The organism is Streptomyces sp. NPDC005878, from assembly GCF_040629815.1.
In the GTDB taxonomy this organism is placed as follows: domain Bacteria; phylum Actinomycetota; class Actinomycetes; order Streptomycetales; family Streptomycetaceae; genus Streptomyces.
Genome location: NZ_JBEXWK010000009.1, coordinates 57,135 through 241,861, shown reverse-complemented (window position 1 = coordinate 241,861; position 184,727 = coordinate 57,135). Strand labels below are relative to the sequence as shown.

At 69.8% G+C, this 184,727-nt stretch carries 177 protein-coding genes, 6 tRNA genes, 3 pseudogenes and 1 riboswitch (1 of these 187 only partly in view); of the genes and pseudogenes, 33 read left to right on the top strand and 153 right to left on the bottom strand.

Annotated elements, in window-relative coordinates:
* On the bottom strand, nt 1-2,566 hold a 2,566-nt coding region (locus ABZ404_RS17260; RefSeq protein WP_358990510.1), incomplete at its 3' end, for an aconitate hydratase.
* Between the two features lie 553 nt (nt 2,567-3,119).
* Between ABZ404_RS17260 and ABZ404_RS17255 the strand changes: the two genes are divergently transcribed.
* The 5 genes from ABZ404_RS17255 to ABZ404_RS17235 all read left to right on the top strand — a co-directional run bounded on the left by ABZ404_RS17255 (nt 3,120) and on the right by ABZ404_RS17235 (nt 9,816).
* Nucleotides 3,120-4,646, top strand: a complete 1,527-nt coding sequence (locus tag ABZ404_RS17255; protein ID WP_358833381.1) for a UDP-N-acetylglucosamine 1-carboxyvinyltransferase — start codon at nt 3,120-3,122, stop codon at nt 4,644-4,646.
* 199 nt (nt 4,647-4,845) lie between these two features.
* Complete coding sequence (locus ABZ404_RS17250; RefSeq protein ID WP_358833382.1) at nt 4,846-5,616, top strand: methyltransferase; 771 nt, start codon at nt 4,846-4,848, stop codon at nt 5,614-5,616.
* A gap of 2 nt (nt 5,617-5,618) precedes the next feature.
* A complete protein-coding gene (locus ABZ404_RS17245) occupies nt 5,619-8,273 on the top strand; it encodes an SUMF1/EgtB/PvdO family nonheme iron enzyme (protein WP_358833383.1) in 2,655 nt (884 codons plus the stop codon).
* A 56-nt stretch (nt 8,274-8,329) separates the two neighbouring features.
* Entirely contained in the window at nt 8,330-8,536 is a 207-nt protein-coding gene (locus tag ABZ404_RS17240) for a hypothetical protein (RefSeq protein WP_358833384.1), read from the top strand.
* 251 nt (nt 8,537-8,787) lie between these two features.
* Entirely contained in the window at nt 8,788-9,816 is a 1,029-nt protein-coding gene (locus ABZ404_RS17235) for a hypothetical protein (protein WP_358833385.1), read from the top strand.
* Nucleotides 9,817-9,908: 92 nt separating this feature from the next.
* On the opposite strand, the gene ABZ404_RS17230 is transcribed toward ABZ404_RS17235, so the two are convergent.
* The 11 genes from ABZ404_RS17230 to ABZ404_RS17180 all read right to left on the bottom strand — a co-directional run bounded on the left by ABZ404_RS17230 (nt 9,909) and on the right by ABZ404_RS17180 (nt 22,865).
* Nucleotides 9,909-11,456 carry an MFS transporter gene (locus ABZ404_RS17230; protein WP_358833386.1) on the bottom strand — a complete coding sequence of 516 codons (1,548 nt, stop codon included), beginning with the start codon at nt 11,454-11,456 and terminating at the stop codon, nt 9,909-9,911.
* A 217-nt stretch (nt 11,457-11,673) separates the two neighbouring features.
* A complete protein-coding gene (locus ABZ404_RS17225; RefSeq protein ID WP_358833387.1) occupies nt 11,674-12,384 on the bottom strand; it encodes a GntR family transcriptional regulator in 711 nt (236 codons plus the stop codon).
* 28 nt (nt 12,385-12,412) lie between these two features.
* Complete coding sequence (locus ABZ404_RS17220) at nt 12,413-13,384, bottom strand: ornithine cyclodeaminase family protein (protein ID WP_358833388.1); 972 nt, start codon at nt 13,382-13,384, stop codon at nt 12,413-12,415.
* Complete coding sequence (locus ABZ404_RS17215) at nt 13,381-14,382, bottom strand: proline racemase family protein (protein ID WP_358833389.1); 1,002 nt, start codon at nt 14,380-14,382, stop codon at nt 13,381-13,383. The genes ABZ404_RS17220 and ABZ404_RS17215 overlap by 4 nt, the downstream gene beginning before the upstream one ends.
* A gap of 2 nt (nt 14,383-14,384) precedes the next feature.
* Nucleotides 14,385-15,314: a dihydrodipicolinate synthase family protein gene (locus ABZ404_RS17210; protein WP_358833390.1), complete on the bottom strand. Its 930-nt coding sequence runs from the start codon at nt 15,312-15,314 to the stop codon at nt 14,385-14,387.
* A gap of 156 nt (nt 15,315-15,470) precedes the next feature.
* A complete protein-coding gene (locus ABZ404_RS17205; protein ID WP_358990507.1) occupies nt 15,471-16,937 on the bottom strand; it encodes an NAD(P)/FAD-dependent oxidoreductase in 1,467 nt (488 codons plus the stop codon).
* A complete protein-coding gene (locus ABZ404_RS17200) occupies nt 16,918-17,208 on the bottom strand; it encodes a (2Fe-2S)-binding protein (protein ID WP_358831145.1) in 291 nt (96 codons plus the stop codon). Before ABZ404_RS17200 ends, ABZ404_RS17205 begins: the two co-directional genes overlap by 20 nt.
* 158 nt (nt 17,209-17,366) lie before the next feature.
* Nucleotides 17,367-18,569, bottom strand: coding sequence for an FAD-binding oxidoreductase (locus ABZ404_RS17195; protein WP_358831143.1), 1,203 nt, complete (start codon nt 18,567-18,569; stop codon nt 17,367-17,369).
* A gap of 136 nt (nt 18,570-18,705) precedes the next feature.
* Nucleotides 18,706-21,063, bottom strand: coding sequence for a collagenase (locus ABZ404_RS17190; protein WP_358831142.1), 2,358 nt, complete (start codon nt 21,061-21,063; stop codon nt 18,706-18,708).
* 297 nt (nt 21,064-21,360) lie between these two features.
* On the bottom strand, nt 21,361-21,759 hold the full coding sequence (locus ABZ404_RS17185; protein WP_358831141.1) for a RidA family protein: 399 nt from the start codon (nt 21,757-21,759) through the stop codon (nt 21,361-21,363).
* On the bottom strand, nt 21,756-22,865 hold the full coding sequence (locus tag ABZ404_RS17180; protein ID WP_358831140.1) for an acyl-CoA dehydrogenase: 1,110 nt from the start codon (nt 22,863-22,865) through the stop codon (nt 21,756-21,758). Before ABZ404_RS17180 ends, ABZ404_RS17185 begins: the two co-directional genes overlap by 4 nt.
* 179 nt (nt 22,866-23,044) lie before the next feature.
* Here ABZ404_RS17180 and ABZ404_RS17175 point away from each other — a divergent pair, with 179 nt between their 5' ends.
* The 4 genes from ABZ404_RS17175 to ABZ404_RS17160 are packed head-to-tail and all read left to right on the top strand — an operon-like array spanning nt 23,045 to nt 26,898.
* The gene (locus tag ABZ404_RS17175) at nt 23,045-24,664 is read left to right on the top strand and encodes an AMP-binding protein (protein WP_358831139.1); all 1,620 of its coding nucleotides are present in this window, start codon (nt 23,045-23,047) and stop codon (nt 24,662-24,664) included.
* 4 nt (nt 24,665-24,668) lie between these two features.
* Complete coding sequence (locus ABZ404_RS17170; RefSeq protein ID WP_358831138.1) at nt 24,669-25,499, top strand: PaaX family transcriptional regulator C-terminal domain-containing protein; 831 nt, start codon at nt 24,669-24,671, stop codon at nt 25,497-25,499.
* Between the two features lie 33 nt (nt 25,500-25,532).
* Nucleotides 25,533-25,922 (top strand): BlaI/MecI/CopY family transcriptional regulator, encoded by a 390-nt coding sequence (locus tag ABZ404_RS17165; protein ID WP_358831137.1) that lies wholly within the window; start codon nt 25,533-25,535, stop codon nt 25,920-25,922.
* A gap of 4 nt (nt 25,923-25,926) precedes the next feature.
* Nucleotides 25,927-26,898, top strand: coding sequence for a M48 family metalloprotease (locus ABZ404_RS17160; RefSeq protein ID WP_358831136.1), 972 nt, complete (start codon nt 25,927-25,929; stop codon nt 26,896-26,898).
* Nucleotides 26,899-26,946: 48 nt separating this feature from the next.
* On the opposite strand, the gene ABZ404_RS17155 is transcribed toward ABZ404_RS17160, so the two are convergent.
* From ABZ404_RS17155 to ABZ404_RS17145, 3 genes are all read right to left on the bottom strand, one after another.
* Nucleotides 26,947-27,402, bottom strand: coding sequence for a TerB family tellurite resistance protein (locus tag ABZ404_RS17155; protein WP_358831135.1), 456 nt, complete (start codon nt 27,400-27,402; stop codon nt 26,947-26,949).
* Nucleotides 27,403-27,591: 189 nt separating this feature from the next.
* Nucleotides 27,592-29,916 carry a bifunctional salicylyl-CoA 5-hydroxylase/oxidoreductase gene (locus tag ABZ404_RS17150; protein WP_358831134.1) on the bottom strand — a complete coding sequence of 775 codons (2,325 nt, stop codon included), beginning with the start codon at nt 29,914-29,916 and terminating at the stop codon, nt 27,592-27,594.
* 3 nt (nt 29,917-29,919) lie between these two features.
* Nucleotides 29,920-30,747 carry an enoyl-CoA hydratase family protein gene (locus ABZ404_RS17145; RefSeq protein ID WP_358831133.1) on the bottom strand — a complete coding sequence of 276 codons (828 nt, stop codon included), beginning with the start codon at nt 30,745-30,747 and terminating at the stop codon, nt 29,920-29,922.
* 360 nt (nt 30,748-31,107) lie between these two features.
* Here ABZ404_RS17145 and ABZ404_RS17140 point away from each other — a divergent pair, with 360 nt between their 5' ends.
* Complete coding sequence (locus ABZ404_RS17140) at nt 31,108-31,584, top strand: ATP-binding protein (protein ID WP_358831132.1); 477 nt, start codon at nt 31,108-31,110, stop codon at nt 31,582-31,584.
* Here ABZ404_RS17140 and argF read toward each other — a convergent pair.
* The 9 genes and pseudogenes from argF to ABZ404_RS17095 all read right to left on the bottom strand — a co-directional run bounded on the left by argF (nt 31,529) and on the right by ABZ404_RS17095 (nt 41,660).
* Nucleotides 31,529-32,560 carry an ornithine carbamoyltransferase gene (gene argF, locus ABZ404_RS17135; protein WP_358831131.1) on the bottom strand — a complete coding sequence of 344 codons (1,032 nt, stop codon included), beginning with the start codon at nt 32,558-32,560 and terminating at the stop codon, nt 31,529-31,531. The genes ABZ404_RS17140 and argF overlap by 56 nt on opposite strands.
* Nucleotides 32,561-32,621: 61 nt before the next feature.
* A complete protein-coding gene (locus ABZ404_RS17130; protein WP_358831130.1) occupies nt 32,622-33,854 on the bottom strand; it encodes an arginine deiminase in 1,233 nt (410 codons plus the stop codon).
* Between the two features lie 109 nt (nt 33,855-33,963).
* On the bottom strand, nt 33,964-36,747 hold the full coding sequence (locus ABZ404_RS17125) for a polynucleotide kinase-phosphatase (protein ID WP_358831129.1): 2,784 nt from the start codon (nt 36,745-36,747) through the stop codon (nt 33,964-33,966).
* The gene (locus ABZ404_RS17120; protein ID WP_358831128.1) at nt 36,744-38,210 is read right to left on the bottom strand and encodes a 3' terminal RNA ribose 2'-O-methyltransferase Hen1; all 1,467 of its coding nucleotides are present in this window, start codon (nt 38,208-38,210) and stop codon (nt 36,744-36,746) included. The genes ABZ404_RS17125 and ABZ404_RS17120 overlap by 4 nt, the downstream gene beginning before the upstream one ends.
* A 278-nt stretch (nt 38,211-38,488) precedes the next feature.
* Nucleotides 38,489-39,463, bottom strand: a complete 975-nt coding sequence (gene mmuM, locus ABZ404_RS17115) for a homocysteine S-methyltransferase (protein WP_358831127.1) — start codon at nt 39,461-39,463, stop codon at nt 38,489-38,491.
* Nucleotides 39,464-39,465: 2 nt separating this feature from the next.
* Nucleotides 39,466-40,299: pseudogene (locus ABZ404_RS17110) on the bottom strand (LLM class F420-dependent oxidoreductase); the annotation flags it as partial.
* Nucleotides 40,300-40,547: 248 nt separating this feature from the next.
* The gene (locus ABZ404_RS17105) at nt 40,548-40,784 is read right to left on the bottom strand and encodes a hypothetical protein (RefSeq protein ID WP_358831126.1); all 237 of its coding nucleotides are present in this window, start codon (nt 40,782-40,784) and stop codon (nt 40,548-40,550) included.
* 40 nt (nt 40,785-40,824) lie between these two features.
* Nucleotides 40,825-41,304 (bottom strand): hypothetical protein, encoded by a 480-nt coding sequence (locus tag ABZ404_RS17100; RefSeq protein WP_358831125.1) that lies wholly within the window; start codon nt 41,302-41,304, stop codon nt 40,825-40,827.
* 107 nt (nt 41,305-41,411) lie between these two features.
* Entirely contained in the window at nt 41,412-41,660 is a 249-nt protein-coding gene (locus ABZ404_RS17095; RefSeq protein WP_358831124.1) for a hypothetical protein, read from the bottom strand.
* 1,145 nt (nt 41,661-42,805) lie between these two features.
* Here ABZ404_RS17095 and ABZ404_RS17090 point away from each other — a divergent pair.
* On the top strand, nt 42,806-43,648 hold the full coding sequence (locus ABZ404_RS17090; RefSeq protein ID WP_358831123.1) for a helix-turn-helix transcriptional regulator: 843 nt from the start codon (nt 42,806-42,808) through the stop codon (nt 43,646-43,648).
* A gap of 2 nt (nt 43,649-43,650) precedes the next feature.
* Nucleotides 43,651-43,863, top strand: a complete 213-nt coding sequence (locus ABZ404_RS17085) for a DUF397 domain-containing protein (RefSeq protein ID WP_358831122.1) — start codon at nt 43,651-43,653, stop codon at nt 43,861-43,863.
* Between the two features lie 60 nt (nt 43,864-43,923).
* Here ABZ404_RS17085 and ABZ404_RS17080 read toward each other — a convergent pair whose 3' ends face one another.
* The 70 genes from ABZ404_RS17080 to ABZ404_RS16735 all read right to left on the bottom strand — a co-directional run bounded on the left by ABZ404_RS17080 (nt 43,924) and on the right by ABZ404_RS16735 (nt 93,619).
* Entirely contained in the window at nt 43,924-44,277 is a 354-nt protein-coding gene (locus ABZ404_RS17080) for a hypothetical protein (RefSeq protein WP_358831121.1), read from the bottom strand.
* Between the two features lie 48 nt (nt 44,278-44,325).
* Entirely contained in the window at nt 44,326-44,973 is a 648-nt protein-coding gene (locus ABZ404_RS17075) for a DUF2637 domain-containing protein (RefSeq protein ID WP_358831120.1), read from the bottom strand.
* An 82-nt stretch (nt 44,974-45,055) separates the two neighbouring features.
* Nucleotides 45,056-45,601 (bottom strand): hypothetical protein, encoded by a 546-nt coding sequence (locus ABZ404_RS17070; protein WP_358831119.1) that lies wholly within the window; start codon nt 45,599-45,601, stop codon nt 45,056-45,058.
* A gap of 282 nt (nt 45,602-45,883) precedes the next feature.
* Nucleotides 45,884-46,504: a hypothetical protein gene (locus tag ABZ404_RS17065; protein ID WP_358831118.1), complete on the bottom strand. Its 621-nt coding sequence runs from the start codon at nt 46,502-46,504 to the stop codon at nt 45,884-45,886.
* A gap of 53 nt (nt 46,505-46,557) precedes the next feature.
* A complete protein-coding gene (locus tag ABZ404_RS17060; RefSeq protein WP_358831117.1) occupies nt 46,558-46,770 on the bottom strand; it encodes a hypothetical protein in 213 nt (70 codons plus the stop codon).
* A 23-nt stretch (nt 46,771-46,793) separates the two neighbouring features.
* Nucleotides 46,794-46,982, bottom strand: coding sequence for a hypothetical protein (locus ABZ404_RS17055; protein ID WP_358831116.1), 189 nt, complete (start codon nt 46,980-46,982; stop codon nt 46,794-46,796).
* Nucleotides 46,983-47,002: 20 nt separating this feature from the next.
* Nucleotides 47,003-47,809 carry a hypothetical protein gene (locus tag ABZ404_RS17050; protein ID WP_358831115.1) on the bottom strand — a complete coding sequence of 269 codons (807 nt, stop codon included), beginning with the start codon at nt 47,807-47,809 and terminating at the stop codon, nt 47,003-47,005.
* Between the two features lie 79 nt (nt 47,810-47,888).
* Nucleotides 47,889-48,488: a TerD family protein gene (locus ABZ404_RS17045; protein ID WP_358831114.1), complete on the bottom strand. Its 600-nt coding sequence runs from the start codon at nt 48,486-48,488 to the stop codon at nt 47,889-47,891.
* 47 nt (nt 48,489-48,535) lie between these two features.
* Nucleotides 48,536-48,718, bottom strand: coding sequence for a hypothetical protein (locus ABZ404_RS17040; RefSeq protein WP_358831113.1), 183 nt, complete (start codon nt 48,716-48,718; stop codon nt 48,536-48,538).
* Between the two features lies 1 nt (nt 48,719).
* Nucleotides 48,720-48,905 carry a hypothetical protein gene (locus ABZ404_RS17035; protein WP_358831112.1) on the bottom strand — a complete coding sequence of 62 codons (186 nt, stop codon included), beginning with the start codon at nt 48,903-48,905 and terminating at the stop codon, nt 48,720-48,722.
* A gap of 302 nt (nt 48,906-49,207) precedes the next feature.
* Nucleotides 49,208-49,762, bottom strand: a complete 555-nt coding sequence (locus ABZ404_RS17030; protein WP_358831111.1) for a hypothetical protein — start codon at nt 49,760-49,762, stop codon at nt 49,208-49,210.
* 71 nt (nt 49,763-49,833) lie between these two features.
* On the bottom strand, nt 49,834-50,208 hold the full coding sequence (locus tag ABZ404_RS17025) for a hypothetical protein (RefSeq protein WP_358831110.1): 375 nt from the start codon (nt 50,206-50,208) through the stop codon (nt 49,834-49,836).
* Between the two features lie 88 nt (nt 50,209-50,296).
* Complete coding sequence (locus ABZ404_RS17020) at nt 50,297-50,716, bottom strand: hypothetical protein (protein WP_358831109.1); 420 nt, start codon at nt 50,714-50,716, stop codon at nt 50,297-50,299.
* A 20-nt stretch (nt 50,717-50,736) separates the two neighbouring features.
* Nucleotides 50,737-51,303: a hypothetical protein gene (locus ABZ404_RS17015; protein WP_358831108.1), complete on the bottom strand. Its 567-nt coding sequence runs from the start codon at nt 51,301-51,303 to the stop codon at nt 50,737-50,739.
* A 54-nt stretch (nt 51,304-51,357) separates the two neighbouring features.
* Nucleotides 51,358-51,498, bottom strand: a complete 141-nt coding sequence (locus ABZ404_RS17010) for a hypothetical protein (protein WP_358831107.1) — start codon at nt 51,496-51,498, stop codon at nt 51,358-51,360.
* A 40-nt stretch (nt 51,499-51,538) separates the two neighbouring features.
* A complete protein-coding gene (locus ABZ404_RS17005) occupies nt 51,539-52,306 on the bottom strand; it encodes a sigma-70 family RNA polymerase sigma factor (RefSeq protein ID WP_358831106.1) in 768 nt (255 codons plus the stop codon).
* A gap of 210 nt (nt 52,307-52,516) precedes the next feature.
* The gene (locus ABZ404_RS17000) at nt 52,517-52,675 is read right to left on the bottom strand and encodes a hypothetical protein (protein WP_358990504.1); all 159 of its coding nucleotides are present in this window, start codon (nt 52,673-52,675) and stop codon (nt 52,517-52,519) included.
* Nucleotides 52,676-53,367: 692 nt separating this feature from the next.
* Entirely contained in the window at nt 53,368-53,703 is a 336-nt protein-coding gene (locus tag ABZ404_RS16995; RefSeq protein WP_358831104.1) for an HNH endonuclease signature motif containing protein, read from the bottom strand.
* Nucleotides 53,704-53,711: 8 nt separating this feature from the next.
* A complete protein-coding gene (locus tag ABZ404_RS16990; protein WP_358831103.1) occupies nt 53,712-55,637 on the bottom strand; it encodes a DNA polymerase in 1,926 nt (641 codons plus the stop codon).
* A complete protein-coding gene (locus ABZ404_RS16985; protein ID WP_358831102.1) occupies nt 55,634-58,099 on the bottom strand; it encodes a phage/plasmid primase, P4 family in 2,466 nt (821 codons plus the stop codon). Before ABZ404_RS16985 ends, ABZ404_RS16990 begins: the two co-directional genes overlap by 4 nt.
* 74 nt (nt 58,100-58,173) lie before the next feature.
* Entirely contained in the window at nt 58,174-58,371 is a 198-nt protein-coding gene (locus ABZ404_RS16980; RefSeq protein WP_358831101.1) for a hypothetical protein, read from the bottom strand.
* 2 nt (nt 58,372-58,373) lie between these two features.
* Nucleotides 58,374-58,574, bottom strand: coding sequence for a hypothetical protein (locus ABZ404_RS16975; protein ID WP_358831100.1), 201 nt, complete (start codon nt 58,572-58,574; stop codon nt 58,374-58,376).
* Nucleotides 58,571-58,978 (bottom strand): hypothetical protein, encoded by a 408-nt coding sequence (locus tag ABZ404_RS16970; RefSeq protein ID WP_358831099.1) that lies wholly within the window; start codon nt 58,976-58,978, stop codon nt 58,571-58,573. The genes ABZ404_RS16975 and ABZ404_RS16970 overlap by 4 nt, the downstream gene beginning before the upstream one ends.
* Nucleotides 58,971-59,321, bottom strand: coding sequence for a hypothetical protein (locus ABZ404_RS16965; RefSeq protein ID WP_358831098.1), 351 nt, complete (start codon nt 59,319-59,321; stop codon nt 58,971-58,973). Before ABZ404_RS16965 ends, ABZ404_RS16970 begins: the two co-directional genes overlap by 8 nt.
* Nucleotides 59,318-59,605: a hypothetical protein gene (locus tag ABZ404_RS16960; protein WP_358831097.1), complete on the bottom strand. Its 288-nt coding sequence runs from the start codon at nt 59,603-59,605 to the stop codon at nt 59,318-59,320. Before ABZ404_RS16960 ends, ABZ404_RS16965 begins: the two co-directional genes overlap by 4 nt.
* The gene (locus tag ABZ404_RS16955) at nt 59,605-59,799 is read right to left on the bottom strand and encodes a hypothetical protein (protein ID WP_358831096.1); all 195 of its coding nucleotides are present in this window, start codon (nt 59,797-59,799) and stop codon (nt 59,605-59,607) included. The genes ABZ404_RS16960 and ABZ404_RS16955 overlap by 1 nt, the downstream gene beginning before the upstream one ends.
* Nucleotides 59,796-60,173: a phiSA1p31-related protein gene (locus ABZ404_RS16950; RefSeq protein WP_358831095.1), complete on the bottom strand. Its 378-nt coding sequence runs from the start codon at nt 60,171-60,173 to the stop codon at nt 59,796-59,798. Before ABZ404_RS16950 ends, ABZ404_RS16955 begins: the two co-directional genes overlap by 4 nt.
* 74 nt (nt 60,174-60,247) lie before the next feature.
* Nucleotides 60,248-60,970, bottom strand: coding sequence for a phiSA1p31-related protein (locus ABZ404_RS16945; protein WP_358831094.1), 723 nt, complete (start codon nt 60,968-60,970; stop codon nt 60,248-60,250).
* A complete protein-coding gene (locus ABZ404_RS16940; protein WP_358831093.1) occupies nt 60,967-61,242 on the bottom strand; it encodes a hypothetical protein in 276 nt (91 codons plus the stop codon). Before ABZ404_RS16940 ends, ABZ404_RS16945 begins: the two co-directional genes overlap by 4 nt.
* Nucleotides 61,235-61,663 carry a DNA (cytosine-5-)-methyltransferase gene (locus ABZ404_RS16935; protein WP_358831092.1) on the bottom strand — a complete coding sequence of 143 codons (429 nt, stop codon included), beginning with the start codon at nt 61,661-61,663 and terminating at the stop codon, nt 61,235-61,237. The genes ABZ404_RS16940 and ABZ404_RS16935 overlap by 8 nt, the downstream gene beginning before the upstream one ends.
* 130 nt (nt 61,664-61,793) lie before the next feature.
* Nucleotides 61,794-62,297, bottom strand: a complete 504-nt coding sequence (locus ABZ404_RS16930; RefSeq protein WP_358831091.1) for a DNA cytosine methyltransferase — start codon at nt 62,295-62,297, stop codon at nt 61,794-61,796.
* A gap of 4 nt (nt 62,298-62,301) precedes the next feature.
* The gene (locus ABZ404_RS16925; protein ID WP_358831090.1) at nt 62,302-62,553 is read right to left on the bottom strand and encodes a hypothetical protein; all 252 of its coding nucleotides are present in this window, start codon (nt 62,551-62,553) and stop codon (nt 62,302-62,304) included.
* Nucleotides 62,554-62,651: 98 nt separating this feature from the next.
* Complete coding sequence (locus ABZ404_RS16920; protein ID WP_358831089.1) at nt 62,652-63,398, bottom strand: hypothetical protein; 747 nt, start codon at nt 63,396-63,398, stop codon at nt 62,652-62,654.
* 115 nt (nt 63,399-63,513) lie between these two features.
* Nucleotides 63,514-63,741: a hypothetical protein gene (locus ABZ404_RS16915; RefSeq protein ID WP_358990501.1), complete on the bottom strand. Its 228-nt coding sequence runs from the start codon at nt 63,739-63,741 to the stop codon at nt 63,514-63,516.
* Between the two features lie 88 nt (nt 63,742-63,829).
* Nucleotides 63,830-64,375 carry a hypothetical protein gene (locus tag ABZ404_RS16910; RefSeq protein WP_358831087.1) on the bottom strand — a complete coding sequence of 182 codons (546 nt, stop codon included), beginning with the start codon at nt 64,373-64,375 and terminating at the stop codon, nt 63,830-63,832.
* 163 nt (nt 64,376-64,538) lie between these two features.
* Entirely contained in the window at nt 64,539-64,832 is a 294-nt protein-coding gene (locus tag ABZ404_RS16905; RefSeq protein WP_358831086.1) for a hypothetical protein, read from the bottom strand.
* 89 nt (nt 64,833-64,921) lie between these two features.
* A complete protein-coding gene (locus ABZ404_RS16900) occupies nt 64,922-65,215 on the bottom strand; it encodes a hypothetical protein (RefSeq protein WP_358831085.1) in 294 nt (97 codons plus the stop codon).
* 2 nt (nt 65,216-65,217) lie between these two features.
* Complete coding sequence (locus ABZ404_RS16895; protein ID WP_358831084.1) at nt 65,218-65,445, bottom strand: hypothetical protein; 228 nt, start codon at nt 65,443-65,445, stop codon at nt 65,218-65,220.
* A complete protein-coding gene (locus ABZ404_RS16890; protein ID WP_358831083.1) occupies nt 65,442-65,627 on the bottom strand; it encodes a hypothetical protein in 186 nt (61 codons plus the stop codon). The genes ABZ404_RS16895 and ABZ404_RS16890 overlap by 4 nt, the downstream gene beginning before the upstream one ends.
* Complete coding sequence (locus ABZ404_RS16885) at nt 65,624-65,860, bottom strand: hypothetical protein (RefSeq protein ID WP_358831082.1); 237 nt, start codon at nt 65,858-65,860, stop codon at nt 65,624-65,626. Before ABZ404_RS16885 ends, ABZ404_RS16890 begins: the two co-directional genes overlap by 4 nt.
* A gap of 481 nt (nt 65,861-66,341) precedes the next feature.
* Nucleotides 66,342-66,524: a hypothetical protein gene (locus ABZ404_RS16880; RefSeq protein ID WP_358831081.1), complete on the bottom strand. Its 183-nt coding sequence runs from the start codon at nt 66,522-66,524 to the stop codon at nt 66,342-66,344.
* Nucleotides 66,525-66,608: 84 nt separating this feature from the next.
* A complete protein-coding gene (locus ABZ404_RS16875) occupies nt 66,609-66,788 on the bottom strand; it encodes a hypothetical protein (protein WP_358831080.1) in 180 nt (59 codons plus the stop codon).
* A gap of 88 nt (nt 66,789-66,876) precedes the next feature.
* Nucleotides 66,877-67,092, bottom strand: a complete 216-nt coding sequence (locus tag ABZ404_RS16870; protein ID WP_358831079.1) for a hypothetical protein — start codon at nt 67,090-67,092, stop codon at nt 66,877-66,879.
* Nucleotides 67,089-67,697 carry an RNA ligase family protein gene (locus ABZ404_RS16865; protein ID WP_358831078.1) on the bottom strand — a complete coding sequence of 203 codons (609 nt, stop codon included), beginning with the start codon at nt 67,695-67,697 and terminating at the stop codon, nt 67,089-67,091. Before ABZ404_RS16865 ends, ABZ404_RS16870 begins: the two co-directional genes overlap by 4 nt.
* On the bottom strand, nt 67,694-68,110 hold the full coding sequence (locus ABZ404_RS16860; RefSeq protein WP_358831077.1) for a hypothetical protein: 417 nt from the start codon (nt 68,108-68,110) through the stop codon (nt 67,694-67,696). The genes ABZ404_RS16865 and ABZ404_RS16860 overlap by 4 nt, the downstream gene beginning before the upstream one ends.
* Before the next feature lie 66 nt (nt 68,111-68,176).
* Nucleotides 68,177-68,398 (bottom strand): hypothetical protein, encoded by a 222-nt coding sequence (locus ABZ404_RS16855; protein WP_358831076.1) that lies wholly within the window; start codon nt 68,396-68,398, stop codon nt 68,177-68,179.
* Nucleotides 68,392-68,568, bottom strand: coding sequence for a hypothetical protein (locus ABZ404_RS16850; protein WP_358831075.1), 177 nt, complete (start codon nt 68,566-68,568; stop codon nt 68,392-68,394). The genes ABZ404_RS16855 and ABZ404_RS16850 overlap by 7 nt, the downstream gene beginning before the upstream one ends.
* 37 nt (nt 68,569-68,605) lie before the next feature.
* Entirely contained in the window at nt 68,606-69,409 is an 804-nt protein-coding gene (locus ABZ404_RS16845) for a hypothetical protein (protein WP_358831074.1), read from the bottom strand.
* A 225-nt stretch (nt 69,410-69,634) separates the two neighbouring features.
* Nucleotides 69,635-70,420 carry a hypothetical protein gene (locus ABZ404_RS16840; protein ID WP_358831073.1) on the bottom strand — a complete coding sequence of 262 codons (786 nt, stop codon included), beginning with the start codon at nt 70,418-70,420 and terminating at the stop codon, nt 69,635-69,637.
* Nucleotides 70,421-70,510: 90 nt separating this feature from the next.
* Nucleotides 70,511-71,131 (bottom strand): hypothetical protein, encoded by a 621-nt coding sequence (locus ABZ404_RS16835; protein ID WP_358831072.1) that lies wholly within the window; start codon nt 71,129-71,131, stop codon nt 70,511-70,513.
* A 388-nt stretch (nt 71,132-71,519) separates the two neighbouring features.
* The gene (locus ABZ404_RS16830; RefSeq protein ID WP_358831071.1) at nt 71,520-72,110 is read right to left on the bottom strand and encodes a hypothetical protein; all 591 of its coding nucleotides are present in this window, start codon (nt 72,108-72,110) and stop codon (nt 71,520-71,522) included.
* An 83-nt stretch (nt 72,111-72,193) separates the two neighbouring features.
* The gene (locus ABZ404_RS16825; protein WP_358831070.1) at nt 72,194-72,490 is read right to left on the bottom strand and encodes a hypothetical protein; all 297 of its coding nucleotides are present in this window, start codon (nt 72,488-72,490) and stop codon (nt 72,194-72,196) included.
* 1 nt (nt 72,491) lies between these two features.
* Entirely contained in the window at nt 72,492-73,361 is an 870-nt protein-coding gene (locus tag ABZ404_RS16820) for a CHAP domain-containing protein (RefSeq protein ID WP_358831069.1), read from the bottom strand.
* 64 nt (nt 73,362-73,425) lie between these two features.
* Nucleotides 73,426-74,022, bottom strand: coding sequence for a hypothetical protein (locus ABZ404_RS16815; RefSeq protein WP_358831068.1), 597 nt, complete (start codon nt 74,020-74,022; stop codon nt 73,426-73,428).
* A gap of 42 nt (nt 74,023-74,064) precedes the next feature.
* On the bottom strand, nt 74,065-74,466 hold the full coding sequence (locus ABZ404_RS16810; RefSeq protein WP_358831067.1) for a hypothetical protein: 402 nt from the start codon (nt 74,464-74,466) through the stop codon (nt 74,065-74,067).
* A 185-nt stretch (nt 74,467-74,651) separates the two neighbouring features.
* Complete coding sequence (locus ABZ404_RS16805) at nt 74,652-75,692, bottom strand: DUF5047 domain-containing protein (RefSeq protein WP_358831066.1); 1,041 nt, start codon at nt 75,690-75,692, stop codon at nt 74,652-74,654.
* Between the two features lie 62 nt (nt 75,693-75,754).
* Complete coding sequence (locus tag ABZ404_RS16800) at nt 75,755-77,950, bottom strand: hypothetical protein (RefSeq protein WP_358831065.1); 2,196 nt, start codon at nt 77,948-77,950, stop codon at nt 75,755-75,757.
* 236 nt (nt 77,951-78,186) lie between these two features.
* Nucleotides 78,187-82,980, bottom strand: coding sequence for a transglycosylase SLT domain-containing protein (locus ABZ404_RS16795; protein WP_358831064.1), 4,794 nt, complete (start codon nt 82,978-82,980; stop codon nt 78,187-78,189).
* A 406-nt stretch (nt 82,981-83,386) separates the two neighbouring features.
* Complete coding sequence (locus ABZ404_RS16790) at nt 83,387-83,707, bottom strand: hypothetical protein (protein ID WP_358831063.1); 321 nt, start codon at nt 83,705-83,707, stop codon at nt 83,387-83,389.
* A gap of 107 nt (nt 83,708-83,814) precedes the next feature.
* Nucleotides 83,815-84,408 carry a phage tail protein gene (locus ABZ404_RS16785; protein WP_358831062.1) on the bottom strand — a complete coding sequence of 198 codons (594 nt, stop codon included), beginning with the start codon at nt 84,406-84,408 and terminating at the stop codon, nt 83,815-83,817.
* A 64-nt stretch (nt 84,409-84,472) separates the two neighbouring features.
* Nucleotides 84,473-84,841, bottom strand: a complete 369-nt coding sequence (locus ABZ404_RS16780) for a hypothetical protein (RefSeq protein WP_358831061.1) — start codon at nt 84,839-84,841, stop codon at nt 84,473-84,475.
* Entirely contained in the window at nt 84,834-85,190 is a 357-nt protein-coding gene (locus ABZ404_RS16775; RefSeq protein WP_358831060.1) for an HK97 gp10 family phage protein, read from the bottom strand. Before ABZ404_RS16775 ends, ABZ404_RS16780 begins: the two co-directional genes overlap by 8 nt.
* A gap of 364 nt (nt 85,191-85,554) precedes the next feature.
* Nucleotides 85,555-85,935: a hypothetical protein gene (locus tag ABZ404_RS16770; RefSeq protein ID WP_358831059.1), complete on the bottom strand. Its 381-nt coding sequence runs from the start codon at nt 85,933-85,935 to the stop codon at nt 85,555-85,557.
* Between the two features lie 240 nt (nt 85,936-86,175).
* Nucleotides 86,176-87,195: a major capsid protein gene (locus tag ABZ404_RS16765; RefSeq protein ID WP_358831058.1), complete on the bottom strand. Its 1,020-nt coding sequence runs from the start codon at nt 87,193-87,195 to the stop codon at nt 86,176-86,178.
* A 16-nt stretch (nt 87,196-87,211) separates the two neighbouring features.
* Nucleotides 87,212-87,610: a head decoration protein gene (locus tag ABZ404_RS16760; RefSeq protein ID WP_358831057.1), complete on the bottom strand. Its 399-nt coding sequence runs from the start codon at nt 87,608-87,610 to the stop codon at nt 87,212-87,214.
* Between the two features lie 20 nt (nt 87,611-87,630).
* The gene (locus tag ABZ404_RS16755) at nt 87,631-88,266 is read right to left on the bottom strand and encodes a hypothetical protein (protein WP_358831056.1); all 636 of its coding nucleotides are present in this window, start codon (nt 88,264-88,266) and stop codon (nt 87,631-87,633) included.
* Between the two features lie 38 nt (nt 88,267-88,304).
* Nucleotides 88,305-89,120 carry a hypothetical protein gene (locus tag ABZ404_RS16750; protein WP_358831055.1) on the bottom strand — a complete coding sequence of 272 codons (816 nt, stop codon included), beginning with the start codon at nt 89,118-89,120 and terminating at the stop codon, nt 88,305-88,307.
* Entirely contained in the window at nt 89,095-90,594 is a 1,500-nt protein-coding gene (locus tag ABZ404_RS16745; RefSeq protein WP_358831054.1) for a phage portal protein, read from the bottom strand. Before ABZ404_RS16745 ends, ABZ404_RS16750 begins: the two co-directional genes overlap by 26 nt.
* A gap of 13 nt (nt 90,595-90,607) precedes the next feature.
* Nucleotides 90,608-92,248 (bottom strand): terminase, encoded by a 1,641-nt coding sequence (locus ABZ404_RS16740; RefSeq protein WP_358831053.1) that lies wholly within the window; start codon nt 92,246-92,248, stop codon nt 90,608-90,610.
* A gap of 936 nt (nt 92,249-93,184) precedes the next feature.
* Complete coding sequence (locus tag ABZ404_RS16735) at nt 93,185-93,619, bottom strand: hypothetical protein (RefSeq protein WP_358831052.1); 435 nt, start codon at nt 93,617-93,619, stop codon at nt 93,185-93,187.
* A gap of 1,105 nt (nt 93,620-94,724) precedes the next feature.
* Between ABZ404_RS16735 and ABZ404_RS16730 the strand changes: the two genes are divergently transcribed.
* The gene (locus ABZ404_RS16730) at nt 94,725-95,267 is read left to right on the top strand and encodes a DUF4352 domain-containing protein (RefSeq protein ID WP_358831051.1); all 543 of its coding nucleotides are present in this window, start codon (nt 94,725-94,727) and stop codon (nt 95,265-95,267) included.
* A gap of 191 nt (nt 95,268-95,458) precedes the next feature.
* Here the strand turns inward: ABZ404_RS16730 and ABZ404_RS16725 are convergent.
* The 8 genes and pseudogenes from ABZ404_RS16725 to ABZ404_RS16690 form a co-directional block, all read right to left on the bottom strand.
* Nucleotides 95,459-95,531, bottom strand: a tRNA-Pro gene (locus tag ABZ404_RS16725).
* 37 nt (nt 95,532-95,568) lie between these two features.
* A tRNA-Thr gene (locus ABZ404_RS16720) sits at nt 95,569-95,644 on the bottom strand.
* 166 nt (nt 95,645-95,810) lie between these two features.
* Nucleotides 95,811-95,893: transfer RNA gene (locus ABZ404_RS16715), tRNA-Ser, on the bottom strand.
* Between the two features lie 3 nt (nt 95,894-95,896).
* Nucleotides 95,897-95,971: transfer RNA gene (locus ABZ404_RS16710), tRNA-Leu, on the bottom strand.
* A 195-nt stretch (nt 95,972-96,166) separates the two neighbouring features.
* Nucleotides 96,167-96,240, bottom strand: a tRNA-Arg gene (locus tag ABZ404_RS16705).
* Between the two features lie 84 nt (nt 96,241-96,324).
* Nucleotides 96,325-96,397: transfer RNA gene (locus ABZ404_RS16700), tRNA-Ser, on the bottom strand.
* A 773-nt stretch (nt 96,398-97,170) separates the two neighbouring features.
* Nucleotides 97,171-98,952 (bottom strand): recombinase family protein, encoded by a 1,782-nt coding sequence (locus ABZ404_RS16695; protein ID WP_358831050.1) that lies wholly within the window; start codon nt 98,950-98,952, stop codon nt 97,171-97,173.
* Between the two features lie 19 nt (nt 98,953-98,971).
* Nucleotides 98,972-99,076, bottom strand: a pseudogene (locus ABZ404_RS16690) (LLM class F420-dependent oxidoreductase); the annotation flags it as partial.
* Between the two features lie 248 nt (nt 99,077-99,324).
* Here ABZ404_RS16690 and ABZ404_RS16685 point away from each other — a divergent pair.
* Complete coding sequence (locus ABZ404_RS16685; protein WP_358831049.1) at nt 99,325-99,552, top strand: hypothetical protein; 228 nt, start codon at nt 99,325-99,327, stop codon at nt 99,550-99,552.
* Between the two features lie 26 nt (nt 99,553-99,578).
* On the opposite strand, the gene ABZ404_RS16680 is transcribed toward ABZ404_RS16685, so the two are convergent.
* The 5 genes and pseudogenes from ABZ404_RS16680 to ABZ404_RS16660 all read right to left on the bottom strand — a co-directional run bounded on the left by ABZ404_RS16680 (nt 99,579) and on the right by ABZ404_RS16660 (nt 103,291).
* A complete protein-coding gene (locus ABZ404_RS16680) occupies nt 99,579-100,070 on the bottom strand; it encodes a DUF6099 family protein (protein WP_358831048.1) in 492 nt (163 codons plus the stop codon).
* A 275-nt stretch (nt 100,071-100,345) separates the two neighbouring features.
* A pseudogene (locus ABZ404_RS16675) lies at nt 100,346-100,666 on the bottom strand (nucleotide pyrophosphohydrolase); the annotation flags it as partial.
* The gene (locus ABZ404_RS16670) at nt 100,663-101,787 is read right to left on the bottom strand and encodes an ATP-binding protein (RefSeq protein WP_358831047.1); all 1,125 of its coding nucleotides are present in this window, start codon (nt 101,785-101,787) and stop codon (nt 100,663-100,665) included. The gene ABZ404_RS16670 and the pseudogene ABZ404_RS16675, both read right to left, overlap by 4 nt.
* A gap of 97 nt (nt 101,788-101,884) precedes the next feature.
* Complete coding sequence (locus ABZ404_RS16665) at nt 101,885-102,274, bottom strand: cell division protein SepF (protein ID WP_358831046.1); 390 nt, start codon at nt 102,272-102,274, stop codon at nt 101,885-101,887.
* 114 nt (nt 102,275-102,388) lie between these two features.
* Nucleotides 102,389-103,291, bottom strand: a complete 903-nt coding sequence (locus ABZ404_RS16660; RefSeq protein WP_358831045.1) for an ABC transporter substrate-binding protein — start codon at nt 103,289-103,291, stop codon at nt 102,389-102,391.
* Nucleotides 103,292-103,524: 233 nt separating this feature from the next.
* Between ABZ404_RS16660 and ABZ404_RS16655 the strand changes: the two genes are divergently transcribed.
* The 3 genes from ABZ404_RS16655 (at nt 103,525) to ABZ404_RS16645 (ending at nt 110,689) form a co-directional block, all read left to right on the top strand.
* Complete coding sequence (locus ABZ404_RS16655; protein WP_358831044.1) at nt 103,525-104,319, top strand: VOC family protein; 795 nt, start codon at nt 103,525-103,527, stop codon at nt 104,317-104,319.
* Nucleotides 104,320-104,828: 509 nt separating this feature from the next.
* On the top strand, nt 104,829-109,418 hold the full coding sequence (locus tag ABZ404_RS16650; protein ID WP_358831043.1) for a bifunctional nitrate reductase/sulfite reductase flavoprotein subunit alpha: 4,590 nt from the start codon (nt 104,829-104,831) through the stop codon (nt 109,416-109,418).
* 179 nt (nt 109,419-109,597) lie between these two features.
* Entirely contained in the window at nt 109,598-110,689 is a 1,092-nt protein-coding gene (locus tag ABZ404_RS16645; protein WP_358831042.1) for an enoyl-CoA hydratase/isomerase family protein, read from the top strand.
* A gap of 70 nt (nt 110,690-110,759) precedes the next feature.
* Here the strand turns inward: ABZ404_RS16645 and ABZ404_RS16640 are convergent, their stop codons facing one another.
* From ABZ404_RS16640 to ABZ404_RS16625, 4 genes are all read right to left on the bottom strand, one after another.
* Complete coding sequence (locus tag ABZ404_RS16640; protein WP_358831041.1) at nt 110,760-111,845, bottom strand: medium chain dehydrogenase/reductase family protein; 1,086 nt, start codon at nt 111,843-111,845, stop codon at nt 110,760-110,762.
* Nucleotides 111,846-112,065: 220 nt separating this feature from the next.
* Nucleotides 112,066-112,629 (bottom strand): TetR/AcrR family transcriptional regulator, encoded by a 564-nt coding sequence (locus ABZ404_RS16635; protein WP_358831040.1) that lies wholly within the window; start codon nt 112,627-112,629, stop codon nt 112,066-112,068.
* 203 nt (nt 112,630-112,832) lie between these two features.
* Nucleotides 112,833-114,191, bottom strand: coding sequence for a class I SAM-dependent RNA methyltransferase (locus tag ABZ404_RS16630; RefSeq protein WP_358831039.1), 1,359 nt, complete (start codon nt 114,189-114,191; stop codon nt 112,833-112,835).
* 129 nt (nt 114,192-114,320) lie between these two features.
* Entirely contained in the window at nt 114,321-116,372 is a 2,052-nt protein-coding gene (locus ABZ404_RS16625) for an APC family permease (protein WP_358831038.1), read from the bottom strand.
* A gap of 591 nt (nt 116,373-116,963) precedes the next feature.
* Between ABZ404_RS16625 and ABZ404_RS16620 the strand changes: the two genes are divergently transcribed.
* Complete coding sequence (locus ABZ404_RS16620; RefSeq protein WP_358831037.1) at nt 116,964-117,632, top strand: TrkA family potassium uptake protein; 669 nt, start codon at nt 116,964-116,966, stop codon at nt 117,630-117,632.
* Nucleotides 117,632-118,309 carry a TrkA family potassium uptake protein gene (locus ABZ404_RS16615; RefSeq protein ID WP_358831036.1) on the top strand — a complete coding sequence of 226 codons (678 nt, stop codon included), beginning with the start codon at nt 117,632-117,634 and terminating at the stop codon, nt 118,307-118,309. Before ABZ404_RS16620 ends, ABZ404_RS16615 begins: the two co-directional genes overlap by 1 nt.
* A 211-nt stretch (nt 118,310-118,520) precedes the next feature.
* Here ABZ404_RS16615 and ABZ404_RS16610 read toward each other — a convergent pair whose 3' ends face one another.
* From ABZ404_RS16610 to ABZ404_RS16575, 8 genes are all read right to left on the bottom strand, one after another.
* Nucleotides 118,521-119,279, bottom strand: a complete 759-nt coding sequence (locus ABZ404_RS16610; protein WP_358835122.1) for a DUF3159 domain-containing protein — start codon at nt 119,277-119,279, stop codon at nt 118,521-118,523.
* Between the two features lie 3 nt (nt 119,280-119,282).
* Entirely contained in the window at nt 119,283-119,681 is a 399-nt protein-coding gene (locus ABZ404_RS16605) for an OB-fold nucleic acid binding domain-containing protein (protein ID WP_190091524.1), read from the bottom strand.
* 94 nt (nt 119,682-119,775) lie between these two features.
* Entirely contained in the window at nt 119,776-120,465 is a 690-nt protein-coding gene (locus ABZ404_RS16600; RefSeq protein WP_358835121.1) for a response regulator, read from the bottom strand.
* Nucleotides 120,466-120,497: 32 nt separating this feature from the next.
* Nucleotides 120,498-123,044: an ATP-binding protein gene (locus ABZ404_RS16595; protein ID WP_358835120.1), complete on the bottom strand. Its 2,547-nt coding sequence runs from the start codon at nt 123,042-123,044 to the stop codon at nt 120,498-120,500.
* A 158-nt stretch (nt 123,045-123,202) separates the two neighbouring features.
* Complete coding sequence (locus ABZ404_RS16590) at nt 123,203-123,934, bottom strand: ABC transporter ATP-binding protein (RefSeq protein WP_358835119.1); 732 nt, start codon at nt 123,932-123,934, stop codon at nt 123,203-123,205.
* A 139-nt stretch (nt 123,935-124,073) separates the two neighbouring features.
* Nucleotides 124,074-124,865: a DUF3710 domain-containing protein gene (locus tag ABZ404_RS16585; RefSeq protein ID WP_358835118.1), complete on the bottom strand. Its 792-nt coding sequence runs from the start codon at nt 124,863-124,865 to the stop codon at nt 124,074-124,076.
* Nucleotide 124,866: 1 nt separating this feature from the next.
* On the bottom strand, nt 124,867-125,391 hold the full coding sequence (dut, locus tag ABZ404_RS16580) for a dUTP diphosphatase (RefSeq protein ID WP_358835117.1): 525 nt from the start codon (nt 125,389-125,391) through the stop codon (nt 124,867-124,869).
* Nucleotides 125,388-125,972 (bottom strand): PaaI family thioesterase, encoded by a 585-nt coding sequence (locus ABZ404_RS16575; protein ID WP_358835116.1) that lies wholly within the window; start codon nt 125,970-125,972, stop codon nt 125,388-125,390. Before ABZ404_RS16575 ends, dut begins: the two co-directional genes overlap by 4 nt.
* 58 nt (nt 125,973-126,030) lie before the next feature.
* Between ABZ404_RS16575 and ABZ404_RS16570 the strand changes: the two genes are divergently transcribed.
* Nucleotides 126,031-126,492: a DUF3093 domain-containing protein gene (locus tag ABZ404_RS16570; protein WP_358835115.1), complete on the top strand. Its 462-nt coding sequence runs from the start codon at nt 126,031-126,033 to the stop codon at nt 126,490-126,492.
* A 46-nt stretch (nt 126,493-126,538) separates the two neighbouring features.
* Here the strand turns inward: ABZ404_RS16570 and ABZ404_RS16565 are convergent, their stop codons facing one another.
* The 4 genes from ABZ404_RS16565 to ABZ404_RS16550 form a co-directional block, all read right to left on the bottom strand.
* Nucleotides 126,539-127,519 carry a hypothetical protein gene (locus tag ABZ404_RS16565; RefSeq protein WP_358835114.1) on the bottom strand — a complete coding sequence of 327 codons (981 nt, stop codon included), beginning with the start codon at nt 127,517-127,519 and terminating at the stop codon, nt 126,539-126,541.
* A gap of 11 nt (nt 127,520-127,530) precedes the next feature.
* Nucleotides 127,531-127,827 carry a DUF4193 domain-containing protein gene (locus tag ABZ404_RS16560; protein WP_067165176.1) on the bottom strand — a complete coding sequence of 99 codons (297 nt, stop codon included), beginning with the start codon at nt 127,825-127,827 and terminating at the stop codon, nt 127,531-127,533.
* A gap of 393 nt (nt 127,828-128,220) precedes the next feature.
* Nucleotides 128,221-129,465 (bottom strand): HAMP domain-containing sensor histidine kinase, encoded by a 1,245-nt coding sequence (locus ABZ404_RS16555; protein ID WP_358835113.1) that lies wholly within the window; start codon nt 129,463-129,465, stop codon nt 128,221-128,223.
* A 5-nt stretch (nt 129,466-129,470) separates the two neighbouring features.
* Nucleotides 129,471-130,124 (bottom strand): response regulator transcription factor, encoded by a 654-nt coding sequence (locus ABZ404_RS16550; RefSeq protein WP_358835112.1) that lies wholly within the window; start codon nt 130,122-130,124, stop codon nt 129,471-129,473.
* Nucleotides 130,125-130,523: 399 nt separating this feature from the next.
* Between ABZ404_RS16550 and ABZ404_RS16545 the strand changes: the two genes are divergently transcribed.
* The gene (locus ABZ404_RS16545; RefSeq protein ID WP_358835111.1) at nt 130,524-130,697 is read left to right on the top strand and encodes a hypothetical protein; all 174 of its coding nucleotides are present in this window, start codon (nt 130,524-130,526) and stop codon (nt 130,695-130,697) included.
* An 81-nt stretch (nt 130,698-130,778) separates the two neighbouring features.
* Here ABZ404_RS16545 and ABZ404_RS16540 read toward each other — a convergent pair whose 3' ends face one another.
* Together ABZ404_RS16540 and ABZ404_RS16535 are read right to left on the bottom strand one after the other, a co-directional pair.
* Nucleotides 130,779-131,603: an inositol monophosphatase family protein gene (locus tag ABZ404_RS16540; protein ID WP_358835110.1), complete on the bottom strand. Its 825-nt coding sequence runs from the start codon at nt 131,601-131,603 to the stop codon at nt 130,779-130,781.
* Between the two features lie 9 nt (nt 131,604-131,612).
* The gene (locus ABZ404_RS16535; RefSeq protein ID WP_358835109.1) at nt 131,613-132,764 is read right to left on the bottom strand and encodes a ferrochelatase; all 1,152 of its coding nucleotides are present in this window, start codon (nt 132,762-132,764) and stop codon (nt 131,613-131,615) included.
* A 191-nt stretch (nt 132,765-132,955) separates the two neighbouring features.
* Between ABZ404_RS16535 and ABZ404_RS16530 the strand changes: the two genes are divergently transcribed.
* Nucleotides 132,956-134,194, top strand: a complete 1,239-nt coding sequence (locus ABZ404_RS16530) for an MFS transporter (protein WP_358835108.1) — start codon at nt 132,956-132,958, stop codon at nt 134,192-134,194.
* A complete protein-coding gene (locus tag ABZ404_RS16525; protein WP_358835107.1) occupies nt 134,163-135,473 on the top strand; it encodes a D-arabinono-1,4-lactone oxidase in 1,311 nt (436 codons plus the stop codon). Before ABZ404_RS16530 ends, ABZ404_RS16525 begins: the two co-directional genes overlap by 32 nt.
* Before the next feature lie 22 nt (nt 135,474-135,495).
* On the opposite strand, the gene ABZ404_RS16520 is transcribed toward ABZ404_RS16525, so the two are convergent.
* Nucleotides 135,496-136,332, bottom strand: coding sequence for a hypothetical protein (locus tag ABZ404_RS16520; protein ID WP_358990497.1), 837 nt, complete (start codon nt 136,330-136,332; stop codon nt 135,496-135,498).
* A 499-nt stretch (nt 136,333-136,831) separates the two neighbouring features.
* On the opposite strand from ABZ404_RS16520, the gene sepH reads away from it, so the two are divergent.
* Nucleotides 136,832-137,887, top strand: coding sequence for a septation protein SepH (gene sepH / locus ABZ404_RS16515; protein ID WP_358990494.1), 1,056 nt, complete (start codon nt 136,832-136,834; stop codon nt 137,885-137,887).
* 109 nt (nt 137,888-137,996) lie between these two features.
* Here sepH and ABZ404_RS16510 read toward each other — a convergent pair whose 3' ends face one another.
* Entirely contained in the window at nt 137,997-138,845 is an 849-nt protein-coding gene (locus ABZ404_RS16510; RefSeq protein ID WP_358990491.1) for a sulfurtransferase, read from the bottom strand.
* Between the two features lie 224 nt (nt 138,846-139,069).
* On the opposite strand from ABZ404_RS16510, the gene ABZ404_RS16505 reads away from it, so the two are divergent.
* On the top strand, nt 139,070-139,843 hold the full coding sequence (locus ABZ404_RS16505) for a VOC family protein (protein ID WP_358837372.1): 774 nt from the start codon (nt 139,070-139,072) through the stop codon (nt 139,841-139,843).
* A 57-nt stretch (nt 139,844-139,900) separates the two neighbouring features.
* On the opposite strand, the gene ABZ404_RS16500 is transcribed toward ABZ404_RS16505, so the two are convergent.
* From ABZ404_RS16500 to ABZ404_RS16485, 4 genes are all read right to left on the bottom strand, one after another.
* Nucleotides 139,901-140,548 carry a thymidine kinase gene (locus ABZ404_RS16500; protein WP_358837373.1) on the bottom strand — a complete coding sequence of 216 codons (648 nt, stop codon included), beginning with the start codon at nt 140,546-140,548 and terminating at the stop codon, nt 139,901-139,903.
* 79 nt (nt 140,549-140,627) lie between these two features.
* A complete protein-coding gene (locus tag ABZ404_RS16495; protein WP_358837374.1) occupies nt 140,628-141,821 on the bottom strand; it encodes a nucleotide pyrophosphatase/phosphodiesterase family protein in 1,194 nt (397 codons plus the stop codon).
* On the bottom strand, nt 141,821-142,408 hold the full coding sequence (locus ABZ404_RS16490; protein WP_358837375.1) for a DUF5998 family protein: 588 nt from the start codon (nt 142,406-142,408) through the stop codon (nt 141,821-141,823). The genes ABZ404_RS16495 and ABZ404_RS16490 overlap by 1 nt, the downstream gene beginning before the upstream one ends.
* A 36-nt stretch (nt 142,409-142,444) precedes the next feature.
* On the bottom strand, nt 142,445-145,672 hold the full coding sequence (locus ABZ404_RS16485; protein ID WP_358990488.1) for a GNAT family N-acetyltransferase: 3,228 nt from the start codon (nt 145,670-145,672) through the stop codon (nt 142,445-142,447).
* Between the two features lie 172 nt (nt 145,673-145,844).
* On the opposite strand from ABZ404_RS16485, the gene ABZ404_RS16480 reads away from it, so the two are divergent.
* Nucleotides 145,845-146,126 carry an HPr family phosphocarrier protein gene (locus ABZ404_RS16480; protein WP_358834300.1) on the top strand — a complete coding sequence of 94 codons (282 nt, stop codon included), beginning with the start codon at nt 145,845-145,847 and terminating at the stop codon, nt 146,124-146,126.
* A 336-nt stretch (nt 146,127-146,462) separates the two neighbouring features.
* On the opposite strand, the gene ABZ404_RS16475 is transcribed toward ABZ404_RS16480, so the two are convergent.
* The 4 genes from ABZ404_RS16475 to ABZ404_RS16460 form a co-directional block, all read right to left on the bottom strand.
* Nucleotides 146,463-147,140, bottom strand: coding sequence for a GntR family transcriptional regulator (locus tag ABZ404_RS16475; RefSeq protein WP_358834301.1), 678 nt, complete (start codon nt 147,138-147,140; stop codon nt 146,463-146,465).
* Between the two features lie 206 nt (nt 147,141-147,346).
* A complete protein-coding gene (locus ABZ404_RS16470) occupies nt 147,347-148,117 on the bottom strand; it encodes a M23 family metallopeptidase (RefSeq protein ID WP_358834302.1) in 771 nt (256 codons plus the stop codon).
* 13 nt (nt 148,118-148,130) lie between these two features.
* A riboswitch (cyclic di-AMP (ydaO/yuaA leader) is annotated at nt 148,131-148,291 on the bottom strand.
* 214 nt (nt 148,292-148,505) lie between these two features.
* Entirely contained in the window at nt 148,506-149,873 is a 1,368-nt protein-coding gene (locus tag ABZ404_RS16465) for a pitrilysin family protein (protein WP_358834306.1), read from the bottom strand.
* 17 nt (nt 149,874-149,890) lie between these two features.
* On the bottom strand, nt 149,891-151,243 hold the full coding sequence (locus tag ABZ404_RS16460; RefSeq protein ID WP_358834303.1) for a pitrilysin family protein: 1,353 nt from the start codon (nt 151,241-151,243) through the stop codon (nt 149,891-149,893).
* A gap of 181 nt (nt 151,244-151,424) precedes the next feature.
* Between ABZ404_RS16460 and ABZ404_RS16455 the strand changes: the two genes are divergently transcribed.
* A complete protein-coding gene (locus ABZ404_RS16455) occupies nt 151,425-153,875 on the top strand; it encodes a DNA topoisomerase IV subunit A (RefSeq protein WP_358834304.1) in 2,451 nt (816 codons plus the stop codon).
* Between the two features lie 42 nt (nt 153,876-153,917).
* On the opposite strand, the gene ABZ404_RS16450 is transcribed toward ABZ404_RS16455, so the two are convergent.
* On the bottom strand, nt 153,918-155,090 hold the full coding sequence (locus ABZ404_RS16450) for a CobW family GTP-binding protein (protein WP_358834305.1): 1,173 nt from the start codon (nt 155,088-155,090) through the stop codon (nt 153,918-153,920).
* 283 nt (nt 155,091-155,373) lie between these two features.
* Between ABZ404_RS16450 and ABZ404_RS16445 the strand changes: the two genes are divergently transcribed.
* From ABZ404_RS16445 to ABZ404_RS16435, 3 genes are all read left to right on the top strand, one after another.
* The gene (locus ABZ404_RS16445; protein WP_358837944.1) at nt 155,374-156,081 is read left to right on the top strand and encodes a DUF6082 family protein; all 708 of its coding nucleotides are present in this window, start codon (nt 155,374-155,376) and stop codon (nt 156,079-156,081) included.
* A 24-nt stretch (nt 156,082-156,105) separates the two neighbouring features.
* Nucleotides 156,106-156,687, top strand: coding sequence for a DUF6082 family protein (locus ABZ404_RS16440; protein ID WP_358990485.1), 582 nt, complete (start codon nt 156,106-156,108; stop codon nt 156,685-156,687).
* Nucleotides 156,688-156,782: 95 nt separating this feature from the next.
* Nucleotides 156,783-157,019, top strand: a complete 237-nt coding sequence (locus ABZ404_RS16435; RefSeq protein WP_358833978.1) for a hypothetical protein — start codon at nt 156,783-156,785, stop codon at nt 157,017-157,019.
* A 61-nt stretch (nt 157,020-157,080) separates the two neighbouring features.
* On the opposite strand, the gene ABZ404_RS16430 is transcribed toward ABZ404_RS16435, so the two are convergent.
* From ABZ404_RS16430 to ABZ404_RS16405, 6 genes are all read right to left on the bottom strand, one after another.
* Nucleotides 157,081-158,658, bottom strand: a complete 1,578-nt coding sequence (locus tag ABZ404_RS16430; RefSeq protein WP_358833979.1) for an alpha-amylase family glycosyl hydrolase — start codon at nt 158,656-158,658, stop codon at nt 157,081-157,083.
* 128 nt (nt 158,659-158,786) lie between these two features.
* Nucleotides 158,787-159,662, bottom strand: coding sequence for a carbohydrate ABC transporter permease (locus ABZ404_RS16425; RefSeq protein ID WP_358833980.1), 876 nt, complete (start codon nt 159,660-159,662; stop codon nt 158,787-158,789).
* 60 nt (nt 159,663-159,722) lie between these two features.
* Nucleotides 159,723-160,619 carry a sugar ABC transporter permease gene (locus tag ABZ404_RS16420; protein WP_358833981.1) on the bottom strand — a complete coding sequence of 299 codons (897 nt, stop codon included), beginning with the start codon at nt 160,617-160,619 and terminating at the stop codon, nt 159,723-159,725.
* Complete coding sequence (locus tag ABZ404_RS16415) at nt 160,616-162,043, bottom strand: extracellular solute-binding protein (RefSeq protein ID WP_358833982.1); 1,428 nt, start codon at nt 162,041-162,043, stop codon at nt 160,616-160,618. The genes ABZ404_RS16420 and ABZ404_RS16415 overlap by 4 nt, the downstream gene beginning before the upstream one ends.
* Nucleotides 162,044-162,239: 196 nt before the next feature.
* Nucleotides 162,240-163,253, bottom strand: coding sequence for a LacI family DNA-binding transcriptional regulator (locus ABZ404_RS16410; protein WP_358833983.1), 1,014 nt, complete (start codon nt 163,251-163,253; stop codon nt 162,240-162,242).
* A gap of 100 nt (nt 163,254-163,353) precedes the next feature.
* Nucleotides 163,354-167,586 carry a discoidin domain-containing protein gene (locus tag ABZ404_RS16405; protein WP_358833994.1) on the bottom strand — a complete coding sequence of 1,411 codons (4,233 nt, stop codon included), beginning with the start codon at nt 167,584-167,586 and terminating at the stop codon, nt 163,354-163,356.
* 437 nt (nt 167,587-168,023) lie between these two features.
* Here ABZ404_RS16405 and ABZ404_RS16400 point away from each other — a divergent pair, with 437 nt between their 5' ends.
* On the top strand, nt 168,024-169,784 hold the full coding sequence (locus tag ABZ404_RS16400; RefSeq protein ID WP_358833984.1) for a sensor histidine kinase: 1,761 nt from the start codon (nt 168,024-168,026) through the stop codon (nt 169,782-169,784).
* Nucleotides 169,781-170,458 carry a response regulator gene (locus tag ABZ404_RS16395; RefSeq protein ID WP_358833985.1) on the top strand — a complete coding sequence of 226 codons (678 nt, stop codon included), beginning with the start codon at nt 169,781-169,783 and terminating at the stop codon, nt 170,456-170,458. The genes ABZ404_RS16400 and ABZ404_RS16395 overlap by 4 nt, the downstream gene beginning before the upstream one ends.
* 151 nt (nt 170,459-170,609) lie before the next feature.
* Here the strand turns inward: ABZ404_RS16395 and ABZ404_RS16390 are convergent, their stop codons facing one another.
* The 6 genes from ABZ404_RS16390 to ABZ404_RS16365 form a co-directional block, all read right to left on the bottom strand.
* Nucleotides 170,610-172,208: a cation acetate symporter gene (locus ABZ404_RS16390; RefSeq protein WP_358833986.1), complete on the bottom strand. Its 1,599-nt coding sequence runs from the start codon at nt 172,206-172,208 to the stop codon at nt 170,610-170,612.
* The gene (locus tag ABZ404_RS16385) at nt 172,205-172,681 is read right to left on the bottom strand and encodes a DUF485 domain-containing protein (protein ID WP_358833987.1); all 477 of its coding nucleotides are present in this window, start codon (nt 172,679-172,681) and stop codon (nt 172,205-172,207) included. Before ABZ404_RS16385 ends, ABZ404_RS16390 begins: the two co-directional genes overlap by 4 nt.
* 99 nt (nt 172,682-172,780) lie before the next feature.
* On the bottom strand, nt 172,781-173,518 hold the full coding sequence (locus ABZ404_RS16380) for a response regulator transcription factor (protein WP_358833988.1): 738 nt from the start codon (nt 173,516-173,518) through the stop codon (nt 172,781-172,783).
* Nucleotides 173,515-174,690, bottom strand: a complete 1,176-nt coding sequence (locus tag ABZ404_RS16375; protein WP_358833989.1) for a histidine kinase — start codon at nt 174,688-174,690, stop codon at nt 173,515-173,517. Before ABZ404_RS16375 ends, ABZ404_RS16380 begins: the two co-directional genes overlap by 4 nt.
* Nucleotides 174,687-175,202 (bottom strand): DUF1453 domain-containing protein, encoded by a 516-nt coding sequence (locus ABZ404_RS16370; protein WP_358833990.1) that lies wholly within the window; start codon nt 175,200-175,202, stop codon nt 174,687-174,689. The genes ABZ404_RS16375 and ABZ404_RS16370 overlap by 4 nt, the downstream gene beginning before the upstream one ends.
* Before the next feature lie 222 nt (nt 175,203-175,424).
* On the bottom strand, nt 175,425-177,545 hold the full coding sequence (locus ABZ404_RS16365) for a DNA topoisomerase IV subunit B (RefSeq protein ID WP_358833991.1): 2,121 nt from the start codon (nt 177,543-177,545) through the stop codon (nt 175,425-175,427).
* Nucleotides 177,546-177,978: 433 nt separating this feature from the next.
* Here ABZ404_RS16365 and ABZ404_RS16360 point away from each other — a divergent pair, with 433 nt between their 5' ends.
* Nucleotides 177,979-178,209 (top strand): hypothetical protein, encoded by a 231-nt coding sequence (locus tag ABZ404_RS16360; RefSeq protein WP_067165114.1) that lies wholly within the window; start codon nt 177,979-177,981, stop codon nt 178,207-178,209.
* A 96-nt stretch (nt 178,210-178,305) separates the two neighbouring features.
* Here ABZ404_RS16360 and ABZ404_RS16355 read toward each other — a convergent pair whose 3' ends face one another.
* From ABZ404_RS16355 to ABZ404_RS16335, 5 genes are all read right to left on the bottom strand, one after another.
* Nucleotides 178,306-179,136 (bottom strand): serine protease, encoded by an 831-nt coding sequence (locus ABZ404_RS16355; RefSeq protein ID WP_358833992.1) that lies wholly within the window; start codon nt 179,134-179,136, stop codon nt 178,306-178,308.
* Nucleotides 179,137-179,291: 155 nt separating this feature from the next.
* The gene (locus ABZ404_RS16350) at nt 179,292-180,836 is read right to left on the bottom strand and encodes an RNA polymerase sigma factor (protein ID WP_358833993.1); all 1,545 of its coding nucleotides are present in this window, start codon (nt 180,834-180,836) and stop codon (nt 179,292-179,294) included.
* 347 nt (nt 180,837-181,183) lie between these two features.
* Nucleotides 181,184-182,071 carry a FadR/GntR family transcriptional regulator gene (locus tag ABZ404_RS16345; RefSeq protein WP_358837396.1) on the bottom strand — a complete coding sequence of 296 codons (888 nt, stop codon included), beginning with the start codon at nt 182,069-182,071 and terminating at the stop codon, nt 181,184-181,186.
* Between the two features lie 160 nt (nt 182,072-182,231).
* Nucleotides 182,232-183,992 carry an ATP-binding cassette domain-containing protein gene (locus ABZ404_RS16340; RefSeq protein WP_358837397.1) on the bottom strand — a complete coding sequence of 587 codons (1,761 nt, stop codon included), beginning with the start codon at nt 183,990-183,992 and terminating at the stop codon, nt 182,232-182,234.
* Between the two features lie 270 nt (nt 183,993-184,262).
* Nucleotides 184,263-184,727, bottom strand: partial view of an NUDIX domain-containing protein gene (locus tag ABZ404_RS16335; RefSeq protein ID WP_358837398.1) — the 3' portion only. Its footprint extends 306 nt past the window's final position; 465 of the gene's 771 nt are visible here — the last part of the coding sequence; its start codon lies off the right edge, out of view; its stop codon occupies nt 184,263-184,265.

Genomic DNA, 184,727 nt, shown 5'->3' with positions numbered 1-184,727 from the left:
CGCCCATGCCGATGAGGTTCGAGCGGTGGATGCGCTCGTAGGACTCGGCGACGACGGCCTTGACGCCGAGCAGCGCCGTGCCCTTGGCGGCCCAGTCGCGGGACGAGCCCGAGCCGTACTCCTTGCCCGCCAGGATCACCAGCGGGATGCCGGCGGCCTGGTAGTTCTGCGACGCGTCGTAGATGAAGGAGACGGGGGCGTCCGCCTGGGTGAAGTCGCGGGTGAAGCCGCCCTCGGTGCCCGGCGCGATCTGGTTGCGCAGGCGGATGTTGGCGAACGTGCCCCGGATCATGACCTCGTGGTTGCCACGGCGCGAGCCGTAGGAGTTGAAGTCGCGGCGGTTCACGCCGTGCTCCGTGAGGTACTTGCCGGCCGGAGTGTCGGCCTTGATCGCACCCGCCGGGGAGATGTGGTCGGTGGTGACCGAGTCGCCCAGCTTGGCCAGGACGCGCGCGCCCGTGATGTCGGTGACCGGGGTCGTCTCCATCTGCATGCCCTCGAAGTAAGGGGGCTTGCGGACGTAGGTGGACTGCGGGTCCCACTCGAAGGTGTTGCCGGTCGGGATCGGCAGCGACTGCCACTGGGCGTCGCCCGCGAAGACGTCCTGGTAGGACTTGTTGAACATGTCCTCGCCGATGGCGTTCGCCACGACGTCGTTGACCTCGGCCTCGGTGGGCCAGATGTCCTTGAGGAAGACCGGGTTGCCCTCGGTGTCCGTGCCGATGGCCTCGGTGGTGATGTCGACCTTCATCGAGCCCGCGATGGCGTACGCGACGACCAGCGGCGGGGACGCCAGGTAGTTCATCTTGACGTCGGGGTTGATCCGGCCCTCGAAGTTGCGGTTGCCGGAGAGCACCGAGGTGACCGCGAGGTCGTGCTCGTTGACCGCCTTCGAGATCTCCTCGTCGAGGGGGCCCGAGTTGCCGATGCAGGTGGTGCAGCCGTAGCCGACCAGGTTGAAGCCCATCTTGTCGAGGTAGGGCGTCAGACCGGCCTTGTCGAAGTAGTCGGTGACGACCTTCGAGCCCGGGGCGAGGGTGGTCTTGACCCACGGCTTGCGGGTCAGGCCCTTCTCCACGGCCTTCTTCGCGACGAGCGCCGCGGCGACCATCACGTACGGGTTCGAGGTGTTGGTGCAGGAGGTGATCGCGGCGACGGTGACGGCGCCGTGGTCGATCTCGTAGGTCGAGCCGTCGGCGGCGGTGACCGTGACCGGGTTCGACGGGACCGCGGCACCGGTGCCCTCGGCGTGCTGCGGGGCGCCCGCGCCGTTCTCCTGGCTGCCGTAGGCCGGGGCGTCGGAGGCCGGGAAGGACTCGTCGCTCGCCTCGTCCACCGGGGAGGCGGCGGTGCCGGCCTGGGTGGTGGGGACCTCGACGTAGTTGAGGATGTCCTTGGCGAACTGCTCGGCGGCGTTGGCGAGGACGATGCGGTCCTGCGGGCGCTTGGGGCCGGCGATGGAGGGGACGACCGTGGAGAGGTCGAGCTCCAGCTTCTCGGAGAAGTCGGGCTCGGCGGCCGGGTCGAGCCAGAGGCCCTGCTCCTTGGCGTACGCCTCGACGAGCGCGACCTGCTGGGCGTCGCGGCCGGTCAGACGCAGGTACTTCAGCGTCTCGTCGTCGATCGGGAAGATCGCGGCGGTGGAGCCGAACTCCGGCGACATGTTGCCGATGGTGGCGCGGTTGGCCAGCGAGGTGGCGGCGACGCCCTCGCCGTAGAACTCGACGAACTTGCCGACGACGCCGTGCTTGCGCAGCATCTCGGTGATCGTGAGGACCAGGTCGGTGGCAGTGGTGCCCGGGTTCAGCTCACCGGTCAGCTTGAAGCCGACGACGCGCGGGATGAGCATCGAGACCGGCTGGCCGAGCATCGCGGCCTCGGCCTCGATGCCGCCGACGCCCCAGCCCAGCACACCGAGGCCGTTGACCATGGTGGTGTGCGAGTCGGTGCCGACGAGGGTGTCGGGGTACGCCTGGCCGCCCCGGACCATGACGGTGCGGGCCAGGTGCTCGATGTTGACCTGGTGGACGATGCCGGTGCCCGGGGGGACGACCTTGAACTCGTCGAAGGCGGTCTGGCCCCAGCGCAGGAACTGGTAGCGCTCCTTGTTGCGGCCGTACTCCAGCTCGACGTTCTGCGCGAAGGAGTCCTTCGTACCGAACTTGTCGGCGATGACCGAGTGGTCGATGACCAGCTCGGCCGGGGCCAGCGGGTTGATCTTCGCCGGGTCGCCGCCGAGCTCCTTGACGGCCTCACGCATGGTGGCGAGGTCGACGACACAGGGCACGCCGGTGAAGTCCTGCATGATCACGCGGGCCGGCGTGAACTGGATCTCCTGGCTGGGCTGCGCCTGGGAGTCCCAGCCGCCGAGCGCCCGGATGTGGTCGGCGGTGATGTTCGCGCCGTCCTCGGTACGGAGCAGGTTCTCCAGCAGCACCTTCAGGCTGTAAGGGAGGCGCGCGGAGCCCTCGACCTTGTCCAGCCGGAAGATCTCGTACGACTCGTCGCCCACCTGCAGCGTGCTGCGGGCGTCGAAGCTGTTCGCCGACACGACAGTCTCCTTCATATATGTGCGCGTTCCACCGCATCCTGCCGCCACGCGGGATAGCCAGTCCGCTAAGGTAAGGCTAAGTTAGGTCACCCTTACCGCCCTGGGGCGATACGTACGGCCGCGGTGCGCCTCGGCAGATATCTCGATGTCGAGATAACTCTAGTACATGGGCGCCCGCTGGTCATGCGTGGGCACGCGCTCCGGCATGCCCCGGGGGCCCGGGGCTCGCCTCGCGCACGGCACGACACGCCGGTCACGTGGCCGATGGTGACAGCAGGCCGTCACCGTCGGCCGCCATCGCGACGAACATCACGTACGGACAGACGGCGCAGAGCGGGACGAGTGCGGCGAAGTCGCGCGCGTTCGCCGACATGGGCCGGGCGGACGGGGGCACCGGCACCCGGGTGGAGTCGGACGCGCGCCCTCCGGTTGCCGGGCGGCGGCCGTCGCCGCAGCATCGGAACTGACGGTGTTTCACTCGGAGTGCGCACACGGTCTTCACTCCAGCCCCACCCGGACGGCGCACCCCAACAGCACTCTCATCTCATATGTGAGATAACCTGTCGCCATGTCAGACGACTACCTCGTACGCATCGGCAAGCTCATCCGTGACGCCCGTCAGCATCGGGGCTGGACACAGACGCAGTTGGCCGAGGCTCTGGGCACGAGCCAGAGCGCCGTGAACCGTATCGAGCGCGGCAACCAGAACATCAGTCTTGAGATGATCGCCCGCATCGGTGAAGCACTCGACAGCGAGATCGTCTCGCTCGGCTACGCCGGGCCCATGCATCTGCGGGTCGTCGGCCGACGCCGGCTCTCCGGCTCCATCGACGTCAAGACCAGCAAGAACGCCTGTGTGGCGCTGCTCTGCGGCTCGCTCCTCAACAAGGGCCGTACGGTCCTGCGCCGGGTCGCGCGTATCGAGGAGGTCTTCCGGCTCCTGGAGGTCCTCAACTCCATCGGCGTGCGCACCCGCTGGATCAACGACGGCGTCGACCTGGAGATCGTGCCCCCGGCCGACCTCGACATGGACGGCATGGACGCGGAGGCCGCCCGCCGGACCCGGTCCATCATCATGTTCCTCGGCCCGCTGCTGCACCGCATGGACCACTTCCGGCTGCCGTACGCGGGCGGCTGCGACCTCGGTACGCGCACCATCGAGCCGCACATGATCGCCCTGCGCCGCTTCGGCCTGGACATCACCGCCACCGAGGGCATCTACCACGCCGAGGTCACGCGGACCGCCCCGGACCGCCCGATCGTCCTGACCGAGCGCGGCGACACGGTGACCGAGAACGCGCTGCTGGCCGCCGCCCGCCACGACGGCGTCACCGTCATCCGCAACGCCTCCTCCAACTACATGGTCCAGGACCTCTGCTTCTTCCTGGAGGCCCTGGGCGTACGGGTCGACGGCGTCGGCACCACCACGCTCACCGTGCACGGCGTGCCGAACATCGACGTCGACGTGGACTACTCGCCCTCCGAGGACCCGGTCGAGGCGATGAGCCTGCTCGCCGCCGCCGTGGTCACCGAGTCGGAGCTGACGATCCGTCGGGTGCCGATCGAGTTCCTGGAGATCGAGCTCGCGGTCCTGGAGGAGATGGGTCTGGACCACGACCGCTCCGCGGAGTACGCCGCCGACAACGGCCGCACCCGGCTGATCGACCTCACGGTCCGCCCCTCCAAGCTGGAGGCGCCGATCGACAAGATCCACCCGATGCCGTTCCCCGGGCTCAACATCGACAACGTGCCGTTCTTCGCGGCGATCGCGGCGGTGGCCCAGGGCCAGACCCTCATCCACGACTGGGTCTACGACAACCGCGCGATCTACCTCACGGACCTCAACCGCCTCGGGGGCCGCCTCCAGCTGCTCGACCCGCACCGGGTACTGGTCGAGGGCCCGACCCGGTGGCGCGCGGCGGAGATGATGTGCCCGCCGGCCCTGCGCCCGGCGGTGGTGGTCCTGCTCGCGATGATGGCGGCCGAGGGCACGTCCGTGCTGCGCAACGTGTACGTCATCAACCGCGGCTACGAGGATCTGGCGGAGCGGCTGAACTCGGTGGGGGCACAGATCGAGATCTTCCGGGACATCTGACGCGCCTGAAAGAACGACGTCACGCCGTCTCCCAAGACCTACTCGCCCCAGGTCGGGAGGCGGTCTGACGGTCCGCCTCCCTTGGCCGTGCGCCTCTCGCGACCCGTCCGATTACCCCCTGTTGCCGCTTTCGCCCCCGCGATAGCCTGCCGGAATCCGGCACGGCACACGGGTTTCTGGACGGGACGCGAGGGGGATCGTGGAGCGGCGCGACGTGCGGGGCCACTACGAGGAGCTGGCAGCCGAGTACGACGAGCTCTGGGTCTACGGACCGGACTACGTACCCTGGATGTCCCGGCAGATCGCCGAAGCGCTAGAGCTGCGCCCCGTGGACCGCATCGGTGACATTGGTTCGGGTACAGGCTTGTTCGCCAGGGAAGTGGCCAAGCAGGTCAAGCCAAGCCGTCCCATTCTGTGTGTCGATCCGTCCGAGGCGATGCTCCGTCGACTCGGTAGCCCGCCGCCACTGGACCTCAAGCCGATCGTCGCTTCCGCGGAGGACTTGGCCGAAGGGCGCACCAGCCTGCCGTACGGGGAACTCGACGCCCTGTGGTTGAAGGAATCGGTGCACCATGTGGCCGACCCCGCGCACACGCTCGGAGGCTTGGCCGACCGGCTGGCCCCTGCTGGCCGGATGTTGGTGGTGATGCTTCCGGCCACCATCCAGTATCCGCTGTTCGGTGCGGCTCTCAGGCGCTTTGAGGAGATGCAGCCCGACCCGAGAACCATCGAGGAACACCTGCGCTCGGCCGGGTTGGATGCGTCACTCGCCCACGTGGAGCATGAGCTGCGCATCGACCGGGACAAGTACCTCGGCATGGTCCGCGCCCGCTACATGTCGCTGCTCTCCACGTTCACGGACGACGAGATCGAGAAAGGCATCGACGAGATACGGGCTGCTCACCCCGAGCCAGTCCTGGTCTTTCCCGACCGGTTCGCATTCATCCTGGGCAAGCGCGGAGGCGGGTGAGCATGAGCACGCTTGTCGACGAACGGCTGCGGCGGCTGCGCAGGGAGCTGGACGATCATTCACGGATCGCCGATCGATTAGGGCTGGACCTCGAAAGGCCGCTGCGGTCCCTCAACGACGGTTATCCCGAGAACGCGGTCGCGCTGGTAGGAAAGCTGACTGAGAAGCTACTCAAGGAGCTGTGGCGTCACCACGACGTCGAGGGTGATCCCTCAACCAAGGCCCTCAACGACCTCGTCAAGCGCTGCCGACCGTACATTCGCAGCAGCACCGTCGTGGACGCGCTCGACGACATCCGGCGGCTTCGCAACCGGTCGACGCACGACGGCTACGACATCAGCGACGAGGACGGGTTGCTGGCGGTCCGCAGGCTCGTCGACGTACTCGTGTGGTTCACCGAGACAGGAAGCGCGGCGCTGCTCGGTGGCGAGCCGGACATGGCGCCTGAGGTGGCCCGCCGGTGCGAGTTCCTGGCTGGGCTGTACATCACCCTGGGCTACCGCCAGGCCAAGCGGTTCGTCCTCAGTCCCGACACGGTGTACCAGCTGTTCTGCCGGGAAACAGGAATGCGCCTGGAGTACGTGGAGCTGATGCTCTCCAAGAAGGCCGATGACCTGGGTACTGTCCTGGCCTCCAGCGGCGGCCAGTTGCTCCGGACCCGGCTGCCCAAACTCACCAGGTTCGTCATCCTGGACGATGTGGGTGACGACGCGACGAGCGGGCCGCTCCACCAGATGCTCGGTATGGACTTCCGGATCGTGCGCTACGAGGGCTTCGTCGACACCATCGTCAACCTTGAGACGCATCTCGCCGGCCTCCTCTCTCCTGAACCGGCCGAAGCGCGCACCGCTGTGGCCGCGGCTGTCATGTCCACCGATCGGCACACTGGTGAAGCATGTGTGGAGCGGATCGAGGACGCGGCCGGGCTGCTGGCCCGCTTGGCGCAGGGCAGTGCGAACGTCCTGGTCACAGGTCGTCCGGGAAGCGGTAAGAGCACCCTTCTACGGGCCCTCGCCGTGAGCCGGGACCTACGTCGTTTCCGCTTCTATTTCGACCTGGGCCTCAAACCGAAGGACGAGCCATTCTCCGCATACGCGTCCAGATTGCTCGCACCGGCCATGGCGGCGGACCGATCGCGCGCCTATGAACTCTTTCTCTTCCTGATCCGTTCCGGCTCCGCGCTGTGCGTGCTGGACGCGGTCGACGAAGGCGTCGAGGAACCGAGCCCAGCCGGCTTCCTGCGCCTCTTCACCGACCTCGCCGCCGTCCTGTCCGCAGAGTCGGCCGTGGTCATGAGTTCACGGGTGTCCTTCCTCGCCGACTCACCCCCGGTACGCCAATTGCTGGACAGCGGCGCCGGCCGCTCTGAGCAACTGGTCGAGCAGATGTATGCGAACGGCCTCGAACCCACCCGGATTCCGCACTTCCATGTGGTGCGCCTGGCCGACCCAGGGGCAACCCCCCTGGAAAGGCGGCTCAGCGCCGCACTGGCCATGCCGTCGGGGCAGCCGCTCGCGAACATCCTCGGGACCCACATCACCCGGACATTGGCGGAGAAGGGCCGACCTGATCTGGAAGCTCGGCTTCCGGCCGCGTTGGGACACGCGTTTCTCGCCCACCGAACCGTCTTCTCCCTTCTCGACCTTCACCGACTCCTGGGTGCCGACGCCTTCACCGAAGGAGACCTCAGCTTCGACGCATGCGTCCTCGCGCCGCTGTTGCGACCCGCCGGTCCGGATCACGTCGCCTTCGCGCACACCGCGTACCAGGAACTGCTGGCCGCCCGGTACCTCGCTGAGTCCCAACGCGACCCGGCCGCAGGAATCACTGGCGACGCCTTTCTCACCGAGCAAGTACGTGCTTTCCTCGCCGGCACGCCTTCCCCTGTCGCAACGGACGACTGCGTGCTGCCCGTGGGCACGTATGTGGTCGGCCCGGCCGAGCGGCTACTCCTCCGCCGGATTACCCGCCCGGTCCTCTTCGACCGGCACGCCGTGACCGTCGCCCGCTATCGCCGCTTTCTGGACCTCCTCGGTACGGATGGCACCTCTCCTTGGGACCATCCCGAACAGCCGGCACATGTCACGCACCACCCCTGGACCGATCGGCTGAAGCGACCCGACTACTACATCAATCCGCGTTACAACCCCTACCCTGCCATCTGCGTCAACTGGTGGAGTGCTTACGCGTTCGCCGCCTTCGAGGGCAAGCGTCTGCCGACCTCCCTCGAATGGGAGGCCGCCGCCCGAGGAACGGACGGCCGGCTGTTTCCATGGGGAGACGATCCTGACGAACAGGCCGTCAATTGCGCCGACTCCTGGGTGGGCCGACCAGTAGTGACATACCAGGCGTGGTACCAGGACTTCGCGGACGACGCCGTGAGTCGCGCAGGAGTGACACCGGACGGCGAGCGTGTCCACAACACCTCACCGTTCGGCCTGCGGGACATGGCCGGCAATTGCTGGGAGTGGACCTCCACCAGCCTCAACGACTCCGGCGAGGCCGTCATCTGCGGTGGCAGTTACGACAACCCGCTACGAGCGGTCCAGACCAGCTCCAAGGGCGTCTATCGCAAGCGCGGCGGAAGCAACGCGGTGGGTTTCCGGTGTGTGCAAGACATCGCCGCCAGTCCGGAATCCAGGGGGCCGACGCTATGACCGGCGTGGAGCCGCACCATGGAACCATCGTCGATCGCCGCCCCAACGGAGGAGGCTTGAGCGGGTCCTCCGGGCTGTACATCGTGCGGGACGACGAGGACGAGCGCTACTACACCTTCGACTACCGCCAAATCGTGACGGAGGGCTTCCGGACCGTCCGCACCGGCGAACGCGTTCGCTTCCACGTGCGCGCCGACAGCCCGGACCGAGCGGAGTTCGTCATCCGCCTCGGCCAGCCCGATCCCGCGGAGTACTACCTATGACCGAGGGCACTCCGCCACTGGACGACGTCACGGGAACGCGCCAGGAATTGACGGTAGTCCTGCCAGTACGTCTACTTCGCCCGCCAACCTGGAGCGAGGGCCCCTTTCCGTTCGAGTTGGGCACCCGCCGCACTGATACCGCCACCCGTTCCACCTATTTCGCCCCCGCCTCCGCGCGGGCCCTCTACGGAGCACCCGGTCGTCCCCGTCGCTGGCACCTGACGATGGACGTCAAACAGGACGGTCTCCACTTGCTCGCTCTGGAGATCCTGCGGGCCGCGACCGCCCGCAGACCCGGACATGCCTTCGCTGTCATGCACTTCAGTGTGGAACGGCCTCTGCTGCCCGTTCTGCGGGCGCTGGCCGAACGACGGCACACTTCGCCGCTGGACAGTCCGCTGACGCCGCCCTTCGACCCGGCCGGCCTGCTCGCCGGCATCGCTGACGCGCGCGACCCGAGGGCACCCGTAGCCACTTCCCGACCGTACTCGATCGCTTTCCTCACCCCGGCCGCCCAGCATGCTCCCGCCCTCCGCCAAGGCGCGGAAGGAACGCTGCCGGCGACGGCGGACCGATGGCTGTGGCAGCTGGCGTCACGCTCGACGCCGGACGACTTCCCCCTGCCGCCGGAGAGCGTCGACGAACAGCTCAAGGACGTCCTGCGGATCTCGGGTGACTGGAGCGCCCTGGTACTGCGCCAGGGAGCCGCCTTCCTCGGGCACCGTCCTGACAGCGGCGCAGGCGACTTCTACGAGTTCGGCGCGTTGCATTCCCGTACCGTCTACCTCGACACCCTGCTCCTCGGTGCCCTCCAGCGGGACCACATCGACGAGCTCACTGACGAGCTCTCCGAGGTGTTCACCTCCTCACGGCTGGCTCGCCACGTTGCCACACTGGAGCGGAACATCGCAGTATTCCGCAGCACGTACTGGCGCCAGCATCTCACCGCGCACGGCGCCGCCAACGACCTGTTGCTGGCGTTCCAGAACCAGCACCGACTCCCTGCGCGCTTCCACGAAATCCTCTCCGAGGCCGCCGACTACAGCAGGCTCGTGCAGAACCAGGAGAGTCAGCAGATCAGTGGTGCCCTCGGTGTGCTCACGATTCTCGGCCTCCCCGTCGGCACCGCCCTGGGTGTACTACAAGTCCTCGACGACCACTCCGTGACCCACCTACTGCTCGCCGTGGGCCTGTCCATCGTGGCCACCGCGGCAGCCCTCACCACGCGGTACGGGCGACTGGTCCTGTCATCACTGCGGGGCGGCGTGGTCAACCGGTAGGTTTCCGCTCTGGCCGAGGGATGGCAGGTCACTTGGCTGATCCCGCCAGCCTCCGAATCCCCGGTCCCTGAGAGCGTCCCCGCCGGGCGGCCTCAGGGACCGGGGGTCGTTCCGCCCTGGAGGCGTTCCAGGTCCGCGGGGCGGACCTGGATGGCCAGCAGGGCGATCACCGCCGCCACGATCGCGAAGACCGCGGCCACGATGAAGGCGGTGGAGACCCCGGAGGTGAGCACCTGGTCGCTCCAGGGGCGCGGGAGCTCTCCGGTGCGCCGGAACGTCAGCCGCTCGGCCGGGCTCGCCTGGCGCAGGAACTTCGCCACCTGGCCGTCCGCCTCGTCGCGGCTCGCCGTACCGAAGACGGTGACCAGGATCGACAGGCCGAGCGAGCCGCCCACCTGCTGGGTGGCGTTGAGCATGCCGGAGGCGGCGCCCGTCTCGTGCACGGGCACGCCCGAGACGGCCATCAGCGTCAGCGAGACGAAGTTCAGGCCCATGCCGAGGCTGAAGACGAGCATCGGGCCCAGGATGCTGCCCGCGTACGTGGAGTGGATGTCGGTGAGCGTCAGCCAGGACAGGCCCGCCGCGGCCAGCACCGAACCCGTCACCATGAACGGCTTGGGCCCGTACTTCGGCAGCAGTTGCGAGGCGATGCCCGCGCCCACCGCGATGACGACGCTGACCGGCAGGAAGGCGAGCCCGGCCTTGAGGGGGCTGAAGTCCAGCACGTCCTGGACGAACAGGGTGAGGAAGAAGAACATGCCGAAGATCGCGGCGGCGAGACTCAGCATGATGCCGTAGGTGCCCGCCCGGTTGCGGTCGGCGAACATGTGCAGCGGGGTGATGGGCCGCTCCGAGCGCCGCTCCACCAGGACGAACGCGACGAGCAGCAGCACGGCGGCGCCGAAGGACCCCAGGGTGTACGGGTCGCGCCAGCCCTCCTGGGCGGCCCGGATGAAGCCGTAGACCAGCGCGGTCATCCCGAGGGTGGAGGTGAGCGCGCCCAGGAGGTCGAAGTGGCCGGGGTGGCGGTCGGACTCCTTGATGTGGCGGGGCGTGGCGAGCACGATGAGCGCCGCGATCGGCACGTTGACGAAGAACACCCAGCGCCAGTCGAGCCATTCGACGAGCATGCCGCCCGCGAGCAGGCCGATCGCGCCGCCGCCCGCGGAGACCGCGGCGAAGACGCCGAACGCCCGGTTGCGCGCGGGTCCTTCGGTGAAGGTGGTGGTGATCAGGGCGAGCGCGGTCGGTGAGGCGATGGCTCCGCCGACGCCCTGGAAGGCGCGCGCGGCCAGCAACTGGCCGGAGTTCTGGGCGAGTCCGCCCAGCAGTGAGGCGATGGCGAAGAGTACGACGCCGAAGAGGAAGACGCGGCGCCTGCCGAGGATGTCGCCGGTCCGGCCGCCGAGCAGCAGCAGGCCGCCGAAGGTGAGGGTGTAGGCGCTGACCACCCAGGCCAGGCCGGTCGTGGAGAAGCCCAGGGCGCTCTGGATGTGCGGGAGGGCGATGTTCACGATGGTGATGTCCAGCACGACCATCAACTGGCAGGAGGCGATGACCAGGAGCGCGATCCCGTTGCCGCCGCCCGTGCGGCCGGGGGCGGCGGTGTCGGTCGTGGGTGCCGGCTGTGGACTCGTCATGGCAGGCCTTGCCCTCGGGTGAGGGACCCCTCGCTGAGGGGAAGTGGACGGTCCCGTCCACTTTTCGACCGTAAACCGGGCCCGGGGCCGTCACCAGTCGATCAAGGCGCGCGCCCGGTCCGGGCTTCGCGGGTCAAGGCCCGGCGCGGACGCGGGCCTTCACCGCCGCGAAGCCGTTTCCGTACGGCGTCACCAGGCGCTCGTCACCGTCCGGGCGTCAGCGGTTGCCCAGCGTGCGCTTGGGGCGCGGCTCCACCGGCTCGTCGCGCGCCTGCGCCCAGAGCGAGCGGACGTGGCCGAGGTGGCGGGCCATGCACTCCTCGGCGCCGCTGTCGTCGCCCGCCACCATCAGGTCCAGGAGTTCCAGGTGCTCCTCGGCGGAGGAGATGAGCTGGCCGCGCTCGTCGAGCCGGGTCAGTCCGTAGAGGCGGGAGCGCTTGCGCAGGTCGCCGACGGTCTCCACGAGCCGTTCGTTGCCCGCGAGGCCGAGGAGCTGGAGGTGGAAGCGGCGGTCGGCGTCGAGGTAGCCGATGAGGTTGTGCTCGCGCGCGTGGGCGACGATCTCCTCGGCGACCGGCCGCAGCGCCTCCAGTTGCTCCACGGTCGCCATCCGCGTCACCCTGCCCACGGTGGGCACTTCGATCATCGCGCGCAGTTCGGTGTACTGGTCGAGGTCGCGCTCGCTCACCTCGGTGATGCGAAAGCCCTTGTTGCGTACGGGTTCGACGAGCCCTTCGCGCGCCAGGTCCAGCATCGCCTCGCGGACCGGGGTGGCCGAGATGCCGAAGTCGGCGGCCAGTCCCGGGGCGGAGTAGATGGCGCCGGGGCGCAGTTCACCGGCGACCAGGGCGGCGCGCAGGGCGTGGGCGACCTGGTCGCGCAGCCGCTCCTGGGCCGTGATGAGATTGCGCTGCTTCAGGTCGCCCATGGCACTTCCTCCGTGAATCCGCGGAGGCTCAGCGTACAATGTCACGTTGCCCAGTCGGGTTGCCCCGTGCGCGGTGCAGCGCCGCCGCCACGGCCAGATCCTCCCAGGCCATGCCCACGCTTTTGAAGAGGCGGGGACGGTCGGACGGGACGGAGACCCGCCCGTGGACGAGGTCGGCGAGGGTCCCCGCGATCCGGCCGGGCCCGATCGCCCCCTCGGTCAGCGGGATCAGCAGGTCCCCGGCCTCGCGCAGGGCCGCCGCGCGCGACTCCACGTAGACCGCCGAGCGCCGCACCAGGGCCGTGTCGGTCTCGCGGGCGTCCGGTTCGTGCGAGCCCACGGCGACGACGGTGGCCCCGTCCGCGACGAGCCGGCCGTCGAAGAGCGGCTCGCGGGCGGTGGTGCAGCAGATGACGAGATCGGCGTCCCGGACGTCGTCCGCGGTGCCCGCGTCCGCGTCCACGCCCAGCGTGCGGGCGTACGCCACCAGCGCCGCACGCGCCTGGGGAGCGCGGGCGACCACGGTGACGGTCTTCACCTCGGCCACGGCCAGCGCCGCCCGCAGATGCCCGTACGCCTGCGGACCCGCGCCGAACAGGACCAGGCGGGCCGCGTCCGGCGCCGCCAGGTGGGCGAGGGCGACGGCGGAGACGGCCGGGGTGCGCAGGGTCGTCAGGGCCGCGCCGTCCAGGAGGGCGAGGGGCAGCAGGGTCGCGCCGTCCAGGAGCAGATAGCCACCGGTGATCCGGGGCAGGCCGTGCGCGGGGTTGGCCGGGGCCACGCCCGCGATCTTCACGCCCGCGTACGCCCCGGAGGCGGCGGGCATCAGCAGCAGTTCGCCCGCCGCGACCGGCAGGTTGACGCGTGGCGGGGCCGACTCGGGGTCGAACCCGTCGCGCAGGACGTCCGCCACCGCCTCGGCGGCGGCGGCGGGCGTGAGCAGGCGCGCGATCTCCTCGGCGCCGACCAGGGCGGGAGTGTGCGGCTGGGCGCCGGTCACAGCAGGAAGCCCGCCGGGAACGGGTCGGACGGATCCAGGAAGTACTGGGCCGTGCCGGTGATCCAGGCGCGTCCGGTCACCGTCGGGACCACCGCCGGCAGTCCGCCGACCGTGGTCTCGCCGACGAGCCGCCCGGTGAACTCCGTGCCGATGAAGGACTCGTTGACGAAGTCGCGGTGCAGGGGCAGTTCGCCGCGGGCGTGCAGCTGCGCCATCCGGGCGGAGGTGCCGGTGCCGCACGGGGAGCGGTCGAACCAGCCCGGGTGGATCGCCATCGCGTGCCGGGAGCGGACGGCGTCCGAGCCGGGCGCGGCGAGGTAGACGTGCTTGACCCCGCCGATCTCCGGGTTCCGGGGGTGCACCGGGCGGTCGGTGGCGTTGATCGCGTCCATGATGGCGAGTCCGGCGGCGAGCAGGTCGTCCTTGCGCGCCCGGTCGAAGGGCAGCCCGAGGTCGTCGAGGTGGACGAAGGCGTAGAAGTTCCCGCCGTACGCGATGTCGTAGGTGACCGTGCCGTATCCGGGTACTTCCACCTTGCGGTCGAGGCCGAGGCAGAAGGAGGGCACGTTGGTCAGGGTGACGGACTTCGCCTCGCCGTCCTCCACCCGCACGTCCACGCTCACCAGCCCGGCCGGCGTGTCGAGGCGGACCGTGGTGACCGGCTCGCTCACCTCCACCATGCCGGTCTCGACGAGCACGGTGGCCACGCCGATCGTCCCGTGACCGCACATCGGCAGCAGCCCGGACACCTCGATGTACAGGACGCCGTAGTCGGCGTCGGGGCGGGTGGCCGGCTGGAGGATCGCGCCGCTCATGGAGGCGTGGCCGCGCGGCTCGTACATCAGCAGGGTGCGCAGGTCGTCGAGGTGGTCGAGGAAGTGGAGGCGCTTCTCGGCCATGGTGGCGCCCGGGATCACCCCGACGCCGCCCGTGATGACCCGGGTGGGCATGCCCTCGGTGTGCGAGTCGACCGCGTGGTAGACGTGACGGGTGCGCATGGTCAGCGGAGTCCTTCCGCGAGGGCCTTCTCGGTGGCCGCGCGGACGGCGGCCTCCTGCTCCCCGACGAGTGCCGCGCGCGGCGGGCGGACCGGGCCGCCCGGGCGTCCGGCGATGTCCATGGACACCTTGATGGCCTGCACGAACTCGGTCTTGGAGTCCCAGCGCAGCAGCGGGTGCAGCGCCTTGTAGAGCGGCAGCGCGCTCTCCAGGTCCCCGGCGACGGCCGCGTGGTAGAGCTCGGCGCAGGAGGCGGGGAGCGCGTTGGGGTAGCCGGCGACCCAGCCGACCGCGCCCGCGAGGGCGAGTTCGAGCAGGACGTCGTCGGCGCCGATCAGCAGGTCGAGTTCGGGGGCGAGTTCGGCGATCTCGTAGGCGCGGCGCACGTCCCCGCTGAACTCCTTGACGGCGACGATGCTCCCGTCCCGGTGGAGCCGGGCCAGCAGGGCGGGGGTGAGGTCGACCTTGGTGTCGATGGGGTTGTTGTACGCGACGACCGGCAGCCCGGCGCGGGCGACCTCCGTGTAGTGGGCGCGCACGGCGGCCTCGTCGGCGCGGTAGGCGTTGGGCGGCAGCAGCAGGACCGATCCCGCGCCGGCTTCGGCGGCCTGCTCGGCCCAGCGGCGCGACTCGGCGCTGCCGTACGCGGCGACCCCCGGCATCACCCGGGCGCCGTCGCCCGCCGCCTCCACCGCGACGTCGACGACGCGGGCGCGCTCCTCGTCGGTGAGGGTCTGGTACTCGCCGAGGGAGCCGTTGGGCACGACACCGTCGCAGCCGTTGTCGATCAGCCAGCGCACATGCGCGGCATAGGCGTCGTAGTCGACGGACAGGTCCTCGCGCAGGGGCAGCGCGGTGGCGACCATGATGCCGCGCCAGGGCAGCCGGGCGGAGGAGGAGGCGGCGGACTCGGCGGTCTGGGCAGACGTCATCGGGACTCCCTAGTGTGGTGTGTGACATTTTACTGAAAGACGTACGACGGCCACAAGAGCACGCGCACGGTTCGCGCGGGGATCGCGCACGCGGAGCGTGCGGGTCGCGTCCTCGGCGTGTACGGGTCGCGTGCGTATACGGCCCGGAGGCCGCGGTCAGCCTTCGGTGGGCGGCAGTTGGGCGAGGTGGCCGAGCTCCACCGGGCAGGACAGGGGCCGCCGGTCCTCGCTCGGCCCGCCGCCCGCGAGACAGGTGACCGCCTGGCCGCACATCCGGCCCTGGCACCAGCCCATCCCGGCCCTGGTCAGCAGTTTCACGGTGCGGGCGTCCTTCGCGCCGAGCTCCGCCACCGCCTCCTTGATCCGCCCGGCCGGGACCTCCTCGCAGCGGCAGACCAGGGTCGCGTCGTCCAGCCACCCGGTCCAGCCGTCGCCGGGCCGGTGCGCGGCCGCCATCGCCCGCGCGAACCGGCGCAGCCGCGCCCGCCGCCGCACCAGCGCGGAGGTCCCGGCCGGGCGCGGGATCCCCTTGAGTTCGTACGCGATCGCCGCCGCCGCCAGTTCGCCCTCGGCGAGGGCGAGTTGAGCGCCGCCGATGCCGCCGGTCTCGCCCGCCGCCCAGATGCCGGGGACGGAGGTGCGCTGCGCGGCATCGAGCTCCAGGGCGAGGGTGCCGTCGGCCGTGGGCCGGGTGGCGCAGCCGAGTCCGGTCGCCAGCTCCAGTTGCGGGACGAGCCCGTGGCCGACCGCCAGCGCGTCGCACGGCACCCGGCGCCCGGTGCCCGGCACGGGCCGCCAGTCGCGGTCGAGCCGGGATATGGTCACGGCCTCGACGCGGTCGGTGCCGTGCGCGGCCGTCACCGCGTGCCGCGTCAGCAGCCGCACCCGGTGCCGCAGCAGCCCGCCGCCGTACAGCGCGCCCTCACCGAGCTTGCCGGGATTGCGGACGAGAGCGGGCAGTTCCGTCGCGTACAAGGTGTACGCGGACGCCTCGACCACGGCCGGAACGGCGGCGCCGGCGGCCGCGAGCGAGGCGGCGACGGCGAGCAGCAGCGGACCGCTGCCCGCCACCACGACCCGCCGGCCGGGCAGCACCAGGCCGGACTTGAGCATGGCCTGCGCACCGCCCGCGCCGACGACACCCGGCAGGGTCCAGCCGGGGAAGGGCAGTTGGCGCTCGTACGCGCCGGTGGCCAGCAGCACGGCCCGCGCCCGGACCGTGGCCGGGGCCTCCTCGCCGCCGGGGCCGCTCGCCACGGCGTGCAGCAGCCACTCCCCCGTCGCCGCGTCCCGGACGACCGTCCAGACGTGGTGGGAGGCGAGGTGGGTGACGCGCCCCGCCCGCCGGTGGGCTTCGAGCCGGGAGGCGCGCGTGGCGAACGCCTGCCAGTCGTGGTGCAGCGCCTCGGGCCGGGCGGCCCCCAGGCCGGGCGCGGGGTGCCGGTAGAACTGCCCGCCGGGCCGCTCCCCCGCGTCCAGGACCGTGACGCTCAGACCGAGGTCGGCGGCGGCGACGGCGGCCGCGAGCCCGGCGGGCCCGGCACCGACGACGGCGAGGTCGCGGGGAGTGGCCGGCGCTGACGCACCGGAAGGCTCCACCGGCTCAAAGGGTGAGGTCGGCATGGCCCGTGCCTTCCTGGGTGGTGATGACGTCGCCGGGGCGCGCCGCGACGAGGCAGGCGCGCTGGTTGGGGCGGCCGTTGACGGTCGCGAGGCAGTCGTAGCAGGCGCCGATCCCGCAGAAGGCGCCCCGCGGTTCGCCCTGGGCGCGTGTGGTGCGCCAGGAGAGGATCCCGGCGGCCCAGAGCGCGGCGGCGATGCTCTGCCCGGGCAGGGCGGTGAGCCGACGGCCGTCGAAGGTGAGGGCGAAGGCCGGGTCGGGCCGCGCCCCCACGAGGGCGGCGGGCGAGGGGGCGGTACGGCTCGGGGCGTCCCCGTCCGAGGAGGCACGCCCTGCCGGCCGGTCCGGTGCGAGGCCCCCGGTGAGTCTGCTCCACCACCGTGGACGGGACGCCCCGGTACCCCGGCCGTCCTCCCTCTCGTACGGCCTGCTCATCGGGCGCCTCCCCGCTCGTGCTCGTGCTCGCCCTCGCCCGGGTGCCGCCGCGTCTCGAACCGGTCGGGCCGGAACGGCCGCAGGTCCAGGGCGGTCCGCTCGCCCCGCAGCGCCGAGGCGATGAGCAGACCGGTGGCCGGGGCGAGGCCGATGCCGGCGCCCTCGTGTCCGCAGGCGTGCAGCAGCCCCGGCACCCGGGGGTCGGGACCGATCGCGGGCAGGTGGTCGGGCAGGTAGGGGCGGAAGCCCGCGTACGTACGGATCGCGCGGACGCCCGCGAGGACCGGGAAGAGCGCGGCGGCCTGGGCGGCGAGACGGCGCAGCGCCTCGGTGGACAGGGAGCGGTCGAAGCCCACCCGCTCACGCGTCGCGCCGATGAGGACCGGGCCCGAGGGCGTCCCCTCGACCACCGCGGAGGACTGGAGCGCGGCCGAACCGCTGGCGACGTCCGCGATGTAGTCGGCGGCGTACACCTTGTGCCGCACCAGGCGCGGCAGCGGCTCGGTGACCAGGACGAAGCCGCGCCGGGGCAGCACCGGCAGGGTGGTGCCCGCGAGGGCGGCGACCTCGCCGCCCCAGGTCCCGGCGGCGTTGACGACGGCCGGGGCCGACAGCTCGCCGTCCGGGGTGCGGACACCCCTGATGCGGCCGCCCGGCCCGGTCAGGACCTCGCGGACCTCCTGCTCCAGATGGACCTCGGCGCCGAACTGGCGTGCCGCGCGCAGCAGTTGGGCCGCCGCCTGGGCGGGCTGGACCTGGGCGTCCTGCGGGTAGTGGAAGCCGCCGGGGAGGCCGGGGGCGAGGTGGGGCTCCAGGTCGTACAGCCGGTCGGCGCCGATCTCCCGCGCCTGCACCCCGGCCTTGCGCTGCGCCTCGGCGAAGGCGCGCAGCGCCGTCAGAGCGGTCTCGTCGGGCGCCACGACGAGACCGCCCTTGGGCTCGTACTCGATCTCCGGTGGGAGGACGTGGGCGAGGTCGCGCCAGAGTCGGGTGGACAGCAGCGCGAGGTCGAGCTCGGGGCCCGCCTCCTTGTCGGAGACGAGCAGATTGCCTTCCCCCGCACCCGTGGTGCCGCCCGCGACGGGACCGCGGTCGACCACCGCGACACGGAGTCCGGCGCGCCCCGCGTAGTACGCACAGGCCGCGCCGACGACTCCGGCGCCGACGATCACAGCGTCCAGGGGGTGTCTCTTGGGCACCACAGTAATATGTCACATTCTTCTAGAGGGGCCAAGGGGCCTGAAGGGGCAGGTGATTCGGGGGCTCGGAGGTGGGAACCAGGGGCCGGAGCGGTCGGAGTCGCCCCGGCCCCTGGAGTCGGCAGCGCGCGGGCCGTCAGCTGCGCAGAGGGCCCTCACAGGTGTACGTGGAGGTGCCGCCCCTCTTGTCGGCCCAGATGTCGACCGCCCCGAAGGAGCAGTTCATGTCGGCCAGGTTGTTGCCACCCCGTACGGCCCGGTCCAGCAGGAAGGAGTCGACCGTCTCGGACATGTCCTGGAAGACCTTGTCCGCGTTGTTCGCGTCCCCCAGGCGTGCGGTGATCCTGCCGGTGCAGATGAAGCGGTGGGACTTGGGCGAGCCGTTGTCGACGCAGTCCGGCTTGCTGTAGGTGCTCCTGGTGAAGGCCGCGCGGACGTCGGACACCCGGGAGTAGCGCAGCTTCGCGTTGGGCGTGTACGTGGTGTTGGGCACGAAGAGCGTGTCGACCTTGGCGATCTGCCGGTCCAGGAACGTGTCGTACGCCTTCTGGACCTCCGCGTCCCGGCCCATCCGGTCGCGCCAGGCGTCGAAGCCGGCCGGGTCGTCGGCGCGCAGGCGCGCGTACATCTCCCGTAGCTGCGAGGGGCGTTCGTTCCACAGGAACTCGAAGAACGTGCCCGCGTAGTTGTAGAAACGGAAGCCGTCGCCGTCGTACGTGGCGTGCAGCAGCTGATTGACCGTCATGCGCGGTCCGCCGCCCGCCGTGTCGTTGATGATGCCCTTGACCAGCGACTTGCGCACCGCGATGCCGTCGTCGCGGGTGCCGCCGTCGAAGAACTCGGCGGTCCCCTCGTCCATGGCGGTGGTGCGGTCACCGGTGTACCAGGGGCCGCTCCCGAACGTTCCGGGCACCGCCCAGCGGCCGTTGAGGTAGTGCGTGTACTCGTGACGGAAGAGCTCTTCGAGGGTGAGCGAGGAGTCCTGCGGCACCCGGCGCTGGTAGGTGTAGAAGGTCGCGCCCTCCTCGATGTACATCCCGCCGTTGTTGGTGGAGTACCCGGTGAGGAAGGGCTGGTAGACCTCGTAGTCGGAGCGCGAGGCGTACAGGTGGATGTGGAGCGTGGTGTTGGGGTCGCCCGCGAGCGGCTTGTCGGTGCCGAGCACACGGAAGAACTGGGACTTGACCTGCTTGCTCGCGTAGTAGAGCTGGTCGATGGTGGCCTTGTCGAGGGCGGTGCGGACCTGGATGGCGCCGTTGTCGTAGGTGTACGTGTGGGTGAGGAGCTGCTTCTCGATCTGGTCCTTGCACACGTTGTACGGGGCGCACTGGCCGTAGACGTTGAGCCAGCTCGCCAGCGACAGCCAGGGGGCGCTCATCTTGCCGAAGTTCGCCGCGGCCGTGGGCAGCAGGGTGCCGAGGTCGGGGACGATCCGGCTCTTGACGGCGTCGATCTGGCCGAAGCGGCCGTACTCCGACAGCGCGTCGCGGACCACCCAGGCGTTGGCCGTGCCCTTGAGGTGGGTGTAGCCGGAGAAGACGCGGAAGGCGGCACGGTAGGCGGGGTCGGCGGCCGCGGCGGCGTGGAACGCGGCGTCCTTGTTGCCCGGGTAGACGCCGAGGTAGTTGACGGAGAGCGCGGCGAGCGCGGCGCCGCCCCAGTCCGCGCTGGTGGCGGTGCCGACGCCGGGGGCCATGGTCGCCAGGACGCGCTTGATGAGCGGGAGCTGGTGCTGGCGCAGGCCCGGCGCGCTCGCCGCGTAGAGCGCCTCGCGCAGGGTCTGGGCGTTCTGCGGGGTGGCGTCGAAGGTGTGCGCGGCGGAGCCGAGGGCGGCGACGGCCTCGGCCACGGCGTCGACCGTGGGCTGGTCGGTGGTGTCGATCTCGTCGTGCGAGTAGTCCTGGTAGGCGACGGCGTGGAGGTAGGTGAACAGCTCCAGCAGATGGCCGCTGTTCTTGCCGTCATGGTCGGCCGCGAGGCTGGTGGCGCGGTGGGCGACGGCCTGCACATGGGCGTCGGACATGACCGGCGCCAGCCGCGCGTCCCAGGTCCAGACGAGCCCGCGCAGACAGCCGTCGGCGGTGACGGCCGGGTCGGTGAGGAAGTCGGCGAGGCCCTGCGGGCTCAGCCCGGTGATGCCGTCGAGGGTGCACGGGACCCCGGCGGCCCGCAGCGCGGAGTGGGCGGCCGGGGGGACCGCGCGGGTCTGCGGCCCGGCTATGCGGCCGTCCTGGCCGCGGCCGGGGGCGGGCAGTTGGCGGGCCGTCTGCCGGGGGGCCTTGGCGAGGTGTTCCACCTGGTCGAACGGGTTCGCGCCCGTGTTCGCGGGCGGGGCGGGCCGCGCGGTGAGGGAGGCGGGGAGCGCCTGCGGGGCGCCGGCCTGCGCGGGGTGCGGCGCCTGCACGGCCTGGGCGGCCTGCCCGGCGGTGACGAGCAGGGTCGCCGCGACGGCGGCGGCGAGAAGCGGCTTGCGCGCGGATCTGAGCTGTGACACCGAAAGGCTCCTGTGTGGGAGGTGACTTGGGGGGTGGCGCTGCGGTGCGTCGACACGTGCGGGTGCTGGGCCGCGGCTCCCGGGGCTGGGCACGACGAGGCGCCCCCCGGCGAGGGGTGCGTCGTGGTGGGTCGCCCTGTCCCGTACGGCACTTGGGGAACGGAGGAGCCGTGGCTGTGAGCTGTAACATAGTAATGTGAAATTGCACTGACAAGACTTGTGCGGCCCCTATTTCCCCGCGGGTCGCCTCCGGGCCCTCCGCCGCAGGTCGGGACGCCCCCCGACTCCCGCCCGAGGTCAGTCCAGGACCGCGAACCCGTCCAGCTCGACCCGTGCCTGCTCGTCCCAGAGCCGCACCACGCCGATCACCGCCATCGCCGGGTAGTCGCGCCCGGCCAGCTCGCGCCAGATCAGGCCGAGTTCGCGGGCCCGGGCGCGGTAGTCGGCGACGTCCGTGGTGTACACGGAGACCCGGGCCAGGTCCGCCGGGGTGCCCCCGGCGGCGGTGAGCGCGGCCAGGAGGTTGGTGAGCGCGGTCCGGAACTGCTCGGCCAGCGTCCCCCCCACCACCGTGCCGTCCGCGTCGAGCGCGGTCTGGCCGGCGAGGAAGACCAGCCGGCTGCCGGTGGCGGTGACGGCGTGGCTGAAGCCGGTGGGCGGGGAGAGACCGGCGGGGTTCACCCGGTGCAGGCTCATCGGTACAGCTCCTTCGCGATGATCGTGCGCTGCACCTCGGTGGCGCCCTCGTAGATCCGGGGCGCGCGCACCTCGCGGTAGAGGTGTTCGAGCAGATGGCCGCGGCGCAGCGCCCGCGCGCCGTGCAGCTGGACGGCCGCGTCCACGACGTACTGCGCGGTCTCGGTGGCGAACAGCTTCGCCATCGCCGCGTACCGGGGGACCTCCGGCGCTCCCCTGTCGTACGCGGCGGCCGCCCCGTAGACCAGCAGGCGCGCCGCCTCCGTGCGGGTCGCCATCTCCGCGACCTGGTGGGCGACCGCCTGGAGGTCCTTGAGCGGGCCGCCGAAGGCGGTGCGGCGCGCGGTGTGCGCGACGGTCGCGTCCAGGGCCGCCTGCGCCATCCCGACCGCGAACGCGCCGACGCTGGGCCGGAACAGGTTCAGCGTGCCCATGGCGACGCGGAAGCCCCGGTCGGGTGCGCCCACCACGTCGTCCGGGCCCACGCGGACCCCGTCGAAGACGAGCGTGCCGACCGGGTGCGGGGAGAGCATGTCGAGGGCGGCGCCGCTCAGTCCGGGCCGGTCCGCGGGGACGAGGAACGCGGTGACGCCGCGCGCCCCGGCACCTTCGGTGGTGCGGGCGAACACGGTGCAGAAGTCGGCCTCGGGGGCGTTGGAGATCCAGCACTTCTCGCCGCTGAGCCGCCAACCGCCGTCGTGGGACTCGGCCTTGAGGGCGAGGGCGGCGGCGTCGGAGCCCGCGTCCGGCTCGCTGAGCGCGAACGCGGCGACGGCCCGCCCGGCGGTCACCTCCGGCAGCCAGCGGGCGCGCTGCGCCTCGGTGCCGAACGCGGCGACCGGGTGGGCGCCCAGGCCCTGGAGGGCGAGCGCGGTCTCCGCCTCGGTGCAGGCGTACGCCAGCGACTCGCGCATCAGGCACAGGTCGAGCGCGCCGGAGGTGAACAGCCGCTCCAGGAGCCCGAGCTCGCCGAGGGCGCTGACGAGTGGCCGGTTCACGCGCCCCGGGTCACCCTTGTCGGCAAGAGGACGCAGGTGTTCCGTGGCGGTGGCGCGCAGGTGCGCGCACCACTCCCGCTGCTCCGGCTCCAGCGCGAATGCGGGCATGGCGGCCCCTCTCGTGTCGCGTCCAGTCTCGCTGTGCACCCGCCGGGTCGCGGCCCGCGACTCCGGGTCCGCGACTCGGGGTCCGTACCGGGAGGCGGCCGGGAACCGCTCTTATCGCGAACCGTTGACTGTCGTCATCCAAACGATACGCTCCAGAGGCGACAAGGGGGCGATCCCGTATGGAGCTGAAGACCTCAGCGCATGCCGACACGTTTTCCCGCGATCATCTGCCGCCCGCCGACCAGTGGCCGGACCTGGTCTTCGACCTCCCCGAGCTGCGCTACCCCGAGCGGCTCAACTGCGGCGCCGAACTCCTGGACCGCACGATCGATCGGTTCGGCGCACAGCGGCCCGTCTTCCGTACGGGAGAGGGGACCGTGTGGACGTACGGGGAGCTGCACGCCCGGGTCGACCGGATCGCCCACACGCTCACCACCGGCCTCGGGGTGGTCCCGGGCAACCGGGTGCTGCTGCGCGGGCCCACCACGCCGTGGCTCGCGGCCTGCTGGCTGGCGGTGATGAAGGCGGGCGCGGTGGCCGTCACCGTGCTGGCCCAGCAGCGGCCGCAGGAACTGGCCACCATCTGCGAACTCGGCCGGATCGGGCACGCCCTGTGCGACGCGCGCTCGCTGAAGGACCTGGAGAAGGCCGCGGTACCGGGTCTGCGCATCACGCCCTACGGGGGCGGGACGGCCGATGACCTGCTGCGCCTGGCCGACGCGCCGAGCGCCCGGGAGCCGTTCACGGCCGTCGCGACGGCGGCCGACGACGTCGCCCTGATCGCCTTCACCTCGGGCACCACCGGCCGCCCCAAGGGCTGTATGCACTTCCACCGGGACGTGCTGGCCATCGCGGACACCTTCGCCCGGCACGTCCTGCGCCCCCGCCCCGACGACGTCTTCGCGGGCAGCCCGCCGCTCGGCTTCACCTTCGGCCTGGGCGGTCTGGTGATCTTCCCGATGCGGGCGGGCGCCTCCTCGCTGCTCCTCGAACAGGCCGGCCCCAAGCAGTTGCTGCCCGCGCTCGCCCGGCACCGGGTCTCCGTCCTGTTCACCGCGCCCACCGCCTACCGGGCGATGCTGGACGAGCTCGACGGATACGACGTGGGCGCGCTGCGGCGCTGTGTGTCGGCCGGGGAGAACCTGCCCGCCGCCACCTGGCGCGCCTGGCACGAGCGGACCGGGCTGCGCATCATCAACGGCATCGGCGCCACCGAGCTGCTGCACATCTTCATCTCGGCGGCCGACGACGCGATCAGACCGGGCGCCACCGGCAGACCGGTGCCCGGCTGGCACGCGCGCGTGGTGGACGCCTCGGGCCAGGAGGTGGCGGACGGCGAGCCCGGCCTGCTCGCGGTGCGCGGGCCGGTCGGCTGCCGCTATCTGGCCGACCCACGCCAGACGGAGTACGTCCAGGGAGGCTGGAACCTCACCGGCGACACCTACGTACGGACGAGCGACGGCTACTTCCGCTATGTCGCCCGCGCCGACGACATGATCATCTCGGCCGGGTACAACATCGCGGGCCCGGAGGTCGAGGACGCCCTGCTGCGCCACCCCGACGTCGTGGAGACCGCCGTGATCGGCCGCCCGGACGAGGCCCGCGGCCAGGTGGTCGTCGCCTACTGCGTGCTGCGCGAGGGCGTGGTGGGCGGCGAGGCCATGGCCGGGCTGCTGCGCGACCACGTCAAGGGCGAACTCGCCCCCTACAAGTGCCCGCGCGAGGTCGTCTTCCTCGACGCCCTCCCCCGGACGCCGACCGGCAAGCTGCAACGCTTCCGGCTGCGGGCCCTAGAGTGATCACGTGGCCGAGCAGCACACACCCCGATCCCTGATCGTCACCCTCTACGGCGCCTACGCGCGCGAGACGGCCGGCTCCCTCGCGGTCGCCGAGCTGATCCGCCTGCTCGCCGCCGTGGGCGTGGACGCCCCGTCCGTACGGTCGTCGGTCTCCCGGCTCAAACGGCGCGGGCTCCTGGTGCCCGAGCGCACCGCGGGCGGCGCCGCCGGGTACGCCCTGTCCGCCGACGCGCGCCAACTGCTCGACGACGGCGACCGCCGCATCTACCCGCACGCCCGCCCACGCGCGCGTGAGGGCTGGGTCCTGGCCGTCTTCTCGGTCCCCGAGTCCGAGCGCAACAAGCGCCATGTGCTGCGCTCCCGCCTCGCGGGGCTCGGCTTCGGCACGGCGGCGCCCGGGGTGTGGATCGCCCCGGCGCGGCTGTACGACGAGACCCGGCACACCCTGGAGCGGCTCCAACTCGCCCCGTACGTCGACCTGTTCCAGGGCGAGCACCTGGGCTTCGCGCCGACCGCCGAGGCGGTCGGCCGGTGGTGGGACCTGACGGCGATCGCCAAGCAGCACGAGGAGTTCCTGGGGCTGCACGAGCCCGCGCTGCGGACCTGGGAGGCACGCGCGCGGACCTCGTCCGAGGTGCCGCCCGAGGAGGCGTACCGGGACTACCTGCTCGCCCTGGACTCCTGGCGCCGCCTGCCCTACGCCGACCCCGGTCTGCCCCCCGCCCTGCTGCCGCCCGACTGGCCGGGCGAGCGGTCGGCCGAGGTCTTCCGCCGGCTGCACGCCCGGCTGCGGGACGCGGGAGCGGCGTTCGTCCGGGGGCCGGGCGACGCCTGAGAGGGGCGCGGCCCGCCTCAGTAGGATGGTGAGGTGACCGATGAGGACGGGCGCGCCCGCAGGCGCGGACAGGGCGAACTGGAGGCCCAGGTCCTGGCGGCGCTGCGGAACGCGGCCGGGCCGGTGACCGCCGGCTGGGTGCGGGAGCGGATCGGCGGAGCACTCGCGTACACCACCGTCGTGACCATCCTCTCCCGGCTGTACGCCAAGCAGTCGGTGACCCGGGAACGCGCGGGGCGTTCGTTCGTGTGGACCCCGGCGGCCGACGAGGCCGGACTCGCGGCGCTGCGGATGCGCAAGGTCCTGGACGGCGAGTCCGACCGGGGCGCGGTACTGGCCAGCTTCGTCACCGCCCTCTCGCCCGACGACGAGCGGCTGCTGCGCGCGCTCCTCGACGGCGCGGAAGCGGAGACCGGGGACTGACGCGGTGGGTGTCTTCGTCTTTCTGCCGCTGGTCCTGCCCCTCACCGCCTGGCCGATCGCCCGGCTTGCCGAGCGGCAGCTCCATCCCCGCGCGGCGACCTGGCTGCTCACGTCGGTCGGCGCCGTCCTCGCGCTGTGCAGCACCCTGTGCCTGCTGCTCCTGATGGTGGTGGGCACCGCGCAACTGCCGGGCAATCCGCTGCCCGACGCCTGGGCCGACCCCGAGGTACGGGCAGTGCTGCCCTACGACGAGATGGTGGGCCGGGCGGCGATCCCGCTCCTGGGAGCGGTCGCTGGGGCGTGCGCGCACCTGGTGTGGGTGCACCGGCGGGTGCGCACGCGCGCGTCCCGGGCCCTGGCCGGGGTGCCCGCGGCCGAGGGCGGGCCGACCGTACTGCCCGACGACGCGCGCGCCTATGCGTACGCCCTGCCGGGCGGACGCGGCGCGGCCGGGACACGCGGGCGGATCGTCGTGTCGCGCGCGATGCTGACGTGTCTCGACGCGGGCGAACAGCGGGCGCTGATCGCGCACGAGGAGGCGCATCTGACGGCGCGGCACCACCGCTTCCTGCTGGCAGCGGGGCTGGCGGCGCGCGCGAACCCGTTTCTTCGCCCGCTGCGCACCGCCGTGGCCTACACGGCCGAGCGCTGGGCGGACGAGGACGCGGCGCGGACCGTGGGCGACCGCCGGACGGTGGCCCGGGCCATCGCCAAGGCCGCCCTGGCATCCGGCCCGACGGCGACGGGCCGGGGCGCCGCGACCGCCCTCGCGGGGTTCGCGACGGCCGGGCCGGTGCCCCGCCGGGTGGCGGCGCTGCTCGGCCCGGTGCCGCCGGCTCCCGCGCTGCCGCCCGCGTGGACGGCGGCCGGGCTCGCGCTGTGGACCGCCGCGGGGGGCACGGCGGCCTCGGCGCTGGCGTCGGCGAACGCGACCGTGACCCTCTTCACGGTGCTGCGGGCCGCGACCGCGCTGTGACGGGCCGCCCCCGGGAGCGGCCCTACGCACCCCGGGGCCGCGCCGCCCCTACAGGTCGAACTCGGCCGGTGCCAGGCCCAGCGCGAAGCACGCCTCGCGCACGACGGCCTGCTCCGTCTTGTCGAAGTCGCCGTCGGCCCCGCCGATGACGATGCCTATCTGCACCACCGCGCGCGCCTCGGCGGGCTTCTTCTTGGCCTTGGCGATCTCCTGCAACACGCTGACCTTGCCGAAGTCGAAGTCGGCGGCGAGCTTGTCCAGGTAGTCGTCGAAGCGGCGCTGGAGGTCGGCCGCCGGGAAGTTCTGCAACACCTCGTTGGTGGAGATGAGCTGGGCGACCCGGCGCCGCTCGGACGGGTCCACGGTGCCGTCGGCCGCGGCGACCAGGGCGCACATCGCCATGCCGGCATCACGGAACGCGCCGCTCTTCAGGTCGTTCTTCTTGGCGAGCAGCTGCGTCTGCATCGTCGACGCGGACTCCTTGAAGCGGTCCCACAGGGCCATGAGGTCTCCATCGGTTCTCGGTAGCAACTTCTACAACACTGTAGAAACTGACCGGCGGGCGCAATGGTTCCCGTGGCGCGTCATTTCTCCGAAAGCCGCCCCAGCGCGGGGTTGCTAAGGCTCACTTCGGCGCTCGGCTCGCTTCGGCGCTCGGCTCGCCTTGGCGCTTGGCTCACTTCAGTCTGGGGCTCACTTCAGCGTGAGCCGGGGTCTGGGCGCGTCCGTGCGGCCGGTCGGCGGTCGGCGGCTGCCCGCCCGGTACGGCGCCGGCCAGGGCGCCCCGGGCCCGGTGTACTCCTGCTCGGCTGCGGCGTGCAGCGTCCAGTGCGGGTCGTAGAGGTGGGGCCGGGCCAGGGCGCAGAGGTCGGCGCGGCCCGCGAGCAGCAGCGAGTTCACGTCGTCCCAGGAGGAGATCGCCCCGACCACGATGACGGGCACGCCGAGCGTGTTGCGGATCCGGTCGGCGTACGGGGTCTGGTAGGAGCGGCCGAACTCGGGCCGTTCGTCGGGGACGACCTGCCCGGTGGAGACGTCGATGGCGTCGGCGCCGTGGGCGGCGAACGCGCGGGCGATCTCGACGGACTCCTCGGCGGTGGTGCCGCCGGGAGCCCAGTCGGTGGCGGAGACGCGCACGGCAATCGGCCGGTCGGCCGGCCAGACGCCCCGCAGTGCGTCGAACACCTCCAGCGGGAAACGCAGCCGGTTGGCGAGGGAACCCCCGTAGGCGTCCGCGCGTTGGTTGGTGAGAGGGGAGAGGAATCCCGAGAGCAAGTAGCCATGGGCGCAGTGGAGTTCGAGCAGGTCGAAACCGCAGTGGGCGGCCCGCCGGGCCGCCGCGGCGAACTGCTCCCGGATGCCGGTCAGCCCCGCGCGGTCGAGCGCGTGCGGGACCTGGTTGACGCCGGGGCGGTAGGGCAGGGGTGAGGCGGCGGCGAGGGGCCAGTTGCCGTCGTCGAGCGGCTCGTCGATGCCCTCCCACATGACTTTGGTCGAGCCCTTGCGCCCGGAGTGGCCGAGCTGGACGCCGATGGCGGTGCCGGGTGCCTGCCGGTGCACGAAGTCGGTGACCCGGCGCCAGGCCGTCTCCTGCTCGGGGGTGTAGAGACCGGTGCACCCCGGAGTGATGCGGCCCTCGGGGCTGACACACACCATCTCGGTCATGACCAGGCCCGCGCCCCCGAGGGCCCGGGCGCCGAGATGGACGAGGTGGAAGTCGCCGGGCAGGCCGTCCTTGGCGGAGTACATGTCCATGGCGGAGACGACGACACGGTTGCGCAGCCGGAGTCCGCGCAGCCGGAAGGGGGTGAACATCGGGGGCGTGCCGGAGGGGCAGGGGAAGTCGCGCTCGACGGCGCCGGTGAAACCGGGGTCGCGCAGCCGGAGGTTGTCGTGGGTGACCCGGCGGCTGCGGGTGAGCAGGTTGAACGCGAACTGCCGGGGCGGCTGGCCGAGATAGAGCGCCAGTTCCTCGAACCAGCGCAGGCTGGCGGCGGCGGCACGCTGGGTGGACTCGACGACGGGTCGGCGCTCCCGCTCGTACGCGGCGAGGGCGTCCGGCAGCTCGGGCTGTTCCTCGACGCAGGCGGCCAGCGCGAGGGCGTCCTCGACGGCGAGCTTGGTGCCGGAGCCGATGGAGAAGTGCGCGGTGTGGGCGGCGTCGCCCAGCAGCACAGTGCGGCCGTGGGACCAGCGGGCGTTGACGACCGTACGGAAGACGGTCCAGGAGGAGTTGTTGCTCCGCAGCGGCCGGTTGCCCAGGGCTTCCGCGAAGATCTTGGCGCAGCGGTCCACCGACCCCTGCTCGTCGAGTTCGTCGAACCCGGCCCGCCGCCACACCTCCTCGCGCATCTCCACGATGACGGTCGAGGAGCCGGCGGAGAACGGATAGCCGTGCAGTTGCATCACGCCGTGCTCGGTCTCGGCGATCTCGAAGCGGAAGGAGTCGAAGGCGAAGTCGGCGGCCAGCCAGATGTAGCGGCAGCGGTGGCCGGTGATACGGGGCGCGAAGTGCTCGGCGTACGCCTGGCGGGTGGCGCTGTGTACGCCGTCGGCCGCGATCACCAAGTCGTACGCGGTGGCGAGTTGGGCGGCGGGCGGCGCCTCGGTGCGGAAGCGCAGGTCGACGCCGAGCGCGCGGCAGCGCTGGTGCAGGATCTCCAGGAGCCTGCGGCGGCCGAGCGCGGCGAAGCCGTGCCCGCCGGAGGTGAGGGTGCGGCCGCGGTGGACGATGTCGATGTCGTCCCACCGGACGAACTCGGCCTTCAGCGCCTCGTACACCACGGGGTCGGCGTGCTCGATCCCGCCGAGGGTCTCGTCGGAGAGGACCACTCCGAAGCCGAAGGTGTCGTCGGGGGCGTTGCGCTCCCAGACGGTGATCTCGCGTTCGGGCCGGAGCCGTTTGAGCAGAGCGGCGGCGTACAGCCCGCCGGGGCCGCCGCCGATGACCGCGATCCGCTGCGGCCGTGCGGCGGGGACGAGCACGGGGGCGGGGCCGCAGTCCCGGGGCCCGGGCACGACTCAGCGCCCCTGCCACTTGGGGGGCCGCTTCTCGGTGAAGGCGGCGTGGAACTCCGCGTAGTCCTGCCCGTTCATCAGCAGGGCCTGGGTGGCGGCGTCGAGTTCGACGGCGGCGGCGAGCGGCATGTCGAGTTCGGCGGTGAGCAGCGCCTTGGTCTGGGCGTGGGCGAGGGCGGGCCCGGCGGCGAGGTGGCGGGCGAGCTCGGCGGCGCGCGCGTCGGCCTGCCCTTCCCCGGTGAGTTCGCTGAGCAGGCCGATGCGTTCGGCCTCGGGGGCGCGGACCGGTTCGCCGAGCATCAGCAGCCGGGTGGCGTGGCCGAGCCCGACGACACGCGGCAGCAGATAGGCCGCGCCCATGTCACCGCCGGAGAGGCCGACCTTGGTGAACAGGAAGGCGAACCGAGCGGTGGGGTCGGCGATGCGGAAGTCGGCGGCGAGCGCCAGCACCGCGCCCGCGCCGGCGGCGACGCCGTGGATGGCGGCGATGACCGGGAAGGGGCATTCGCGCACGGCCCGCACGACCAGGCCGGTCATACGGTTGAAGTCGAGCAGCTGGGCGGTGTCCATGGAGAGCGTCGCGCCGATGATCTCGTCGACATCGCCGCCGGAGCAGAATCCGCGCCCCTCGCCCGCGAGCACCAGGGCGCGCACGGCCCGCTCCCGGGAGAGTTCGGCGAGCAGATCGCGAAGGTCGGCATAGGCGCCGAAGGTGAGCGCGTTGAGCTTCTCGGGGCGCGCCAGGGTGACGGTGGCCACCCCGTCCTCCACGGAAAGCCGCAGGTGGCGCCAGTTTTCGGTGCGGGAAGCGGAGCTGGGGAACGGGCTCATGGAGGGCGGCCTCCTCGGCGTGCTGCCAGATGCCTGCTTTTCGAAGGTATCACTCCTGTGTGACCGTCGTCACGAGCACGCGACACGCGGCAGAACGACAGAGGGCGGTGAGGGCAGGAGGAGGGCGTGCGGACGGGTGCGCGCGCCTGCTCTCACGGATGCCCGGGGAGGGGTGACGCGCAGGGCGGGGCGACCAGGGGCGACCACGGGGAGCCAGCGGTCCTCATGTCCCTGTCACTGCCCGCCGGCGGTCTCTATCCGCCGCTTGCTCGGGTTCGTAAGGTTGAAGGGAGTAGTAGCGTCCCGCGCGTCCCCCCGCGCCCCGGACGACTCCACGCGACCGAAACGGAAACCCCAGCCGTGCCCGACCCCTCCGGCACCGCCCGCGAACCGGCCGGCGCCCCGACCTCGTGGCGTATCCCGCTCCCCCACACCAACGCCGCCGTCCCCATCGCCCGCGCCCTGATCCGTACCGCGCTCGCCGACATCGACGCCCCCGCCGACAGCGACACGGCCGAACTGCTCACCGCCGAGCTGGTGGCCAACGCCGTCGAGCACACCGCCGCCGACCAGCCCATCGAGCTGGTCGTCGAGTTGTTCGAGGCGGGCTGCCAGGTCGAGGTGCACGACCGCTCCCCGCTGCCGCCGGGAGACCTCGGCGCTCCCGCGCCGTGCGGCGATCTCGACCCGTGGCAGGAACACGGCCGGGGCCTGCTGCTGATCCGCACCCTCAGCTCGGCCTGCGGCCACCGCCCCACCGCGCACGGCAAGGCGGTGTGGTTCACGCTCCCGGCGCGGCCACCCCCGCCGGACTTCCCGCGAGGGTCGCGACCATGACGGCCTTGATGGTGTGCAGACGGTTCTCGGCCTCGTCGAAGACCACCGAGTGCGCGGACTCGAAGACCTCGTCGGTGACCTCCAGCTCGGCCAGGCCGTACTGCTCGTGGATCTCGCGCGCGACGGCCGTGCCGAGGTCGTGGAAGGCCGGCAGGCAGTGCAGAAACTTGACGTCCGCGTTGCCGGTGGCGCGCAGCACGTCCATCGTCACCGCGTAGGGCGCCAGCGCCTTGATCCGCTCGGCCCAGATCTCCTTGGGCTCGCCCATCGACACCCAGACGTCGGTGGCGACGAAGTCCGCGCCCGCCACCCCTTCGGCGATGTCCTCGGTGAGGGTGATCCGGGCCCCGCTCCGCTCGGCCTCCCGCTCGGCGAGGGCGACGACGTCCTCGGCCGGCCAGTACGCCCGGGGCGCCACGATCCGTACGTCCATCCCGAGCAGGGCGCCGGTGACCAGGTAGGAGTTGCCCATGTTGTAGCGGGCGTCGCCGAGGTAGGCGAAGGCCGTCCGCTCCAGGGGCTTGTCGGTGTGCTCGGTCATGGTGAGCACCTCCGCGAGCATCTGGGTGGGGTGCCAGGCGTCGGTGAGCCCGTTGTAGACCGGTACGCCCGCGTGCGCGGCGAGGGTCTCGACCGTCTCCTGGGCGTCCCCGCGGAACTGGATCGCGTCGAACATCCGCCCGAGCACCCGGGCGGTGTCGCGAGCCGACTCCTTCTTGCCGATGTGCGATCCGGCGGGGTCGATGTACGTGGTGGAGGCACCCTGGTCGGCGGCCGCCACCTCGAACGAACACCTCGTACGCGTCGAGGGCTTCTCGAAGATCAACGCGATGTTCCGCCCCCGCAGCCGCTGCACCTCGGTGCCCGCCTTCTTGGCGGCCTTGAGCTCGGCGGCCAGCTCCACCAGAGCGCGGAACTCCTCGGCGGTGAAGTCCAGCTCCTTGAGGAAGTGGCGGCCTGCGAGGTCTGTCGCCATGGTGACTGCTCCTGGGTGACGGAAGGCGGGAAGCTGTAAGTATATGCGATTGAACGCATCACTATACGGCATCGCGTTCGACAGGACAGCTCATGCACCGCGGCCCGCCCCGCCCCCGCCCCAGCTCGCTCCCGGGGATCTCGATCACCTCGATGCCCTCCTTGCGCAGATGCGTGTTGGTGGTCACATTGCGCTCGTACGCCACCACCACGCCCGGCTCGACCGCCAGCACGTTGCAGCCGTCGTCCCACTGCTCGCGCTCCGCCGCGTGCACGTCCTGGGTGGCCGTCAGCACCCGGATCCCGTCCAGACCGAGGGCCGCCGCTATGGCCCGGTGCATGTGCTCCGGCGGATGGTCCGTCACCTTCAGCTCCTGCTCACCGGCGCCCGGCTCGATCGTGTACGAGCGGAGCATGCCGAGCCCGGCGTACTGAGTGAAGGTTTCTCCATCGACCATCGTCATCACCGTATCGAGGTGCATGAACGCCCTGCGCTTGGGCATGTCCAGCGCCACGATCGTGCGGGCGGAACCGGCCGCGAACAGCCCGCGCGCCAGCATCTCCACGGCCTGCGGAGTCGTCCGCTCGCTCATCCCGATGAGCACCGCGCCGTTGCCGATCACCAGCACGTCGCCGCCCTCGATGGTCGAGGGGTAGTCGCTCTGCCCCTGCGACCAGGTGTGGAAGGGCGCCGCCCCGGGACCGGCGAAGAGCGGGTGGTGACGGTAGATCGCCTCGAAGTGGACCGTCTCCCGCTGCCGGGCCGGCCAGCGCATCGCGTTGATGGACACCCCGTCATAGATCCAGGCGGAGGTGTCGCGGGTGAACAGGTGGTTGGGCAGCGGGCCCAGCAGGAAGTCGTCCAGGTCCATCGCGTGGAACCGCACGGACACCGGCTCCGCGTGGCGCTCCAGGAACTCCCGCTTGGTCATCCCGCCCACCAGCGCCTCCGCCAGCTCCGCGGCGGAGAGCTCCTCGAAGACCTCCCGCAGATGCCCGGTGGCCAGCGGTCCGTACTCCTTCTCGTCGAAGACCCGGTCGAGCACCAGCCGTCTCGCCGGCGGGATCGCCAGCGACTCGCGCAGCAGATCGCCGAAGAGATGCACCTCGACCCCGCGGTCGCGCAGCACGTCCGCGAAGCCGTCGTGCTCCTGCCGGGCCCGGCGCACCCACAGCACGTCGTCGAAGAGGAGAGCGTCCTTGTTGCTCGGAGTGAGCCGCTTCAGCTCCAGATCCGGCCGGTGCAGGATGACGCGGCGCAGCCGCCCGGTCTCGGAGTCGACATGGAATCCCATGCTTCCATCCTGTCCCGCGAGCAGCCCGCTCACCCGGCGAACCCGCCCCTTGCCTCCCAGCAGGCGAGCGCTCCCGGGGACGGAACCGCCTGGCTCCGCCCCCAGGACGTCACAGCCTGGGGTCCACCGGCTCCGACTCCAGAGCCAGCACCGCGAAGACCGCCTCGTGGACACGCCACAGCGGCTCCCCGGCCGCCAGCCGGTCCAGCGCCTCCAGACCCAGCGCGTACTCCCGCAGCGCCAGCGAGCGCTTGTGCCCCAGCGACCGCTGCCGCAGCCGGTCCAGGTTCTCCGGGCGCGTGTACTCCGGACCGTAGATGATCCGCAGATACTCGCGTCCGCGCACCTTGATGCCCGGCTGCACCAGACGGCCCCTGCCGTCCCGGGCCAGCGCCTGGAGCGGCTTGACCACCATGCCCTCGCCGCCCGCTCCGGTCAGCTCCAGCCACCAGTCGACACCCGCCCGCACGGACGCCTCGTCACCGGTGTCGACGACCAGGCGCCGGGTGACCTGGAGCAGACCCGTCGGGTCGTGCTCGACCAGACGGTCCAGCCACGCCAACTGCTCGTCGTGCGGCACCGCGGCCAGGCTGCGCCCCTGGACGGCCAGGATCTGGAACGGGGCGAGCCGCACTCCCTCCAGCCCGTCCGTGGTCCAGCAGTAGCGCCGGTACGCGTCGGTGAACGCCGCCGCGTCCCGCGCCCGCTCACGCTGGCGCGACAGCAGCCCCGCCACGTCCGCCCCACGCTCCGCCGCCGCCTCCAAAGCGCGCACGGCACCCGGGAAGACCGCCCCGGACGCGGCACCCACCGCCGCGTACTGCGAACGCAGCAGCCCCGAGGCCTTCAGCGACCATGGCATCAGCTCGGCGTCGAGCAGCAGCCAGTCCGCACCGAACTCCTCCCACAGCCCCGCCGCGGACACGGCCGCCCGCAGCCGGCCGAGTACCTCCTCGGTGACGGCCGTGTCGTCGAAGAACGGGCGACCGGTGCGGGTGTGCAGAGACCCCGTCGGCCCCTCCACCCCGAACCGCTCACGCGCCACCTCGGCGTCACGGCACACCAGGGCGACCGCCCGCGAACCCATGTGCTTCTCCTCGCACACGACCCGCCCGACCCCGTCCCCCGCGTACTGCGCGAACGCCTCCGCCGGGTGCTCCAGGAACTGCTCGTCACCACCGCTGCCGCCCCGGGCCGCCGCGCGCGAGGTCGCCGTGGGCGCCATCGTCGGCGGCAGATACGCGAGCAGCCGAGGATCGACGGCGAACCGGCTCATCACCTCGAGCGCGGCCGCCGCGTTCTCCTCGCGCACCGCCACATTGCCCAGGTGCCGGGTCTCCACGACCCGACGGCCGTGCACGTCGGCCAGGTCGAGCGGCCGTCCGTCCTGGCCACCGGGCGCCTCGGTGGCCAGCGGACGGACCGGCTCGTACCAGACCTTCTCGGCGGGCACGTCGACGAGCTCGCGCTCGGGCCAGCGCAGCGCGGTCATCCTTCCGCCGAACACCGCACCCGTGTCCAGACAGATGGTGTTGTTGATCCACGATGTGTTCGGGACGGGCGTGTGGCCGTAGACGACCGCCGCGCGACCCCGGTAGTCCTCGGCCCAGGGATACCGCACGGGCAGGCCGAACTCATCCGTCTCGCCGGTCGTCTCCCCGTACAGAGCGTGTGAGCGGACACGCCCCGACGTGCGCCCGTGGTACTTCTCGGGCAGACCCGCGTGACAGACGACCAGCTTGCCGCCGTCGAGCACATAGTGGCTGACGAGCCCGTCGATGAACTCCTTCACCTGTTCCTTGAATCCATCGTCCTCCCTGTCCAACTGCTCGATCGTCTCCGCCAGTCCATGGGTGCGCTGGACCTTCTTGCCACCCAGATAACGTCCGAGCTTGTTCTCATGGTTCCCGGGAACACACAGAGCGTTACCATCGGCCACCATTTTCATCACCCGCCGCAACACGCCCGGGCTGTCGGGGCCCCGGTCGACGAGGTCGCCGACGAAGACCGCCGTGCGGCCCTCGGGGTGCGCCCCGTCCACGTAACCCAGCTTGGCCAGCAGCGTCTCCAGCTCGGCGCGGCAGCCGTGGACGTCCCCGATGATGTCGAAGGGGCCGGTGAGGTGGGTGAGGTCGTTGTAGCGACGCTCGAGGGTGATCTCGACGCTGTCCACCTCCGCCTCGGAACGCAGCACATGCACCTTGCGGAACCCTTCGCGCGCCAGGCCCCGCAGCGAACGCCGCAGCTCACGGCGGTGGCGCGCGATGACCTGGCGGGGCATGCCGGCACGGTCGGGCCGAGCCGCGTTGCGGGCGGCGCAGACCTCCTCGGGCAGATCCAGGACGATGGCCACCGGCAGCACGTCGTGCTCCCTGGCCAACTGGACCAGCTGCCTGCGGCTCTCCACCTGCACGCTGGTGGCGTCCACGACCGTCAGCCGCCCGGCCGCGAGCCGCTTGCCCGCGATGTAGTGGAGGACGTCGAACGCGTCGCCGCTGGCGCTCTGGTCGTTCTCGTCGTCGGCCACCAGACCGCGGCAGAAGTCGGACGAGAGGACCTCGGTCGGCTTGAAATGCCGCCGCGCGAACGTGGACTTGCCCGATCCGGTGGCGCCGACGAGGACGACGAGGGAGAGGTCGGGGACGGGGAGCGTGCGCTTGGGGGGCGTGGGCTGGGGCGAGGTGGAGGGCTGGGGCGAGGTGGGGGCTTCGGTCTCGGTCCGCGCCCGGGTCTCGGCCTCGGTCCCGGCCCCGGCCTCGGTCCGCGAGTCGGAGCGGTGGGCGGAGTCGGAGCTGTGCGTGTGCCCGGACTTGTTCGTGGGCCCAGACTTGTCCGTGGACCCGTAGTTGTCCGTGTGCCCGGAGTTGTCCGTGGGCTCGTTCTCGGTGTTCATGCGGCGTTCGCCTCGTTCGCGGTCTTGGTCATCTCGAACACGGCCATCTGCGTGGGCGGCCCCACCTCGGCGTCGTCCGGCCCGACGGGCAGGAACTCGACCGCGTACCCATGCCGTTCGGCCACCGAGGCGGCCCAGTCGCGGAACTCCGCGCGCGTCCATTCGAACCGGTGGTCACCGTGGCGCACATGCCCGGCCGGCAGCGTGTCCCAGCGCACGTTGTACTCCACGTTCGGTGTCGTCACGATCACCGTTCGCGGACGCGCCGCGCCGAACACCGCGTACTCCAGCGCCGGCAGCCTGGGCACGTCCAGATGCTCGATCACCTCGCTGAGCACGGCCGCGTCGTACCCCTTGAGCCGCTTGTCCGTGTACGCGAGCGAGCCCTGCATCAGCGTGATCCGCCCCGCCTGCCGCTCACCCATCCGCTCCAGACGCAGCCGCCGTGCGGCGATCGTCAACGCACGCATCGAGACGTCCACCCCCACGATCTCGGTGTACCGGACGTCCTTCAGCAGCTCTTGCACCAGCTGGCCCTGGCCGCAGCCCAGGTCGAGCACCCGGGCGGCCCCGGCCCGGGTCAGCGCCGCCAGGATGGCGTCGCGCCGCTGCACGGCCAGTGGCACGGGCCGCTCCTCGGTGTCGCTCGTCTCGTCCACCGCGTTGTCGATCGCCTCGACCGCGATGTCGTCGGCCTCCGCCAGCCGCACCAGTTCCAGGCGCTCCATCGCCTGCCGGGTCAGCCCCCAGCGCCGGGACAGGTATCGGCTGGTGATCAGCTTCTGCTCGGGGTGGTCGGCCAGCCAGCCGTCACCGGCGCGCAGCAGCTTGTCGACCTCGTCGGGCGCGACCCAGTAGTGCTTGGCGTCGTCGAGCACCGGGAGGAGGACGTACAACTGCCGCAGCGCGTCCGCGAGCCGCAGCTCCCCTTCCAGCACGAGCCGTACGTAACGGGACTCGCCCCACTCCGGGAACTCCGCATCCAACACGATGGGCTCCGCCGAGACCGACGCCCAGCCCAGCGGTCCGAACAGCTTGTGCACGAGCTCGGCACCGCCGCGCGCGGGCAGCGCGGGCACCTCGATCCGCAGCGGCAACGGTGCCTCGGCACGTTCGGGCAGGGCGTTGCACACGCCGCGCAGGGCGCTCTTGAAGACGGTGCTCAGCGCGACGGACATCAGCGAGGAAGCCGCGTACGGCCGGTCGTTGACATACTGCGCCAGCGCGGAATCGGGAGCTCCGCCACGGCCCTTGCCCTTGCCCCGCCGCACCAGCGCCACCGGATCCACCTCCAGGAGCAGCGCGGCCGTGCAGCGCTCGGCGGTCGCCTCGGGGTAGAGGACGTGCGCGGTGCCGTGCGCCGTGGAGAACGCCTGCGCCTTCCCGGGATGCTTGTGCAGCAGGAAACCGAGGTCGGTGGCGGGGCGTTCGGGGGAACCGGTCGTGGTGATGGTCAGGAACACCCGTCGAGTATCGCCCGCCTTTCACGGCTCCTACCAGGCATTTTCCAGGAGGTGAGTCGTGGGGATGGCGTTACCGGTGGGCCCGGGACTGGAGTTCGGACCGGGGGTTCGAGCTTGGAGTTCGGACCCGAAGTTCAGACCAGGGGTTCCGGCCTGGAGATCGAGACTGGAGTTCGGTTGTGGAGTTTGGGCGTGGAGTTCGGAGCTTGAGTCCGACCCGGAGTTCGGGCCTGCCGAAAAACGCGAGGTCCGAGGTGGGCCCAGCTCAGCCGGCTTGCTCATGCCGTTCGCGCTACGTACTCCGCCAGCCGCGCGATCTCCGTCGGCCCCACTCGGCAACAGCCGCCCACCAGACGGGCGCCCGCAGCCTGCCACGCTTCGACGCGGGACGGGTCGAACGTCGCGTCGCCCCGCCACGCCCCGGCCCGCGCGTCCCACCGCTCGCCACTATTCGGGTACACGACCACCGGCTTGCCGGTGACCGCCGCCGCGAGCTCCACGGCGTGGTCCGCGTCGGCCGGGGTACAGCAGTTCACGCCCACGGCAATCACCTGGTCCAGGCCCGCCGCCAGCGCGAACGCCTCCTCCAGCGGCTGACCCGCCCTCGTCCGCACCCCCTCCACGCTGTACGACAGCCACACCGGTACTCCGCACCCCTCGACCACCCGCAGCAGCGCCTCGGCCTCGTCGGCATCGGGCACGGTCTCCAGCGCGAGCACGTCCGGCTCCGCCGCCACCAACGTCTCGACACGCGGGCGGTGGAAGCGCTCCAACTCCCTCACCGTCAGCCCATATCGCCCCCGGTACTCACTCCCGTCGGCCAGGAAGGCACCGTACGGCCCGATGGAGGCGGCGACCCAGACGTCCGCTTGAGCTTGGGCGTGGGCGTGGGCGTGAACTTGAGATACGACTTCGGGGGGTCCCCCCTCCCCCTCCCCTCCCCCCACCCCCGCCCTCCTCGCCAGCTCCACGCTCCGGGCGAGCAGCGTCGTCGCCTCGCGGCGCGACACTCCCCGGTCGGCGAAGCCCTCGTACGTCGCCTGGTAGCTGGAGGTGATCAGTACTTGTGCGCCCGCCCGCACATACGCCTCGTGCGCGGCCTCGATCTTCCCTGGATCGTCGGCGAGCAGCCGCGCGGACCAGAGCGCGTCGTTCAAGTCGCAGCCCTGCGCCGCGAGTTGGTTGGAGAGACCGCCGTCGAGGAGCACGGTCCGCGTGGCCAGCGCTTCGGCCAGGGAGCGGGCGGGCCGCACGGTCAGGCCCCGTTCAGCTGGGACTGGACCTGGGTGGAGATCAGTTCGAGGTGATCGAGGTCGTCCAGGTCCAGGACCTGGAGGTAGATCCGGGACGATCCGATCGCCTCGTACGCGCCGATCTTCTCCACCACTTCGGCGGGTGAGCCCGCCAGTCCGTTCGCCTTGAGCTCCTCCACCTCCCTTCCGATGGCCGCCGCCCGGCGCGCCACCTCGGCGTCGTTCTTTCCTACGCAGACGACCAGGGCGTTGGAGTACACCAGGTCGTCGGGGTCGCGTCCGGCGCTCTGGGCGGCTGTGCGCACCCGGCCGAACTGCCTCTCGCTGTCGGACAGGGAGGCGAACGGGATGTTGAACTCGTCGGCGTACCGCGCGGCCAGCCGTGGCGTGCGGACCGCGCCGTGGCCGCCGATCAGGACCGGCACCTTGGCCTGGGCGGGCTTGGGGAGCGCGGGCGAGTCGGTGAGCTGGTAATAGGTGCCGTCGTAGTCGAAGGTCTTGCCGGTCTCGGTGGCCCAGAGCCCGGTGATGATGGCCAGTTGTTCCTCCAGGCGCGCGGACTTCTCCTTGGGGAAGGGAATGCCGTACGCCTTGTGCTCCTCCTCGAACCAGCCCGCGCCGAGGCCGAGTTCGACGCGGCCGCCGGACATCTGGTCCACTTGGGCGACCTGGATGGCGAGGACGCCGGGCAGGCGGAAGGTGCCGGCGGTCATCAGGGTGCCGAGGCGGATGCGGCTGGTCTCGCGGGCCAGTCCGGCGAGGGTGATCCAGGCGTCGGTGGGGCCCGGGAGCCCGTCGGCGGAACCCATGCGCAGATAGTGGTCGGAGCGGAAGAACCGGATAGCTTTCTACCTAACTCTAGCAGGGTACTTGACCTGCGGGCGCGTTCGGTCAGTGCCGGGTTGACGAAGCGGAACCGCCCGATGCAACGTACAGCTGCGTGTACATGGCCTCTTCCATGGTCTCGCGCCAGGCCATGCCGCCTCAGCGTGGTCGTTTTCCTTGGAGCCGCCCAGTTACGTGAACGCAAAGCGCCCCAACCGACAACGTGTATTGTCGGTCGGGGCTCTTCGCTATACGGGGCTCAGCTACCGCCGGGGTTGCACGACGAGCAAGGCACCTTGAAGGGCTTGTTCGTCTTGTGGTTCACCATGACGACCACACGAAGCCCATTGCACGTGATGCACCCGCCTGGCACTCTGCCACGTCGGTTCGCCGTCTCCTGCATCTGCTGCCCGAAGTACCGGAGCACGTGCTCCTGCCTTGGGTCGTACCACTCAGTTCCCGGGGCCTTCTCGGCTTCGTCTTCGTCGTCGCCCATGAGGTGACTCTACGCGCCCAAGTGGTTACAGCGGAGCGGTTCAGCCCACATCGGGGTGCCCGCCCTCCGGAGTGCACTCGGCATGCATGCACTCTGCGGCTACCTTGATCGACTTGTCCGCGTTGCGCCCCCAGAGCGACGGGTCAGGCGCGTACCCCGCGGACCGAATTGCCTCCATGGTCAGCTTGACCACGAGCCGATCCCATCCCTTCTCGGCCCGAACCTGCGGCTGATGATGGACGACCTTGCCCAGACGCTCACACAGTGCGGCATACAGCTTGGTGTGGAGGATGAGCGCATGCCACGCCTCGTCCACGACCTGAGAGGGGAACAGTCCCTTGCCGGACGTGCTGGCCGCCGCACCCGCGAGGAACTTCAGGGCTTCGTCTGTGAGCCGCACGGCCGTTTCGTACTCCATGCCTTGATTGGCGGAGACGATGGTGGCCGCGACACTGTCGAGCTGCTGGGGGGTCAGTAACTCCAGCGCAGAAGCACGGAGCTCTGTTGACGCTGTGGTCATTGGTCTTCCCTTCTGGTGGGTGGTGTTGTGCCCGCCCCTGCCACGAGTCCCCAGAGCAAGGAAGTGGGCTGGGCTTTGGCAGGGGCGGAGTCTCACGGAGTGTTGCGTTACTCAGGCACGACGTGCAGGCGCCGCAGCTTGACGGCGAGCTCCAACACGTCGGCAGCGGAGTAACTGCCGAGGGAGAGGAGCGGCCCGGGACGGCCATGGCAACAGGGCCGTTCGCACTTTTCCTCGATGCCCGTGTTGTCGAGTGTGGTGAGAAGGCCGAGCCGGTCGAACTCCTCCATGAGCACTCGTCCGGCGGCGTCGATCTCTGCGCGGGCTTCTGTCGTGAAGTAGTCAGGGCTGATCATGGCGTCCCCGGGTCTGGTGAGGTGACGGAATGACTTCCCGCTCAAGTTGGCCAAGACGTTTGATCTCCGCGTAGTCCCCACGCCAGAGGATGCCGACGACGCCTCCGCCGTGCCAGCGACTGAGCGGCCGAAGAGCGCACTCGTGGGGCCCGTCGCCGTGGCTGGGACGCTCGCACCGCACCTCCCGGCGTACGTCGCCGTGGTACCAGGGTGCCCATTTCGGGTAGCGCCTGGCGCGGAGGACCTGTTCCAGGCTGAGTACGGCCATCGCGCCACACATGAGCCGGGGCGGCATCGGCAGGGGCATCCGTGCCCGCAGTTGCTCCGTCATGTGTGCCCCCCGGCCGGCACGCGCGACCTCCCCAGACCACGCGTGCCGCCATCATCCGCCCGCGGGGTCCGGGCCGACGGATGATGGGCGGGTGACGGAGCGTTGGTTATGCCGACCTCAGCTCCGCCACCCTCCGCGCTACCTGACCGGACCTCAGAAGGGCCAGGCGGCGCGGGCCTTGGGAAGCGCCGGATCACCTCGTCAAAGAAGTGCGTCACGGCGCGGATCTCTCGCATGGGCGGAAAGACGCCCGGGGGTATGTAGACGACGCCAGACGTCTCGTTCAGCGCCCCGCCGAAGGCTGTCCACCAGCCTTCGGGAGAGTCCGCGTACGGACTGTCGTCGCCCTTCAGTAAGTCGTCCGGTTCGCTCTCCTGCCGCTCCTCGTCCTCATCGGCGGGCGGAGGGGGCGACGGAGTTTCCGGCGGTACAGCCCACATCAGGATGTCCTCTCGGAGTGCGCATGCTGACGCAGTTCCGCCAGACATGCTCTTGCCTGTTCCGGGCTGTATTCCGGACCCGGCGTGATTGCCGCGTTCAGCTGAGAGTCCAGCGCAGCACAGACATCGCACGTCTCGTCAATTACGGGACGCGGTAACGCATCGAGTGGTGCCTCTAACGGTCTGGACATACGACAGCCCTCGTCAATCGGCCCGTCCCCGTGACTACGCGGGACGCGTCGCGTTGGGCTTACAGTGTGCTCACTGTCCGTCGCAGAGTGCAAGTCGAAATGCAGAACTGAAAACTTTCACTTCATCGGCTCCACGCTTCCCCCAGATGTGGAACGCTGCACCCGTGACGAAGGAGAAACCGGATGAGTGACCCCACCGTGCGCAGGCGCCGTCTCGGCTCGGAACTGCGGTCTCTGCGGGAGGCATTGGGTCTGAAGCAGGAAGACGTAGCGGGACGCGTCGACGGGATCAACACCGTCAAGCTGTCTCGCGTGGAGTCGGGGCGCGTCGGCATCAAGGCCGCTGAACTCAAGGCCCTGCTCAACCTCTACGACGTAGATGACGCGGCCAAGCGCGAGAGCATGCACAGCCTGGCCCGTGACGGTGCCCGCCGCGGATGGTGGCAGTCTTACCAGGACGTCATCACTCCGGCGTACGCCGACCTGATCAGCCTGGAACAGGAAGCCAAGAGCGTCCGCGTCTACCAGACGACACTGATCCCGGGCCTGCTTCAGACTGCCGACTATGCGCGGGCCACCGTCAGCGCGATCAACATGACGTCGTCGCCGGCCGAAGTTGACGCGTTGGTACATGTCCGGCTTCAGCGTCAGGCAGTGCTCACGCGTCCGGAGCCCCTGGAGCTGCGGGTCATCGTCCACGAGGCAGCTCTTCGGGCGTCTCTGCCTGGCCGGACCATGCGTGATCAGCTTCAGAGGCTGCTCGACTATGCGAAACAGACCAACGTGACGATACAAGTCCTGCCGCTCACCTCCAGCGCTCATCCGGGGCTGTCCGGGCCGTACACGGTGCTGGGCTTCCCGGAGACAGCGGACCTTGACGTGGTCCACATTGAGCACCTGACGAGTTCGCTGTACGTCGAAGATCCGGCGGAAGTATCGATCTATGGTCGGGCCTTCGACCGACTGGCCGCCAGCGCACTACCATTTGACAGCAGTGCCGACCTCATTGCGAGACTGAAGGACTGATCATGACCAACATCATCCCCAACGCCGACACTTCGGGCCTGACCTGGACCAAGTCGACGTACAGCAGCGACGGCGGGAACTGCGTGGAGGTCGCCCACGGCATCGTAGGCGCAATGCCCGTCCGCGACTCGAAGGTACCCGCGGGGCCGGCGCTCGTCATCCGTGACAGCGTCTGGGGTGCCTTTGTGGCCGGAGTGAAGCGCGGCGACGTCTGACGTCAGCGCGACAACGCAAAGAACCCCCACCGGGTGATCCGGTGGGGGCTCTGTCGTATGTCAGCGTTCCTCGTTGCGCTCCCTGAGTACGTCGTCACGTACCGCCTGCTCCAGGACGTCCAGTGCGGCGCTGAACGCCTCTCGGCCCGCATCCGCAACCCACGTGTCCCGCACATGCTGGCGGGCACTGTGGACTGCCTGGCTCGGATGGACGCCCTCCGCCTCGTTAGCTGCGCGGAGGAGGGCGGAGGCTGCCTCCCGCGCTTGCGCGGGCGTAAGGCCCACGCCTAGGCCGTCTTCGATGCCGGATCCCACGTTCAGCGCAACGCCCTCTGACGTGAACACTGGAGGCGTATCCGCGCCCGCACGAATCAGCACATAGTCACTGTGCTTACTGTCGACCTGTGTGCGCATTGCTGCCCTCACTCCCTAGTTACATGCCGCTACATCCGAGGCGTGCCCTCACGCGTCCACGGGGCGCTTCACGAGGACTCTACGGGCCTCTTCCAGGTCGACGCGGACAGTCCCGGGGCGGTCGCCGGAGTACTTCGCCAAGCGCCCACGATAGGCCGCACCGCGCACGGTCTCAGGGGCGACATCCAGCTTCTCCGCAGCTTCCGCGTAGGTGACGAGGACGGGCCGTGGATCGACGTCCGCGGGCTCCGAGTCCTCTTCCTTCGTCGCCTCCTCCGCAGGCTCCTCAGCGGGCGTCTGGGGCTCCCCGTGGGCCTCCTCCGCGTGCGTCTTACGGGAGTGGACGAGCAGCGAACCGCCGAAGAAGGCGAGAACCGGCCATCCGGCGACGAGGACGCGCATGGTAGCGGGCGGGTTCTCCAAGTCAACGACTCCGGACGTCACTACGTTTGCGCTCAGGGATGCCGCGAGCGAGAGATAGAACCACAGCCTTGCCGCCCTCGTCGACTCTCCGTCGCCTGCTTCCCGGATCTGCTTCCAGGCCATGACAACGAGGAGATCAAGGCTCACCGGATACGCCCACGCCTTCCATCCTGCCTGCCCCGATGCATCCGCAATGTCGTGGATGTGGGCGAAGGACAGGGCTGCCGCGATGACGGCCTGGATCAGGAGGGGGTCGCGGAAGTTGGCTCTCATGGCTCCTCGGTTCGTGTGCGTGGTTCGTGAGTGACTGGCGTACCGGAGCCCCTGTCACCGGAATTGACAGGGGCTCAGGGGGTTAGGCAGCACGTCTCAGCTTCGGCAGGACGCCACCCAGGCCGTAGTCGACGAACCCTTCTCGGCTTCCGTCCAAAGCCCGGCAGTACAGGCGCTTGATCGGTCGGCCGAAGAAGTCTTCTCCGTCCTCCGCATCGCGCACCACCTGAGCTTGCGGGCGGCCCGGGTAGGCCACGACGTCGCCAACGTGGAGGTCGTCGCCAGAGACGTAGTCAATCTCCGCAGTCTCCTCGACGACCGGAGCCGACTCCGCGCGCCGCTCGGCGCACCATGAGTGACCGCACTCTCCGCCGATCTCCTTCGCGTGGCCCTCGTCGCACAGCTCGTAGGTTCCGGGGGCGTACCACTCGGCGCCGTAGCGGGCGCTGGACACACCCACCTCGTCCGCGTGGTCGATAGTGCCGCGCGTGGACCGGAGCGCTTCGTTCTCACTCTGCATCCATGTGCCCATGTCTACGCCGTTTAGAGTGATGCGCGTGTAGCCCCAGTTGGCGCCACGGCCCGCAACAACCTTGATCGTCCGGCCCTTGTAGGTCTCAGTCTTCATGACGCCTTCTCCGTAAGTCCTTCGCGTGGCCCCATTGTGGCACAGTTGTGCAGCTCTACACAACAGGTCCGCGCAACGTTGTGCGGGGCTACTGGGCGTCGGGGATCGCGTCCACGTAAGCGGCTCTTGTCCTCCAGACCGCTCCGCACTCCCGGCAGTGCAGCTGTGAGTACGCCGACGGAGTACGTCGGGAGCCGTTGAAGGCGGAGTAGTTAGCGCGCCGGACCACCACCCGCCAGGCGGAGCGATGGCCCTTGTTGCGACAGGCAATGCCGGAACTCATCAGGCTCCCTCCCGAGCCAGGCGCGCCGCCCTGCGCTCCGCGTACGTCAGGCACGTCGTGCAGGTGAGCGGAGCGGCGACGACGCGGAACTTGGTCAGGAGGTTGTTCATGCCACCGCCACGGCACAGGGGGTAGGCGTGATCCTCCGGCATGCCAGGCATGGCCGTGTGAACCTTGCCGCCCCGGACGCTGACCACGTGGACGCCGGGCGCCGAGGTCGGCTCGGGGCTCTTCGCCTCCTGCTCGAACGGCGTCACATCCGACTCGTGCACGTCGATCTCCCCTCCGGCGTTCAACTCGACGGTGTACCTAGTGTTCCGCGTTCCGTTCCGACGCGGGACGCTGATGACCCTGGCCACCTTGCCCAACCCCTGATTCGTCGTTACAAGGTCTTCGAAAGCGAAGCGCGGGGAGGTCTGCTCGGGGGCGTCGACGAGGACGAGGCGGACGGAGCGGCCGTCCTTGTACTCAATGGCGTAGTCGGTGCGGGTGATGGAGGACATCGTCCGCACCTCCCGCCGGCCGCCCATCATCGCGTGGTTGATCTCGTCCAGCCCCTCACGGACGCTGACGTGGGCAGTGATGCCGTTTTCGGTGCGCTCGTAAATCTTGTTCTCCATCACAGCCTCCGTGTGTCGTTCGCGTAGCCGCATACTGACACAGTTGTGCAGCTCTACACAACTCGTCGCGCTACCCGTGTCACCATCAGCTCGTGGTCTGCCGAGATATAGACCGTGCCGCACCCCTCCGTGATGATGGTGGTACTTCCCCACGCCCCCTTGAAGGCGTCGTACTTGGCTGTCCACTCGCGGCCGTGGTGTGTGAACGTGTCGCCCCGGAGGACGTGGCGCGCGGGGATGGTGACTTCCTGAACGATGTCCTTCACTTCGAGCTCCTTCCGTATAGCTTTCACGCGCGGGCGCGGGTAGCCAGGACCACGGACGTGTACCGGCGCAGTTCCACGCGCTCCCCGGGCTGGCAGTTGCGCTGTTCCGTGTCGTACGCGCCCACCGCCTCTGTCACGGCGTCGTACCGGTCGCTGATGACACGTCCGCCCTGCTTGACGACGGTCACGAGGTAGTACTCCTCGTACTGCATGGCCTCTCCCTCAGCTGTGATCAGATCCGGCGCAGGAGCGAGAACCCCGTCCCGCTCCCCTCGCACGTCTGGAGGACGAGAGCCGCCGGACCGAAGTCGGGGATGGACCCGCCCTGTCTGTTGAGCTTCATGTGGCTGTACACCCGGTACGTGCCGGCGAGGGGGCCGGAGATCACGCGCACCGTGCGACCGACGGGAACGCGGGAGAGCCACTGATAGCCCATGTAGTTGTGGCCGGCCAGGATCCGCCCGGCGTACATCGTCAGGTCACCCGCGTCGATGCACTGCTGTGCGTGGCCCGTGCAGTCGCGGTAGAACGAGACGCGGATGTCTGCCGGCGGCACTGGAATGGGGTGCTTGACGGCCGGAGTCGTCGACGGGGTCGCGATGCGCTCCGTCGGTGTGGGGAGAGTCGTCCTCTCACCCGCGCGCGTGGTACCCGTGGTGACGCGCGGCTCCGGCTTGTAGGGGCGCACGGGCCCCATAGTGGACGTCCACGGCGCGGGGGCTGCCGACTCAGTGGCGCTGGAATGGTGGAGTGCGGGCACCGTGAGAGCCGACACCACAAGGACGCCCGCCGCTACCGCTACAGCTCGGGTAGGGCTGCCACCCGTACTTGCCAGCTCGTGCGGCCCCTCCACAACGTGGACGGCCGCAGCGTCGATGACGCGCCCGTCTGTCGTCTGCACCACGTACGGCTGAAGGATCTCGTCGTAAACAATGTCAATGAGGACGCCACACGTGCCCACTTCGGCGCCCTTCGGGTTCTGCACGATCTCCACGTGGTCGCCTATGACGAGGACGTGTGAGGGATGTACACCAGCCATGACCACTCCTAGGGGTATGGGGCTGAGTGCTCCGGGTGGGCTATGACGCCCGTACGGCTGAACCGTCCCGGAGCTCCGGCTACATGCCGATGGCGAAGCGCAAGAGGCTCGTCTGGTCGCCCTGCCGGATAGTGCCGCGCTTGTTGACGACTTCCAGCGTCCAGCCACCGGGACCGCGTACGGCCTTCGCCACGGCGCACGCGTTGCCCGCCCCGAGCAGAGAGGGCCAGATGTCCGCGACGATGCCCGGAACTCCGTCGCTCGCGTCGTAGACCTTGAAGCTGACGTTCATGGCCTTGTCGAACGCCGAACCCTTCTTGAAGGCAGCACAGACGAACACAATCGCGTCCACGTTGCCGGGCACCTTCGGGAAGTCGACGGTAACCGTCTCGTCGTCGCCGTCCCCGTGGCCCGTCTGGTTGTCACCGGAGTGGACGACGGATCCGTTCTGGATCGGGTCGAGGGAGTCAAGGCCGGCCAGGCGGACCGGCTCCCCGTCCTGCATCAGAACGGCGATGGCGTCCAGGTCGCAGCCGCGCTTGCGCTTTGCCCAGCCGACGATGCCGCCTTCGCCGCCCGACGTTGCGTCCCACGACGCGCCGATGGCGAGCCGAGTAACGCCGGGAAGGTCGGCGGCGCCCATGTCCTTGGTGAGGGTGATCGGAGCTGCGGTTGTCATGCGCGTGCCTTTCGTTGGAGGGTTGGTTCTGGCAGTGCGGGTGACGCCTAGATCTCCTGAATGGTCACCAGGTACCGGCGCATGTTGCCCATGGGGTCGTACGTCTCCACCTCCATGGCCACGGGCTCACCGGGCGTGGGAGAGACGAGGTCCACACGTCGGATCGTTGGATCCGGTTTCTTCGGGGTCAGCGCGTTGCGAATGGCGGTGCGCAGTTCCAGGGCGTTCATGTCAGGACTCCTTCAGAGTGACGCTACGGACCGCGCCAACCCGGACAAGCGGCGACATCTGTACGTCGGCGTGGATGAACGTCCGCACGGCATCCCGTACACCGCCCTCGCGCGCGACGATGAGGGAGTAGCGAGAGCGGAACTCTTCTTCGTCGACATCCAACGTCAGAATCACGCGAACCTTCATCGCCCCTCCTTCAACTGCTCGTACACCCGAGCAGTACGTTCCCCGCGAACGAGCGAGTCGGCCACGTGTGCAGCCGTGAGGGCCGGGTACTGGCGAAGCACCCTGCGAGCCCGATCGCGCGCTTGCTCTGGCGGGATCTCCGGGAACTCGTCGACGAGGCGGCGAGCAGCGCGGCGGATCTTCAACGTCCTGATCATGCCCACTCCTTCAGGTCTTCGAGTGCCCCGCCGCGGATTCGAACCGCGCGCCCGCCGGCACTGGGGGTGTCGGGTAGTTGGGCGATGCCTAGACGGGGCGGGTGTCTAGCGACGCACGCGGGGGCGGGTGCCGCAGATGGGGTGATGGCACTCTTCGCCGGTGAGCGTGTCGTAGCCCCAACAACTGCTCCACCAGCGGTGAACAACGTCGGAAATCCGCTGCTCCATGTGGTTCAGCTTGGCTTCCCGTACCAGAGCAGCCTTCAGCGTGGCCGTGGTCCCGGTTGCCTCGCAGGTGCGCGTCCCGTACCGGTCTCCGTGCCTGACTATGAGCTGCTCTCTCGTCACCTCCACGACGTCTCCGCACACGCGGCACGATGTGACGTACTGGCGCTCGGCGTTGTTGGGGCCCCAGCGATGTTGCCAAGCCACCTCCCCCGGCTTCGGGTGGGTGGACGCGTCGTAGCGGTCGTACTCCCCGATCACGTCCGGAGTGTCTCGCCAGTGGTGTACGAGGTCGCCACCGTCGAGGCGGAGGCGGAACACCTTCACCTCGTAGGGGGTGGCGTCGAACCAGTAGCGAACGCCGTAGATGATGCGCTCCCAAGCGTCAACATCTCCTGCTGAACCGTGCGGCGACCGTACCGATATCGCGTTCATATCTCCTCCTACGGCCTGCCACCTCAGCGCGGGTAGGCCATCGTTTGCGGATGCCCCGAAGGGCGTTTCGGCTATCCGAAGCGGACTTCAATGACGGGTCGCTTGTCGTCGCCCTCGTATCGCACGGTTCGGCTCCAGCACGGAACGCAGAGACCGACCGGGCGCTTCGTCGGCTCACCCGAGCGGTTCACGATTCGATGCGTCGTCGAGTCGGCCGTGAACGCCATGCCGACGTCGCGATAGCACGCCTGGCACTCGTAGTCGCTGCGCAGGATGACCGTCTCTCCCGACAGGGTGAGGGCGGGCTGGTCGGCGAGCTTGTCGTCAGTGCCGCCCCGACGAGCGCGGAGGACGCGGGAGTTGTGGTCGTCGAGTGCGCGCTTCAGGGCGTCCCGGGTGGCGTAGGGGCGGGACGCTACGAACTCCGCCGTCTGGTCGCTTCGCATGTCGTCCCCTCCCCTGGGGCGCCCCGTGTGAGGCGCCCCGACTGCGTGAGTCCCTTGCGTGGCTCCAGGATGGCACAGTTGTGCAGCTCTACACAACTGCGGTCGAGGCTTTTCTACCCGCCGCCGGGTTGGACATGACTACCTCCCGTATCGCTTTGACGGACGGGAGGTTGTGAGTCGCCGGGGACTCCGGAGTGACGGCCCAGCCACCGAACAGGCGCAGACGCCCGACGGGCAAACCCCTGCCGTGCCAGGTAATCCGGTACTCCCATCGGTCACCGCCCCACATGGTGAGCTCAGGGCCCGTCAGCAGCCTGCCGAGCATCACAGTTACGAACGGAGCGCCGCCCGAGTCTTTGCCCCACACGCTTTTTACCTTCCATCCGTACGCCGTCGCGTGCTCGACAAGGTCGGCCGCAGCCTTCGGCATTGCGTAACCGGTGGGCGCCTGAGTGGTCTGCATCGCTTCTCCCCTGTCGAGCTCCGTAAGTTCCTTGCGTGGCTCCATGATGGCACAGTTGTGCAGCTCTACACAACACCCTCGTTCAGGAACTGCGCGTACCGCAGGACGACTTCCGCCGAAGCATGCTCGCCGGCCAGCCTTCGCGCCTCCTCCAGGAGGGCCGCGCGGGTGGCTGCGGAGGCAGAAAGCGCGGGCGCAGTCGTGGGAGCGTCGTCGGCGAACTCCGGGCCGTTGCCGACGAGGCGGCAATGGAACCACCAGTACCGGCCATCGGGTCCCGTGGCTCCGAACTCGTCGTATGAGTCGGGGGCCTTATCAACGACCACCTCGTCCCCAATGCCGACATCGGCCCCGTACAGGCTGGCCCTTGTCACCCGCAGCCGGTCGCCCATCTTGACTGCGCGCGGTGCGGAGACAGCTTCGGGAGCAGGAGCCGTCTCTCCTCCGTCGATCTCGTCCGCCAGGGCCAGGACGCCCCGGGCAAACGCCCGCGCGTCGGCGGGGCAGACATAGACCTCCTCGCCGGGATATCCGTCGCTGTACGGGGCCATACAGACGGAGGACTCACCCGCCGTTGCCCTGATGTGGTCGCGCGGGTTCACCTGGCACTTAGCGATGTACTCGTCCTGCACGGTCTCTCCTCGGGTGAGTGGTTGCGCTCCGCGCAACGTTGCGCGGAGGGTGAGTCAGGCGTCGGCGTCGGCCCAGTTGAACGTTTCGACGTCGGTGAGTTCGTCGACTGCGGAGCGCACGTCGTCACCCCAGAGGGCCGCCTCGTCGGGACGCACGCCTTGGAGGTCGTAGGCGTCAAGGGAAGGGAAGCGCATCTTGGTGTCTCCTCGGTAGTTAGCTGGTTGCAGATATGACTTACGCAGCTAGTTCCTGGGCCTCAGCAACGGAGCGCGCGGTGTCGATGGCACGCTTACGGAGGCGGCGAACGGACGTGGTCTTCACTTGAAGGTGGGCCGCCGTCTGTTCATCCGACGACGCCTCCATGCCCACGCCGAAGAACGCGCGGCAGACGTACGCGTGACGAACGGGGAGTTGGTCCAGGAGGTAGTGGGCGAGCTGCTTGCGCGCCTGACGCGTCATGGCGGCCTCGTGCTCGTCGGGTCCGGCCGTCACGTCAGCGAGGGTGAGGGCTCCGTCTCCCTCGTCGGCGGGGTCGCTCCAGCTGCTCGCGGCCACCATGGCCTCCATGGTGGCTGTGAACCGCTCGCGGCTCATCCGCTGGCGAGGGTCGGGGTCGGAGCTGACGAGGAGCCATGCCGCCTCAACGTCGCCCTCCTCCATGGCCAGTGCGCGCCGGATGCGCAGGACGGCCGTGGGGTCCACCGTCGTGGCCGTGGTGGAGCGTACATGCTCCTCTCTGATGGCCCGCCGGATCGCGCGGTAGGCGTAGTGGCGGAGCTCCGTGGCGCCGCCAGTCGTGTTGTAGGAGCGCACATGCTGGATGAGGACCGCGCGTGCTTCCTGGAGCATGTCCTCGTGGTCCCACTGGGAGGCGCCCGGGACGAGCGAGCGGATGATCCCGCTGATCTGCGCGTCGTGTGCGCTGACTATGTCCCACATGGCCACGGTGTCGCCGTTCTGGGCTGCGTGAATCATCTCGTCCGTGATCTGGATGTCTGCCATGACCGGGCCTCCGTGTGTGATTCGCGTTCGTGCGTCTGTATGCCTAATGGGGCGGTAAATCGAAGAAGTGACAGTAGAGCCATGTGACGTGGATCACATCACTGTCTGACGAAGCGTTGGCCCGTGCTTGAATGAGCCGGAGCAGGAACCAGAAAGCCCCCGTCCCATCGGAACGGGGGCGGCTGGACCTCCGCGCAACGTTGCGCGGAGCTAGCGGGTGATGACGTCAACGACAGGGATACACAGCGCGTCGGCCATGGTGACGTCAGCACAGGCGAGCGGGCATGTCTCCCAGCCGGGCAGCCGGTAGAGCTCGTTCACGTCCAGCCACGGGATCTCCGTCACGCCGACGGCTACCGCCCCGATCATCCCGGCGGCCTCCGCCAGCTCTCCACGCTGCTCACTAGTCCTCTGCGGCCCGGTCAGCATGATCAATGCATCCCCCCGACGAATCTGGCGGCTCCCCCTCCCAGCGGAGGAGGGCACGATCCATTGATGCGGTGACGCCGCGCACGTAGGCGATTGCGTATACCAACTGCGCGGCGCCGCTATTGAGTTCGTGCGTGAGTGCCAGCCGCCGTGTATCCAGGGCGGTGCGCTCAGTCGGGCGGGAGGGTCCGTGCGTCGCCTGACGGCCGGTTCCGTCCGCATCCACGTCAGGTATGCGGCCTGCCATGGTTACTGCGTCGTCGTATACGGACACCATCCGACTCAACTCCTCCACATCCATGCGGAGTGTGGTGAGAAGCCGTTCCATCTGGTGTCCATCTGCAACGTGGTCAGGACTGTAGGTCACCATGCCTCCGTGAGCAATCGTCGTGCGGCCGAATCCGTGCGCACGGTTGTCCATGTTTGTACTACTTCGCTCCAACCAACCGCAGAGGACCCGTTGGCATATGACTGCGCGTCACGCTCCGGACCTGGGGTTATGTAGCGCTGCACACGTGAGAGATCAAGTATCGTGCGTAACCAAACCGTTATGCATGTAGAAGTCGTGAACGTTGAATCGGGGACCGGTGAACCCGCTGTGTGACGGCCGTCACGCAGTCCGTAACCCCGCGTCATTGCCATTCGCCCAGCCAGGCGGCCACATCGCGGTCCCCCTTGGACCGATTGCACTCCGAGCAAGCCGGCGTGAGGTTGTCCCAGTCGTCTCGGCCGCCCTTCGCAAGTGGATGGACGTGGTCCACCTCTGCGGCCACATCGGGCCCGAAACCGGCATGACAGTATGTACATGACCATGCATCGGCCTCCTCCCACCGTCGCAGAGCGTCACGACGAGTGGGCCCGAACCACGCCGCTTTGCGGCCGGTGGGGACGGAGTTAACGGCTGCTCTGGACACCGATCGGTCAATTGTGGTCAGGCGGATTGCGGGGCTCCGCCGTGTTTCGGCCATGCCCCTGATCATTGCCGCGCCAACTCTGCGGCGGCTGCCGCTTCGGGGTGCGCCGCGTACCATGCGTCATTTTCGATCATGGTCTCCGCCTTCTTCATATAGAGCGACCCCCACGAAAAACCGCCAATTTCCGGGTCTGTGTCGAGCGGGACGCCGAAGAAGTCCATCGTCATGGCCTTGCCGACCTGCGCCGCCACGTCCTCCGCGATGTCTTCCGGTGCGCACCCCAGCGCCTCGTCATGGATCGGGAGGAGAAGATAATCCGTCAGTCCCTGCGCATCCATGGTGAGAAGCGCCTGACACAGGACGTCGCGGGCCGTCGACTGGACCGCGTAGTTGGTGGCCGCGTAGACCCTGTCCCGGTCGAGCGGGAGCCGACGGCCGGCAGGGGTCCAGACGATGTAGCCGTCCGCGCGTGCCTCACGCTGTAGGCGTTCGTTGTAGCGCCGGATAGCGCGGTACGTGCGGTCGTAGGCAGCAATGGCCTTCTTCACGTCGGGCAGGGGAGCGCCCGTCTGACGGCTCAGCGTCAGCGCTCCTCCGCCGTAGACCTTGCCGAACCCGACGCCCTTGCACAACTTGCGGTGGTACGTCGTGTAATCGGGCCCGTAGATCAGCTCCGCCGTGAAACCGTGGAGGTCCCGGCCCTCCGAGATGGCCTGCTTCATCACCTTCTCGTCCGCCAGCGCCGCGAGCACGCGCATCTCCACCGCCGAATAGTCGACGCTGAAAATCCGGTGCCCGACGTCGGGCAGAAGCGCGCGCCGGATCGTCCAGTCCCCGGAGGGAAGCTGCTGAAGCGGGGGCCCGGATATGGACATGCGGGCCGTGCGCGCCTGGAGACTGTTGATCTTCGGATGTATGCGCCCCGCGTCGTCCACGCCGTCGCGCATGGCGATGCCGTACGAAGTGCGCCACTTTCCCGCGCGCTTGCTACGGAGTACCGCGTCAGCCAGCGGGTTCGGCGTGCGCGTGCCCCGCGGCTTCCACTGTCCGTCCAGGTCGGCCAGGTCGAGGAGAATGGACTTGTCCACCTTCAGCGCCCCGCTGTCAGTGGTCTCCGTTAGCGTCTCGCCCATGCCTACAAGAGCGGTCGCAACCTGCTTCGGAGCGTTGACACTCGTCACGCCGTACTGCTTCGCGCGTGCCGCGTGGAGCGCTTCCTCCTCCCCCAGCCTGTCGACGAGGTCGCGGACGTACTCGTGGTCTACGAGCATCCCGCGTTGCTCCAGTTTCGCGCAGACGATCATGACGCGGTGCTCGAACTCCACGAGGCGATCCGGCACACCCGCCGACGTAAGTCGCTTACGTAGTACGGGCAGAAGCCGGGAGACGAGGATGGCGTCCAGGCCGGCGTACTGGAGGTAGGTCGGGTGGTTGATGTCGATGGCGCGCCACCCTGTCGCCTTCGTCTCCCCGATGGAGCGGAAGACCTGCGTCAAGTCTTCCTGCGTATCCGGTGCGGCCGGGTCCACGTCCTTCGCGCAGAGCTCTTTCAGCCGAAGTCCGTATCCGCCCTCGTGGCGGGGTCGCGGATCGAACAGGTGAGCGATAATCTTCGAGTCCGTCACCTTGGGCGCCAGCGTCGCCAACGGGAGCCCGAGGTGGCGGTCCAAGACGAGGAGATCGAAGGTGGCGTTGTGGAAAACGAGCTGCCGCACGTCGAGGAGCGCCCGCCGGGCAGCCTCCTGCATCTCGCGGCGCCCCTCCACCTGGAGAACCCATGCATCCCGCGCGTCTCCCACCTGTACCGTGCGGAGGCCGTACGTAGGGGAGTAGATGTCGAGACCAGTCGTCTCGGTGTCGGCACCGATCATCTCGCCCGTGCGCGCCTTGCGCTCCACCCACCGACCGAACTCGTTCAGGTCGCCCGACGTCTCCGGCACGCGCGTCATGGTCTCGTCGCCCGCGATTGTGTACGGGAAATACTTCACGCTGCCCCCTCTCGTTGCTGTCCGAAGATGTCTGTTGGCCCCTCCGCGTGACGTTGCGCGGAGGCCTGCTCTGTGTCAGTCGCCAGACGGATTCCGTCGAAGCCCCAGCGGTTTTGGCGTTTTTCCTTCGTGAAGCCGCGCGACTCCAGCTCCACCCCCAGCGCCCAGCCGGAAAGGATCTCCTTCCGGCTCAGTCCGGCGTCTTCCGCCCACTCCGCGTATGCGCGGCGAACGGCCATGGGAGCGACGCGGGCGTCCGGCTCCTGGACGAGGCGAGCGGCAATGAACTCGGCCAGCCTGTCCTCCGACTCCCGGTAGTCCTGCGTCGCCGTCGCCACGGAGGCAGGCTCCTGGAGACCGTGTGCGTACCACTCCTGCGCGCCGCGAACGGCCCACGCGAGTATCCCCTCAGCCTCTCCCCGCAGCGTCGCGGGAAGAGACGTGTCCGCCGACGCTCCGCGGAACGTCGCCTCAAAGGGGATCAGCTTCACTCGTCGCCAGACACCGAGATCCTGCGACAGGATCGCGGGCTTGTAGTTGCCGGCGACGAGCAAGAGGAAGCTCGGTACGTAGGTGAAAGGGTTGCCATACAGCGCCCGGCACGTGACCGGGTCCCCGCCCGTCAGCTGCTTGACCAATGCCTCAGCAAGGCGGCTGTACTTCTCCGTCTCCGACGCCGTGACCAGCCGCGCACCGCGGAGCGCCGCCAGTTCCGGCGACGGTTGACCAACAGACGTGCGCTGCTCAAACGTGCTGAACTCCGTAGACCTCGTGATGCCGCGCAGCACATTGAGGATCGCGTCCAGGAGGACGCTTTTCCCGTTCGCCCCCTGCCCGTGCATGAAAACGAAACACTGCTCGCTCGTCGACCCCGTGATGCCGTACCCAATGAGCCGCCGCATGAACGCGGGCATCTCCGGATGGTTGGGGAACACCTCCGCCAGGAACCGTTCCCACCGTGGCGCCTCTGCCTCCGGGCGGTACGCCACATCGAGGCGGCGCGTAATCATGTCGGCCGGCGAGTGGGGGCGCATCTCCCCTGTGCGGAGGTTGATCGTGCCGTTCTTGACAGACAGGAGTTCCGGGTCCGCGTCGAAATCCGTGGCTGCCGCGGGAACGCCAGGCACTGACGGCAGGGTTTTGATCACGTCTTCGATTGCCCTGTTGGTGAGCGCCTTGAGTGCTATCTTCCTTGCGCTGTCGTCCCCCGACGAGATCAGCTCTGCGCCCATCTGAAGGAGCGCGGTCCTCACCTCGTCGCCGCCTGGGGCCCACACCGTCCCGTCCCAGACGAGGAAGCCGAGCCCCGAGGCGTAGCGCACTCCCCCGCCCGTGCGTGCCATGTAGTCCCGTAGACGCACAGCGACACCAACGTCCGTGAGATCGAATGCCTCCCGTGCGGACTGCGGCATCGTCTGAAGAGCGGTTTCCGTCAGAGACACGTCCGGCTCCGTCGACGGTGCAGGGGTGGGGGCCGTCTCACCCTCCGGCTCCACCACCTTCGCAGTGCGCACGGCTGCGTGCAGCTCGCCAGGGAACGCCTGGGGATCCCGCTCGCGCCAGTCGGTCAGATCCTCCTTGACGTTGGGGAACGCGAGCTTGCGCGGCGGGTTGCCGTCCCTAATCAGCGCTTCGGCCAGGGCGCCAATGCCGCGCGCGCCTGCCTCGTCCGGGTCGAAGGCCAGAACAACGTCACGGCCACGGAGATGCGCCACGAGCTCCGCCACGAGGACCGAGTTCCGCGCCAGGCCGGCGCCACGGATGAGGAGGGCGTCATACCCAACCGCAACCGACGTCAGACCGTCGCCGGGGCCCTCGGTGACGAGGATCGCGTCAAACCCGGTGTGTGCGGTGAGAACGCCATACTTCGCCCACGTCCGATCCGCCACGTTGGCAAGCGACACCCACCGCGACGTGCACCTACCGGAGATGTCACGTCCCTGAAGTCCCCGAACCACCCCGTCAAACCCCACCAGCGGTACCGTCACACGCGGGTACCGAGTGAACTTCGGAGCTAGCCATGGCTGAGGACGCCATACCGGCGCTGCGTACCCAACGCCCAGTTCCTCCGCCAGCTCAGTCGTGACGCCGAAGCGGTCGGAGAGGTATCTCCGTGCCGCCTCCGCGTCATCCGCGGAAAGGGCGGCTGCCGTCTCGTCGACGAACATGCGCAGGCTGGCAATCTCCGCGATGCCGACGGACTCCGGCACCCGTGCAGAAACGGTGTGAGCGCCCATGTCGTTGACGACGTCGAAGAGGTCCGCCTCTCGTATGCGCAGCCTGGCCAGGACGTCAGCCCGGTTGCAGCTGGCGCGGCAGACGAGAAGGAGCTTCCCGCCCTCCTTCAGCGTGAGCTTGAGCGACGGATGGGCGCGGTCGTTGTGCGCCGGGCACAACGCCAGATGGCCATCGTGGTCCTCCTCCACGCCGTCCAGTCGTCCCAGGATCTCCGACAGTCGCAACGTCTCTCCCCTCTCCAGTTGTCTATGTGGAAGGGGCGCCCCGGAGGACGCCCCTGCGTGTGTGCTTCGTGGTACTAGTCGGTAAAGAGGGCGTCCCACTGCTCACGCGGGGCCAGCTCGTACACGGGCCCGGCCGGGGTGTGGTCCAGCACAAAGATCGACAGGCGGTCGCGGCCCCGGTCGTACGCAATGGCCTGGCGAACCGCCTTCTTCGTGGCGTGCCCCTTCCAGTCCTCGCGCCGCCACGGGGAGTGGCTGATGTAGGGATCCATGGTCACTCCTCCTCGTCGTAGTGCTCGTATGTGACAGCAACAGGCCCACCCGACGACAGGTATCCCGACGCGTGCTTGTCGCCGCGCGATAGGGCGTGCCAAACCCAGCCGCGAGCGTCTTCCATGGACGTCTCTTCGCCGTCGTACTCGTCGCCAGGAAAGACCGTGATGTGCCCGTGGAACTCGATGACTGCCTGTTTCACGCTGCCTCCCGGTGCTGAGTGTCGATCAGTGCATATGCGGTTGGGGCGACGGACTGAAGGGCGGCTTCCATGTCTCTCAGACGGTTCATCAGCCGCACATCCGTCGCCACGTCGCGGACCACGTAGCCGTCCGCGGTGCCCTTCATCCGCCGCTTGACCACGGCGCACCCGAAGGGTTGGCCGGCGTGGATCGCTTCCTTGTTGGCCTGGGCAATGTAGTCGGACAGGGTGATGGTCTTCTCGGCCTTCGCCTCCACGGCGTGGAGGTAGTAGCCGTCGATGTCACCAATGTCCTTCGCGCCCATCTGCACGTTGCGGTGCGTCTCCGGGTTGTGGTGCTCACGGAGGTAGGTGACGAGGGCGGATTCCCAAGCGGTGCCCTTGGCCTTTGCGGGGTTAGCCATCGGTGCTCCGCCGGTCAATGGCCTCAATCCACTTCACGCCAACAGCTACGGCCTGAACGAGCTCCGCGCGGATCTTGGCAGGGTCAGACTCCGCCAGTGCCTCGTAGACCTCCTCCAGGAACACGCCCGTGTAATCAAGTCGGGGGTCGTCGTCCCGAGGATCAAAGACACCATCGTTGATTGCCTTGTAGCGGTCGGCACACCCCTTGAAGAACTTACGGGCGTTGCGCTGATTCTCTGGTGACCCCGCCATGTCCGGAAGATCCTGCACTCCGAAGAGCGCATCTTGGGCCGCCCGCTCCGCGGCCACCTCGGCTAGAACTGCGTCGGTCGGTGAGCTCATTCCACGTCCTCCCACACGGTGTGTGCCTTCTGAATCCGCCCGCGAACAAAGCCCTGTTGCGGCCATCCGTACTCGTTCGGGGTGTGCGACGTCAGCTGTCCACGAGCAGCGCCCAAAGAGTTGTACGGGCCATACGCTGTGGTGAACTCCGGACCGTCGAACAGAACGCGCGGGTTGCCAGGGCCTACCGGTCCCCTGACCCAATCAGGGTTGTCCCGGCGCTCTCTACAGGTGATGAGTACCCGGTACACGTCCTGATCGTCGCCCACCATGCGGCGCGCCATCAGCTCCCCTCCCTGTTCATCACGTGCACGAACGCCCCGCGCGCCAACGCCACGCCGGCTGCCTCCCAGTACTTCGACCAGTCACGCCGGTCCACGGCGTCGGAGCGGATGTAGATCAGGTCATCGGGGCCGGCGTCGCGGACGTCGCCCAGGGCGGGGGCAGCAACGGACTCGATGACGTGTACGGCGCTCACCTGGCAACCTTGCGGAGCGGACCCCAGTCGGCCTCAATCTCCGTGATGGTGTCGGTGTTCCCCAAGTTGCCGCTCATCGTCACGCGCGGCACCCCAGCAGAGTCACACCGACCTGTGAACGACCAAACGTCGCCGTTCGTGTCGCGGTACGCCTCCATCAAGTCGTAGGCGTTGCCCCTGCCATCCGCGTACATCGTGCCCAGGGCCGGGGGCTTCGGCACGTTCAGTGCCTCGCGAACGTTGTGCAGTCCGTGACCCCACCGCGTGTCGTCTATCAGCTTCCGCAGCTCGTCGGCCTCGTCCTCCGACACTGTCAGGACGACGACAGTCTCCTCTACCGTGCGGCTCCGCGTCTCGTACTGTGCCGTGGCCATACCCTCTCCTCTACGTCGACGGTGCTTCCACGCACTCAGCCCCCGGGCCGCGTAGGCGCCGGGGGCACGGTGGGTCAGTCGGTTACACGGGTGAGGGGGCCGTAGTGGCGGGCAATCTGGTTCAGGGTGTCGCTCCACCTATTCGGCGGCTCGCCGTTCATCCCACCTCGTACATCGCCTTCAATGTGAGCGAAGGTCCAGGTGTCGCCGTCACGGTCGCGGTACTTGGCTGTCAGGTCGTAGGTCACGCCGTTGTGCTCGTAGAGGTCAGCGGCCTTCACTAGCTCCAGCTCGGCAACGTAAACACTGTCACCGTTGTCCAGCGCCACCGAATACGGATGGGCTACTTCACCAAACTTACGGTCGAGGCCAACGCGAACAACGGTACCCACATGGCCATGGGTGTCTGAGGCGTGCACAGCACGCACCACCCGCACTCGGTCACCGACCTTGACGGCCGGAGACGCGGGCTTCATGGCGTCCCCCGACACGAGGGCGTATGTGCCACGCTCACCCTTCATCAGGTAGTGGTTCGGGCCGTTGATGTGCTCGAACGGTCCGAAAGCAACCTCACCAGCGCCGACGGACCGGTGGTCCACCTTGTCGCCCACGGTGAACTCGGCGCAGAGTTCCAGGTCCCGCACCTGGTACGCACGGTCGGTGTCCTCGCCCTCCCGCCGGACTGCGTACACGACGTACGTCCCAAACGTGCTCGTGATCGGACCGTAGGTGATGGTGCCGACATGGATACCGAGTGCTTTGACCCTGTCGCCAACCTTGAACTGCGCCGTCGTCACTTCGCGTTCCCCTCCGTCGTACCGATGACAACCATCCGGTCTGCCGCAACCGTCTGGACTGCGAGCGTCCTTCGCGCGATGAATCCCGAGTCCCGTCCCGTCGGCCGCACCTTGACGAGCGGAACGACGATCCCCGCCGCGCGGTTGGTCTCCAGCTCCAGGACCACCGCCTCCGAGAGGCGCACCACGTTGCCCTGGCGCGTGGCGTAGGAGACGAGGCATCCGGGACGGATCTCCGCTCCCGTGTAATCGGTCAGGCGTGACTTACCCATTGCTCTCCTCCGTGGATGTCTCGTGCAGTTGGTCTCTGAGGAACCTGAATGCTTCGTGTGCTTGCTGCGGACAGACCCCGTTTCCAATACGGCCGATCTGCTCTTCGCGCGTGAGATCGGGAACGTCGGTAACCCACCCGTCGGGAAGGCCCATCATCCATTCCGCGAACTTGGGAGCCAGCTTCATACCGCCACGCGGTCCGCGCATTAGCGGAACGGGAGCCTGACGGCCCATGAACACTTCCCAGCGGTACACGCACTTCGCGAATGGCCCCCACCATTCGGCCGGAGTGTGCGGGCCGTCGTCGGCCACGTCGTCCGGGTCGACGTTCAGGAGGAACACAACCTCGTCTTCCAACGTCGGCCCGTGGCCGCCTGCTTTGCGCTTATCCGGGTGCTGTGCGGCGCCGTTGGACGCCAAGTTTGCCGTAGGCGTCTTGAAGAGCTTTTCCGCCTTCTCCCGAGGGAACAGGCGGGCAAGGGCGGTAACGAGGTCGTCTCCACCCGATCCCTCCCGGTCGCGCTTTGCGAAGTCGGGACCGCGCGTGGCGTCACTTACCGTCGGAGACGGAAGGTGTGGCAACGCAGAACCAACGGTCCCGATGGTGCGGAGCCCCGATGTCTGAAGCTCGTACAGACGCCCACGCTGCGTCATACCCGATCTGGTGAAGCGATGTGAGGACCGCGTCGAGCCCCCGATTTCGGAGTGCTCCGACGTTCTCCAGGTAGACGTGTCGGGGTCGAAGGATCCGTATTCCTTCAGCGATGTTGAACCAGATTCCCGAGCGCTCACCCTTGATCCCCTCTCGCTTCCCGGCGTTGCTAATGTCCTGGCAGGGGAAGCCCGCCGTGATGGTGTCGATCCCCTCCCCGAGTAGCGCGCCCCAGTTCTGGTACCGGACGTCACCGATGTTCGGAGCGTCGGGGAACCGATAGGACATCACCTTGCAGGCGGCGCCATGAACTTCCGCCACGATGGTGACTTTCTCGCCCGTCAGGGCTTCAACCGCAATCCCCAGCCCGCCATATCCGGCGCAGAGTTCGAGGATGGCCACGGCGTCACCCGGCGTTGAACGACTTGAGGATGACGCCCGCCGGACCGTCGCTGACCAGCTCGTTCACGATCAGGTTGGAACCGTCACGCTGGAACCCGTCAAAGTCGGCGTCCCAATACACCGTGTTTCCGTAACGCTCCTCGGTACCGTTCGTCGCAATCCTCCGAGCCGTCGCCTCGTTGCCCGCGCGGACAACTATCGCGTCGTACTCGTCGTACTCGGTGGGGTCCGTACGGGACACCAGGAACAGGGCCATCGGTTCTCCTCTGTGAGTGTGAATGTGTGCGTGAAAGGCGCCCGCCTCCCCGGCCAATGCGGGAAGAGCGGGCGCTAGATATGCGCGCGTAAATAAGGTCAGGCAGCTGCGGGAAGGTCGACGGAGGAAGCCGCCTCATACGCCCCGAGAACCTTGATCACCGGCTTGTTGTAAGAGACTTCCTGACCCGCGCGCGGCCCCTTCTGCGGGGTGTAGCGGACGTTCTCGATCGTCAGCGTCGCGCGAATCTGCCGCCCCGCGTACTTGTCCAGCTCCGCAAACAGCGGACCCAGAGCGTCAACCAGCTTCCAAGCGCCGGAGTTGAAGCGGAAGATGCCAAGGTCCGGCGCGTCCTCAAGACGGAATTTCACGTCGATGGACGGCTTCGGGCCGCGCATCTTCTCCGCAGCCGTCTTGCGCTCCGCCATGAAAGAGGGGCAGCCACACGACTTGCCCTTGTCTTCCTCCGGGGAAAGATAGGTAAAGCCGTCGCAGTGGTGCACGAGACCTGCCCCCGGAAGAAACTGCTTGAACGAAGCGTCGACGCCGTCCGGCTCGATGATGATTGCGACGGTGGATGCGTCGGTCAGGATCTGGAGGCTGTCCTCCTTATCCGTCTCCCACTCCTCAGACTCACCGCCCAGAATCTCCGAAATCTTCGCGGCAACGACCGGATCTCCTGTGGTCACTCGCCATTCGTTCAGCGACTCGGGAACCTCCCTGCCACCCATCTTGACCAGTCGGCCAGAGCGGAAACGGCCCACAGTGTCGTCCGCGAAAGCGGGGCGCTCCTTCGGAGCGGCGTCGGGGTCAGCGACCCAGATCTTCGTCAGGTGATTCGCCATACGTGCATGCCTCCTGCGTGTGTGGTGTGCGCGGCGCCCGCAGGCGCCTCTACCTACCTAATGGGGCGGTAACTCGAAGATGTGACAGCTGGAGACCAACTTTCTCCGGCGGTTTTCAGGGGCCGTCGACGAGGACCACAACCGTCCCGCCCTCGCCGTCGGATCCCACGCACTCCAGCCGCGGAGCTCCGCGCATCGTTGCGCGGAGCGCGTCCTCGTCGCCGGCCATGTCGTGGCGCTCGAACCGGCTGCGGTACGGACGCCCCTCCCGCTCCGCCTCCTCGTACTCGAAGAGGGCGTTGTACACGGGCCGAAGGTGGGTGCTGTACAGCTCGCCAGTCATGCACCACCCACGGATCTGCCGCACCTCCTCCGCGAACGCGCGGGCACGCTCCAGGGACTCATCCCGGGAAGCCACCATTGCCGCCCAGTCAGCCATTTGCGAGCCTCCAGAGGTCCCGGTCCGTCGATGACACGCGCGGCCCCTGAAGGCGCCTCCAGAGGTCTCCTGGCGTCACGTCTCCCGGGATACGCCCGTCGGTGAACAGGCGCACTCCCGCAGTCTCGTACGCCACGTCGACGAGCTGCGAGCAGATGAGATGACGCGAGTCGGCAACGTAGTCCCGCAGCCAGCGGGGGCGGATGTGCCAGTGAGCCAGGCCGATGGAGGCGTAGTCGAGGAATGAATACGGCGTCCCAACGAGCCGCCGGGCGGCGCCACAGATACGGATGCGCTCCGCGGCCGTCAGGGGGATGAGCCCCGTCGACCAGAGCACGGGAACGCTGGCAGCCTCCAGGGGAATGAGCTCCGCCCCGCCTGGCATGGCCTGGACGATCCAGCCTGCGCCGACATAGACATACGCATGCTGCACGGGCGCACGGTCGCCTACGAGGGCCTGGCCGGCGGAGATGAGACGGCCCGTGACGCCAGAGATGCGCGTCAGGGCGAAGTCTCCAGGGGTAGGGGTGGTGGTCATCGCTGCCCCCACTTCAACCCGCGGAAGGTAGCGGGGACAGCTGGCGGGTAAATGTGCGGACGCTCGTAGGCAATGAGGGTGTTGAACGGCCGCGGGGGAGGCACTGGCCGGACGTACTGTGCCTCCCACTCCTCAAAGAGGAGGCCAGCAAGGAACGGATACATCATCTGATCTCCTCTGCTTCCAGGAATGTGTACGCCATGCGCAGCACCTCAGCCCATGCAGGCTCCCAGCGCGCTTCGGCACGAGCTCTCTCGCGCTCAAACCACTCGTGGTGCTCCTTGAGACGTCGCAGAGCAACGCCGGAAGCCGCGCGAAACTCCACGACGCTATCCAGGGCTGCCCGCATCCGCTCGATGTGACGCCGGTACATCCGCACACGCTCCTGCTCCTGGCCCAAGCGCCACTGCAACCGAGCACGCAGGCCACGTTCAAAGCCGCGCGGCTCGCAGTCCATACACTCAGCCGATCGCCCGTGCCACGGAGTCTCGCGAAAGTCGGTTCGTGGTCTGTGTCGACGGCAGAAACCAACGCACCGTAGGTCAGTCACGTCCGCCTGTCCTTCGGATCGTGGTCTCCGACGTACTGCAAGGCGGAGCGTGCGCGCCTTCGATACGTGGCGGATTCCTCCAGGAGCACCATTGCGAGACAGCACGCGCCGACGACGGCCATCAGCCCGTCGTCCGCGTCCTCGCGCACGTAGGCCGTCTCGTGCAACCGTGAACCGAAGCGCTTCCGCCGCTCACGGATCTGCACCTCCAGGCAAAAGCCGTTCGAGCACACCCGGTAGAACCAACCATCGGGTAGCTCCGGGGCTCCGGCGGCCACGAGCTCAGCCATGCTCACGCTGACCCCCGGGTAATCGTCGCCAGCGTCCCCGCGAGCCACACGCCGGCAAGGTGCTCCGCCATGGCGGGCGACCACCCGCGCCGCTCCAGGTCGGCGCGCATACCGCCGGCAGTGTCGAAGATGGGTTGGAAGGACGCCATCACGTCCATGAGCTCGTGGGCCAGGGCGGCGCGCTGCTCCTCCGGAGTCGGCGGAGTTGGTGGGGGAAGCTCAAATATCATCGTGCCGTCCTCTCCAGATGGTGTACGCGGGCGTTCAGGCGCGCCAGCTCTTCCGTAAGCAGGGTCAGGAGCGTCATCAGCTCTTCGGCCACTGGAATCTGACCGCGCGCATCATGCAGGCCCCGGGCGCGTATCGCGTCGACGACTGCCAGGGCGTGCACGGTCTCAATGCGAAGGCTCACGGCGTCGCCTCCGGGGAGATGATGCGCGCCCCCCGTCGCATGCCCCCGACGAACGAGCGCTTGTCCCGAGTGCCGCCGCGCCAGTTCTCCGCCCACACCTCGTCGGCGTCGCGCTGGATCGTCTCCGCGTTGCGCCGCGACGTCTCGCGTTGTACCTCTTCCAGCGCGCGGCTGCACAGCTCCAGCCACTCGTCACCGTCGCGCTCGCCGACGAGCTCAGCCCATGCGCTCATGTCGATACCTCCGGGTCTACAAAGCGCGCGTTGTCCGGGTAGCGCTCACGGTGCTTGGGCGGGATGACCCCCTGGTGCCAAAGATCCCTCGTCGTCGCTCGTCGCCCGTCGAAGAACTCGATATCAAACCGGCGTCCCCCGTAACCTCCGGAACTCCCCGAGCCAACGGTGAAGTGTTCACCGCCGACAACCACACGGCGCTCCGGTGCACAGTCGGCAGGCAGGCCGTAGGAGTCGGGGTGTGGGCTGTGCTGCGTCCAGAAGTCATCGTGCGAGTTAACTGACTCCTCAACCGAGACAGTCACCGCGAACTGACGATCGGTACCGTCTGCCTGCCCCACACAGAACGTTGCACGGTACGTCCGAGCTCCCGACCCGTCGTCAACGTACTCGCCCGCAGACCGGCTGCGACTGCCCTCGGCCGGAAGTGCATCACCTACAGCCAGAACTCCGCGCCAGAGGGCGTCACGAAAGTTGTCGCTCACCATCCCTGCACCTCCTCCATGCGCACGATCAGCGCGTCCAGGTCGCTACCGTTCATGCGCACGGTGGCGATGGTCGCCCCGCGGGCGTTGCGCGTTTCAAGGTCGTACTCGATACCCACTTGTCGCACGGTCACCGACGAGCCGTCGGCCGTGTGGATGGTGGTTCCGCCCTTGATCATGGCCTCTCCTCTTGTGTGGTTACACGCCGAAAGCCCCCGGCGCCGTAGCAACCGGGGGCTGAGGTGGTTCGTGTGTGGTTTGCGTTAGCAGAAAGTGCAAGGAACCTGGATGCTCACAGGCTCGCCCACAAAGTCCCCTTCTCGGATCTCGTTCAGCTCGACGGTAGGCAGGGACCAACCGTCACCGTTGTCCAGCTCGTACCCGTCATCCGCAGCAGCCTGAAGCGCTGCTTCGATGGCGCGGGCGTGCTCTTCGAGGGTCATACGTCGTCCTCCTAGTGCGGGCCGGGGCACTGGCTCCGGTGGCAGCCGTGTGTCCAGCAGTATTCAGGGCTGCGCTGCTCTTCCTCGCTCACTTCCGCCCCGATCGCGCCGGAGCCTTCCGAGGCGGCAACTTCGGTGCCGGCCGCACACTGGGCCGCTTCGTCTTCGTCTTCGAGTGGTGGTGGTCGATGTCGATCTCCACGCCGGACGGCTGCGAGGTTCCGTTGTCGGCGCCGCACGACGTCAGGAGGAGCGCGGCCACGACGAGAGCGCCGACGATCGCAAGGGCGGTGAACACCTTCACGCTGCCGCCTCCCACTTGCCCGCGTCCTGATTGTCGAGAGTGACTTTGAAAACGTTTCGGGTCTGCGTGTGATACACGCAGATGCCTTCGGGGTTCATGAAGCCGGGAGCCGCGTACGAGCCGAACTCCCGCAGGTCCGCAAGTGCCCGGCTGATGTCCGCCTCACTGAACGTCCCAGAGTAGATCACCGGAACCGCGTCGATCTGGTCGCAGATGTCGGACTGCTCGGCGCGTCTGTGCATCGAGGTGCCGCTCTCGTCCGTCTCCCACCAGCGGGAGGTGTTGAAGAGGCTGAACCGCCGTTCATTCAGGCCGTACCGGCGCTGAATCCCGCTCCCCCACCACTCACCGAAGTGCAGCCCAGGACCAAGGATGGTGATCAACTCCGCAGCGTTGGCGTGGACCCACGTCGCGAAGCCGTAGTTGTCGTTTGACGGCGTGATGAGTCGGCGTCGCGACTGCGCCGCAATGGAGTAGGTACCAGGCAGCTCCTCGTTCTCACGGATGTGGATCCCTCCGTTGGTGCCGTCAAGCTTCTCCGTGATGACGATGTCCCGGAACAGGCGCGGAGTCTTCGGCCAGGGAGTGAACTCGAATTCCGTCACGCCGCCTTCGCCTCCTCCGCCAGTTCCCGGACGTTGATGTTGAAGCCGTACCCGTAGTAGAAGGGGTTACCGCAGCTCCAGCCCACCGACAGTTCCAGCACGTCCCCCATGTCGGCAAAGATGTGCCACGTCGTGTAGCCATCGTCGGCCTTGACCCCGGTTATGACGTGGTCGACCCAATCCGGGTGCAGTAGGAAGCTGTTCAGCTCCGTGTACGCACAGCAGTCAGAGGTGTTCAGAAGCTCAACACGCCTGCCGTTGTCGAGCGTGATGACGAGCGCCGCACCTGTGGGGTAACCCCACGTGTCCGTAGCCGCCTCTCCGGCCTTCGCACTGATGATGCGGTGGCCGACTACCGCGTCACTCAGCTCGTCAACGTTCGCGGGCATCGTTCCGTCGTCGTCCTCGTACATTCCTTCTCCTCGCGTGCATGCGAAGCGGGGCGCCCGAAGTGGGACGCCCCGCGTGTGTGTCTTGCGCTACTTGGCTGGGTGAAGCAGCTTCCGGAGGTAGCCCGTCAGCATGCCAACGCCAACGAGCAGCAGAAGGGCTGTACCGAAACCGACGGCCGGCACGACGGCAACGACTCCGTGGACAGCTCCGAGGACGAGCATCAGGAGCCACGCCTCCAGAGGGAGGATGAGAAGCGCAGCCGCACAGGCCCCGGCCACCAAAGCCCCGTTGGGCTTCTGAGTCACCATTCCTGGCCCTCCGCTTCGTCCGCCACCTTGATCAGTCGTAGCCCAAGGAGCCGGGCCTCGTCGGGGCTGATGCGAACGGAAGTGCTCGCCGTGTGCCCGGCCTTAAGTCCGAAGTGAACGGCCCCGCCATGGGCGTAGGGCTCCTCGATGCCGTCTCCGTACTGATTCACGCGCTCTCCCCCTTCAGTCGTGTGGACCAAAAGCCGCTCACGCTGCCCGCCTCTGCGTGCCCGTGACGAACTCCCCGCCGCTTGCAATGGGACGTCCGACAACAGACCGCTTACCGTGGGCTTCCCAGTCGAAGACGCCGCGCAGGTGGAGGAAGGTGTCAAACACCTCCTCATCGCACTTCACGGGAACGAGCTGCCATCCCTCCGGGCGAACGTGGAGGACTGCGCCACCGACCGTGGCCGGCACAGGGACCGACTCCCCGGACTCCGCCAGGATGATGCGGTCCGCGTAACGGTAGGCGGACAGCTGGAGGGCTACGGAGTCGTACACCCGCGCGCTCGTCTTCCAGTCCAGCAGGACGACTTCGCCGTCTACCTCTGCGATGGCGTCGAAGGAGCCCGCGTACTTGTGGGTGTCGCTCCAGACGGTCTCTTCCAGGTACAGGAAACGCGGCTTGATCTCCGCAAGAAACTCCCGGAACCAACGGACGAACGGCTTCAGATCCATGTGTACGGAGCGGTCGTTGATCTTCTCTCCGCGCGACATGCGTTCGAAAATGTCGTGCGCTGCACTGCCCAGGTCCGACGCAGCAGTCGTCTTCCGCCGGTGGGCGTTCTTGAGGTAGTCAACCGCGCCCTTCGGGTCGCGCTTGATCAGCTCTGAGACGATGTCCCAGTTGCTGACGGCCGCCTCCGCGGCCTCCTTCGCTGCCCAGAAGGTGAGAAAGTCCTTCGGCAGCATGCTGCCGACCGACGTCACGCCAGGAACCTTGACGTCCCCGTCGTCGGGGTCGATGTAAAAGCGACTCGCGCCGCGCTTCAGTGTGCGTACTCCTGCCATGCTGCCTCCGCCTCGTAGGTGCCTCTACCTACCTAATGGGGCGGTAACCGCGAGATGTGACAGCGGGGAGCAAGATTGTTTAGCTGCCTCCCCGGAGCATCCAAACCGCCAAACTAACCCCCTCTTTCAACTTCTCTCTAACGCGTAGGGGAGAAAGTATAAATAGGGGGTTAGTTTGTCAGTCTGGATGCGGGGAGGGCGCGGCCTGACGTCGACGACGAGGCGCTACTCCGCTGACCTGCGCTTTCGCGTATGACGCCTCAGCTTCGTCACGGCTGCCTGCATGGCGGCTAGGTGCTCGTCCAGCTTGGCCCGCTGCCCGTCCGTCATGTCGTTGTCGATGACGTCTGTGGACATCTGTCCCAGAATGTTCAACACGCCGGCACCAAGGCGCAGGTGGTCAGCCGTTGCCTTCTGTGCGGCGCCCGTTGCAGACAGGTTCACTGCGGCTGCCTCGTCCGCGGCTGCCTTTGCCGTTGCCTTCCCCTTCTTAGGGGCTGGCGCAGCAGCGATGGCCTCGTGTCGCGCCATCGTCAGCACTGCTGAGTCACGCTGCCGTCGTTCCCGCTGGCGCTCTACGGGTGACGCCACAATCAGCCCGTATGCTTCTAGCTGGTCCTCTGAGTGGTTCTCGCGGATGACCTTCGCCACGTGGTACCGCACGGTCGCCTGCACACGGTCCTGCGCGTCAGGGCCGATTCCCGCCCGGCGGTAGACCTCCCGTGCCAGCTCGCGGTACTCGTGGCTCGTGCCCGTCACGTCGGGGTCACCGTCTTTGTTGACACACCGCAGCCGAAGAGCTGCCAGCACTACCGCGCAGCTGCGCAGAAGAGCCGTTCCGCGGCCTTCAACAATGGCGTGCTCTCTGACGAGGGCCGCGCCACGCGCAACGAGTGCTTCCGTTGACTCGTCCTCCAGCGTGCTGAGCTTAAGAACGGGCAGGTCTGGGAGCCGAGGAGGAGGAGCCGCTACAGCTGCCCTCTTCCTCCTAGCGGGAGCGGATCCAGGCATGCGTGTATCTCCAGATGTGGGGGACGACGCGGCCAGGGTACCGCGCATGATGTACGCGAACTAGACCGCGCCCCCCGTACGCGAATTCTGTTACATGAATTCCTCGCCGCAGACACCACAGACGATGGGGCCGCGCTTGAGTGCCGCAGGGTAGATCTGGAAGCGTCGCGGGTCAGCGCACTTGCACTGCACAGTGAGGCGCGCAGGCACGCCGCTTGGGTTCTCATCAGGAAGAACGAGAAGCGGCAGGACGTGCGGAATTACTTCGTCCAACCTGTGCAGGACGTCGGCGTACTGGGCCGCAGTGGACGGAGCCAGCTCCGGGTCAGCGAACCCTCTGCCGGCCACGCGTGAGCGGCCTTCGGGCCAGTGCAGCCCTACTTCCGTCGCTGCGTCGAGGAAGGCTTTGTTGTGGTAGGCCCCCCTCGTTGTGGTGTCCTGCGTCCCCCGACGCCAGCACAGCACGTGTGCTGCTTCGTGGAGGACGGCCGTCAGGGTCGCAGTTGCGCCCGCTTTCAGGGTCTCGGTACTGACGACGAGGCCGGTAACGGTCCCGTCGACGTCCTCCCGCCAGCGTTCAGGGCCGTGGTTCGTCGGCGTCGGTCGTGGAGATACCGCGATGCGTACGTCTGGTAGCTCTGGCACTGAGGTCTGCACTGCGTCCCATAGGGAGCGCAGTACCTCAGCGAGAGGTCCGGGTGAGGTCGGCATGTCCGGAGAATACGTCAGTAAGGGCTACCTATCTCACTCCTCCGCGCATCGTTACGCGGAGGCCCGGGAAACGCAAAAAAGCCCCCGTTCTCCGTGTCAGGAGAACGGGGGCTTCATGGTGATTACTTGTTACTCGGCGGTAGTCACTGGGGTGACCTTGCTTCGCACGCTCTCCCCCACGAGGACTGGGAGGGCTACCGCGCCAGCTGCGGCAAGCGTCTGCGCGAGGCTGCCTGCTCCCAGTGCAGGCCAGAGAGCGGACCCCGCCATGAGAACAGAGAGGAGTGCGGCACGGAGCCGGACGGGCTCCTGTGCGGCGAAGATCTGGAGACGGACGTACAGGCGGATGGAAAGATCACGGAGCCACGTCACGTGAGTGCCTTTCGGGCTAGTAGATGCGCGCCTCATGGCGTCGGGACTCGGTGCAGAGGATGCGGTCTGCAATGACGTGCGTCTCGCGGTAGAGGTCGGCCACCGTGCCGTTGTTGATCAGGATGTGGTCCGCGACGTCAGGTGCGATGGCCCCCTCCGACTCGTGGTCGAGGTGCGGGATGCCCGGGCGGTCGATGTAGACGAGCGTGAATCCCGCCCGCTTCAGGCTCTCCGCCTCGTTGGGGTAGCGCACGTCAGTGATGACGCAGGGCAGGCCCGTGCGCTCGTCGACGTCCGCCACCGTGGCGAGCGCCTGGCGCAGCCAGAAGTCCTCGTCCATCGTGCGGACGGCCGCGCCTAGCTCCTGGAGGAGGCGGCGGACCTCTGGGTACGCATCCTTTGCCGACTCCCAGCCGGTTTCCGTTACGGTCTCCTTCAGCCGCCAGGAGTCCCCCGAGCCTTCGATGATCGGGTTGAGCCGGAGCGCCATCTCCTTCAGGGGGTCCGCAAACGCCACGCGCCGGTAGCCACGGTGGTTTGTCAGCCACTGTCCTACCGTGTCCTTGCCGGACCGTGCGCGGCCAATCAGTCCTATGTGCAGCCCCATGCGGTCGCTCCTCAGTTGGTGATGTCTCTACGGACCTAATGGGGCGGTAGCCGCCAGATGTGACAGCCAGGAGCAAGATTTTTTCAGTCGTCTCGTGTGGGGCGGCTGATGAGCAGATGCTCCGCGTCGTGGCCGGCCTGCCACTCGCGTACGTGCACAACGCCCTCCCTCACGCTGTCCACGTCGTCCCGGACGTCGTCGATACGTGCATGGAGGGCAGCGCCTAGCGCGTCCACGGCTGACCGCGTGGCGGCGCCGTCAGCTGCTACGGCGCCCGTGGTCCTGCGCTGGAGCGCCAGGAGGGCGGGAATGGCAGCAACCACGGCAGCGCCCAGAGCGGACACGGCCGTGATTACTGCGACGGTGACTTCGGGGCTCATGTCAGGCGCGGACCTTGAATCCGTGACGGTCCCCGAGACGCGTCAGCGACGTCAGGCCCGGGATGCCGTCAGCGTCGGATCCGCGGTACCCAAGCGAACGCTGCCAGCCCTTGTACGCCTCCACAGTGAGGGAACCAAAGCTGCCGTCCGCCGCGTACGACCGCGCGAGCATCCCCTCAGCCACGAGCGCCGCCTCCACTATGCGCACGTCCGCCGGGTGCGTCGTGCCACCCTGCTTCAGGCCCGGGTCTCGTCGAGCTGCGGCAACCACGTTGGCCAGTGAGACAGTCGGCGTCGCGGGACGCGGAGGGACGGGCGTCGGCTTGGTAGGCGCAGGCTTCGGAGTCTCGCTCTTCCACGCCGGGTCAGCCGACTTGATGCCGTCAGCGAACTTCGGGTACCCGTAGCCGTAGACGTTGTCCGACCGACGGAGGCGCTTGCGCAGGTACACGCCGTCGCCTTCCGCGGATCCGTCGAGGTTCGTGTTTCCCTCGATGGTGTAGATGTAGCCGCTTGGGTCCTCGTCGTAGTCGTAGACGATGCCCGTGTGGGTGCCTCCACCAGGGCCGTAGAAGACCTGGGCACCGACGGCCGGGTACTCGCTGAAGCGCTTCGCGCGCTTGAACCACTCGACAGCCACCTCACAGCCGGCGGTCTTCGGGTAGAGGCTCGCGGCCCCGGCCTTGTCGGCGCACCACGCAACGAACGCGGCGCACCACGGGTAGCCGTAGCCGTCCCGGTCGTAGCCGGGGATCCGCCCGAACCAGCGGTTGTACTTCGAGTCGTTGACCCAGTGGCCACCCGACTGGGTCTCGTGGGTTCCGACTTCCGCCTTCGCGACCTTGATGACGTCAGCTGCGGTTACAGACATGTGGTCCCCTCCCAGGGCATAGAAAAAGCCCCGACGCTGCGGGGCGAATGTGTGGTGTCCGGCGTCAGGAGCCGGAAGCGAATTGGACGCCGTCCAGGCTTGCCCACGTGGGCCAGGCGCTCAGGTTCGTCAGGATGCCGATACGAAGCGTTCCGTCTGTAGCAACAGAGAGACGCGCAGTCTGGTTGTTGCTCTGCCATTCCACGGCGATGGGCATGTCCTTGGTGACTGCCGGCCGAGCAGAGATCGGCAGCGTTGCGACGTCCAGCCAGCCGTTTGCGGGTGACGTCACCATCTGCCCTCCGCCTACCTTCTGGATAATCCCGCGCAGTTGGACCATGTCCCCGACAATGCGGAATCCAGGGTTGCCACTGTTGGCGGTGTAGCCCGTTTTGAACGTCAACGGCACCCATGGGCCGGGCGTTAGTGGCACCCAAGCCGTTCCGTCGAAGAGTTCCTTCCGTGCTTCCGCAACGAGATAGGTCTCCATCCCCGCAACGGGGCTTGGGATGGCGGCGTTTCTCGCGTTGGTGTCGGCAAAACGCATGTTGTTGAGCGGGACAAGTGCCGCAACGAGCGCAGCCATTGCCGTTTCAATGTTGGGGGCGTCGCTCAGCTTTGGATAAGGCACGTTCTGAAGCAGGGAGTCATATCCCGGCATGGCGTCTCCTTCCGTCCTCGTCGGACGGCTAGTGGGTGAGGGTCAGACGAGGCGGTATGAGCCCACGGCGTCGAACTCAGTCCATTTGTTTCCAGTGGACGGAGGCGCCGGGTTGAAGTCGCTCAGCTGGATTTCACCCGTCGTCAGAATCGTCAGCACCCCGAAATACCCGGCGGCGACCTGCACCGCCACACGCACCTGTCGCGCAGGCCACGTACCGGCCGGAAGCGTGGCCACGGTGGCGCCAGCAGTGAGCGCGCCGGACAACTGGGAAAGGCCGGACAGGGAAGCCGTGCCGTCGCCGTTGTGGCGGACGGCAGGCGTGTAGAAGGAGGCATGGGCCGCCCAGCCGGAGGCGAGTGTCAAGGGCTGCCACGCGGGGTTGAGCGAGGCCGTCGCCCCCTCCACCAGCCAATTTCCATCCGCGCCGCGCGTGACACTCACGATGTCACCTATGGTCGGCGCCTTGTAGGAGCGCAGTCGACGGACTCCAGTTACAGGGCCCGTCGCCGTCGTGATGTCTACCGTTCCGTCCGTGTTGACGGCTGCCACTGTGGCCGGCAGCCACGCCGGTCCGGACTGTATGACGGCCCTTGAGGCGGCTCTCTGGACTGCCTTTGTCAGGCTGCTCACGATTCCGCCTTTCCGCCTCGAAGGGTGATCGACGATGAGCCCTGAGACGTCAGTGGGATACCGACGCTCTGAAGGGTGAAAAGCTGCTTCCTTCCGCCATCTGTTACGCGCACGCAGTCACCCGCCTCCAATGCCGGATTCGGAGCGGCCGTGATAGTGGTCTGAATGTTTGGGGCAATGGCGTCAGCCAGCATGTAGGTAGCCGCGGACAGGCACGCGCCCGTCGTCGTCAGCAGGGCCGAGGAGTAGTAGCGGGGCACGTGACCATACGGGCCGCCCCAACGGGTGGGGCTTGTCGGGTCGGTGTCGTAGGCAACGGCGCTCACTGGCGCAGTGTTTGCCGCCATGTTCTGTCCCGACGCCACAACGGCGTTGTAAACGCCCGTTCGTGACATCTGCCGCGCAGCGTTTATAAGCGTTCCGCCTTCGCCGTCCCTGATTTCCCAGACAACGGACGCCGTATTCACATTCGGTTGATCGGCAATGACGAAGCGGTCCAGTGCGTCGACGTAAACCTCTGCCGACATTGACGTTGCGATCTGAACAACGGCGTCCCACCGGTCCCCCTGCGTGTCCCAAGTGGCAACGGCGCAGGCCGGATTTCTGCCGTCTGACGTCGCATTGACGATGACGGCCGACGGCAGCGTTTGCCGAATGAGATACGTGATCGCGTCAATGCACGTTGCATAGCCGCGGGTTGACGTGGGGACGATAAAGCGGTCGTCCTGGATCGCTACTTCGCTGGACTTCCCCGTCAGCGTCACGGGGCCAGTGAGGGTGTCCCCTTGTGGCTCGTCGACGCGAAAGGTTCCGAGCGTCACCATCTCCGTTGTATTGCCGAGGGGAATCCCCTGGCTGACTACGAGCGTCTGCCCATAGACCGCCAGGGGATCCGATGCCGTCCACGGCAGATACTTGACATCGGCCACGGTGAGCGCGAGTGATCTGCGGATCTTGGAGCCACGGTCCAGAGTCACCATGCCGTCGGCAATGGGGATGTCTGCGGCCGTGAGCGCTCCGTTGTAGTAGGCGTCCACACGGGTGCGTATGGAGTGACTGGACGGGACAGCAGCCAGGAACGCCGCGGATACTGGGCGCATCAGATCTCCGTCCCAGTCCGTACGTCCAGCCAAGACGCGTACTTCGTCAGCACCGTGTACCAGTCGGCGTATCCGTCCCGGACCGTCTGCCACGTACGGTCCGCGGCGCCAGTCACGCCGCCTACTGGCCGGCTCACCTCAGTGAGGGGCAGAGTCCACAGACGGTCGTGGTGTCCGCCGTACTCGGATACGTGCGCCTCGGTGAGGTCGCCCACCTGCGCGTACATGTCCTCCATGGCCCAGTCGGGATGCCACTGGATCAGCAGCGTGCCGCCTGTCTCACAGATCCAGGCAACGGTGGTTGCCTCCTCCGCTGTCTCCGTCACAAGCGTCAGCGCTCCCGTGCGACCGGAGCGCACGTCGGATATGACGATGGGGAGTGCCGCGCCTCGTACAGTGCTGACTCCCTGACGTGCAGCTCGCTGCCAATCCGGAAGCGTGGCGACGGTAAGTGCGGCAGACCGAATCGGGTTGAGCGGATCCTTCACCCATGCGCAGAGGTCCGGCGGAGGGTCGAGCGTCAGGGGGTCGCTGATGTAGGACATCGACCCCGTAGGGCCCACGCTCCTGACTAGCCACGACACCGGAACACCTAGTGGTGCTTCGTAGTCCGTGACCACCGCCAGGTCGCCAGTTGGTGTGACGCTGACGATGTCCCCAGACGGACCGCGTACCGGGTGGACACTGCCGTCAGCGCCGAGACGCTGAAGGGTGTACGTCCACGTCGGCCCACCGGTCGTCAGGCCACTGAGGGTGAGCTGAGCGCCCCCTCCCGCGGCTGGTACCGCCTGAACCGTCAGCCCACCAGGGCCAACATAGATACGGTCGAAGTACCAGACTTCACCGGCCGCGCTCCCTGGCACGCTGATGGTCGCGAGGAGGGTTGCCGCTCCTGGCGGCGCGATGTCGGACGCAGGACCGCCGAACCACGTCGACGAGCTGCCCGCCCAGTCACCCGCTCGTGACCGGATGACCTGGCCGCTTGCGTTGTACCACGTCAGGCGGCTCCGGAAATTCTTCGTCCCCGCCCGCCACGCAGCCGGTGAGACTTGGTAGGACGCTCCCGGCGTCACGGGGACGCGGGTGACGAGCGTCAGCGTCAGGTCTCCGGAGCCTGTCGCCGTGGCCTTCAGGGCGTAGGCACCGTTGAAGACTTGCGACGTCGACTGAGCTACCGTGCACCCTGACGCCATCCACCCCGAGAGATCCTGCTCGAAGTCGGCCGTGTTGTACCCGAGTAGGTTGCTCGTCATGTTGAGCGGCGCCGTCGGCGCGATATTCATCCTGTCGCACGCCCACAGCTGCCCCGCAGCCGTAGCAGTCGGGCGGATGACGAGCCGCACGGATGCAGCTCCGGCGGGAGCCGTGGCGATGGCTGCACACCGTGTCCACGTGGCGCTAGCTGGCGTCCACGTCGACGTGGACTCAGAGAGCTTCGTCCCCCCAGCGTCGTACCACCAGAGCTCTATGTGGAGTGTCAGAGCCGATACCGACGGAGCTACCCACGCATACCCGATGTACTCCACGCCCGCCGTGACAGCCGGGCGCGTCACGTTGTACGCCTGAACGTCGCCGGCGGCCACGGACGTAACCGCCATCGACTGATACCAGTCAACCGACGAGGCGTACGGAGCGACCGCGCAGTTCAGCGCGCCAGTCCACGCACTGACATCCACCTCTACGGCCTGCGTCAACCAGTCGAACAGGTTGTACGTCAGTGCCGCGGGCTGCACCATCAGGAGTGCGCGGTCCAGAAACCATGACTGTGACGCGGCAGTTGCCGTGATACGTACGACCACAAGAGCCGTGGCAGCCGTCGCGGGTGCCACGCCGCTTGCCGCGACCTGGCCCCAGTTGGCGGACGCTGCCGTGACGAGTGGCCCTTGCGTCGTGCTGATGAGAGAACCGCCGGAGGTATACCAGCGGATCTCTAGCCGCGACTGCGCGCCGGTGAACGGCATGTACACCGACGCTGCGGACCAATAGGTGACTCCAGGTGTGACAGCCGCTCGCGTGGCAATGCCAACCTGACTGTCCCCCGCGGCCGTCGCCTGCCAGCGCAGGGAGAACGAGCCGAGGGTTCCGCCTGCCGCCCTGACCAGCGAGCCGGCATTGACGAGCGCCGACCACCCGGAGGCGTCCGTTTCTACGCTCTCCTGGTTGTCCGTCAGAAGGTTGCCAGCGATAACGGTCATTAGGCGTCACCGCCCTCCGGGGTGTCCGGAGCTGTCAGTGGGTCGGCGGATGGCTCAGGTTCCGTCGGTGGGTCCGGTATCGGGTCCACCGGGTCGCCCGGAGGGGGCGGGAGGTCGAGGACGCTCCCGCCAGGAGGTGGCTCCGGGTGGTCGCTCGGGTCTGTCGGAGGGGCCTCCGGGGGTCGACCCTGATAGATGATCGGGTCCACCGTGTCGTCACCGGGCTCAGGCATGCGTTACCACCTTCCAGTAGTGATGTCTGCTGAGGTCCGGTTCTCGTGCGCCACGACCTCAGTGCGGACAATGTCCGTGATCTCGCGGTCTCCGACGAACACCCGGACGTCCGCGTGGATATCGCCTCTTCCTCCGCCGCTCTGCACGCCGCCCCAATTAGCAGCAATGCGCGAGGAATCGGAGTGTGAATAGACCTGCGCAGGGTGCATGAAGCGAACGAGCTCCGGTCCCTGCTCCCCCACCCACGCCAGCTCACCGACGCCAGGGAAACCGCCCTCCGCATAGCCACCGGGGCGGTTCAGCGCAGAGAGGGAGTGGTATCGGTGGACTGCGTAGTTGAGGCCGGCGTAGGTGTTAGCCAGTGGATCGACCGACACGCCGTACATGAAGGGTCCGGTGTCCTGGAACTTTCCTGCGTAGCTCTGGAACGTCGGCCGGATGACCTGCATAAGGCCGGTACTTGGGTAGCCTGCCTTTGCGTTGGAGTCCCACAAGTTCACCGCGCGAGGGTTACCGCCTGATTCCTGGTTCATCCGTCGTAGGACGGTGTCCGCCCACGTCCCCGGCTGCCCCAGCAAATCGAGCGCCTGGAGGACCGTCGGACGCCAGCGGGCTACGCCACTTCCACCGTCACCGCTTCCGGTCGGCCCACCGCCTCCGCCCCCAAGACCGACCCATTCAAGAGCCTTGTCCTTTAGGTCGGACACCATGGTGATAGGCATCTTCGCCAGCTCCACGCCCCACTGTCCGGCGCCTATGTCCTTAAGCTGGTTTTTGATCCAGTCCTTCGCGACGTCGAATGCCTTGCCGGGATTGGTCAGGTAGTCCCATCCGGTCTTGAAGAAGTTCCCAACGTCGGAACCCTTGTCCTTGAACCAATCGACGATACCGCCGAGGAAATATCCCTTGATTCCTAGCGCCTTCTGCACGCCGGAAACACCACCGGACCGGGCGGCGGCGTTCATCGTGTGGACGTAGCCGGGGCCGACTGCGCGCGTCCACTCGGGACGCATAACGGCCTCACCACCACCCACGGCAATGATGCGATCATCACGTCCGGGTGAATAGCCCGACATGACGCCACCCGTCGCGAAGCCCTCTAGATCGATCTTGTCTAGCTTCTTCGCCCCAGTGATTTTGGCGACGGCCGACCACAGGGGAACGATTCCGTGGTTGTATACGTGGTCGATAATGAAGCGGACGGGCTTCTTCGCAATGTCCGCAACCTGATCCCATGCCTTCTTAATGTCGTCACGAGCCGTCGCAAACGAGTCAGCTACGGCATGAATGCCCGACATGATCTTGTTGAACGGTGGCTTGATCCCGTGGGTGTAGAGCCAATCCGCCTTATCGCCTATCCATCCGAAGATGGGGCCGATCGCCCTGTCCCAAAGCCACCGAGCGCCGTCCCCGATGGCTTGCAGTGCGCCAACGACGTGCGACGATGCAGGAGCAATGGCCTGGTTGTAGAGCCACTGGGCCTTACCCCCGATCAGGCTGAAGAACGGGTCTATCACCTTGTCCCAAAGCCAGCGCGCCGCCGCAGCTATCTCATTGATAGCGGGATGTATTGCCTTCTCCCAGAGCCAAGAGAAAATGCCTCCGAGCGTCTGCACTGCAAGATAGATAGGCAGGAGCGCGAGAGTCACGACGGCAGTGAAAAGGATCTGAGCCGCCGAGGCGATCATGCCGAAGACGGGCGAAATGATCGTCTGCCAGAGCCACGTCAGTCCGTCACCGATGTGCATGACGGCCCACACGATTCCGTCAAATATCGGCTTAAGGATCGCCCACATACCCGAGGCGACGGTTCCGATACCCCGGGCGGCTGCGTCCACGGCGTCGTGGAAAATTCCCCAGTGGTTGTATGCGTAGATGACGCCCACAACCACGAGCCCCACGACGAGAATAATGGCACGCAGTACCGGAATAATGCCGGTCGCGTTAATCGCCACTGCCCAACCTGCTGTGACAAGCGTCGCGCCGGCCACCACGGTTTCGTATAGGACCATAGCTCCTGCGAAGGCCGCCATCCCGAGGGCAATGGCCTTCTGAGCGAAGTAGATCCCCCAGAGCGCTTGAACGAGGCCCGGCGCGTGAACGGATATCCAGCTGATGGCCTTCAGTACCGGTTCCAACGTCGCGAACATCGTCGACGAGAGAGGGGACAATGCCTTGCTCACGTCGAGCGCAGCGCGGAAGAGGTCGCCCAGGAATTCCGCCAGACCTGGCGACGTTTCCTTCACGTACGCGAGGAATCGTTCGAAGTCCGGCGACCCCTTAAGGCTCGTCCCCCACCGTGCGAAGCGCGCGGTAATGCGGTCCGAGTGCGCCGCGATTCCGTCCATGTGCGGAAGGAACGCGTCAATGACTCCCGCAACGCCCTTGATGACATTGCCGAACGCAACGCCGAATCCGACTACGGCGGGCTTTACGTTGTCGGCAAGATCCTTCTTGAACCCCTGCCAGAAAGGCGTCTTCAACTGGGCAGACGCGCGGTCCATCAGCTCCCGAACACCCGCCGCAGCCCCCAGGACAAGCGGCGTGAATCCCGGGAGACTTGCCTTAGCTCCGTCAACGCCTCGCGTGAAGAGCGGCAGTACCTCCGGCTGAAGGGACGTCGACCACTCTCTGAAAGCCACCCTCAGTCCCTGCGGGCCGGCGATAGCCTCGAAAAGCTTGCGTCCCTCCGGCGTCAGCTTTGCCAGTGCCTTTTGGTACTCGTCGGTCTTCGATATCGCCTTCGCCGTGGTGCCGAGTCCGGAGAGACGAGCCGACTCAACGCCCCGCTCTGCGGCGGCAATTGAATCCGCGGCGGATACCTGAGCGTTGGCTGCGGCCTGGACTGCGTCCCCCACGCGTCGTTGCGCGTCCGCCACCGACCGGGCGGACTCGCGCTGCTGCCGGGCGGCATCCCGCTGTGCGTCGACGAGCCCCTTCAGTGCATCGCTAACGGCTCGCGCAGCCGCCCGCTGGGCATCAGCCACTGCCTTCGTCTGGTCACCCACATCACGCTGGGCGTCGGCCAGGCGCTTAGCGGCAGCCCGCACGGCGTCATTGCCCCCGATGCCAGCTGCCCTCTGACGGGCGGCCTCTACTTGCAGTCGCTTGTAGTCGCGTACCTGCTCGTCTGCGTGCTGCTTGGCCTGATCGAAAGCAAGCTGTGCTTGCTCGCGCTGGAGGTCCGTGGCTGTGGGGTCGGCCATGACGCGCTGGAGGTCTTCCTGCGCCTGCTTGACCCGAAGAGTGGCCTCCCGTTGGTCAAGCTGACCGTCCTTGAGCCGGTCGCTCAGGTCTTGGAGCTGCTGTGCTGCCGTGCGTCGAGCGGCGGTTAGTGCCTCCTCCGCTAGGCGTGCATCCCGCTGTGCGTCTGCCAGGCTGCGCTCCGCGCGGGCCACAGAGTCGGCGGACTGACGTCGAGCGTCAGATAGAGCCTGCTCCGCCCGTGCCACGGCCTCCGCCGACGAGCGGCGCTGATCGGCTGCCCGCTGCTGGGCATCGGCTAGCGCCCGTTCGGCGTCCGCAATCGCTCGGTTGGCCTGTGTGATGGACTGAGCCGCGCTACGGTGCGCGGCAGCCAGTGCCTGTTGGGCGCCGGCCATCTGAAGCGCTCGCTGTGCGGCCTGGATACCAGCCGACGAACCCGCGGCGCTCGTGGCCGTCGCGTCCTTCTCCGCCGCACTCTTGGCCTGGAGGGCTGCCGTGATGTCGTGAATCGCGGGTACGGCCACGAGCGCCAGAGCGCCTACACCTCCCGCGGCTGCCGTCGCCATCGAGGCGATAGCGCCGAGTCCGGCCAGGCCAACCGGGATGGCGGGGATCGCGGCTAGTACCGCCATCTGGATACTGAGAGCCAGCAGAGCGGAGCTGGCCTGTGACGTGTCGGCCAGAGCCGTGATCTTGAAAGTCTTGGTGCCGTCAGCCTGCGCCTGAAGGGCCGCCAGCTGTGCACTTGCGCGCGCAGCGTCTACGCGTACATCGATGTCCGCCGACTTGAGGGACAGGACGGCTAGCCGGGCCTGGATCTCGTTGATCTTCGCCAGGGCTTCGCCTGCGTCTACGTCAATCCCAACGCGTGCATCTGCCAGCGCTGCGAGCTGAGCACGCAGACTCTGTATCTCCGCGCGGGCCGGTGACGTGTCGGCGTCAATGTTGATCTCAGGCAGACCCGCCTTTGCCTGCTCCACAACTGCGCGCAACTTTGCGCCGAAGGCACCATCCGTCTCCAGGCGCACGCGGCCAGGTTCGGCCGTGAGAGCGGCGACTTCTTCTCGGATCTTGGCCAGTGCCGCACGAGCGGTCGCCGTGTCGGCACGCACTGCGATATTCGGGTGAGCGGCCCCAAGCCGTCGCAGCTGCTCGTCCAGGCGCTCCACCTCGGCAGCCGCGTGGACCGCGTCCACGTCGATGCCAATGCGCTTGCCGGCCAGCTGCTCCAGCTTCGCCCGGATGCGGGCAAGCTCCGCGTCCACGCCCGCGTCAGAGAGACGGATGTCCAGCTTCGGCATGGCCTTGAAGGCGGCTTCCAGGTGTGCGCGAATGCTTCGCGCAAAGGCTCCGCCAGTGTCGCTACCCTGCTTCGCGGCGGCACCCTGTGCGGCCTTGCCACCCTTGTTGATAGCGGATGGGATGGCGATCACGATGTTGTCCGAGATCGCCTGCCCCATGCGCTTGCCAGCCTCTTCACCGACCTTGTCGGCAATGGGGAGGACAAGCGCCTTCAGCTTCGTATGGAAATTCGGGACGATCGGAACGACGTCAACGGCGGCGCCACCGACAATATCCAGGTCACTCATTGCGCCTCCCGGCTCTCATCTCTGAGCCGTGGGTCAAGCGCACGGCGCTGCTCGTCTGTAAGCTGTTTACGGGTGCCTGCCGACGTCGACGGAGTGATGCCCGGACGTGGAACAGGGTGGAACTCAGGCGGCTTTCCTCCCGCAGCTGCGATGGCCACGCCACGGCTGAGTACGAGCTCGTCTTTGATGCTGGCGAGTAGCATTTCGACAGAACTCCACGGAGCCATGTCGGCTCGGTAATGCGCCGACGCCTCCCGCATAAGGTCGGGGTCCGTCGTATTGCGGATTGCTGTCTTCGTCGCGGATTCGGGCGGGAGGTGGTCAATCAAGACGCGTAGCCGCCGGAGCGACATCCGCCCCCGGTAGACGTCCAAGAGGTCAATTCCCCGCCAAGCTAGATCCGCCTCTAGCGCTTCCGCGTGCTCCGCGAGGATCGCGAGCGTGCCGTAGACTTTCCCGAGTTCTCTCCGGCCGCCTCCATGGCGGACATGGAAAACTCATTGATCTCCTCTAGCGTGGCGTCCAGATCAATGAACATCTGAACGTCGTCCTCGTGCAGAACGCCCGCAGCCCACGCGTCATAGTCAACAACGCGCAGTGCACGGAAGTGGGACGGCCGCCAGTGCGTGACCGGGCGAATCCGCAGGTCAACGTCATTGAGAGGCACCGTGAGGAATTCCTCCGTCGCCTCGATCTCCTGAGCGTCAGCAGGGGTTACAGCAGTCATTGCGCGGGTCTCCTAAGTTTGTGGATGAGCGCGGGTCTTGTGGAGCTGAGTTGGGAATGAAGCGGGGCCCCGGACCCGCGCGGTACAGGGTCCCGCTGGAATGTGGGTCAGGGGCCGACGGGGAAGAATCCGGAGACGTCGACGCCGCCGTACTTGATAAAGCGCTTCACGGCAGCCGCGTTCGACGCGCCCTTGAAGAACTTAAAGGTCATCCGCACCGACATGACGTCTTCCGTCTGCGGCTGCTCGTCGCCTCGGTCCGAGACCTGGCCGTTCGGCATGTAAAGGCGCATCCTCTTGGAGCCGTCCATGGTGTCGAAGAGGAATGCGTAATGCAGGTCTGCGGGCTTGTCGGGGAGGTCGTACGACGCAATGTCGGTTGTCGGCTGAAGCGCCGTTACTGCCACGTCGTCGTAAAGGCTTCGGACGAGCGGGTTCAGCCCCTCCAGGAAAGTGACCTGTGCGGACTTCGTGGACTTCGTCCGCAGCGTACGAATTGCGTCAAGCGATCCAGCCGCGTTGACGTCCTTCGTCTCACCTTCGATCTTGAAAAGGCCACCCTCTGTGGTCACCCACCCAAGGCACTGCCACGCGGTGGCAGGGTCGGCAAACGCAGTTGGTGCAGCAGTGTTTGCCGCAGCGAGATACACGAGGTAGTCGGTTGCGCCGAAAGTTAGATCGGCATTACGGGTATCCGTCATCAGCCCTCCAGGGCATGCGAAAGACCCGAATGCCGAGGGCAATTCGGGTCAGGAGTTCAAGGGTTTAGGCGTCCCGGAGGCTCACGGTGTACGTGGCGCCACGTCGGTGTACGCGCTCGTTGGCCCACGGCTGCCGAGACGGGCCGGCGTCGCACCGGACGTCGCGTACCACGGCGGCGTTGCCTGCGGAGCCACGAAGGGCCAGGAGCGCATCCCTCACCGTCAAGGCAAGAGTTCGTGCGCCATCTGCGGAGCCAGCGAAAACGTCGACGGCCACACGGGGATGAGCGGTGAAGCGACCATCAGGGCCACCAATCCGCTCCACCCGGATCATGGGGAGCACGCTCTCCAGATCGTCAGGTGTCTCAGCCGCGCTGACCACACCGGTTGTCGCCTCCAGCCACGGCGCGAGCACGGTTTCGATGTCAGACATGGCTCCCCTTCACGTCGTCGATGGCCTTGCGGAAGACGTTGTACCGAGGGACCTTGCCGTTGCCGTACTCCACAGATCGCGCGTACGAAGCGGTGTTCACGACGATGGCTCCCGCGCGCAATGCGGGCTTCCCGTGGAAGGGAGCGTTCTTCACGTGCGTGTGCACTTCGAAGCTGTCTCGGTAGAGTCCCGGGTGTGGGTCGGCGTCCGGGTCGCCAACGGGGGCGTGCTGCTGAGCCGCAGACATGATTTTCTCTGCGGCAGCCAGGCAGGGCACGTGCAGCCAGGGGCGGGTCAGCATGCGGCCAATACCGTTGAAGCGACCGACGTAGCGGGATCGGTAAGTCACCCGGTCACCTCCTCTAGGGCTGCTTCCACCCGGGCCAGGGATGTCAGGGGGAATGCGAGCGGGCGCCCGATCACCTCGTACGCCTCGTAGTCAGGTGCGCCAGGCGTCCCACGAACAATGCGGTCCGCAGGCCGTACATCGGTGCCAAGCGGAGCGGCAAACACCCGCCGGACCGTCACCACGGTCGACGCGTCGTGCTCCTCCGAAGACGACCCGACAGTGACGCCGTACGGGCTCATCACTGCACAGTGGTCGACCGTGATACGCACTGGCGGTCCAGGCACGCGGGTGCCGGCGGAGTCGCGCGTCCACGGGCCAGGCCGCTCAATCGTCCACGTCTCCGACATGAGGGCAGAGATCAGGCTCATGGCGACGTCCAGGAGCACGTGGCGGAAGTCGTCTCCACGGGCGTGATGTCCAGGGAAGAGGCGCCAGACGCCAGACCCACGGCGCGCCGAAGCCGTCGGCGTTCATCCGACGTCATGGCCAAGCCGATCTGCGACGCAAAGTAGCTCACCAGCATTCCGCCCGCCTGCTCGGAGCTGACACCAGCGGTGTTGACGAGCACCCGCGCCGCCATAGCCAGAGCAACGGACGCCACGCCGGGCTGCGGAGGATCGGTGACCCGGTCCCCCACCTCCCCAGTAATGGCGTCCGTGGTCATGAGGTCGATGACGCTGTACTGGTCGTCGTTGTATGTCCGTCCGGTCAGCGCCTCAAGCTGAGGCTTACTGATCAGTGGCATTGGAAGCCACCCTCCGTCGGGGCGTCGCGCGCTTGGCCGGGGCCTTTACGGTGGGCCCCGGGGGCTCCGCGTGACGTTGCGCGGAGGGCGGGACAGACCACGCCTTCGGGTTGGTGATGAGCTCCTGTGCCCACTCCGGGACGTCATCCGCGGGGCCGAACACGTGGGCCGTCCCGCTCTCGTCCGTCACGTGGACGTTCGTTGCCAGGGTTGCCATGCGTGAATGCCTCGCGCTTTCAATCAGAGTACGTCAGCCAGGAAGGTCAGGTCCGGGTTTGCGGCGACGGGGAGCGCGATAGCTGTAGCACGCGTCCACACGGTCTGGGGGTCTTCGCTCTTGTATGCACCGACGGCAATCCCAGCCTCAGAGCCGGCCAGGCCGTAGCGCGGATCGTCCGCCTCCACCGGCACGCCCCATAGAGTCTGGCCGACGGCGTCGCCCTCCTCCGGCAGGAAGAGAATCTTGTCCACGGGAGTGATGCGCGTGGGGGTGCCGTTCACGGAGACCTGTGCGTCGTAAATAACCGGCTGAGGAATGTCGAAGTCGGCCAGAACGTTGGACAGCCCCTCCTTCGTCAGGACGGACGGCGTGGTGCCGTTACTCGCGGCCATGGAGAGGAGCTGAGCGTTCCGGCGAAGGGCATTCCAGATCGTCCGGGACATCAGCGTGTACGCGGGGAGGCGGCCGTTCGTCGCGACGTAGACGTCGAGCCACGTCTGGAAGTCGTCGTACGCCTTGGCCGTAGCGAAGGTGCTCCACGGAGTCGAGGCCGTCACGGAGTGCGAGGCGCTCCGCCCGAAGTCCACAGCCGCCTGGACGCCGTCCTCGTTCAGATTCACACCAGCCGTGAACAGAGCCTCGCCGCGGGCGAGCTCCATTCGGGCCTCGATGGCGCGAGCCTGACGGACGCCGTCTTCAAGCATGGCGTCCTTGATCTCGGCGTTCTGCGTGTCCACGTTCCGGCGGCGAATCCGCTCGTACTCGCCCAACGGGATCTTGCGGGAGATGGGCGGGAGCTCGCCGCTCACGCGCGCGCCACCGGGCCGCGTACCGACCGCAGCGGACGCGTCGTAGGCACGGAACGTCGCTGCCTCCGTGAGGCCACCTCCGCCGCGCGTAAATCGGTAACTCAGGTCGTTGACCGTGTTGTTGGGAAGCCACCGGTCCAGGCTGAACGCGTTCTCCGGACGGTCAGCTAGCGCCGCCCGCGCGTAGCCCGTGAGTTCCGCGGGAGTCGCGTACTCGTCAATGAGCTGCATAGTGGTTGGTTACCTCTCAGACGAAGATGACGCGGGAGCCGAGATCCGCCTTACCGGCCGCGTCAACGGCAACGGGAAGCTTGGCCTCTCGTACCGCGCAGTGGACGAGCATCGAGCCGACGGCAGCCGAGAGCGTTGCGCCCCGTCGCGTCACAACCTCAACACCCGTGAAAAGGAAGCCGACGCAGGTCTGACGGCCGTCGGTCGCGGAGTCGTTGTACGGGCCGTACTTCTGAGACGCCGTGATCTTCCCGAGCGGAATGCCGCTCTTGATGTAGCCGTCCGGGTAGTGAGTGCCGGCCGTGAAGGTGGAGACGTCGAGGGTCACCGACGGCGCGATGTCCGTCCCATGCTCGCCCTGGAGCCAATCCCGCTTGTCCTGCGTAAACGACTCGGTGATGAGTCCGAGATTCATAAGTGGTCCTCCGGTAAAGGTCAGTTCTTGTTGTGGCGCTGGCGGTAGAGCTCCGCGCCTGCGCTCACGTCCTTCGTGCTGCCTCCGACGTCGGAACCCTGATGGCCCCCAACACGGGGTGGCGGAGTGCCTGGCGTGACAGGCGCAAAGTCCTGGAGAAGCTGCGCCGCACTGGCCTCTAGCTCTTCCTTCGTAGACCCGCGCAGCCACGCGGCCTGAGACGGAGAAAGCTTCTTGTCCGCCGCGACTTGCAGCTTCAGGAGCTCCGCCTGCGCCGTCGCAGCAGCCGCAGCGTTCTGCGCGGCAAGGGCCGCAGCGTCGTCGCGCTCCTTCTGGAGGCGCTGTGTTTCAGTGAGCTCAGCAGTCCTACGGGTGTTCAGCTCCGCCTCAGCCGCGCGCAGTCGCTCCAGCTCCGCAGCGTCGGGCGCCGAGTTGGCTCGGGCCTCGTGCTTGCGGGCGTGATGCTTCCAGTACGCCACCTGGTGGGCCGGATCCATCTCCGCAACAGGCTTGCCGTCCGGGTAGCCGTGCTCATTGAGCTGGGGAGCGCCGCCACCACCGCCACCGCCGGCCCCCGGATCGGTCTCAAAGAGGGTCCAGGGCTGAGCAGAGAAGGTAAGCAGGTTGATGTGGCGTGCGTGGGTACGTCGGTTCATGGTGTCCCCTGTCGGGAGTCGTCGGCCCGTGCCGGGCGTCAGGTCGGAATGCGGATGTCGTCGGGGCCGGTGAAGCGTTGCCCACGGAAGCCGAGAACGGGCCCAATTTCCCCGTGCTCATTCGCGACGAGGATCTTTCGGTAATCGACCGCGCGCCCTCCACGGTCGTGCGTGCCTAGTGCGGCTTCCACGACGTCGTGGATCTGCTGAAGGCGCTGTTCGTCAACGATCTGACCTGGGTCATAGTCGGCAGTGACGAGCTTGACGAGGCAGTCGCAGCCAGGATGGATCGGCGCCAAATCCCGTTTGTGGTAGCGCTGCGTCGACGCCACGATGCAGAGTGCACAGTCGTACTCGCCCTGGAGCTCGCGCACCGTGTACGTGAAGCGCGGCATGCCCTCGCCTACCGTCTGCACGGTGTGCGTGCGGCTCAACTGGAGGTCTGTCCTCGTCAGCGTCTCCAAGCGGTGCGCTCCGCGTGCAAGGGCAGCGGCCAGCGCCTCACCGTTGCCGAGCGCCGCCCACACTTCCTTGAACGGGCGCTCGTAGACGTCGGCGGGATCCACGCCCCGCAAGGCCTCCCCCGTGACGCTGTTCAGGTCGAGCGCCACGCGCCGAGCCCGGGAGTCGATGTCGCGGTATAGCTGCTCCAAGTACGACGCCGTCAGACTCGCTACCTGGCGCTCGCCGGCAAGGATGACGGGAAGTGCCTGGCGCTGAAAGCGGGCAACGTCGGCCCCGCGCCAGGATCCGAGCCCGGACCACGAGCGGTTGACTCGGCCCAGGACGCCCGTCCACACACCGCGCACTGCCGTGCCGTAGCGACGGTCAAGCGGCGACGGGTTCACGGTCACCTCGCCCAATTACCGCGCGGGGGTCGGTGGGCGGCTGCGGCGCCGGGCGAAGTGGTACGACGTCGGCGGTCTGCTGAGCCATCATGGTGTCAGACGCGCGGTCGATTTCCATACGGTCGATCTGCGTCGGGGTGTACCCCAGGTCCTCCATGCGCTGTCGCCACGGAACGCCGGCCGCCTGCTTCTTCACAGCAGCGTCAGCCAGCTCGGCAACCGTCCGGGACTCAGGGTCACGCCAGACGGTCTCAAGACTGAAGTCTGCGGCGCGGTGCTCGTCACCTGCCGCACGGAAGGCAAGGCGCATGGTGTCTTCCCACGACTGCCCGAAGTCGTCGCACTGGTCGGAGACTTTGGCTACGAGTCCGGTTTCTGCGGCTTTCAGGGCGTCACCGGAGACATTGACTACCGCGCCAATCAAATAATGAGGTGGGGTCTTGCTGATGGCGGCGAGGTCCTGGACGGCAGCCTCCACCGCCCGCACATACGGAACCAGGTCCGTTGCCGCGAATTCTCCGAATTTCACTTCGGGGTCATCTGTGGTCCACAGACGCCGGATGTCCAGCTGGAACGGCTCAATCTTCTTACCGGTGATGGGGTCCTCATCGACCTCCAGTCCGGCGGCCCAGCGTTGGCGGAACGCACCATACTTCATTGCCCCGATGAGCATGATCAGAGACAGGTTGATGCGATTTTGCGTGCTGAGTACGTCCTCGTGTTCCGCGAATCCTTCACGCCGTAGAACGCGCCGGTTGATGAACGGGATCAGTGGAACAACCTTCAGGTCGTTCGGTCGCTGACCATCCGGTGTACTGGGCAGAGAAAGTGCGTCCCAGCCGCGCAACTGGGCAGCGTTTCCGGGGAACACGGGACCTTGCGACTTCGTCACGAAGTCATGAATCCGGTCTGGCGTCCATAGGGTAGCGCGGGTGTTTCCGGTCCAGTCGTCACGCCACATCTTCAGCCCCGCAGCCAGCTTCCTGCGGTTCCCCGGGACATGCTCTACGGCCACCTGCCGTGGCGTTTCATGAGTCAGTACAGGAGCGCCAGCATCGTCCCGCTCCACAAGAACGAAAGCCCGTCGCTGCGTCAGGGCGGTGTAGTGGACAAGCCGGGATTCCGCACGCATGCCGTTTTCGCGCCAGATTCGGTTGGCCTCTTCGTCCGCCACACTTGGTGACTTGTCACTCCCGCTGGATCGGAAGCCAGTAACGTTGATGCGCTCCGATGGGGAGTCAACGACGAGGCGAACCCAGTTAGTTCGGGCGTCCTTCATCCATTCTGCGACTTCCTTGGGATCCAGACCCGGGACGTGCGGTAGCGGGGCTTTGCCTTCGGCATAGCGTCGGAGCGTATTGAGACCCGGCTCAATCTCGCCATCCGCGTCGCGGTAGTCTTCCCGCTCATCAACCAGCTTCTTGCCGAGACGCTGAAGCCACCATCCGGGAGACTCCACCTGTGTTGCATCGATAGGCATTTACGAACCTCCCTCAGAAGGCGACTAGGCGACCAGACTTTTTCTTACGCTTCGTGATTCCTGCCGCCACGGCATCTGCGCGGCATTCGTAGGCCAGGACTGCCGACATGGCGGCGTCGATCTTCTTCGGGCTCTTGGCGTGTTCCTTGCCAATGCCCATGTGGTTTCGGCCCATCGGCCGGCGCTTTGCGTTCAGCACGTGGCGGGAGAGCGTGGCGCCTAGCTTCGAGAAAGGCCGCTCGTCGTCGTCAGCCTTCGCAGTACCAGCGAACGAGAGTGCCTTGTCGTCGACGGCTTCCACGAAGCGGTCTAGCGCGTGCTCCATGGCCGTGGGTCGGTTGGTCCACCATTCCAGCGGGCGTGACTGCGTGGCGCTGACCTGGAGAGCTTCGCCGTAGTCCCGCGTCCAGGCGTCGACATAGTCTTGCCAGTGCGGAGGGTCGCAGTAGAAGCCGGCGACCTCGTAGCGGTTGAAGGCTCGTGCAACACACGCGTCGACGTCTTCACGGTCGACCTGCCACCCGTCGCCCTCATGCCCCTCCGGCTTTTCCCAGACGCCCAAGAGCTGTATGTGTCCGTCGGATACGCGGGCGGCGCACAACGCTGTTGAGTCATCTCGGATACTTCCGTCGAACCCCAAAGTGATGAGGTCACCGGGCTGCAACTCCTCTGCCCGGCGACACACTTCCCACGCGTCAGAGTCCATCCATGAGTCACTTGAGGATGTCCGGGAGTTAAGGAAGTATCGTTTACCGTCAGCGCTGTCGTTACGCAGGTCGTAGAAATCGTCAATCAGCGTTTCTAGGTCCATCCACTCCATGGCGTCGCCGTAGGAGTCGAGGAGTGCTGCCCGGAGTTCGTCCTCGTTGCGGAGGTCTTTGCAGACGCCGTAACGGTGATCGTAGAGGAGTCGCGCGCGACCGCGCTTCTTCTTCCCCTCACGAATGGCCTCGGCCTCTTCGTACGTGCGCTCCGCGACGGAGTCCTGCCCCGGGGCGAACATGGTTGTGGTTTCGAGATACCACGTGCCAGCACCCTTCTTCCTCTTGCGGAGGTTACGGGTCACAGTGGCGTACATGCGGCGAAGTTCTGGGGTGTTGTAGAGGTGTGTCTCGTCGAAGCAGACCCATGTTTCCTTGCCGCCGTCCTTCGAAGAACTGGAGGCAGTTGACGGGGTGATCTCCCCACCGTCAGGGAGGTTGATCTTAGTCAATCCGGGGTCGACGCCCGGGATTTGCGAAAGAGGCGACGCCTCGTCGGTCAGGTTGAAGTAGATGGTGTCGTAGACATTGCCTGTCTGACCTTCCTCCGTCGCCATGATGCGGAGGTAGGGAACACGGACCGGGCGGCCCATCGGCTCACCGGGCTCGTAGACGTACTCAAAGCCGAGTCCCCAGGGGTCGCGGTAGACCTCACCGCCCTCAGCCCAACCAGCGAACCGGCAGGGGCCGAACGCTTCGAAGAGGCCGATGCGGGCGCCTAGACCAGACTTGTCACAGCCCTTCGGGCGGGAGAAGAACGCTGAGTCATACAGCATCTTCCCGGCGTGGTCGTCGACCGCGTAGCAGTCCACGACGAAACCCGTGTACTCATCTCCGTGCCGTACGGGCTCGCCCTGGACGTCGCCAGGGCCGTGAACGACGAAGTACTCCATCCATGCGACCGCCATCCACCCGAGAGAGCGGGAGCGGTCATGACCGGGGGCGCGCACAGTTACGTGCGGCACGCGGTCTCCTAGCCTGTGAGACGCGCTCTGCGCGAGTTGATGTCAGTCACTCCGTCGGGGCGCTGTACGGGCGCCTGACGGGCGCTCGTGGGGTCGTCGACCTTCAGCTTCAATCTGGCCCTGTCCTCCGGCGTAGCACCGAATTTAGCGGCTCTCAGGCGCACTTCAGAGGCAAACTCCCATCGGCCCTTTGCCCACATCGTGTGGTGCATAAGGGCAGTGTCAATGAGGAAGTCCCAATCGGTGTCGACGAACGTCTGCGCCTGAGCCGACGTCCGCCAGGAGTGCCACCACGCGACCGTACGCGGGTGCCAGTCGACGACTTCGCCTGTGTCCTCGTTGACCCCTAGCACGCCCTCCGGCAGCTCTGGGCCGCGTAGTTCGTCGTCGGGGGTGATGACGGTCTCGGGCTCAGAGGTGTTACGACGCCGGCGCTTGGCCGGGTCCTTCGGGGCTGGACCACGTCCGGCCATCGGCGCTCCCTTCCTTCTGCTACCTTCTGTGTTGAACGCATAAGTCCCTTGGGGCTGAATCCACTTGCACGCCGGGACCTGATCACCGGCGTGTGATCACCGGAGTGCGTAGCTTGTCGAAGCCTTCGAGTTTCGAGCGGCGTCGTTCAGCGGGTCTCCACCCACTGAGGCGCGATCAGGAGCCGGGACTCGGTACGAGCCATGCAGTCAGCATGGGTCGGACCGAGTCGTTCCCGGCCGGTCCGACCCCAGTAAGGGGGCGAAGGGCCAGATGGAAACGGTTGGTTGGGCTGCCGCAATCGTCGGCGTTCTCAGCGGGGCAACCTGGATCGCAGGGCACGCGCTTGATCAAGTTCCCGTCATCTGCCGCAAGGCGTCAAAGGCCGTGCGGTCAGTTCGCGCTCTCCGCCAGGAGTTCCGGACGGGCCTGGAGTGCGGAGACGAGTTCAGAGAGATCGGCAAGGATCGACGGGCATGATCTGTGTCGGCGTCCCGTCATTGCAATGTAGCGGCCGGTCCCGTAGATCTCCACGGCCATACCGTCAGGGCGCCGGATGCGTCGTCCCTGTCGGACGTCCGCGCGGCCCCAGATGTGCAGTCCATCGCCGGACGGGGACACCTCTACGTAGGTGGCGCCCGCGTCGCGCACGATGGCTGCGGCCCAGGGGGCGAGTTGCCCAGTGAGCGGGTTGAGACAGTGGTCCAGGTCGATACAGACGACGTCGTCGACGTCCGAGAGGACGAAGCCCAGACCGGCGCCCACCGTCGAAGCGGCGGCTTCCTTGTGCGTACTCCAAGTGCGGGAGTTGGTACTCGATGCCGCCATGCCGGCGACTGTGAGCGGCCGTTTGTCCGCAGCGCGACGTACCCACCTGTCGCGGGTCGTCAGCTCATCCGGGAGTGCGCTCTTCGCTGCGCGGGACAGAGCCTTGCGGCAGCGCGGGGAGCACGTGCGGGCGTGAGAGCGTGCCATGAGCGGAAGCTCGGTGGGGCACATCGCGCACGTCCTTGTCATGGATTCATCGTAACGGGGGCGCGTCACACTTTCAAGCCTCTCACCTGCGTTTATGTGGTCGTCAGCCATGGCGGCGAGTCACACTTTTATGGCAGCCGCGACGCCCAGCACCCCCTAGAAGGGGCTGTGTAGGCGCCTCCTGGCCTACCGCGAGCCAAGGTTCGGCGGACGCTTTCAGATCCCTCAGACCCGTACAGACAGCGAGGCCCAGCACCTGTACGATCCTCCAAGTGCCCCGGAGGGGGTCACCCCCCTGGGCCTGCGGACAGCGTCGCCGTGAACCCGGCTCGCGGCTCGCGACGATCACCGTCAGCGAGCTCGCCTCTGATCTCCAGGCGGCTTGGGACGAGTGTGATCGTCACGGTTGAGCAGCGACCATCAACACCAACGCTGATCTTGGGAGCTCGTGCGAGACGACCGACGTCAACACCGTTGACCGTCACGCGCGTCACGCTCACGCCTGTCTCGCCCGTGTCGTCTGCCTCCTCCAGCACCACGTGGGCACCGCTCATGGGTCAGTCCTCCAGTGCTGGGTGTGTCGGCGTGGGTCGTGCTGTACGCACGCGCACAAGGGCGGCTGCTCGGCCTCCCTCGCTGCTGCTCTTACGCTGGTGGTGCCACGTGCACAGCAGTCTGAGGTTGCTGTCCGAGTGGTCATCGTTGGGCACGATGTGGTCTACGTCTGTGCCCTGTCCGCCGCACACGGTGCCGTCGCTCATGGGCCACACGCACGCACGGTCACGCCGGATGATGCGGCGCCTGATGCGTGGCCAGTCGGCCGGAAGGCGGGCGCGTCGTGTGCTGCCGTCCCACGCCATGTCGCCTCCTCTGTGGTCTACGCTGTGCCGGATCTACGGCCATCAGGGGCCGTCGTCTTGGGGGTTGGGCAATGCGTGCGTGGGTGCGTGGATCCGCGGTGATCGCGGTAGTGATGGGGGCGGCGCTCGTCACGGGCTGCTCGTCGGACTCAAAGGACGAGCCGAAGAAGGCGGCTGCAACTCAGCCGGCCACCACGTCGGCAGCTCCTGCGCCGTCCGCTACGCCTGCGAAAGTCGCTCTGTCCACGCTTTCCGTCGGGCAGAGCAGCACCTACGCGACTGAGAGCGGCACGACAATGCGCGTCACGGTCAAGGGCGTGAGGTATGTGCAGCCGTCGGAGATCGATACGACGAACAAGCCGGAGAAGGGGCAGTTCGCCGTCCTGACGCTCACCGTGGCCAACGTGGGCAAGGCGCCTGCGCACTTCGCGCCGTACGGCGTCATGAAGTGGCAGGACGCGCAAACAGCCGCGCAGAACGCCACGACGCTTGAAACAGTGGGCGGGCAGGACGTCGATGCGGACTACGCGCCCGGTCAGTCCGTCACGGGCGGCATCGTCCTGGACGTCGTCCGCAAGGGCGGGACCGTGACGTACTACGAGGGGCTGAAGCCGGCGTTCGCCGTGGCTCTGCCGAAGTAGCTCAGCCCCGCTGCGGGAAAGTGCCTCCGCGCCGGGGCCGCGTCTTGTACTGTGGGGTGTAGTTGGAAGCCCCGTCGGCTGGCACCGGCCAGGCCCCCCAACGCGGCTCACGAGCCCGGTCGCGTATCTCTCGGCCGGGCTTGCTGCTGAATCTGAACGGCCCCGTATCCGACCGGGGCCGTTCTGCTGTGTCGGGACGGCAGGATTCGAACCTGCGGCCACCCGCTCCCAAAGCGGGCGCTCTGACCTCTGAGCTACGTCCCGTAAGCGGCTGAGTGGCCCGTGGGCGGGTCAGCCGTCGTGGAGCCCCCGGCGCGAATCGAACGCGCGACATCCGCTTTACGAGAGCGGCGCTCTTCCAACTGAGCTACGGAGGCATGTGACGAGCCGCTCGCAGCGAACGCAAGGGGTACCGATCCCAGCGTCAAGGGGCGTCCCCGGATGACTCCGGCTCGTCTCGTCCCTGGCCATGGAATCGAACCACGCTAGCCCGAAGGCACAGGCTTTACAGGCCCCCTTGCGTCCCAGCGCTCCAGGGTTGTGCGGAAGGTGAGGGAGTCGAACCCCCAACGGGTTTCCCCGCCACGCTTTTCGAGAGCGCTTGGCACGCCGATGCCGGACCTTCCAAGTGCCGCACGAGGGATTCGAACCCCCAACCTCCCGGACCTGAGCCGGGCGCCTCTGCCAAGTTGGGCTACTGCGGCAAGACCCCGCCCACAAGGAACAGGGTGGGTTACAAGCCCCGCCAGTCCCGGAGGAGGGCGGGAATCAATGCTGTCCGGGTCCCGCCGTCGGACAGCCGCAGCGGGTCTCGCGTGGACTCCAGAGCGCTTCTGTACCCACGTCGGTCGCTGCTACCAAGGGCGCGCGCTGCGCAGTCACGCACGGGACGCCCCTTGTGGCCCCGGGAGGACTCGAACCTCCGCCCTCCGCATCCGTAGTACGGCGCTCTGTCCAACTGAGCTACGGGACCTCGTCCGGACCGTGAGGCCCGGGTGTGTGACAAGTTGGCGAGCCGTACGGACATGCCGCCATCCCCGTTCCTCCAACTCGTCAGTGTGTCCGACGGGATTCGAACCCGCGTCGCCGCCCTTCTCGGGCGGAGTTCTAGGCTGCTGAACTACGGACACCGCTACACACGTCGGGAGATCAACCCGTACGTGCGGAGCCTGCGGGAGCTACCCGCATGGTGAATGGGGCCGGAGTCGAACCGACCTGCGCGGATCATCGGGCACACGGCCCTACCTGTTCGCCACCATGGTCAAGGGGGATCGAACCCCACACCGTCAACCAGACGGACGCCCCGAATCGAACGGGACTACGCTCGCCACTCCATCCCCGCTAGTGGCTTTTGATGAGGCAGGAGCCACTAGAACTGCCCTTACTGCCACCCCGCGTGCACACGGCCTGACAGCGTCCTCCCGCCGCACTAGCAACGAGGGGAAGCCGTCGACGGCCGGCCCGCTCTACCGCGCTGCAACCCCGGAGGAGAGGGCGGGGGAGCGCGGGAGCGGTGTCGGCCGTCGTGGAGGAGGTGGGGCACTGCGCCATTCGCCAGCGCCGCCGAAAACCCCCTCATATACCTAATGGGTGAAGGGTGACACTTGTTGATCTTGCTGCGTCCGCCTCCACGCGGCGCAGCGTCCAAACTGCCAAACTAACCCCCTACTTTTACTTTCTCCTCCCCGCGTAGAGGAGAAAGTAAAAGTAGCGGTTGGTTTGTAAGTTTGGCCCTCAGTTTGGTTCAACTGGCTACGCAGCGCTACATGTTGAGCCCTCTTCGGTACGGTGTGTAGTTATCCACAGGAGCCTGTGGACGACGACGCGTGCGGCTGACGGTGGGGGCGAGGGTGGAGGCGACCCACGGGAGCCGCGTCGGCCCTCTTGAGGTTACCGACAACCGTTATCCCTTTGTTACCTCTTCGGCTTCCTCGTCGCTCTGAACCGGCTTTGCCCACTCCATCTCTCCGATGCGCTTTTCGGCCCGCTTCAGGGACGGCCCGCTTCGTGAGTCAGCCGGGAGCACCGGAATGGCGTCAACGAAGAGCGCCAGGAAGCCGCGCCGGTCCGCGACGTCCCAGCGGTCCCAGAGCCCTCCGGGCTCGAAGGGGTTGCCCTCGTCGGAGTCGGCCGTCCACTCGTCGATGGGCAGTCGCGTGGCAGCTGTTGCGGCCTTGCGCAGCTCGTCAATCCGTGTTTGGCATCGGGCCTCGTGCTGCTGGTACTTCAGGATGGTGTCCTTGAATGCCGCACGGCCCGTTGGCCCCTCGTACAGGCCGTCCTTTCGGTCCCTGTACAGCTCCTTCATGCTCTGCTGTACGTGCTGTAGCTGTGCCTCCTGCTCGGCCAGCTCCGCGGCGGCTTCAGGGTCCGTACCTTGCGCCGCGAAGCGCTCCGCGGCTGCCGTGAGGATGACGACGTCGTCATCGTTCTCCGGGTCCAGGTTTGCCACACGCTCCCAGAGACGTGAAGCCACGATGGCATCAGCGTCCGCCTGCTTGATCTTCAGGGTGTGCTTTGGCTTCGCGCCAACGCTTCGGCGGAGGTTGCAGACGTACGTCTCGTCGACGTTTGAGACCGTCATGCCTGAGTTGCAGATACCGCAACGCAGCATGCCCCAGGATCCGAGAAACGTCATCGTGCCGGCCCGGTCCATGTTGCGTTCCCGCTTGCGGCCGTCGAGCAGTGCTTGAAGGTCGTACCAGCGCTTCGGCTCGATGAAGCCCTGATGGGGCCTCACGGGCTGCCCGTTGGTGTCGCGCAGGATCTCGCGGCGCTTGGTCTTCGGGTCGACGGGTCCGATAGCAAACCCAGCAAGCCGTGGGTCCCGGAGAATGCGGCGCACGACGGTGGAGGACCACTCATCATCAGCCGTGTCCGACACGCCTCCCTTGCGGCGCTTCCTGGCGGCCTCTCGGCGTGCTGCTGCGGCATCGTCGTCGAGACTTCCAAGGGGCGTGGTCGCCTTCTTCTCCGTCAGGGCGGAGGCAATGGCGTTCTCCTTCACGCCCTTCTCTGCCTCCTCAATGACGTGCATGACGTTGTCCGCGGGCGTTGAGTCGGGACCGATCTCCGCGTCACTCGTTGCCCCGGGGCTGAGTACTCGAATCGTGACGCCATCCATCTGAACCGCCTCCGCCTCGAACCCATAAGGGACAGGGCCGGAGGAGTGGGAGCCCTTCGCTTTGAGTTCCGCGAAGGCGTCTCGGATGAACTTGCTCTTGTTCTTGGACTCCTGGTGAGCCAAGCCGGCGATCAGGGCGAAGAACGCGACGCCGAAGGGATTGTCATCGCTGGTGTTGATGAAGGGCTCTTGCGTGGAGACGATGGCGACGCCGTGACGGGCCAACTCCTCTTGGATCTTCAGAGCTTCAGCGGCCCCCTGGCGCGTCAGTCGCGACAACATGTAGATCACGACGACATCGAACTTCCGCTGCCGGGCGTCCTCTAGCATCCGTTCGAAGTCCGGACGGTAGACGTTGGGATCGTAGCCAGAGAGGCCTACGTCCTCGTAGTGTCCGACGTGCCGCCAGTTGTCTTGTGAGTTGATGTAGGCAATCCCCTTCTCCTTCTGCATGAGAGGGGATGCCTGACTGTCAGTCTCGCTCTTGTGGCTCTGCCGACCGTAAGTGACTGCCCTGACCATGTCTTCGTGGTCCCTGTCCCCCAGGGCTATGAGCTCCATGGGTAGATACGGTACCGGTTCTGAAGAAGGCGTCGAATCCGAGGTCTTCGGTGGCTTTCGCGACGGCGAGGAGGGTGTCGTAGTCGGCGCCCTGCTGGGGCTCCGTGAAGATGCGAAGATCCATGCCTCCATCCTGCACCTTCGAACTGTCGTCAACCCCGCCCTTGCCGCATGCTCCCTGGCTGCCCAGTCGGGTGAATATCGTCCACCTGACGGGCCGCGCGGGCCCTGACCAGTGACTGTGGCGCTGAGTGGTCGTTGGCTCGGGCGGAGCCGGACCGCCCGGCCCGTGCGCCGGCGGCCGCTGTCGGCGCTTCTGTCGAACCGCCGCCCTCGCAGCCGCGCGGGAGGGCTTGGGCCGAGGAGGCCTTCATGTGCCAGGAAGCTGTGCCGGAGCAGGCCGTGCCGCAGGAACCGGTCGGGCAGTCCGTGCCCGAGCAGCAGGGCGCGCCGAAGGGGCTGCTGCAGCAGATGGAGGAGTTGATGGCGGCGCTGACCGCGGATCTGTCGCAGCTCGACGCGGATCTGCAGTCGTCGGCCGAGCGGGTGCCGGGCCAGGAGGCCGGTGGGCCGGTGGAGGACCGCTCCACGGGTGTGTGAGGGGTGATGCGGTGACTCCCGTCCGGTCATGACGGCCCCGCCGTGGAGTCGCGCAGCAGGCCTGGCCGTCTCTCCTGCTCGCGGACGGTGAGTCTGCGGAGCATTCCGCGGACCCGGTCGCTCGATTCGTCGGCGGCGTCGATCGCTTCGATGCACTGCCAGTAGAGGCCCTCTTCGTCGGTGGCGCAGGCGACGCCGACGAGGGCCATGCCGACGTCTCCGAGCAGGCTCCCGAGGCCGGTCAGGGTCTGTCTGGCGTCGCTGATTCCGGAGAGCTGGGTGGCGCGGACGCCGCCGAAGCGCAGCCCGGGGTGGTCGAGGACGCCGCAGCCCCGGCCGCCGGTCTCGCTGAGGCCGCGGGCCTCACCCCTGAGCTCCGGGGGCCCGGTGGCCGCCAGGTGACTGCCGATGGCTTGGGCGAGGGCTTGTGCCTGCCAGGCCTCGGCGACGATCTCCAGCGCCGCGGTGCTTTCCGCGAGCGCTAACCTGCTCATCCCGATGAGCCGTACCGCGTCCATGCGCCGCCCCCGTTCATACGACGATGCGTTTCCCCGTCACTACCTAGAGTGAGCTTCTGAGGCCAGGAAAGCCAGGGGAATTGGGAAATCTGTGGACGAGCAGGGGGTTTTGAATAACTCGCTCACTCCGAAGAGTGACCGTTTGGACTTTCTTCGGGGTTTTGCACAGGGGCGGGCCCGGTTTGTGCCTCGGGAGGGCGGCTTCGGGCCCGCTCCGAACCGGCCGGGGACTGCGGGGCGGGCGGGGCGACAGGGGCGGGGGCAGGGGCCGAGGCCGGGGCCGGGAAGCGGAGTTCGTTGCGGTCGATCTTGGCGGAGAGGGCGGCGAGCGGGTCGATGCCGAGGACCTGGCAGAGCTGGAGCAGGTAGGCGAGGACGTCGGCGACCTCGTCGATCACCCGGTGGGCGCGGTCGGGGTCACGCATGATCCGCTCGGACTGCTCGGGAGTCAGCCACTGGAAGATCTCGAGGAGTTCGGAGGCCTCGACGCTGAGGGCGCTGACGAGGTTCTTGGGGGTGTGGAAGGGCTGCCAGTCGCGTGCGGCCGCGAAGTCGGCGAGTCGGCGCTGGAGTCCCGCTACGTCGGGTTCGGTCACGGCTCCAGGTCTACCACTGTCGCCCCCGCCACACCTCGGGCGTATCCGGCGTCCGTGAGGGTGCCGGTGAGGCGGATGTGGCCGCGTCGGCACATCTCGGCGGCCAGCGCGACCAGTTCGCGGGCCTGGCGGCGGTCGAGGCCGCGGTCGAAGCCGTCGCTGAGGATGGTGAGGGTCTGAAGGGCGGAGGGGATCTCGGCGACGGTGTCGACGGCGAGGACGCCGGGGCCGGTGAGCAGGACGAGGGCGAGGGCGAGGTAGCGCAGTTCGCCCTCCCCTAGGCGGGCCACGGGGGTGGGTGTCCGCTCGCCGCGGCCGACCACCGCCCGTAAGGTGCCATCGGCCAGTTCTTCGGCGGCGAGCGCGGTGACCGGGCCGGCGCAGCCCGCGCGGGCCGCGGTGACGAGCCGGGCGTGCCGGATGGTGCACTCCTCGGCGGTGCGGGAGAGGATCTCGGCGAGGTTGTCGCAGCCGCGCCGGAGCCTTCCCTGGCCGGGCAGGACGGGTTCGCGCATGCGCTGCGGCTGGGGGTCGCAGGAGAACACGGACCGCAGGGCGACCACGACTTGTTCGGCGGCGGCGAGGACGCGCAGCTGTCCCTCGGTCTTGCCGGCGACACGGAGCGGCAGCAGGGCGGTGCCGAGCCGGTCGTCGGGGAGCGGGGCGCGGGTGACCGGGACGGCGCCGGCGGTGTGCCAGGCGGCCTGCACGGTGGAGCGGCCGGGGTCGCGCAGGGCGGTGGACAGGAGCGTGTCCCCGTCGCTGGTCAAACGTTCGCCGACGACGCGGAGTTCCGGCTCGGCCTGGACGGCGAGGTCGAGCCGGACGGGCCCGGCGGGTCCGTCGACGGTGCAGCCGATGCGGAATCCCCGCCGGCCCTGGGCGTCCGCCTCGGCCCGTTCGGGTACGCATCCGGCGGCGTCGGGGAACGCCGCGGCGAGAGTGGCGCCGGCGCCGAGCCGGGCCAGCGCCTCGTACGCCTGGAGGACGCTGGACTTGCCGCTGCCGCTCGGTCCCGCCAGGAAGGTGAGCGGGCCGAGCGGGAAGACCGCGCCGCGGTGCGACTTGAAGGCGGAGAGCCGCAGTTCGGTGACGGTGGGCCGGTCACAGGTTCCGTTCATGGAACGGACCGTACGAGGACGAAATCAGACGAACCGTTACGCCTCGATCACCTTCCTACGAATGAGGGACGGCTGCCCTCACCGAGGCCGCTTCGCCCTACGTGTGGGGGACGACGGCTTCGGCGATTCCCTCCACCTCGGTGCCGACGGGGGCCAGGAGGAAGACGTTGCGGTCGACGCGGTGCATTCCACTGCCCAGGCCGAAGACCACGCCGCTGCTGAAGTCGAGGATGCGCTTGGCGACTTCGGTGTCCGCGCCCGTCAGATCGAGCAGGACCGGTGTCTGCGCCATCATGTACTCGGCGACCTCGCGCGCGTCCGCGAAGACCTGGACGCGCAGCACCACGAAGCGGCGCTGCTCGACGGTCGCGTACTCGTTGGGGATGGTGCGGTGGTCCACGCGGGAGGGCCACTCGTTGCGACTGCGCAGCGGAACGACCTGGGCGAGCCCCTCCCACTGTTCATCGGTGACGTCGTACCTGCTCACCGGACCACCTCGCCCCTGTGATGTATCTGCATCCGGCCATGATGACGCCGCTCACCCATTCAGCCCAACTCCGACACGGCTCTGAGCTGTGAAGTTGTCCCGGCCCGAGGCGTACTAACGTGCGGTGGCCAAGTCCACGGCGTCGGCCACCCGGGCGAAGAACCGGGCATGGGCCGGGGCGCTGCACGGCGCTTCGGGGTTCCAGGGCAGCACGCGGGCACGGTCCTCGATCGTTTGCCAGTGCGGGTCGGAGCGCAGCCGCTCCACGGGCGTGGCGTTCACCCGTACGTCGCACAGCACGATCTCGGCGGGCAGGGCGGCGGTCTCCCGCCAGGTGAGCGTGGTCCAGCTCGCGCCGGTCGCGGCGGGCGGCTCCACCAGGTTCACGCCGTGCTCGGCCAGGGCGCGCAGCTCCGGCCACGCACCGGGGCGGGCGACATGGACCTGGTCGGACCCGGCGGGCGAGAGCGCGAGCACCCGGGGTCCGCCGGGGGGCTCCGGCCGCGCGCGCGTGGCGGCTGTCACCGCCCGCAGCCGGCGCTGTGCCGCTACGAGGAGGCGGGTGCCGTCCTCGCGGCGGCGATCGCCGCCCAGGGCGCGCGCGAGGTCCGCGAAGCGGTTCCTGATTTCCGCCAGCGAGCGTGCGTGCCCGATGTCGATGACGACCACCGGAACGTGTTCCTCCAGATGTTTGGCCGTCTCGGGGTCGAGGCCGTAGACCTGCCCACCTCCGTAGCTGACGGCCACCACGAGGTCGGGTGTGCCCTGGAGCAGTGCGTCGAGGTCGAGCGCGGCGCCCGCGCCCAGGTAGCGCAGGCGGTTCAGGGGCAGGCCGCCCGCTTTGGCGCGGTCGGGGGTGGCGCCGTCGTGGAAGGAGCCGAAGACGGCTCCTGGGCCGACGCCGTGGTCCCAGAGCGTGGCTCCGGCCTGGATGTAGGCGGTGACCCGGGTGGGCACCCGCGCCGCCGTCGCCGTCTGCCCGCGGTCGTCCGAGAACTGCCAGACCGGCTTGTCCATGAGGTCACACGCCCCCTGTAGGTCGCTGTGCGCCAGCGTCGGGCCACGCTACGCCCGAGTCGTCCCGCCCCGCCAGGATCCGTAACCGCTCACCTGCCGGCCCTACCGGCGCGTCACCCCCTGGCGCGCCCCCGTCGTCCGCGCCCCGGCGCGGGGAGCGCTCGGCGCGCGGGGTGGCGTACGGCTGGCTAGCGTGGCAAAGGGGCCGTCGTCACACAGGAGAGAGCACAGTCATGGCCGCAGAACCAGAGGGCACTCCGTGCTGGGTCGATGCGATGTTCACCGACGTCGAGGGAGCGAAGAGCTTCTACGGTGACGTGCTGGGCTGGACGTTCGGCGAGGCGTCGTCGCAGTACGGCAACTACACCCAGGCGTACGCGGACGGCAAGGCGGTGGCGGCCGTCGTACCGCCGATGCCCGGCCAGGAGGGTCAGTCGGCGTGGTGTCTCTACCTGGCGTCGCCCGATGTCGCCGCCACCGCCAAGAAGATCAAGGACAACGGCGGCGAGGTGCTGATGGAGCCGATGCAGGTCGGCGGCTTCGGCTCGATGGCGATCGCCCGCGAGCCCAGCGGCGCCGTCTTCGGCGTGTGGCAGGCGGGCAGCCACGAGGGCTTCGAGGCCAAGGCGGTGCCCGGAGCGTACTGCTGGGCCGAGTTCTTCACCCGCGACCCGGCGAAACTGGACGCCTTCCTGCCCGCGGTGTTTCCGTACGGCGCCAAACAGATGCAGGACGACGCGGCGGACTTCCGGGTCTTCAGCGTCGGCGACGAGATGGCCCTGGGCCGTATGCGGATGACGGAGGAGTTCCCGCCCGAGATCCCGTCGTACGTGAACGTGTACTTCACGGTCTCCGACTGCGACACGGCGGTGGCGAAGGCGACCAAGCGGGGCGGGGTGCTGCGGTTCGGGCCGATGGACACGCCCTTCGGCCGGTTCGCGGCGCTCAGCGACCCGCAGGGCGCGTCGTTCTCGGTGATCGACCTCCAGACGACACAGGGCGAGATGCCGCAGATGGCCGACGTGTAGCAGCGCTCGCGGCCCAGGGGTGTGCGGGCACGCGCGCGTGGCCGCACACCCCTGGCATGTCGCCCCCCGAGGCCTCCCCGGATCCCCCCAGGGTTCCTTCGTGCGATCAGCCCCGCGTGACGGACGGAGCGAACCGGCATGGATCGCCACCCTGCCGGGACTGCCGCTCCCGATGGCTACGGCGGGGGTCGATCTACGGAGACGGGGGCTCGACCGGCATAGGCATGGATTTCACCTACGTAGGCGCTGCGCACCTACGTAGGCAAGGTTCGGGCGGGCTGGAACCTACGTACGCGAGGCTGGGGCGCACTCCTCACACCCTGCCCGGCCGCCTCGTGATGTCCGACATCGGAGGCGTGCCGCAGTCGCACACAGGTGCTCACAGCATCGGGGCGCGTTTAGTGTGGCCGACGTAACCACTCGTGATCGCCGCACGTGACATCGAAGTAACGGGCATTTCGTACGGTCGGAGTCCAAGGGATCCCGGCCGAGACGAGAGGGGACACCCGTTGACCGCACAGGGCACGCGGACCGCCACCGACCAGGTGCGCACGGTCTGCTCGTACTGCGGTGTGGGCTGCGGGATGGTCCTCGACATCACCGTCGGGCCGGACGGCCGGCGCAGGGTGCTCAAGGCCTCCGGCGACAAGGCGCACCCCGCCAATTCCGGTCGGCTGTGCACCAAGGGGGCGACGACGGCCGACATGCTCACTGCTCCAGGGCGCCTGAGCACCGCGCTGGTACGGGGTGAACGGGGGGCGGAGCCGGTGCCGGCCGGGATCGACGCGATGATCGCCGAGACGGCGGGCAGGCTGCGGTCGATCGTCGACGAGCACGGCCCGGACGCCGTCGCGCTGTATGTGTCGGGCCAGATGAGCCTGGAGGCGCAGTATCTGGCCAACAAGCTGACCAAGGGCTTCATCGGGACCAACCAGATCGAGTCCAACTCCCGGCTGTGCATGGCCAGTGCGGGCAGCGGCTACAAGCTGTCGCTCGGGGCGGACGGCCCGCCCGGCTCGTACCAGGACTTCGAGAAGGCCGACGTCTTCCTGGTCATCGGCTCCAACATGGCCGACTGCCACCCCATCCTCTTCCTGAGGATGATGGAGCGCGTCAAGGCGGGGGCGAAGCTGATCGTCGTCGACCCGCGCCGCACCGCGACGGCCGCCAAGGCCGACCTCTTCCTCCAGATCAAGCCGGGCACCGACCTCGCACTGCTCAACGGCCTGCTCCACCTCCTTGAGGAGGCCGGGCACACCGATCCCGCCTTCATAGCCGCGCACACCGAGGGCTGGGAGGCGATGGGCGAGTTCCTGGCCGACTACCCGCCCGGCTGCGTCGCCAGGACCACCGGCATCCCCGAGGAGGACATCCGTACGGCGGCACGGTGGATCGGCGAGGCCGGCGAGTGGATGAGCTGCTGGACCATGGGGCTCAACCAGTCCACGCACGGCACATGGAACACCAACGCCCTGGTCAACCTGCATCTCGCGACGGGCGCGATATGCCGGCCGGGCAGCGGTCCGTTCTCGCTCACCGGCCAGCCGAACGCCATGGGCGGCCGCGAGATGGGCTACATGGGGCCCGGACTGCCCGGTCAGCGCTCGGTGCTCGTCGACGACGAGCGGACCTTCACCGAGGAGCTGTGGGGGCTGGAGCCGGGCACGCTGCGTACGGACGGGGCGGGGCTCGGGACGGTCGAACTGTTCCGGCGGATGGCCGACGGCGACATCAAGGCGTGCTGGGTGATCTGCACCAACCCGGTCGCCTCCGTAGCCAACCGCCGCACCGTCGTCGAGGGGCTGAGCGCGGCCGAGTTCGTCGTCGTCCAGGACGTGTTCGCCGAGACCGAGACCACCGCGTACGCGGACGTGGTGCTGCCCGGAGCCCTGTGGACGGAGGCCGAGGGCGTCCTCGTCAACAGCGAGCGCAACCTCACCCTCGCCCAGCAGGCCATCGACCCGCCCGGCGAGGCGATGCCCGACTGGCAGATCATCGCGCGCGTGGCGTGCGCGATGGGGTACGAGGAGGCCTTCACCTACGACGGTCCCGAGGACGTCTTCGAGGAGATCAAGCGCGCCTGGAACCCGAAGACCGGCTACGACCTGCGCGGGGTCACCTATGAGCGGCTGCGCGCCACACCGGTGCAGTGGCCCGCCCCGACCGCCGACGGCCCCGACCGCAACCCGATCCGGTACGTGTCCGAGGACGGCGGCGGCCCGGTGTTCCCGACGGCGAGCGGGCGAGCCGTCTTCCACGCGCGCCCGCACCTCCCGGGCGCCGAGATGCCCGACGACGACTTCCCGTTCGTGCTCAACACCGGGCGGCTGCAGCACCAGTGGCACACCCTCACCAAGACGGGGAAGGTGGCCAAGCTCAACAAGCTCAACCCGGCGCCGTTCGTGGAGGTGCACCCCGAGGACGCGGAACGCCTCGGCATCACCGAGGGCGACGGGGTCGAGATCGCCTCGCGGCGCGGCCGGGCGGTGCTGCCCGCCGTGGTGACCGACCGGGTGCGGCCGGGCTGCTGCTTCGCGCCCTTCCACTGGAGCGATCTGTACGGCACGGATCTGAGCATCAACGCGGTGACCAGCGACGCGGTCGACCCGATCTCGCTCCAGCCCGAGTTCAAGGTGTGCGCGGTGTCGCTGACGAAGTCGGCGGTGGAGCCGGCACGGCCCGTGATGCCGGGGACGGCCGCCAGGCTGGGCGGGACGTCGGCAGCCGGCGACGGTTCGGGCGGCGCGGCGGCGAGCCTGTCCGGGACGGTGGGAACGCTCGTTTCGGCCGGTGCGATGGCAGCGGTGGGCGCGAGCAGCGCGATGGGAGCCGCCAGCGCGTCGGGAGCGGCCACCACGACAGGCGCAAGCGGCACGGCAGGGGCGCTCGGCACGGGCACCGCGCTCCTCGACGCCCCCACGCCCCTCCCCCACGCCGTCCCCGCCCAGCGCACGGCCCCCGACGCACACCTGGCGGCCGGCCAAGTAGCCGCTCCGGCCGCCTTGTTCGGACTCGGGGCGCCTCCGCCGGTCCTCACCGAGCAGGAACGCCAGTATCTCGCCGGTTTCCTGGCCGGACTGGAGACGGGTGCGCCCGGCATCCCCGTACTGCCACCGACGGCACCGTTCAGCGAGGAGCACGCGCTCTGGGTGAACGGGGTGCTGGCCGGGATGTACTCGCGCACGACCCCGCGCACGGCCCCCGCTCCCGCACCCGTCGCACAGCTTCCCGACCCCCGGGGCCGTGACGTGCTCCTGCTGTGGGCTTCGCAGACCGGCAACGCCGAGCAGCTCGCGGCGGCCGGCGCCGAGCAGCTCGCCGCCGCCGGACACCGCGTCCGGCTCGTCGCCATGGACGACGCCACCCCGGACACGCTGCCCGCCGACGCCGAGGTGCTGCTGATCACCAGCACCACCGGGGACGGCGAGGCGCCCGACAACGGCGCCGCGTTCTGGGACGCGCTGACGGACGAGGGGGCTCCGCGTCTGGAGGGGCGCCGCTACGCGGTCCTGGCGTTCGGGGACTCGTCCTACGACGAGTTCTGCGGACACGGCCGGCGCCTGGACCAGCGACTGGCCGAGCTGGGCGCGGTACGGCTGCTGCCCCGCACCGACTGCGAGCCGGACTTCGAGGACCGGGCCCAGGAGTGGATCGGCGGGGTGCTGGCCAAGCTGGAGGAGCTGTCGGCCGCTGCCGCCACGGCTCCCGGCGCGGCAGCCGGTCACCCGGCGGACGGTTCGGCCGCCGGCCACCCGCCGGACGCGGCCCTGGGTGCCCCCGGCACCCGCGCCCCGGGCGCGCCCGGAAATACGTCCGGCGAATTCGTCGATGGCCGGGAACTCGCGGCGCTCACCGCCCGTTCACCGGGCACAGCGACATCCTCGGTCCTCAACACCACCACCACTCCTCCTAGTTCCGGGACGACCCGACCCCAGGGCGCCCCGGCCACCTCTCTCCCCACCGTCCCGCTCCCCAGCTCCCGTGCCGCCGCCATCACGGCCCGGCTGACGGGGAACTCACTGCTCAGCCTCCCCGGGTCGAGCAAGGAGGTGCGGCGGTTCACCTTCGACACCCGCGCGAGCGACATCCCGCTCACCTACGCGGCCGGGGACGCGCTCGGCGTGCACCCGGTCAACTCACCCGATCTGGTGGCCGAGTGGCTGGCAGTCACCGGGTTGGACTCCACCACGCCCGTCGAGATCGGCGGGGTCGGCGAGGTCCCGTTCGGTACGGCGCTGTACGAACACCTGGACATCACCCGGGTCGGCCCCGACCTGCTCAAGTTCGTGGCCGAGCGGACCCATGACCGCCGACTGAAGGACTTGCTGCGCGCCGACAACAAGTGGCAGCTGGCGCAGTGGTCCTGGGGCCGCCAGGCGGTGGACGTGGTGGCCGAGCACGGGGTGCGCGCGAGCGCGGCCGAGTGGGCGGGCGTCCTGCGCGGCCTGCGTCCCCGGCTGTACTCGATATCGTCCAGCCCGCTGACCGACCCGCACGAGGTGTCCCTGACGGTCTCGGTCGTCCGGTACGAGAACCGCCTGGGCCACCCGCGCGCGGGCGTCTGCTCAGCGCTGCTCGCGGACGCGCCGCCGGACGCGCCGGTGCCGGTGTACGTCCAGCGCACCCGGCACTTCCGCCCGCCCACCGACCCTGGGACGCCGATGGTGATGGTCGGCCCCGGCACCGGGGTCGCGCCGTTCCTCGGTTTCCTCTACGAGCGCCGCGCCCTGGGCCACTCCGCCCCGAACTGGCTGTTCTTCGGCGAGCAGCACCGTGCCACCGATTTCTACTACGAGGACGAACTGACCAAGCTGAGCGCGGAGGGCACGCTCACACGCCTGGACACCGCGTTCTCCCGCGACCAGCGCGCCAAGGTGTACGTGCAGGACCGGATGCGCGAACACGGCCCGCTGCTGTGGTCCTGGCTCCAGGAAGGGGCGCACTTCTACGTGTGCGGCGACGCCTCCCGGATGGCCAAGGACGTCGACCGGGCGCTGCGCGACATCGCGATGACGCACGGGGGGATGGACGAGGAGTCGGCGGCGGCGTACCTGAAGCGGCTGACGGCGGGGAAGCGGTACGTCCGGGACGTGTACTGAGACGGTCCAACCCGAACCCCGAACCCCAAACCGTACGAACGGCGGACAACGCCACAGCCCGGCCTCCCCCACGCGCGTTCACGCGCGCGATGGACTCTCCGGGAGGCCCAACTATAGATTCGGGGAGATCGTCTGGAAGATCGGCAAGGTTCAGCAAGGCCCCGGAAGGAACCCCGCACATGGGTCGCAGCACGACCAGCGCACTCCCGCCCACCGGCGCCGAGGCCGACCACGTCCTGTCGGCTGTCCACGGCCGCGCCGCGCACCTCACCCTGAACCGGCCGAAGGCGCTCAACGCGCTGACCCACGCCATGGTCCGCCGGATCGACGAGGCGCTGACGGCATGGGAGCACGACCCGGACGTGGAGACGGTCGTCCTCACGGGCGCCGGTGAACGCGGCCTCTGCGCGGGCGGCGACATCCGCGCGATCTACGAGGACGCCCGCGCGGGCGGCACGGCCTCGGCGGACTTCTGGCGGGACGAGTACCGCCTCAACGCCCGGATCGGCCGCTGGCCCAAGCCGTACGTGGCGGTGATGGACGGCATCGTGATGGGCGGCGGGGTCGGGGTCTCGGCCCACGGCAACGTCCGCGTGGTCACCGAGCGCTCGCGCGTCGCCATGCCCGAGACGGGGATCGGCTTCGTTCCCGACGTGGGCGGCACGTATCTGCTCAGCCGCGCCCCCGGCGAACTGGGCTCCCATCTGGCCCTCACGGGCGCTCAGGTGGGGGCGGCGGACGCGCTGCTGTGCGGGCTGGCGGATCACTACGTCCCCTCGTCGCGACTCGGGGACTTCCTGGCAGAGCTGTCGAGCACCCCCGTAGCGGAAGTGCTCCCCCGCCACACCCATCAACCCCCGCCGGGCGAGCTGGTCGCACACCGTGACTGGATCGACCATTGCTACGCGGCGGACACGGTGGAGGAGGTCGTGGACCGGCTGCTCGCCTCGGGCGTCCAGGAGGCGAAGCAGACGGCCGAGACACTCCTGGCGAAGTCCCCCACGTCCCTGAAGGTCACGCTGGCGGCCATGCGGCGGGCCCGCGCGCTGCCCGCCCTGGAGGCGGTCCTGACCCAGGAGTACCGCGTCTCCTGCGCGGCCCTGAGCTCCCCGGACCTGGTCGAGGGGATCCGCGCCCAGGTCATCGACAAGGACCGGGACCCGAAGTGGAGTCCGGGGACGCTGGGGGAGGTCGGGGACGGGGATGTGGAGAGGTTCTTCGGCGGGACGGACGCCGGGGAACGGAAACCCCTGTTCACGTCCGGTAGTTGAGGGAGGAGAGCCGTCCTCAGCACGTCTTCAGGACTTCCTCGGGCACGGGTGTCTGCGGAACCAGAAGAACCTACGGAACCAGAACAACCTTGCCGACCACGGTGCCGGATTCGGCCAGCCGTACCGCTTTCCCGACCTCGGTGAGCGGGATGCGCGCGGCGACCTGGGGGATCAGTCGGCCGTCGGCGAGGAGGGCCAGGACCTGGGTGAGGTCGGTGTGCAGCTTGGCGCGGAAGGTGGCGAGGCGGCGGCGTCCGGCCCAGATGTTGTAGAAGTGGGCGCCCTTGCCGCTCGGCAGGGCGTTCCAGAGTGCCAGGCGGGCGAAGAGCTTGAGGACCGGCGCCTTCGAGGAGCCCTCGACGTCGCGGGTCGAGGCGCTGCCGTACGAGACGAGGGTGCCCTTGGCGGCGAGCAGGCGGTAGGAGGCGACGATGCCCTCGCCGCCGACGTGGTCGAACACCGCGTCGTATCCCTGCGGGGCGTGGGCGCGCAGTCGGGCGTCCATGTCGGGGGCGCGGTAGTCGACGGGGACGGCCCCCAGGGCCCGCACGGCATCGTGGTGCTTGGCCGAGGCGGTGCCGACTACCCGGGCGCCTGCGATACGGGCGAGCTGGACGAGCGTGGAGCCGACACCGCCGTTCGCGCCGTGGACGAGGACGGTGTGTCCGGGGCGCACCTTCGCCAGGCGGTGGAGCATCTGCCAGGCGGTGATGCCGTTGACCACGAACGTCTCCGCGTCGGCGGAGTCGACCGCGTCGGGCACCTCGGTCAGGTCGCCGGCGTCGACGGTGACGTGGCTGGCCCAGGCCCCGGTCTTGGTCAGGACGGCGAAGCGCCGCCCCAGCAGTCCGCCGGGAACGCCCTCCCCCACCTCGACGGCCCGTCCGACGAGGTCGTAGCCGGGGACAAAGGGGAAGGGCGGCTGGTCGTAGTACTTTCCGCGGCGCATCTGCTGCTCGGCGAAGGAGATTCCCGCAGCCTCCATCACCAGCACGACCTGTCCGGGGCCGGCCGGGCGGGCGGGCCGCGTGCGGACCTGGATACCGTCCGGCTCGACGATGCCCGGCAGCACCGCTTCGGTGACGGGGGTGGGGGTGGAGGTGGAGGTGGTGTCGATGGTGCTGTCGGCGGAGATGCGGGGCTGGGAGTCGTCCATGGTCTTGAGCTCCTTGTCGGTGTCGAGTGAGACGTAGTGGTGGTGATGGGGTGATGGGAGGGCGTGGGCGTGGTGAGGTGGGCAGGCGTCGGGACGACCGCCAGGCTTCGCATGTCGAATGAGCCCCACCGGAAGAATGTGTGGTCGACCACTCACTCTGGACCTTAAAAGCCGCGCCCCGAAGTGCGTCGAGGCGAGGCGGCCCTGCCGGCGGCACGGCTCAGTAGTGGGTGATCCCGGCCGTGAGCGTGCGGGTCCAGGGTGCGGAGACCGCCTCGGCGTCGAGGGAGACCAGGAGGTGGCAGAGCATGCCGGTGGCGAAGAACTGCTGAACCTGTTCGTCACTCCCCCCCGAGGCACCGCGGACGTACTCGACGGTGCGGGCGTACCCCGCCCGTACCGCCTCCCGGATCGCGGGCTCGGAGACAGCCGCCGCCTGGGCGTGCAGCTGGACCAGCATGAGGTCGTTGTCGCTGATCAGGCGGGCGTAGGCGTCACCCATGGAGGCGAGGACCGTTTCGGGGGCGCTGCTCTCGGCGTTCGCCGCGCCGCCTTCCAGGGCCGCGCGGACCCGGACGAAGCAGTGTTCGACGACCGCGGTGAACAGCGCTTCCTTGTTCGGGAAGAGGCGGTAGACGTAGGCCTGCGAGATACCTGCGGCCTTGGCGACCTCGGTCGTGGTGGTCCCGAAGTACCCGCGGGCCGCGAACGCCCCGATGGCCGTATGCAGCACCGTGCCGCGGCGCTCTTCGGCTGTGGAGAGTTGTCGGCGTTCCGTCTTCATGTGAGTACTCAACCACTCACTGAAGCAGGGGTCAAGCGCAAGGGCACGGCACGACCGTCCTCCTCGCGCGCCCGAGCCCCTGCGGACCTGCCTCTCCCCCGGCCGGAACGCCGGGGGAGAGGCAGGGAAACCGCAAGGGGAAGGGGCAGAAGAGCAGAAGCACCCGCAGCCTTAGCCGCAGAAGCAGGCTCAGCCGCAGCCGCTCAGGCGTCCTCGCGTACCGGCTCCAGGATCGCCACGCACTCCACATGATGCGTGACCGGGAACAGATCGAACGCCCGGAGCGTCCGCACCTTGTAGCCGCCCTCCGCGAAGTACGCCAGGTCCCGGGCCAGGGCCGCCGGGTCGCAGGCCACGTACGCGATGCGGCGTGCGCCCAGGCCCGACAGGTAGCGGACCGTCTGCTTGCCCGCGCCGGCCCGCGGCGGGTCCAGGACGATCAGGTCCGCTTCGGTGATCTTCGTGCGGGGCAGGACCTGCTCGACCTTGCCCTGTTCGACGCGGACCCGCGGCAGGTCCGCCAGGTTGTGGCGGGCGTCCTCCACCGCGCGCTTGGAGGACTCGATGCCCAGCACCGCGCCCTGCTCGCCGACCCGCTCCGCGATCGCGCCCGCGAAGAGGCCGACGCCGCAGTACAGGTCGAGCGCCATCTCGCCCTTGCGCGGCATCAGGCCCTGCATCACGGCCTTGACCAGGGTGTCGGCCGCCTTCGGGTGGACCTGCCAGAAGCCGCCCATGCCCACCCGGTACGTACGCTCGTCCGCCCGCTCGCGCACGAACGCGCGGCCGTGGACGCGGTGGACGCCGCCGTCCTTCTCCTCCACGCGCAGGACCGAGACCGGCTTGTCGAGTTCGACGAGGGGGAGGCGGCCGCCCGGGCGCGGGGTCAGGACCACCTGGCGGTCGTGCGAGCCCGTCGCCGCGATCGCCTCGATGGACTCCATCTGCGGCCACTCGCGCTTCTCGACGCCCAGCTCGCTGACGCCGGGCGCCGCGATCATGCAGTGGTCGATGATCTGGACGTCGTGCGAGCGGTGCTTGCGCAGACCGGCCCGGCCGTCCTCGTCGATGGCGTACTGGACGCGGGTGCGCCAGGCCGGGACCTCGCCCGCGGGGAGCTTGTCGCCCTCGGCGGGCATGACCGTGCCGTCCCAGCCGGCCTCCTCGGGCGTCAGCCCGGCCAGCCGGCGTAGCTGCTCGGTGATGACCTCGCCCTTGAGGCGGCGCTGGGCGCCCGGCTTGGCGTGCTGCCAGTCGCAGCCGCCGCACTTGCCGGGACCCGCGAACGGGCACGGTGCCTCGACGCGGTCCTTGGAGGCGGAGAGGATCTCGATCGCGTCCGCGCGCAGATAGCGGGAGTCCTCGTCGCCCTCGGTGACGCGCGCGACGATCCTCTCGCCCGGCAGCGCGTGCCTGACGAACAGCACCCGGCCCTGCTCCGTGCGGGCGATGCAGTGCCCGCCGTGCGCCACGGGGCCGACCTCGACCTCGTACTCCTGCCCGACCAGCGAAGCCGAGGACGGGGACGAAGACGAGGACGAGGACTCAGGCTCGTTCTGCATGAGGGCGGGACTCCAGGGTGCCAAGGGGAAACGGGGAAGGGGGCCGCCGTCCCCGTAAAGGACCGTTCACAGGTCCCGTACGGACGGCAGCCCCCCAGTCTACGTCCCCGTGGGGACAGGACCAGCCGCTCAGCCCTTGCCGGTCGGCTCCTTCGGCCGGTGCGCGGAGACCGGGCCCCGCCGCACCGAACCCGGCGCGTTCCACTCCTGCCGCTTGCGGGCCCGCTTCTTGGCGACCTCGGAGGACTGGAGCTGGTACGGGACCGACGTCACCATCACGCCGGGCGTGAAGAGCAGGCGGCCCTTCAGGCGCAGCGCGCTCTGGTTGTGCAGCAGGTGCTCGTACCAGTGGCCGACCACGTACTCGGGGATGTAGACGCTGACCGCGTCGCGCGGGCTCTCGCGCCGCAGGCCCTTGACGTACTCGATGACCGGGCGGGTGATCTCGCGGTACGGCGAGTCGATGATCTTCAGGGGGACGTCGATGCCGCGCCGGTCCCACTCGTCCTTGAGCGCCTTCGTCTCGGCCGCGTCGACGCTGACGCTGATCGCCTCAAGCTGGTTGGTGTGCAGCAGCTTGGCGTAGGCGAGGGCGCGCAGGGTCGGCTTGTGGAGCTTGGAGACCAGGACGACGGAGTGGACGCGCGAGGGGCGGACGTACTCGTCGGGGCGCTCCTCGGCCGCCGCGATCTCCTCGGCCACCTTGTCGTAGTGCTTGCGGATCGCGGTCATCGTTCCGTAGAAGATCACCATGCCGAGCAGCGCGACCCAGGCTCCGTGGGTGAACTTCGTGGCGAGCACCACGACCAGGACCAGGCCGGTGAAGAAGGCGCCGAAGGTGTTGATCGCGCGACTGCGGACCATGTGGCGGCGCTTGGCCGGGTCCTGCTCGGTGGCGAGGTGGCGGTTCCAGTGCCGGACCATGCCGGTCTGGCTCAGGGTGAAGGAGACGAAGACGCCGACGATGTAGAGCTGGATCAGCCGGGTCGAGTCGGCGCCGTAGATCACCACGAGCAGGATCGCGGCGCCCGCCAGCAGCACGATGCCGTTGGAGAACGCGAGGCGGTCGCCGCGGGTGTGCAGCTGGCGCGGCAGGTAGCGGTCCTGGGCGAGGATCGAGCCGAGCAGCGGGAAGCCGTTGTACGCGGTGTTCGCGGCCAGGAACAGCACGAGCGCGGTGGCCGCGGCGAGGATGACGAAGAGGAAGTTGCCCTTGCCGAAGACGGCCTCGGCGACCTGGGAGATCACCGGGTTCTGGACGTAGCCGGAGCCGACCGGGACGCCGTTGTGCAGCAGGTCGGTGGCGGGGTTCTCGGCCATCCGCACCTTGGTCACCATGGCAAGCGCGATGATGCCGCAGAACATGGTGACCGCGAGGGCGCCCATCAGGGCCAGCGTGGTCGCGGCGTTCTTCGACTTGGGCTTGCGGAAGGCCGGGACGCCGTTGCTGATCGCCTCGACGCCGGTGAGCGCGGCACAGCCGGAGGAGAAGGCGCGCAGCAGCAGGAAGACGAGCGCGAAGCCCGCCAGGCCCTGGTGCTCGGCGTGGATCGTGTAGTCGGCCGTCGGGGCCCTCATGGTGTGGTCGAGGACCAGGCCCTTGAAGGCGCCCCAGGCGACCATGACGAAGACGCCGCCCACGAAGACGTACGTGGGGATGGCGAAGAGCTTGCCGGACTCCTTGACCCCGCGCAGGTTCATCAGGGTCAGCAGGACGATCACGACGACCGCGCACAGCACCTTGTGCTCGACGACGAACGGGACGGCCGAGCCGAGGTTCTCGATGCCGGAGGCGATCGAGACGGCGACGGTCAGGACGTAGTCGACGAGGAGCGCGCTGGCGACGGTGAGTCCGGCCTTGGGCCCCAGGTTGGTGGTGGCGACCTCGTAGTCACCGCCGCCACTGGGGTACGCGTGCACGTTCTGCCGGTACGAGGCGACCACGGTGAACATCAGCACCACGACCGCGACGGCGATCCAGGGGCTGTAGTGGTACGCCGACACACCCGCCACGGACAGCACCAGGAGGACTTCTCCGGGTGCGTACGCAACGGACGAGAGGGGGTCGGACGCGAAGACGGGGAGCGCGATGCGCTTGGGGAGGAGCGTTTCTCCCAGCTTGTCGCTGCGCAGCGCCCGGCCGATCAGGATCCGTTTGGGCACGTCGGTCAGTTTGGACACAACAGAGAAGCGTAAGGGCATCGTGTTGACGCGGCCCACCCGCCACCCCCCATCCGCACGAGAGAGCCGCCCACACGGCCGTGGCGGGGAGCCGGCCGGGTCCGCGCGGCGCCCCGGAGGCCGCCTGGTCGGGCTCCGGGTGCAGCCGTCGGAGGCGGGGACCCGGGCTCCGGAGGCGGGGACACGGGCTCCGGCTTCGTCTCCGATTCCGCTCCGGCCTCGGCCCCGGCCCCGGCCCCGGCCCCGGCCCCGGCCCCGGCGGATGATCCCGGAGGGTGATCCCGGACACCTCCCGCGCCGCCGGGCGCGCCGCGGGCCCGGTGACGGCGGGCGGTGGGCGGTGGGCGGCGCTCGGCGGCGTGTCCGGACGCGGGCATTCCGCGCGGGCCGGACGCCATCGGTGCCGGCCGGAGTGAACGCCCTCCCGCTTCCGCGCGTCTCAGCCTGCGCGACGGGTGTGCGGCGGGGCACCGTCCGGTGGGATGCTCACCGACTGCGCCGGGGGAAGTACCGACGCTGGTGAGTGCATCGCGCCGTGAGCCGCATAAGCTCGTCACCGGGCAACGCCGAGAAGGAAGTATGTGAGGGGACGTGCACATCGTCATCATGGGCTGCGGGCGAGTGGGAGCCGCTCTCGCGCAGACCTTGGAGCAGCAGGGGCACACGGTCGCCGTCATCGACCAGGACCCCACGGCCTTCCGCCGGCTCGGTTCCGGGTTCAGCGGGCGCCGGGTCACCGGCGTCGGCTTCGACCAGGACACCCTGCGTGAAGCGGGGATCGAGGAGGCCGGCGCGTTCGCGGCGGTCTCCAGCGGCGACAACTCCAACATCATCGCGGCCCGCGTGGCCCGGGAGATGTTCGGCATCGAGAACGTCGCGGCCCGCATCTACGACCCGCGCCGCGCCGAGGTGTACCAGCGGCTCGGCATCCCGACGGTCGCCACGGTCCGCTGGACCGCCGACCAGATGCTGCGGCGGCTGCTGCCGTCCGGCGCGGAGCCGCTGTGGCGCGACCCGAGCGGCGCCCTCCAGCTGGCGGAGGTGCACACCTCCGCGGCCTGGATCGGCCACAAGGTCAGCAAGCTGCAGGAGGAGACGGGCGTGCGCGTCGCCTTCCTCACCCGGCTGGGCGAAGCGGTACTGCCCAGCTCCCAGACGGTTCTGCAGGAAGGCGACCTCGTCCACGTGATGATGCGCACGGACGAGATCGAAAAGGTGGAGGCGGCCTTCGCCCAGGGTCCCGAGGAGGGCGGTCACTGATGCGCGTCGCGATTGCCGGGGCCGGCGCGGTGGGTCGTTCCATCGCGGGCGAGCTGCTGGAGAACGGTCACGAGGTGCTCCTCGTCGACAAGGCGCCCACCGCCATCTCGGTGGAGCGGGTGCCGCAGGCGGAGTGGCTGCTCGCCGACGCCTGCGAGATCACCTCGCTGGACGAGGCGGCGCTCCAGCGCTGCAACGTGGTCATCGCGGCCACCGGCGACGACAAGGTGAACCTGGTCGTCTCGCTGCTCGCGAAGACCGAGTACGGCGTGCCGCGTGTGGTCGCCCGGGTCAACAACCCGAAGAACGAGTGGCTGTTCAACGAGTCGTGGGGCGTGGACGTCGCCGTCTCGACCCCGCGTCTGATGTCGGCGCTGGTCGAGGAGGCCGTGAGCGTCGGCGATCTCGTACGGCTGCTGCGCTTCAGCCACGGGGACGCCAACCTCGTCGAGCTGACGCTGCCGCCGGAGTCGGCGCTCGCGGGCACCCAGGTCGGGGATGTGGCCTGGCCGCAGGACACCTCGCTGGTGACGATCATCCGCGGTACGCGGGTGCTCACGCCGCAGCCCGAGGAGACCCTGGAGGCCGGTGACGAGCTGCTGTTCGTGGCCGCGCAGGCGCGCGAGGAGCAGCTGGAGGACCTGCTGTCGGTCCGGCGGGACGACGTGGCGAGCTGACGCCCCCGCTCACGGCGGGAAGGGGCGGGGAGTACGTCAGGTACACCCCGCCCCTTCCTTGTGGCGTCTTCCTTGTGGCGGGTCACCGGGGAGGTGGCCGGGCCGCCGCAGAGGAGGCCGGGGCCGGTCGGGCGGTTCCCCGCGCCCCGTTGAGGCGTGTGACAGGGGGCCCGGGGTGCGTATCGCGCACCCCGGGCCCCCTGTCACGTCGTCAGCTCCCGGCCGCCTCGGCGGCCTTCGCGGCCTTCGCGGCCTTCGCCGCTTCCTCCTCGGCCTCCATCTCCGCGAACACGTCGATGGGCGGCGGGGCCTTGGCCAGGAAGATCCAGGTCAGCCAGACGGCCAGCAGGAACGGCGGGATCTTCAGGGCGATCAGCACCCAGCCGAGCTGGGAGGTGTTGGCCCACCAGTAGAGCGGGAAGAGGATCGCGCACTTGGCTAGCAGGATCAGGCCCCAGGCCCAACTCGCCTTGGCGTACGCCTTCTTGCGGCCGGGGTTCCGGGTGCGCCAGGACAGGTTCTCCTTGAAGACCGGTCCCAGCATCAGACCGATCAGGGGGACGCCGAAGAGCGTCGTCACCAGGTAGGCCAGCGCCAGGCCCAGGGTGTAGAGCATGCCCGGCAGGTAGAAGTCCTTGGCGTTGCCGGTCATCATCGCGAAGACCACGCCGAAGGCCACGCCGAAGACGCCGCTGAAGGCGTGCTTGACGGTGTCCTTGCGGACCAGCCGGACCACCACGAGCAGCAGCGACACCGCGACGGCGGCGATCGCCGAGCTGTGCAGGTCCTTGTTGACCGTGAAGATCGAGACGAAGAGGAGCCCGGGCAGGCAGGTCTCCACCATGCCCCGGATCCCGCCGAACGCCTCGAAGAGCGCGGCTTCGGTGACGGCTCTGGCGTCGGCGTCACCGCGCGCGTGCCGGGCGTGCGGGGCGGCGGTCGTGGTGGTCGGCTTGTCGGCTGACGTCACCGGCTACTCCTGTCCGAGTGGTCGGAGTTCGTATTTGGGGTTGAACAGCACCCGCCGGCCGTGGCTCATCGAGATCCGGCCCGAGGCGATCAGCTTGCGGCCCGGCTCTATGCCCACGATCGAGCGCCGTCCCAGCCACACCACGTCCAGCGGGGCGGTCCCGTCGAAGAGCTCGGCCTCCAGCGCCGGGACGCCCGCCCTCGGGCGCAGGGTGACCGTCCGCAAGGTACCAGTCACCTTGACTATCTGGCGGTCGTCGCAGTCGGAGATGCGGGTGCACCCCGTGGCCTGCGTGTCCTCCTGCAGTTCCGCGGAGTGCAGATCCTCCTGCGAGGTGGACAGCCGGTCGAGCATCCGGCGGAAGCGCCCCGCGGGCTTCTCGGTTCGAAGGTCAGCACTCATACAGAAAGCGTACCGGCCCCCGCCGACACGGGAGGTGCCCGCGCCCGGCCCCGCCGGGGCCGCCGCGCGGCGGTCACCGCACGGGCACGGCCGCTCACCGCTCGAAGCGGTAGCCCATGCCCGGCTCGGTGATGAAGTGGCGCGGGTGCGAGGGATCGCGCTCCAGTTTCCGGCGCAGCTGCGCCATGTAGACGCGCAGATAGTTCGTCTCCGTCCCGTAGGAGGGGCCCCAGACCTCCTGGAGGAGCTGCTTCTGGCTGACCAGCCGGCCGGTGTTGCGCACGAGCACTTCGAGCAGGTGCCACTCGGTGGGCGTGAGGCGTACGTCCCGGCCCTCCCGGTTGACCTTCTTGGCAGCCAGGTCGACGGTGAAGGCCTCGGTCTCCACCGTCACCACGTCGTCGGCGCCCTCGCCGCCGACCGGTTCGGCGCGGCGGACGGCCGCCCGCAGCCGGGCGAGCAGCTCGTCCATGCCGAAGGGCTTGGTGACGTAGTCGTCGGCGCCCGCGTCCAGCGCCTCGACCTTCTCGTCGGAGGTGTGGCGGGCCGAGAGGACCAGGATCGGCACCCGGGTCCAGCCGCGCAGCCCCCTGATCACCTCGACGCCGTCCATGTCGGGCAGACCGAGGTCGAGGACCACCACGTCGGGGTGGCGGGCCGCCGCGAGCTGGAGGGCACTCGCCCCGTCGGGGGCCGCGTCCACTTCGTATTTCCTCGCCTTGAGGTTGATCACGAGGGCGCGGACGATCTGCGGCTCGTCGTCCACCACGAGCACCCGGGTCATGCGGGTCCTGCTTTCTGTCGAAGGGCCGTACGTCACGAGGCGGCCCGGGCGGAGGGGCCGGCGACGGCCGGGCGGGGGCCGGGGGACGCCGCCCGGAGGGTGAGGACCATGGTCATGCCGCCGCCGGGGGTGTCCTCGGCGGTGAGGGTGCCGCCCATCGACTCGGCGAAGCCGCGGGCCACCGCGAGCCCGAGTCCCACGCCGGCGCCGCGCGGGGCGTCGCCGTACCGCTGGAAGGGCTCGAAGATCCGTTCCTTGCTCTCGTCGGGGACGCCGGGGCCCCGGTCGGCCACCCGGACCTCCACGCGCTCGCCCAGCGCGCTCGCGGCCACCAGGACGGGCGCGCCCGCGGGGCTGTACTTGACGGCGTTCTCCACGAGGTTGGCGACGGCCCGCTCCAGGAGTCCGGCGTCGACGGCCACCATCGGCAGGCTCTCCGGCACGTCCAGCTCCACGCTGTCCTCGGGGACGCCGCCGAGCGCCATCGGGACCACCTCGTCGAGGTCGGTCTCGCGGATGATGGGGACGACCGTGCCGGTGTTGAGGCGGGACATGTCGAGCAGGTTGCCGACGAGGTGGCCGAGCCGGTCGGCGCCCTCCTCGATGCCCGCGAGGAGTTCGGCCTCGTCGTCCTCGGACCAGTCGACGTCGTCGGAGCGCAGCGAGCTGACGGCGGCCTTGATGGAGGCCAGCGGGGTGCGCAGGTCGTGGCTGACGGCGGCGAGCAGCGCGGTGCGGATGCGGTTGCCCTCGGCGAGCTTGCGGGACTCCTCCGCCTCGTCGACCAGGCGCTGGCGGTCGAGGACGACGGCGGCCTGGGCGGCGAAGGCGCCGAGGACCCGGCGGTCCTCGGCGGGCAGCACCCGTCCGCTCAGGGCCAGCGCCATGTGGTCGCCGACGGGCATGTCGACGTCGGCGTCCTCGGGGCGGGCGACGGGGTGCGGGCCGACGCTGCCCGCGCGGGTCCACGGCTCGACGTCGCCGGCTCGCTCCAGGAGGGCGACGGACTCCATGGCGAAGGTCTCGCGGACCCGTTCCAGGAGCGCGTCGAGCGCGGTCTCGCCGCGCAGCACGCTGCCCGCGAGGAAGGAGAGGATCTCGGACTCGGCGCGCAGCCGGGCCGCCTGGTGGGTGCGGCGGGCCGCGAGGTCGACCACGGAGGCCACCGAGACCGCCACCAGGAAGAAGATCGCGATGGCGAGGAAGTTCTTGGGGTCCGCGATGGTGATCCGGTGCAGCGGCGGGGTGAAGTAGTAGTTCAGCAGGAACGAGCCGAAGGCCACCGAGGCGAGCGCCGGGAGCAGTCCGCCGAGCAGGGCCGCGGCGACGGTGAGCGTCAGGAAGAGCAGCATGTCGTTGGCGAGCCCGAGGTCCGCGTCGACGTTGGTCAGCAGCAGCGTGAGCAGCGCCGGTCCGGCCATGCCCGTGAGCCATCCCGCGACGCTGCGGGCCCGTCCGAGCCGGGCGCCGCGCGTTACCGGCAGGCCGCGCCCCTTGGCGGCCTCCTCGTGGGTGACGATGTGGACGTCGAGGTCGGGCCCGGACTCGCGGGCGACGGTCGCGCCGACGCCCGGTCCGAAGACGTACTGCCAGCTCTTGCGGCGGCTGGAGCCGAGGACGATCTGGGTGGCGTTGACGCCCCGGGCGAACTCCCTCAGGGAGGCGGGGATGTCGTCGCCGATGACGTGGTGAAACGTTCCGCCCAGGTCTTCGACCAGGGTGCGCTGGATGGCCAGCTCCTCGGGCGAGGCCGCGGTCAGCCCGTCGCTGCGCGCCACGTACACCGCCAGGATCTCGCTGCCGGAGCCCCGGGCGGCCATCCGGGCCGCGCGCCGGATCAGGGTGCGGCCCTCGGGCCCGCCGGTCAGGCCGACGACGATCCGCTCCCGGGCCTGCCAGGTGGAGCGGATGCCGTGCTCGCCCCGGTACTGCTGGAGGTATTCGTCGACCCGGTCCGCGACCCACAGCAGCGCGAGTTCGCGCAGGGCGGTGAGGTTGCCGGGGCGGAAGTAGTTGGACAGGGCCGCGTCGACCTTGTCGGAGGTGTAGACGTTGCCGTGCGCCATCCGGCGGCGCAGGGCCTGCGGCGACATGTCGACGAGCTCGATCTGGTCCGCGCGCCGCACCACCTCGTCGGGCACCGTCTCGCGCTGGCGCACGCCGGTTATCGACTCCACGACGTCGCCCAGCGACTCCAGGTGCTGGATGTTGACGGTGGACACCACGTCGATGCCCGCCCGGAGCAGCTCCTCGACGTCCTGCCAGCGCTTGGTGTTGCGCGCGCCGGGGACGTTGGTGTGGGCGAGCTCGTCCACCAGGGCGACGGCGGGCCGCCGCTCCAGGACCGCGTCGACGTCCATCTCGGTGAAGGCCGCGCCGCGGTACTCGATCCCGCGGCGCCCGACCTGCTCCAGGCCGTGCAGCATGACCTCGGTGCGCGGGCGGCCGTGGTGCTCGACGAACGCCACCACGCAGTCGGTGCCGCGTTCCACGCGCCGGTGGGCCTCGGACAGCATCGCGTACGTCTTGCCGACGCCCGGTGCCGCACCGAGGTAGATCCGTAGCCTGCCGCGTGCCATGGCCCCACTGTCCTTCAGAGAACTGCTGCGTGCGCGATGCCGACCTTACGGGCATCTATTCCGGCAAATCGGACGGGGGGTCCGATGGGCCGTCGTATTGACGCGATTCTGATGGGGGTGGGCAGGGCCGGCGGACCGGGCCGGTCAGCCGTGGTCGGTCAGCCGTGGTCGGTGATCCGGCCGTCGCTCAGCTCCAGGACGCGGTCCGCGAGGCCGAGCAGCTGGGTGTCGTGGGTGGCGACCAGGGCGGTCACGCCCTCGCTGCGCACCACCGCGCGCAGCAGCTCCATCACGGCGAGCCCGGTCTCGGCGTCGAGCTGGCCGGTGGGCTCGTCGGCGATCAGGAGCGCGGGCCGGTTGGCGAGCGCCCGGGCGATGGCGACGCGCTGCTGCTGCCCGCCGGAGAGCTCGCCGGGTCGCTGCTCGGCGTGGTCGGCGAGCCCGACCAGGGCGAGGAGCAGCTCCACGCGCGCGTCGCGCTCGCTCGGGTCGGCCTTGCGCAGCCGCAGCGGGACGCCGACGTTCTCGGCGGCCGAGAGGATCGGGATCAGCCCGAAGGACTGGAAGACGAAGCCGATCCGGTCGCGGCGCAGCGCGAGCAGCCCCTCCTCCCCGAGGTCCGCCAGGTCGGTGGAGTCGACGGTGATCCTGCCGCCGTCGGGCCGGTCCAGCCCGCCGACCAGGTTGAGCAGCGTCGTCTTGCCCGATCCGGAGCGCCCCTTGAGGGCGACGAGCTCGCCGCGCGGCACCTCGAAGGACACCCCGCGCAGCGCGTGGACGGCGGCGGCGCCCTCGCCGTAACTGCGGCGCAGGTCCTCCACGCGGACCATCGGCCCGGTGCCCGGCTGCTCGGCCACGGCCGTGCCGTGACCGCTGGTGCTCTCGCTCATGCCCGCTCCCCCGTACGTCTGTTCCCCGGCCGCGCCAGTATGTGCAGCGGGCACCGTCACGGGCAACGCCCACGGGCCGGAAAACGCCGACGGGCCGCGCCCCGGAGAGGGACGCGGCCCGTCGAAGGACCGGTGGGGGTCAGCGCACCTCGGTGATCTCCGGGCCGCGCTGGAGCTGGCCCATGCCGCCGGAGAAGCGCGAGCCCTCCTGCTCCTCCTGCTGGACACCGTCGGGCATCATCTGCGCGTCGTCGGGGAGCTTCAGGACGATCGGGTCGCGCGGGGCCATCGGGCCCTCGCCGCGCACCACGACCGTGTCCTGGAAGACCTGCTCCAGGAGCCCGGCGGCCTGCGGCTGCACCGCGCCCTGGCCGGAGATGACACCGCGCAGGAACCAGCGCGGGCCGTCCACGCCCACGAAGCGGACCAGCTGGACGCCGTTGGTCCCGTCCGGGAGCTGGACCGGCACCTGGGCGCGCAGCTCCCAGCCCAGCGGACCCTCGACCTCGTCGATGATGCCGCCCTGCTGGGTGATGCCGGAGGCGATCTCCTCGCGGACCTCGCCCCAGATGCCCTCGTTCTTGGGGGCCGCGAAGGCCTGGAGCTGTACGGCGCTGTCGCGCAGCACGACGGTCGCCGCGACGATCGCGTCACCCGCGACCTCGACCCGCAGCTCCATGCCCTCGACCCCGGGGACGAACAGGCCGCCCAGGTCGACCCGGCCGTCGCCGGGCTCGGAGACCTCGGAGACGTCCCAGGGACCGTCCGGCCGGGGCGCCGGCGGCAGGTTCACCCTGCGCGGCTCGTCCCCGTCACCGGCGTGGTCGGCAACGGCGTAGTCGCCGTCTTCAGCGTCGATGCCGTCGACGACCTGCTCGGCCTCGCCCGCCGTCTCGTCGGCGGATCCGCTCTTCTTGCGACGTCCGAACACGTCACTGTCCTTCCCGGTCGGATACGACCGCGTATCGATTCCCACCCTGTTCACTGCCGAAGGCCCTGCCCACGGCGGCATGACCGCCGGTGGAACCGAAGCCCCCCTCGGCCCGCGCCGAGCCGGGAAGCTCCGCCACCTCGTGGAAGCGGACCTTCTCGACCTGCTGGACGACAAGTTGGGCAATCCGGTCGAATCGCTCGAACCGCACGGTCTCGCGCGGGTCGAGATTGACCACGATCACCTTGATCTCCCCACGGTACCCGGCATCCACCGTCCCCGGGGCATTCACCAGGGCGACACCGCAGCGTGCGGCCAGGCCCGACCTCGGGTGCACGAAGGCCGCGTACCCGTCGGGCAGGGCGATACTCACGCCGGTGGGCAGGACGGCCCGCTCCCCGGGGGCGAGTTCGGCGGCCTCGGTGGTGACGAGGTCGGCCCCCGCGTCGCCGGGGTGCCCGTACGCCGGAATCGGCACCTGCGGATCGACTCGGCGGATGAGGACGTCTACGGGGTTACGGCTCACGGGTTCACCTCGAAGGCGCGGGTGCGCCTGACCTGGTCGGGGTCGGACATGACGGCCTCGATCTCCTGCGGGCGGCCGTTCTCGATGAAGTGGTCGACCTTCACCTCGATGAAGAGGGCGTCGGCCCGGACCGCCACCGGCCCGCCGGGGCCGCCTATCCGCCCGGTCGCCGTGGAGTAGATCTTCCGGCCCTCGACGGCGGTCACCTCGGCCTCCAGGAACAGCACGGTGTCCACCGGCACGGGCCGGACGAAGTCGGTCTCCAGCCGGCCGGTCACCGCGATGGTCTGGAGCAGCCAGTTCAGCGAGCCGAGCGTCTCGTCGAGCGCCGTGGCGAGCACCCCGCCGTGCGCGAGACCGGGCGCGCCCTGGTGCGCGGGGCGCACGGTGAACTCGGCGGTGACGGCCACGCCCTCACCGGCCCGCGCCTCAAGGTGCAGTCCGTGGGGCTGTCCGCCGCCGCAGCCGAAGCAGTGCTCGTAGTGCGCGCCGAGCAGTTCGCCCGGGGCGGGCGCGTCGGGGTGCCGGACCGGCGGCTTCGCGTCGGCCGGGGGCGTCAGGGACGCAGATCTAGCAGTCACAGCCGCTGACCTTACCCGCGGTCCGGGGCGCCGGTCGCGCCGTGCCAAGCTTGCTGTCATGCAGCCGAACGCCCCTCAGTACACCGAACGCCTCACCGCCCCCCGCTCCTGGTGGCTGATCGCCGCTCTGGTCGGGGTGGCGTGCGCGCTGATGCTGCTCCCGCTGGGCGGGCTGCCGCTCCTGGCCGGCCTCATCGGCGGGACGGCGGCGGCCGCGGTGGTGGTGAGTTCGTACGGTTCGGTACGGATCCGGGTGGTGGCGGGCACGCTGGTGGCGGGCGACGCCCGCATCCCGGTGACCGCGCTCGGCGAGCCCGAGGTCCTGGACGCGGAGGAGGCCCGCGCCTGGCGGCTGCACAGGGCCGACCCGCGCGCCTTCATGCTGCTGCGCAGCTACATTCCGACGGCGGTACGGGTGGAGATCACCGATCCCGAGGACCCGACCCCGTACGCCTACCTCTCCACGAGGAACCCCGAGGCCCTCAAGGCGGCGCTGGACGGGGTGCGGGCGGGCCTCTGACGACCGCGCCCGGGGTCATGGGCGCCCCGGGGAGGGACAGGCCGCGTCAGCGCCCCAGCTCCTTGGGCGGCTCCCCGGGCCGCAGCGGGTCGGCGGGCTGCTCCAGAGGGGGGAGCGAGGGCAGCGCGTCCCACGGCACCTGGCGCTTGCGCAGGTCCGCCCGGACGTGCGCGGCCACCTTCTTCGTGTCGCGCCGGTTCATCACGGCGCCGACCGCCGCTCCGACCATGAACGGGGTGAGGTTCGGCAGGTTGCGGACCATGCGCTTCATGATCTGCTGGCGCAGCTCCCGCTTCATCTGCCCGCCGAGCGCCACGTTGAGGGTCGCCGGCTTGGTCATCTGCACACCGCGCTCCTCGGTCCAGGACGTCAGATACGCCATGGAGCGCTCTTTGAGATTGCCGGGCGGGCGCATCCCGTAGACCTCGTGGAGCTCGGCGATGAGCTTGAGTTCGATGGCGGCGACGCCGGTGACCTCGGCGGCCAGCTCGGCCGGCATGGCCGGCGGGACGGGGAGCATCGCGGCGGCGCCGACGCCCGCGCCCACCGTGGAGGTGGCGTTCGCCGCGCCCGCGATCAGTTTGTCCGCGATCTCCTCCGGGCCGAGACCGGGGAACTGCCGGCGCAGGGTCGCCAGGTCGCGCACGGGAACGCGCGGGGCGATGTCGATGACGCGGTCGGCGAGGTGGCCGATTCCGGCCCAGGCGCTCGCGCCGCTCTTGCGGATCCCCTTCTTGAGGGCCGGTACGCCCTTGGTGGTGGCGGTGCGCAGGGCGCCCAGGCGTCGGGCCCCGGCCGCGGGCCCCGCCTGGCCGTCCCGTGCCGCTTCGAGCGAGGCCGGTCGGCCCCGCTCGTCCTCGTTGCCGTCTGTGGCAGAGCCCACCGCGGGGAGAGCGGGGGGCTCGGCGGGCGTCTGGACGCCCTCTGCCGGGCCTGTGCCGCTCTGGGACGCCTCGGGCGAACCCGGGGCACCCTTTCTCCGGAACGGTCGCTTCCGGGGCGGTTCGGCGCCTGCCCTGCCTTTCACGGGCTGCCCGATCAGTCGCAGTCGCGGCAGATCGGCTGACCGTTCTTCTCGCGGGCCAGCTGGCTGCGGTGGTGCACGAGGAAACAGCTCATGCAGGTGAACTCGTCGGCCTGCTTGGGCAGGACCCGGACGGCGAGTTCCTCGTTGGAGAGGTCCGCGCCGGGCAGTTCCATGCCCTCCGCGGCCTCGAAGTCGTCCACGTCGACGGCCGAGGCGGACTTGTCGTTCCGCCGGGCCTTCAGTTCTTCAAGACTGTCGGAATCGACGTCGTCGTCGGTCTTGCGTGGGGTGTCGTAGTCCGTTGCCATGTCGCTCTCCCCCTCTGGGTGGTTGCGGTGTCTCCAGCGCACGTAACGCGTGAGAGGCCGGACTTGTGCCCGACCCGAGGCGGAGATTTTGCCTCACATCAAGGTCTGTTACTCAATCGACACCCAGCCGCACTCCTCAAGAGTGATCGTCCTGGATGGCGATCCGGACCGTACACGGTCCGAATGTCGCACTTCACGGGCGTCACCCCGTGTACTTCCCGTGATCTCACCCCCCGGAAACCCGGACTTTTCCCGGTTTTACGGGGGAAGCCTTGATCACGGAGAGTAGATGGCCGGAAATTTGTCCCTGTGATTGATCACACACGGATAACTTCGGAACAGGTCCCGAAAATTCCGCTCAAAGCGAACTTCTCGACGGTGTCGAAAAGCATCTCAGGCAGGCAGGGTGACACGCATCACGAGCCCGCCTCCCTCACGGGGCTCCGCGATGATACGGCCTCCGTGGGCCCGCGCGACCGACCGGGCGATGGACAGGCCGAGTCCGACGCCCTTGTCGCTCCCGGTCCGCTCGGTCCGCAGCCGCCGGAACGGCTCGAAGAGGTTGTCGATCTCGTACGCGGGAACCACCGGCCCGGTGTTCGAGACCACCAGGACCGCCTGGCCGTCCTTGAGCTCGGTGGTGACCGAGACCCAGCCGTCGTCGGGCACGTTGTAGCGCACGGCGTTCTGCACCAGGTTCAGGGCGATCCGCTCCAGGAGCACGCCGTTGCCCTGGACCACCGCGGGCGCCCGCTCGCCGCGGATCTCCACCCCCTTGGCCTGGGCCTCGCCGCGGGCCTGGTCGAGGGCGCGGGTGGCGACCTCGGCCAGGTCGACCGGCTTGCGGTCGACGATCTCGTTCTCGCTGCGGGCGAGCAGCAGCAGACCTTCCACCAGCTGCTCGCTGCGCTCGTTGGTGGCCAGCAGCGTCTTGCCGAGCTGGTGGAGCTCCATGGGCGCACCGGGGTCGGAGAGGTGGACCTCCAGGAGCGTGCGGTTGATCGCCAGCGGGGTCCGCAGCTCGTGCGAGGCGTTGGCGACGAACCGCTGCTGGGCGGTGAAGGCCCGCTCCAGGCGGTCCAGCATGTCGTCGAAGGTGTCCGCGAGCTCCTTGAGCTCGTCGTCCGGGCCGTCCAGCTCGATCCGCCGGGTCAGGTCGGTCCCGGCGACGCGGCGGGCGGTGCGGGTGATCCGGCCCAGCGGCGACAGGACGCGGCCGGCCATCGCGTAGCCGAAGGCGAAGGCGATGACGCTGAGGCCCACCAGCGCCATCAGGGAGCGGGTCAGCAGGTCGTCCAGGGCGCGCTGGCGCTGCTGCGTCATACAGGCGCTGATGGCGTCGTTGAACTCCGTGATGTTGCCCGGTGTGGTCGGGAGCTGGCAGCTCCCGCTCGTCACCGTGACGTTCTGCCCGCCGACGATCTTGAACGGCTGGTTCCCGCCGGTGTGCAGCGCGGAGGCCGCCAGCAGATAGATGATCGACAGCAGCAGGATGCCCGCGATCATGAACATGCCGCCGTACAGCAGCGTCAGCCTTATGCGGATGGTCGGGCGCACCCAGGGGAAGGGCGGTTCGGCGCCCCGGGGGTCCCAGGTGGGCTTCGGTGGCGCCGTGGGTGGCGCCGGCGTCGTCGCCATCGCCGTCAGATCCGGTATCCCGAGCCGGGGACGGTGACGATGACGGGCGGCTCACCGAGCTTGCGGCGCAGGGTCATGACCGTCACACGCACCACGTTGGTGAACGGGTCCGTGTTCTCGTCCCAGGCCTTCTCCAGGAGCTGCTCGGCCGAGACCACCGCGCCCTCGCTGCGCATCAGCACCTCCAGGACGGCGAACTCCTTGGGGGCCAGCTGGATCTCCTTGCCCTCGCGGAAGACCTCGCGGCGGTTGGGGTCGAGCTTGATGCCCGCGCGCTCCAGGATGGGCGGCAGCGGCACGGTCGTGCGCCGGCCCAGCGCCCGCACCCGGGCGGTCAGCTCGGTGAAGGCGAACGGCTTGGGCAGGTAGTCGTCGGCGCCGATCTCCAGGCCCTCCACCCGGTCGCTGACGTCGCCGGAGGCGGTCAGCATCAGGACCCGCGTGGGCATGCCGAGCTCGACGATCCTGCGGCAGACGTCGTCCCCGTGGACCAGGGGCAGGTCCCGGTCGAGCACGACCACGTCGTAGTCGTTGACCCCGATGCGCTCCAGGGCCGCGGCGCCGTCGTACACGACGTCGACCGCCATGGCCTCCCGGCGCAGTCCGGTGGCCACCGCATCGGCGAGCAGCTGCTCGTCCTCGACGACGAGTACGCGCACGGCGCTTTTCCTTCCCTAGTGAGCCCTCGCGGGCCTGCTGATGCCCCGTGGCGCCGGTGGGCCCGCGCGGGCGTTCCTGGGCCCGTACGGGCCGTTCCCTGGGCACGGTGGCAGTGACTGTGCGCTTCCATCCTGCCCCTTACGGCCATAAACCGGCGGTAAGACGGTGCTGCGCCCCGGTGCCGCCCGACCAGCGGATTCCCGGGCCGCCCGGGAATTGCGGGGATTGCCGCGCGAGTTGAGGTTTCTCGTACACCGGGCCGGGGGAGGACGTCTGCACACCCGCGATCACGCCCTGTATGGGGTTTGCCACTGCCTGCTGCTCGTGATCGTGACCGTGTTCCACCGTCGGCACACCCCCGTGCCACCCGCCACCGACCCACGACGAGGGGGCGCACCATGGACGCATTCACCGCAGGACTCCTGCAGCGCATCAGGGCCACGGAGACGGACCTCACGCGGGCCCGCGAGACCGGCGACGACTTCCTCGCGGAGGTCGAGCAGGCCGAGCTGGACGATCTCCACCGCCTCGCCGCCGAGCACGGCGTCGAGGTCGCGGCCGCCGCGTACTGACGCGACACGGCGAGGACCCCCGGCACGTCAGGACGGTGCCGGGGGTCTCCGCCTGCCCGGATCCGGGGGCCGGGCGGCGGCTCAGTCGTGCCAGGCGCCGTACTCCTCCAGGAGGGCCTGGAGGGGACCGAAGAGCTCCGGGGTCGCCGCGATCGTCAGCTCCCCGGAGGCCGCCTCGCCCGGGCGTCCGCCGGTCACGGCGCCCGCCTCGCGCGCGATGAGGTCGCCCGCCGCCAGGTCCCAGGGGTTGAGGCCGCGCTCGTAGTACGCGTCCAGGCGTCCTGCGGCCACGTCGCACAGGTCGATCGCCGCCGAGCCACCGCGCCGGATGTCCCGGAACCGCGGGATCAGCCGCGCCACGACGGCCGCCTGGTGGGCCCGGACCGCCTGGACGTAGGCGAAGCCGGTGCCGAGCAGGGACTGCTCCGGCGGGGCCGGCGGACGGCAGCGCAGCCGCCGCTCCCCGCAGAACGCGCCGCCGCCGAGCACCGCGTGGTACGTCTCGCCGCGCATCGGGGCCTCGACGACGCCCGCGACCCGTACGCCGTCGCGCTCGGCGGCGATGGAGACCGCCCAAGTGGGAAGTCCGTACAGGTAGTTGACGGTGCCGTCCAGCGGGTCGATGACCCAGCGGACGCCGCTGGTGCCCTCGCTGGAGGCGCCCTCCTCACCGAGGAAGCCGTCGGCGGGGCGGCGCTCGGAGAGGAAGCCGGTGATCAGCTTCTCGGCGGCGATGTCCATCTCGGTGACGACGTCGATGGAGCTCGACTTGGTGGCGGCCACGCCCAGGTCGTCCGGGCGCCCGTCGCGCAGCAGCGCGCCGGCCCGGCGGGCGGCCTCCAGGGCCAGGGCGAGCAGCTCCCCGTTCTCCTCGTGCCCGGCCTGCCGGGTGTCGGACTCGGTCATGGTGGCTCCTTACGCGTACGGGCTGTCGGCGCCGGCCGCGGCGGGCCGGGGGGTGCGGGCCGGGCAGCAGCCGACCGGGCAGAGGTCGTGCGAGGGACCGAGGGCGCCCAGGGCGCAGCGCTCGACGCGCTCGCCGCGCTCGGCCGCCGCCCGCTCCAGGACGAGTTCGCGCACGGCGGCGGCGAACCGGGGGTCGGCGCCGACGGTGGCCGAGCGCACCACGGGCAGTCCGAGCTCGGCGGCCTTGGCGGTGGCCTCCGTGTCCAGGTCGTACAGGACCTCCATGTGGTCCGAGACGAAGCCGATGGGCACCATCACGGCCGCGGGCGCGCCCTTGCCGTGCAGCGCCTCCAGGTGGTCGCAGATGTCCGGCTCCAGCCAGGGGATGTGCGGGGCGCCGGAGCGCGACTGGTAGACCAGCTCCCAGGGCCGCTCGGCCCCCGTCTCCTCGCGTACCGCGTCGGCGATGAGCCGGGCCACGTCCAGGTGCTCGCGCACATAGGCGCCGCCCTCCCCGTGCCCCTCGGCCGGGCCGGAGGTGTCGGCGGAGGCGTCGGGGATGGAGTGCGTGGTGAACGCGAGGTGGGCGCCGGCGCGGACCTCCGCGGGCAGCCGCTCCAGCGCCGCGAGGACGCCGTCGACCATCGGGCGCACGAAGCCGGGGTGGTTGAAGTAGTGCCGCAGCTTGTCCACGCGCGGCGGCTCGATGCCCTCGGCGGCGAGCGCCGCCAGCGCTTCCGCCAGGTTCTCCCGGTACTGGCGGCAGCCCGAGTACGACGCGTAGGCGCTGGTGGTGAGCACGGCGATACGGCGGTGGCCCGCCAGGGCCATCTCGCGCAGGGTGTCCGTCAGGTAGGGCGCCCAGTTCCGGTTGCCCCAGTGGACCGGGAGGTCCAGGCTGTTCTGCGCGAAGTCCTCGCGCAGGGCGTCCAGCAGGGCGCGGTTCTGGTCGTTGATGGGGCTGACCCCGCCGAACAGGAAGTAGTGCTGCCCCACCTCCTTGAGCCGCTCCTTGGGGATGCCCCGGCCGCGCGTCACGTTCTCCAGGAACGGGACCACGTCGTCCGGGCCCTCGGGGCCGCCGAAGGAGAGCAGCAGCAGGGCGTCGTACGGAGCCGCTTCGCCGGCCGCTCCAGGAGCTTGATCGCGCAGATCGGACATGGCACCGATCCTGCCATCCGCCACCGACAGGCGCGGAACCGGCCGGAGCGGGGCGGCCGGGCCCGGTACGTGCGGGGCGGGCGGGAAAACCGGGTGCGCCGGGGCACCGGACCCCGTAAGTTCAACACCGTAAGCTTTAGGTATTAAGTAAACGCCTCGGCCGTACGGCTGAGCCGGCAGCCGGAGCGCCCATGCCCAGTCCCTACCGCGCGATCTTCACCGCACCCGGCACCAAGCGGTTCTCCGCGGCCGGACTGCTCGGCCGGATGCCGCTGTCCATGATGGGCATCGGCATCGTCACGATGGTCTCCCAGCTCACCGGCCGCTACGGCCTGGCCGGGGCGCTCTCGGCGACGCTCGCCATGTCGGCCGCCGTGCTCGGCCCGTACATCTCGCGCCTGGTCGACCGGCACGGCCAGCGGCGGGTGCTGCGGCCCGCGACGCTCGCCGCGGTGGCCGCCGTGGCCGGGCTGCTCGTCTGCGCCCAGCAGGGCGCGCCCGACTGGTCGCTGTTCGTCTTCGCGGCGGGCGCGGGCTGTGTGCCGAGCGTGGGTTCGATGGTCCGCGCCCGCTGGGCCGAGCTCTACCGGGGCGACGGGCAGAGCCTGCACGCGGCGTACTCGTGGGAGTCGATCGTCGACGAGCTCTGCTTCATCGTCGGGCCGATCCTCTCCATCGGGCTCTCCACCGCCTGGTTCCCGGAGGCGGGGCCGCTGATCGCGGCCGGCTTCCTGGTCGCCGGCGTCTTCTGGCTGACCGCCCAGCGCGCCACCGAGCCCGTGCCGCACCCGCGCGAGCACCACACCGGCGGCGCCGCCCTGCGCTCCCCCGGGCTCCAGGTCCTGGTCGCCACGTTCGTCGCCACCGGCGCGATCTTCGGCGCGGTCGACGTGGTCACCGTGGCCTTCGCGGACGAGCGCGGCCACAAGGCGGCGGCCAGTCTGGTGCTCGCCGTCTACGCGCTGGGCTCCTGCCTCGCGGGAGCGGTCTTCGGGCTGCTGCGCCTCAAGGGGGCCCCTGCCGCGAGGTGGCTGGTGGGCGTGTGCGCGATGGCGGTGAGTATGATCCCGCTCCAACTGGCCGGGAGCCTGCCGTTCCTGGCCGTGGCGCTCTTTGTCGCGGGCCTGTCCATCGCACCGACGATGGTGACGACCATGGCCCTCGTCGAACAGCATGTACCGCGCAGCAAGCTCACCGAGGGCATGACCTGGACGAGTACCGGGCTGGCGGTCGGTGTGGCGCTCGGGTCGTCGGCCGCCGGCTGGGTGGTGGACGCGGCGGGCGCGCGCTCGGGGTATCTGGTGCCCGTCGTGTCGGGAGCGCTCGCGGCCGCGGTGGCGTTCCTGGGGTACCGCCGGCTGCGCAGGCCGGCGCCGCAACGGGAGGGGCTCGGAGCAGATGAGCGGAGCGACCAGCAGCACGTGGCGTAACTGGGCGGGGAACGTCACGGCCCGGCCGGTGCGGGAGGCCTCCCCCGCCTCGGCGGACGAACTGGCCGAGGTGGTGCGCCGGGCCGCCGAGGACGGTCTGAAGGTGAAGGCGGTCGGCACCGGCCACTCCTTCACCACGGCCGCCGCCACCGACGGCGTGCTCATACGCCCGGACCTGCTCACCGGGATCCGGCGGATCGACCGTACGGCCATGACGGTGACCGTCGAGGCGGGCACGCCCCTGAAGCGGCTGAACGCCGTCCTCGCGCGCGAGGGCCTCTCGCTCACCAACATGGGCGACATCATGGAGCAGACGGTGGCCGGGGCCACCTCCACCGGCACCCACGGCACCGGCCGCGACTCGGCCTCGATCGCCGCGCAGATCGCCGGCCTCGAACTGATCACGGCCGACGGCTCGACGCTGACCTGCTCGGCGAAGGAGAACCCGGAGGTCTTCGCGGCGGCCCGGATCGGCCTCGGGGCGCTCGGCGTCGTCTCGGCGATCACCTTCGCCGTGGAGCCCGAGTTCCTGCTCACCGCGCGCGAGGAGCCGATGACCTTCGACAAGGTCACGTCCGAGTTCGACGCCCTGTACGCCGAGAACGAGCACTTCGAGTTCTACTGGTTCCCGCACACCGGCAACTGCAACACCAAGCGCAACAACCGCAGCGCGGGCCCCGCCGCCCCGCCCGGCCGGGTGAGCGGCTGGATCGAGGACGAGTTCATGTCGAACGGCCTCTTCCAGGTCGTCTGTTCGCTGGGCCGGGCCGTCCCCGCGACGATCCCCGCGATCGCCAAGGTTTCCAGCCGCGCCCTCTCCGCCCGTACGTACACCGACATTCCGTACAAGGTCTTCACAAGTCCCCGCCGGGTGCGGTTCGTCGAGATGGAGTACGCCCTGCCGCGCGAGGCGGTCGTGGAGGCGCTGCGCGAAGTGCGGGCGCTGGTCGACCGGTCGAGGCTGCGGGTGAGCTTCCCGGTGGAGGTGCGCACCGCCCCGGCCGACGACATCGCGCTCTCCACGGCGTCGGGGCGCGACACCGCGTACATCGCCGTGCACATGTACCGGGGCACGCCGTACCAGGCGTACTTCACCGCCGTGGAGCGGATCATGACCGCGCACGCGGGCCGTCCGCACTGGGGCAAGGTGCACAGCCGCGACGCCGAGTACTTCGCCGGGGTCTACCCCCGCTTCGGCGAGTTCACCGCCCTGCGCGACCGGCTCGACCCCGACCGGCTCTTCGGCAACGCCTATCTGCGCCGGGTGCTCGGGGACTGACGGGCCGGCGGAGACCTGCGCCCTACGGCGACGGGACGGCGTCCGTGCCCGCGCCCGTGCCGGGCGCGGCGGGGTCCGGCCCCGGGGACTTCTGGTCCGTGGGTGCGGAGGGCGACGACGGGGTGGGGGCCGGGGTGCCGCCCGACGAGGTGCCGCCGGAGGAGCCCGTACCACCGGTGGAGGCGCCGCCGGACCCGGTCGAGGGGGTCGGGGACGGGCTGGGGGACGTCGGGGCCGAGGTGCCCGGGGTGGGCGCGTCGCCGGTCCCCCCGCCGGGGTCCGGCGTGGCGGAGGTGTCCCCTTCGCCGCCGGTGCCGGGCGCGGGCGAGGCGGGACGGTCGGGGCGGGAGTCCTTGTCCGGCCCGGCCGCCCCGTCTCCGCTCCCCCGGACGACCGAGCCGACGGTGGTGCCGCCCCCGCCGCCGCCCAGCTCCGCGCCGGACGCCAGTTCGTACGCCGTGATACCGCCCATCGCGACCGCGAAGACGACGGCCGCGCCGAGCGACGAGCGCTTCCAGCCGCGCAGCCGGGTGCCGTGCACGGTGGCCGCGCCGAACTCGCCCGCGCGGGTGTCCTCGTACGCGGGGCGGGCCGGATCGCGGCGGGCCCGGGGCAGGGACTGGGCGGTGACGTCGCGCAGTTGTTCCCCGGTGCGCCGGAACAGGTGCTGGAAGACCGTGCCGCCGCAGGTGGCGACGACGCTCACCACGCCCGCGCCGACGATCGTCCCGTAGACACCGAGCCGGGAGGCGAGCACGGCCGCCGCGACGGCCGCGAGCGCGCTGCCCGCGACCTGGGGCACACTCAGATCGAGGCGCTTCTCGTCCAGTTTCGTCCCGGTATCCGGCTTCTCACCCATTAAAAGCCTCTGTTCGCCCTTCTCCGTCCGCTTGTACGTAGGAGGGACCTATGGGCGAAGCGATTAGTTCCGTTTCTGGCGATTCTGTGAAGCACGCCACGTATGAAGTGCGTATTCGTCCGGCGCGCGGCGTCCAACTCCCGCCCCCAGGGAGAACTTCGGCGGCGCGGCGGTCCACCCCCGTGGCCCGAATGGAGTACTGTGGCGAGCCCTGGGCCTGGTCTCCCTCTCGGGTTTCCGGGCACTGCGGGAGGGGGCCGAAAGCGGCACTCGAACCGGCGGCGCCGCGGCACCGCACGGACGCCTGCTGTCCAGAGCGACCACTTCGGTCACTCTGCGTCGCGAACAGGTAACCGTGCCATAACGGCGTTCCAGGGCCCATGCCCGACACGCCGGGCAACTCGGCAAGGTTGTGGCAGGCTGCACCCGGGCAGGCCACACTCGACTAGCGGAAGCAGCGACGCAGGTGACGTCGGCAGGCACCACCCGGGAGGTCCCCATGCCCGAACTGCGTGTCGTGGCCGTCTCCAACGACGGCACACGACTGGTGCTCAAGGCTGCGGACAGCACGGAATACACGCTTCCGATCGATGAGCGGCTGCGCGCCGCCGTGCGCAACGACCGCGCCCGGCTCGGGCAGATCGAGATCGAGGTCGAGAGCCACCTCCGCCCGCGCGACATCCAGGCGCGTATACGGGCGGGTGCCTCGGCCGAGGAGGTCGCCCAGCTCGCCGGGATTCCCGTGGACCGGGTCCGGCGCTTCGAGGGCCCCGTGCTCGCGGAGCGTGCCTTCATGGCCGAGCGGGCGCGCAAGACCCCCGTGCGGCGTCCGGGCGAGAACACCGGTCCCCAGCTCGGCGAGGCCGTCCAGGAGCGGCTGCTGCTGCGCGGCGCCGACAAGGACAGTGTCCAGTGGGACTCCTGGCGCCGCGACGACGGCACCTGGGAGGTCCTGCTCGTCTACCGGGTGGCCACCGAGCCGCACGCCGCCAGCTGGACCTACGACCCGCCGCGCCGGCTCGTCCAGGCCGTCGACGACGAGGCCCGGTCGCTGATCGGCGAGACCGACGACACCCCCGAGCCGAGCTTCCCGTTCGTGCCCAGGATCGCCAGGCTGCCCCGGGACAGGCCGCTCGACCGCGCCCTGGACCGGCAGTTGGAGCGGCCCCTGGAACGGCCGACCGCGCCCGTGGCGCCGGAGCCCGTGGCCGCCTCGGACGAGAGCGACTCGCTGACCAGCCTCCTGGAGGCCGTGCCGAGCTTCCGCGGCGACATGGTGGTGCCCGAGCGGCCCGCCCCGCCCGTGGAACCCCCGGCGGGCGAGCCGGAGGCGGAGCCCGAGGTCGAGGAGCCGCCCGCACCGGCGGCGTCGGCGGGCGCCGGCGCGGCGTACGCGGACGTCCTGATGCCCCGTTCGGTCACCGGCCACCGCGACCGCCTCACCGGCACCACCGACCGCCAGGCCGAGGCGGACGGCGTCCGGCCCGGGCGGCGGGCCGCGGTACCGAGCTGGGACGAGATCGTCTTCGGGACCCGGCGCAAGAAGCAGGAGTAGGAGCAGGGCGGCCCGTACGTCCGCCGCGTGCGTCCGCGTAGGGCCGCGTCACGGTGCGGGCGACCGCGAAAACCGAGGGGCCCGCGTCCGGCGCGGGCCCCTCGGCGCGTTACTGCGGGTCGGGGCCGGTCGCCACCGGGCGCGACTCGTCCGAGGACCACTGCGACCAGGATCCCGCGTAGAGCGCGGCCGGAATGCCCGCGACCGCCAGGGCCAGCACCTCATGGGCGCCGGAGACCCCCGAACCGCAGTACACCCCGACCTCGTTGCCCGACGCCCCCAGGGACGTGAAGCGGTCGGCGAGATCCTCGGCGGGCAGGAAGCGCCCGTCAGGGCCCACGTTCTCGGTGGTCGGGGCGGAGACCGCGCCCGGGATGTGGCCGCCCACCCGGTCGATGGGCTCGACCTCGCCCCGGTACCGCTCCCCCGCCCGGGCGTCCAGCAGCAGCCCGGACCGCGCGAGCGCCGCCGCCCCGTCCGCGTCGAGCAGGCCGACCGCGCCGGGCTCGGGGACGAAGTCGCCCTCGGCCGGCGCCGGGACCTCGTTCGACAGGGCGCCGGTCCAGGCGGCGAGGCCGCCGTCGAGGACCCGGACGTCCTGGTGACCCGTCCAGCGCAGCAGCCACCAGGCGCGGGCCGCGGCCCAGCCCTGGCCGCCGTCGTAGACGACGACGGGCCTGCCGGCCGACACGCCCGCGCGGCGCATCACGGCGCCGAACTCCGCGACGTCGGGCAGCGGGTGGCGTCCCCCGTCGCCGGGCGGTCCCGCCAGCTCCGCGTCGAGGTCGACGAAGACCGCGCCGGGCAGATGCCCGGCCTCGTACGCGGCCCGGCCGTCGAAGGGGGCGGCGCCGCCCGCCTTCGCCACACTGAGCTGCCAGCGGATGTCCAGGAGGACCGGGGGACGCTCCCCGGCCAGCTCGTCCGCCAGTTCGGATGCGCTGATGATGGCGTTCATGAGGCCATCCTTCCGCAGCGCGCGGCACCGCGTAACGGCCCCGAAACGGATGAGAAATGCCAAAGCGGGCATCCTCCTTCGGGAACGCGCCAAAAGCGGCGCGGCCGGGGCGCGCTTGGCCGTCGGTGGTGCAAGCATCTGCGGGAAGGCGGGCGTCGGCGTGGCCCGGCCGCCCGTCTCTTCAGGGCGCGATCCCCCAGCGATGGTCCGAGGAGAGAGTCACGATGTCCCAGGCAGAGACCCGGCGCACGCCCGGCACACCCTGCTGGGTGAGCCTCATGGTGCATGCCCTGGCTCCCACCCAGGAGTTCTACGCGGCGCTGTTCGGCTGGGAGTTCCGGCCGGGGCCCGCCTCGCTCGGCCCCTATGTGCGGGCCCTGCTCGACGGCGCGGAGGTGGCGGGCATCGGGCAGCTCCCGCCCGACCAGCACCTGCCGATCGCCTGGACCACGTATCTGGCCACCGACGACGCCGACGCCACGGCCGAGACGATCCGGCACTGCGGCGGCACGGTCGGCGTCGGTCCGCTGGAGGCGGGCGACGCGGGACGGCTGGTGATCGCCTCGGACCCGGAGGGCGCCGTCTTCGGCGCCTGGCAGGCGCAGGCACACGTGGGCACGGCGGTGGCCGGCGCCCCGGGCACCCCCGTCTGGAACGAACTGGTCACCCGTGAGACCGCCGCGGTCGGCAAGTTCTACGAGTCGGTGTTCGGCTACGAGAGGGAGACGGTGGAGTCGGCCGACCTCGACCGGGTGACGCTGCGCATCGAGGGCCGCCCCGTCTGCTCCCTGCACGGCGTGGGCCAGGCGCTGCCGCGCGACAAGGGCGCGCACTGGATGACGTACTTCGAGGTCGCGGACACCGACGAGGCGGCCCAGCGGGTCACGGAGCTGGGGGGCCACGTCCTCCAGCCGCCCCGCGACGCGGCCGGCGGCCGGGTGGCGACGGTGACGGACCCGGAGGGAGCGGTGTTCACGCTGGTGCGGTCGACGGCCTGATCCCCGCCCGCGCGAGGCGCCCACCGGCCCGCGGACGGAGCACGGCGGCCGCGGCGCCTACGCGTCGATGGGCAGGACGTCCGGCGACAGGGCGGCCGCCCGCGCCGCGGCGGCCGTCATCCGGCGCCGGTGGTGGCGCCGGCACAGCACCTCGTACCCGATCTCGTCCTCGGAGTGGTTCACGTCGCCGACGACGACCTGCGCGCCCTCGACCACCATCTCCCCGCCCCGCGTACGCGCGTTGTGCGTGGCGCGCGCCCCGCACCAGCAGAGCGCCTCGACCTGGAGGACCTCGACGCGGTCCGCCAGCTCGACCAGCCGCTGTGAGCCGGGGAAGAGCTTGGAGCGGAAGTCGGTGGTGATGCCGAAGGCGAAGACGTCCAGGTCGAGGTCGTCGACGACCCGGGCGAGCTGGTCGATCTGGTCGGGCGCGAGGAACTGCGCCTCGTCGGCGATCACGTAGTCGCAGCGGCCGCCCTTGGAGAGGTGGGCGACCAGGTACGCGTAGAAGTCGAAGCCCTCGGCCGCCTCGACCGCGTCCGTCACCAGCCCGAGCCGGGAGGACAGCTTGCCCTCGCCCGCGCGGTCGTCCCGGGTGAAGATCATGCCCTGGAGGCCGCGCGTGGAGCGGTTGTGCTCGATCTGCAGAGCGAGGGTGCTCTTTCCGCAGTCCATCGTTCCGGAGAAGAACACCAACTCGGGCATGGGAGGGTGACGGCCTTTCGGATCTGCGCACGCGTCCGCGTACAGGAGACGGAGGAGAGGGAGAGGTGCGGGAGGGAGACTACGAGCGTACTTCGAGGAGCGGCACGAGCTGCTCGACGGGGGTCATCGAGCCGTGCATGCCGACCATCGCGGACTCGTGCGGCTCGTTCCGCGAGGCGATGATCACCACATCGGCGTGGGCGGCCGCGACGACATCGCCGATCCGCCCGTACACCCGCTCGTCGCAGGCGCCCGGCTGCCCGAACCAGCCCGCCGCGATGGCCTCGTCGCGGCTCGCCACCCAGAACTGCTCGCCCAGTACCTCGCGCCAGACGGTGAGCACGTCGGACTCGGCGCCGGGGACGGCGTACACATGGCGGGCCCGGCCCTCGCCGCCGAGCAGGGCCACTCCCGCGCGCAGCTCCCAGTCCTCGTCGAAGTCGATGCGCGACTCCTCGTCGAAGGGGATGTCGATCATGCCGTGGTCGGCGGTGACATAGAGCGCGGAGCGCGGCGGCAGCTGCTCGGCGAGCCGCTGGACCAGCCGGTCGACGTACATCAGCTGGCCCCGCCAGGCGTCCGAGTCCACGCCGAAGCGGTGGCCCTTGCCGTCGACCTCGCTGTAGTACGTGTAGACGAGCGAGCGGTCCCCGGCGGCCAGTTGGGCGGCGGCCAGGTCCATGCGGTCCTCGCCGGTCAGCCTGCCGTGAAACGTTCCGCCACTGAGCGCGACCTTGGTGAGCGGGGTGTGCTCGAAGGTCGGCGAGGACACCTGGGCGGTGTGCACGCCCGCCGCGTCGGCCAGCTGGAAGACCGTGGGGTAGGGCTGCCAGGCGTGCGGGTCGGTCCAGGGCTTCCAGCGGAGCTGGTTCATCAGCTCGCCGGTCCGCGGGTCGCGCGCGGTGTAGCCGGGCAGGCCGTGCGCGGAGGGCGGCAGGCCGGTGCCGACGGAGGCGAGGGAGGTGGCGGTGGTGGCCGGGAACCCGGCCGTGATCGGCCGGCCGGTGCCGCCGCGCGAGCCCGCGAGCAGCCCGTGCAGATAGGGCGCCTCGTCCGGGTGGGCCTTGATCTGCTCCCAGCCGAGCCCGTCGATCAGGAACACGCAGTTCCGGTCGGCCGGGGTCAGCTCCGCGATGGCGGCGGTCGTCCCGGGCACGCCCATGCCCGCCGCGAGGGTGGGCAGCAGGTCGGCGAGCGAGCCGCTGCCGTACTCGGGCAGGGGGGCGGTGTCGAGGGCGAGGGGCTCGGGGTCCTGCCAGGTGGGCTGGACCATCAGCGGGAGGTCGCCGCGGTGGCCTCGGAGAGCGCCTGGGCGAAGCCGAGGGTCTGGCGCACGGTGTCCGGCCCGTCCCCGGCCTCGCTGACGCGCAGGCTCAGGTCGTCGGCGGTGGAGCTGCCGGTGTAGCCGTGGTCGGCGTCGCAGTTCGGGTCGCCGCAGGCGGCGGGCTCCAGGTCGATCCGGGAGACCGCGCCCCAGCCGATGGTCAGGACGACCTCGCGGGGCAGGGTGCCGGGGGTGTACGACTCGGGGTTGGCCACCACGCGGCTCACGACCACGGACGAGATCCGGTCGAGCTTCACGGACTCGGTGGAGGTCGTGGCGTACGGCGTCGGGGAGCTGGTGTCCGCGTTCTGCTCGTCGGTGTGGCTGACGATGAAACGGTTGTCCGTCAGGACCAGGACCGTCACATGGCGGCGGACCTCGTTGGCGTCGAAGGTGGTCTCCTGGTGGACCAGGTACGACGCGATGGGCTCACCACCGACGGCGGCCTCCACCGCCTCGGCCACAAGGGCCGGGTAGTAGCCGCTGCGCTCGATCGCCGCGCGCAGCCCCTGGGTCATCGTGCCGGTCTTCGCCATGGACTCCATCCTACGGGGCCCCGGGGCCCGATCGTTTCAGTAGCTGGGCAGCCGGCGCGGGCCGAGGTCGGAGCGGGGCGGCGGCGGTGCGAGGCGCAGGCTCGCGCCGAGTACGGACAGGCCGTGCTGGGCGACGACGACCGGTTCCAGGGAGACGGCGACGACCTCGGGGTGGTCGTCGACCAGCCGCGAGACCCGCAGCAGCAGCTCTTCGAGGGCCGCCGTGTCCACCGGGGCGGAGCCGCGCCAGCCGAAGAGGAGGGGGGCGGTCCGGATCGACCGGACCAGCTCGGCGGCGTCCCGGTCGGTGGCGGGGACCAGGCGGTGGCCGGTGTCGCCGAGCAGCTCGGAGGCGGCTCCGGCGAGACCGAAGGAGAGGACGGCGCCGACGGCCGGGTCGATCGCGGCGCGCACCACGGTGTCCACGCCGCGCGGGGCCATCGCCTGGACGACCGGCTGGAGCTCCTCGGGCTTACCGAGGGCCTGCGTCAACTCCGTGTACGCGCGGCGCAGTTGCTCCTCGTCGGCGAGTTCGAGGCGGACGCCGCCGAGGTCGGGGCGGTGGCGCAGGTGCGGGGCGGTGGTCTTCAGGGCGACGGGGTAGCCGAGGCGGGCGGCGGCCGCGACGGCCGCGTCGGGGTGGGGGGCGGGCAGGGCAGGGCGTACGGGGATGCCGTACCGGGCGAGGAGGGCGGCGGCGTCCTCGGCGGGCAGGGTGGTGCCGCGGGGGTCGGCGTCCCCCAGCAGCCGCTCGATGTCGGCCGCCGCGCCCGTCTCGTCGATGTCGTCGTACTGCGGGACGCGGCCCTGCTCGGCGGCCTGGCGTCGCCACTGGCCGTAGCGGACGGCTTCGGCGAGGGCGCGGACCGCGCGTTCCGCGGCGGGGTAGGCGGGGATGCGGTGGGGGGTGGTGGGGGGTGTGGGTTCTGGTGCGAGTGCGGATGCGGGTGCGTCGTGGCCGGCGGGTTGTCCCCCACCCCGCCCCTTCCCGAAACCCTCCGGGGGTGGGGGTGGGCTGAGGAGGGAGGGTTTCCCCGGGGGCTGCGCCCCCGGACCCCCCGCGGGGCTCCGCCCCTGCACCCCTTCGGGGCCCCGCCCCGGGAGGGCGGTGGGGACGTGCCGCTGTGCCCCGTCGGCGCTGTGCCTTGGGGCGCCGGTGGGGGTGTGGCCTTGCAGCTCGTCGGGGCTGCGTCCCGGGCCGTTCGCGGGGCTCCGCCCCTGCACCCCTTCGGGGCTCCGCCCCGGGAGGGCGGTGGGGGCGTGCCCCTGTGCCCCGTCGGCGCTGGGCCTTGGGGCGCCAGTAGGGGTGTGCCCCGGCGCCTCGTCGGCGCTGGGCCCCGGGGCGCCGGTGCGGGTGTGGCCTTGTACCCCGTCGCCGGTGGAGGCGGGTCGGGTGCGGGGGGCTGTGCTCGCTGCGGCTGCCAGGGCTTCCGCCAGGCCGCCCAGTTCCACGTGCACCACCGCCACCGGCTTCCCGGGGGCCGTCGTCGTGGCCTGGTGCAGGGCCGTGGCCAGGGCCTCGTCGGGGTAGCCGGGCTCGCCCACCCAGGGGATCGCCGTGACCACCACCGCGTCGCAGAACTCGTCCGCCAGGGCCCGGGCCAGGGCGTCGCGGAAGTCCTCGGGGGTGGCCGCCGTCGTCAGGTCGACCGGCGGGTGCGGGCGCAGGCCCTCCGTGAGGCAGGCGTCGTACGTGAGCAGGCCGAGGGACTCCGAGTTGCCGAGGATGGCGACGCGCGGCCCGGCCGGGAGCGGCTGGCCCGCGAGCAGGACGCCCGCGTCGACCAGCTCGGTCACCGTGTCCACCCGGATCACGCCCGCCTGGCGCAGCAGCGCCGAGACCGCCGCGTCCGGGACCCGGGTCACCGGGACGGCGTGGCCCGGCGGGGTCGAGCCGCTGTGGCGGGCGCCCTTCACCGCGACCACCGGCTTCACCGCCGCCGTCCGCCGCGCGAGCCGGGTGAACTTCCGCGGGTTGCCGATGGACTCCAGGTACAGCAGGACCACGTCCGTGTCCGCGTCCTCGTACCAGTACTGGAGGATGTCGTTGCCCGAGACGTCCGCCCGGTTGCCCGACGAGATGAACGCCGACAAGCCCGCGCCCCGCCGGTGCAGTCCCGACAGGAGCGCGATGCCGATCGCGCCCGACTGGGTGAACAGGCCGATCCGGCCCCGCCGCGGCGGCTCGGGCGCGAGCGAGGCGTTCAGGCGCGTCCCGGGCGCGGTGTTGATGACGCCGAACGCGTTGGGCCCGATCAGCCGCATCCCGTACGACCGCACCTGCCGCAGCAGTTCGCGCTGGCGCTCGCGTCCGGCCGCGCCGCTCTCGGCGTACCCGGCGGACAGGACGACCAGCCCCTGCACCCCGTGCTCCCCGCACTCCGCGACCGCCTCCTGCACCCGTCCGGCCGGGACCGCGACGACCGCGAGGTCGACCGGCTCCCCGATCTCGCCGAGCGAGCGGACCGCCCGGACGCCCTCGATCTCGGAACCGCCTTCCGGCAGGGCCCGGTTGACCGCGTACACACGTCCGGTGAAGCCCGCGCCCAGGAGGTTGCGCAGCACCGTGCGGCCCACGCCGCCCGGCGCGCGGCCGGCGCCGATCACGGCCACCGAGCCGGGGGCGAGCAGCCGCTGCACCGAGCGGGCCTCGGCGCGCTGCTCACGCGCACGCTGCACGGCCAGCGACTCGGCGGTCGGCTCCAGATCCAGCGTGAGATGGACCGAGCCGTCCTCGAAGGAACGCTTCTGCTGGTAGCCGGCGTCCGTGAACACCTTGATCATCTTGTTGTTGGCGGGCAGCACCTCCGCCGCGAACCGCCTGATCCCCCGCTCGCGCGCGACCTCCGCGATGTGTTCGAGGAGCGCGGAGGCGACCCCGCGCCCCTGGTGGGCGTCCTGGACCAGGAACGCCACCTCGGCCTCGTCGGCGGGCGCCGAGGCGGGCCGGCCCTGGGCGTCGATCCGGTCGTAGCGGACGGTCGCGATGAACTCGCCGCCGACCGTCGCCGCGAGTCCCACCCGGTCCACGTAGTCGTGATGGGTGAAGCGGTGCACGTCCTTGGCGGAGAGCCGGGGGTAGGGCGCGAAGAAGCGGTAGTACTTGGACTCGTCCGAGACCTGCTCGTAGAACGAGACGAGCCGCTCCGCGTCCTCGGTGGTGATGGGCCTGATCCGGGCGGTCCCCCCGTCGCGCAGCACGACGTCGGCCTCCCAGTGGGCCGGGTACGCGGGGTCCTGCGTCTTCTCCTGCGGAGCCTGCATACCGGCAGCCTACGGGTCGCGGGGCCGGTTGGGTCGGGTCAAGGTAGGGGGCAAGGTGGAGACGGCGCCGGGCCGAGGGACCGCCGGATCCGGGACCGACGTCGGCACGAGCACCGCGCATGACATGAGAGACTGGTCTAGACAACCGTGAGAGATCTCGAAGGGCATCACCATGGCTGAGCGCCGCGTCAATGTCGGCTGGGCCGAGGGCCTGCACGCCCGCCCCGCTTCCCTTTTCGTCCGCGCCGCCACGGCCTCCGGCGTCCCCGTGACGATCGCCAAGGCCGACGGCAACCCGGTCAACGCCGCCTCCATGCTCGCGGTGCTCGGCCTGGGCGCGCAGGGCGGCGAGGAGATCGTGCTGGCTTCCGAGGCGGAGGGCGCCGAGGCGGCCCTGGACCGTCTGGCGAAGCTGGTCGAGGAAGGTCTTGAGGAGCTCCCCGAGACCGTCTGACCCGGCTGACCTGTCCGACCGGTCCGGCTGACGCGGCCCACCGGCCGAGCCGACCCGGCTGACCCGGCCCGGCGGACGCGACCCCGCCGACAGCGCCCGGCCGGCCGGGACCCGGAGCCGCGCCGCCGTCCCGGCGCACCGCGTGTCACCGCACTTCACGATCGGAGCCGCGGACCCGAATTCCGGGTCGCGGCTCCTTTCCTTTTCCCCGCGGGTGCGCCTCCGGCTTATGCGCCCGGTAACGCGGACCGGCCGGCCCCGCCCCCGCATTCCGTGCCGCTTTCGGGCAGCACGAATCCGCCCCGCCGAATCACCCCTTTGTATACGGCGACCTTGTTAAGCACGGACGCTCGCGGTGTTTACGGCATGTTGCGGGATCCTCACGTCCGCCGGGCGCCGCAGCCGATAGGCGGAAAACGCGCGTTCGGCGTGGCGGGCGGTCAGCGCCCGGGCCCGCTCGGCGTCCCCGCGGGCCAGCGCGTCCACGATCGCCCCGTGCTCCGCCCAGCACTCGGCGGGCAGGGCGGGCTGCCCCGCCTCGTACATCCACGTGATCTTGTGCCGCAGCTGGGTGAGCAGCGCGATGAGGCCGGGGCTCCCCGAGGCCTGGGCGAGCGTCTCGTGGAACCAGACGCCCAGCGAGCGCAGATCCTCGCCCTGGCCCCGCCTAACGCGGTCCTGGCCGAGCCTGACCAGGCCGCGCAGCACCTTCAGATGGGCCTCGGTGCGCCGGGCGGCGGCGCGCGAGGCGGCCAGCGGCTCCAGCAGGGCGCGCAGTTCGAGCAGATCGGCCGCCTCCTGCTCGGTCGGCTCCGCGACACAGGCCCCGGCGTGCCGGCGCGTGGTGACGAACCCCTCGGACTCCAGCGTGCGCAGCGCCTCGCGGACCGGGACGCGGGAGACTCCGTACCGCCGTGCGAGCACTTCCTCGGTGAGCCGGCTGCCGCGTGCGAAGAGCCCCGCGACGATGTCGTCGCGGATTGCCGTGCATACCGATTGCGCGGGAATGCGCATGACCGAACCTCCGCCTTAATCCCCGCGAAACGCGGTCGATCGACGCCTGTTCGGCGACTCTATTCCAGCGTCTGTTAATTCCCGGTGACGTGCCGTGGGCCATGCATATCTTTTGGCCACGGGCGGGTGCGCGCGCCGGACGGCATGCCGAAGCCCCCGGCGCGATACGCCGGGGGCTTGCGGTTTCGGATGCGGGGGCGTCCGGGTCAGACGTTGACGCCGTGCGAGCGCAGATACGCGATCGGGTCGATGTCCGAGCCGTACGACTCGCCGGTGCGGGCCTCGAAGTGGAGGTGCGGGCCGGTGGTGTTGCCGGTGTTGCCGGAGAGGGCGATCTGCTGGCCCGGCTCGACGCGCTGGCCGACGTACACCCCGATGGACGAGAGGTGGCCGTACTGCGTGTACGTGCCGTCGTTCATCCGGATCACGATGTTGTTGCCGTAGGCGCCGCCCCAGCCCGCCTCGACGACGGTGCCCAGGCCGACCGCGTGCACCGGGGTGCCCTCGCCCGCGTGGAAGTCGATGCCGGTGTGGCTGCCGGAGGACCAGATCGAGCCGCCGGTCTTGTAGCCGGTGGAGACGTAACCGCCGTCGATCGGGGCGACGAAGGAGTTGAGGCGCTTGCGCTCGGCCTCGCGGGCGGCGCGCTCCCTGGCCTCGCGCTCCTCCTTGGCCTTCGCCTCGGCCTTGCGCTTCGCCTCGGCGGCGGCGCGGGCCTTGTCGGCGGCGTGCTGCTGGGCGGCGGCCTGGGCGTCGATCCGCTCGGCGAGGGAGTCACCGATCACGATGGCCTGGGTGATGCCGGTGTCCTCGACCGAGGCGGCGGCGGGCGCCGAGCTGTCGGCGGCCATGGCCGGGGAGGCGAGGGTGCCCACGACTCCGGCGGTGGCGAGGGTGGCGATGCCCGCTATGTTCGCGCTCTTGCGCGACACGGCGCTGGGCCGACGGTGCTTCCCGGTGGCACGGGTGAACGCCATGGAGAGGCGGGTTCCTTTCCTTCCATCTCGCCTACCGGGTTAGCTGACGGGTTCGGAGCTGGAAGGTCTCCTACGGGCCCCTCCGCGGGCGGAGGCGTCCGATTCACCCCAGGGACTGAGTGGGTCCCCGGCTCCCCTGGCTCGCGCCAGTTGGGGACTCGGCGATGGCTGTCCGGTGCCGCGGCTGCGACGGGTGGTGACGGACAGCCGGACTGACGCTAGACGGCTGATCTTTCAATCACCAAACAGACGCGTCATTTTGTAGCGCACGCCACATGACAGACAGGCAACCTCCCCAACAAAACGGACATACAGGGGGACCCCGGCGGCCTCTCGGCCACCGGGGTCCTCACCCGTCCCGTCCGCCCGTCTTCGGCGGACGGCCCAATCAGCCCGCCACTACGGTGACTTCGCCGATTCCCAGGGCCTTGACGGGCTCCGCGATCTGTGCCGCGTCCCCGACGAGGACCGTCACCAGGCGGTCCACCGGGAAGGCGCTGACGACCGCCGCCGTGGCCTCCACGGTGCCGGTGTCGGCCAGGCGCGCGTACAACTGCGCCTGGTAGTCGTCCGGGAGGTGCTGCTCGACCTGGTCGGCCAGCGTCCCGGCGACGGCGGCGGCCGTCTCGTACTTCAGCGGGGCCACGCCCACCAGGTTCTGCACGGCCGTCTCGCGCTCGGCGTCGTCGAGCCCCTCGGCGGCGAGCTTGCGCAGCACCGTCCACAGGTCGTCCAGGGCCGGGCCCGTGTTGGGCGTGTCCACCGAGCCGCTGATGGCGAGCATGGCGGCGCCGGTGCCCTCCGGGCCCGAGCGCAGCACCTGGCCGTACGAGCGCACTCCGTAGGTGTAGCCCTTCTCCTCGCGCAGGACACGGTCCAGGCGGGAGGTGAGCGTGCCGCCCAGGCAGTACGTCCCGAGGACCTGGGCCGGCCAGACGCGGTCGTGGCGGTCCGGGCCGATCCGGCCGATCAGGAGCTGCGTCTGGACGGCGCCGGGCCGGTCGACGATGACCACGCGACCGGTGTCGTCGGCGGTGACCGGGGGCATCGGGCGCTCCTCGGCCGGATGGCCGGTCCAGGCGCCCAGGGTGTCCGCCAGGACCGCGTCCAGGTCGGTGGCGCCCAGGTCGCCCACGACCACGGCGGTGGCCGCGGCGGGCCGTACGTACGCCTCGTAGAAGGCCCGTACCGCCGCCGCGTCGATCCGCGCCACGGTCTCCTCGGTGCCCTGGCGCGGGCGCGACATGCGCGCACTGGCCGGGAAGAGCTCGCGGGAGAGCTGCTGGGCGGCGCGGCGCGCCGGGTTGGCCAGCTCGTGCGGGATCTCGTCGAGGCGGTTGCGCACCAGGCGGTCGACCTCGGCGTCGGCGAAGGCGGGGGCCCGCAGCGCCTCGGCGAGCAGCCCGAGCGCCTTGGGGAGCCGGGAGACCGGCACCTCCAGGGAGACCCGCACGCCCGGGTGGTCCGCGTGCGCGTCCAGGGTGGCGCCGCAGCGCTCCAGGTCGGCGGCGAACTCCTCGGCGGAGCGCTTGTCGGTGCCCTCGGAGAACGCGCGCGCCATGATCGTGGCGACGCCGTCCAGGCCCGCCGGCTCGGCGTCCAGCGGGGCGGCGAGGAAGATCTCGACGGCCACGACCTGCTGGCCGGGGCGGTCGCAGCGCAGCACGGTCAGCCCGTTGGGCAGGGTGGAGCGGCCGGGGGCGGGGAAGGCCCAGGGGCGCGCGGTGCCGGCGGCGGGCCGGGGGTGGAACTGCATGGTCACGCCGGTGTCGCTCACTGCTCTGCTCCCTCTGCGTCGGCGTCGGCCGCCTCGTCTGCCTCTGCGGTGGTCGGCTCGTAGACCAGCACCGCCCTGTTGTCCGGGCGCAGGGTGGCCCGCGCCACGTCCCGCACCTCCTCGGCCGTGATGTCGAGGACCCGGTCGACGGCGGTCAGCGCGAGCTGGGGGTCGCCGAACAGCACCGCGTACCGGCAGAGTTCGTCGGCGCGGCCCGCGACCGTGCCGAGCCGGTCCAGCCACTCGCGCTCCAGCTGGGCCTGGGCGCGCTCCATCTCCTCGGCCGTGGGGCCCTCTTCGGCGAACCGGGCGAGCTCCTCGTCCACGGCCGACTCGATGTCGGGGACGTCGACGCCGCCGGACGTCTTCACGTCCAGCCAGCCGAGCGAGGGGGCGCCGGCCAGGCGCAGCAGGCCGAATCCGGCCGCGACCGCGCTCTGGTCGCGGCGGACCAGGCGGTTATGGAGGCGGGAGGACTCGCCGCCGCCGAGGACGGTGAGCGCCAGGTCCGCCGCGTCGCACTCGCGGGTGCCGTCGTGCGGCAGCCTGTAGGCGGCCATCAGGGCGCGCGCGGGCACGTCCTCGTGGACGACCTCGCGCAGCTGCTCGCCGATCACGCCGGGCAGGGTGCCGTCGCGCGGCGGCTGCTTGCCGTCGTGGGAGGGGATGGAGCCGAAGTACTTCTCGATCCAGGCGAGCGTCCGCTCGGGGTCGATGTCGCCGACGACCGACAGCACCGCGTTGTTCGGCGCGTAGTACGTACGGAAGAAGGCGCGCGCGTCCTCCAGGGTCGCCGCGTCCAGGTCGGCCATGGAGCCGATCGGCGTGTGGTGGTACGGGTGGCCCTCCGGGTAGGCCAGCGCGGTGAGCTTCTCGAACGCCGTGCCGTAGGGCACGTTGTCGTACCGCTGGCGGCGCTCGTTCTTGACGACGTCGCGCTGGTTCTCCATGGACTCCTCGTCCAGGGCGGAGAGCAGCGAGCCCATGCGGTCGGCCTCCAGCCAGAGCGCGAGCTCCAGCTGGTGGGTGGGCATGGTCTCGAAGTAGTTGGTGCGCTCGAAGCTGGTGGTGCCGTTGAGCGAGCCGCCGGCTCCCTGCACCAGTTCGAAGTGGCCGTTTCCGTGGACCTGGTGCGAGCCCTGGAACATCAGGTGCTCGAAGAGGTGAGCCAGGCCCGTGCGGCCCTTGACCTCGTGGCGTGAGCCCACGTCGTACCAGAGGCAGACCGCGGCGACCGGGGTCAGGTGGTCCTCGGAGAGCACCACGCGCAGGCCGTTGGCCAGCCGGTGCTCGGTCGCTGTCAGGCCGCCGGAGCCGGCCTGGGCGGTGGCCGTGTGACCCATGGGCATGTACGTCCCTTCGATCGCGGTGAAGAAGTCCTGCCACTGTATGCAAGCGCACCGACACCTGGCGAAGTTCCCGGGTCGCGGTCGGCGTTGTCAGTGGGACGGTCCACAATGGTCGGCGTCAGCAGCAGACCTTGTTGGTGGTCGCTAAGAAGAACACGTTGGTGAAGGAGCCGCAGCCGCGATGGCCCGCCGCAGCACGAAGACCCCGCCGCCGGACGATTTCGAGGAGAAGATCCTCGACATCGACGTCGTGGACGAAATGCAGGGCTCCTTTCTCGAGTACGCCTACTCGGTGATCTACTCGCGGGCCCTGCCGGACGCCCGCGACGGCATGAAGCCGGTCCACCGCCGCATCGTCTACCAGATGAACGAGATGGGGCTGCGCCCCGAGCGCGGCTATGTGAAGTGCGCGCGCGTGGTCGGCGAGGTCATGGGCAAGCTCCACCCGCACGGCGACGCGTCGATCTACGACGCGCTGGTGCGGATGGCGCAGCCCTTCTCCATGCGCCTGCCGCTCGTCGACGGCCACGGCAACTTCGGCTCGCTCGGCAACGACGACCCGCCGGCCGCGATGCGGTACACCGAGTGCAAGATGGCCGACGCCACGCAGCTGATGACCGAGTCGATCGACGAGGACACCGTCGACTTCTCGCCGAACTACGACGGCCAGGAGCAGGAGCCGGTCGCCCTGCCCGCCGCCTTCCCGAACCTGCTGGTCAACGGCGCGACCGGGATCGCGGTCGGTATGGCGACCAACATGCCGCCGCACAATCTGGGCGAGGTCATCGCGGCCGCCCGCCATCTGATCCGCCACCCCAACGCGGACCTGGAAGCGCTGATGCGCTTCGTCCCCGGCCCCGACCTGCCGACCGGCGGCCGGATCGTGGGCCTGTCCGGCATCAAGGACGCGTACGAGTCGGGCCGCGGCACCTTCAAGATCCGCGCCAAGGCGTCCGTGGAGAACGTGACGGCGCGCCGCAAGGGCCTGGTCGTCACGGAACTGCCGTTCACGGTCGGCCCGGAGAAGGTGATCTCCAAGATCAAGGACCTGGTCGGCTCCAAGAAGCTCCAGGGCATCGCCGACGTCAAGGACCTCACCGACCGCTCGCACGGGCTGCGCCTGGTCATCGAGATCAAGAACGGCTTCGTCCCCGAGGCCGTCCTGGAGCAGCTCTACAAGCTGACGCCGATGGAGGAGTCCTTCGGCATCAACAACGTGGCGCTGGTGGACGGCCAGCCGCTCACCATGGGCCTCAAGGAGCTGCTCGAGGTCTACCTCGACCACCGCTTCGAGGTCGTGCGCCGGCGCAGCGAGTTCCGCCGCACCAAGCGCCGCGACCGGCTGCACCTGGTGGAGGGCCTGCTCGTCGCGCTCCTCGACATCGACGAGGTCATCCGTCTCATCCGGTCGAGTGACAACTCGGCGCAGGCCAAGCAGCGCCTGATCGAGCACTTCTCGCTCAGCGAGATCCAGACGCAGTACATCCTGGACACCCCGCTGCGCCGCCTCACCAAGTTCGACCGCATCGAGCTGGAGAGCGAGCGCGACCGGCTCACCGGCGAGATCGACGAGCTGACCGGCATCCTGGAGTCCGACAGCGAGCTGCGCAAGCTGGTCTCGTCCGAACTGGCCGCGGTGGCCAAGAAGTTCGGCACCGAGCGGCGTACGGTCCTCCTCGAGTCGGCGGGCGCGCCGGTCGCGGCCGTGCCGCTGGAGGTCGCGGACGACCCGTGCCGGGTGCTGCTCTCCTCCACGGGCCTGCTGGCGCGCACCGCGAACGCGGAGCCGCTCACGGAGGCCGAGCGCCGCACCAAGCACGACGTGATCGTCTCCGCTGTGCCGGCGACCCAGCGCGGCGACATCGGCGCGGTCACCTCGGCCGGGCGGCTGCTGCGGCTCGCCGTGATCGATCTGCCGCAGCTGCCGGACACGGCGGCCGCGCCCAACCTCTCGGGCGGCGCCCCGGTCTCGGAGTTCCTCTCGCTGGAGGCCGACGAGACGCTGGTGTGCCTGACGACGCTGGACGAGTCGTCGCCGGGGCTGGCGATCGGCACCGAGCAGGGCGTGGTCAAGCGCGTGGTGCCGGACTATCCGGCCAACAAGGACGAGCTGGAGGTCATCTCCCTCAAGGACGGCGACCGGATCGTCGGCGCGGTCGAGCTGCGCACCGGCGAGGAGGACCTGGTCTTCATCACGGACGACGCGCAGCTGCTGCGCTACCAGGCCTCGCAGGTGCGCCCGCAGGGCCGCCCGGCGGGCGGTATGGCGGGCATCAAGGTCGCCGACGGCGCCAAGGTGATCTCGTTCACCGCCGTCGACCCGGCAAAGGACGCGGTGGTGTTCACCGTGGCGGGCTCGCGCGGCACGCTGCTCGGGGACTCGGCGGCGACGGTCAAGCTGACGCCGTTCGACCAGTATCCGCGCAAGGGCCGGGCCACCGGCGGCGTGCGCTGCCAGCGGTTCCTGAAGGGCGAGGACATGCTGGTCCTGGCCTGGGCGGGCGCGGCCCCGGCGAAGGCGGCGCAGGCCAACGGCACCCCGGCCGAGCTCCCGGAGCCCGACCCGCGCCGCGACGGCTCGGGCACACCGCTGGGCCACACGGTGACGGTGCTGGCGGGTCCCCCGCTGTAGCCGGCGCGGACCGGCTCAGCGCGGCGGGGCCGCGGGCGGGGGTTACTCCTCGCCCGGGGCCCCGCCGTCCTCTTCGGCGGTCTCCGCCGCGCAGGCCTCCTCCGCCCCGGGCGCCGCGTCCGCCGGATCGGCGTCCTCCGCCTCGTCCCCGCGGACGTAGCGCAGGACTCCCCACATGGCGGCCTCGTCCGGGGTGTCCCGCGGCCGCTCCGCCACGGCCGCGTCCAGGGCCGTGCGCAGTCCCCCGGTGTCGATGCCGGAGCCGATGAGGACGAGCTGGGTCAGCCGCTCCTCGCCGGGCGGCCAGGGCTCCGGGTAGAAGCGCAGGAACCGCCCGACGGCGTGGACGCCGTACCGGTTGAGCCGGTCGGCCGGGCCGAAGTCGACGAACCCCTTGATGCGGTAGAGGCCCTCGGGGCGGCTGTCGAGGAAGGCCATCAGCCGGCGCGGGTCCATGGGCACGGCCGAGGTGAAGCCGACGGACTCGTATCCGGTGTGCAGATGGGCGGTGTGGCCGCACCCGGGCCCGCAGGCCCGCCCGTGCTCCCCCTCGGGCGTCTCCTCCTCCTCCAGCAGGTCCTCGAAGGCGAGCTGGCCGACCCGCTCGGTGCTGGGCCTGCGGTCGAAGAACAGCTCGGGGTCGACCCGCCCGTACACGGACTCGACCACCGGCGCGCCCCCGTCGAGGGATGCCCGCAGCCGGTCGAGCTCCGCCCTCGCCACCCGGTCGGTCTTGTTGAGCACCACCAGGTCCGCGACCGCGAGATGGCGGTCGATCTCGGGGTGGCGCGCGCGGGTCGCGTCGTACTCGGCCGCGTCGACGACCTCGACCAGGCCGCCGTACACGACCCGGGGGTTCTCGCTGGCCAGCACCATCCGCACCAGCTCCTGCGGCTCCGCGAGCCCGCTCGCCTCGATGACGAGGACGTCGAGCCGGGCGGCGGGCCGGGTCAGCTTCTCCAGGTACACATCGAGCTCGCTCGCGTCGACGGCGCAGCACAGACAGCCGTTGCCGAGCGAGAGCGTGGAGTCGCCGAGCTGTCCGGCCACGGTCATCGCGTCGATCTCGATGGACCCGAAGTCGTTGACGATGGCCCCGATCCGGGTGCCCCGGCCGGCCCGCAGCAGATGGTTGAGCAGGGTGGTCTTGCCCGAGCCGAGGAAGCCCGCGAGGACCACGACGGGGATCTGCTGGGTCGGACCGGTCGCACTCACGGGGAAGACCTTTCTGGGGCAGCGCGTACGGGTGGGGCGCGGGGGGGTTCCCGGGGTGCGGGGCCCCGGGGTGGAGGTCCCCGGGGTGGGGGAAGATCCCGCGGCACGCTCCAGGATATGGGCGCGGCCGGTCCGGCCGTCCGGGCGCCCCGCGCGCACCGGGGCGGCTCGCGCGCCCGGCCGGAACGCGCGTGCCCTCCTTCCGGCCGCGCGTCGTCCGGGGAGGAGACGGGCAGATTGAGTGCCGCCGCGACCGGCGGCGCGCCCACACCCGGGAGGTCCCGTGACAGCCACGACAGCCCCGCCCACCTGGCTCCGCCGTACCGCGAAGTTCGCCCTCTGGACGGCCGCCACCCTCGCCGGGACCGCGCTGGTGAGCGCCGCCGCCGTCCTGGTGAGCGGCTGGCTCATCGACACCGTGCAGCGGCGCGAGGGCGGTCTGGACCGCGCCGGGGGCCGCAGCCAGATCGGCAACTATTTCAGCGCGGCGAGCGCGGTCTTCTCGGGCCTGGCTTTCCTCATACTGGTGGTGGCGCTGCTGTTCCAATACCAGGAACTGCGCATGCAGCGGCGCGAACTCGCGGACCAGCGCGAGGAACTGACCCAGTCCCGCCAGGAACTGCACCGCAGCGCCGAGGCGAATATGCGGTCGCTGCATGTGCAGCTGACCCGGATGGCCATGGAGGATCCGTCGCTCGCGGCAGTGTGGAACGGCTTTCCGGGTATCCCTCACGAGGAGGCACGACAGTACCTGTTCGCCAACCTGACGTTCGGGCACTTGTTGCTCGCCCGCCAGTGGGGCAGCTATTCGGACGAGGAACTGCGCGTACACGCGAGGTCATTACGGAGCAGCGAACCCTATCGGCGGTACTGGGCGCTCTCCAGGGACCTGAAATTCGCTCTCCCCAGGGACAGCCACGAAAGGAAATTGGCAGAGCTGATCGATGAGGAGATCGGCGCCACCCAGGGGCCGCCCACCGCCCCGCAGTAGTCACAGTCGTACGGGAGAAGAGACATGACCAGCCAGCACAGAAACGGACAGCACGGCGGCACGGCGACGACGGGGGCGCTCGCGGCGGGTGCCGTGGCGCTGGCCGCCGCCCTCAGCCTGGCGCTCGGCGCGGGGTTCCACGCGCTCGCCCCGGCGGCCGGCGCGGCCTCCGCGGGTGGCGTCTTCGCCGGGCTCGCGATCGCCGCGGGCGCCGCCGGGCTTGCCCTCCAGAACCGGCTGCTGGCCCGCCGGCTCACCCTCACCCACCAGCACCGGCTCCACTTCGACCTGCTCAGCAAGGCCATCGACGACCCCGAGCTGGCAGCCGTCCTCGACACGTTCGAGGAGGAGGTGCCCCCGGTGAAACAGCGGCAGTTCCTCTACGCGAACGCCCTCTACAGCAATGTGCTGCACGCCTACCGCACGGGCTCGACGAGCGAGAGCGAGATCGGCGGACATCTGCACGTCATCTGCCGCAGTCCTATTTTCCGCGAATACTGGGAGTTCACGCGCCGGCACCGGGCCGTACTCCAGGAAGGCTCGCAGGAGGCACGCCTGGGACGGCGTGTCGACGAGATCGTGCAAAACATCAGCCAGTTGAGGTAATCCTCACCAATTGCCAGGAGGCCTACCGCGACCTGCGCGAGTCTGGTTGTCTGTCCTACGTCCCAGACTCCTCCGAGCCATTGGAACGGTCCCTGGTGAATATCGTGCGCAGGGTCGGTGCCTCCCCACGAGAACGCGGCAGCCTGTCGGGGCAGACATGCCCCGACATCTTCGAGCTCAGCGACGGCAGCTTCGCCATCATCGGCGTCGACATGACCGAGATCCTGGACGGCAAGCTGCCCTATGACGCCGCCCGTGCCGATTACGAGCGGATCGTCGTCATCACCCGCGACACGCTGGTGCGTGCCAAGGCGGACATCCCCGAGGTGTGAGGAAGGGACGTAAGAAACGGATAAGGAACCAATAGCGGCGCAGAGGAAAGACACCGGAAATTCATGCCCGCAGCCACACGGCCGTGTCGCGCGGCAGCCGTCCGTCGGCGTCCAGGTCACCGCTGGCGAGCAGCAGCGCGGTGTGCGGCGGCAGTACGGCCGGTGCCTCGGCCAGGTTGACCAGGCAGCGCAGGCCGTGCGGACGGGCGAAGGCGAGGACCCCGGGCGGCGCGTCCAGCCAGGTCAGCGGACCGTCCCCGAAGCCGGGCACGGTCCGGCGCAGCCGCAGGGCCCGGCGGTGGAGGGTGAGCATGGAGTCCGGGTCCCGGGCCTGGCGGTCCGCCGCGTACGCCTCCCATCCGGGCGGCTGCGGCAGCCACGGCGTCGCCCAGGGCTCGGCGGTCCACGGCAGCGGCACCCGGCAGCCGTCGCGGCCCGGGTCGGTCCCGCCGGAGCGGAAGTGCATCGGGTCCTGGATGCGCCCGCGCGGGACGTCGGCCTCGGGCAGCCCCAGCTCCTCGCCCTGGTAGAGGTAGACCGAGCCGGGCAGGGCGAGCGAGAGCAGGGCGGCGGCCCGGGCCCGGCGGGTGCCGAGCGCCAGGTCGGCCGGGGTGCCGAAGCGCTTGGCGGCGAAGTCGAAGCCGGTGTCCGCGCGCCCGTACCGGGTCACCGTGCGCGTCACGTCGTGGTTGCACAGCACCCAGGTGGCGGGGGCGCCGACCGGGGCGTGTTCGGCGAGGGTGTCGTCCACGGCGCCGCGCAGCCGGTCCGCGTCCCAGGGGCAGGCGAGGAAGGCGAAGTTGAAGGCGGTGTGCAGCTCGTCGGGGCGCAGATAGCGGGCGAAGCGCTCGCTGTCGGGCAGCCACACCTCCCCGACGAAGATCCCCCCGTACGCGTCGGCCACCGGGCGCCACGAACGGTAGACGTCGTGGATGCCGTCGACGTCGACGTACGGGTGCGGGTCGGCGCCCTCGGTGAAGTCGGGCAGCGCCGGGTCCTTGACGAGCAGGGCCGCGGAGTCGACGCGGACGCCCGCCACCCCGCGCTCGAACCAGAACCGCAGGACGTCCTCGTGCTCCCGGCGGACCGCCGGATGCGCCCAGTTGAGGTCGGGCTGCCGGGGGGTGAAGAGGTGGAGGTACCATTCGCCGTCCGCGACCCGGGTCCACGGCGGCTCGCCCGCGAACTGCGAGGGCCAGTCGTTGGGCGGCAGCTCCCCGTGCTCCCCGCGCCCGGGGCGGAAGTGGAACAGCGCGCGCTCGGGGCCGCCGGGGCGGGCCGCGAGGGCGGCCCGGAACCAGGGGTGGCGGTCCGAGACGTGGTTGGGCACGATGTCGACGATCGTGCGCATGCCCAGCTCACGGGCCTCCGCGATGAGCTTCTCCGCCTCGGCCAGGGTGCCGAAGGCCGGGTCGATGGTGCGGTAGTCGGCCACGTCGTAACCGCCGTCGGCGAGCGGCGAGAGGTACCAGGGGGTGAACCACAGGGCGTCGACGCCGAGTCCGGCGAGGTAGGGCAGCTTCGCCCGGACCCCCGCGAGGTCCCCGGTGCCGTCGCCGTCGCCGTCGGCGAAGCTGCGGACGTACACCTGGTAGATGACGGCCGAGCGCCACCAGTCTTCCGGATCGAGGACGGTCACGGAACGGTCCTTTCGGGCAGGGAGGATTCCGCCGCGTGGCCCGGAGGACGGGGCCCGGAGGGCGTGGCCTGGACGGGAGGGGCCTGGACGGGAGGGCCGGCGGCGGAGCGGGAGGGCGGCGGCGCCGGTCAGCCCTTGAGGCCGCCCGCGGTCAGACCGCTCATGATGTTGCGCTGGAAGATCAGGAAGATGACGAGGGTCGGCAGGGAGGCCGTCGCGAGCGCGGCCGTCAGCCAGTTCTCGGGGACGCCCTGGGCGAGGGAGTAGATGCCGACGTTCAGGGTCTGCCTGGAGGGCTCGGGCAGGGTGAGCATCGGCCAGAGGAAGTCCTTCCAGACGCCGACCACCGCGAAGATGGAGACGACGCCGAGGATCGGCCGGGAGACCGGCAGCACCACCGACCGCAGGGTCCGCAGCGGCGACGCCCCGTCGACGGCGGCGGCGTCCAGCAGTTCGCGCGGGATGGAGTCGAAGAACCGCTTCAGCAGGAAGATGTTGAAGGCGTTGGTGACCGACGGCAGCCAGATCACCCAGGGCGTGTTGAGGAGGTTGCGCCGGAAGACCGGCACGTCCAGGACGGTCAGATACTGCGGTACGACCAGGACGGCGGCCGGGATCATCAGCGTGGCCAGCATCATCCCCAGGATGGCCCTGCCGAACAGCGGGCGGAGGCGCGAGAGCGAGTAGGCGGCGGAGACGTCCAGGACCAGTTGGAGGACGAGCGCGCCGAACGCGTACCAGAGGGTGTTCCTCAGCAGCCGCGCCAGGTCCATCACCTGCCAGGCATGGCGGTAGTTGTCGGTGTGCACGCCGTGCGGGACCAGGGTGGGCGGGATCCGGGTGAACTCGTCGGTGGACTTCAGCCCGTTGACGGCCATCCAGTAGAGCGGTCCGACGAAGACGAGGGTGAAGAGGGCCGTCACCAGGACGAAGGCGGTCCAGTAGAGGACCTTGCCCCGGGTCCGGCCGAGGGTGGCCGGTGAGATGAGGGTGCGTGTCGACACGGGTGTGCCACCATCCGTCCTGTCTCGGTGCTGGTGTTGGTGCCGGTGCCGGCGCTGGTCCTAGCCCTGGTCGTCGGCGGTGCGGCTCAGGCGTACGTACAGCGCCGAGAAGCCCGTCAGGAGCACGAGCAGGCACAGGCCGAGCGCGGCCGCGCCGCCGTAGTTGTTGAAGTTGAAGGCGTACTGGTAGATGAGATAGACCACGGTCGTGGTGGAGCCCTCCGGGCCCGCGCCGTTGGTCAGCAGGAACGGTTCGGTGAACACCTGCATCGTCGCGATGATCTGCATGAGGAACATCAGCGAGAGGATCAGCCGGGTCTGCGGGATGGTGACGTGCCAGATCTTGCGCAGCAGCCCGGCCCCGTCCAGCTCCGCCGCCTCGTACAGCTCCCCCGGTATCCCCTGGAGCGCCGCCAGGTAGATCAGCGTCGCGCCGCCCATGTTCATCCAGGTCGCGGCGATCACCACGGAGATCATCGCGGTGTCGGTGGACTGGAGCCACTGCTGCGCGGGCAGGTGTACCAGTTCGAGAATCCGGTTGAAGAGCCCGTAGCCCGGGTCGTAGAAGTACTTGAAGAGCAGCACCGAGGCGACCGGCGGCAGCATCACCGGCAGATAGACCAGCAGCCGGAGATACCCCTGACCGTGCCGGAACTCGTTGAGCAGGACGGCGACCAGGAACGGGACGGCGAAGCCGAGCACCAGCGCGAGTCCGGTGAACAGCAGCGTGTTGCGCCAGGCCTGCCAGAACGCCGGGTCGTGGAAGACGTAGGTGAGGTTGGACCAGCCGGCCCAGGTGGTCCGCCCGTCCTTCGTCTTCTGGAAGGCCAGGACGAACTCGCGGGCCATCGGGTACCAGGAGAAGAAGGCGAAGCAGAGGACGGCGCCGATCAGGAAGCCGTGTGCGGTCAGCTGGCGCCTGAGCAGCCCCGGCACCGGCCCGGCCGTTCTCGTCATCGGTTCGCCAGGACCTGGTCGACCTGAGAGGCGGCGGTGGCCAGCAGCTTGTCGGCGTCCGCGTTTTTGTTGGTGAGGACCCCGGACATCACGTTGTCGAGGACCTTGTAGATCTCCTGCGCCTTGGGGGGCTCGGCCTTTCCGGGGACCGGGTTGTCCATGTAGGCCCTGAAGTTGGCGACCGGCATGGTCGCGTTGGCGGCGCGCGCCCTGTCGTCGGCGGTCTTGGTGGGGCCGAGGAAGAAGTTCGGCTGGGGGACGCCGACCGGCAGGCCGTCCGCCTTGGTGCGGGCCCAGTCGAACTGGCCCCTGCCCGGGGAGAGCGTCTTGAGGTTGAGCCAGGCGACGGCCGCCTTGATCTTGTCGGGCGAGCTGCCCTTCTTGATCATGTAGCCGTTGCCGCCACCGAGGGTGGCCCTGCCGCCGGGGATGGGGCCCATGCCGAAGTTCTCGTAGCGGGCGCCGAGTTGCTGGACCATGTACGCGATGTCGTCGGGCGCCGCGAGGAACATGCCGAGCTTGTCGGCGGTGATCTGCTTCTGGAGGTCGCCCCACTTCAGCAGCTGCGTCTTGCTCATGCTCGCGTCCGTCCAGCGCATCTCGTGCAGGTTGCGCACGACCTGGCGGCCGAGGTCGGTGTCGAAGGCGGCCTTGGTGCCGTCGGCGGAGACCACGTCGCCGCCGAGGCCGTAGAGCGCTGCGGTGAAGTGCCAGCCGCCGGTGTTCTCGGCGCTGTAGTCGCCGTAGCCGTGGACGCCGCCGCCCAGGGCGGCGATGGCCCTGGCGGCGGTGCGGACCTCGGCCCAGGTGGCGGGCGGCTTGTCGGGATCGAGCCCGGCGCGCCGGAAGAGCCCCCGGTTGATGAGCAGGCCCATCCGGTAGTTGCTGGTCGGCAGGCCGTAGAGCTTGCCGTCCTTCTTCAGTACGCCGAGGACGCCCGGGTCGATGCCGGCGAGCGCGGGGACCGACTTCTGGGTGACGTACGCGGAGATGTCGGCGGCGCCGTCGTTGTCGAGGACCTGCTGGAGGTCGGTGAAGTACGTGTAGAACACGTCGGGCTGGGACTTGGCCTTGAGCATCGCGGTGAACCGGGCGGGTTCCTCGCACTGGCCGGGCGTCGACCTCCCGACGATCCTGACGTTCGGGTACGTCTTGTTGAAGGTGGCGACGTCCTCCTTCCACTCCTTCAGCTCGGCCGCCTTGGCGGCCGGCGGCATGCAGTCGATGGTCAGCGTGACCCTGGTCCGCGGGTCGAGCGGGGCCGCCGGGTCGGACGCGCCCGCGTTGCCCGAGCCGTCGGGGGTGCCGCCCCCGCTGCTGCTGGTGCCGCAGGCGGCCAGGACGGTGAGGGCGGCCGTGCAGAGCAGGGCCGTGGCCGGGGTGTGGCGCGGTATGCGGGCGGGGCGGAGCCGGGTGCGTCTCATCGGTGGTCCCCTTCGGGCTCAGCGTGGAGGGCCCCGGCCGACGGGCTCCCGGGGCGCGGCACACTCAACCACCGACCCCCCATGGGCGCAATATCTCGCGCGAAATTTGCAAATGATTGACAGTCGTGCGACGGCGTTCCGCACACACGAACGCGCCGGGCGAAGTCGCCCGGCGCGTCGAGGAGTTGGGGGGAGGCTACGGCCTGCGCGGCACCTGCGCCGTGGAGCCCCGCACCACCAGCTCGGGCTCGAAGAGCAGCTCGCCCGGCGGCACCACACCGCCGCCGATCTGGGCGGACAGCAGCTCCACCGCGGCCCGCCCCATCGCCTCGATGGGCTGGCGCACGGTGGTCAGCGGCGGCTCGGTGCAGTTCATGAAGGCGGAGTCGTCGTACCCCACCACCGACACGTCACGCGGCACGTCCAGGCCCCGGCGGCGGGCCGCCCGGACGGCACCGAGGGCCAGCGGGTCGCTGGCGCAGACGATGCCGGTGACGCCCCGCTCCAGCAGGCGCGAGGCGGCGGCCTGGCCGCCCTCCAGGGAGAACATCGCCCGCTCCACGCACTCCTCGGGCAGCGCCTCACCCGCCGCCTCGGCCAGCGCGCGGGCGGCGTCGAGCTTGCGCCGGGACGGCACGTGGTCGGGCGGTCCGAGCACCAGGCCGATGCGCCGGTGGCCGAGCGAGACCAGATGGCGCCAGGCCTGCTCCACCGCCACGGCGTCGTCGCAGGCCACACAGGGGAAGTCGAGGTGCTCTATGGAGGCGTTGATCAGGACGACGGGCACCTTGCGGTCGGCGAGCTGCTGGTAGTGCCCGTGCGGGGCGTCCATCTGCGCGAAGAGGCCGCCCGCGAAGACCACACCGGAGACCTGCTGCTGGAGCAGCAGCTCCACGTAGTCGGCCTCGGAGACCCCGCCCTTGGTCTGGGTGCAGAGCACCGGGGTGAGCCCCTGCTGGGCGAGCGCGCCCCCGATAACCTCGGCGAACGCCGGGAAGATCGGGTTCTGGAGCTCCGGCAGGACCAGCCCGACGAGCCGGGCGCGCTCGCCGCGCAGCTGGGTGGGCCGCTCGTAGCCGAGGATGTCAAGGGCGGTGAGCACGGCCTGCCGGGTGGACTCGGAGACCCCCGGCTTGCCGTTGAGCACCCGGCTGACCGTGGCCTCGCTGACCCCGACCTTCTTGGCCACCTGAGCAAGTCGTCGCGTCATGCGCGCAAGACTAGCGCAAGCGGTGCAAGCCGCTTGCGTAGAGCGGGATGCCGCCCGGAGGAAGCTCAGGGCGGCATCCGACGGCGTGACCCGACCTCCCCTACGGATTGATGTTGATCTTGAAGGTGGACGTGGTGTTCCTGATGTCCTGCGCGTTGTCCGCGAACCTCAGCCCGTTGAACGTGACCTCGCCGACCGCCGGGCCCTGCCCCGCCTCCGGCATCTCGTTCGCCCACAGGCCGAACCCGGACTTGGCGTCGTAGACGTCACCGCTGCGGTGCGCCCCGGTGATGCCGATGTCGCTCAGGACGGTGTCCTTGATCGGGAACTGCGGCTGCCCTCCCACGTAATTGGTCTGGAACATCACCCCGCTGTACGTCGGCGAGACGATGTCGACATGGTTGATCCGGATCCCCTGGAACACCTTGGAGGCGGAGAAGAGCCAGATCGCGGGGAACGTCTGCGCTCCCCAGAAGTGGCCCCCGGCCCGCTCGATCGTGACGCCGTCGAAGGTCGTCGGCCCGGTCCCGAAGCCGTTCATCGGGTAGCCGAAGTCCAGCGAGCTGACGGTGATCCCGGCGTAGACCAGCGTGTCCGCGATCCGGATGTTGCGGAAGGTGTTGTCGTACCCGCCGTAGACGGCCACTCCCGCGGCCCGCCAGGTCAGCAGCGAGGTCAGGTTCTCGTAGACGTTGTTCTTCTCGTCCGCGCCGCCCGCGTCGATCGCCGAGAACAGCGCGAAGCTGTCGTCGCCGGTGGCCCGGGCCTCGTTGTTGACCACGTGGTTGTCCGTGGACCCGTTGGTCATGTTGACGCCGTCGGCGAAGGTGTCGCGGATCCGGGTGTTCCTGATGGTGATCCGATCGGTGTTGGCCCCCCAGTACAGGCACACCTGGTGCTCGGCCCAGACGTCGTCGATGCTCATGTCCGCGACGTTGGAGAAGTCGAAGACCTTCCCCGGCCCGTCGATGCGGGAGGTGTAGTTGCCGAAGTACGCGAAGCCGGTGAACACCGAGCCGTTGGCGGTGTTCTCGGCCCGGAAACCGATGTCGGTGTTCTCCTGCCCCGCCGGCGCGTGGAACCGGGTGAACCAGGGTCCGGCCCCGACCACCTTCACCGCCTTGCCGTACACCTGGAACTTGCTCGACGTCTGGTAGTCGCCGGGCGGCAGATAGACGCCGACCAGCTTGCCGGTGGTGTCCATCCGCACCTTGTCCAGCGCGTTCTGCACGTCCTGGTGTCCGAACCCGGCGGGCACGGTGTACGTCGCCGGGTCCGGGTCGGCGACCGGGGACGCCTGCTCCAGGCTGATGAAGTCGATCGCGTACGAGGAGGTGTTCGCGGCGTCCTTCTGCAACCGGATCGTCGCGCCCTTGGGCACGGTGTCGCCCAGCAGCACGTTCGCCTCGTCGTAGACGTGGCGGGGCGCGCCCGAGCCCGGGGAGTTGCCGGGCCCCGCCTCGGCGCCGTACAGCCAGGCGTACCTGGACGTCAGGTCGACGGCCTTGCGGAAGGTGCCGTTCACATAGACGTCCAGCGTGGAGTCGATGCCCCCGCCGCCCGGCGCGTCCGGGATCGAGAACCGGGTGACCAGGGTGTTGGTGGGTGCCCTGGTCGTGAACTCCACATAGCTGCCCGTGCTGTCGAGGGTGACGGCCCTGCGGCCGGAGGCCTCGCCCGCGAGGTCGCCGATGGTCCGGTTGGGCCCGACGACCCTGGCCCCGCCGCCCGTCACCCCGTCCTCCGCCTCGTACGTGTCGTACGGCATGTTGGCGCCACGTCCCACGAAGAGCGGGTGTGTGCTGGTGTTGTTGCCGCGCTTCACCGGTAGTTCGTTGCCGTCGTCCGCGATCACCACCTTCACCGTGTATCTGCCGTTGGCCGCCGTCCAGCCGCCGAGGTCCACCGCGGAGGAGCTCGCGCCCGCCGCGATCGTTCCGCTGTAGGCGCCGGTGAGGGTCTTCACCGGGGCGCCCGCCGCGTCCAGGACGGTGAGCGTCACGGCGTGGGAGCCGCCGGCGGACGCCACCGTGCCCTGGTTCTTCACGGTCACCGAGAAGGACACCGACTGGCCCGCCGAGGGGGCGCTCGGGGACCAGCCCACTCCGGAGGCGACCAGGTCGGAGGAGGCCACCGGTTTGATCACCAGGGGGGAACCGGTGATGCTGTTGTTGGAGTCGTTCTGCTCGATGACGCTGTTGTCCGGATCAACGGAGGCGCCCAGCGCATAAGTTCCCGCGTCGCGCGATCCGATGTTCGCCGTCACGGTCCGGGAGGCTCCGGCGGCCAGCGCGCCGGCGCTCGCGGTGCCCGCCGTGGCCCCGCCGAGCCGGAAGGCCACCGTGGTGGCGGCCGAGGCCGAGGTCCCCCGGTTGTGCACGGTCGCGGAGAGCGTGACGGCGTCCGACTCCACCGGAGTGACGGGTGCGGCGCTCAGGGCCGTGATCTCCAGATCCGGGTTGGGCGCGGGCACTCCGATGACCTGGAACTCCGCGACCTGCCCGGCCGTGGCACCCGAGTTGGCGGTGAACCTCAGCTGCACGTCCGCGACCCGCGCGGCGACCGGGATCGTCACCGTGTTCCCGCTGGACGGGCTGAAGGTGTAGTCCTTGGCGACGACCAGAGCGGTGTACCCGGTCGCGCTCTGCTCGCGGCCGAGGACCTGGATGTTCTGCGTCCGGGTGCCCCAGCTGCTGTCGGGGTTGAGCTTGAGCACCACCGAGCCGGTGTCGGCGTTGGCGCCGAGCTTCACGGTGAGCGTGTTCGGATAGCCGGCGGCGGCGCCCTCCCAGTACGTGGTCAGGCTGTTGTCATTGGCGTTCTCCGCGACGAAGCCCTGGATCACCGAGGAGGCCGTGATCGGCTTGCCCACCGCGAGGTTGGAGCCGTCGCCGCCGGAACTCCCGTTGCGGGTCACGGTGTTGCTGGCCCCGGACCGGTTCCCGGCCGCGTCCCTGGCCCGTACGTAGTACGAGACGGTCAGGCTCGCGGGCTGGGTGTCGGTGTAGGCGGTGACGTTCCCGGCCACGCTCGTGACCAGGGTCTGGTTGGCATAGACCTCATAGGCGGTGACGCCCACGTTGTCGGCCGAGGCCTGCCAGGTCAGGGCGATCCGGCCGCTCGACGGCTCGGTGAAGGCGAGGTCCGCGGGCGCGGTGGGTGCCTGGGTGTCGCCGGTGTCGGCCTTGCGCGTGACGGTGTTGCTGTCGGCGGACCGGTTCCCCGCCGCGTCCCTCGCGCGTACGTAGTACGCGACGGTCACGCCGGTGGGCTGGGTGTCGGTGTACGCGGTGGTGTTCCCGGCCACGCTGGTGCGCAGCTCCCCGTTGGCGTACACGTCGTATCCGCTCACGGCCCTGTCGTCGGTCGAGGCGTCCCAGGTGAGGCGGATCTGGCCGGTGGCGGGCTCGGTGTACGCGAGGTTCCGCGGGGCCGTGGGCGGCTCGGTGTCGCCGGTGGCGGGGCCGTAGACCTCCAGCTCCGAGAGCTGGCCGGCCGGCTGCCCGGTGTTGGCGCTCACCAGGACCCGTACGTACCGGGTGGTGACCGCGTCGAGGGCGAGGGTGGCGGACCGGCCGGTGGCCGCGCTGAACTCGTACCCCCGGAAGGCGGTCAGATCGGTGAAGTCGGTGCCGTTGGCCGAGCCCTGGATCTTCAGGGTCTGGGTACGGGCGCCCCAGCCGTCCGGCAGCCGCAGCACCACCCGGTCGATCCGGACGGAGGCGCCGAGGTCGGCCTGGATCCACTGGGGCAGCGCGCCGTTGGCGCTCTCCCAGTAAGTGGCCCGGTCACCGTCGCCTGCGTTGCCCGGCACATACGTCTGCGTGTGGCCGGAGGCGGTCAGCGTCCTGCCGAGGGCGAGGTTGCCGCTCGTGTCGCCCGCCGCGTGCACCTCCAGCTCGGCGAGCTGGGCCGCGGGCCAGCCGGTGTTCGCCCGGATGTCGATCCGGACGAACCGTGTGAGGGCTGCGGGGAAAGCTATCTTCACGGTGTTGCCCGACCCCGGGCCGAAGCTGTACGCGGCGGCGCCCACCAAGGTGGTGAAGCCGGTCCCGTCCGCGCTGCCCTGCACCGCGAGGGTCTGCTGCCGGGCCTCCCACCCGGCCGGGAGTCTGAGGACGACCTCGTCCACGCGCGCGGAGGCGCCGAGATCGGCCTGCACCCACTGCGGGAAGGCGCTGCCGGAGCTCTCCCAGTAGGTCGAGGCGTTGCCGTCGGTGATGGTGGCGGCGGTGTGGGGGGTGTTGGCGCTGGAGGCGGCGGCCGGCCTGCCCGCCGCCAGATCGGGACCGCCGGCCGCCGAGGCGGAGAGCGACGGCCAACCGACCATCATCAGACTGGTGGCGATCACGGCGGCGAAGAGCGCCCGTATCCGTGCCCGCCCTGTCCAGGGGTGGATTCTCATGAGTCCCCGATCCGTACGGGTAGGGTTCCGCACCGAATGTGCTGCACCGAAGTTTCTGCGGGATGAGAGAAGTCTTTTGCGTTGGGCGGTCAGAGAGTTGCAGAGATATGTCATGTCGTCCATGGCTCTCACCCCGTGAACCGGCCGCTCTCCGCGCCTCCTCCGCCGACCGGACGCTCGCTTTCGCGCGCATCAGCGGCGGGTCCTGCGGATTTCCAGAGCGGCTGCCGGATGGCCGCAAGTTCACCGCAAACCATGCAAGCCATTTACGTAGCCGTGTGGCGGAACGACGACCGTCACCCGCCGCTGCCCACAGACCGAACAGATTTCGGAATGCGCCGATCCGCCGTCTACCGTGCATAGGCATGAGTGCCGTCCCCAGCACGCCCCCACCCGGACGGCGGCGGTTCGGCCGGCCCCGGCGCGTCTTCTCCCAGGTGCTGCTGATGCAGCTGGCCATCGCCGCCGGTGTCACCGTGCTCGCGACCGGCCTGTTCCTCGCCCCGCTCAGCCACCAGCTCGACGACCAGGCGATGCGCCGGGCGCTGGCCATCGCCCAGTCCACGGCCGCGCAGCCGCGGCTCGCCGCCGACCTCGTCGCGTCCGGGCCCGCCACCGACGGCCCCGTGCAGCGCGAGGCCGAACGGATCCGCCGGGCCACCGGCGCCGAGTACGTGGTGGTCATGGACCGGCGCGGGGTGCGCTGGTCGCACCCGGACGGCCGTCAGCTCGGCAGAGTCGTCTCCACCGACCCCAGCGACGCGCTGGCGGGCGAGGACGTGATGGAGATCGACAGCGGCACGCTGGGCCGCTCCGCGCGCGGCAAGGTGCCGCTGCGGGACGCCGGCGGGGCCATCGTCGGGGCGGTGTCGGTCGGGATCGAGTACGACAGCGTGCGCGCCCGGCTCCTCGCCGCCATCCCCGGGCTGCTCGCCTACGCGGGCGGTGCCCTCGCGGCCGGTGCGCTCGCCGCCTACCTGATCTCCCGCCGGATCCAGAAGCAGACCCGTGACCTGGCCTTCTCGGATATCTCGGCGTTGCTGGCGGAGCGCGAGGCGATGCTGCACTCGATCCGCGAAGGTGTGGTGGCACTCGACCGCGGCGGCCGCGTCCGGCTGCTCAACGACGAGGCCCAGCGGCTGCTCGGCGTCGGCCCCGAGGCCGCCGGGCGCCCGCTGGACGAGGTGCTGGGCGCCGGGCGGACGACCGATGTCCTCACCGGGCGCGTCCGGGGCACCGACCTGCTGACCGTACGCGGCCACCGCGTCCTGGTCGCCAACCGGATGCCGACCGACGACGGCGGGGCCGTCGCCACCCTCCGCGACCGCACCGAGCTGGAACGCCTGGGGCGCGAGCTGGACTCCACCCACGGTCTCATCGACGCGCTGCGCGCCCAGGACCACGAGCACGCCAACCGGCTGCACACCCTGCTCGGTCTGCTGGAGCTGGAGATGCACCAGGAGGCGGTCGAGTACGTCACGGAGGTCGTCGGGGTGCACCGGACCACGGCCGAGCAGGTCACCGAGAAGGTCCACGACCCGCTGCTGGCGGCGATGCTGGTCGGCAAGGCCACCGTGGCGGCCGAGCGCGCGGTCGCCCTGCGCATCACTGCGGACACCCTGCTCCCGGACCGGCTGGTCGACCCGCGCGGCCTCGTCACCGTCGTCGGGAACCTCGTGGACAACGCCCTGGACGCGGCCGTCGGCACCGCGGACGCCTCGGTCGGCGTGACCCTGCGCGCCGAGGGACGTACCGCCGTGCTGCGGGTCGTCGACAGCGGCCCCGGCGTCCCCGAAGGCCACCGCGAACTGATCTTCACCGAGGGCTGGTCCACCAAGGAGCTGCCGGCCCACGGCAAGCGGGGCCTGGGGCTCGCCCTGGTCCGCCGGTTCGCCGAGCGGCAGGGCGGCCACGCGCGCGTGGCGACGGCGCCGGGCGGCGGGGCGGAGTTCACCGTCGTCCTGCCGGAGGCGCTGAGCGAGGCCCTGGGTGAGGCGGCGGGTGAGTCGGTGAGCGAGGCGGTGGGGGGCGTCGTGGTGGACGATCCCGTACGGGGTCATGCCCCGGACAGGACCGCACCGGCCGACGGTCCGCACGGGACCTTCCCGCATCAGGAGGCGCGATGATCGACGTTCTCGTCGTGGACGACGACCGGCGGGTCGCCGACATCAATGCCGCGTACACCACGAAAGTTCCCGGTTTCCGGGTGGTGGGGACGGCGCATTCGGCCGCGGAGGCGCTCGCGCTCATCGCCGAGCGCCCGGTCGATCTGGTCCTGCTGGACCACTACCTGCCGGACGAGAACGGTCTCGCCGTCGTACGCGAGCTGCGCCGCCTCGGCCTGCACACCGACGTGATCATGGTGACGGCCGCCCGTGACGTGGCCACGGTCCAGGCCGCGATGCGCCAGGGCGCACTCCAGTACCTCGTCAAACCGTTCACCTTCGCGGGACTGCGCACCAAACTGGAGGCGTACGCCGCGCTGCGCCGCACCCTGGACGACGGTGGCGAGGCCGAACAGGCCCAGGTGGACCGGATCTTCGGCGCCCTCTCGGTCCCCGCCGAGCCCGACCTGCCCAAGGGGCACTCCCCCACCACCGCCGAACTGCTGCGCCAGGTGCTGCTGGCGGCCGAGGGCCCGCTCTCGGCGCAGGAGATCGCCGAGCGGACGGGGGTGAGCCGGCAGACCGCCCAGCGCTATCTCAAGCTCCTGGAGCGGACCGGCCGCGTGCGGCTCGGTCTGCGTTACGGCGAGACCGGCCGCCCCGAGCACCGCTACACGTGGGCGACCGGCCGCTGACCCGCGTGGCCCGTGCCCTTCGCCGCCCGGCTCACGGTCATGGTCGTACCGGTACGCCCGCGCGACGCGCCCCGGCGGGCCCGGCCGGGCACCTGAGCACCGGAGGAGCGGTCCTGCCCCTGACCACGGGCGGATCGATCCTGCCCGGCCGCTACACCGCGCCCGCCCCCGTGAGCGACCGCACCTCCGTCTCGGCGTGGCGCGCCGCGTCCGGCGGTTCGGCCGAGGTGACCGTGCCCATCCAGCCGGCGAGGAAGCCCAGGGGGATGGAGACCAGGCCCGGGTTCTCCAGCGGGAAGAACTGGAAGTCCACCCCGGGGAACAGCGCGTTCGGGCCGCCCGACACGACCGGCGAGAGCACCACCAGGACCAGCGCCGGGATCAGCCCTCCGTAGACCGACCAGACGGCGCCCCGGGTGGTGAAGTTCCGCCAGAACAGCGAGTAGAGCAGCACGGGCAGATTGGCCGAGGCGGCGACCGCGAAGGCCAGCCCGACCAGGAACGCCACGTTCAGGTCGCGGGCGAGCAGCCCCAGACCGATGGCGACCGCCCCGATCCCGGCTGCGGCGATCCGGGCCACCGTCACCTCGCTGTGCTGCCTGGCGTGGCGCCGCCGCAGCGAGGCGTACAGGTCGTGGGCGACGGAGGCGGAGGAGGCGAGCGTGATCCCGGCGACGACGGCCAGGATGGTGGCGAAGGCGACCGCGGCCACGACCGCGAAGAGAACCGTTCCGCCTGTGGAGCCCGCTCCGCCGCCCAGATTGAGCGCCAGCAGCGGTACGGCCGTGTTCCCGGCGGCGTTCGCGGACTTGACCTCGGCGGAGCCGACCACGGCGGCCGCGCCGAAGCCCAGCACGATGGTCATCAGATAGAAGCCGCCGATGAGGCCGATCGCCCAGACGACCGAGCGGCGCGCGGCCCGCGCGGTCGGCACGGTGTAGAAGCGGGAGAGGATGTGCGGCAGCCCCGCCGTACCGAGCACCAGGGCCAGGCCCAGGCTGATGAAGTCGAGCCGCGCGGTCCAGCCGCCGCCGTATCGCAGCCCGGGGGCGAGGAACTCCCTGCCGTGCCCGCTCCGCTCGGCCGCCGTGGTCAGCAGCAGGTTGATGTTCCCGTGGAAGCGCATCAGCACCAGGACCGTGAGCGTGACCGCGCCCGCCATCAGCAGGACGGCCTTCACGATCTGGATCCAGGTGGTCGCCCGCATCCCGCCGAGCGATACGTAGATCACCATCAGCGCGCCCACGCCGATGACGGTCCACGCGCGGGCCGCGCCGCTGGAGCCGCCGAGCAGCAGCGCCACCAGGCTGCCCGCGCCGACCATCTGCGCCACCAGATAGAGAACGGACACGGTGACCGAGGACGTTCCCGCCGCGATCCGGACCTGGCGCTCGCTCATCCGGGCGGCGATCACATCGGCGAGGGTGAACCGCCCGCAGTTGCGCACCAGCTCCGCCACCAGCAGCAGCACCACCAGCCAGGCCACCAGGAAGCCGACGGAGTAGAGCATCCCGTCGTACCCGAAGAGCGCGATCAGCCCCGAGATACCCAGGAAGGACGCGGCCGACATGTAGTCGCCCGCGATGGCGAAACCGTTCTCCATGGGGGAGAAGAGCCGTCCGCCCGCGTAGAACTCCTCCGCCGAGCCGTGCCGGTCGCGGCTCACCCAGGTGGTGATCGCCAGCGTGGCCGCCACGAACGCGCTGAACAGCAGCAGCGCCAGCGCCTGATGATCCCTGCCGACGCTCACCTGGCCATCCCCCGTGTCATCTCCTGGGTGTCCCAGCGCAGTTCGAGCGCGGCCCGGTCCCGGCGCAGCCGTGCGTGCCGCGCGTACGCCCAGGTCAGCAGGAAGGTGGAGAGGAACTGGCCGAGCCCCGCGACCATGGCGACGTTGACCGCGCCCGCGACCTGACGAGCCATCAGGCCGGGTGCTGTGGTCGCGGCGACGACGTACGCGACGTACCAGGCGAGGAACGCCAGCGCGGCCGGGACCACGAACCGGCGGTAGCGGGCGCGCACCTCCTGGAAGGCGGCGCTGCGCTGCACCTCCAGATAGATGTCCGCCGCGCTGTGCCCGGGCGCCGCCTCGGCCGCCCGCTGCCGCGGCGGGGCGAACGCGGGCACCGTGCCGTCCAGTTCGCCCCAGCCGGAGGCGAGCGCGTCGTACCAGGGGTCGTCGATCCGTGCCGCCGCCGGGTCGTGCCGTTCCCGTTTCTCCACCGAACAACACTCCTTAGTCCACGGCCTTGTTCGGCCGCGTGCCCAAGGATGGGCAGGAGGGGACGCCCCCGCACTCTTCAACGCCCCCTCTTCACCCCATTAGGTGATGGCCGGACCCGGTGGGCGCGTGAGGCCGTGCTGATAGGCATACCGCACGGCCTGGGCCCGGTCCCTGGCTCCCGTCTTGGCGAAGATGTTGTTGATGTGCGTCTTCACCGTCGCCGTGGAGATGTGCAGCGCGCCGGAGATCTCGGGGTTGGACAGGCCCTCCGCGACGAGGCCGAGCACCTCCCCCTCACGGCCGGTGAGCCCGTCGGGCAGCACCGCCGGACCGGCCGCCGGCACCGGCGCCGTCACCCGTTCGAGCAACCGTCGCTGCACCGAGGGCGCCAGGCCCGCCTGTCCGGCCAGTACGTCCTGTATCGCCCTGACGATCTCGTCGCCGCCCGCGTCCTTGGTGAGGTACCCGCGCGCCCCGGCCCGCAGCGCCGGGAAGAGCGAGTCGTCGTCGGCGTACGTCGTCAGGATCACCACCTGGGTGCCCGGATACTCGGCGCGGATACGGCGGGTGGCCTCCGCCCCGTCGCAGCGCGGCATCCGCAGATCCATCAGGACGACGTCCGGCGCCACTTCGGCGACCAGCGCGACCGCCTCGTCGCCGTCCCTGGCCGCTCCCACGACCTCGACCCCGGGCAGCAGCCCGAGGAGCATCACGATCCCCTCGCGCACCACCGCCTGGTCGTCCGCCACCACCACACGGATCGCACGTCCCCCGGCTTTCGCACCGTCCCCGGCTCCCGCGCCTCCTGCCGTCACACCGCCCCCTTCACCGGTCATGCCGGCACCCGCAGCCGCACCACGAAGCCCTCCTCCTCCGGTCCCGCCTCCAGAGTCCCGCCGAGCAGTTCGGCGCGCTCCCTCATCCCCAGCAGACCGTATCCGGAACCGCTCGGTCCCCAATCATCGGCGACGTCGCCACCCCCCGAATCCCTTACCTCCAGGGCCACTTCGTCCGGCAGATACTCCAGCCGGACGGCGACGGCCGCGCCCGGTGCGTGCTTGCGTACGTTCGTCAGGGCCTCCTGTGCCACGCGCCGCACCGCCTGTGACGCCTCCGCCGTCAACGGCCGCCGCTCCCCCGCCACTTCGACCCCCGCCGGGCCGCCGGGTCCACCGCCTTCGACGAGCGTGCGCAGGAAGTCCTCGACCGGCGTGATCTCCCCGCGCAGCGCGGAGAGCGCCTGCCGGGTCTCGGCCAGCCCCTCCCGGGCCATCGACCGGGCCGCGACCACCCGCTCCAGGATCCGGTCCCGGAAGTCCCCCACGGGCTCGCGCTCGATCATCAGCCGGGCCGCCTCCAGATGCACCAGCTGCGCGGAGAGGCTGTGCGCCAGCACGTCATGGATCTCGCGGGCGATCCTGGCCCGCTCGGCGAGCGCGGCCGACTCGGCCTCGGCGGCCCGGGCGGCCCGCTCCTGGGCAAGCAAGCGCTGGGCGCTGCCCCGCGCCTCCGCGTCCAGCCGCAGCACATACCCGGCGAGGCCCAGACCCGCCGTGGTGAGAGCGGTGGTCGGCCAGTCGTCGGTGTTCACCGCGGCATACGCCCCGAGGGCCACCAGGGTGGCGGGGACGGCGGCGCCCAGCGGGAGCCGCTCCAGGGCGGAGACCGCGCAGCCGCACCACGCGATGGTCGCGAAGACGCGCCAGTCGGTCTGCTGCGCGCCCAGGGCCGTCGCCATCAGGAGCGCGAGCAGCCCCAGCGAGGGCCACAGCCGGTGGGCCAGGGTCTGCTGCCAGAACGCCCGGGCCAGCACGACCATCACCGCCACCATGGCGATGCCCACGGCCCAGGACCAGTTCCGCGGGCCCTTCTCGCTGATCGCGGTCCAGAGCATCCCGCCGAGCAGCAGCCCGCGCACGCTCCACATGATGGCGATCCGTGCGCGGCTGAGCCCCTCACGGGAGAGCGCCTCCCGCGACGGCCAGGTCAACCAGACGTCGGCGGTCACACGCGGTCCTTCCACAGGGGCCGGACCCGGCTGTCGGCAGCGACACCGTACGACGCGGGCAGGGAGCGGGCGCGCCAGGCGAGGATGCCGTCGCGGACCAGGAGCGAGGCGGCCAGGCCCAGCAGCAGGGCGCCCGTGCCCATCCGTATCCCGGCGAGGGCGCCAATGCCGGTGAGCCCGAGCCGGACGGCGATGCCCAGGCCCCAGACGGCTGCCGTCGCCCGGGTGCCCCTGGTCCACACCGAGCCGTCCGGCTCGGACCACAGCCTGCCGGTCCAGCCCCAGGCCGCGCCCATGAGGAGCCCGGTCGCGATCTCGGTGCCCAGCAGCACGACCGAGGCCAGGTGGTGGTCCGGGTCGACCAGGCCCTTCTCCCGTATCCCCAGGTAGACCAGGACCGCCGGCACGACCCACCAGCGCCTGGCGTCGGCCAGCGGCTGGGGCCGCACCTGGCGCGAGACGATCAGCGCGACGACGGCCACCGCCACGAGCACGTTCACGAACGAGGACATCTGGGCCTCCGAACCTCGACGGCGGGATTTCCTTCTGCCCTCGACGTTACGGAAACGGCCTGGTCGGACACATCGGGTCAGGGGTGGATCGTGGGTGGATCCCTCGGCTCCACCCTCGGGTGGAGACACCACCCGGACGGCCCACCGCGACGGGGTCCACGGCGATGGCCGGGCCCCGCGCCGCGGTCGCGACACGGAACCCGGCCATGGCCGTGCGTGTCCCTAGGCGTCGATGCGGGACCGGTCCAGCGTCGCCGCCGAGCTGGTGATGAACTCCTTGCGGGGCGCCACCTCGTTGCCCATGAGCAGGTCGAAGACGTGCTCGGACGCCTCCAGGTCGCCGATGTTGATCCGGCGCAGGGTGCGGAAGCGCGGGTCCATCGTGGTCTCCGCCAGCTGGTCCGCGTCCATCTCGCCGAGGCCCTTGTAGCGCTGGATGGTGTCCTTGTACCGGACGCCCTTGCGCTGGAACTCCAGCAGGGTCTGGCGCAGCTCGTTGTCCGAGTACGTGTACACGTACTTGTCCTGGCCCTTCTTGGGCTGGACCAGCTCGATGCGGTGGAGCGGCGGGACGGCGGCGAAGACCCGGCCCGCCTCGACCATCGGGCGCATGTAGCGCTGGAAGAGGGTCAGCAGCAGGATGCGGATGTGGGCGCCGTCGACATCGGCGTCGACGAGCAGCACGATCTTGCCGTACCGCGCCGCGTCGATGTCGAAGGTGCGGCCCGAGCCCGCTCCTATGACCTGGATGATCGCGCCGCACTCGGCGTTCTTGAGCATGTCCGAGACGGACGCCTTCTGCACGTTGAGGATCTTGCCCCGGATCGGCAGCAGCGCCTGGAACTCCGAGTTCCGGGCGAGCTTGGCGGTGCCGAGCGCGGAGTCCCCCTCGACGATGAAGAGCTCGCTGCGCTCCACGTCGTCGCTGCGGCAGTCGGCCAGCTTGGCCGGCAGCGAGGAGGACTCCAGCGCCGTCTTCCGCCGCTGCGCCTCCTTGTGCTGACGGGCCGCGATCCTGGTCCGGGCCGCCGCGACGATCTTGTCCAGTACGGCACGGGCCTGCGCCTTGGCGTCCCGCTTGGTGGAGGTCAGGAACGCCTTCAGCTCCTTGGCGACCACGTTGGCGACGATCCGGTTGGCGGCCGAGGTGCCGAGCACCTCCTTGGTCTGGCCCTCGAACTGGGGTTCGGCGAGCCGGACGGTGACCACCGCCGTGAGGCCTTCCAGCGCGTCGTCCTTGACGACGTCGTCCTCGGCGACGCGCAGCAGCTTCGCCGAGCGCAGCACCTCGTTGACGGTCTTGGTGACCGACCGCTCGAAGCCGGCGACGTGGGTACCGCCCTTGGGGGTGGCGATGATGTTCACGAACGACTTCAGGTTCGTCTCGTATCCCGTGCCCCAGCGCAGCGCGATGTCCACGCCGAGCTCGCGGGTGACCTCGGTGGGGGTCATGTGGCCGCGCTCGTCCAGGACCGGGACGGTCTCCTTGAAGCTGCCCTGGCCGGTGAGCCGCAGCACGTCGCAGACGCCCTTGTCCTGGGCCAGGTACTCGCAGAACTCGCTGATCCCGCCGTCAAAGCGGAACGTCTCTTCCTTCTTGCCCTCGCCGTCGATGCCGCGCTCGTCGCGGACGACGATGGTCAGACCGGGGACCAGGAAGGCCGTCTGGCGCGCCCGCTGGTGGAGCGTGTCCAGGGAGAGCTTGGCGTCCTTGAGGAAGATCTGGCGGTCCGCCCAGTAGCGGATACGGGTGCCGGTGCGGGTCTTGGGCACGCGCTTGCCCTTGAGCAGCCCGCTGGAGGGGTCGAAGGGGGCGTCGGGACCCTGCTCGGTGAACATCCCGGGCGTGCCGCGCCGGAAGCTGATCGAGTGCGTCGCGCTGTTGCGGTCGACCTCGACGTCGAGGCGGGCCGAGAGCGCGTTCACCACGGACGCGCCCACGCCGTGCAGACCGCCGGAGGCGGCGTAGGAGCCGCCGCCGAACTTTCCGCCGGCGTGCAGCTTGGTCATGACGACCTCGACGCCCGACAGACCGGTCTTGGGCTCGATGTCGACCGGGATGCCCCGGCCGTTGTCCCGCACCTCGACCGAACCGTCGTCGTGCAGGATCACCTCGATGAAGTCGCAGAACCCGCCCAGGGCCTCGTCGACGGAGTTGTCGATGATCTCCCAGAGGCAGTGCATCAGGCCGCGGCTGTCGGTCGAGCCGATGTACATGCCCGGGCGCTTGCGGACCGCTTCGAGGCCTTCAAGGACGAGCAGGTGCCGCGCGGTGTAGTTGGAGCCGTCCCGGTCGGCGCCGGAGAGCAGCGCAGTGGACGGAACGGACGTCTCGGCGGTCACGCAGTTCGCTCCTCGCTGAATTTCAATTCGCCCCCTGGTGGGTAGGGGGCCGGCGTCGGTCGCCGGTCAGAGGGTACCGAGGCCTGGTAGAGCCGTTGTCACGCCACCCTCGGCAGATACTCATGCTAGTCCAGCGTCGTATGCATGTTCGATCCCTCGTGGGGGTGATACGGATGTCACGTTCCCATCCAGGCATGAACCATTTAGGCTCCGGGCACGTCCTCATGAACAACCGGCAACCCCGCCGGGAGGACAACCGAGACAAGCAACGCGAAACCGTAGAGCACCGCAATACGGCTCATTCGCCGCCAACCGGCAGCAGACAGCCACCTCGACCAAGAAGTTTCGAGGAAAAGGCACGAGCGGGAACGTTTTCGGCCTGGTTGGATGTTGACCCTGGTACGACAGCTCGTCGAGCTAGAGAAGAGGCGACGTGACTACTGTTCTGACCCCCGCGAGCCCCCTGACGGCCGCTGACCGTTGCGACCGCTGCGGCGCACAGGCATACCTGCGTGTCCTTCTGACCAGCGGCGGCGAACTGCTCTTCTGTGCTCACCACGGACGCAAGTTCGAGCCGGAACTGAAGAAGATCGCCGCTGAGATACAGGACGAGACGGACCGCCTCACCGCGGTGCCCGAATCCGCAGGCGAAGAGGATCGCTGAACCTCGCACTGACGACGAGCCAGGGCCGGTCCAGGACCGGCGACGGGCGGCCGCCCCCGTGTGGGGCGGCCGCCCGTTCTCTTGGCTCGCGCGCCGCTACAGGGGCGCCGCGTTCGGTGACGGGCCGACGAACGCGGAGATCCGGGTGTAGACCCCCGGGTTCTCCGCCTCCCCGCAGCCGCTCCCCCAGGACACCAGGCCCACCAGCCGCCCCATCGCCACCAGCGGCCCCCCGCTGTCGCCCTGACAGGCGTCGTGGCCGCCCTTGGGATCGCCCGCGCAGACCATGGTGGCCTTCAGGTACGCGTCCCCGGAGTTCCCCGGGTAGGCGTGCTCACAGGCCTTGTCCGCCAGCACCCACACCCGGGTCGAGCGCAGCGATGCCGCGTAGGTGCCCCGCCCCGTCGTGTCACCCCAGCCGTAGACCGTCGCCGGGGTGTCCGGGGCGTACGCCGGATCGCCCGGCCCCGCGAGCCCGATGACGTACGACTCGGGCAGCGCGCTCGCCAGGGTGAGCATCGCGATGTCACCCGAGTTGCTGACCGGCTTGTAATCCGGGTTGACCCAGGTGTCCCGTACGGCGACCTCCTGGCCGGTGGTGCCGCGCAGCTCGGAGCGGCCCGCGATCACCTTCAGGTCGTGCATTCCGTTGGTGCCGAGCACCTCCTTGCTGAGGCAGTGCGCGGCGGTGATCACCTTGGTGGGCGCGACCACCGCTCCCCCGCAGAACTGACCCGCGCGCGCTGCTCCGAACCGGAGACGACTGGAGAGCGCGACGGCGTACGGGCTGTCCTTCACGGAGGCGGGCGTGCCCCCGATGACCACACTGTCGGCGGCGGCCGGCACGGGTGCGGCCAGCGGTACGGCGGTGGCGGCGGCCGTGAGGGCCAGCGCCCCGCGCAGCGCTCGGACGGTGGGGCGTCGCATACGGTCTCCTGACTCGGGGTGACACGGGCACACACCCAGAGTCAACGAGGCATTGACGCCTCGCACCCGCTCGGACACGCGCGAGGGCCCGGCTCCCTTGCGGAAATCGGGCCCTCGGTCACATCCGATCCGTACGACAGGCGTACGAACGCGACCTAGTCGAGGTAGTCGCGCAGCACCTGCGAACGCGACGGGTGGCGCAGCTTCGACATGGTCTTCGACTCGATCTGACGGATGCGCTCACGCGTCACTCCGTAGACCTTGCCGATCTCGTCCAGGGTCTTCGGCTGGCCGTCGGTGAGGCCGAAGCGCATGGAGACCACGCCCGCCTCGCGCTCCGACAGGGTGTCGAGGACCGAGTGCAGCTGCTCCTGGAGAAGCGTGAAGCTGACCGCGTCGGCCGGGACCACGGCCTCGGAGTCCTCGATGAGGTCACCGAACTCGCTGTCGCCGTCCTCACCCAGGGGGGTGTGCAGCGAGATCGGCTCACGGCCGTACTTCTGGACCTCGATGACCTTCTCCGGGGTCATGTCGAGCTCCTTGGCCAGCTCCTCCGGGGTGGGCTCGCGGCCCAGGTCCTGGAGCATCTGGCGCTGCACGCGCGCGAGCTTGTTGATGACCTCGACCATGTGCACCGGGATACGGATGGTGCGGGCCTGGTCGGCCATCGCGCGGGTGATCGCCTGACGGATCCACCAGGTGGCGTACGTGGAGAACTTGTAGCCCTTGGTGTAGTCGAACTTCTCGACCGCGCGGATCAGACCGAGGTTGCCCTCCTGGATGAGGTCCAGGAAGAGCATGCCGCGGCCCGTGTAGCGCTTGGCCAGCGAGACCACGAGGCGGAGGTTGGCCTCCAGCAGGTGGTTCTTGGCGCGGCGGCCGTCCTCGGCGATGATCTCCAGCTCGCGCTTGAGCTTGGGAGCGAGCTTGTCGGCGGCCGACAGCTTGTCCTCGGCGAACAGACCGGCCTCGATGCGCTTGGCGAGCTCGACCTCCTGCTCGGCGTTGAGCAGCGGGACCTTGCCGATCTGCTTCAGGTAGTCCTTGACCGGGTCGGCGGTGGCGCCGGCGACGGCGACCTGCTGGGCGGGTGCGTCGTCCTCGTCGTCGTCGGAGAGGACGAAGCCCTTGTTCTCGCCCTCGGCCTCCTCTTCGTCACCCTTGCCGGGCGCGACGTCCTCGAGCAGCTCCTCGCCCTCGACGACTTCCTCGTCGCCCTTCTTCCCGGCGGTCTTCTTCGCGGCCGTCTTCTTGGCCACGGCCTTCTTGGCGACGGTCTTCTTCGCGGCCGTCTTCTTGGCGGCGGCCTTCTTGGGCGCCTCGGCGTCGTCCGCCGACGCGTCCACGGTCTCGGCCGCGGGGGCCGCGGTGGCCGCGACGGTCTTGGTCACGGTCGTCTTGGCCGCGACGGTCTTGGTGGCGGTGCGCTTCGCCGGGCTCTTCGCTGCGACGCTCTTCCGGGTGCGCTTGGGAGATTCCGCGGCACTGACCATCAGCGTCACACCCTCTTCCTCGAGGATCTGGTTGAGGCTGCGCAGAACATTCTTCCACTGGGTTGGCGGAATCTGGTCGGCTTCGAAGGCCCGACGCACGTCATCGCCGGCGATCTGCCCATCAGCCTTTCCCCGCTCGATGAGCGCCATCACAGACTCTGACTCGGCGATCTCCGGCGGGAGCGTACGGGATGTGCTGGCCGACACGAACAACCTCTCGGAACGATGGAAAACGGCTTCCGGCCCCGCCCATGATCGGGCCGGAGCCGACGACCGTCGACTGGGGATTGTGCCGACGGCGCGGGCTGAACCTCGGAGCTGCACAGCGCCGCGTTCGGCTGCTGTATTCCTTCCTCGGCTGTTACCTCTTAGGTCATCGCACGGTTCCGAGGAGTGTTACGCCCAATCTACGTGGCCCGAGTCACACCCCATACACGACATAAAGGCCACCAGGGGTAAAGTGCCCATAATCGCGTCGCCGGACCCCCCGAGGTCCGGCGACGCGTCCTTCCTCCGGGCGGGGCGGCGGGGCCTCGCCCGGCCGCGCTCCGCCCTCAGTGCTCGCGCGGCGCGGGGACGACGCGCTCCACCTCGGGGTGGACGGTGAGCAGCTGCCGCATGGCGGCCTCCGCGGCCGTCCCGTCGGCGCCCGCCAGCGCGTCCACGATCCGGGCGTGGTGGGTGAGGGCCACCTCCGAGTGGCGGTCACAGCCGGTGACCGGTCCGCCGGAGACCTGGAGGGCGGCGCCGACGATCCCGGAGAGGTGCTCCAGCATGCGGTTGCCCGCGGCCTGGATGAGCAGGGAGTGGAACTCCGCGTCGGCCCGGGAGAAGGTGATCACGTCACCCTGGGTGAGGGAGTGGCCCATGATCTCGACCATGTCGCCGAGACGCTGCTGGAGGTCCTCGCGGCCGTGCCCCGCGGCGAGGCGCGCGGCCAGCGGCTCGATCGTCCAGCGCAGCTCGCTGAGCTCGCGGCGCTGGTCGTCGCGCTGCGGCCCGAAGGCCCGCCACTCGATGATGTCGGGGTCCAGCAGGTTCCAGTCGCTGACCGGACGGACCCGGGTGCCGACGTTGGGGCGCGCGCTGACCAGGCCCTTGGCCTCCAGGACGCGCAGCGACTCGCGGACGACGGTCCGGGAGACCTCGAAGCGCTGGCCGATCTCCTCCGGGACCAGCGGGCGGTCGGCGCCGAGATCGCCCGAGACGATCATCTGGCCGAGCTGCTGGACGAGTTGGCCGTGCAGTCCTCTCCCGCGGCTGCCCGCCGCGCGCCGGCTCACCCGGCCGAGGTCTGCCTCGGCTCCGTCCCAGGCGGGGAGGGAGACGCGGTCGGCGCCGCGCGCCTCCGCGTAGGGGTAGCGGTCGAGTTCGCCCGGTCCTGCGAGGCCGGAGTCGGCGGCGCGGGCGGTGGTCATCATGGTGTGCGCAAGGGTACTCACGCATCCTTTGTCGGCCGGTCTTCGACGGCCCTTGAGGTCTTTGGTGAAAAGCACACGAAAGGGTGATCTCCGCACCCCTCGCAATTGACGCTTTATCGGAAAGAAGCGGTCATTCTCTGGGGAGTTGTGACCCTCCGCACACGCCGGGGCGCGAGCGGGGTCACCAACGGGCCCTCCCGCGAAGGCCGGTGACCACGTAGGCGCAGAGCAGCACGGTGAGCGACAGCGCGAGGGCCGCGCCCCGCGGCCGGGCGAGCAGGTGCAGCGCGGCGGCCAGTCCGTCGTCCAGCAGACGCGGCCAGCGCAGCCAGGCCACCTCCCGCAGCCGGGCCGGGAGTCCGGCGACCGAACGCGCCTGCGGCGCCGCCAGCGCCTTCTGTACGAGGGGGACGACGGCCACCGGCACCGCCAGCACGGCGGCGAGCCCGGCCGCGGTGGCGCGGAAGATGCCGGCCGCGAGCAGCCCGGCCCAGGCGCAGCCCACGGTCAGCCCGGCCCAACTCGCCGCCAGCGAGGGCCAGTCCGGCGGAATCCGCACCACGTCGCGGCCGTAGAACAGCCGCAGGGCCTGGGCGTCCAGGGCGACGGTGAGCACGGCCAGCAGGAGGGCGGCCCCGGCCGAGACGACGAGTTTGGCGAGGAGCAGCCCGAGTCGGCGCGGGACGGTGCCGCGGTCGGCAGCGAGCGCGGGGTAGCGGTACTCCTCACCGAAGGCGAGCGCCCCGAGGATCCCGGCGGCGAGGGCCGCGGGCGGCAGCGGCAGCAGTCTCGGCCACGCGGCCACCAGGTGCGGCAGCGGGGTGTGCCCGGTGCGCCCCAGGACGGCGGCGAGCGCGACGGAGCTGAGGAGCGCGGCGCCGAGGAGCACGTACGTGGTGCGGACCCCCAGGAGGCGCCTCAGTTCGTAGCGCAGGGGGCGGAGGGGGGTGCGGGGCAAGGCGGGGGTAATCGGGGGGCGCGGGGGCGGGACGGAGGCGCCGGGCGGGGCGGGCGGGATTTCGCCCGGGGCGGTGGTGGCGGGGGCCGGGCGAGGGGCGGGGGCCGCCGGGCCGGTGTCGGCGACCTCGTCCGTGAGGCGGTGGACGAGGACGCCGTGGCGGAACGCCGTCTCACCGACCTCGGCGCAGCTCGCGCCGTAGACGGAGAGGTGGCTGCCGTCCTCCGTGACCACCTCGACCGAGCGGCGTGCGGCCCGGGCCTCGCGGCTGACCAGGGCGCTCAGGCGGGCGGCGTGCGGGGTGGCGACGGCCACGCGGGGGCGCAGCCGGGTGCGCGAGAACTCCGCCACGTCCTGGTCCGCGACGAGGCGGCCCCCGTCGATCGTGACCACCCGGTCGGCCACCCGGGCCGCCTCCTTGGGGTCGGCGAAGGTGCACAGCACGGTGCCGCCCTGCTGTGCGTGGCCGCGCAGCAGCCCGTACAGCCAGCTGTTCTCGCGGGGCGAGAGGCCCTCGGCGGGCTCGTCGAGGACCAGGGTGTGCGGGTCGCCGAGGAGGGCGGCGGCCAGACCGAGCCTGCGGTCCATGCCGAGGGAGAGGGTCGCGAGCCGCTGGTCCGCCAGGCCGTCGAGGCCGACGACGTGCAGCATCTCCTCGGCGCGGTCGGCCGGGACCCCGGCGACGGCGCACATGAGGCGGAGCTGTCCCCGGACGGTACGGGCCGGATGGCCCGGCACGTCGCCGAGCAGGGTGCCCACCTCGCGGGCGGGGTGGGCCACCTTGTGGAGCGGGCGGCCCCGGAAGTAGGTGACGCCCCGGCCCGGTTCGAGCTCCAGCATCAGGCGCAGGGCCATGGTCTTGCCGGAGCCCGGGGCGCCGAGCAGGGCGGTGATCAGGCCCGGCCGGGCCTCGAAGGTCAGGTCGTCCACCTCGGGCGGACGGTCGCGGCGGGGGGTGCTGGTGAGTCCGATGGCCTGGAGCATCGCTTCTCTCCCGGGGGTGAGACCGCTCGACGGCACGGCGGGAGGGATGGGTACCGGAGTAACATAACGCGACATTTCGGACTTTTTATGCAAGCGGGGGTCTGCGCGCGCCTGCGTTTTGTGCGCCAGCGCCTTGTGCGCCAGCGCCTTGCGTGCGGGGCGGGGGCCGGTACCACCCCACGCCCCGGTGGGGGTGCGGGGCGAGCCCGGGTAAGGCGTGCCGGCCCGCCGGGCAGGCCCTCTGCCAGATCCCCCGGCCAGATCCCCCTGTCAGACCTCCGGGCGGAGCATCGGGGGGTTCAGGAGGGTCGCGCCGCCCGCGCGGAAGAGCTGGGCGGGGCGGCCGCCCTGGCGGGTCGTGGTGCCGCCGGACGGGACCAGGAAGCCCGGGGTGCCGGTCACCTTGCGGTGGAAGTTGCGGGGGTCGAGCGCGACCCCCCACACCGCCTCGTACACCCGCCGCAGCTCTCCCACGGTGAACTCGGCCGGGCAGAACGCCGTGGCCAGCGACGAGTACTCGATCTTGGAACGGGCCCGCTCCACGCCGTCCGCGAGGATCTGGGCGTGGTCGAACGCGAGCGGGGCGGGCTGCTCGTCCTCGCGGCCGAAGCCGCCGTCCTGGCTCAGCAGGTCCTCCACGGGCGCCCAGCGCGCGCTGTGCGCGTCGCCGCCCGCACGGGGGGCCGGCAGGTCGGGGGCGAGCGCGAGGTGCGCCACGCTGACGACCCGCATCCG

Bases quoted from the DNA above. Each gene is read 5' to 3' on its own strand.
- ABZ404_RS17255 (WP_358833381.1), top strand. From the start codon at position 3,120: ATGTCAGACGACTACCTCGTACGCATCGGCAAGCTCATCCGTGACGCC.
- ABZ404_RS17245 (WP_358833383.1), top strand. From the start codon at position 5,619: ATGAGCACGCTTGTCGACGAACGGCTGCGGCGGCTGCGCAGGGAGCTG.
- ABZ404_RS17230 (WP_358833386.1), bottom strand. From the start codon at position 11,456: ATGACGAGTCCACAGCCGGCACCCACGACCGACACCGCCGCCCCCGGC.
- ABZ404_RS17225 (WP_358833387.1), bottom strand. From the start codon at position 12,384: ATGGGCGACCTGAAGCAGCGCAATCTCATCACGGCCCAGGAGCGGCTG.
- ABZ404_RS17215 (WP_358833389.1), bottom strand. From the start codon at position 14,382: ATGCGCACCCGTCACGTCTACCACGCGGTCGACTCGCACACCGAGGGC.
- ABZ404_RS17210 (WP_358833390.1), bottom strand. From the start codon at position 15,314: ATGACGTCTGCCCAGACCGCCGAGTCCGCCGCCTCCTCCTCCGCCCGG.
- ABZ404_RS17205 (WP_358990507.1), bottom strand. From the start codon at position 16,937: ATGCCGACCTCACCCTTTGAGCCGGTGGAGCCTTCCGGTGCGTCAGCG.
- ABZ404_RS17185 (WP_358831141.1), bottom strand. From the start codon at position 21,759: ATGAGCCTGCACCGGGTGAACCCCGCCGGTCTCTCCCCGCCCACCGGC.
- ABZ404_RS17180 (WP_358831140.1), bottom strand. From the start codon at position 22,865: ATGCCCGCATTCGCGCTGGAGCCGGAGCAGCGGGAGTGGTGCGCGCAC.
- ABZ404_RS17175 (WP_358831139.1), top strand. From the start codon at position 23,045: ATGGAGCTGAAGACCTCAGCGCATGCCGACACGTTTTCCCGCGATCAT.
- ABZ404_RS17155 (WP_358831135.1), bottom strand. From the start codon at position 27,402: ATGGCCCTGTGGGACCGCTTCAAGGAGTCCGCGTCGACGATGCAGACG.
- ABZ404_RS17145 (WP_358831133.1), bottom strand. From the start codon at position 30,747: ATGAGCCCGTTCCCCAGCTCCGCTTCCCGCACCGAAAACTGGCGCCAC.
- argF (WP_358831131.1), bottom strand. From the start codon at position 32,560: ATGGCGACAGACCTCGCAGGCCGCCACTTCCTCAAGGAGCTGGACTTC.
- ABZ404_RS17130 (WP_358831130.1), bottom strand. From the start codon at position 33,854: ATGGGATTCCATGTCGACTCCGAGACCGGGCGGCTGCGCCGCGTCATC.
- ABZ404_RS17125 (WP_358831129.1), bottom strand. From the start codon at position 36,747: ATGAACACCGAGAACGAGCCCACGGACAACTCCGGGCACACGGACAAC.
- ABZ404_RS17105 (WP_358831126.1), bottom strand. From the start codon at position 40,784: ATGGGCGACGACGAAGACGAAGCCGAGAAGGCCCCGGGAACTGAGTGG.
- ABZ404_RS17100 (WP_358831125.1), bottom strand. From the start codon at position 41,304: ATGACCACAGCGTCAACAGAGCTCCGTGCTTCTGCGCTGGAGTTACTG.
- ABZ404_RS17095 (WP_358831124.1), bottom strand. From the start codon at position 41,660: ATGATCAGCCCTGACTACTTCACGACAGAAGCCCGCGCAGAGATCGAC.
- ABZ404_RS17090 (WP_358831123.1), top strand. From the start codon at position 42,806: ATGAGTGACCCCACCGTGCGCAGGCGCCGTCTCGGCTCGGAACTGCGG.
- ABZ404_RS17085 (WP_358831122.1), top strand. From the start codon at position 43,651: ATGACCAACATCATCCCCAACGCCGACACTTCGGGCCTGACCTGGACC.
- ABZ404_RS17080 (WP_358831121.1), bottom strand. From the start codon at position 44,277: ATGCGCACACAGGTCGACAGTAAGCACAGTGACTATGTGCTGATTCGT.
- ABZ404_RS17075 (WP_358831120.1), bottom strand. From the start codon at position 44,973: ATGAGAGCCAACTTCCGCGACCCCCTCCTGATCCAGGCCGTCATCGCG.
- ABZ404_RS17070 (WP_358831119.1), bottom strand. From the start codon at position 45,601: ATGAAGACTGAGACCTACAAGGGCCGGACGATCAAGGTTGTTGCGGGC.
- ABZ404_RS17065 (WP_358831118.1), bottom strand. From the start codon at position 46,504: ATGGAGAACAAGATTTACGAGCGCACCGAAAACGGCATCACTGCCCAC.
- ABZ404_RS17055 (WP_358831116.1), bottom strand. From the start codon at position 46,982: ATGCAGTACGAGGAGTACTACCTCGTGACCGTCGTCAAGCAGGGCGGA.
- ABZ404_RS17050 (WP_358831115.1), bottom strand. From the start codon at position 47,809: ATGGCTGGTGTACATCCCTCACACGTCCTCGTCATAGGCGACCACGTG.
- ABZ404_RS17045 (WP_358831114.1), bottom strand. From the start codon at position 48,488: ATGACAACCGCAGCTCCGATCACCCTCACCAAGGACATGGGCGCCGCC.
- ABZ404_RS17040 (WP_358831113.1), bottom strand. From the start codon at position 48,718: ATGAACGCCCTGGAACTGCGCACCGCCATTCGCAACGCGCTGACCCCG.
- ABZ404_RS17035 (WP_358831112.1), bottom strand. From the start codon at position 48,905: ATGAAGGTTCGCGTGATTCTGACGTTGGATGTCGACGAAGAAGAGTTC.
- ABZ404_RS17030 (WP_358831111.1), bottom strand. From the start codon at position 49,762: ATGAACGCGATATCGGTACGGTCGCCGCACGGTTCAGCAGGAGATGTT.
- ABZ404_RS17025 (WP_358831110.1), bottom strand. From the start codon at position 50,208: ATGCGAAGCGACCAGACGGCGGAGTTCGTAGCGTCCCGCCCCTACGCC.
- ABZ404_RS17020 (WP_358831109.1), bottom strand. From the start codon at position 50,716: ATGGAGCCACGCAAGGAACTTACGGAGCTCGACAGGGGAGAAGCGATG.
- ABZ404_RS17010 (WP_358831107.1), bottom strand. From the start codon at position 51,498: ATGCGCTTCCCTTCCCTTGACGCCTACGACCTCCAAGGCGTGCGTCCC.
- ABZ404_RS17005 (WP_358831106.1), bottom strand. From the start codon at position 52,306: ATGGCAGACATCCAGATCACGGACGAGATGATTCACGCAGCCCAGAAC.
- ABZ404_RS17000 (WP_358990504.1), bottom strand. From the start codon at position 52,675: ATGATCGGGGCGGTAGCCGTCGGCGTGACGGAGATCCCGTGGCTGGAC.
- ABZ404_RS16995 (WP_358831104.1), bottom strand. From the start codon at position 53,703: ATGGCCGAAACACGGCGGAGCCCCGCAATCCGCCTGACCACAATTGAC.
- ABZ404_RS16980 (WP_358831101.1), bottom strand. From the start codon at position 58,371: ATGGATCCCTACATCAGCCACTCCCCGTGGCGGCGCGAGGACTGGAAG.
- ABZ404_RS16970 (WP_358831099.1), bottom strand. From the start codon at position 58,978: ATGGCTAACCCCGCAAAGGCCAAGGGCACCGCTTGGGAATCCGCCCTC.
- ABZ404_RS16965 (WP_358831098.1), bottom strand. From the start codon at position 59,321: ATGAGCTCACCGACCGACGCAGTTCTAGCCGAGGTGGCCGCGGAGCGG.
- ABZ404_RS16960 (WP_358831097.1), bottom strand. From the start codon at position 59,605: ATGGCGCGCCGCATGGTGGGCGACGATCAGGACGTGTACCGGGTACTC.
- ABZ404_RS16950 (WP_358831095.1), bottom strand. From the start codon at position 60,173: ATGGCCACGGCACAGTACGAGACGCGGAGCCGCACGGTAGAGGAGACT.
- ABZ404_RS16940 (WP_358831093.1), bottom strand. From the start codon at position 61,242: ATGGGTAAGTCACGCCTGACCGATTACACGGGAGCGGAGATCCGTCCC.
- ABZ404_RS16925 (WP_358831090.1), bottom strand. From the start codon at position 62,553: ATGGCCCTGTTCCTGGTGTCCCGTACGGACCCCACCGAGTACGACGAG.
- ABZ404_RS16920 (WP_358831089.1), bottom strand. From the start codon at position 63,398: ATGGCGAATCACCTGACGAAGATCTGGGTCGCTGACCCCGACGCCGCT.
- ABZ404_RS16915 (WP_358990501.1), bottom strand. From the start codon at position 63,741: ATGACTGGCGAGCTGTACAGCACCCACCTTCGGCCCGTGTACAACGCC.
- ABZ404_RS16910 (WP_358831087.1), bottom strand. From the start codon at position 64,375: ATGACCACCACCCCTACCCCTGGAGACTTCGCCCTGACGCGCATCTCT.
- ABZ404_RS16905 (WP_358831086.1), bottom strand. From the start codon at position 64,832: ATGGACTGCGAGCCGCGCGGCTTTGAACGTGGCCTGCGTGCTCGGTTG.
- ABZ404_RS16900 (WP_358831085.1), bottom strand. From the start codon at position 65,215: ATGGCTGAGCTCGTGGCCGCCGGAGCCCCGGAGCTACCCGATGGTTGG.
- ABZ404_RS16895 (WP_358831084.1), bottom strand. From the start codon at position 65,445: ATGATATTTGAGCTTCCCCCACCAACTCCGCCGACTCCGGAGGAGCAG.
- ABZ404_RS16885 (WP_358831082.1), bottom strand. From the start codon at position 65,860: ATGAGCGCATGGGCTGAGCTCGTCGGCGAGCGCGACGGTGACGAGTGG.
- ABZ404_RS16880 (WP_358831081.1), bottom strand. From the start codon at position 66,524: ATGATCAAGGGCGGAACCACCATCCACACGGCCGACGGCTCGTCGGTG.
- ABZ404_RS16875 (WP_358831080.1), bottom strand. From the start codon at position 66,788: ATGACCCTCGAAGAGCACGCCCGCGCCATCGAAGCAGCGCTTCAGGCT.
- ABZ404_RS16860 (WP_358831077.1), bottom strand. From the start codon at position 68,110: ATGTACGAGGACGACGACGGAACGATGCCCGCGAACGTTGACGAGCTG.
- ABZ404_RS16855 (WP_358831076.1), bottom strand. From the start codon at position 68,398: ATGGTGACTCAGAAGCCCAACGGGGCTTTGGTGGCCGGGGCCTGTGCG.
- ABZ404_RS16845 (WP_358831074.1), bottom strand. From the start codon at position 69,409: ATGGCAGGAGTACGCACACTGAAGCGCGGCGCGAGTCGCTTTTACATC.
- ABZ404_RS16840 (WP_358831073.1), bottom strand. From the start codon at position 70,420: ATGCCTGGATCCGCTCCCGCTAGGAGGAAGAGGGCAGCTGTAGCGGCT.
- ABZ404_RS16835 (WP_358831072.1), bottom strand. From the start codon at position 71,131: ATGCCGACCTCACCCGGACCTCTCGCTGAGGTACTGCGCTCCCTATGG.
- ABZ404_RS16830 (WP_358831071.1), bottom strand. From the start codon at position 72,110: ATGGGGCTGCACATAGGACTGATTGGCCGCGCACGGTCCGGCAAGGAC.
- ABZ404_RS16825 (WP_358831070.1), bottom strand. From the start codon at position 72,490: ATGAGCCCCGAAGTCACCGTCGCAGTAATCACGGCCGTGTCCGCTCTG.
- ABZ404_RS16820 (WP_358831069.1), bottom strand. From the start codon at position 73,361: ATGTCTGTAACCGCAGCTGACGTCATCAAGGTCGCGAAGGCGGAAGTC.
- ABZ404_RS16815 (WP_358831068.1), bottom strand. From the start codon at position 74,022: ATGCCGGGATATGACTCCCTGCTTCAGAACGTGCCTTATCCAAAGCTG.
- ABZ404_RS16800 (WP_358831065.1), bottom strand. From the start codon at position 77,950: ATGACCGTTATCGCTGGCAACCTTCTGACGGACAACCAGGAGAGCGTA.
- ABZ404_RS16795 (WP_358831064.1), bottom strand. From the start codon at position 82,980: ATGAGTGACCTGGATATTGTCGGTGGCGCCGCCGTTGACGTCGTTCCG.
- ABZ404_RS16790 (WP_358831063.1), bottom strand. From the start codon at position 83,707: ATGACTGCTGTAACCCCTGCTGACGCTCAGGAGATCGAGGCGACGGAG.
- ABZ404_RS16785 (WP_358831062.1), bottom strand. From the start codon at position 84,408: ATGACGGATACCCGTAATGCCGATCTAACTTTCGGCGCAACCGACTAC.
- ABZ404_RS16780 (WP_358831061.1), bottom strand. From the start codon at position 84,841: ATGTCTGACATCGAAACCGTGCTCGCGCCGTGGCTGGAGGCGACAACC.
- ABZ404_RS16770 (WP_358831059.1), bottom strand. From the start codon at position 85,935: ATGCCACTGATCAGTAAGCCTCAGCTTGAGGCGCTGACCGGACGGACA.
- ABZ404_RS16765 (WP_358831058.1), bottom strand. From the start codon at position 87,195: ATGCAGCTCATTGACGAGTACGCGACTCCCGCGGAACTCACGGGCTAC.
- ABZ404_RS16760 (WP_358831057.1), bottom strand. From the start codon at position 87,610: ATGAATCTCGGACTCATCACCGAGTCGTTTACGCAGGACAAGCGGGAT.
- ABZ404_RS16755 (WP_358831056.1), bottom strand. From the start codon at position 88,266: ATGAACCGACGTACCCACGCACGCCACATCAACCTGCTTACCTTCTCT.
- ABZ404_RS16745 (WP_358831054.1), bottom strand. From the start codon at position 90,594: ATGCCTATCGATGCAACACAGGTGGAGTCTCCCGGATGGTGGCTTCAG.
- ABZ404_RS16740 (WP_358831053.1), bottom strand. From the start codon at position 92,248: ATGGAGTACTTCGTCGTTCACGGCCCTGGCGACGTCCAGGGCGAGCCC.
- ABZ404_RS16735 (WP_358831052.1), bottom strand. From the start codon at position 93,619: ATGGCGGCATCGAGTACCAACTCCCGCACTTGGAGTACGCACAAGGAA.
- ABZ404_RS16695 (WP_358831050.1), bottom strand. From the start codon at position 98,952: ATGGAGCTCATAGCCCTGGGGGACAGGGACCACGAAGACATGGTCAGG.
- ABZ404_RS16685 (WP_358831049.1), top strand. From the start codon at position 99,325: ATGTGCCAGGAAGCTGTGCCGGAGCAGGCCGTGCCGCAGGAACCGGTC.
- ABZ404_RS16680 (WP_358831048.1), bottom strand. From the start codon at position 100,070: ATGGACGCGGTACGGCTCATCGGGATGAGCAGGTTAGCGCTCGCGGAA.
- ABZ404_RS16670 (WP_358831047.1), bottom strand. From the start codon at position 101,787: ATGAACGGAACCTGTGACCGGCCCACCGTCACCGAACTGCGGCTCTCC.
- ABZ404_RS16660 (WP_358831045.1), bottom strand. From the start codon at position 103,291: ATGGACAAGCCGGTCTGGCAGTTCTCGGACGACCGCGGGCAGACGGCG.
- ABZ404_RS16655 (WP_358831044.1), top strand. From the start codon at position 103,525: ATGGCCGCAGAACCAGAGGGCACTCCGTGCTGGGTCGATGCGATGTTC.
- ABZ404_RS16645 (WP_358831042.1), top strand. From the start codon at position 109,598: ATGGGTCGCAGCACGACCAGCGCACTCCCGCCCACCGGCGCCGAGGCC.
- ABZ404_RS16640 (WP_358831041.1), bottom strand. From the start codon at position 111,845: ATGGACGACTCCCAGCCCCGCATCTCCGCCGACAGCACCATCGACACC.
- ABZ404_RS16635 (WP_358831040.1), bottom strand. From the start codon at position 112,629: ATGAAGACGGAACGCCGACAACTCTCCACAGCCGAAGAGCGCCGCGGC.
- ABZ404_RS16630 (WP_358831039.1), bottom strand. From the start codon at position 114,191: ATGCAGAACGAGCCTGAGTCCTCGTCCTCGTCTTCGTCCCCGTCCTCG.
- ABZ404_RS16615 (WP_358831036.1), top strand. From the start codon at position 117,632: ATGCGCGTCGCGATTGCCGGGGCCGGCGCGGTGGGTCGTTCCATCGCG.
- ABZ404_RS16605 (WP_190091524.1), bottom strand. From the start codon at position 119,681: ATGAGTGCTGACCTTCGAACCGAGAAGCCCGCGGGGCGCTTCCGCCGG.
- ABZ404_RS16600 (WP_358835121.1), bottom strand. From the start codon at position 120,465: ATGACCCGGGTGCTCGTGGTGGACGACGAGCCGCAGATCGTCCGCGCC.
- ABZ404_RS16595 (WP_358835120.1), bottom strand. From the start codon at position 123,044: ATGGCACGCGGCAGGCTACGGATCTACCTCGGTGCGGCACCGGGCGTC.
- ABZ404_RS16590 (WP_358835119.1), bottom strand. From the start codon at position 123,934: ATGAGCGAGAGCACCAGCGGTCACGGCACGGCCGTGGCCGAGCAGCCG.
- ABZ404_RS16570 (WP_358835115.1), top strand. From the start codon at position 126,031: ATGCAGCCGAACGCCCCTCAGTACACCGAACGCCTCACCGCCCCCCGC.
- ABZ404_RS16560 (WP_067165176.1), bottom strand. From the start codon at position 127,827: ATGGCAACGGACTACGACACCCCACGCAAGACCGACGACGACGTCGAT.
- ABZ404_RS16555 (WP_358835113.1), bottom strand. From the start codon at position 129,465: ATGGCGACGACGCCGGCGCCACCCACGGCGCCACCGAAGCCCACCTGG.
- ABZ404_RS16545 (WP_358835111.1), top strand. From the start codon at position 130,524: ATGGACGCATTCACCGCAGGACTCCTGCAGCGCATCAGGGCCACGGAG.
- ABZ404_RS16540 (WP_358835110.1), bottom strand. From the start codon at position 131,603: ATGACCGAGTCCGACACCCGGCAGGCCGGGCACGAGGAGAACGGGGAG.
- ABZ404_RS16535 (WP_358835109.1), bottom strand. From the start codon at position 132,764: ATGTCCGATCTGCGCGATCAAGCTCCTGGAGCGGCCGGCGAAGCGGCT.
- ABZ404_RS16530 (WP_358835108.1), top strand. From the start codon at position 132,956: ATGCCCAGTCCCTACCGCGCGATCTTCACCGCACCCGGCACCAAGCGG.
- ABZ404_RS16525 (WP_358835107.1), top strand. From the start codon at position 134,163: ATGAGCGGAGCGACCAGCAGCACGTGGCGTAACTGGGCGGGGAACGTC.
- ABZ404_RS16520 (WP_358990497.1), bottom strand. From the start codon at position 136,332: ATGGGTGAGAAGCCGGATACCGGGACGAAACTGGACGAGAAGCGCCTC.
- sepH (WP_358990494.1), top strand. From the start codon at position 136,832: ATGCCCGAACTGCGTGTCGTGGCCGTCTCCAACGACGGCACACGACTG.
- ABZ404_RS16510 (WP_358990491.1), bottom strand. From the start codon at position 138,845: ATGAACGCCATCATCAGCGCATCCGAACTGGCGGACGAGCTGGCCGGG.
- ABZ404_RS16505 (WP_358837372.1), top strand. From the start codon at position 139,070: ATGTCCCAGGCAGAGACCCGGCGCACGCCCGGCACACCCTGCTGGGTG.
- ABZ404_RS16500 (WP_358837373.1), bottom strand. From the start codon at position 140,548: ATGCCCGAGTTGGTGTTCTTCTCCGGAACGATGGACTGCGGAAAGAGC.
- ABZ404_RS16495 (WP_358837374.1), bottom strand. From the start codon at position 141,821: ATGGTCCAGCCCACCTGGCAGGACCCCGAGCCCCTCGCCCTCGACACC.
- ABZ404_RS16490 (WP_358837375.1), bottom strand. From the start codon at position 142,408: ATGGCGAAGACCGGCACGATGACCCAGGGGCTGCGCGCGGCGATCGAG.
- ABZ404_RS16485 (WP_358990488.1), bottom strand. From the start codon at position 145,672: ATGCAGGCTCCGCAGGAGAAGACGCAGGACCCCGCGTACCCGGCCCAC.
- ABZ404_RS16480 (WP_358834300.1), top strand. From the start codon at position 145,845: ATGGCTGAGCGCCGCGTCAATGTCGGCTGGGCCGAGGGCCTGCACGCC.
- ABZ404_RS16475 (WP_358834301.1), bottom strand. From the start codon at position 147,140: ATGCGCATTCCCGCGCAATCGGTATGCACGGCAATCCGCGACGACATC.
- ABZ404_RS16470 (WP_358834302.1), bottom strand. From the start codon at position 148,117: ATGGCGTTCACCCGTGCCACCGGGAAGCACCGTCGGCCCAGCGCCGTG.
- ABZ404_RS16465 (WP_358834306.1), bottom strand. From the start codon at position 149,873: ATGCAGTTCCACCCCCGGCCCGCCGCCGGCACCGCGCGCCCCTGGGCC.
- ABZ404_RS16460 (WP_358834303.1), bottom strand. From the start codon at position 151,243: ATGCCCATGGGTCACACGGCCACCGCCCAGGCCGGCTCCGGCGGCCTG.
- ABZ404_RS16455 (WP_358834304.1), top strand. From the start codon at position 151,425: ATGGCCCGCCGCAGCACGAAGACCCCGCCGCCGGACGATTTCGAGGAG.
- ABZ404_RS16440 (WP_358990485.1), top strand. From the start codon at position 156,106: ATGACCAGCCAGCACAGAAACGGACAGCACGGCGGCACGGCGACGACG.
- ABZ404_RS16420 (WP_358833981.1), bottom strand. From the start codon at position 160,619: ATGACGAGAACGGCCGGGCCGGTGCCGGGGCTGCTCAGGCGCCAGCTG.
- ABZ404_RS16415 (WP_358833982.1), bottom strand. From the start codon at position 162,043: ATGAGACGCACCCGGCTCCGCCCCGCCCGCATACCGCGCCACACCCCG.
- ABZ404_RS16410 (WP_358833983.1), bottom strand. From the start codon at position 163,253: ATGACGCGACGACTTGCTCAGGTGGCCAAGAAGGTCGGGGTCAGCGAG.
- ABZ404_RS16405 (WP_358833994.1), bottom strand. From the start codon at position 167,586: ATGATGGTCGGTTGGCCGTCGCTCTCCGCCTCGGCGGCCGGCGGTCCC.
- ABZ404_RS16400 (WP_358833984.1), top strand. From the start codon at position 168,024: ATGAGTGCCGTCCCCAGCACGCCCCCACCCGGACGGCGGCGGTTCGGC.
- ABZ404_RS16395 (WP_358833985.1), top strand. From the start codon at position 169,781: ATGATCGACGTTCTCGTCGTGGACGACGACCGGCGGGTCGCCGACATC.
- ABZ404_RS16380 (WP_358833988.1), bottom strand. From the start codon at position 173,518: ATGACCGGTGAAGGGGGCGGTGTGACGGCAGGAGGCGCGGGAGCCGGG.
- ABZ404_RS16370 (WP_358833990.1), bottom strand. From the start codon at position 175,202: ATGTCCTCGTTCGTGAACGTGCTCGTGGCGGTGGCCGTCGTCGCGCTG.
- ABZ404_RS16355 (WP_358833992.1), bottom strand. From the start codon at position 179,136: ATGCGACGCCCCACCGTCCGAGCGCTGCGCGGGGCGCTGGCCCTCACG.
- ABZ404_RS16340 (WP_358837397.1), bottom strand. From the start codon at position 183,992: ATGCTCCAGGCCATCGGACTCACCAGCACCCCCCGCCGCGACCGTCCG.